Origin of the sequence: Nonomuraea fastidiosa, from assembly GCF_042751225.1 — a bacterium.
GTDB lineage: Bacteria > Actinomycetota > Actinomycetes > Streptosporangiales > Streptosporangiaceae > Nonomuraea > Nonomuraea fastidiosa.
In genome coordinates this window covers 5,513,188-5,742,631 of sequence record NZ_CP170570.1, presented here as the reverse complement: position 1 = coordinate 5,742,631, position 229,444 = coordinate 5,513,188, and the positions used below count along the sequence as shown (strand labels likewise).

The following is a 229,444-nucleotide window of genomic DNA, read 5'->3' as shown; positions in this document are numbered from 1 at the left end:
CGCCGTAGACGTACGGGCCGTGCCGGTCGTAGGCGTCGGCCAGCGCGTCGAGGTCGCCGGCGGCCAATCGTGCACGCACATCCATGTCGCTCATCAGTCGCACCCCAGCGTCGCGGCGGCGGCGATCAGGTCACGGGCGAGCACGGGGTCGCCCTCGGCGGCGTACGGGAAGGCGCCGGGTGGCCACCGGTTGCCCAGCAGGCGGCAGAAGTCGGCGGCGTCCGCCGAGATGAGCACGGCCACGTGGTCGGAGGCGGGCGAGAGCGGGATGGTCCAGGTGCCGCCGCCGGGGCCGGTGAGCACGATGGTGGCCGAGACGTCGCGGCGCGGCCCGCGCAGCGCGCGCGGCAGCAGCGCCAGGCCGAACTCGGCGATCATGTGCACGTGCTCGGGTCTCGGCTCGGCCTTGGCGCGGCCGGTGGCCGCCCTGATGTCGTCGGTGTGCGTCCAGGTCTCGAACGTGCGCTGGATCATGGCCTGGCGCAGCGGCGCGCGGGCCGGTCGCGCTCCGGCGAGCGCCACCTCCACGCCGAGCAGCACCTCGCTGCCCGCCGCCACCCGCGACAGCAGCAGGCCCGCCTGCTCCCGCCAGCGCCGGTGCTCGGGCACGGCGACGCCTTGCCCGGCGCCGGTCCCGGCGGAAAGGTCCGGACCGGTGCCGGTACCGGCCCGAGCGCCGGAAACGGTGCCGTTCCCAGCGCGAGCATCCGGACCGGTGCGAGTACCGGCCGGAGCGCCTGGAGCGGTGCCGTTGCCGCCGGAAACACCGGCCGAAACGCGGGTCACCGTGGCCGGGACGCCCATGAAGCGGGCCACGGTCGCGTCGTTGGCCGTCAGGTGCTCGACCAAGCTCCTGACGGTGCCGTGCTTGGGCACCGGCGCCGCCCACTGGACGGGGCTCAGCTCGGCGAGCACGTCGTCCATGCCCGCGACCAGTTCGGCGTACGGGACGGCGACGGTGGCCACGCCCACGGCGGCCGGGTTGCGGCGGCGGCGCGCCGCGGACAGCACGGCCTCGCGCAGCCTGGGCGGCGGCTCGGCGAGCGGCTCGAGTGGCGCTCCGCCAGGCGGCTCGGCGACGGTCTCCGGATGATCGAGCAGCGCGATCGCCGCGCCGCAGTCGATGCACGAGGCGACGTGCTCGTTCGGGCTCTGCCCGTCGAAGAGGTAGGAGTCCGCCATTGGCCACCTCCGCAGCCGACGCTGTCCCGGCCCGTTTCCGGGCGCGCCGGACGGCGGCCGGAGAACGGTGCCAGCAGCGTCTCACGCCAGGGGCTTTCCAGATAGACGCGAACGCGTTTTATCCGCAGTTGTCCCTGGCGTGACGACTCCCGCCCCCGCGGCCATCGGGGACACGGCAGGTTCCCGTGCTCGCGGGCCGTCTCGGACGCGGCGTGCTCCCGTCGCCGCGGCCGTCATGAAGACGGCGGCTCGCGTAAGAGGCCGTCCCGGGCACGGCGGGCCCTGCGGCCGGACACGCGCCCGGCCTCGGTCAGGCCAGCGCCTGGGCGGGCTGCGGCCCGCGTCCGGTCAGCCATTCGAGCACCTTGCGGTGGCCGGTGGCGGCGTCCTCGAAGTGGCCCCAGTGCCAGTAGCGGGGCTGGTCCCGGATGCCCGTCACCCAGGTGCGGTAGGAGACGGTGACCGGTTCCTTCCCGCTGGCCCCGCCGGTCGCGGGCGCGACACCGTATGTGCGGATCACGACCTTGCCGCCCGGCGCGAACAGCACGTCGTCGGCGATCGGATACAGGGTCATCTGGTCGAGCATGACCCTGATACTCGCCGCACGACGAGGCCGGGCGGTTACACCTCCGGCGCGCCGCCGTTAAGCAGGCGCGCCGGAGGTTAACACGTTGTTACACGAGCAGGCCGTCGAACTCTCCGTCCTTCACACCGAGCACCAGGGCCCGGATCTCGTCACGGGTATAGATGAGGGCAGGCCCGTCGGGGAAGCGCGAGTTGCGCACCGCGATGCCCCCGTCGGGGAGCTCCGCAAGTTCGACGCAGTTGCCCTGGGAGTTGCTGTAGCGGCTCTTGCGCCAGGCGACCTCCGTCAGGTCCGCCGCCGGCATGCCGTTGTAGGTCTGGTTCATCTACATCTTTCTGAGAAGACCGCCGATGAGCTCGACGGTGCCTCCTGGCGTGGTGCTCTCCACGCACAACTGCTCCATGGCCGTGAGGTACGGATCGATGTCCTCACGTTTGTCCAGGTACAGGGCACCCCAGAGCTGCTCGACGTAGACCACGTCCGACAAATCGGACTCGGGAAACCGCAAGATGCTGAACGCGCCTCCCTCAGCGGCGTGCTTGCCGAACTTGAAAGGCATCACCTGGATGGTGATGTTGGGAAGGGCGGCGACCTCCAGCAAATGCTCGAGCTGCTCGATCATGACCTCCCGCCCGCCGATGGTCCGCTTGAGCGCCGCCTCGTCGATGACGGCCCACAGCTTGGGCCCGTCCTTCCGGGTGAAGCGCTCCTGGCGCTGCATGCGCAGGTGCACGCGCCGTTCGATGTCCTCGGGAGTCGCATCGGGGTTGCCGAGCTGGTAGACCGAGCGCGCATATGCGGCCGTCTGCAGCAGGCCGGGCACGAACTGCACCTCGTAGGTCCTGATCACGCTCGCGGCCTCTTCCAGGCCGATGTACGTGGTGAACCAGTGCGGCAGCACGGCCGAGTACTTGTGCCACCACCCGGGGGTGTTGGCCTCGCGCACCATCTCCAGCAGGGCACGGCGTTCGGCATCGTCGACGACGCCGTACAGGGTGAGGAGGTCTTCCACGTCACGTGTCTTGAAACCCACGCGCCCGAGCTCCATGCGGCTGATCTTGGACTCGGATGCCCGGATGTGAAATCCGGCCTGTGCCCGGTCGAGCCCGCAGCGCTCGCGGAGACGCCTGAGGCTCGCCCCCAGCATGATGCGCCGAACGGTCGAACCGGTCCCTGGCGGATCAATGGACACGTGCTTGCTCCTTGGTCGTTTCCTTGCCACCAAGTGTGTCACTTCACGGCCGAAAGATCATGGCCGCGGACAAGATCCCCTTTCCCGCAAATTGACCTTTTGAAGAGAACCGTAGCGTGTGCACGCTCACTCTGCACGTGCATTCGCTCTTGCACCTGCACGAGAGTTTGACGCAGAATGATCACGTGCAATCCACCCCGGCGCACGGCCAGTGGACCACGTTCGATTGGTGGCCCCCGATCGGCTGGTGGCCCGAGGCGGCTCGCGACCTTCTGGTCCCGGGCCCGTCGGCCAGCGCCACGTTCGTCCTTCCGCCCACGGCGTCCTCCGTACACTCCGCTCGCAGCTTCAGCTCCGGCACGCTGGCCGGCTGGGGTCTCGATGACATGGCCGAGAACATGGAGCTGGTGGTCTCCGAGCTCGCCACCAACGCGCTGCGCCACGGCCTGTGCCTCGACGACCCCGACAGCGCGCGGCGCTCGGTGCAGTTCTCCCTGGTACGCCGCGGTCATCTCGTGACCAGCGCCTTCACCGATCCAGGCTCATCGGTGCCGGTGCTGCGATACCCTGGCCCCCTTGACACCGGCGGCCTCGGACTCCACATCGTCGAATCGCTCAGCCTCCGCTGGGGCTGGTCCGCACTCGCGCCCCGCGGAAAGATCGTCTGGGCAGTCCTCTCCTGACCGGGGGTGATCTGCATTACCGTGGATGGTCATGGCTCACGGTGAGTCCCGCGCGCGACCCCATGAGAGTGCTGACAGATGGAAGATCACCTGCTCGGCTGGCTACGAACACTAGACGAGGACAGGCTTGGGCGCATCCTGGCCAACAGGCCCGACGCCATCGCCGCGCCCTGGCCCCGCCGTCTCGACACACTCGCCCAGCGGCTCGGCAACGGTTTCGCCGTGATGGAGACCCTGCGCCGGCTGCCACTCCCCTGCCTGCAGCTCGCCGAGGCCGCACTGGCCATGAGCCGCCCCACCGCCGACTCCCTCGCCCGCTTCCTCGACAGCGGCCTCGACCACGTCACCTCCTGGCTCGACCACCTCTACGACCACGCCCTCGCCTGGCCCGGCGACGACGGCGTCATCCACTTCGCCGAAGGCGTCGCCCGCCACTGGTCGGCCCCGCTCAGCCTGGGCGAGCCGCTTGAGCACTACCTCAACTCCTGGTCCATCAGCAACGACGCGCTGCACGCGCTCGCCCGCTCGCTCGGCCTGCCCGTCCAGGGCAACAAGCGCCGTACGATCACCCGCGTCATCGAGGCGCTGAGCGACGCCGGCCGCCTGCGCGCGCTCCTCGGCTCCGCCCCCCAGGGCACCGCCGAGCTGCTCGAACGCTTCGCCTGGAAAGGCCCCTCGCTCGACGTCGACGGCGGCAGGTTCGTCACCCCCGGCACGCCGGAGAAGTGGTGCGCCGACCACGGCCTGCTCTTCCGCCCGAGCTGGCACGTCGCCGAGATCCCCCGCGAGGTGGCGATCAGGCTGCGCGGCCCCGGCTACCACCCGCCCTTCCAGCCCGTGGCCCCCGAGATCGCCACGATCCCGATCGACCCGGAAGAGGTCGATCACCTCATGACGCTGGCCGCGCCGCACGTCGTCGAACGCTGCGCGGCGCTGCTCGACAACACCTCCAAGACCCCGCTGCCGCTGCTCAAGACCGGCGGCGTCGGCGTGCGCGAGGTGCGCAGGGTGGCCAAGGAGACCGGCTGCGACGAGGACGAGACCCGCCTGCTGCTGGAGATCTGCGCGGTGGCCAGGCTGCTGGCCTGGGACGAGCCGTCCGGCGGCATGATCCCCACCGAGCGGTTCGACCGGTGGCGGCTGGACGAGGGCTCGGCGCGGCTGCGGGTGCTGCTGGCCGCCTGGTGGCGCATGGAGCGCTCGTCCCTGCGCAAGGTCGACGGCAAGTACGGCACCGTGCTCGGCGACGACCCCGCGGGCGGCACGCTGGCCGAGATCCGCAGAGCCGTGCTGTCGGTGCTGGCCCACCTGCCCGCGGGCACCGCGTTCGCCGATCGCGACAGCCTCATCACCGCAGTCCACTGGCACGCGCCGCTGCTCGACGTGGCGCTGCTGCGCTCGTCGGCGCCGGCCGTGCTCGACGAGGCCAGGCTGCTCGGGCTGCTGGCCAACAACGCGCTGACCGATCTCGGCCGGGCGCTGGCCGGGCTCACCGCGAAGCCGGGCGGCGAGAACGACGACGCCGTCCCCATGGTGGAGCACGACCCGGTGCTGGCGGAGGCGGCCACCCGGGCGCTGGCCAGCGTCCGCAGGAGCGCGCTGTTCGGCCCCGACCTGACCGCCGTCGTCACCGGCCCGCCGTCGGCCGAGCTGGCGGCGCTGCTCGACCGCACCGCCGAGCGCGAGTCGCGCGGCGCGGCCTCGGTGTGGCGTTTCACCACCGAGAGCGTGCGCCGGGCGCTCGACCAGGGTTACGACGCCGACGAGCTGCTCGACGAGCTGGCGGCCGTGGGCACGATTCCGCAGCCGCTCGAATACCTGATCCGCGACACCGCCCGCCGCCACGGCGAGGTGACGGTGACCACGGTCGGCTGCGTCGTGCAGGCCGCCGACCCGGCGCTGCTCGCCGAGATCGCCGCGCACCGGCGGCTCGGCCGGCTCGGGCTGCGGCTGCTCGCGCCCACGGTGCTGGTGAGCAAGGCGCCCGCCGACCGCACGCTGGCCGCGCTGCGCGAGGTCGGCTACTCCCCCGTGCCGGTCTCCGACACCGGGGAGATCACCGTCCACCGGGCCAAGCCGGAGGAGCCCGCGGGCGGCAAGCTCATCCTGCTGCCCGGCGGCCAGGTGGCCGAGCTGTCCGACTTTCCCGGCATCACCGAGACGCCGCCGTACATGCTGGCCGAGCCCGCGCCCGACCCGTACGAGCACGCCCGCAGGCTGCTCGCCGCCGACCGCCCCGAGGACGACAAGAACGGCCGCACCTGGGCCATCATCGGCCGCATGGCCACCCGGCTGCCGACCGCGCAGCAGTCGCTGCTCGGGTTCGTGGTCGATCGCGGCGTGCGGGCCGGTATCACGCTGGCCGACGGGCTGACCGCGACGATCAGCCACGGGGAGCTGAAGGGCGCCGCGCTCGACGCCTGGTGCGAGGAGGCGGGCGACTACCTGGAGTTCCCGCTCGCCGAGATCGTCGAGGTGCGCGGCGCCTACTGACGCGGCGCGCGCTACTTCAGCGGCTTGGCCTTCGCCAGGTTCTCCACCAGGTCCTCGAGGAAGTCGGCGTACCCGTGGTAGCTGAAGGGCGCCTCGGCCGCCCACGGGTAGAGCTGGCCGGCCTTGACCGCGGGGAGCTTGGCGAAGGTGGGCTTCTTCATCATCTCCTCGGGCTTGAGCGCCTGCGTGCGGGTGTCGTAGAGGATCACGTCGGCGTCGTAGGTGTCGGCGTTCTCCCAGCTCAGCGTCTGGAAGAAGCCGCCCTCGTCGACCTTGTCAGGCTTGACGACGTTCAGGCCGGCGTTGGTCAGGTGCACGATGTCGGGGTACTCGGGCGGGTTGACCACCCAGAACGCGTCGGCACCGCCCGACACCATGAGCACCCTGAGGTCCTTGAAGTCGGCCAGCTTCTTGGTGGCCGCCTCCATGCGGGCCTTGGCCTCCGGCACGCCCGCCATGTCGGCGCCGAGCGACTGGGCGAGCCTCTCGTAGGTGCCGATGACCTCGGTGGCGCTCCTGCCGGTGAGCATGACGCCGACCGTGGGTGCGACCTGCTCGATGGTGTCCTTCGACTTCTCGGGCACGTACCACAGGGTGCCCTTGACGTACATGCTGCTGACGAGCAGGTCGGGCTGCAGGGCGATGTACTGCTCGACGTTGAACTCGTCCCAGACGTTGCCAAGGCCGGTGACCTTGGTGATGTCGACGTTGCCGACCTGCGGGTCCTTGCCGCCGTCGGCGAGCTTGTGCGGGCCGAACACGCCGACCGGGCGGACGCCGAAGTCCCACAGCGCGGCGGCGGCGCCGACCTGAGCGACGATCCTGGTGGGGACCTTCGGCAGGTCGATCTTCTTGCCGCGGTCGTCGGTGAACGTCCACCCCTGCGCGGACGGCGCGCCGGACGCGCCCGTGGACGAGGCGGGCGCCGCCTCCGTGCCGCCGCCCTCACCGCACGCCGCGAGTGTCAGGGCCGCGGCGATCCCCGCCGCGCCCGCGAGGAAACCCCTGCGCGGCAGTACCGGTCCCGACATGTGCATCTCCTCAGTTGCCTGGCCTTGTCTGCTTGCTGGACCATTAGATTAGCCTTGCCTAAGTTTGACTTACGACGAGAGGGGGTCGGGTGCGCCCGGCTGAGGAAACGGCCGACGCCGCAGAGGCGGCGGGCCTGGCCGTGAGCGAACCCGTCGCAGGCACCGGCGGCGTCCCCGACGCTAAAGCCGGGCGGCGGCCTCCGGTGCTGGTCGCGGGACTGGTGGTCACGTTCGGGGTGCTGGTGCTGGTCGCGCTGGCCAGCGTGGCGCTGGGCGCGCGGTCGGTGCCGTTCGGCACGGTGATCGACGCCTTCATCGCCCCGAACGGCTCAAGCGACCACACGGTCATCCGGGAACTGCGCGTCCCCCGCACGCTGCTCGGCCTCGGTGTCGGCGCGACGCTCGGGCTGGCCGGGGCGCTCATGCAGAGCCTGACCCGCAACCCGCTCGCCGACCCCGGCCTGCTGGGCATCAACCAGGGCGCGGCGCTCGGCGTCACGCTGGCGCTCGGCCTGTTCGGGCTCGGCGACCCCACCGTCTACTTCTGGTTCGCCTTCGGCGGCGCGGCGCTGGCCTCGTTCATCGTGTACACGCTGGCCTCGTCGGGCCGCTCGGGGTCGAGCCCGGTACGCCTGGCCCTGGCCGGCGTCGCCTTCGGCATGGTGTGCACCGCGATCTCGTCGGCGATCCTGCGCATGGACTCGGAGACGTTCGACCGCATGCGGTTCTGGCTGACCGGCTCGCTGGCCGGGCAGACGGCCGACACGCTGGTGCGGCTCGCGCCGTTCATGGCCGCCGGGCTGGTGCTGGGCCTGCTGCTGGCCAGGCCGCTCAACATGCTCGCGCTCGGCGACGACGCGGGCAAGGCGCTCGGCGTGGCGGTCAACCGCACGCGGATTCTCACCGGCGTGGCGGTCACGCTGCTGTGCGGGGCGGCCACCGCCGCCGCGGGGCCGCTGTGGTTCGTCGGGCTGATCGTGCCGCACGCGGTGCGCGCCGCCGTGGGGCCCGACCAGCGGTGGGTGCTGCCGTACTCGGCGCTGGCCGCGCCCGTGCTGCTGCTCGGCGCCGACGTGATCGGGCGGCTCATCGCCCGGCCGGGTGAGGTGCAGGTGGGCATCGTGTGGGCGGTGATCGGCGCGCCGATCTTCATCCTCATGGCCAGGAGGAAGCGGGTGGCGGCGCTGTGAACGTCCGCGTCGGATCCTGGTCCGTACGGCTCGCGCCCCGCGCGCTGCTCGTCACCGTCCTGCTCATCCTGATCGGCTGCGCGGTGAGCGTGGCCGCGCTGGCGACGGGCGAGTTCACCGTGCCGGTGCCCGACATCATCGACGCCCTGTTCGGCCAGGGCACGCCGGTCGCCGAGCTGATCGTCAGCAAGCTGCGCGCCCCGCGCGTGGTGACCGGGCTGCTGGTCGGGGCCGCGTTCGGGCTGAGCGGCGCGATCTTTCAGAGCCTGACCCGCAACCCGCTCGGCAGCCCCGACTTCATCGGCTTCACCGCGGGCGCCTCGACCGGCGGCATCCTCGCCGTGGTCGCGGGCGGCTCCGCCCTGGTGATCGCGGGCGGCGCGCTGCTCGGCTGCGTGGCGACGGCCGCGCTGGTGTACCTGCTCGCCTACCGCGGCGGCGTGGCGGGCTACCGGCTCGTCCTGGTCGGCATCGGGGCCAACGCGCTGCTGCTGGCCGTCAACTCGTACCTGCTGACCAGGGCGAACATCAACGACGCGGCCACCGCGGGCGCCTGGCTGACCGGCAGCCTCAGCGGGCGCGGCTGGGACCACGCGGTGCCCGTCGCGCTGGCGCTGGCCGTGCTGCTGCCGCTGTGCGCGGCGATCTCGCGGCCGATGCGCATGATCGAGATGGGCGACGACGCGGCCAGGGCCATGGGCATCAGGGTCGAGGTGGTCCGCGCGGCGGCCATCGCGGCCGGGGTGCTGCTGTCCGGCGTGGCCACGGCCGCGGCCGGCCCTGTCGCCTTCGTCGCGCTGGCCTCGCCCCAGCTCGCCCGGCGGCTCACCCGCTCGCCCGGCGTCACCATGGCGTCATCCGCGCTGATGGGCGCCGTGCTGCTGACCGCCGCCGACCTGGCCGCGCAGCGACTGCTCGCCCCCACCCAGCTTCCCGTCGGCGTGCTGACCGCCGCGATCGGCGGCACGTACCTCGTCCTGCTTCTGCGAAAGGACCGCCACTGATGGTCTCCTCCCGCCTGTCCGGCACCGGCCTCACCCTCGCCTACGACCAGCGCGTCGTGGCCACCGACCTGAGCGTGACCATTCCCGACGCGTCCTTCACCGTGATCATCGGCCCCAACGCGTGCGGCAAGTCGACGCTGCTGCGCGCGCTGGCGCGGATGCTCAAGCCGAAGGCCGGGGCGGTGCACCTGGACGGCAGCGTGATCACCTCGCTGCCGTCGAAGGAGGTGGCGCGGCGGCTCGGCCTGCTGCCGCAGAGCTCGATCGTGCCGGACGGCATCACCGTGGCCGACCTGGTGGCGCGCGGCCGCTACCCGCACCAGAAGCTCATGCGGCAGTGGTCGAAGGCCGACGAGGCGGCGGTGGCCGAGGCCATGCGCGCCACCGACGTGGCGGGGCTGGCCGACCGGATCGTGGACGAGCTGTCGGGCGGGCAGCGGCAGCGGGTGTGGCTGGCCATGGCGCTGGCGCAGGAGACGCCGATCCTGCTACTGGACGAGCCGACCACGTACCTGGACATCTCCCACCAGATCGAGGTGCTCGACCTGTGCGCCGACCTGCACGAGGCGGGCCGGACCATGGTGGCGGTGCTGCACGACCTCAACCAGGCGTGCCGGTACGCCACCCACCTCATCGTGATGCGCGCAGGCGAGATCGTCGCGGCGGGCGACCCGACGGAGATCGTCACCCCGGAGCTGGTGGAGCAGGTGTTCGACCTGCGGTGCGAGATCATCCAGGATCCGCAGACCGGCACCCCGCTCATCGTCCCCGAGGCGCGCCGCCGGGTCGCCGCCGCCACCGCCTGACCGGTCGCGTCTACAGTGCCGTTCCTCAGGGCCGTCCCTCGGGGCCGTCCCTCAGGGCCGTCCCTCGGGGCCGCTCCTCAGCGGGCTGCGCAGCGGCGGACCGCGAGCAGCGCCATCGCGCGGGTCACCTCCAGCATCTCGCTCAGCCGCACCTGCTCCCTGGGGGCGTGCGCGAAGCGGACGTCGCCGGGGCCGTAGTGCAGGGTCGGGATGCCGCCCGCCGCGTACAGGCGCAGGTCGCTCCCGTACGGTGCGGCGGTCTCGGCCGGGGTCGTGCCCGTGACGGCGGCCACCGCGTCGCGCACCTGCCCGAGCAGCTCGTGCCCGGCAGGCAGCCGGCCGCTGGCGAACTGCCCGCCAGGCCAGGTGACCACCGGCGGGTTGGCCCGCAGCCAGGGGTCGGACACGTCGGCGATCGCCGACTCGAACGCCGCCCGCGCCTGCGCGGGGTCCTCGTCCAGCCGCACCCCGAGCCGCCCCTCGGCGACCAGCAGGTCGGGCACGGTGCTCGCCCAGTCGCCCGCGCGTACCGTGCCCACCTCGATCGGGTACGGCAGCCTGTTGTCGCCGAACAGCTCGGGCACGTCGCGGTTGCGCTCGGCCTCCAGCCGCCTGATCGCCGCGAACACCGGCCAGAACGCCTCGATCGCGTTGACGCCCTCGTTCCTGGTGGCGCCGTGCGCGGCCCTTCCCGCGATCTCGATGCGGAACGTCAGCGCGCCCGCGTTCGCGGTGATCACCGCGCCCGAGGTGGGCTCGGTGATGACCGCGGCGTCGGCGGTGTGCCCCCTGGCCAGGGTGGCGAACGCGCCGAGCCCGCCGTCCTCCTCACTGATGACGCAGTGCACGGCCAGCGGCCTGGCCAGCTTGACGCCGGCGCGGTGGATCGCGCGGGCCACCGCCAGGTTGGCCACCAGGCCGGCCTTCATGTCGCAGGCGCCCCTGCCGTGCAGTACGTCGCCGGTGATACGGGCGGCGAACGGGTCGCTGCCCGCCCACTTGGCGAGGTCGCCGGTCGGCACCACGTCCACATGACCTTGGAGTGCCAGGGCGGGCGGTCCCTCGCCTCCGGGGGTGACGGCGACGACGCCGTACCCCTCGCTCCTCGGCGCCTCGGTGCCGGGGAAGCCGGGGCGGGCGGTCAGGTCGGGCAGATCGAGCTTCCAGACGTCCACGTCCATGCCCGCCTCGGTGAGCAGGCGGGCGACGCGGTGCTGCAGCTCGGACTCGGCGTCGGTGCCGGTCACGCTGGGGACCTTGACGGTCTCGGCCAGCAGGTTCACGGTCTCGGGCTCGTCGATGGCATCGAGGACCCGGGCTTCCACGTCGTGCATGGAGCACACCTTCTCACGGGTGCGCGGGCCACCGTCCTGGAGCCCGGTGCGTCCGCCTGCTCGTAAACTTGAGCCGTGGAAGAGCCCAAGTTCGAGATTCAGATGCTGCACGACCGCGTGATGATCAAGATGGAGCCGGAGGCCGAAGAGCGGCGCAGCGGCTCCGGGATCGTCATCCCCGCGACGGTCAAGATGGCCAACCGCCTGGCCTGGGGCGAGGTCTGCGGCGTCGGCACGAACGTGCGCTCGGTCAAGGTCGGCGACAAGGTGCTGTTCAACCCCGAAGACCAGTTCGAGGTGGAGATCCACGCGCAGGTCTACCTTGTGATGCGCGAGCGCGACCTGCACGCGGTGGCCACCCAGGAGACCGACCACGGCACCGGCCTCTACCTCTGATCAGCGCCCGTCCGACCCCTCACTCCCCCGTGACTCGCGGGCTCCCTATGATCCCTGCGGCTTCGTCCGCGTGAAGGAGAGCCACAGGTCCGAGTCCCACGTCTCGGCCGGCACTCCGGCCAGCACCCGCGTCACCTTCCCGCTGAAGTCGATCACCGCCAGCCGGTGGGCGTTCCCCTGCGCCATGACGGCGATGAGATGGCTCTCGTCCCACCAGCCGAACACCGCCTCCGGCCGTGCCGCCACCCTGCGCGCGATCGTGCCGGTGGCCGCGTCGACCAGGCAGATCGGCTCCTTGAAGCGGGCCGGGCACCAGGTGGCGAGCCGCCGGCCCGACGGCGAGTAGGCGTCCTCGGGGCCGGTGGGCAGGCCGGCGCTGGCGTACGTGCGCAGCACCGCCCCGTCCGACGGCCGGTGGACGCGCAGGCCGGTGCCGTGGCGCGCGACCAGGTTCCCGTCGGGGCTCCACCAGAAGCCCGCCTTGGGGCTGAGCCCGGAGATCCGCACGGTGCGCGCCTGCTTGGCGGCGACGTCCACCACCGTGAAGCCGAGCACCTGCCAGGCGCCGCGCACCTTCTGCTCGACGGTCAGCGCGACCCGCCTGCCGTCGCGTGACCAGGAGGCGTAAGAGGCGGTCAGCGGCTTCTTCACGGTGCGGATGGTGGTGCTGCGGCCGGTGGCGCGGTCGGTGACGACCAGCGAGTCGTAGCCGGACCGGTACGCGGCCGGCACTCCCGCCGTCAGCGTGCCGCCCGGCGCGACCGACACCTCCGACAGGTTCTTCTCCCAGGTGAAGGCGTTGCCCGCGGGCGTGCGCAGGTAGGTGCGCTTGGTGCCGAGACCGTAGGCCGACAGGCGGACGGGATCGCCCTGCTGCTCGCGGTAGGTCATGCCGTTCGTGCCCGGCAACCGCAGGTCGGCGGCGCTTTGGGCGGCGGCGGGCACGGCGGAGACGCTTGCAGAGACGGATGCAGAAACAGATAAGGTCAGTGCGGCGGCAAGGTGAGCGATCACGTCCCGCAGACTAGACAGGCCGATCGCCGGATTTCCGCAGCGATGCCTATCAGGTCTGGGCCTATCGGGTCTGGACGAAGCCGAGACCGAGCTTGATGATGTCGATGCCGAGCGTGCGCAGCCCGGCGTAGACGATGACCGCGGCGCAGGCCGCGGTGACGATCAGCACCAGGATGCGGACGATCCAGCCCTGCCGCTTGTACCACTCCGTCCAGGCGTGCAGCGTGCGCTTGCCGAACTCCAGCAGCTTGCGCGCCCAGTGGAACTCCGTGGACAGCACCGCGAGCCCCGCGAACACGACCAGCCAGCCGGGCCCGGGGAACGGCACCATGATCAGCCCGCCGACCACCATGACGGTCCCGACCAGGCCGACCACGATCTTCAGCGTGAGAGCGCCCGTGCGCGTGGCCCTGATGCCGTCCAGCCAGCCGTGCAGGCCCCTGCGGCGTGCGGGCATGCTGGAGCGGGCGGCCGCCTCGTCCTTCACCACGTCGGCGTCGCCGGTGTCGGAGTTCTGTACCTGCACACGTCCCCCTGCAGTCGGTGTGCACCCCAGGATACGGCCCGTCCTTCGCCGCCACTTGCAGATGACTAGCAAGGCATTGAAACGCCGTTTTCCGTAAAATTTCCTGCTCAAGCAGGCCATGCCAGGCAAACATCGGTTAATGTCTGCTATGCCCGATGTTCTGCTCCGTACCGTCACCGGCCCTGTACGCCTGGACGCCATCGACGGCGCCGTACTCCCCCACGAGCACCTGCGTAACGACATGCGCTGGGCGGTCGGCATCGACTCCGACCCGCACCGGTGGCTCGACGAGGAGCAGACCGTCGCCGCCGAGCTGCGCGAGCTCCGCCTGTCCGGACGGCTCGGCCTCGTCGTGGACCTCACCTGCATCGGCATGGGCCGCGACGCCGCCGCGCTCGCCCGCATCGCCGCGGCCAGCCGCGTCCCGGTCATCGCCTCCACCGGCCTGTACGCTCAGCCGTTCAGCGACACCCGCGACGCCGACGTGGACAAGCTCACCGCCCGCCTCATGGAGGAGATCCTCAGCGGCCTGGACGGCACCGGCGTCTTCCCCGGCGTGATCGGTGAGGTCGGCTGCTGGGGCGCCGAGCCCACCGCGTTCGAGGAGCGCGCCCTGATCGCCGCCGCCCGCGCGTCCCTGCGCACCCGGCTGCCGGTCGCCACGCACGGCAGGAACGCGTTCGCGCTGCTGGAGATCCTGCTCGGCCAGAACCTGCCCGCCTCCCGCGTCGCCGTCGGCTACACGGGCGGCGACCTCGGCACGGCCAGGAAGATCGCCGAGGCGGGGGCGTACGTCTCCCTCGGCTCGCTCGCCCGCGGCGCCGACGAGACGGCCAGGATCGCGCTCGGCCTCATCGAGGACGGCCACGCCGGCCGCCTGCTGCTCAGCACCGGTCTCAGCCGGGTCGCCCAGGTGCGCCGCTACGACGGCCCCGGCTACGCCGACCTGTTCGACGCGCTGCTGCCGCGCCTGCGCGAGGCGGGTGCCGGCGACGAGGTGATCCGCTCGATCACCCACGACAACCCGCTGCGCTGGCTCACCGAGGGCCTCGCCTCCTGACCCGTCGTCCCTCGCCCTTGACCTCAACCGAAGTCAAGGTTGCAGACTGAGCCGCATGATCTTCACAGCAGCGGAACTGGACTATCTCGCAGGTCAGCGGCTCGGCCGCCTGGCCACGGTCGCCCCCGACGGGCAGGTGCAGAACAACCCGGTCGGCTTCTTCGTCGACGCCGGGACCGGCACGATCACCATCGGCGGGCACGCGATGGGCAGGTCGAAGAAGTTCGCCAACGTGCGGCAGGGCAGCACGGTGGCGCTCGTGGTGGACGACCTGGCCTCGGTGGACCCGTGGGTGGTGCGCGGGATCGAGATCAGGGGCACCGCCCAGGCGCTGGCGGACGTGGACCCGCCGCTACCGCACTTCTCCCGCGAGGTCATCAGGATCACCCCGTCCAAGGTCATCTCCTGGGGCCTGGACGGCGACCGGCGGAGCCGCACCGTTTGACCGGACCCGCGTACGGTGATCGCATGACGACCGTATGGGTGATCAGCGGGCCGCCGGGCGCGGGCAAGTCGACGGTCGCGGCGGAACTGCTCGCCCGGCTCGACCCGGTGCCCGCGCTGCTCGACAAGGACACCGTGTACGGCGACTTCGCCGCCGCGGTGCTGCGCGCCCACGGCCGCCCCGACGGCGAGCGCGAGGGCCCCTGGTACGACGAGCACATCAAGCGGTACGAGTACGCGGGCCTGACCAGGATCGCCCGGCAGATCCGCGGCCACGGCTGCCCGGTCGCGCTGGACGGCCCGTTCACCGCGCAGGTGCACGACGCGGCCCGCTGGGAGCGGTGGGTGGCGGAGCTGGGCGGGCCGCCGGTGCGGCTGCTGTGGGTGCGCTCCGACGGGCCGACGCTGCGCGAGCGGCTGGTGGCCAGGGGGCTCTCGCGCGACGCGGGCAAGCTCGCCGCCTTCGACGACTACCTGCGCAACATCCGGGTGGACGAGCCGCCCGCCGTACCGCATCTGGAGATCGACAACCGGCCGGGCGCGCCGGCGATCGGCGAGCAGCTCACGGCGGCGGGTATACCGCCGCGAGCACGTCCGGCAGCCGGCTGACGAGCCGCGTGAAGCGGCCCTGCTCGTAGGTGACGCCGGGCTGGTTGGCGAGCTGCTGCGAGACGACCCCGGCGATGAGGGAGGAGGCGAGGTCGAGCCCTTCGGGCCCGGCGGCGTCGGGGTGCAGCTCGCCGCGCTCGACGGCCTGCTCGATCAGCGTGCGGAAGTGCTCGTGTACGGCCTGCGCGGGCGCGTACGCCTCGGGCGAGGGCGTGAAGCCGGGCACCGGCCGCCAGAACAGCAGCTGCGCCAGCACCTGGTTGTCCATGATCCACCGGGCGCCGGCCTCCAGCGCCGCGCCCACCCCCGCCAGCCCCTGCCCGCCCGGCCCGCGCACGGCGGCGAGATATCCCTCCTGACCCTGGCGGAACAGCGCGTCGTAGACCGCGTGCCGCGACGGGAAGTACTTGTACAGCGAGGGCGGCCGGACCCCGAGCCGCCTGGCGACGGTGGCCAGGCTCAGCCCCGCCACGCCTTCCTCGGCCATGACGTCGAGCGCGATGCCGAGGATCTCCGCCTGCGTCTCGGCCCTGCGGCGGGCCCGCCGATCCGGAATGTCGGTCATACCCGTTAGCTTAGGCTAATACTGTTAGCCAAAGCTATGGGGGTGTGCCACCGTGTCGCGTGACATCGAGCTGATCGGCCTGCGGCAGAACAACCTGAAGGACGTCTCACTGCGGCTGCCGAAGGAGCGGCTGACGGTGTTCACCGGCGTGTCCGGCTCGGGCAAGTCGTCCATCGCGTTCGGGACGATCGCCGTGGAGTCGCAGCGGCAGCTCGGCGAGACGTTCAGCGCGTTCGTCCGCCACCGGCTGCCCAAGCACGAGCGGCCCAAGGCCGAGCGCATGGCCAATCTGACGGCCGCCGTCGTCGTGGACCAGAAGCCGGTGGGCGGCGGCGCGCGCTCGACGGTGGGCACGATGACCGAGGTCCACGCGCTGCTGCGGGTGCTGTTCTCGCGGCGCGGCGAGCCGTCGGCCGGCCCGGCGACGGCGTACTCGTTCAACGACCCGCAGGGCATGTGCCCCGAGTGCGACGGCCTGGGGCGCAAGGTGGAGCTCGACCTCGGCAAGCTCATCGACGAGGACCGCTCGCTCGACGAGGGCGCGCTCGCGCTGCTCCCGATCGGCTCGGCGGCCTGGCAGATCTACGCGCGGTCGGGGCTGTTCGACCCGGCCAAGCCGCTGCGCGAGTTCACGCCGCGCGAGCGCGAGCTGCTGCTGTACGGCAGCGGTTTCAAGGTCAAGCGCGGCAAGTACGACAACACGTACGAGGGCGTCGCGCTCCGCTTCCAGCGCCTCTACCTCAAGCGGGCCCGCGAGCAGGTGGACGAGGAGGCCCGCCCCTACGTGACCGAGCGCACCTGCCCCGCCTGCGGCGGCGCCCGGCTCAACGCCGCCGCGCTGGCCTCCACGATCGGCGGGCGCAACCTGGCCGACTACTGCGCGATGGAGGTCACCTCCCTGATCGAGGTGCTCGAAGGGCTCGACGACCCGGTGGCGGAGGCGGCCGTGGAGACGCTGCGCCGCATCGACGCCGTCGGGCTCGGCTACCTCAGCCTCGACAGGGAGACGCCCACGCTGTCGGGCGGCGAGGCGCAGCGCCTGAAGACCGTGCGCAACCTGGGCAGCAGCCTGACCGGCATGACGTACATCTTCGACGAGCCCAGCACCGGCCTGCACCCGCGCGACGTGCACCGGCTCGGTGATCTGCTGCTCGAGCTGCGCGACAAGGGCAACACGGTGCTGGTGGTCGAGCACGACCGCGACCTGATCGCGCTCGCCGACCACGTGGTGGACATGGGGCCCGGCGCGGGTACGGCGGGCGGCCGCGTGGTCTACGAGGGCCCGGTGTCCGGCCTCGCCGCGGGCGACACGCTGACCGGGCGCATGCTGCGGCGCGCACGCGGGCTCAAGGAGCGCGTCCGCCGGCCGTCCGGCAGGCTGACCGTCGCGGACGCAAGCGCCCACAACCTCAAGAACGTCACCGTGCGCCTGCCGCTCGGCGTGCTGACCGCCGTGACGGGGGTGGCCGGCTCGGGCAAGAGCACGCTCGTCCGCAAGGAGCTGGTCGAGCAGCACCCTGAGACGATCCTCATCGACCAGTCGCCCATCGCCGCCTCGTCCCGCTCCACGCCCGCCACCTACCTCGACGCCATGGACCCGCTGCGCCGGATGTTCGCCGAGGCCCACGGGGTGCCGGCCGGGCTGTTCAGCTTCAACTCGGCGGGCGCCTGCCCGGCGTGCAAGGGGCGCGGTGAGATCACCACGGACCTGGCGTTCATGGATCCGGTGACCCGGGTCTGCGACGCGTGCGGGGGCAGCCGTTACAACGCCGAGGCGCTGTCGTACCGGCTGGCCGGGCGGACGATCGCGGACGTGCTGGCGATGACGGCCGAGGAGGCGGCGGAGCTGTTCGGCCTGCCGGGCGTGGCCCGGCTGGTGGAGCTGGGGCTCGGCTATCTGACGCTGGGGCAGCCGCTCAGCACGCTGTCGGGCGGCGAGCGGCAGCGGCTCAAGCTGGCGCACCGGCTGCGGGAGCGGGGCCGGGTCTACGTGTTCGACGAGCCGACCACCGGGCTGCACCCGGCCGACGTGGACACGCTGCTGGCGCTGCTCGACCGGCTGGTGGACGCGGGCAACACGGTGATCGTGGTCGAGCACGACCTCGACGTGGTCAAGCACGCGGACTGGGTGATCGACATGGGGCCGGAGGCGGGGCGGCTCGGTGGCGAGGTGATGTTCGAGGGCACGCCGGCCGAGCTGCGCTCCGCCTCCACCTACACGGCGAAATATCTCGTCAGGTCACTCGATAGCGGTCGTCTCGGACGTCCATGATCGCCATGTGGCCGGGCAGGTGGCCGATCGCGTACTCGACGCCGCCGGCCAGCACCGCCTGCTGCGGCGTCACCCCGCACGCCCAGAACAGCGGCACCTCGCCGTCCCGCACCTCGACCGGCTCGCCGTAGTCGGGCGCGCCCAGGTCGCGGATGCCGATGGCGGCCGGGTCGCCGATGTGCACGGGCGCGCCGTGCACCCTCGGGTAGCGGCCGCTCACCTCGACGGCGGTCGCCACCAGCTTCTCGGGCACCGGCCGCATCGACACCACCAGCGGCCCCGACAGCCTGCCGGTCGGCTCGCAGGGGATGGACGTGACGTACATGGGCACGTTCGTCCCCGCCTCCAGGTGCCGCACCGGCACCCCGGCGGCCAGCAGCGCCCGCTCGAACGTGAAGCTGCACCCGATGAGGAACGGCACCAGATCCGCCCGCCACTCCTCCACCACCTCGTCCAGGTCGGCCACCGCCCTGCCGTCGCGGTAGAGACGGTAGCCGGGCAGGTCCGTGCGCAGGTCACCGGAGAACAGCTCGGTCGAGTACGCCCCCGGCTCGCCCACGTCGAGCACCGGGCACGCCTGCGGGTTGCGGTGGGCGAACAGCAGCAGGTCGTAGCGCAGCTCGCTGGGCACGGCGATGAGGTTGGCCTGCGTCCAGCCCCGGCACCAGCCGGCGGTCGGCCCCCGCTCGCCGGAACGGAACCGCTCCCGCGCCTGCGCGGGGCTCAGGTCGGCGACGTTCACCTCTCGACAGTAAGAGCGCGGGGTGCGCCGGTCCACCATCGCGGGCTTGACATCTTCGTGTCCGTCAACCTAAGTCGACGATGATATCTGCGTCAACTTCGGTGGCCCGCTTCAGGGGGTTGTGCACCCTGGACGCGTTGTCCGTCGCCGTCACGGCGAGCCTGCCCCGCCCGCCGTGCAGGCCGCGATGCTGCGGGTCGTGCTCGAACGGGCCGTCGGCGACCTGACGCTGCCCGCCTCCGTACGCATCGTCGCCGCCGCCAACCCGCCCGAGCAGGCCGCCGACGGGTGGGACCTGCCGGCGCCGCTGGCCAACCGGCTGATCCACCTCGACTGGACGGTCAGCTCCGCCTCGGTCGCCGACGGGTTCACCGGCGGCTTCTCCACTCCGTCCCTTGAGGGCTACGGCGTCTGCGCTGATGTGGACCGGACGCGGGCGCTGGTGGGCGCCTTCCTGCGGGTACGGCCCGAGCCGGTGCTCAACGTCCCCGACGGGCCCGCCCGCGCCTGGCCCAGCCCCCGCACCTGGGAGCCGGCCGCCATCGCACTCGCGCACACGATCAAGGCCCCCGACGAGGTACGGGCCGAGCTGGTCACCGGCGCGGTCGGCGAGGCGGCCGGGTACGAGCTGCTCTCCTGGCTGCGCGACCTCAATTTGCCCGACCCGGAGACCCTGCTCGCCGGCCCGGGACGCCCCGCTGCCCTCCCGCGTGGACCGAGTGCACGCCGTGCTCGGCTCGGTCGTCGCACACGTCGCCGCCCGCAGGCACCTCGCCGGCGAGCGCCCGCACCGCGTCCCATGGCCGGTCCCGCCTGGCCACGCGGCTGACGGCGGAGCGCGCAGGCGTGCTCAGAGCACTGTCATCGTTCACCACCGACCCGCTCTGAAAGGGCGGCGAGGCCGGCAGGGGACCCGCGCATAGGCAGGCGGCATGACACCATCGCCGGCAGCGACCACAAGGTGAGCTGACGGCGGCGCCGGGACTGGTGGAGTTCAGTACTCGACTTCGAACGTGTGCGGTTCAGTACTCGACTTCGAAGGTGTGCGGCCCGAGCCCGTAGCCGTCGCCCTGCGGCACCACGTACCCGTGCCCGATCAACGTCGCGAGGCTCTCCCGCACCTCCTCCTCGCTCAGCCCTGACGCGTGCGTCAACCCGTCGAGCCACGCGCCGCCGGACTCGACGGTCTGGGCGGCGACGGCCTCGTAGACGTAGATGTCGACGTCCGACAGGGCCTGCACATCGTGCCTGTCAGTCATGATCGTTGTCTCGCTCCCTCTCTCAGCCTGGCCGGGTCGACCTCCCTGTCGGGGAAACGGCGCAGGTACTCGGCCTCGAGCTCGTTGGTCCGCGAGGTGTGGTGGACGAGGGCGTCGTCCGATCCGTGGAAGAAGGTGTCGCTCCTGGTGGCGTGCAGCTGGCGCAGCTCGCGCACGACGTCCTCGTCGCTGAGCTGAGCCGGATCAATTCCCATCGTCGTCATGCGAACCCCCTACCCAGGAACGTTCGGACAACATCTGTCACATTTCCTGACAATTAGGCATTGTCTGTAAGATGTCGTCGCTTTACCTTCCCGTTATGGACCTCGAGCTAAGGCACCTCAGGATCGTCCGCGCGGTCGCGGACGCGGGAAGTGTGAGTAAGGCCGCCTCCCTGCTCGGGCTGGCACAACCGGCCCTGACCGCGCAGCTCAAGCGCATCGAGAGGGCGCTCGGCGGCGCCCTCTTCGAGCGTGATCGCCACGGCGCCAGGCCCACCCGCCTCGGCGAACTCGTGCTCGCCCGCGCGCGCGTGCTTCTCCCCGCAGCCAAGGAACTGCAGGACGAAGCCGTACGTTTCGCTCAGGCCCCCTCCCCCAGCTTCCGCATAGGCGCCACCAACGGGCCGATCCTGGGCGGCTTGGTCGACCGCCTCGCCGCCGAGCGGAAGGTCAGCACGTACACGTCGTGGTCGACGTACGAGCTGAACAGCATGGTCGAGCTCGGCCGCCTCGACTACGTGCTCACGGGTGCCTGCGGCGACTCCGGCACCCCCACCGGAACGCTCCTCTGGGAGACCATCAGCATCGACCCGGTGTTCCTGCTGGTCTCCGAGGATCATCCGGCCGCGCGGGAGAAAGAGGTGTCGCTGGCCGACCTCGCCGACGAACAGTGGGCGGTGACGCCGGGCGACGGCTGCTTCGCCGACTGCTTCGCGATGGCGTGCGCGCGGGCGGGGTTCACGCCGGGGACGATCTACGAGACCGACGTGCCCACCTGCACCCACCTCGCCCAGGTCGGCCGGGCCGTCGTCCTGTGCCAGGCCACCCACCAGGCCGCCCCGGGCCTGGTCATGGTGCCGCTGGAGGGAGTGCCGCTGCGCTGGCGGCAACTGCTCGGCCGCCACCCCACCGCCCCCGAGGCCGAGTGGGTCATCTCGCAGGCCAAGCAGGCGCATCGGGACGCCGTACGCCGCAGCCCCGTGTACTCCGACTGGCTCGTACGCAACCCCGGCTACGGCACCACCCCCTAGCACCGCATCCGCGTCAGAGAGCCACGCCGCCTGACCGCACCGCCGACCCGCCGGCTCATAAGGCCGGACAGGCCCGCCGCGGTCTCACGAGGCCGCAGGCCGACCCCCGCTCCCATAAGGCCGGAGGCCGGCACCGACGAGAGGCCACGGCGACCGCCGTACCCGGCCTCGGTCCCGCTCTGACCGGCTCCTACCGCCCCCGTCCCCGCTCACCCCACCCCGACCAGCCACGCATGGCGCTACGCCGACGGAGAATATGATCGTCTGGCACTCCACCAAGCCCGGAAGACGTGGAATGATGTCGGCGGAGCCCGTTTCTCCCGCCCGGCCCGGCACCACGACCGGATCCGATGCTCTAGCCTTGGTTAGCGCCAGGCCACGGCAAGATCCTTCTCGCCGCGCCGCACGCGACACAACTTCATCCAGGGGCGGTAGCTCAGCCGGTCAGAGCATCGGACTCATAATCCGTGGGTCGTGGGTTCAAGTCCCACCCGCCCTACCACGCTGACCAGCGGATTCCTTGATCACGGATCGGGGGAGCCCCCGATCCGGGCGCAGGGAGACCGAGGGGATCAGTTCAGGACGGTCACCCTTCACGGACCGCCCGCGGCACCATCGCGCCGCTCGCCTCCGCAGGCTCTCGCGCCAACTCCGGCACGCACGGTCGTGTACAAGTCCGCCGTGATCGACGACGACGAATGCCGCGGCGTCTGGATGCGAGCCTTGGTGGTGGTGCGCGGAGAGCCGCCGCCGCAGAATCGGTCGGCACCGGCGCCTTCAGCGGCTAGGCCCTGAGCAGCAGATCCCTTCAGCGACACCGTCCTGAGCAGCAGAGGTGCCTTCGGCGGCGAGGTCTTGAGCGGCACAGGTCGTGTCGATCAGGCGGCCGGGCGTCGGAGAGGTCGCGTGCCGTCGGCCTCGTCAGGTCCGCCGCCGAGTTCCAGCCACAGCGAGCGCAGATGGTCCATGCGCATGAGGTCAACGCATATCTGGAACGCCTGGACGTCGCGTTCTGCCGGGCCCAGGCGCGTACGGCCGTCTCCAGGTTCCGGCTGCCCGCGTGGGCTTCCAAGCACCAGGTCGGGAAGGGTGTGCATCTTGTCGCCGCTCGCGCCGGTGGCTTGTCCGCACCGGCGATGAGGCGGCCGGTATGCTCGGCCCCGATGTGGGCGAGCGAGTCGGACTTATCGCCGCGGATGCCTTTGAAGTGCTGGTAGAAGGAGCCCTTCGTGAGTCCCCTGGCTGATCATCGCCCCCTGATGCACTTCGTGTGGGCGTTCGTCCAGCCGCACGCCTGGGCCGGCGTCGCGGGCGACGGCTTCGTCCGCGCCCTCGTCGGCATCGGGCTTGCGGACTGCTTCGCCCGCGCGGCGAGCGTCTGGGTCGCCGCCCCGCGTCTGTCTCCTTGCTTCGGGCACGCTGTCCCGGCGCATCATCCGTACGACGGGCCGGCCGCGCGCGGGCACGTCGAGGCCGGCGAGAGTGTGGAGGTCTGACATGAACGTCCTCATCAGGATCGTCCTTTTGCTGGTCGCGGGTGTGTCGGCGTGGCTGGATCCGGCCGGGTTCGCCGCCTGGGCCGGCCGGCCGAACCGCGTGCGCTTCCGGCGCGACGCCGGGGTGTTCCAAATCGGCATCGGGCTGGTGGCCGGGCTGTGCGTGCCGTCCGCCCGCCGGGCGGGTCAGGGGGCGGGCGCGTGAACGTGCTGATCGCCGGCGCGACCGGCACGCTCGGCTCGGTCCTGGTACGTCAGCTGCTCGCCGCCGGTCACCAGGTGTGCGGCATCACGAGATCCGCCGCGGGCGCCCGGAGGCTCGCCGATGCGGGTGCCACCGCCGTCGTCGCGGACGTGATGGACCGTGACGCGCTCCTGACCGCGCTCGACGGCCTGCGGGCGGACGCGGTCATCCATCAGGCCACCGCGATCACGGGGCTCCCGCTCTTCCACCGCGCCCTGTACGCCACCGACGCCCTGCGCGAGCGCGGCACCGCGCACCTCGTGGAGGCCGCCGGGCTCGTCGGCGCCCGCAGGTTCCTCACGCAGTCGTTCTTCCTCGGGTACGGCTACCGCGACCACGGCGACGAGCCGGTGACCGAGGATCGCCCCTTCGCCGAACCCGGCCAGGGAGCCTTCGACCCGCACATGCGCTCGATGCGCGCCAACGAGGAGCAGGTGTTCGCGATCGGCGGCATCTCCCTGCGCTACGGCATGTTCTACGGCCCGGAACCGACCACCTGGCGCCTGGTGAGGATGGCCAGGAGGCGGCTGCTTCCCGTCCCCCGCCCCGCGAGCACCGTCTCGCTCGTCCACATCGAGGACGCGGCCGCCGCCACGGTGGCGGCCCTGGAGCGCGGCAGGCCGTGCCGGGCCTACAACATCGCCGACGACCATCCGGTCCGGTTCGACGAGTACGTCAGGGAGCTGGCGAGGGCGGCCGGCGGTCCCGTCCCGCTGACGGTGCCAGGATGGCTGCTGCGCGCCACGCCGTACATGTACGCCCTCATGGTGGGCACGCGGTTGCGGCTGAGCACCGGCCTGGCCAAGGACGAGCTGGGGTGGACGCCCGCCTACCCGTCCTACCGGGAAGGGCTGGCCGGCCTGGCCTAGACGCCGTCCCGGATCACCGTGCCGGATCACCGTGCCGGCGGGCGATGCGCCCCCGCAAGGCCGGTTCCGCGCCTTCCCCCAGATGGGGGAGGTGACGACGGCCGCGAGTTCCTAGCGTGACCAGCATGACCAGAAGCATCCGGATCTTGGGCGCACTCCTGTCGATCGCCGTGATCGCGGTGGGGATCATGTGGTGGACGACCCCCGCGAGTTACCCGTTCGGCGCGGCCGACCGGGTCACGGTGTCGCTCACGCACTTGCTCGAGCACGACGTGACCGGCCCGATGACCGTGGCCGCCGGGCTCGTGGGCCTGGCGGTGATCGTCGGGCCGGGGCCGCTGGTGCGCGCCGGAGCGGTCGCCGAGCTGCTGTTCTTCGGTGTGGTGCTCTCCGACGCCGGCATCATGTCGGTCGCGGCCTATGGTGTGGCGATCCTGGGGCCCGTGGCGCTGCTCGGTGTCGTGGTCGTGGCGGCCGTGCGCGGGAAGTGGTCCGGACTGGTGGACGTCGCCACGCTGGCCGTCCTGGCGGTGGCGGACACGGTCACCGGGTTCGGTGCGCTGAGCCTGGTGGGACGCTATATGGGCAACATCACGAGGGACTTCGCCTCGTACGGCGGGCGGCTCGGCTGGACGCTGGCCAATGCCGTGGCCTGCGCGGTGTGGACGGTGATCGCGGCGAAGGCGTTCAGGACGGGCGAGCCGTCGCGCTGGATCAGGCCCGAGTCCGCCGTCAGGTGGGGACGCGTCGCCACGATCGGGGCGGCGATGTGCCCGCTTCCGTACGCGCTGTACCGGCTGACCTGGCTGACCCCGTGGCCCACCGATTCCGGCGTCACCGGGCCGCTCGCGGCCGACACCCGGCTCCAGGGGCTGCTTCTCGCCTTCGCCGCGCTGGGGGGCGCCGTGCTGACCCTCGGGCTGATCAGCAGGTGGGGCGAGGTGTTCCCGCGCTGGGTGCCGATCGTCCACGGCCGTACCGTCCCGGTGCGGCTGCCGGTCATCGCCGGAGGGACGGTCGCGGGCATCTGCTGCCTGGCCTCGCCGGGGCTCGTCATCGACTCCGTCGTGCGCGGTCAGCCTGTGGCGCTGCTGCTCTGGCCGTACCCGCTGTGGGGTGTGCTGCTCGCCGGAGCCGTCCTGGCCTACTGGCTGCGTCGCCGGGCGGACCATGTCCGGCCCTGATCGGGGTGGCCCGGGTCATTCTCGATGCCAGAGGCTCTCCGCCGTCTCCGCGACGCCGGTGCCGACGAGACCGAGCTCGTAGGCGAGCACGGCGGCCTGGGTGCGGTCGCGGGCGCCCAGCTTGTCCAGGAGGTTGCCGACGTGCGTCTTGACCGTCTCCCTGGTGACGTGCAGCGCCGAGGCGATCTCGGCGTTGTTCTGTCCGAGCGCGATGTGCCGCAGGACGTCCAGCTCGCGCGGCGTCAGCTCGACCGGTACGCGCTGCCGGGCCGAGCCGACGTGCGGCGAGGCGATGCGGCGCAGCGCGTCGGGGAAGAGCACCGCGTCGCGGCGGTGCACCAGGCGGATCGCCTCCACCAGGTCGCCGGCGGGCGAGCGTTTGAGCACGTACCCGGCGGCGCCCGCGCGCAGCGCGCCCCAGACGAGCTGGTCGCTCTCGAACGTGGTGACCACGATGACGCGCGTCCTCGGGGAGCGGCGGGCCAGCTCCCGCGTCGCGGTCAGGCCGTCCATCCCGGGCATGCGGATGTCCATCAGCACGACGTCCGCGCCGGCGCCGGCCGTGACCGCCGCGCGGCCGTCGGCGGCCTCGGCGGTCACCTCGATGTCGTCGTGGAGGGAGAGCATGGTGGCCCAGCCCGAGCGGATGAGCCGCGACAGGCACCCTGTCCAAGGGGTCGGCGCTGACCCTGACGTCGAGGCCGCGGGTGAGCGTGCCGAGCGCCTCCAGGGTGGGCGTCTTGCCCGTCGTGCCGTCGTCGAGCACGCTGAGCAGCACGTCGAGCTGCTGCTGGGCATCGCGGGCGGTGGCCGTCAGGTGTCCGAGCGACTGCGCGGCGAGCGCGGGGGCGGCTCGCTGCAGGGCCGCCTCGGCCGCCATGGCCTGCACGAGGACGACGCTGAGGGCGTGGCCGACGGAGTCGTGCAGTTCCAGAGCGAGCGACTGGCGGCGGCCGAGCTCGTCGATCAGCTGGGACGGCTCTGAGCGCAGCAGCCGGCGCGCGGCCCAGCGCTGGCCGAGACCCGCGGCGACCATCGCGGCCAGCACGACGGCGGCGAGCAGCAGCACCTCGGCCACCTCACCGGAGGCGTCCGCCACGCCCGCGGGAGCAGCCCGGGAGACAGGGCCAGCACGGCCGCGCTCAGCGTCGCGCCGACGTACAGGTGCAGGCTGGTCAGGGCCACCAGGTAGAGGCGGTCACCGCGCTCGGGCACGACGACGTCGAGCAGATCCGACAGCGCGGCCACCTCCAGACGGCGCGTCAGCGGCAGCATCGCGAGCAGCACCGAGGCGGGCAGACATGCCGCCCACAGCACCAGTACGCGTCCCGGCGTCAGCGCGGTCAGGATCAGCAAGCCGAGCGCCGCGGCGACCGGGGACAACAGCGCAGCGCCCAGCAGCTGGTAGACCCCGGCCCGCACGGCCTGGGTGAGGTGGCGCTTCACGTGGCCCGACCCTAGCCGACGCCCCCGGAAGTGCCCTCCCCCGGCAGGGGGAGATGGCAGCGGAGCGGTCGCCGGGTCATCGTGTTCCCGGGCGCGCGGCCGGGAGCCTGCCGCCGTCCCGTGCCGGTAAGCCAGGCGGTCTCGGCCTGGTGGAACGCGTCGAGCCCGGCGGGCTCGACGCCTGGTCGGTCTCCGGTCAGGCTCAGGTCAGGGTCGCGGCGCGGGCGGCGAGGATGCCGGCGCGGGCGAGCTGGACCTGGCGGGCCTTGCGGGCGGCGTACCAGAGCACCGGGGCCAGCGTGGCGTGCACCGTCAGCACGTCCTCCACCTCGGTGCCCGCGCCGTCGGGGGTCAGCCGGAACCGGTAGACGAGCCGCACGCCGCCGGGGCTGTCCACCTCGCCTTCGACGCTGTCCTCGGTGGTGCGCAGCGTCACCTCGATCAGGTTGTCGTACGTGATGAAGCCGAGGAAGCGGAAGCGCTCCACCGACACGTACCGGGTCACGCCGGGCTCCTTGCGCACGTCGCGGACCGCCACCACGAGCGGTGACAGGCCGATGTAGCTCGACGGCTCGCTGAGATGCGCGAGCACCGCGGGCGGCGGGGCAGGGACGTGGAAGACGTTGCTGAACGTCGTACTGGGCATGGTTCTCCTCTGCTTGCAAGTATTCCGTACGCGCTGGCCCCGCCCGGCCGCCACTGGTTCGCCGCCGCTAGCTCGCCGCCGTGGCGGAGGCGACGTTGCCGCCGGAGAGGATCGCGACGACCGGTCCCGGCGGCAGGGAAGCCCGGTGGGCCAGGTAGGCGGCCGTGGCGACCGCGCCGCTGGGCTCGGCACGCTCCCCCAGCTCGCGCAGGAGCAGGGCGGCGGCGGTGTCGATGGCGTCCTCGGTCACGGTCACCATGTCGTCCACGTACCGGTGGATGTGCTCCCAGGCCAGGGCGCCGAGGACGGGGGCGCGCAGCCCGTCGGCGCGGGTGCGGTAGGTGAGCTCCACCGGCCAGGCCGTACGCGTGCCGGAGCGGAAGCTGGCCGCCCCGTCGGCGGCCAGCTCGGGTTCGACGCCGATCACCCGGATCGCCGGGCAGGTGGCCTTGACCGCCACCGCGATCCCGGCGAGCAGGCCGCCGTTGCAGACGGGCACCAGGACCGAGCCCGCGTCCGGCAGGTCCTGGACGATCTCGGCTCCGGCGCTGCCGTGCCCGGCGATGACGTCGAACGCGTCGGAGCGGATGATCGCCGCGCCGAACCGGTCGGACAGCGCCAGGCAGGCGTCCTCCCGCAGGGCGGGCGGCACGATCACCACCTCGGCGCCGAGCCGGCGCGCGGCGCTCACCTTCAGCTCGGGTGCGGTGTCCGGCAGGACGACGGTGGCCCGCACCCCCTGCTCGGCGGCGGCGTAGGCGATGGCCTGGGCGTGGTTGCCCGACGACTGCGCGATCACGTGCCGTACGCCGTGCCGGGCGAGCCGGACCACGGCGTTGACCGCGCCGCGGACCTTGAACGAGCGGGTCGGCTGCCGGTTCTCCGGCTTGACCCAGAGCCGCTCGCCGGGCAGCCGCAGCAGCGGGGTGCGCCGCACGTACGGCTCGATGCGGGCGCTCGCCGCCTGGACGTCGCCTGCGGTGACGAGCCCCGTGCGCACCGCGCTTTCCACGTTCACGCGCTCAGCACCCTCTCCTGGATGGCGTCCAGGTCGGCCGCGGCCTCCGCGGGCGGCGCGGCGTCGGGAACGCGGTCTTCCAGGTGGTGCAGCGGCCGGTACCACAGCCCCAGCAGTCCCCAGATCACCAGGAAGACGCCGCTGGCCAGCAGCACCGCCGCCGCGCCGCCGCCGGGCCCGCCGGCGAACCGCCCGGCCCACTCGGCCAGCGGGTCGGCGGCGAGGAAGCCGATCGGCTGCATCGCGGTGGCGATCATGATGTTCACCGCGAGCACCCGGCCCTGCAGCTCCTGGCCCACCTTGACCTGGATGATCGACAGCCAGTGGGCGTTGCCGATGCTCATGCACGCCAGCCGGATGAACAGCCCGGCCGCGACCAGCCACACGACCGGCCACGCGCCCATGAGGATGACGCCGACGCCGGACCCGGCGACGAAGCCGATCATGCCGGTGGCCCGCCGCCGGGTGCCGCCCCACACCATCACCACGCCGGTGCCGATGGCCGCGCCGACACCGCCCACGGCGGTCACCACGCCCAGGTCGGCCGAGGTGCCGATGGCCAGCACGATCGGGGTGACGAGCACCCACATGAGGGCGGTGCAGAAGTTGACCACCGCGAAGTAGAGCGCCATCACCAGCAGCGGCCGCCGCCTGCGCAGGAACCGCCAGCCACCGGTGAGCGCCGCCGTGAACGTCTCCTCGCGCCGGTGGAAGAGCCGGTCGGGGAAGCGCACCAGCAGCAGCGTGATCACGCCGACCGCGAACGTGGCCACGTCCACCGCGACCACCGCCGACAGCCCGAACAGGCCGATCAGCGCGCCGCCGGCGAGCGGCGCGACCACGTTGCCGATGCCGAAGCCCACGTTCGCGAGGGCGTTGGCCTGTGGCAGGTACGGTTTCGGCACGAGCTGCGCGACCGCCGCCATCCACGCGGGCTGCTGGAACGCCGACACGATCGAGGTGACGCCGACGATGAGGCAGACGTTCCAGAACTCCAGCCGCCCGGTGACGAGCAGCAGCACCAGCGCCACCATGGTGAGCCCGGACAGCGCGTCGCAGGCCAGCATGATCGTGCGCCGGTCGATCCGGTCGGCGAGCGCGCCGCCGAGCGGGGTGAGCAGCACGGCCGGGATCTGCGCCAGCATCGTGACCAGCGCCAGGTCCAGGATCTCGCCGCTGAGCTGGTACGCCCACACGCCGAGCGCGAACGAGCTGAGCGCCGTGCCCAGCGCCGAGACGATCTGCCCGGCGGCGACCGTGTAGAAGGGCCGCAGGTTGGTGCGCTCGGGCGGGCGCACCGGGTCGGGCAGGTCGCCGGCCGTCCAGCGGGTCAGGTGGCCGAGCACCAGGGCGGCCAGGGGTGCCGCCTGGTGGCGCAGGAAGTAGTGTCCGGCCCTGGGCAGCACGGCCCGCTCCACGCGGGGCGAGAACGCCGCCCACTCGGCGTGGCGCTCCTCGTGGAGCTGGGTGGCGCGGTCACGCTCCCCGACGAGGCTGAGTATCGGGGCGCGCAGCGGCGCCGCCTCGCCGGTCAGCTCGCGGGTGAACCACTCCTGCGCCTGGTCGGCGTCGTGCCGCATGGCGCGTACGGCGGTGCGCTTGGCGGCCTCGTCCATGTCGTCGAGCAGCCCGCCGGAGGCGCGCAGCGCGTCGCGGAACATCCGGTCCGACACCCAGCGGTCGCCGCCGAACAGCCGCCTGATCGGTCCGGGCAGCCGTGCGGCGGGGAAGCTCGCGGCGGCGATCACGCCCAGCACGTGCACGCCGTCCGCCTCCAGGCGGCGGGCGAGTGCGACGGCGAGCGCGGAGCCCACGCAGTGGCCGTAGATCGCGACCGGTCCTGACGCACTCCGCGCCACCTCGGCGGCCAGCCTGTCCGCGAGCTCTTCCAGCGGCAGCGGCCGTTCGTCGGGGCGGGCGGGGTCGTGGCCGGGCAGCTCGGCGGAGAGCACCTCCACCCGGTCGCCCAGCTCCTTGGCCAGCGGCTGGTAGACCGCCGCCGAGCCGCCGCCGTACGGCACGCACACCAGCGTGAACTCGCTGGCCCGCCCGCCGCCCAGGCGATGCAGCAGCCCGCCGCCGGTCTCGCCGCCGTCCTCGCGGCCGAGGAACGCGGCCAGCTCGGCGACGGACGGCCGGGTGAACAGGTCGATCACCCGCAGCCCGCGGCCGATCTCCTTGACCGCGCGGACCGCGGCGAACGAGTCACCGCCGAGGGCGAAGAAGTCGTCGTCGGTCCCCACCCGCTCCACGTCGAGCACGCGGGCGAAGACCCCGGCGACCAGCTCCTCCTCGGGGGTCGCGGGCGCGGCGTACGCGGCCCGCTCGGCCACCGGCTCGGGCAGCGCGGCCCTGTCGATCTTCCCGTTCGGGTTGAGCGGGAGCCGGTCGAGCGCCACGACGTGCGCGGGCACCATGTAGTCGGGCAGCCGCTCGCGCAGCGCCGAGCGCACGGCCGCGGCCTCCACGGTCGCGGGCGTGACCCACGCGGCGAGCTGCCTGGCCTTGCCCTCGCCGACGGGCAGCACCACGGCCTCGGCGACCTGGGGCAGCGCCCGCAGCGCGGTGGTGACCTCGCCCAGCTCCACGCGGTAGCCGCGCACCTTGACCTGGTCGTCCACCCGGCCGCGGAACTCGATCCGCCCGTCGGAGGTGAGGCGCAGCAGGTCGCCGCTGCGGTAGCAGCGTCCGTCCCCGGTCAGCGGGTCGGGGACGAACCGTTCGGCGGTCAGCTCGGGCCGGCCGATGTAGCCGCGGGTGACGCCGGGACCGCCGACCACCAGCTCGCCGGGCACGCCGGGCGGCACGGGGCGCATCGCCGCGTCCACGAGGTGGCCGTGCACGCCGGGCAGCGGGCGGCCGAGCGGCACGATGCCGGTCCGCCGGTCGGCGGGGATCTCCTCGGTGTCGCACACCAGGCAGATCATCGTGGACTCGGTGTGGCCGTAGTGGCTCTGGATGCGCAGCCCGGGCCGGGCGGTCCTGGCCCGCTCGACCAGGTCCCACGGGCACGCCTCACCCGCCAGGATCAGCAGCTCGCGCGGCAGCACGGCGGCCAGGTCGCCGCCCGACGCCAGCAGCTCCAGGTGGCTCGGCACGCATTTGACGACGTCCACCCGGTGCCCGGCGAGGTAGCCGGCGAACGCGGCCGGGTCCATCGCGGTCTCGCGCGGCACCAGGTGCACCGTGCCGCCCGTGGTCAGCGCGCCGAACACGCAGGTCAGGCCGAAGTCGGCGGCGGGCGTGGAGACCACGGCGAACGACCCGCCGGGCACGCCGATGCGCGGCAGCATGCCGCCCAGGTAGTTGAGCACGCCGCGGTGCTCGGCGGCCACCGCCTTGGGCGTGCCGGTGGAGCCCGACGTGAAGATCACGTGGTGCAGGTGCCCGGGCCGTACGTCCACGTCGGGCCGGGTGTCCGGCAGGGACGGCGGCCGGTCGAGCGTCAGCACCCGCCTGCCGTCCCCGATGAGGGGCGCGAACTCGCTCACCGTCACCACGGCCCGCACTCCGGCGGCCTCCAGCATCGCGGCGATCCGCGCCGCCGGGTAGGCCGGGTCCATCGGCAGGTAGCCGCCGCCCGACTTCTGGATGCCGAACAGCGCGCACGCCAGGTCCGCCCCGGGTTCGAGCAGCACGCCGACCGGTTCGTCCGCTTGCACGCCGGCGTCCAGGAGCCAGTGCGCGATCCGGTTCGCGGCCGACTCCAGCTCCGCGTACGTCAGGGCACGATCGGCGCCCACCACCGCGAGGGCGCCGGGGGTCTCGTCCACCCAGCGCTCGATCAGGTGGTGCACCGCCCCGGCGGGCGGCTCGGGCGGCGGCCCGCCGTCGATGACGGGCCCTGTCACCGGCTCAAGCGGCACCGCGCCCACGGGCGCGTCCAGGTCGGCGAGCAGCCCGTCGAGCAGGGCCGTGTACCAGCGGGCCAGCTTTTCCGCGGTCCCCGGCTCGAACAGGTCGGTGCGGTACGCGAGCCCGCCGCGCAGCGGCGCGCCGGGACCCTCGTCGATGACGTGCCAGCTCAGGTCGAACTTGGTGGTCTGCTCCGGCAGCTGGATCTCGGACGACTCCAGGCCGGGCAGCTCCGGCCGCGCCACGCCGGAGATGTAGTTGAGCATCACCTGGAACAGCGGCGTGGCCGCCAGGTTCCGCTCCGGCCGCAGCCGGTCCACCACCCGGTCGAACGGCGTGCCCGCGTGCGCGAGCGCGCCAAGCGCGGACTCTCGGGCGCGGGCCAGCAGGTCGCGCCCGGTCGGGTCGCCGCCCACGTCGGTCCGTACGACGACGGTGTTGAGGAAGCAGCCCACCACGCCTTCGGTGTCCGGGTGGTCGCGGCCGGAGACCGGCACGCCGACCGCGATGTCCGCGCTCGCCGACAGCCTGGCCAGCAGCGCCTGCAGCCCGGCCAGCAGCACGATGAACGGCGTGGAGCGGTAGGCGGCGGCCACCGCCCTGATCCGCTCGCTCAGCCCGGCCGGCAGTTCCAGGTCGAGCGCGGCGCCGCCGGGGCCGGGCACGGCGGGGCGCGGCCGGTCGGCGGGCAGGTCGAGCACCGGCGGCAGGCCGTCCAGCCGCTCGGCCCACCAGTCCAGGTCGGCCGGGTCGGGGACCGGCGAGACCTCGGCGTACTGCGCGGGCGGCGGGCCGAGCGGCGGGCGCAGGCCGAGGCGGGCGGCGTACAGGCCGGACAGCTCGTCGAGCAGCAGGCCGCGCGTCCACGCGTCGGTGGCGATGTGGTGGAAGGTGAGCGAGAGCACGTGCTCTTCGTGATCGACGGTCAGCAACGTCGCGCGCATGGGCGGCTCGCGGTCCAGAGCGAACGGGGTCGCGAGGTGCGCGGCCAGCACGTCCTCGACCTCGGACCGGTGCACGCGCTCGGTGGAGACGGGCACCTCGGCGGCGTCCCGCACCACCATCACGGGCTCGGGTCCCGAGTCGTCGACGACGCTGCGCAGGACGTGGTGCCGCTCGGCCAGGTCGCGTACCGCGCCCAGCAGCGCCTCCTCCCGCAGCGGGCCGCGCAGCCGCAGCGCGATCGGGACGTTGTAGGCGCTGCTGTCCGGTTCGAGCTGCGCCAGGAACCACAGCCTGGCCTGCACCCCGGACAGCGGCACCGGCCCGTCCACCGGCGCGCGCCGCGCCCGCGCCGCGGCGGCGGGCTGCGGGAGCGCGGCGGCCAGGTCGGCCAGCACCGGGTGCTCGAACAGCAGCCGCACCTGCACCGCCGCGCCCAGCCGCTCGCGCAGCCGCCCGGCCACCCGGGTCGCGGCGAACGAGTGCCCGCCGAGCGCGAAGAAGTCGTCGTCCGCCCACACCTCGGTGAGGCCGAGCACCTCGGTCCAGATCTCGCCCACCAGGCGCTCGGCCGGGGTGCCGAGCGGCACCCGCACGGCGGGCGCGGCCTCGGGCTCGGGCAGCGCGGCCCGGTCCACCTTGCCGTTCGGGGTGAGCGGCAGGGCCTCGAGCACGCCGATCGCGGCCGGCACCATGTAGTCGGGCAGCCGCTCGCGCAGCGCCGCCCGTACCTCGGCCGCGTCCACCGTGGCCGGGGTCACCCAGGCGGCCAGGCGCCGCTCCAGGCCGGCGCCGACCGGCTGCACGTACGCCTCGGCGACCTGCGGCAGGGCTCGTAACGCCGCGGCGACCTCGCCCAGCTCGACGCGGAAGCCGCGCACCTTCACCTGGTCGTCGACGCGTCCCAGGAACTCGATCAGCCCGTCCTGGGTGACCCTGACGCGGTCGCCGGTGCGGTACCAGCCGCCGGTGAAACGTTCGGCGGTGAGGTCGGGGCGGCCCAGGTAGCCGCGCGCCACGCTGGGCCCGCCGATCCACAGCTCCCCCGGCACGCCGGGCGGCAGCGCCCGTCCTGACGGGTCGGCCACCCGGCACACCACGTCGGCCAGCGGCCGCCCGAGCGGCGCCCGTCCGGGGGCGCTCTCGTCCGCGTCGCAGGCCAGCACGGACACCGTGGTCTCGGTGGGTCCGTAGTGGATCTGCACCTCCAGGTCCGGCCGCGCCTGCCGGACGCGCGCCACCAGGTCGGCGGGCACCGCCTCGCCGGCCAGGATCAGCAGCTTCTCCGGGAGCGCGGCCGTGCCGAGGAGTTCGAGCTGGCTGGGCACCATCTTGATCGCGTCCACCGGCTGCTCTGCCAGGCGGGCGGCGAACGCGGCCGGGTCGGTGGCCGTCTCGTGGTCGATCAGGTGGAGGGTGGCGCCCGTGGTCAGCGCGCACCACACGTTCGTCATGCCCAGGTCGGCGGCGGCGGTGGAGACCAGCGCGAACGAGGCCAGCCCCGCGGGGAGGACCCCGGCCACCGCGCCGAGGTAGTGGGTGATGTGCCGGTGCTCGACCGCGACCCCCTTCGGCCGCCCGGTCGAGCCCGAGGTGTAGATCACGTACGCCAGGTGCTCCGGCCGCACGTCCACGCCAGGACGTTCGGCGGAGGCGTCCGCGGCGGCGGCGAGCTCGGCCTCGGTGAGCACGATCCGCGCCCCGGCGTCGGCCACCACCGCCTGGTTGCGCCGCTCCGGATAGACCGGGTCGAGCGGCAGGTAGGCCGCGCCCGCCTTGAGCACGCCGAGCATGGCGACCACCAGCTCGGGCCGCCGCTCCAGCAGCACGCCGACCGGCTCGTCAGGGCGCACCCCGCGCTCCAGCAGCCAGTGGGCCACCTGGTTGGCGCGGCGGTCCAGCTCCGCGTAGCCGAGCGTGCCGACCGCGACTGCGTCGGGGCTCGCGTCGGCCACCCGCTCGACCAGCGCGTGCAGCGGCACGTCCACGGGCAGGTCCGCGGCCGGGCCGCGCAGGTCGTCGCCGGCCGGCATCCGCACGGGCGCGTCCGGGTCGGTGAGCATGCCGTCGAGCAGCTCCAGGTACCAGCCGGCGAGGCGGCGCGCGGTCGTCTCGTCGTACAGGTCGCTGCGGTAGCGCAGCTCGCCGGTGAAGCGGGTGCCGTCGTCGCCGAGCTCGATGTTCAGGTCGAACTTCGCGGTCGGCGCCTCCAGCGGCACCTCCTCGACCCGCAGTCCGGGCAGCGTGATCGGCGCGCCGGTGTCGTAGACGTTGAGCATCACCTGGAACAGCGGCGTGACCGCGAGGTTCCGCTCCGGCCGCAGCCGCTCCACGACCCGCTCGAACGGCGTGCCGGCGTGCGCGTACGCGTCCAGCGCCGCCGTACGGGCCCGCTCCAGCAGCTCGGCGCCGGTCGGGTCACCCGAGGTGTCGCCGCGCACCACCAGCGTGTTGACGAAGCAGCCGACGACCCGCTCGGCGTCGGGGTGGTGACGGCCCGCGTGCGGCACGCCCACGGCGATGTCGTCCATGCCGGACAGGCGGCTCAGCAGCGCCTGCAGCCCGGCGAGGAACACCATGAAGGGCGACGTCCCCGGCACCGCGCGGACCTTCGCCGCCAGCGGCTCGGGCACCTCCAGCGGCACCGCCGCGCCCTTCCATCCGGGCACGGGCGGGCGGGGGCGGGCGAGCGGCAGGTCGAGCACCGGCGGCAGGCCCGCCAGGTACCCGGCCCACCAGTCGAGGTCGGTGTCCTGCCGTCCGGCCTCCCACGCCGCGACGTCCGCGTACTGCAGGGCGGGGGCGTCGGGGGCCGGTTCCAGGCCGAGGCGGGCGGCGTACAGGCGGGCGAGGTCGTCCAGCAGCACGCGCTCCGACCAGGCGTCGGTGGCGATGTGGTGCAGGGTGAGCGCGAGCACGCACTCGTCGTCGGCGAGCCGGAACACCGTGGCCCGCATGGGCGGCTCGGCGTTCAGCCGGAACGGCCGCCAGGCGTGCCCGGTCAGCTCCCGCTCCAGGTCGGCCGGGTCCACGTCCACCACGGGCACCGGCACGGCGGGGACGGGGCGTACCCGGCCGTCTTCGATGACGCCGCGCAGGATCCAGTGCCGCTCGGCGAGGTCGGCCACCGCGCCGGTGAGCGCGGCGAGGTCCACCGGGCCGCGCAGCCGCAGCGCCAGCGGCACGTTGTAGGCGGGCGTGTCCGGCTCGAGCTGGGCCAGGAACCACAGCCGCTCCTGGGTCGGCGACAGCGGCATGTCCGTGGCCCGCGTCACGGGGATGCCGGGGGCCGCCTTCTCGGCCTGCTTGAGCGCGGCGGCGAGCCTGGAGCGGACGAGCCCGGCGATCCGGTCCTCATGTACCTCGGTCATCCCTCGTTCCCCTCCATCAGCTCGGCGGCCAGCAGCTCCTCCAGCGCGGCGGCGAAGTCGGCGAGCACCGGGCGGTCGAACAGCAGCCGCACCGGCACCGCGACCTGCAACATCTCGCGCAGGCGCGCGGCCACCCTGGTCGCGGCGAACGAGGCGCCGCCGAGGGCGAAGAAGTCGTCGCCGGCCCAGACCTCGGGCCGTTCGAGCACCTCGGCCCAGACGGCGGCCACCAGGCGCTCGGCGTCGGTGGCGGGTGCGACCCGCTCCTGCCCGGGTCCGGTGTCCGGCTCGGGCAGCGCGGCGCGGTCCACCTTGCCGTTGGGCAGCGTGGGCAGGGCCGGCAGCGTGACCCAGCGGCGCGGCACCATGTGGGCGGGCAGCTTGGACGTGGCGTGCCGCTGGATCGCGGCCAGGTCCGCCGTCTCCGGCGCGACGTAGCCGACCAGGTGGGCGTCCGCGCCCGTGCCCGCCACGGCTACCGCGACCTCGGCGAGCTCGCGCAGCACGGCCTCGATCTCGCTCGGCTCGATCCGGTACCCGCGCACCTTCACCTGGTGGTCGCGGCGGCCGTGGAACTCCAGCGTCCCGTCAGGCCGCCACCGCGCCAGGTCGCCCGTCCGGTACGCGCGGCCGCCCGGCGTGAAGGGGTCGGCCACGAACGCGGAGTCGGTCAGGTCGGGCCGTCCCCGGTAGCCTCGGGCCACGCCGGCGCCGCCCAGCAGCAGCTCGCCGACCTCGCCCGGCGGCACCAGCCGCAGCCGCGCGTCCACCACGTACGCCCGCTCGCCCGGCATCGGCGACCCGATCGGCACCCGGTCGCCCTCATGCGTGCGCACCCGGTGCAGCGTGGAGGTGACGGTGGTCTCGGTGGGGCCGTAGGCGTTCCACAGCTCACCGGCGCGGAGCAGGATCTGCTCGGCCAGCGCCGGGTCCAGGGCCTCGCCGCCGACCACGGCGCGCAGCGCCGGGCCGCCGGTCCAGCCGGCCGCGAGCAGCATCCGGTACGAGGTCGGCACCAGGTCGATCACCGTGGCGCCGCTCGCGGTGATCAGCTCGGCCAACGCGTGCCCGTCGGTGGCCGTGGTCCTGTCCACCACCACCGACGTGCCGCCGGCGGTCAGGACGCACCACAGCTCGGAGGCCGAGGCGTCGAAGCTCAGCGGCGCGACCGCGGGCTGCACGTCATCCGGGCCGAGGCGGAGCGCGGTGATCATGCCGTGCACGAGGGCGGACAGGCCGCCGTGGGTGACCTCGACGCCCTTGGGGGCGCCGGTGGAGCCGGAGGTGTAGATGACGTACGCCAGGTCGCCGGAGCGCACCTCCGGCAGGTCGGCGCGCGGTCCCTCGGCGAGCAGGTCCGCGTCGAGCGTCGCCGCCGCGGAGGGCGGTTCGCCGCGGGTGAGCACCACGCGGGCGCCCGCGTCCTCGGCCAGCAGCCGCAGCCGCTCCTCCGGCAGGTCCGGGTCGAGCGGCAGATACGCCGCCCCGGCCCGCCACACCCCCAGCAGCACCGCGGGCAGCATCCGGTCCCTCGGCACGCGGACGCCGACCACGTCGCCCCGCGACACCCCGTGCGCCAGCAGCCCGGCCGCGATCCGGTCGGCGCGGTCGTTCAGCTCGGCGTGGCTCAGCGTCGCGCCGTCCGGGCCGATCACCGCCGTGCCCGTCGCGTGCGAGGCGAGCGCCACCGGCACCGGCGGCAGGTCGCCGGGCAGCTCGGGCCCGGCGGCGCGGGCGAGCAGCGCGGCGCGTTCGTCCGGGGTGACCCGCTCGAACGCGGAGATCGCCAGGTCCGGCTCGGCCACCGCGCCGCGCAGCAGCCACAGCAGCCGGTCGAGGTACGCCTCGGCCTGCCGCCTGCCGAGCAGCGCGAGCGCGTACTCCAGGTGCAGCTCGGAGCCCTCGACCGTGCGGTTGACCAGGACGCTGAACTCGTGCACCGCCGCGCCCGAGCCCACCTCGGTCAGCAGGTCCAGGCGTCCGGCACGGACCGGCACCTCGCCGTGCTGCATGGCCAGCAGCACCGGTGCGCGGGGCAGGTCGGCGGGCGGGACCTCCTGGTGCACCAGCGCCCGTGTCGCGGCCTCACCGGCCTGCCTGACCAGATCGCGGAAGGTCGGCGCGGCGTCCGGGCGCAGCCGGACCGGCACCGTGTCGATGAGCGGTCCGACGACCCTGGCCAGCTCCGGTGCGGCACGGCGCGCGGCGACCATGCCGATCAGCGTGTCCGGCTCCCCGGAGGCCAGGGCGAGCGCGGCCAGGTACACCGCGTACGGGGTCGTGCCGCACGCGCGGGCCAGCGCCGCCACGCCATCGGTGAACTCCTCGGGCAGCGGCCTGACCACCCGGTCCGTCGTCAGGTCGGCGGGCGGCGGGCCCGCCACCGGCGCCCCCTCCAGTTCGGCGCGCCAGAACTCCCGCAGCCCGTCGAGGCCGGGCCGGTCCTCCTGCTCGCGTACCGCCACGTCGCCGAGCTGCACCGCGGGCTCGGGTACGGGCTCGCCCGCCAGCTCGGCGGCCAGCTCCTCCATCAGCACGCCGACGGAACCGCCGTCGAAGGCGAGGTGGTCCGTCACCAGCACCAGCTCGGCCGTGTGGTCCCCCGCAGGGCAGAGGCTCGCGCGCAGCAGCGGCACCTCGGTCGTCACGTCGAACACGTGCTCCGCCGCGGCCCGCGCCGCCTTCACCGGGTCCGTGCCCGCCGGGTGCTCGGTCAGCGGGACGGCGGCGGGCGGGTGCACGATCGCGTACGGGACGCCGTCATCGCCGACGGCGACCGTGCTGCGCAGGGACTCGTGCCTGCGGACGACCGCGTCCAGCGCCGCGCGCAGCGGCCCGCTCCCGTCGAGGTCGCGCACGCGCAGCCGGACCGACACCGTGGTGACCGGGCTGCCCGGGTGCAGCTCGCGCAGCGTCCAGAACTCGCGCTGGGTGGCGGTGAGCGGGTGGCGGGTCGCGCCGGTCCGCCGCACCGGGGCCGAGCCCGGCTCGCGCAGGCGCGCCGCCAGCCCGGCCGCGGTCGGCTCGGTCAGGAACGCCGCAAGCGGCACGGTGTGCCCGAGCCGCCGCGACAGCTCGGTCACCACCCGGGCGGCGGCCAGCGAGTGCCCGCCCAGGTCGGGGAACCGGTCGTACACCCCCACTTCGGGCAGGCCGAGGACGTCCGCGATCACCTCGGCCACCTGGCGCTCGTCGTCCGTGCGCGGCGCGACCGGCGCCTCGCCTCCCGTACGCGCGGGGCGCAGCTTGGGCAGGGCCGCGCGGTCCACCTTGCCCATGGGGGCGATCGGCAGCTCGTCGGTCACGCCGATCCTGGCCGGGACCAGGTAGTCGGGCAGCCGCTCGCGCAACCAGTCGCGCAGCTCGGGCTCCGTCGCACCGGGGGCCTCCACGTGCCCGACGAGGTAGGCGATGCCGTCGTCGTCGGTGTGCGCGAGCACGACCGCGCGGCGCACGGCGGGGTGACGTTCCAGCGCCGACTCGACCTCGCCCAGCTCCACCCGGTAGCCGCGGATCTTGACCTGGTCGTCGGCGCGGCCCACGTAATGCAGCTCGCCGTCCACCCAGCGGACCAGGTCGCCGCTGCGGTAGACGCGGGAGCCGTCCGGCTCGGTGCGGAACGCGTCCGACTCCTGGCCCAGGTATCCGCGGGTCACGCCGGGACCGCCGATCCACAGCTCGCCCACGTCGCCGTCCTTGACCGGCCGGCCGTCGGCGTCGCGCACGCTGAGCACCGCGTTCGCCATGGGCCCGCCCAGCGGCGGTTCGCCCTGGTGGCCGCGGGTCACCTCGTACAGGGTGCTGCCGGTCGTGCACTCGGTGGGGCCGTACATGTTGAGCACGCGGCGCACGCCGGGGTTCTCGAAGATGCGCGCCACCAGGGCGGCGGTCAGCCGCTCGCCGCCGGACAGCACCATGCGCACGCCCTCGGGCAGCGGCTCGCGCAGCAGCACTGACAGCGCTGACGGGACGCCGAAGACCGTGCGCACCTCGTCGCGGGCCGGCAGCGTCGGCAGCGACAGCACGTTATCCGCCATGATCACGGTGCCGCCGGCGGACAGCGGCGTGAAGATCTGGGTGATCGAGGCGTCGAAGCAGATGGAGGAGCCGGCCAGCATGCCGCTCAGCTCCTCGGCCGTGTAGGCGGACGCCTCCCAGCGCACCAGGTTCAGCGTGTTGCGGTGCTCCACGACCACGCCCTTGGGGCGGCCGGTGGAGCCGGAGGTGTAGATGACGTACGCGGCGTCGGACGGCTCGCCGGGGACCTCGGGCCCGCGCTCGGCGGGTGTCGTGTCGTCGACGAGCACGGTGTCGGCGCCGGTCAGCGACGCGGTGCCGCGCCGGGCCGCCGAGGTGACCACCACGCCCGCGCCGGAGTCCTCGGCCATGAAACGTAACCGCTCCGCCGGGTAGGCCGGGTCCAGCGGCACGTACGCGGCCCCCGCCTTCAGCACCCCGATCAGCGCCGGCACCAGCCACTCGTCACGGTCCAGGCAGATCCCCGCGAGGTCGCCGCGCCCGACGCCTCGCGCGGCGAGTGCGTTGGCGATCCCGTTGGCCATGCGGTGGACCTCGGCGTAGGTCAGCCGGGTCGTGCCCGCGACGACGGCGACGCGATCGGGCGTGCGCCGGCACTGCGCCTCCAGAGCCTCGTGGAGGCGGCCGGGCATGTCTGTGGGAGGGCGGTTCGCGCCCGTCACAGGGGGGTTCATGTGTCCTCTTTCCAGCAGGGGTCAAACGCAGGCCCGGGTGGGCGGTCGCGAACGGGTCCGCTCCTTTGGGGATGGCGCACGGGTCCAAGGCGAGGTCGTCGCCGGCCGCACGAGGTCGCGCGGGCGGTCCAGCGTCGCGTAATCGGCGCGACCGATCGCCGCGCGGGTTGTCCTCCTCGGGGTCATCTGCTCTCCGCAGACGATCATTATGCTCCGGGATGGGGGCATGTGATCAGGTCTGTCTCCTACGTGTGACCTGCGAAAATCCTTGCTGAGACGTCAACTTGGAGTCAGGACAGATCGGACAGAGGTCAACGAGCCGGGTAGCGCCAGGAGCACGATCTCGGCACCCCGACGCAGTGCCGTTCTCATCGGAGCCGCGGCGCACCCGACGAACGGCCGGAGGCGGTGGTGCACAATCTCACGATCACGCTTGAAAAGCGGAAGGACTACATACTCACCGGAATCGTTCAGGAATGGGGAGAGCAGGCCCACCGAACCCGGGCGCCGTTTCGTACGGATGGGTCGCGTAGCCCATTCGACGGCCGGACCACACGGGCTGAGACCCGATCTGCCTGGGGCTTCACGCCTGGCTTGACCGCTGTCCACGCCGGCCATCAAAACAATGAAAATGATGACATCGGGCATTATCAGAGCATTTTATTGATGCGTGTGAAAACTTGATGGCCGACGCGCCGCAACGCTATACAGTTGTCAAACCAAGCGGTGCCCCGCCATTCCCAGGGAGAACTCCATGGCCAGAGCACGTCAGAAAAGGCGTGCCGCGCCCACCCGCGCGAAGGAGGCCGAGGAGGGACGCTGGACGGCCGTGGGGAGGTGGTCGGCGGGGATACTCAGTGCCGTGATCATCGCGGCGATCGGCGCCGTCATCACCGCGTGGGTCAACGCGCGCGGTCCCGCCGCGGTCGATCGGCTCAGCGGCGGGCCGCCCATCAAGGTCGGCTACGTGGCCGTCGACCGCTCCCAGCACGAGATCGCCCTGGGCAGGCCGGTGACCGATCCCGGAGAACGGGCGGTCCTGCGGGCCAACGCGTCCGGCGCGCGGCACGACGCGGTCATGGCCCGGCACCAGGCGGCCCCCATCGAAGAGGCGGCGGTGACGGTCGTCCTCACCGGGAACCGCAGCAGCCTGCGCATCGTCGACATCGAGCCGCGCATCCTCGATCGCGGGCCCGTCGCGGACGGCGCGCTGCTGATCTACAGCTCCGCCGGCACGACCGACACCATCGAACTGTCCGCGGATCTCGACACGCCGGTTCCCCGCTTCGTGACCGCGGCGGACCGGAAGACCCCCTACTTCAGGAAGAAGCAGATCGACCTGAAACGGGACGAGCGGGTCACGCTCTCCCTGTCGGTCAAGGGCAAGGCGGCGTCCTACGCCTTCGATCTCCTGGTCACCGTGCTCGCCGAGGACCGGACCGAGCAGGTGAGCGTCGAAGGGCCGGACGGGGGCCCGTTCCGGGTGACCGGCCTCGCCGGCACGTACCGCTCCTACTACGCCGTCTCCCCGCTCGGCGGCTGGCGGCCCATCTCCAACGCGGAAGCATGTGCGATGGGCAGGCAGAGCCACAAGAGGGCGGCATGCTGAGCGGGCGTCGCGTGGCCGGAGTGCTGCTCGCGGTGGCGGTGCTGGCGTGCGCGGCGGCGGACGCGCCGTGGCGGCGGCTCGTCCCGATCGAGTGGCGTGCGGTGTGGTCGGTGTCCGCGAACGCCGACATCGACAAGACGTACGACACCCCGCGTTTCGCCGCGTCCGGCCGTGCCGTCGCAATGGCCGCGCACGAGAACACCGTCCAGATCCGCGATCCCCGCACCGGTGAGCTCCGGCGCACCATCCCCGCCGACCCGTCCCCGTCCACGATCGTCACCGGCGTGTGGATCGCCGCGGGCACGCTGGTCGTGGCACGCCAGCGGCCGGATGCCACCGGACATGCCCTCACCGGTCATGACCTGGCCACGGGCCGGGTGCTGTGGCGGCGCGCGATCACTGTCTCCACCGAGCCGGCCGTGTGGGACGACGTCGGTGCGTACGACGGCCCGCGGATCCTGGTGACCGAGCGCGGCGTCGTGGTGTTCGAACGCTCGGCCGACCCGCTCGACATCCGGGCCCTCGACCTCAGCACCGGGGCGGACACGGCGCGGGCGACGTACGGGCAGGGCTGCCACCTGACGAGTGCCGGGACCGCCCGGTCGGTGACGCTGCTCAGCGGCTGCAAGGAGAACGGGCTCCGGCTCGCCTCGATCGATCCGCGCACGCTGCGTCATCGGTGGAGCCGGACGCTGTCGAAGCCGTCCGATAAGTCGTACGCCGGCCTCGCGATCGGCCTGACGACCGACGCCGAAGGTCACACACATGTCCTGACCGGCTCCAGCGGCTCCTTCCACGGACCTGACGGCCGCCCGCTGCCGCGTGCGCGGGAGGCCGGATTCATCACGAGCCCGGAGCGCTGGTCTCCACCGATCTACGCCGGAACTCTCTCGGCCGCGGCCGACCCCGGGGGAGCCCGACGGCAGGAGGGCTGGCCATTGCCCGCCTACTTGATCTCCGTCGACCCCGGGACGGGACGGCTCGGCGGGCTGCCGATCGATCAGCCCTTCACCCAGGCGTCCCTCGCCGGGGTGATCACGAACATGGCCTTCGTGCACGGCAAGTGGCCAGGTGGCAGCCGGATCACCGCGTACAGGCTGACCTACGGCCCGCCTCGCGAACGCTCCTGGTTCGGCGGAGTCCCGGCGAGCGCCTGGCCGGATGCCTGCGGCCTGCTGACCGAGCGCGATCTGTCCCTGGTCGCGGACGGCTACCGCGCGGTCCCCTGGCCGGTCGGCCCACCGGGCAAAGCCGGGAAATGCGACTGGGTGCCGCCCGGGGACGGCGACCCCGTCGTCTCGCTCTCGGTGGAATGGGTGTCGCCGTCGGACGCCGGCGCGCGCCGGCTGTTCGCTCGCGACGAGCAAGCCATCGAAGCGACCGACCACGTCGATCCCACCACCGAGAGCCCGGGATTTCTCACCTACACCGTGGATGAGACGAACGGGTACTACGGCGGGACGCTCATGAACGTGGGCCCCGTCATCGTCCGGTTGACCTCTCCGTCACGGCAGGCGGTACGGCTCCTCTCCCCGTTGCTGCGGAACAAGCTGTTCGCCCGTTACCGCCCAGGCGCCGCCGTCCCCGTTCCCGCGCACGCGGACGGCTGGAGCCACCCGACGGACGCGATCGTCCACGCCGGGCCGGTGGTGACCGGCGGCGTGGCATACGCCACCAGCGGCGACGGCACGGTGACCGCGCTGGACGCCGCCTCGGGCGCGCGGCGGTGGCGTTTCCCGACGGGCGGCGTCATCCATAACGGCCATGTGGTCGTGGACGGCACCGTGTACGCCGCGAACGAGTCCGGCCGCCTGGTCGCGCTGGACACCGCCACCGGCCGCCCGAGGTGGAGCCGCGAGCTGCTCGTCGTCAGCGACCTCGCCAGTGCGGGAGGCCGCCTGTACGCCTGGACGAGGCGCTCCCACCTGGAGACGACGCCCGAGCTCGTGGCGCTGAGCCAGGCCACGGGCGAGAGGTTGTGGACGTTCCGGCCGAAGGGTCTCTTCCCTGTCAAGTCCTATCTCGTTCTCATGGGCGATGCCGTCCACGTCGGCGGCGGGAACGGCATGGTGGACACGCTGGAGGCCGCCTCGGGAGCCCGGAAGTGGCGCGCTCGAGCCGGCGGCGCCACGGACTTCATCCACCTGACGCGGAGCGGCGCGGTGCTCTATGCCGCGAGCGCCAGGGGCGAGGTGCGCGCTCTGGACGCCGCCACCGGAGAAGTCCTCTGGCGCGCCGCCATCGGCGCCGCCATCGGCTTCCGGCCCGTGGTGACCGGCGGGCGGCTGTACCTCGGCGACAAGGAGGGCACGACGTACGTGCTGGACGCCGCCACCGGCAAGCCGCTGTGGAACCACCACACGACCGGCGGCGCATTCCAGTACAACTGGGCCATCGCAGTGGCCCGGGGGCGCGCGTACATCAGCGGACTGGACGGCAGGCTGCACGCGCTCGACGCCGCCACCGGCACATCGCGCTGGACCTTCCCCTGGGCCGGGACCGGGGAACCGGCCCGGTGGTGGCGGACGGGACCGTGTACATCGGGGACGACGAGGGCACGCTGCACGCGCTCGACGCCGGTACCGGCGTCGAGCGGCGGAGCTTCCGCGCCGGTGGCCGCATCACCACCGAACCCGTCGTGACCGGCGGTTTCGTCTTCGTCGGCAGCTCGAACGGCAACGTGTACGGGTTTCCCGTCCCGACCCCCTGAGCGGGTGGCTTCACCCCCTCCGGCCCCGTGCGCGACGCGCTGCGGCTGCGCGCCGCCATCGAGGTGGTGGCGGTGACCGGCACCGGTGCCTGCCGGATCAGGACCGGAGGAAGGCGGTGAGGAGCGGGTTGACCTGGTCGGGAGCGTCTTCGTGGACGTTGTGGCCGGCGTCCGGGACGATCTTCACCGTGGCGCCGGGGATGCGCCTGCCGTACTCCTGGGCGTACGCGGCCGGGAGCCACTGGTCGTCCTCGCCCCAGATGACCATGGTCTTGGCGCGCAGGCCGGCGAGGCCGGCGTCCGTCGGCTGGTAGTCCTGGGTACGGACGAGGCGGACGAAAGCCTCCCGCCTGTCGGGGCGTGACATCCAGTGCCAGGTCTCGTCCACGACCTCGGCGGTGACGCGGTCCTGGCGGGCGAAAGCGGTGCGCAGGCTCTTCTCGAAGTCGGAGCGGCCCATGAGCTTGACCGCCAGCTCCCCCACGACCGGTACGGAGAACAGCGCCGTCTGCGAGGCGAGCGGCTTGTCCAGGCCCGGGGAGTCGAGCAGGACGAGCCGGTCGACGCGGGACGGGTTGCGCTCGGCGTAGTACAGCGACCAGGCGCCGCCCCAGGAGTGGCCGACCAGGGAGACCGTGGTCAGCCCCGCCGCGTCGAGGAACGCGCCGAGCGCCGCCGCCATGGCCGGGATGTCGTAGGCGAACTCGCCCTTCACCGTGGTGTAGCCCTGTCCCGGCAGATCGACGGCGTACACGGTGTGCTCGCGCGCGAGCGCCGGGATCGTGTCCCGGTACGAGTACAGCCACTGCGCGCCGCCCGCCACCAGCACCACCGGCGATCCGCTGCCCGTCTTGCTGTAGTGGAACCGCGCCCGCCGCGTGTCGAGGTAGCCGCCCTCGTACGCCGAGCGGTAGCCGTCCACGGACGACGGCTGCCAGACGTACGCGATGAACAGCGTCACGGCCACCAGCAGCGCGAGCGCGCCCGCCACCCGACGCGGCCAACGACGCCCGCGCCGCCTGCCGGGGCGCCCCGCCCGTGCCTGCTCAACGTTGATCATGATCCCCCCTCAGTGGTTCGTCGCAGCAAGGACGGGCGAAGGCACGCCCGCGTGACATGGGCGGAGGTGATCTCGATCACACGTCGTGGGATCCGGTCACGATGCTTAAGCGGCCTCGCCGGACTTCAGTCCTCTTACTGATGCGGTGCGCCTCGGCCGGGCCGTACGTTCGTGGCCCGCTCAACGTACGAGGACACCCTGGGAGGAACGCCGTGCAGGCCATCACCTTGGAACCCGTGGGCAGCGTCGTCGGCGGCCGTGCCGAACCCTTCGACGACGGCTGGGACGCCGAAGTCGCGGTGATCCGCATCGACGGGACGCGTTTCGAGCCGGAGGCGCTCGCCGGTCTTGAGGACTTCTCGCATCTGGAGGTGGTGTACCGGTTCCACCTCGTGGACCCGGGCTCCATCACCACGTCGGCGCGCCACCCGCGCGGCAACACCGACTGGCCCAAGGTCGGCATCTTCGCCCAGCGGGGCAAGAACCGCCCGAACCTTCTGGGCGTCTCCCGCTGCCGCCTGCTCGCCGTGGATGGGCTCGACATCCACGTACGCGGTCTCGACGCCGTGGACGGCAGCCCGGTGCTGGACGTCAAGCCTTACATGGCCGAGTTCGGCCCGCAGGGCGAGACGGTGCAGCCGGAGTGGGCGACGGAGCTGATGCGCGCCTACTACTGAGCGGCTACTGAGATCCCGGCCCCGTCTCAGTATCGAAATCAAGTCGTCTTGATTCGAGGTTTTGAGTTTTCGAGACAGCGGTAGACCGTCGCCCTGGAGACGCCGAACCTCGTGGCGATCTCCTCGGCGGCGACGCCTTCGGCGTGCAGGGCGCGTACCTGGGCGATCTGCTCGTCGCCCAGGATGGCGGGGCGTCCGCCGCCTCGCCCCCGCGCCTCCAGCAGTGCCCGAGCGCCGTCCAGAATCATCCGCCGCGCGATGGCGGTGCGGCAGCGGTCCGCGATCGGCGCCTGCACGAGCAGCCTCATGTCCCTGACCAGCATGGTCAGCGTGTCGCGGTGGCGCAGGTGCACATCGACGTAGCCCTCGATGGCCCGCCACCGCACCTCCTCGGGGGTCCCGCACGACTCCGCCGTGGGGAGATCCCGCATGCGTTCATCGCCTGGCCTGCGCGATGGTGTGACGGGAACATGAACGTTACGGTGACGCCAGGGACAAAAGGTGCGAGGAGTGGCATGTTGTACGGCCGGGCGGCGGAGCAGGCCGCCATCGACGAGTTGCTGCTCGGCACCCTTGAGAACCGTCCCGGCGTGCTGGTCGTGCGCGGCGAGGCGGGCATCGGCAAGTCCGCCCTGCTCGGCTACGCCGCGGAGAACTTCACCGGGCAGGTGCTGCGGGTGACCGGCGTCGAGTCGGAGGCCGAGCTTCCGTTCGCCGCGCTGCACCTGCTGCTCCGCCCGGCGCTCGATCGGGTGAGCGGGCTGCCGCAGCAGCAGGCCGAGGCGCTGCTGGGCGCGTTCAACCTGGGCGGCACCACCAGGGGCGACCGCTTCCTCGTCGGCCTGGCCACGCTCAGCCTGCTCGTGGAGCTGTCGGCGCAGGGGCCGCTGCTCTGCCTGATCGACGACGCTCAATGGCTGGACGGCGAGTCGGCCGACGCGCTGCTGTTCGCCGCGCGCCGCCTGCACGTTGAGCCGGTCGCCGTGCTCTTCGCCGCGAGGACCGGCGCCCGGCTCTCCTCCGGGGAGCTGCCCGAGCTTCACCTGGGGAGCCTGGACGCCGAGGCGTCCCGCCGGCTTCTCTCCGAGCACTCGGAGGCGCTCCCGCCGGCGTTACGCGACCAGGTGGTGGCCGAGGCGCAGGGCAACCCGCTCGCCCTCCTGGAGCTGCCGCGCATGCTGAGCCCGGAGGCGACGGGCCCGCTGCCGTTCTGCCTGGGCGGCGCGGCGCCGGTGACCGGCCGGGTGCTCGCCGGTTTCCGCGACCGCGTCGCCGCGCTGCCCGCGGGCACCCGTACGTTCCTGCTGGTCGCCGCGCTCGACGACCGGGGCGAGCTGGGCGTGCTCGCCCACGCGCTGAGCAAGCTCGGGGCCTCGCTCGCCGACGCCGCCCCGGCCGAGCGTGCGGGCCTGATCCGGGTCTCCCCCGACGGCGTCGCCTTCCACCATCCGCTGGTACGGGCCGCGGTGCTGATGGCCACCGACATCGCCGCCCGGATGGCGGCGCACCGGGCGCTGGCCGAGTCGGTCGACGACGACCGGCGGGCCTGGCATCTGGCCGCGGTCACGCTGCGCCCTGACGAGCAGGTGGCCATGGAGATGGAGCGGCTGGCGCTGCGCGCGCAGCGGCGCGGCGGGCAGGCCGCGGTGTCGGCGGCCTACGCGCGTGCCGCCGAGCTGTCGGCCGGCGCCGCCGAGGCGGCACGCCGCTACACGCTGGCGGCGTCGGCGGCGGTCGAGGCGGGGCTCGGGCAGCGCGCCGCCGAGCTGGTCGCGCGGGCGCTGCGGCGGACCGGACCCGGGATGCCGGAGGGTTCCGTCAGAGCCGAGCTGGACGTCGTACGCGCGCGGCTGGCGGTCGAGTCGGGCCGCCCGCTGGAGGCCGCGCGGCTGCTGGTGGAGGGCGCCCAGGCGGGCGTGGACCACCTCACCCGGCTGTCGCTGCTCGGCACGGCCAGCTACTACACCTGGACGAGCACCGCGCATGCGGACCAGCTCCACCTGGTGCGCCGCATCGAGGAGCTGACCCCGGACGGCGATGGGGTGACCGCGGTGGTGAAGGCGATGAACGCGAACTTCCGCACGGTCATAGAAGGCGGCTCCAAGGTGACCATCACGCGCGCGGCCAGGCTGGACGAGGTGCCGTTCGACCTGCGGCTGATCGTCTCCTTGCAGGCCGTGATGCCCGCCGACCGCGCGGGGATGCTCGACGCCGCGGTGGAGATGGTCAGGGAGTGCCGGGCGGAGGGGCGTCTCGGACGCATGCCGCAGGCGATGACCATACTGGCCATCGCCCAGTTGATGGACGGCGGGCACCCGGGCGCGCGGGACACGGCGGCGGAGGGGATGACGCTCGCCGCGGACGTGGGCCAGCCGGTGTGGCGCGGCTACCTGGCGGGTTTGCGCGCCTGGCTGGCCGCGGTCGCCGGAGCGGAGGAGGAGTACGCCGCGCTGGCCGCCGAGGCGATCCGGCTCTCCGAGGCCCGGCGGTGGTTTCCGAGCCGGTGCTGGGCCGAGTTCGCCGGAGTGCTGCTCGACCTGGGCAGGGGCCGCTACGAGGCGGCGCTGGAGGCGATGGACCGGGCGATGGCGGGCCCGTCGCGGCACGCATTCATCTGGCGGTACGCCTGGCCCGACTACGTCGAGGCGGCCGTCAGGGCGGGCACGCCCGAGCGGGGACGTACGGCGCTGCGCAGGCACGCGGAGTGGGCGCGGGCGACCGAGGAGCCGGGCCCCCTGGCCGTCCAGCACCGGGCCAGGGCGCTGATGGCCGATGAGCACCGCGCAGAGCAGGAGTATCAGCGCGCCCTTGAGCTGCACCTGCAGCACGAGCAGCCCTTCGACCAGGCGCGCACCCGGCTGGTGTACGGGGAGTGGCTGCGGCGGCACCAGCGGCGCGGCGAGGCCCGCACCCACCTGGAGGCGGCCATGCAGGCGTTCGACCGGCTGGGCGCCGCGCCGTGGTCCGCCCGCGCGGCCGGCGAGCTGCGCGCGGCCGGCGTGTCCATCGCCGGCGGTGGCGGCGACGACCTCATGTCCAGGCTCACCCCGCAGGAGCTGCAGGTGGTGCGGCTGGCGGTCACGGGGGCGTCCAACCGGGAGATCGCCGCCCAGCTCTTCCTGAGCCCGCGCACGGTGGCATCGCACCTGTACAAGGCGTTCCCGAAGCTGGGCGTGGCCTCGCGTGCCGAGCTGGCCAGGCTGGATCAGACCCGGCGGTAGATGATCGGTTGCGCGGCGATGCCGTTCGCTTTGAAGGTGGCGAGCACGAAGCTGCGGAACGACGGCCGGAAGATCAGGCCGGGCAGGAAGGTGCCGAGCGTCGGCCAGCTCGCGTGGTTGATGAGCCCGTAGCCGCCGGCTTCGCCCTCGACCGGCCGCATGAGCGCGGAGTCGGGCAGCGCGGTCTTGGCCTGGAACCAGCCCGCGGTGTACTCCCAGACCTTCAGCAGGATGTCGCGGTCGTCGGCGTAGAAGTAGTTGAACAGGAAGTAGTGGTCCTGGCCGTGGTCCACGTCGCCGAGCCGGGCCGCGTTCTCCGCGACGGTCTCGTACGTGCGGCGGGCCCTCGCGCGCAGCGTCCTGGCGAGCTCGCGGTACGCTGCGCTCTCGCGTGCGGCGTGGGCGGCCTCCACGGACGCGGTGCGGATCAGCACGACGATGTCGTAGCGCGCGGGCGGCACGCCCCTGGCGGCGAGCAGTTCGTCGCCTTCGCCCGGCGGGCGAAGCACGGCGCGGAACACGTTGGCCTCGCGGGCCTCGACGTCCGCGGCGAGCGCCTTGAGCCGCGCGGCGAGCCGGGTGGGAGCGGACGCGAAAGGGCCGCGCCAGGAGCCGGCCTTGCCGGCGAGCACGACGAAACCATCGCCGGTCGCGGGCAGAAGGCGGGCCTTGACGGCCAGATGGTCGTTGATCAGCTTCACGCCGCCGACGCTAGACCGCACGCGTGACCGGCCGCTTCCGTCATCGCGCTGAACCCGCCTCTATGGCCTGTCACCAGCGGGAACGCGGCTCCGATGGCCCTGAGCGCGGCGCCGTCCCCGGGCCTGTGCGGAGCGCGCCCGCCGCATGACCGGGTGACCTCCGTACGAACATCAGTCACGTGACGGAGGCGGACTCCGGGGCGTTCCTCCTAGTGTCCGGATCATGTCCACGAGAACCGAGTCCAAGAACGTGCTGGTCACCGGAGCCTCCACCGGCATCGGCCGGGCCACCGCCCTGCTGCTGGCCCGCGAGGGCTTCACGGTGTACGCGGGCGTGCGCAAGGAGGCCGACGGCCAGGCGCTCGGCCCTGCCGTCACCCCGATACCGCTCGACATCACCGACGCCGGGCAGATCGCCGGCGCCGCCCGGCGGCTCGGCCGCCTCGACGCGCTGGTCAACAACGCCGGCATCGGCGTCACCGGGCCTTTGGAGTTCGTCCCCCTGGACGCGCTGCGGTGGCAGTACGAGGTCAACGTCTTCGGCCAGATCGCCGTCACCCAGGCGATGCTGCCGATGCTGCGCGCCTCGCGCGGCCGGGTGGTCACGGTCGGCTCGGTCGGGAGCTGGATCACGCTGCCGTTCGGCGGGCCGCTCTGCTCGTCCAAGCACGCCGTCCGCTCGCTCAACGACGCGCTGCGCATGGAGCTCAAGCCGTACGGGGTGGCGGCCGTGCTCATCGAGCCCGGCTCCATTCACACTGACGCGGTGGACAAGCTCGAAGACGAGGTCGAGCCCCGCCTGGCCTCGCTCGGCGAGGAGGGGCGGCGGCTGTACGGCCGGGCGTACCGGACCATGACCGCCGCCGGGCTCAAGGAGGAGCGCAGCGGATCGAGCCCGGACGTGGTGGCGCGCGCCATCCTGCACGCGCTCACCGCGCGCAAGCCGCGCGCCCGCTACCCGGTCGGCAAGAAGTCCCGGCTGATGAGCACGATGGGCCGCATCCTCCCCCAGTACACCCTCGACGCCGTCCGCATGCGCGCGCTCGGCCTGTCCTGAACCCTCCTGCTGAACGGAGTCCCATGATCCGCCTTTCCGGCGCGGAAGCCCTGACCGCGCTCGACCCCGTCTTCGCCCAGTACGCCGTGGGCGCCGGGCACAACCTGTGGGGCCTGCGCCACCTGACCATGCGGGAGAAGGCGTTCGTCTGCCTGACCGCCGACCTGTGCCACCCGCACCTCGGGCAGCCCCTGGCCATGCACCTGCGGATGGCGCTGGACAACGGCACCGACCCGGAGGCGATCCGCGAGCTCTACCGGCATCTCGCGCCCTATACCGGCTATCCGATCGTGGTCACCGCGCTGCAGCGCCTGACCGAGCTCGGCCTGCCGGAGGCGAAGGATGACAAGCCGGTCGAGCCGACGCCGCTGTCCGGGCCGCTCGCCCGTGCCGTGCACGCCCTGGAGGACGTGGACCCCGGCCTCGCCGCCTTCACCGAGGACCAGCTGGCCCAGCGCTGGGCGCGCCCGCACCTCAGCGTGCGGGAGCGTGCCCTCGCCTGCCTGGTGGTGGACGTGTTCCACCAGACGCTCGGCGAGTCGCTGCGGCTGCACGCCGAGCTGGCCAGGACGGCCGGCGCGACCGACGACACGCTGCGCGACCTGCTGCGCGGCGTGGCCGAGTTCGGCCTTCCGAGGGCCTGGGCGGCCGCCCGCGCGCTGCGCCTGGAGCCGCCTCAGCCGTCGTCGAGCGCGGTGTAGTCGATCTTGCCGTTGGGCAGGCGCGGCAGCGCGTCCAGCCGCTGGAACGTCGCCGGGACGGCCACGATCGGCAGCCGGTCGAGCAGGTGGGCGCGCAGGGCCCGGCGGTCGATGCGGTCCTGCTCGGTGACCAGGTAGCCCTTGAGCCGGGGCGCGCCCGCCGCGGCCCGCGTCACCCCGACGGCGGCGTCCAGCACGCCGGGGAACGTCGCCATCGCGTGCTCGATCTCCGCGCGCTCCACCCGCGCGCCGCTCAGCTTGAGCTGGTGGTCGGCGCGGCCGTGGAACAGCAGCTCGCCGTCGGAGCGCAGCGAGACCAGGTCTCCGGTGCGGTAGGCGTCGCCGATCCCCTCGGCCAGGCCGGGGCCGGAGATCACCAGCTCGCCGACGCCGTCCTCGCCCGGCTCTGCGACCTCCACCCGCGCTCCGGGGATCGGGCGGCCGATCGGCACCCGGGCCGCCCGCGCGTCCTGCGGGACGCAGCGGTGCACGGTGCTCCAGACGGTGCACTCGGTGGGGCCGTACTCGTTGTAGAGAAGCGCGTCGGGCAGCATCGCGTAGTGCGCGCCGACCAGCGCGGGCGGGCAGGTCTCGCCCGCGACGATCACCGTCGTCGCCCGCGACGACCGCCCGGCCGCCGCTGCGGCGCAGGGCGTCCAGTCCCTGGTACGTCCCGACCGGGCTGGCGATCGAGAAGGCCCTGGTGTCCCGGGCGGGCACGGGACCCGCGACCTCATCGCCCGCCGCGAGCGCCCGAGTGTAGGGGCCGAACACCTCGCCTGCAATGAGCCTGGGCACGCGTTCGGCCAGGCCGAGGGCCACGAGGTCGGCGAATCCCCGGTAGATGCCGGCCAGCCCGTCCGCGTACGAGGCGGGGACGACGACGTCGTCGGGCACCCGGCCGAGATCGCGCACGATCTCGAACGCGATCGTCTTGTAGCCGTCCACGCCGAAGGGGTTCGAGCCCAGCGGCGGATCGGCGAAGTTGGACATCGGCGCCCAGCCGTGCGCCCGGACCGCCTCCCTCATCACCGCCCAGCGGCTCGGGCCGTCCTCGTAGGCGAAGACGGCCGCGCCGTAGACCTGCATGAGCGTGCGCATCGCCACGGGGGCCGACCGCATCGTGAGCACCACGCAGCGCAGCCCCGCGGCGGCGGCGTACGCGGCAACGGCGGCCCCGTGGTTGCCGGAGGTGGAGACGATCACGGTGTCCGCCCCATCGGCCGCCGCCTTGCTGACCGTGACGGAGGCCAGCCGGTCCTTCCACGACCACGTCGGATTGCGGGACTCGTCCTTGAGATACAGCTCGCCGATGCCCAGCTCACTGCCCAGTCTGCGCAGCGGCAGCAGGGGCGTGCCGCCCTCGCCGAGCGACACCAGCGGCCGCTCCGGCGCCAGCGGCAGCGCGTCCCGCCACCGCCAGGAGGCGCCGTCCCGGGTGATCGCGTAGTCGGGGCGCAGCGCGACCGGCACGCCTTGCTCGGCGCAGGCCGGGCAGCCGCCGAAGGCCGCGGCCTCGCCATAGCGGGCCGCGCAGCGCAGGCACACCAGCTCGCCGAGGTAGGTGATGCTCACGGGATCACCCGCAGCCCGCGATCGGTCCGGGTGAACAGCTCGAACCCGTGCTCGGTGACCACGCCGGCGTCCTCGGCCATCATCCCGCCCCAGCCGAGCTCGTAGTACGGCGTCTCCAGGCTGAACACCATGCCGGGCCGCAGCACGGTCTCGTCCGCCGGCTCGATCACCGGGGTCTCGTAGACCGACAGCCCGATCGCGTGGCCGACGTGGCGGCGCCGGTACGGGCGCGGGCCGCCGTGCGCCTCGACCGCGCGTACGGCGGCGGCGAAGACGTCGCAGGCGCGCACCCCCGGCTTGGCCATGACGAACTCGGCCTCCTGGCCCGCCGCCAGCGCCTCGTAGAAGCGGCGCCGCCGCTCGTCCGGCGGGCCCACGACGGCGGTGCGGGCCACGTCCGACCAGTAGCCCTGGTACCTGCAGCCCACGTCGAAGCGCACCAGATCGCCCGGCCGGCACGCGCGATCGGCCGGATAGGCGTCGGACAGCGCCGACCGCTCCCCCGACGTCACCACCACGAACCCCGGCTCGCCGCCTCCGGCCGCCATCGCCCCCGCGATCACAGCGGCCAGCTCGCGCTCGGTCACGCCCGCCGCCGCCTGGTCCAGCGCGGCCGCGATCGCGTCCTCGGCCAGTCGCGCGGCCTTGCGCAGCAGCTCCTGCTCGCCGGGGAGCTTGACGGCGCGTACCGTCCTAATCCACTCGTCGGCGGCCGGCGCCCCGTCGAGCGCGGCGGGCGGCCGGGTGAGGCCGCCCCATTCCACGGCCGGTTTCCGCACCGGCTTCAGAGCCGACTTCTGCGCCGGCTTCTCGGCCGGCTTCTGGGCCGGCGTCTTCGGCAGCACCGCGCCGAGGGCGGACGGCAGATCGGGATAGTCGCCGCTCGTCACCGACCCGTCGGCGTGCGCGAAGTAGAACTCCCCGTACGTCACCAGGTCGCCGGTCCCGCCCAGCGCCTCCTCCGCCGCCGCGGCCTCGCCGGCCGGGACGACCAGCACCGTACGCGCGGCCGTCACGACCGCGGCGACCGCGGGGCCTCGGTGCAGCGTCGCGGTGAGACTGCGGTGGCCGGTGGCGTAGTGCACCGATTCCGGCGTGCTCAGCACCACGGTCTCCAGCCCGGAGGCGGCCATCTCGGCCAGCACCCGCTCCCTGCGCAGGGCGGGCAGCCCGGGCGATCGGCTGGTCTCCATCGGCACCGTACGGCTCCTTCCGGGCGCGATTCAGCGGTTCACACAGGATGCTCCAGAGCCAGGCCAGGTCATATGGGCAAAGAACCAGGCGCGGTTATGCTGCGTTTGTGTCAATCACACAAATCAAGCGCCTGCTTGCCGAGTCCGCCGAGGAGATCAACAAGGAGACGTTCGAGAGCGTCTGGGGCATCCCCGGCTACGACACCGCCCACATGCCCAAGGAGGACCTCGCCGCCCGCATCCCCATCTCCATCCAGGCACTGCTCGCCTCCCTGGAGAACGGCGCCCGGCTGACCGGCGCGGCGCGGCAGGCGGCCAAGGAGATCGGCACCAGCCGGGCGCTGTCGGGCGTGCCGCTGGAGGCGATGCTGCAGTCCTGGAACACCTCGGAGCGGATCTGCGTCCAGCACGTGCTCCGGCACGCCGGCGCGTTCCCCGTCGCCGACATCCGGCAGGTCATCACCGAGCTGAACGTCGTCTTCAGCGAGGTGGCGCGCCTGTCGGCCACCGAGTACCGGCGCACCCAGAACGAGGTCACCGCCTACTACGACCGGCTGAGCACCGACCTCGTCGCCCGGCTGGTGGGCGAGCAGCAGGCGACCCCCGACGAGATCCGGCAGCAGGCCCAGGCCATCGGCAGCGACCCCGCACAGCCGCACGCCGCGATCGTGGTCGTGGTCGCCGCCTGCGACGCCGGGCTCAGCCTGCGCATCGAACGGCACCTGCTCGCCCTCCTGGCCGGCCACACCACGGGACGCATCCTCCTCGGCCGTATCGACCAGCACCTCGTCCTGCTCTGCCCCATGCCCGGCGACGGGCCGGGCGACCGCCCGGACGACGGCCACGAGATCCTGCACCGGCTGCTGCGGCGCAGCGTCACCGACCCGCACAGGCCCGGCTCGTTCCTGCTGGCCACCAGCCGCGACAGCGCCCCGCTCGACGACATCACAGACGTCTGCGGCAAGGCCAGGGAGGCGGCGCAGATCGCCGCCCGCCGCGGCTGGACCGACCGCGTCGTCACGTTCGAGGACGTCTGCCTCGACGTCATGCTGGCCCGCAACCCCGACGCGACCGCCGTGCTCTCGGCGCGGCTCGCACCCCTGCTCGACCGCCCCGAACTCCTCGCCACCCTGCGCGAATACCTCCGCCACGGCATGTCCGCCCGCGCCACCGCCCGGGCGCTCTACGTGCACCCGAACACGGTCCCCTACCGGCTGCGCACCATCGAGCACCTGCTCGGCCGCGACCTCACCGACGTCACCTCACTCACCGACCTCCTCCTCGCACTCCACCACCTCGACTCGACCCCACCGAGACAGTGACGCCGCGCGCGACGGGGTCGCGCCGGCTCACACCTGTGCCTCCTGCGCGGTCATCACGGATGCGAACCAGTCGAGGACGGCGACGATCACGTCGAACACCGCGACGCTCGCCAGGACGACCCGCTGCCCGAGTGCCTGGCCCAGCTCGACCGCTACCTCGACCGGCTCACCCTCCCCACCGGCAAACTCGTCATCTTCGACCGCCGCCCCGAGGCACCGCCGTGGCCGGAGCTAGGCGCGTTCGAAGAGGCGGTCACGCCGTCCGGCCGACCGGTCACCGTGCTGCGCGTGTGACCTCGTGGGGCGGGTTACGAGGCTGCCGGGGCGGGGGTGCGGGTGAAGGTGATGCGGCCCATGTCCATCGCCTCGTTCTCCGCGGACGCCGTCACCAGGTGGCGGACCGCCTGATAAACGCAGAGCAGCGCGTACACCTCCTGCCGCACCATGTCAGGAGACTTCGAGCGCAGCAGCACGCCAGGCCCGTCGTGCAGCCGGGCCTCCAGCTCGCCAATGGCGCTCGCCAGCTCGCAGCGTTCAGCGAGACGTGCGGGGAATTCCTCCAGCGGATAGGCCTCGCGATCGAGAAGTGTTGTGACCAGGCGGACATGCTCGTCGGCCGGCGTGTCCTTCCGGGTGACGTGGTAGTCGATGACCCGGACCGGGATGCCCTGGCCGGTCGTCGGCGCCGCTCCCTCGCCGCGCGCGGCCGCCCGCGCCGCTTCCCCGCCGTACACGGTCGTCGGCGCCGCTTCCCCGTCGTGCGAGGTGTCGGTGATCCGCGACAGATGGCTGCCGTCGGGCAGCGGCTCCAGGACCGGCAGGTCCTCGTCGTCGTCCGCGCGGAAGATCGCATGCGCCCCGGCGCGGACCACCGCGTCGAGGTTGGCGTACGACAGGAAGCCCCGATCGGCCACCACCACGTCGCCGGGACGCAGCAGCGGCCACAGCCGCCGGGCCATGGCCTGTTCGCCCTCGCCGGCCGGCCCGACGTGTACGCCCGCCAGCGCCCGGCTGCCGGTCTCGGTCAAGGCCACCATCCCGACCTGGGGCAGCCCGCCCTCCCGTTCGCTGCCGAACGCCGCGCCGTTCGCCCGGCTGGCCGGAACCTTCATGGCGAGGCCGGAGATCGTGAGCTTGCGCAGATTCCGCCAGTACGCCCGCGGCGCGGGCTCCCGGCCGTTCTGGGCCATGGCCATGCTCAGCAGCTCAGCCAGTGGCCGCCACCCCAACCGCGCCCGCGCCTTGCTGATCGCCGCGGCCGAGGGCCGCATGCGGGCGTCCTGCCGCGGCTGGGAGGCGGGCGACAAGGACAAGCCGGCGAGCAGCGTGTTCCAGACCTCGCCGTAGCCCAGGTCGAAGCAGAGCGTCATGGCCATCGTGTAGTACGCCACCAGCTGCGCGGGCAGGGCCCGCCGCCGTAACTCGCGGGCCTCGCAGGCGTCGATCGCGGCGTCCACCAGGTCCGGCGGGTACGCCGCCACGAGCACGCCGATCGCCACCCGATCCGGCAGCCCCGGCTCCTTACCCGTCCTGACCCGCCGTCTGACTCTACGCACTAGTTGATCTTAACAACGTCGTGATCATGAAGTGCGGCGCACGCGGAAGGCTTCCGTGACACCTGGCTCAGCCGCGCGGCGGGCGTACCCGAGCGTCGCGAGAACGCGTCGTCAGGACGGCACGTCGAGGGTGGCGACCCACCCGATGCAGCTGAAGTCGCGGCCGAGGTCGGACGGCCGGTCCACGCCGTGCGTGGAGTGCACCGGTACGAGCACTCCTCCGGCCGGGTGGGGATCTCTCTCGTTCAGCGCGTACTCGTAGCGGACGTATATCTGGGAGATGCCGGTGACCTGGCCTTCGACGGTGATGTAGTCGGGTGTGGGCTCGTCGTGATGCTCCTCGACCCATTCGATCGTGGCGGCGGTCTCCTCTCCGAGAGCTTGCGTCAGCCACTTACGGTCGGCCGGGGCGAGGGTCCAGGAGACCTCAGACCCCACGCTGAAGGGGTCGCCGCAGCACGCCATCTGCCACTCGACCACCCACACGTTCACCTTCACACCGGCAATGTAGGCAGATCGTCCGCCCCGCAACAACGGGATTTAAGCCGCACTACCCCGCAAAACCGCAGATCAGGGACGTGGGACAACGGCAAAACGGCTCCGCATGAGCGGCGAATCCAGCATCCTGGGCATGGCCGAATTCGGCCCGAGCATGGCCCTCACCTACTCCGGTCCCCCTTCTCCGCATAAAGAGGTCTTCGTGACTCGGTACGCCATCGATCGTGCCCACACCACGCTGCTCGCCCAGTGGAGCACCGGCATCGGCGACACCGCCACCGTCGTGGCCCCGCTCACCCGCGACCAGCCGCGTGAGGACACGTGCCGGCTCGCCGCCGCGCTGACCCGCCTGTCCGGCCTCTGCTGGCGCGCGTACACGCACCCCGCCGGCTGCGGCGATCTCCACGACGCGAACCGGCGGCGGGAGCGCGAGGCGTTCGCCAAGGTGCTGCCCGCCCTCATCGCCACCAGGCGGCCGCCCGACCTGCCGGACGGCACCGAGGTCGAGCGGGCCGCGCACGACGTCGCCAGGGTGCTGCAGACGATCGGCGCGTCCCAGCTCACCACGCTCGTCACCACCGACGTCGCGGCCGAGCTGGCCGCGGTCGAGCAGGCGGAGCGCGGTGACCTGTCCGAACGTGCCAGGCAGGCGGTCGAGCTGAGCCGCGAGGACGCCTCGCCCCTGCAGATCTCCCGGGCCGACCGGCTGCTGCGCGACGATCCGTGCGGCGGCGAGACCCTTCTGACCGAGGTGGACCCCACGGCCGCCGCCATCGCCGCCGCCCACTGGTTCCACGCCGCGCTCGCCGTCACCGCCCGGCACACCGGTCTGCCGCCCGAGCGCATCGTGGCCGCGGCCGGGCGGCCAGGACGGCCGCTCGCCGTCGAGAGCCTCACCGGCGTCACCGCCGCCCTCGACTCCGGCGTCCGGGCCCGGCAGGCGGTCATCCCGCTCATCCGCACCGCCCTGCACGTCGCCGAGGGCCACCTGTGCGGCCTGCGCGAGGTACGGCGCCGGCTCGCCGCCGCACGAGACCTCGTCCACGCGGCCGGGTACGGAGGCTGCGAGCCCGCGTCCGAGGCCGTCCATCTGCCGCTCACCGCGCTCGACCCGGTGCGGCCCGCCCCCGACCTGCTACGCAACCTGCTGCACGGCATCAGGACCTGCCTGCTGCACTACGAGCGGCACGATCGGCCCGCCGCACCGGATCCGCGGGTGCAGCCCGCCGCACCGGATCCGCGGGCGGCGTTCGTCGCCGCCACCCGGGAGGAGGCCGCCGCGCGTACGGATCGCCTGCTGTGATCGCCGCCGCCCGGCCTGGACGTAGGCTGGTGGCCATGGCACAGGAGCGTGCGAAGGGCGTAGGCCGTCCCCCGCGTCTCACCCTTGAGGCGATCCTGGAGGCGGCCGATCGCATCCTGCGCTCGGAGGGCCCGGAGAAGCTGTCGATGCGCCGCCTCGCCCAGGAGCTGGGCAGCGCGCCGATGACGCTCTACTACCACGTACGCGACAAGGACGAGCTGCTGCTGCGCGTGATGGAGGAGCAGGCGAGGAGCATCCCCCGCCCCGAGCTCCCCGAGGACCCGCGCGAGCGGCTGATCGCGGTGGCGACCATGCTGCACGAGCAGCTCTCCGAACGCCTGTGGATCGTCGAGGTGCTGGCGGGCGGCGACCTCATCGCCCCCTCGGCGCTGTGGTTCGTCGAAGAGATGATCGACGCCGCCGTCCAGTGCGGCCACCCGCCGGAGCGCGCCCTGTTCATCTACCGCTCGATCTGGTTCTACATCGTCGGCGACCTCATGATCCGGGCGAAGGGCGCCCGGCGGCGTTCCAGCGTCCCCTCGTACGAGGAGTCGGTCGTCGCCGGGCTGCGCGCGGGCACCCATCCGAGGCTGTCGTCGCTGGCCGACCGCTGGACCGAGCTGAACGCCCGCGACACCCACCGCGAAGGGCTGACCGCGATCATCGACGGGCTGCTGCGGACCACCGCGCCCTGAGGTCACGGCGTCACCGACAACTCCCAGAACCCCGCGTACCTGCCGCCGCTGCGCACCAGCTCCTCGTGCGTGCCCTCCTCCACGACGCGGCCGCCGTCGAGGAAGATCACCCGGTCGGCGCGGCGCACGGTGCGCATGCGGTGCGCGACCATCACCACGGTACGGCCCGCCATCAGCCGCTCGACGCCCTCGTGCACGGCGGCCTCGTTGACCGGGTCGAGCGCGGAGGTCACCTCGTCGAGCAGCACGATGGGGGCGTCCTTGAGCAGCGCCCGCGCGATCGAGACGCGCTGGCGCTCGCCTCCGGACAGCCGCGCCCCGCCCTCGCCGACCTTCGCCGCCCAGCCGCCCGGCAGGCGTTCGACGACCTCGTCCAGCCGGGCCGCGTGGGCCGCCGCCCGCACCTCGGCGTCGGTGGCGCCGGGGCGGCCGAGCCTGACGTTCTCCTCGATGGTGCCGTCGAAGAGGTAGACGTCCTGGAAGACGATGGCGATGCGCGACATCAGGTCTTCCGCGGCGACGTCGCGTACGTCCGCACCGCCGATGCGCACGGCGCCCGCGTCCACGTCGTAGAAGCGGGCCAGCAGGTGCAGCAGCGTGCTCTTGCCCGCGCCCGACGGCCCCACCACGGCCAGCCGTTCGCCCTCCGCCACGGACAGCGACACCCCGTCGAGGACGGTGCGGTCGCCGTGCCGGAAGGTGACGGCGTCGAGCCGCAGGTCGTGGCGGTCGGGCAGGACGGGCTTCGCCGGCTCGGGCAGCGGCTCGGTGTGCAGCACGGTGTCGAGCCGGTCCAGCTCGGCGCGGGCACCGCGCAGCTTGCCGCCGATCTCCGCCAGCGACAGCAGCGGGTCGGCGCAGCGGGCCGCGAGCACCAGGATCGCCAGCACCTCCGCGGCGCCGATGCCGCCGCCGAGCGCGAGGTACGCGCCCAGGGCCAGCAGCGCCGTGAACACCACCTGGACGGTGAGCGTCAGGCCCACGGCGGCGGGCAGCGTGGCGAGCAGGGTGGCGCGCGCGGCCCGCCGTACGTGCCGCAGCGCGTCGTCGAGCAGCGCGAACCGCTCCCCGCTCCGGCCGCCGGCCCGCAGCACCGGCTGGGCCTGAAGATACTCGATGACCCGGTCGGTGGACTCCTTGTCGCGTTCGTGCCGGTCAGCGTCGGCGGCGGCCGTCGCGCGGGCGGCGTACGCCTGGACCCCCGCGACGGCGGGCGCGGCGACCAGCGCGGCCAGGCCCATCCGCCAGTCGAAGACGGACATCACGGCCACGATCGTCAGCGGCGTCACGACCGCCGAGACGAACGGCGCCAGCAGGTGCGCGGCCACGCCCATCGCCTGGAGCAGGCCGCGTCCCGCCATGACGGACACCTCGCCGACCCGGCCGGTGTCGTACCAGCCGATGGGCAGCCTGGCCAGGTGGCCGCCGAGCCGGTAGTACATGCCGCGCAGCATCGTGGTGCCGACCCTCATGCCGGACAGGTCGGCGGCGTAGCGCAGCACGGCGTAACCGGCGACCGCCGCCCCGAACCCCGCCAGCCACGGCACGGCACTCTCCGGCGCGCCGCCGAGCAGCTCGCGCAGGACCGGGACGAGCAGCGCGTACGACAGGCCCTCGGCGACGGCGGCCACCGCCATCAGGGCCAGGGTGCGGCGCATCGGGCGGGCGTACTGGTCGCCGAGCACCCGCAGCAGCGTTTTGATCATCGTGCCTCCTCTCCTTGCCGCTCCCCGGCCTGCGCCGCGTCGTACGCGCCTGCCTGTGCCGGGTCGTGCGCGGGCCGGCGCTCCCCGGCCTGTCGCGGGTCGTGGGCGCGCCAGAACGCGGCGAACCTGCCGCCCCGCCGCAGCAGCTCGGCCGGGGCTCCCTGTTCGGTGATCACGCCGTCCTCCAGTAGGACGACGGTGTCGGCCCCGGCGATGGTCTCCTGACGGTGGGCGATGACGAGGATCGTCCGGTCGCCGCCGAGGCCGGCGAGGGCGCGGCGTACGGCCTGCTCGGTCTGCGGGTCGGCGAAGGAGGTGGCCTCGTCGAGCACCAGGACGGGCGTGTCGGCCAGCAGGGCGCGGGCGAGCGCGACGCGCTGGGCCTCGCCGCCCGACAGCCTGGCCTCCTCGCCGATGACCGTGTCGTAGCCGCGCGGCAGCTCCATGACGCGGTCGTGGATGCCGGCCAGCCGGGCGGCCCGCACGATGGCGTCGCGATCGGCGTGCGGCACCGCGAGCGCGATGTTGTCGGCGACGGACGCGCGCAGCAGGCGTACGTCCTGGAAGACGAACGAGACCCGCCGGTAGAGCTCGTCGGCGGCGATGTCGCGCAGGTCGGCGCCGCCGAGCAGCACCGCGCCCTCCGCCGGATCGAAGAACCTCGGCAGCAGCCGGACCAGGGTGGACTTCCCGCTGCCCGACGGTCCGACCACGGCGGTCGTGGTGCCGGGCTCCAGCACCAGGTCCACGCCGCGCAGCACCTCGCGGTCCTCCTCGTAGCCGAAGCGCACGCCGCGCAGCTCCACCCGGTGGCCGCTCGGTGTCACCGGACGTTCCGGCTCCGGCAGCGGCCGTACGGACAGCACCTCCTTGACGCGGCCGAGCGCGCGGCCCGCGGCGGTCACGTCGTCGAACCCGTGGCCGAGCGCCGCCACCGGAGCGGTCAGCCCGAGCCCGAGCAGCAGGAACGGCAGCAGGTCCGCCGGCGCCAGACCGCCCGACGCGATGCGCACCGCACCGCCGATCAGCACGACCAGCAGCACGAACGGCGGCGCCAGCACCAGCCGCATCGCCGCCGCGATCGGCGACATGCCGCGCACCCAGCGCAGGAAGGTGCCGACGAAGTCGTCCACGGCGGTGATGAACGCCCGGTGCGCCCGCTGCGACCCGCCGAACGCCTTCACCACCGCGATCCCCTGCACGAACTCGACCACCGAGTCCGCGATGCGCCCCATGGCGGCCTCGAACTCGCGCTGCTCGCGGGCCCTGGCCGGCAGCATCAGCAGCGGCACCAGCATGAGGGCGAGCGCGACGGGGATCAGCGTGATGAGCGTGAGCCGCCAGTCGACGGTGAGCAGGTAGATCAGCGATGCCGCGGGCACCACGAACGCGGCGGTCAGCTCGCCGGGCGTGTGTGCGATCAGCGGGTGCATGGCGCTGACGTCGTCCCCGACCACCTTGGCCAGCTCGCCGGTGCGGCGTCGCGACAGCCAGCCCATCGGCGCCCGCCCGAGCCGCTCGGCGAGCCGCCTGCGCAGCGCGAGCTGCACGTCGGTGTCGACCAGGTGGCCGATGCCGGACGACGTCGCGGTGCACACCAGCCGGACGAGCAGCCCGGCCGCGCCCGCGATCACCACCGTACGGACGTGTCCGGCGTCGATCGGTCCCGGCGCGAGCAGCGTGCGGCCCAGCTCGACGACGGCCAGCAGCGGGGCGAGGCCGGCGAGGGCCCCGGCGATCTGGAGGATCACCACGGCGGCGAAGCCCGGGATGTGCGGGCGCAGGAGTCCGGCCGTGCCCGGGTCGGGCGCGGGGTCGCGGACGCGTTCGCGCCGCGCCGCCGCCGGTGCGGATTCGATGGCGGTCATCGCGCTCCCTTCATTTTTCGTACGCGTACGAATAAGGGTATGCGAGAAGGAGGTGGGGTGCGCGAGCCGATGTCCGGAATGGGGCTCGGGCGCAGGGAGGGCGCGATGGAAGGGCGCGGTGGAAGGGCGCGGTGGAAGGGCGCGATGGAAGGGCGCGGTGGAAGAGCTTGAGACGTGCCGCCCACCGGTGGGAACTCAGGACAGGGGCGGAAAGCGCATAAAAAGGCGCGGATCACAGGCGGCGGAAGGCGCGGCGGTAGGCCGCGGGCGCGATGCCGCGCCGGGCGGCGAAGTGGTGTCGCAGGGTGTCCGCGCCGCCGAACCCGGCCCGCGCCGCCACGGCGTCCACGCTCAGCTCGGTGGTCTCCAGCAGCTCTTCGGCGAGGCGCAGCCGCTGTTCGAGCAGCCAGCGGTGCGGCGTGGTGCCGGTCAGCGCCTTGAACCGGCGGGCGAACGTACGCGGCGACATGGCGGCGCGCGCGGCGAGCGCCTCCACGGTGAGCGGCCGGTCGAGGTGCCGGGTGATCCAGTCGAGCAGCTCCGACAGCTCGTACGGGGTGCGCGGCGGCGGCATGGGCGCCTCGACGTACTGGGCCTGCCCGCCGGCCCGATGTGCGGGCACCACGAGGCGTCTGGCCAGGGCGTTGGCCGTGGCGGCACCGTACTCCAGCCGGATGAGGTGCAGGCAGGCGTCGATCCCGGCGGCCGCTCCGGCGCTGCTGAGGACGGGGCCGTCGGAGACGTACAGGATGTCCGGCTCGACCCTGACACGGGGGTGGGCGCGCGCGAGCAGGCCGGCGAACTGCCAGTGGGTGGTGGCCCTGCGGCCGTCGAGCAGCCCGGCGGCGGCCGCGAGGAAGGCTCCTGTGCAGATGGTGAGCACGCGCGCGCCCCGTTCGGCCGCCGCGCGCAGGGCGGCGAGCAGCGGCTCGGGCACGGGCGCGTCGAGCGCGGGCCAGGCGGGCACGGTCACCAGGTCGGCGCGGGCGATGCGGTCGAGCCCGTGTTCGACCTGGACGGAGAAGCCGGAGGTGGTCGGCACGAGGCCGGGCGTGGGCGCGCAGACCGCGAAGTCGTACCCGGGCAGGTCGTCGTCGGAACGGTCGAGGCCGAACACCTGGCAGACGATCCCCAGCTCGAACGTGGCGGCCACGTCCCCGACGACGGCGACGACATCGCGGATCACGTCTGCGATTCTGGCAGGAAATTCCCGCATCTGGTCATTCCTGCCACTCCCCCGCCTCCGGTGCCGCCCGCGACGCTGGGGGCATGACCATCACCACGCACCCGCGCTTCCCGCTGCCCGGACAGGGCCGCCCGGCGGTCGCCGTGCCCGCTCCGGGCCCCGGGCCGCAGCGCTGGGCCGGCGCGCCGAGCGCCGCGCTCGACGACGACGGCACGTACGTACTCGCCTACCGGGTACGCGACGGCGAGGACCGCAACGTCGTGGCCCGCTCGGTGGACGGCGGGCGCTTCACCACGGTCGCGCTGCTGCCGCGCGACCGCTTCCGCGCGGCCATGGTGGAGCGTCCCGCCCTGGTCCGCACGCCGTCCGGGCGCTGGCGGCTGTACGTCAGCTGCGCCACGCCGGGGACCAAGCACTGGTGGATCGGCGTGCTCGAAGCCGCATCGCCGGAGGGCCTGGCGACGGCCCGGGTGCGTACGGTCTTCGCGGGCGATTCTCGTACCGGGGTCAAGGACCCGGTGATCCGTCACGACGGCCGCACCTGGCGGGCGTGGCTGTGCTGCCACCCGCTGGACGTGCCGGGGGCCGAGGACCGCATGAGCACCGCGTACGCGACCAGCGATGACGGGCTGACCTGGCGGTGGCACGGCACGGTCCTGACCGGCCGCCCCGGCGCCTGGGACGCCCGCGGAGCCGGGCTGACCGCCGTGCTGCCGGACGGCCGCGCGTCCTACGACGGCCGCGCCTCGGCCGCGGAGAACTGGCGGGAACGCACGGGCATCGCCGTACCTGCTGGCGGCCCGCTGCCGGCTTCGATGGGCACAGAGCCCGTCAACGCCCCGGTGGGCGCGGACCCGGTCGCCTGCCCACTACCCACCCCGGAAGGCACGGATCGGGTCGCCGGCCCACTACCCACCCCGATAGGCGCGGATCCGGTCAGCGGCCCGCTACTCATCCCAGTGGGCGCGGAGCCCGTGGCGGACGTGCGCTACCTGGAGGTGCTGCCCCTGCCCGGAGGCGGCCACCGCCTGTTCTACGAGGCCCGCCGCCCGGACGGCTCCCACGAGCTGCGCACGGAACTAGTGCCGGGCTGACGCGCACGCCACACGGGCCTGAACACACCCGCCATCCCAGCCGACGCGACGGCCGCCCGGTCAGACGCGACGGGGTGGCTCCGGCGCCGAGGCGCACACCGCCCCGGCCGCCACGCGACGGCCGAGGCGCACGCCGCCCCGGCCGCCATACGACGGCCGGGGCGTTCACGCGGTGAGGAGCAGGCCGGACTATGGTGTCGTCTTGCAGTCCCGCGACACCACCGTGCCGTCCTCCTTACATATCGTGCAGACCTTCTTCGGATTGGTCGTGTCGGGCGCCGTATCGCATTCCCTGAGCTTCGGCTTGGTCTGTTTCTGCTCGCAGTACTGGCGTTTCCAGCCGCCGCGCTTCCCCTTGCAGTAGAAGCATCTGCGACCGGACTCGCCGGTCATCCACTTACACGGCGCCGCGCGCGACTCCGAGACACCGGTGGCGGTACGGAAGCAATCCGCCGTATCGGCGTTGACCTGGGATGACGCTGACGGGACGAGGGCGGCGGCCACCATGGCAGCGGTGGCGCATGCTGTTTTGAGCATGTGTCCCTCCCTTCCTCTCCGCCCATGGTGACGAACGCCGACGGGAAGCCGTCAAGTGGCCACCGGAAAATCTTTCTCGCCGCCACATCGGCCGCCCGGGATTGAAACATCCGGCGGCCTTGAAATTGCACAATCATGGCGTACGGACGCGCGTTTCTCCGCTAATTCATGAATGAAGTGGGTGTGACGGCGGCCAGGTGCTCGCGAATCAGCGGATGCACGAAATGGTAGATCCCGTCGCCTGCCGGGCAGAGAAGGCCCGCGTCGACGGCGGCGTCCAGGAAGGCCTGGCACGTCGTACACGCCCGCGTCCCGCGGCTTGGTCCGGACGTCGGTGCTCTCGCCCGACACCACGTGACCACTCGCCGTACCAAATGCACGGGCGACTCGCCGCAGAGTCAGGCCGAGCAGCCGGTCGGGGTCGGCCTCGCGGGCGGTCAGCAGGCCCTCCAGCCGTCGCCGGGCCTCGGAGGGCGCGGTCCCGAGCACGCGTACCGTCTCGAATCCATCCGGCTCCGCGTCCCGTCCGGTGAGCACGACGCCGCAAGGAGTGTTCCGCGCCCATGCCAGGAACTCGGAAGGTCGGGTGGATTCGAGTTCCTCGATGCCGTCCACGATGAGCACGAGCGCGCCCGCATGACCGCGGCGTGCGCGTTAGTGGCGGACAGCCCGTACTCGGCGCCCAGGGCGCGCGTGACCCACCGTTCGGACTGCGGCAGCCCGCTGACGAGGACTTTGCCTTCTGCTTGCCGCCGCCACCCGGCGTCAGGCCGGTCGCGGCGGCGCCGTGGCCGGCGGCTTCGAGTGAGTCGGTCTGCTCGATCGTGCCGGCGGTCTCCACGACCAGATGAGCCCGATGGCCTCGACTACCTTGCGTAAGTAGGTGCGCCCGTGAGCAGGGGTTCGCCGCCGTGCCGGATCAGGCGTACGGAGGTGAGCCCGTGTGCGGTGGCGTGTTCGGCGATGCGTTCCGCGGCGGCGGTGACGAGTTCCGGGGCCATGACTTTGGGCTGCGACCGCCAGCTTTGGTCCGCGAGAGTGGAGACGTAGCAGTAGTCACAGGCCAGATTGCAGCGGCTGTGCACTTTCAGGAGGAGTTGCCGGAAGGGGCGGGGGCGCCATCCGTTGTCCAGCAGTTTGGTCACGTCGAGAGTGTCGGGCCACTCTCGCGGCGGATCCTCCCCCAGGTAGGTCAACGTGGAAACTCCCCGCGCCGCCGGAAATATCCGAGTGAATCACGATGCTAGCCGAGTCATGCCCAATTGTGGAGAACCACGAAGGTGCCAGGCATGATCGGCCGTCGCTTTTCGGTCGGTCATTCGTTGAGCGGCGACCGGCCTTTTCACTGGAGGCGGCTTTCGCCGAGCGGGATGATACGGGGCCCGGTGGTCCTTTCTCCGGTGCCGCGACAGGGCCGCGGTGCGGGCGGCTGGTGCGGGGTCCGTGCGGGCCGTCCCGTCCGGAGGCCCGCAGACCCCACCACTCACACCGCGACCCTGTCGCTTCCGTACGAGGACCGATCGCGCATTAGCGCAGCTCGCTCGGCCACCACCAGCGGCCGTCGTTCCTCTCCGGCTCGTTCTCGACCTCTTCCTCTGGCGCTTCGACTTCCTCGCGCTCGACCTGCAGCGGCTGCACCCGCTCGTGGCGGTGGTGGCGCAGCTCGTGGCGGCGGTTCTTGTTGTGGTTGCGGTTGTGGATGATCACCCGGATCCGCGGCATGTGGAACCGCGGGTTGTGGAGAATGGGCTTCTCCTTGGGCACGTGGCGGACCTTGGTGACGTGGCGCACCGGCGCCGCCGGAGCGGGCGGGCCGCCGGCCTGAACGGTGTGGAAGCCCGCGCTGGCGGAGGCCACACCCTGGGCCAGCGGAAGGAAGATGACGCTGGAAGCGGCGGCGGCCACGGCCAGCATCGCGTACCGTCCGCGGCGGGACATGTTGGTATTCACTGCACTCGTTTCCTTGCCTGGATAAATTGGCCAGAATCCGGCACCCGCACTTTTGTCGGGACACCTAGACGCAAGCAGACGTACCCATGCAGATGTTCTCAGTTACCTCCTTAAACCCAAACAACCCGTCAAAACCCACAGATTGCATTCAATAACACGACGCCCACCGGCCCCCAGACGAGGTTTCTGGGGGCGAGGGCTACGAGCTTTCGGGTGGCGGCAGGGGCGGGGGTACGGGGAGCTGCGGGCTGCAGGACTGCGGGGCCACGACGAGGAGGCGGTGCCCGTAGGGGCGGCGTTCGCGCCAGTGGGCCGGCAGCGCGGGCACGCCGGGGTCCGAGTCATGGTGCGAGCCGGGCTCTGATGGCTTGTCGAGGTCTCGAGGCAGGTCGAAGTCGCGAGATAGGTCGAGGTCTCGGAGTGACCGGGATCGCGGGGTGGGCCGCAGTTGGGCCGACGGTGGCTTGAGGCCGCGCCCAAGGAGCAGGCCGGCCGTGGGCTGGGGTCCCGCTCAGGGAGCAGGCCGGCCGTGGGAGGTCCGGCCGACCGTGAGCAGCCGTGGAAGGTAGGCCCAGCCGTGGGAGATCCGGCCGACCGTGAGCAGCCGTGGAAGGTAGGGCCGGCCGTGGGTAGTAGGGCGGGCCGTGGCTGTGAGGCGGGCTCAAGGGCGTGGCGCGGGCTGCGGTCCGAGGGCAAGCGCAGATTGTGGCGCGGGCTGTGGTCCGAGGGCAGGCGCAGGCGCAGGGTTGTGGCGCGGGCGGGGTCGAAAGCGGGCCCGGCTGCGGCACGAGACGCGCTCAGGGGGCGGGCCCAGGTAGCAGCGCGGGACGCGATCGGAAGTGGGCCCGGGGGTTACGGTGCGCGACGCGGTCGAAAGCGGGCCCAGGTTGCTGGGGCAGGCAAGCCCGGGCAGTAGGACCGCGCAGGCAGGGAGAAGCGGTGGTCCACCCCCAGGTGGAAGCGGTCAGGTGGCGTCGTGGTGGTGGCGGACGGGGCCGGGCTCCTCTCGGCGCTGGTGCGGTACGGCGATGTCCGCACCCCGCGGCCCCAGGTAGGGGTCTGTGGCGCGCAGGCCGGCCGTGGCGACGACGCGGCTGACGTCGCTGGGTGTGATGAGGCCGAGGAGGCGGCCGGTGGGGTCGAGGACGACGGCGCGCCCGTCCGTGCTGCGGCCCATGCGCTGGAGCAGGTCGGTGAGCTGCTCGTCGGGGCGTGCCTTGGGCACCTCGTGGGCCGGGCAGGCGATGTCGCTCAGCCGCGTGACGGCGCGGTCCTGGGGAAGGACCTGGCGGATGCGGTTGAGCGTGACGAGTCCGGTGAAGGTGCCGTGCCCGTCGACCAGCGGGTACGTGGACAGCCGGTGCCGCAGCACGACCCGGTCGATGAGGCCGGCCACGGTTTCGTCGGGGTGGGCGGTGATGGGGTTGCCGGACATCACGTCGGCCACGCGCAGCCCGTAGAGGGCGTGGCCGAGCTGGGTCTGCTGCTCCTCGGCGGTGGCGGCGTTCACCAGGAACAGGCCGATGAGGGCCAGCCAGAACCCCTGGAACCCGAGCCCGGCGAGCACCTGGATGAAGCCGAGGGCGATGAGCACGTACCCGAAGACCCGGCCGGCACGGGCGGCGGCGACGGCCGCCCGCGTACGGTCGCCCCAGCGCGCCCACAGCGCGGCCCGCAGCACGCGTCCGCCGTCGAGCGGCGCGGCGGGGATGAGGTTGAAGATGGCGAGCAGGACGTTGACGGCGGCGAGGTACCAGAAGACGCCGGCCAGCAGCGGCGTCCCCAGAGCGGCGTCGGCGAGCAGCGCGATGGCCCCGGAGACCACGCCGACCAGCAGGCTCGTGAGCGGCCCGACGACCGCGATCTTCAGGTCGGCGCCCGGCGTGCGCGGCTCGCCGCGCAGTTCGGCGACGCCGCCGAGCAGCCACAGGGTGATCTGCGCGACGTCGATGCCGTGGCGGCGCGCGGTGACCGCGTGCGCCAGTTCGTGGGCGAGCAGCGAGGCGAGGAACAGCACGGCCGCGACCAGCCCGGCCAGCAGGTAGACCGCCGGGGATCGCCCGGGGAAGACGGCCGGGAACCGCCCGAAGGCCAGCCCCACGACCAGGATGACGACGATGACCAGCACGCTGATGTTGAGCCCGACCCGGACCCCGGCGATGCGGCCAAGAGGAATCGAGGAGCGCATCTTTCCTCCCGCGGAATGGCTGTCGCCGTCCCTTACCCTCAGGGCAGGAAAGGTCACCTGCGCTCCGCGGGGGTGCGGCTACTGCTCGGGCGGGCCGGTCCTGGCCGTTGGCGGGGTGTCGCGGCCCTCGACGTCGGTGCCGGGCCCGTGACCGTCTCCGTGGCCGTCGCCGCTGGAGAGGCGGATCCTCTCGCCTCCGTACGCGCGGCTCATCTTGATCCTGAGCTTGCCGAGCGGCCCGCGCGCGACCTTGGGCGGCACGCCGTCGCCGTCCGGCCCCGACGGCAGCATCGGGACGGGCTTCTTGCCGAGGACGTGCGCCTCGATGTCCTCGGACGGCGGCGCGTGGACCTCGATGAACTCACCGTGCGGCAGCCGCTGGATGACCCCCGACTCGACGCCGTGCGAGACGACATTGGCGTCGGAGCGCTGCAGGCCGAGGCAGATCCGGTACGTGATCCAGTAGGCCAGCGCGGGCCCGATGAAGATGAGCGCGCGGCCGGCGTACGTCGTCCAGTTGAGGCTGACGTGGAAGTGGGTGGCGAACAGGTCGTTCGCGCCGAGCAGCCACAGGACCCCGTAGAACGTGATGGCGGAGATGCCGATCGCGGTGCGGTGCGGGTTGTTGCGGGGCCGGTCGGCGATGTGGTGCTCGCGCTTGTCGCCGGTGACCCACTGTTCCAGGAACGGGAAGAGCACGAGCCCCGTGATGATCAACCCGAGCGGCACGAGGGCCGGGATGAGCACGCTCAGCGGCAGTGTCCCTCCGGCGGTGCCGAAGAGGTTGATCTCCCACGGTGGCATGAGCCGCAGCGAGCCTTCCAGGAAGCCCATGTACCAGTCGGGCTGGGAACCGGCGGAGATGTCGGCCGGTGAGTACGGGCCGAAGAGCCAGATGGGGTTGATCTGTGCGAACGTCGCGAGCCCGCACAGCACCGCGAGCGTGAACAGCAGGAACGCGCCCGACTTGCCCATGAAGGCGGGGTACAGCGGCGAGCCGACCACGTTGCGCTCGGTACGTCCCTTGCCCGGCATCTGGGTGTGCTTCTGCACCCACATCAGTACGAGGTGAGCGGTGATGAGCGCGAGCAGGATGCCCGGGATGAGCAGGATGTGCAGGGCGTAGAAGCGCTCGATCACGGTCTCGCCGGGATACTCGCCGTCGAAGAGGAAGAACGACAGGTACGTACCGATCAGCGGAATCGACTGCAGCACGCCCTGCGTGATGCGCAGACCGGCGCCGGACAGCAGGTCGTCGGGCAGCGAGTAGCCGGTCAGGCCCTCGAACAGCGACAGCGTGAACAGGCCGATGCCGATGAGCCAGTTCAGCTCGCGCGGCTTGCGGTAGGCGCCGGTGAAGAACACCCGCAGCATGTGCACGACCAGGCTCGCCACGAACAGCAGGGCCGCCCAGTGGTGGATCTGCCGCACCAGCAGGCCGCCGCGCACCTCGAAGCTGATCTCCAGCGTGGACGCGTACGCCTCGGACATCTGCACGCCGAGCAGCGGCGCGTACGGGCCGTCGTAGATGACGTGACCCATGCTGGGACGGAACCAGAAGGTGAGGAACGTGCCGGTCAGCAGCAGGATGATGAACGTGTAGAGCGCGATCTCGCCCAGCAGGAACGACCAGTGGTCCGGGAAGATCTTGCGCATGTTGCGCTTGAGGAAGGCGGCACCGCCGAGACGGTCGTCCAGGAACGTGCTCGGCCCGCTGATGAACTTCGGCGGTGTCTCCATCGATGGCCTCCCCCATAGCCGCGGCCCCGGCACCGGCGGGACGATCTCCGCCCCCGCGATCGCCTGCCCCACGCTGGAACTCCGGGGCGACTGGTTAGGCGGCTGCCCCCGATCGGCCCCGGGAAAACACAAGCACCAGCAAGGACTTCTCCGAACGGGCATCGGCAGGGCTCCCGCAGGCGCCCTCGGGAGTGGGGGTGGAAGGCCGGCGTCGCGGGCGGTCCGCGAGTGGGCACGGACGGAAGGCGGGGCGGTTCGCGGACGAGCGCGCGGCGCTGGGCCGGACGGTTCGCGGACGAGCGCGCGGCGCTGGCCGGGGCGGTTCGCGGCGGGCGCTGCGGCCGGTTTGCGGGTACGTGTGACGGGCAGCCGCGCACTCATGAAACGCACACGCACGTTCACCAGGCGCACGCGACACCACCGCGCCCGCGCCCCGAGACGGCGGGGGCTGCTACTGGCGGGCGCCGCCGCGGCGGGAGCGACGGCGGCGATGGCGGCACGCGCGCTGCGGTCCCGACGCCCCGAGACCGTCCCCTGGTACGCGGTCACGGTCGAGGCCGACCCCGCCGCGCTGACCGGCAGGGACCGGCCGGACCTGCTCGCGAGGCTGGCCGAGCGGCACGAGATCCGTATCAGCCGCGCGCCGGGCGGGCGGGGCACGGAGATCGCGGTCCGCACCGCCGACGGCGCGACCAGGGAGCAGGTACGCGCGCTCAAGCAGCTCCTGGAGACCGGCGAGGTGCTGCGGGTCGAGGGCCAGCCGGAGGGCCGGCGCACGGCGTTCGGCCGCACCGCCGCTCCCGTCATCCGCCACCTGACGCGAAGGGGACCCCGATGAACGGCGCGCTGCGCGGAGGGAGGGCGAGGCGATGAAGGCGCTGTGCTGGACGGGCGTGAACGAGCTGACGGTCGAGGACGTCCCCGAGCCGCACCTGCTCAACCGCCAGGACGCCCTGGTCAAGGTGACCGCCAGCTCGGTGTGCGGCTCCGACCTGCACCTGCTGGACGGCTACGTCCCGGCGATGCTGGCCGGCGACGTGCTGGGGCACGAGTTCGTCGGCGAGGTGGTCGAGGTCGGCCCGGACGTGAAGGAGCGGCGGGTGGGCGAGCGCGTCGCGGTGTGCTCGATCCTGGGCTGCGGCCGCTGCCGCTACTGCCGCGAGGGCCTGTGGTCGCTGTGCGACAACACCAACCCGAACCCGGGCGTTCAGGAGAAGCTGAACGGCCACTCCAGCGCCGGGATCTTCGGCTACTCCCACGCCATGGGCGGCTTCGCGGGCAGCCACGCCGAGTACGTGCGCGTCCCGTACGCCGACGTCAACGCCTTCCCGGTGCCGGAGAACGTGCCGGACTCGAACGCGGTCTTCGCCTCCGACGCGGTGCCGACCGGGTGGATGGGCGCGGATCTCGGCCAGGTGGGGCCGGGCGACGTGGTGGCGGTGTGGGGGTGCGGCGGCGTCGGGCAGATGGCGGCGCTGGCGTCCCTGCGGATGGGCGCCGAGCGGGTGATCGCGATCGACCGGTTCCCCGAACGGCTCGGCATGGCCGCCGCGATCGGCGCGGAGCCGCTGGACTACGAACGGGCCGACGTGCTGGACGCGCTCAAGGAGATGACCGGCGGGCGCGGCCCCGACGTCTGCATCGAGGCGGTCGGCATGGAGAGCCACGGCACCGGCCCGCAGTACGTCTACGACCGCGCCAAGCAGGCGGTGCGCCTGCAGAGCGACCGCGGCCTCGCGCTGCGGCAGGCCGTGCAGGCGTGCAGGAAGGGCGGCACGGTGTCGGTGCTCGGCGTGTACGTCGGGATGGTCGACAAGTTCCCGATGGGCGCGCTGATGAACAAGGGCCTGACGATGCGCGGCGCCCAGCAGCACGGCCACCGCTACATCCCGATGATCCTGGACCGGATGAGCCGGGGCGAGATCGACGCCTCCCACCTGCTCACGCATCCGATGCGCCTGGACGACGGACCGGAGGGCTACGAGCTGTTCAAGCGGAAGCTGGACGGCTGCGTCCGCGCGGTCTTCCGTCCGTGACCTGCACCGATATTTCACACAATCTCATGAACTCGGGCGCGGTGGCGGCCATCGGATACAGGCGTGAGATTCTTCGTCACCCAGCTGTTCCGTTTCGCCTGGGCGGAGGCGCGGGCGTGCACGTTCGCGGTCGCCATGTTCGCGGGCCTCGCCGTCTCGTCGGTCGTGCCGCTGCCGATCCCGCGCTACGACGCGCTGCTGCTGTACGCGGTCGCGGTGACCGTCCTGCTGCGCCTGACCCGCTGGGAGACCGGCGCGGAGACCGCCGTCATCGCCGCTTTCCACCTGGTGGGGCTGGCGTTCGAGCTGTTCAAGGTACGGATCGGCTCGTGGAGCTACCCCGAGGACGCCCACACCAAGATCGGTGGGGTGCCACTGTACAGCGGCTTCCTGTACGCGGCCGTGGGCAGCTACGTCTGCTCCGCCTGGCGGATCTTCGAGCTGCGGCTGGTCGGCTACCGCACGGTGCCGACGACCCTGGTGGCTTCGGCCATCTACGTGAACTTCGTCAGCCAGCACTTCTCGATCGACCTGCGCATCCCGCTGGCCGCCGCACTGCTGCTCGTCACCTGGGGCACGGTCGTGCACTTCACCGTGGGCGGCCACCGCTACCAGATGCCGCTGGCGCTGTCGCTCGCGCTCATCGGGTTCTTCCTGTGGGTGGCGGAGAACATCGCGACCTTCCTGGGCGCCTGGCAGTACCCGCATCAGCAGGACGCCTGGCACCTGGTGCACCCGGCGAAGTTCGGGGCGTGGGCGCTGCTGGTCAGCGTCACGTTCGTGATGGTCGCCTCGTGGCAGGCGACCCGGGGGCGGCTGCACCTGCCCGCCGCGGCACGCGTGCGCGGATGGGCGACGCCGGTGCGCCGGGTACCCTCGTAAAGCGCGAGCCGTTTCGTCATCCCGTACGCGCAGCCGTCCCGTCCGCAGGCCCAACCGTCCGTACGCGAAACAGACCGACCGCGAAACCCTCCCCGTCATGAAGATCACTGCTTGCTCCATGACGCGAACCGTTCCGCGAACCCGCCGGCGGCCGCACACCCGCCGGCCCCGCGCCGTCCATCCGCGCGTCATATGCGTGCGGTATGTTGGGCGGGTTCTTCCGGATGCCACCGTCCGCGTGGCCCCAGGGCGAGGAGGTGAGGCTGCATGAGCAGTCAACCTCCTAGTCGCACTCACTGAGCAGCCGACATCCCCTTCTCCACCCGGCGCTGCCGCGTGCCCTCATGCCGTCGCGCGCGCCGGGTCGTCGCCCTTTGAGTACGTTCCGGAGGTCCACCGATGATGTCCGACTGGCGTTCACGCGTTCTGCGTCCCGTACGGCGTATCGCGGCTCCGGCCGTCAAGGCAGAGCCCGAGCGCAAGCCCGCGCCCGAGGAGTCGATGGATCCGCACGGCCGCCGCCCTGCCCGGCGCGACGGCGTGCGGGTGCTCGACGGCCAGGTGCTCGACGCCGCCCTCTACCGCGACGGCCGGCGTCTCGACAGCCCGTCGTCCCCCGCCGACGTGCGCGCCCGGCTGCGCGACGAGCCGGGCACGATGGCCTGGATCGGCCTCTACCAGCCCGACGAGGAGCATCTGGAGGTGCTCGGCAAGGAGTTCGGGCTGCACGAGCTGGCCATCGAGGACGCCGTCGTCGCCCATCAGCGCCCCAAGCTGGAGCGCTACGGCGACACCCTGTTCGTGGTGCTGCGCGCCGCCCGCTACGACGACGCCGCCGAGCAGGTGGAGTTCGGCGAGATCCACCTGTTCTGCGGCCCCGATTTCGTGCTGACCGTCCGCCACGGCAACGCGCCCCCGCTGCACGCGGTGCGCGAGCGCATGGAGGCCGACCCCGCGCTGCTGGCACGCGGCTCCGAGGCCGTCCTGTACGCCGTGCTCGACCACGTCGTGGACGGCTACGCCCCCGTCGTCGCCGGTCTGCAGAACGACATCGACGAGATCGAGACGCAGGTGTTCGGCGGCGACCCCGGCGTCTCGCGGCGCATCTACGAGCTGTCGCGCGAGGTGATCGAGTTCCAGCGGGCGACCAGGCCGCTGCTCGCCATCCTCGACGGCCTGACGGCGGGCTTCGACAAGTACGGCACCGAGGAGGAGCTGCAGCGCTACCTGCGCGACGTCGCCGACCACGCCACCACCGTGGCCGAGCGGGTGGACGGCTTCCGCCAGATGCTGGCCGACATCCTCACCGTCAACGCCACCCTCGTCACGCAGGCGCAGAACGAGGAGATCAAGCACATGACGGAGGCCAGCCTGGCACAGAACGAGGAGATCAAGAAGATCTCCTCGTGGGCCGCCATCCTCTTCGCGCCCACCCTCATCGGCACGGTCTACGGCATGAACTTCGAGCCGCCGAACATGCCCGAGCTGCGCTGGACCTACGGCTATCCGTTCGCGCTCGGGCTGATGGCGCTGACGTGCCTCAGCCTGTACGTGATCTTCAAGCGGCGCGGCTGGCTCTGACCCCGGCCGGACCCGCTCACACGCCCTGGCTCAGGGCGGCGATCACCGTGATGAGCGCGATCGGCCCCAGGATCGCGGTGTTCACGATGACCGCGCTCTGGCCGGGCAGCACGCGGGCGAGCGCGGTGGAGGCGACCTGCCGCACCTTGCCCGCGCCGGGCAGCGCGAACAGGCCGATCGTGAACGCCCCCGCCGCCAGCGACTCGGCGTGGCTCGCGTTCAGCCAGCCGGTCATGTGGAGGAGCGTGCCGGCGACGATGCCGAACGCCAGCGACAGCAGCAGGTGGCCGACCGTCACGAGCGCGGCCCTGGTGAGGTCTTCGCGCTCGTCGTCGAGGTAGTGGCCGGCGATCCGCAGCGCCACCGAGAGCCCTGCCGCGATCAGGCCGATGGTGACCGGCCTGAGCACGGTGATCGAGGCCAGCATGATGAGCACGAGCACGCCGGAGAAGTCGCTGCTCTTCAGGAATCTGCGCAGCTCGAACGGCTCGCGGGGCGGCGCGGGGCGCGGCGGCTCTGGCTTGTCCTCGTGAACGGTGGGGGCCGCGGTGGTCGCGGGGTGCGCCTGCTCGTGGACGCTCGTGGCGTAGGTGACGGGCGGCAGCAGGTCGGAGACGGCGTCCTGGCCGGCGGGCATGGTGAGCGTGCGGTCGTACGCCGGGGTGGCGGTGGGACGGCGGCCGTCGGGGTCGAGCGCGGCGGCCATGCGCGCGAGCTCCCGCGCGGTGGGCCTGGCGGCGGGGTCGACGTCGAGCGCGCGGGTGAGCCAGCCGCGCAGCCAGCCGGGCGCGTGCTCGGACTGCCAGCGGCCCTCCATGGTGTTGAAGCAGACCGACTCGAACGTGCCCGTGCCGAACGGCGGCAGCCCCGTGGCGGCGAAGAACACCGTCGAGGCGAGCGCGTGCACGTCGGCCGCCTGGGTGATCAGCGACTCGCGGATGATCTCGGGCGCGAGGTAGCCCGGCGTGCCGACGAACATCCCGGTCTGCGTCAGCCGGGCCGAGTCGACGAGCTGCGCGATGCCGAAGTCGATGACCAGCGGCTCGCCGTCGACCAGCATGACGTTGGACGGCTTGAGGTCACGGTGGATCACCCCGGCCGCGTGGATGTCCACCAGCGCCTGGCACAGGCCCTGGGCGAGCCTGACGACCTCATGGGGCTTCAGCGGACCGTCGCTCAGCACGGTGTCCTCGAGCGTGCGGCCGTCGGCGAAGCGCGTCACCACGTACGGGCGGCCGCCCGCGATCTGGGCGTCGATCACCTCGGCGACGTAGCGGCTGCGCACCCGGCGCATGGTCTCGACCTCGCGGATGAGCCGGTCGCGCGCCTTGAGGTCGGCGGCCACGTGGGGGTGCAGCACCTTGATCGCGACATGCAGGCCGGCGGGGTCGAGCCCGAGGTGGGCGACGCCCATGCCGCCCTCGCCGATCTTCCTGAGCACCCGGTAGGGGCCCAGCATGTCCTGCGCCTGCGTGCTGCTCGTTCCCGAGGTCATCCTCCGCCTTTCCCCGTCTGGGCGCGCCTGCTTTCTCACCCGCTCCAACGCTCCGGCGGGTGCTTGAGGTTTCCGCCATCGCTCCGGCGTCGCCGCGATGCCCATACCGTACGGGCTTTCCGGCGGCCGGGAGCCCGCGTACGTATTTCTTCCGGGTTATTGACGAAATTCCAGGGATATCGGCAGACTCTCCGGCATGTCGCGCGGCGGCCGCCCCCGCCCCCGCGACCGGGAGCTGGGCCGGGTCTGGATGCGGGACACGTACGTGAACTGCTTCATCGTGCGCGGCCGCCCGCTCTATGTCGCCACCGGCACCACGCGGGTGCCCGGCCTGCAGGCGGCCGCGCCCTGGAACGACGGCATCTTCGTGTGGACCGCGCCGTCCCTGCGCGGCCCGTGGCGGCTGGTGGACACCACCCGCATCAGGCCCGGCGCGGAGAAGGGCAAGGTGTGGTCGCCCGAGTTCGTGAACGAGAACCGCGAAGGGCGCACGGTGGTCGCGCCCTGGCAGGAGTACTGGAGCGACGAGCGGTTCGGCAAGCGGGGTCAGGTGTGGGCGCCCGAGGTGCACTGCTTCCGCGGTAAGTGGTACATCGTGGCGTGCATGGGCGACCACTCCCGCAAGGTCGGCTCGTTCCTGCTGGTCAGCGAGGGCGGGATCGAGGGGCCGTACCGGCTCGCGGAGGGCAACCTGGACAAGCCGTTCGGCGAGTCCTTCATCGGCGGGCCCGACTTCATCGAGCCGGGCGCGTACCACCACATCGACGGCAGCACCCGCCACGCCTACGACCCACCGGGCCCGGGCCGGACGCAGTACCAGTACGACGCGGTGGTGGCGGTCGCCGACCGGTTCGAAGGGCCCTACTCCAAGCGGTGGACGCTGGGCGTCGGCGCGGGGCACAACAACCTCTTCCGCGACCACGCCGGGCGGTTGTGGGCGACGTTCTTCCGCAACCCGAACGCCGGCTACTGGGCCGACCCCTCCCGCACCGGCGACGCGGCCGTGCCCGGGGTGGTGCGGCTGGAGTGGACGGGGCCGCGCGGCGACCGGCTCTACGTCCAGCGCCGCCGCGGCCACTGAGACCGCCGTCCAGCCTCTGCTCTACAGCCTGTAGAGTACGTGGAGATCTTCCAAGGAAAGGGGCGAAAGGTGCTGCGCTGGTTCCGTGTCGCGGCGGTGGCCGAGGCGTGCTCGTGGGCCGGGCTGCTGGTCGGGATGTTCTTCAAGCACGTGACCGAGACCAGCGAGCTCGGCGTCAAGATCTTCGGGCCGATCCACGGCGCGCTGTTCGTGCTCTACGGCCTCGGCGTGCTGCTCTCGGCGCGGGAGGCGGGCTGGGGCCGGGGCACGGTGGTGCTCGGGCTGGCGTGCGCGGTGCCGCCGTTCACCTCGATCTGGTTCGAACGCCGCATGGCCGCCCGCACCCCGCAGCCGGCCTGACGCCACCTCTGGGGTGTACCGCGCCCCGGCATGACCGCTGAGGCGCAGAACACCGACTCAGCCGCCGACCGCGACCTCAGCCACCGACCGCTACCTCAGCTGCCGACCGCGACCGGGTGCCCCCTGCGGCCGGTCTCCCGCCGTTGCTGCGCGCGTTCGACGTGCCGCTTCAGCCGCGCCAGGTCCTGCCGCAGCTTGTGGCCGGGGTCCGCGCCGAGGAGCTTGGCGATGGCGTGCCCGGCGGCGCCCACCACCGGGTTGTACGTGAACCGCACCTGCACGCGGGTCCTGCCCCGCCCCCTGTCCACCAGCCGCAGCGACCCGGTGTGCGCGATGAGCTGGCCTTCGGTGGACTTCCAGGCGATCTCCTTGCCTTCGTCGCGCTTGGTCTCAGTGGCGTCGAAGCGGATCGGCACACCGGCCGGGCCCTTGATCATCCAGTGCGAGAGCCCGCCGTCGGGCGAGCGGCGCACCTCGTACACGTCGGGCATGACCTCGGCGAACACCGAGTAGTCGCTCACCAGCTTCCAGATGGCCTCGGGCGGCGCGGTGATCTCGACCGCCTCCGCCACGTCCACCGCGCGCCTGCCGGCGTTGATGCCGGTGAGGCGGCGCAGCGGCAGGTTCGTCAGCGCGCGTGCGGCCACGGCGGCGCCGGCCGCGCGCACGATCCAGGCCAGCGGGCCGGGCAGGCGGCGGGAGGCGGTCAGCGCGTACGCGGCGGCCAGCCCGGCGCCGAACCTGGCGGTCGGGGACCAGCGCTGCTGCCGCAGTTCGGGAACGGGTTCGCGGGGCCGGCCCCGGCCCTGCAACGTCGGCACGCCGGACGGGTCGATGTGCGGGATCCAGCGGGCGTCGACCGCCTTCACACCCGGAATGCGCCGCACCGCCTTCCTGGCGTGCTCCTCCTCTTCGGCGAGCAGGTCGCCTTCCAGCGTCACCACGTGATCGTGCACGGAGACGCGCACGGCGTGCGGGTGGCTGACATGACGGCCCAGCTCGGCGCGTACCCGCTCCGACAGCACCCGGTCGTCGGCCGAGCGGCCCGCGATCCGGTAGCGCAGCTCGGCGCCCGCTCCCCGTCCGCGGTTGCCCAGGTCGCGGCTGAGCACGGCCGCGCCGTCGCGCATCTCGTGCGTGGCGTGCGCCGCCTTGTCCCGTACGCGCGCCCTGCGGGCCCGTCCCCTCGCGGGGTCCAGCAGGTACGCGGCCGCGGCCCCCGCGCAGGCTCCCACCCCGGCCGCCTTGAGCAGGCTGGGCAGGCGTGACGGCCCCGCGGTCTCGTCCCGAAAGGTGCTCATGACTCCCCCAGTTCGCACCGGCTTGATGCTGCTGAGGGCCGCTACCCGCCGACGACCTGGGCTAACGGACGGTAGCCGCAACACCGGTCATGGCGGCCGGGAATCGGCTCCGACGTGCGAACGTCGCAGCGCGGGGACACGCGCCGACACAGCGTGACGACGTATTCACGGATGTCTGTACGCGCCGTAAAGTGACAGGATGACTGTCGTGATCAGGCGGCCGGTCCGGCCCACGACGCCCGCCGGCGCCGTGATCGCTCAACCCACGAGGTTCCCGCGCGCGGGACGCGTTCCCATGCCCATGCAGCCGCACGGCTGACGCACGACAAGGACCCCTATGTCACAGATCAGTCCCCCCGGCCCCGCGGAAACGGGGAGTGACGGCCAGCCCACCCTTAAGCGGGTGATGGGCCCCGGCCTGCTGCTGCTGTTCATCGTCGGCGACATCCTCGGCACCGGCATCTACGCCCTGACCGGCCAGGTGGCCGGGGAGGTGGGCGGCGCCGCGTGGCTGCCGTTCGCCGTCGCGTTCGTCGTCGCGCTGATCACGGCGTGCTCCTATCTGGAGCTGGTCACGAAATACCCGGAAGCGGCGGGCGCGGCGCTGTACGTCCATAAGGCGTTCGGCAAGCACCTGCTGACCTTCCTGGTGTGCTTCGCGGTGATGTGCTCCGGCATCACCTCGGCCTCGGCGGCGTCGCGGGCCTTCGCCGCCAACCTCGCCACCGGGTTCGGCCTGGAGGTCGGCAACACCGTCATCCTGCTGATCGCGATGGCGTTCATGCTGCTCGTCCTGGCCGTCAACCTGCGCGGCGTGGGCGAGAGCGTCAAGCTCAACGTGGTGCTCACCGCGATCGAGCTGTCCGGCCTGCTGCTCGTGATCGTGCTCAGCCTGTACTTCATCACCGGCGGCGAGGCCGACTTCTCCCGGGTCGTGGCGTTCGAGACGCCCGAGGACAAGAGCGTGTTCCTCGCGGTCAGCGCGGCCACGTCGCTGGCCTTCTTCGCCATGGTCGGCTTCGAGGACTCCGTCAACATGGCGGAGGAGACCAAGGACCCGGTCAAGATCTTCCCGCGGATGATGTTCACCGGCATCGGCATCACCGGGCTCATCTACGTGCTGGTGTCCATCTGCGCGGTCGCCGTGGTGCCGGTCGGCGAGCTGGAGGCGAGTGAGACGCCGCTGGTGACAGTGGTGGAGACGGCGGCGCCCGGGGTGCCGATCGGCGAGCTGCTGCCGTTCATCTCGATGTTCGCCGTCGCCAACTCGGCGCTGATCAACATGCTGATGGCCAGCCGCCTGCTGTACGGCATGAGCAAGCAGGGCGTGCTGCCGCCGTTCCTGTCCAAGGTGCACCCGACACGGCGCACCCCGCACGTGTCGATCGTGTTCACCACCGTGATCGCGCTGCTGCTCATCGCCTACGTCTCGCTGGTGCCCGACAGCCCGGTCGTGGCGCTGCTCGGCGGCACCACCTCGCTGCTGCTGCTCGCGGTCTTCGCGCTGGTCAACGTCTCCGTCCTGGTGCTGCGCAGGGAGGACACGGGGGTCGAGCACTTCAGAGCGGGCAGCGTGCTGCCCGTCATCGGCACGATCACCTGCCTCTACCTCGTCCTGCCGTGGTCGTCCGGCCGTCCGGCGGGGCAGTACGAGATCGCGGGCGTGCTGCTGGCGATCGGCCTGATCCTCTGGGCGATCACCTGGTGGTCGCATAAGAGAGCCTCAGAACGGACATGAGTGGGCCGCCTTCGGAGCGGCCCGTTCCCACCCGGGGCCGCGCCGTTGGAGGCGGCCCCGTTTTCCGTCCGGGGCCGCGCTGTTGAAGGCGGCCCCGTTTCCGTCCGGGGCCGAAGTCTCCCGCCGATTCCCCCGGGACCCCACCGGGTCCACCCGAGCTGCGGACATCGGCGGGCGACCCCGGTGCGCTTACCGGGCCGGTGGGACGGCGGCCAGGTTCACCACCCGTAGTCCGTCGCCCTGCTCCCAGAAGATCACCCCGTCCCCTCCCGACCACTCGCTGAGCGGCTCGAAGGAGACGAGCCGGCCGGCGTCGGCGTCGTACACGCCGGCGTACCCGGGGAAGAACCGGTCGCGGTAGGACTCCCCGTGCAAGCCCTTGACCACCCGCGCGTCACGGCCGTCCGTCCGCTGCACCACAGTGTCCTGCCCGCGCTGCCCCGCGCACCAGGTGGCCCGGCAGCGCAGCCCTTCGACCCCGCGCGCCGCCCGGATCGTCACCTTCTTGCCCGTCTCAAGGTTCACCAGGCGGGTGGCGCTGTGCTTGAGGGCGAGCGGCTCGTCGGTGGCCCACGGCCAGCCGGCGAGCTGTAGCCCCGCCGACCTGGGCACCTTCTTCGCCGCTCCCCCGCCGATGGGCATCCGCCACACCCCGTCGAGCGGGCTCGACCAGATCACCTGATCGCCCGCCAGCTCCAGCCGATCGACGGAACGGCCCTCGGCGCGGCCCACCCGCCGCGCCTGGCCGGTGCCGCGCAGCGGCGCGACCCACACCCAGCCATCGGTCAGCCAGGCGGCGTGCTCGTCATCGACGGTCAGCGCCGTGATCTCGCCGGACGGTGTGGCCACCGTCGTGAACCGCCCGGTGGTGACGTCGTAAACGCCGATCGTGCCGCGGTTTTCCCTGGCCAGCAGCCGTGTGGCGTCGATGGCGGCCAGCGGCCGGTAGGCCGCCGGGACGGTGACCATGGCGCCCGGCCACACCCGCTCGATCTCCCTGCCCGGCCTTACCGCGTCCGGCCCCTGCGTGAGGCTTCCGTCCGGCCATGACGCGCCGTCCCTGCCCGGACCCGGCGTAGCGTCTCCCTCCGGCCCAGACGCCGTGTCCCTGTCGGGCCGCGGCGTGCGGCCGAGGTTCGCCTTGTCCCCGTCCGGCCCTGGCGCGGACTCCCTGCCCGATCCCGGCGTCTCCAGCCCTGATGCAGGGACCGCCGTGCTCGGGGTTTCCGTGCTCGGGGCTGCCGCGCTCGAAGGTGCCGCGCTCGGGGCCGCCGCGCTGGGGGCCGCCGCGCTGGGGGCGGCGGTGCCGCCCGCGCCGGGTCCGGGGATCGGCTGGGGCGGGGACGGCCACGCGGTCACCACCGCCCACCCGAGCGCGAGCGCGCACGCCGACGCCAGCACGGCCCCCGTCCGGCGGCGCCGCCGGTCCCGCCGTCGCGCCGCCAGGGCGGCGAGCAGGTCGTGCTGCGGAGCCCGTTCCGCGATCGTCCGCAACGCCTCGGCCAGCCGCTCCTCAGCCAGCCGATCATCGACCGCCTGATCATCGGCCGCCTCGTCATCAACCAGCCCGGCTTCGATCAGCGGCCCTTCGACCAGCGACCCCTCGACCAGCGGACCACCGAACAGCGGGCCCTTGGCCAGCTCGGCCCTATCCAGCTCGGGCTCGGCCAGCCCAAGTTTGGTCAGCCCGGCCTCGGTCCGCTCGACCCTGGTCAGCCCGGCCCCGCTCGCCTCAACCTCGGCCGACTCGGCCCCGCTCAGCCCGGCCCCACTCACCCCAGCCCCGGTCGTCTCGGCCCCACTCACCCCAGCCTTGATCGACTCGACCTCGGTCAGCCCGGCCCCACTCACCTCAACCTCGGCCGACTCGGCCTTGGTCGACTGCTTGGCCGGGCGCTCATCGTCGGTTCTCATGCCTGCCTCCCCGACAGTGCCCGTGCGCGGGCGCGGAGTGTGGCGAGCGCGCGGGACGCCTGGCTGCGTACGGTCGCCTGGGAGATCCCAAGGATCGCGGCGATCTCACCGTCGCCGAGCCCCTCGTGGTAGCGCAGCACCAGCACCGCCCGTTGCTTCGGCGGCAGAGCGCGCAGCCGCTCCCAGACCTCCCGCAGGTCCTCCTCGTCCTCCCGGACCGGCGACGGCACCTCGTCCGTGAGCTGCTCCCGCCGGCGGCGCCGCCACCACGTCACGTGCTGCCTGGCCATGATCGTGCGGACGTAGCCCTCCGGGTCGTCCTTCCTTCTGACCCGGCGCCAGGTGGAGTTCAGCTTGAGCAGCGCCTCCTGCACCAGGTCCGCGGCGTCGTCGGCGTTCCCCGTCAGCACGAGCCCGTACCGCAGCAGCGCCGGCCCCTGGCCCGGACGAAATCCTCGAACTCCACCTCCCAGGGACGCCCGGGCCGCGGCTTTCGTTGCAAGAATCTTCGCGGGCGTCAGGCGACCCTGGTGTAGACGAGGGTGAAGTCGTGCCGCCACGGGCCGCCGTTCTCCGACGCCTCCCATGCGCCCTCGATCGTCTTGCCGTCCGCCGAGATCGTGCCGCGGTAGCGCTGCGCGAAAGCCGGGTCGTCGCGCCAGATGCGCAGCTCGCCGTCCTCCAGGGTCAAGAGGTAGTCGCGGGTGACGCCGCGCGAGTCGTACAGGTGCTGCACGAACACCTCCGGCCGGTCGCTCAGGCCGATGACGCACATGCCGTCGGGGGCGTCGGGGTGCTCGTTGGTGTAGGTCTGAATGAGGAAGTGCCGCCGCTCCATCCAGGTGAACATGGTGCGCCCGCGTCCGACGATCTCGGGGCTGCCGGGGCCGAAGAAGCCCGGCTCGAAAATGGAGGCCGTCTCCCACTCCCCCACCAGCACGTCCAGCCGGTCGAGTGCGGGCGATCGGTCGGACGGCACGTCGGCGGGGGCTGCCTTCTGCTCACTCATGGCGATGATTCCTCTCGTCATGCCGGATACGTCCTTGCCACCGTGTTGACTCCCACCGAGCACGAAACTCATCGCCGGCGTGTCGCACCACCGCACCCCCTCGCCGCCCCAGAAGCACGACCGCGTACCCGCAGGAAACCGTGGGGCGCGCGTGCGTGTCCGTCGGTGCATACGCGAGCCCGGGCGCCGCGTTACGCGGGGCCCGGGCTCGGGAGCCGTGAGGCTCAGGGGTTTCGGCGGTTTATGGTCAGGCGGGGATGATGTTCTCCGCCTGCGGGCCCTTCTGGCCCTGTACGACGTCGAAGGACACCTTCTGTCCCTCAGTGAGCTCGCGGTAGCCGCTGCCGTTGCTGACGATGTTGGAGTAGTGGGCGAAGACGTCGGCGCCGCCGCCGTCCTGGGCGATGAAGCCGAAGCCCTTTTCCGAGTTGAACCACTTCACGGTGCCTGTCGCCATGTCGATCTCCTTAGAAATGCGCAGACCAGACGGAATCCGCACTTTGCGGAATCCGTGTCGCCACGATGTGCCCATCCGGAAATGACCGGCGAACAAAAAATGCGCCTGATAGCAATCTGTCAGGCGCACACAAAGTCTTTTATGGGAACCACAACTGCAACGCCGCCAGGCTAGCACAGCAATCCGGGATTGACGCTTGAGCGCGCCGTCTCTTTTTCTCGGATCTGACGGTGAAATTACCTGGTTTGCGGTGCTTTTCTGAGGGGTACAGGGCCGCCCGTCCGTGCGTCCGTGCGTCCGTGCGTCCGTGCGTCCGTGCGTCCGTGCGTCCGTGCGTCCGTGCGTCCGTGCGTCCGTGCGTCTGCGCCCCCTGCGCCCCCTGCGCTTCCACGCCCTCACCCTCGCCCCTCGCGCCCCTGCACGCGGCGTTCTTTGCGCCCTGCGCCTTGTGCCCCCACGCCTCGCAGTCCGACGCCCTTGCGCGCTTGCGCCTCGCGTCCCTACGCCTCGTGTCCGAGCGCCTCGCACCCCAACGCCCCACAGGGCCAGGCGGTCGCTGCCAGCAAGGCGTGAGCGCGGACCGCTTCGGCGAACGGGGAATACGGGTTGATCTCCAGGGCCCGGGTGAGGTGCGTACGGGCCCAGGCAAGGTGCCCACGGGCGTACTCGATCTCACCCCGGTGATAGGAGAACAACGCGTTGCGGCCACCGAGCGCGGCAGCGCGAGCAGCGTAGCGCGCTGCCTCAGCGTGACGGCCGGCTCGTGTGAAGTACCCAGGCGAGGGCGTCGGCCGGCTCGCTCTCGGCCGAGCCGGCCTGCTGCCGGAGTCGTTCACCCACCCGTCCCGCCCCGAAGGACAAGTCCTCCCCGCGCCGTCACGCGGTCTCCGCCAGCAGGGCGCGGGCGCGGACCGCCCCTCCGGGTGAGAAGTACGGGTTGATCTCCAGGGCCCGGGTGAGGTGCGTACGGGCCCAGGCAAGGTGCCCACGGGCGTACTCGATCTCACCCCGGTGATAGGAGAACAACGCGTTGCGGCCACCGAGCGCGGCGGCGCGAGCAGCGTAGCGGGCGGCCTCAGCGTGACGGCCGGCCCGGTGGAGGGCCCAGGCGAGGGCGTCGGCGACCTCGACGGCCTGGCGTCGCGCCCATTCGAGCCGCAGGTGGCGTACGGCGGTGCGCGGGTCGCCGTGGTCGGCTTGGAACACCCCGATGGCGTAGTGGTCGGTGGCGCCGTTGGCGGCCAGCACCTTGTGGTGGGCCACGAACGCGGCGTACTGCTGCCGGGCGCCCGCATGATCGCCGAGGTGGTCGAGCAGCTCGCCGTACTCGACGGCGTAGGCGGGCGAGCGGGCGACGGCCGCGGCGTAGTCGCGGCGGGCCTGGTCGTGGTCGCCGAGCGCGGCTTCGGTGCGCGCCTTGCCGGCCCGCGCGGGCACGTGGCCGGGGTCGGCCGCCAGAGCCAGCGTGTACGCGGCCCGCGCCGCCGACGGGTCGCCCTCGTCCCAGGAGAGGTCTGCGAGCTGGCATTGGCAGGAGGCGTATTCGGCGGGGTCGGCGGCGAGGCGGCAGGCGCGGCGCAGCAGCTCGCGCGCCGGGCCGACGCGGCCGCGGAGGTGTTCGATGCGGGCGGCCCTGCTGTAGGAGGCCAGGTCGGGGCGGCCGTCGAGCATGCGGCGCAGGGCGCGTTCCGCCCGGTCGTACTGGCCGAGCTGGAGGTAGGCGTCGGTGAGCACGCCGTAGAGGGCCCAGCGGTGCGGGGCGGCGGCGCGGGCGCGTACGGCCCAGCGGACCGCGCCGGTGTGGTCGTGGCGGGCGTTGGCCAGCTCGCCCATGCCGATGACGGCATCGACGGGCGGCCGGCCGCCGGCTCCGAGCCGCAGGGAGCGTTCGAGAGCGGCCTCGGCCTTGGCGTGGTAGCCGGTCTCGGTGGTGCGGCGGGCCTGCTGGAGGTACATGTGGCCGAGGTTCGCCCAGACCGCCGCGTCGCGGGGGTCGCGGCTCAGCCGGCGCCGGGCGGCCTCGATGGTGACCGCCGGGTCGTACGACGCACCTGCCGAGGGCCCGGGCTGCGGCGGCTCCTCATCGCGTATGACGCCCGTGGGGGTGTGCGGGGCGAGCAGGAGGCCGCCCAGCAGCACGCATCCCAGCAGGGGCAGCACAAGCCGTACGCGTTTCATCTGTTCGAGGTGTCCTCGTGAGGGGGATGGCGGAGGGGGGACTGCCGGTCAGAACGGCAGTATCGGGGCGGGCCGCGCCGAGGTGCGCCGGATGGCGTCGTTCACGAGCTTGATGCCGCGCAGGCCGGGCGAGGTGCCGGAAGGGACGGGCCGGCTGGGCGCGCCCTGCCAGGCGATGGCGATGTCGGCCCAGTGGGCGCCGCCGCGCAGGCGGGTGCCGAGCTCTCTGTTGAGGTCGTCGGCCCAGCTCTGGTGGAGGGTCAGGGCGACCTTGCGCGGCCCGACGCCGCCGCCGTGCCGGACGAACGTGCCGGGGTCGAGCGCCTGCCGGAGGCTGAAGGTGGCGAGGGTCAGCTCGCCGCGCGGCCTCGACTCGCCGTTGACGGTGGGGGTGGCGAGGATCGCGCTGCCGCCGCCGGTGGCGAAGAGCATGCGGAAGGTGTCGATCTCGTACGTGACGCCGACCTCGTCCTCGGTGAAACGGAAGCCGCCGGGGTGGCAGATCCGCCCGCTGGGCGTCTCGATGGTGTCGTAGCGCTCACCGACGGGCATCCACAGCGCCCTGCCGCCGTCGACCGGCTCGACCGGGCCGAGCGCCGAGAACCCGATGCCGGCCCTCTTCAGCTCGTCGACGAACGCGGCCGAGAGCGTCACCTTCGCGCCGCCGTCCCTGGACAGGTAGCTGCCGACCTGCCCGTACGCGAGACAGCCCGTGTCGGGGCGGACGGCGGCGGCGGGCTGGACGGCGAGCAGGACTGCGGCCAGCGCGGTGCCGCCGGCGACAAGGGACGCACGGGTCAGGCGCATGCGTGGTGCTCCTTCGGGGGAAGCGGGGGGACGGCGCCGGGAGTGTCCGCACCGGCGCACGCTCTTGATTACGGTGAGTAGTTATACCACCGCGTTACGGAATCGCGGGCCGGGTTTTCCCAGCTCCCCGCGCCTTCCGCGCACGGCGAAACCCTCCCGGATCGATACGGCCACACCATCCGCCTTAGTGTTGATGAAAATCAATATGCTGCGAGCCACCAACGACTGCTGACCGGCCAGTGGTCTAGATCACGTGGATGAAAATCAATGTTGACACCCCTCTGCCGGAGGCCGGAGAGTGCCGGTATCAGAGGAGGTTTCACGTCATGAACAGCACCACCGCGCCGGCGGGCAACGGGCAGGGCATCGACGTGCCCAGAGGACTCAGCGGCGTCGTCGTCACCGAGACGCACCTGAGCGACGTCCGCGGCCGTGAGGGCTTCTACCACTATCGCCAGTACTCCGCGATCGAGCTCGCGGAGAAGCGGACGTTCGAGGACGTCTGGCATCTGATGCTGCTCGGCACGCTGCCGTCCGGCGAGGAGCGGCGCCGCTTCCTGGAGCGCACGCTTGCGCTGCGCCGCGTCCCCGACGCGCTGCGACCCGTGCTGCCCGCCCTGGCCGCGCCGGACGGCGGGCCGCTGGACGCCGCGCGCAGCGCCGTGTCGGCGGCGGGCGCCATGCTCGGGATGAAGCCGCTGTACGACCTCTCCCCCGAGCGCCGCCTTGACGACGCGCTGCGGGTGAGCGCGCTGATGCCGACGCTGCTGACCGCGCTGCACCGGCTCTCGCTCGGCCTGGAGCCGGTCGAGCCGCGCGACGACCTCGCCTACGCCGCCAACTACCTCTACATGCTCACCGGCGAGGAGCCGGACCCCGCGCACGCCAGGGCGATCGAGCAGTACCTGATCTCCACCGTCGACCACGGTTTCAACGCCTCCACGTTCACGGCGCGGGTGATCGCCTCGACGGGCGCCGACCTGGCCTCCTGCGTGGTGGGGGCGCTCGGCGCGCTGTCGGGGCCGCTGCACGGCGGCGCTCCCAGCCGCGCCCTGGAGACGCTCGACGAGATCGGCACGCCCGACCGCATCGACTCCTGGGTCCGCGAACGCGTGCTGGCCGGCGATCGCATCATGGGCTTCGGCCACGCCGTCTACCGCACCGAGGACCCGCGCTCGCGCCTGCTGTCGGGCATCGCGCGGAGCTTCGGCGGCGAGCTGGTGGACTTCGCGCACGAGGTCGAGCGGCGGGTCGTCGAGATCCTGGCCGAGCTCAAGCCGGGCCGCGAGCTGCACACCAACGTCGAGTTCTACGCGGGCGTGGTGATGGAGCTGTGCGGGGTGCCGCGCTCGATGTTCACGCCGACGTTCGCCGCGGCGCGTACGGTCGGGTGGTGCGCCAACATCCTCGAGCAGGCCGCCGACCGCAAGATCATCAGACCGGCGGCGCGGTACGTGGGCGCCACCCCGCCCCAGCCCGTGCCCGCCTGAGCAGCCGCAGGACGCTCATCGCGCGCCGCCGGAGCGTGCCGTTGTGCCCCCGCAGCGGCGCGCGGTAGCCTGCGCTCGGGTGTCCAACTGCTGGTACACCCGTGGTTTGGTCGAGTGAGGTGCTGGTGGTCACGGGTAGGGTACTGCGGTTCGATCAGGTTCGGGGTTACGGGTTCATCGCGCCGGATACCGGCGGCGCCGACGTCTTCCTGCACGCGAACGACCTGCTGGACGACAAGCACGCGCTCAGGCCCGGGACCATCGTGGAGTTCCGCCTTGAGGGCGGCGACCGGGGGCTGAAGGCGTCCGACGTACGCATCGTCGGTCAGCGGGGCACGACCGCCCACACGCAGGGCTCCTACGCCGGCTCCCACGAGAGCGGCGGCGACGACCTGTGCGAGGTGCTGTCGGAGTCGGAGTTCAAGCGAGAGATCACCGAGCTGCTCATCACGACGGTCCCGACGCTGACGGGCACGCAGATCGCGGCCATCCGGCAAGAGCTGTCGTCGCTCGCCAAGAGCTACAAGTGGGTCGAGAGCTGAGCCCAGGCCGCCTCACGTGCCGCTGAGCGCCCTGAACCGTTCGTGTGCGGCCTGCTTGCTGATGCCCATCGCCTCACCGACCTCCGCCCACGACGCGCCACCCGCCCTGGCCGCGGTGACGGCCTGATCGAGGAGCGTGCGCTGCCAGCTCTCGACCTGCGACAGCAGGGTGAGCGCGGCGAGCGGCCGCTCCCCCGCCAGCCGTACGATCTCCTGGCACAGCAGATCCGACTTGACCACCAGCCAGTTCGGCGGCGCGGCGGCGATGAGGGCGGCCGCGTGCTTGCTCCACCACCGGTACTCGGCGTCCTTGAGCCCCTCCTCCGTGGGCGGGAGCCGGCGGCGGTCGGTCCATCCGCACGAGCACGAGGCCCGGTATCCGACGAAGGTCTTGGTGAAGACGGGTGAGGTCGGGGCGGCCTGGCCGTCGGGGAGCACCGGGGCGGCGAAGCCCTCGTGGCCGGGGATGTCAGGGGAGCGGAAACTCATAGTCGTCAAGAATCCCTGACGATTTCTCTCCGCGCAACTCGATCTTGTACGTGCTCAGCGGCCGGGCAGGCGGCGGGCCAGCTCGGCGTACACGCGTTCCCACTGGTCCTCGAGGTAGAAGTGGCCACCGGGGAAGAGCTCCATGTCGAAACCGGCGGTGGTGTGCCCGGCCCACGCGCTCGTGTCGTCCCGCGTCACCTTCGGGTCCTCCGTGCCGAGGAACGCGGTGATCGGGCAGCTCACCGTCGCCTCCTCCGCGCACCGGTAGCGCTCGACGGCGCGGTAGTCGTTGCGCAGCGTGGGCAGCACGATCGAGACGAACTCGGCGTTGTCGAAGGCGGGCGCGACGGCCGGGTTCAGCGCGCGCACCTCGGCCACCAGGCCCGCGTCGTCCAGGCGGTGCACGCCCTCGTCACGCGAGCGGGACGGCGCGCGCCGGCCCGAGGCGAACAGCCGTACGGGCGGGGCCTGGCCCTCCCGTTCCATGATCCTGGCAACCTCGAACGCGACCGTCGCCCCCATGCTGTGCCCCAGAAAGGCGATCGGCCCTTCCACCGGCGCGGACGTCAGCGCCTCATGGATGCGCTCGGCCAGCACGAAGATGTCGTCGATCATGGGTTCGCCGAAGCGGTCCTGCCGCCCCGGATACTGCACGCCCAGCACCTCGACGGACTCGTGCGCACACCGGGCCAGCGGGGTGAAATAGCCGGCGGCACCACCGGCGTGCGGGAAGCACAGCAGCGTGACCGCGCGCCCGGGAGCCGGGCGCAAGGAGCGGATCCACAGCTCACGGTCGGCGGCGGCGCGGGCGGGCATGTCGTCCTCCAGGCAATGGGGTTGAATCTCAGCGACCACCCAATCATTAGACGATCTACCTAAACAGTGCTCGCCTAGAATGAAGCCATGATCGGCCCGGCCCCGGTGTCCACGTGATCGAATCCATCCTCCCCCCGCAGGTCGTCGCGGTCGAGTCGCGCGACGACGACGATCTCGACGGCGTGCTGTTCCCCGAGGAAGAGGCCCTGGTGGCCCGCGCCGTCGACAAGCGCCGCAAGGAGTTCGCCGCGGCCCGCATCTGCGCCCGCAGGGCGCTCGCGCTGCTCGGCCGTCCGCCTGCGCCCATCCTGTCCGGATCCCGCGGAGAGCCGCTGTGGCCCGACGGCATCGTGGGCAGCATCACCCACTGCGCCGGCTATCGCGGGGCGGTGGCGGCCGTACGGTCCGAGGTGGCGTCCATCGGGATCGACGCCGAGCCCGACGGTCCTCTGCCCGACGGGGTGCTCGACGCGGTCGCGCTGCCCGAGGAGTCGGTGCTCGTACGGGAGCGGGCCGGGCAGGACGGCGTGCACTGGGACCGGCTGCTGTTCTGTGCCAAGGAGGCCGTCTACAAGACGTGGTATCCGCTGACCGGGCGGTGGCTCGGCTTCGAGGAGGCTCGGATCGACCTCGTCGCCGACCCGGCCCCGGCGGTGGTGTCCGGCACAGAGTCCACCCCTGGGTCCGCCCCTGGGTCCGCCCCTGGGTCCGCCCCTGGGTCCGCCCCTGCGCCCGCCGCTCAGCCCGGCGGCGTGCGCGGCAGCTTCAGCGCGCGATTACTCGTCCCGGGGCCGCAGCTCGGCGGGCGTACGCTCCAGGACTTCTCCGGACGCTGGCTGGCGGCCGACGGGCTGATCCTCACCGCCATCGTCCTGCCCTGGGACGACGAGAAGACCGGCGGCTGAGCGGCCAGGACACGCGGCGGACCCGGATGCCGTGCGCGTCACGGTCCGGCGAGTCGTCGTAGAGGCGCTCAACGGGCGGCGTGTCCGGCGGGCCGGCGGCCGACGGGACAGGAGCTCGGGCCGCCGGCGGCCCGGGTCAGGTGAAGGGGGCTGCCAGCTGGTCGAGGGACTGGGCGATCACGTCCTGGAGCGGGCGGGTCTCGTCCTCCGAGCACCACTGCTGGGTGGCCACCCGCAGCGCCGCCAGGAACGTGGCCGCGACGAGCCGGGGGTCGGCGGCCCCGTCGCGTCCGGCCACCGCCTCGCTCAGATCGTTCTCCAGCTGGATCCGGTTGGCGAGCTGGCGGGCGAGCAGGGACGGGTGGCGCATGGCGAGGCGGGCGCGGACGTGCCATTCGCGGTCGGGCCCGTCGTGCTCGTCGAAGAGGCTGTCCAGCGCCCCGCGCAGCGCGAGCCAGGCGGAGCGGTCGGGCGGCTGCTCGCGTACGCGGCGCACGAGGGTGTCGTGCATGTGCTCGTCGCCGTACAGCAGCGCGTCCTCCTTGCCGGCGAAGTAGTTGGAGAACGTCCGGCGCGAGATGTTGGCGGCGTCGGCGATGGCCTCGACGGTGACGTTGTCGAGGCCGTGTTCGACGGTGAGCCGCAGCGCGGCCTCGTGCACGGCCTGCCGCGTCTCTGCCTTCTTGCGCTCACGCAACCCTGCTGTACTGCCCATGGTGCGACATAGTTTACCCATTGGGAATAAATGCTCAATGAGCAAAGTTGCCGCTTGAGCATGTAAAGTGTCCCAGTTGCTTCCCTTACACACCCTGAACGGAGGTTGCGTGTGAGTGCCCAGCCGGCAGCGCCGTCCGCGGCGGAGCCGATGACCCACCGCCAAATCCTCAACGCCCTCAGCGGCCTCCTGCTCGTCCTGTTCGTCGCCATGATCAGCGCCACCATCGTCTCGGTGGCGCTGCCGCAGATCATCGGCGCGCTGAACGGCAGCCAGTCGCAGTACACGTGGGTCGTCACCGCATCCCTGCTGGCCTCGACCGCCTCGACGCCCATCTGGGGCAAGCTCGCCGACCTGTTCAACAAGAAGCTGCTGCTCCAGATCTCCATTGTTATCTTCATGGTCAGCTCGCTGGCCTGCGGGTTCGCACAGAACACCGGCCAGCTCATCGCCTTCCGCGCCCTGCAGGGCCTGGGCATGGGCGCGCTGCAGATCCTCACCCAGGTCGTGATCGCCGCCATGATCCCGCCGAAGGAGCGCGGCCGGTACAACGGCTACCTCGGCGCCGTCATGGCCGTCGCCACCGTCGGGGGCCCGCTGCTCGGCGGCCTCATCGCCGACACCTCCTGGCTCGGCTGGCGCTGGTGCTTCTTCATCGCCGTGCCGTTCACCATCGCCGCGTTCGCGCTGCTCGCCAAGACCCTCCACATGCCCACCGTGCGCCGCGCCGACGTCAGCATCGACTACTGGGGCGCCGCGCTCATCGCCGCCGGCGTCAGCGTCCTGCTCATCTGGGTGACCTTCGTCGGCAACTCCTTCGACTGGCTGTCCTGGCAGACCGCCGCCATGGTCGGCGGTGGCGTGGCGCTGCTCGCGCTGGCCACGTACGTGGAGTCGAAGGTGCGCGAGCCGGTCGTGCCGCTGCACGTCATCAAGCGCCGCGACCCCGCGCTCGCCATCCTGGCCAGCCTCTCGGTCGGCATGGCCATGTTCGGCGGCGCGGTCTTCCTCGGCCAGTACTTCCAGATCGGCCGCGGCTACGGCCCGACGGCCGCCGGTCTGCTGACCATCCCGATGATGGTGGGCGTGCTGTTCTCCTCGACGATCAGCGGCCGGATGGTCTCCAAGAGCGGCCAGACGAAGCCGTACATCCTGGTCGGCCTGGTCGTGCTGCTCGCCGGGTTCGGCGGGCTGTCCACCATCGACCACGAGACGTCGCTGGTGCTGGTCTCGCTCTTCATGCTCGCCGTCGGCATCGGCGTCGGCATGTCGATGCAGAACCTCGTCCTGGTCATCCAGAACACCGTCCCGCTGCGCGAGGTCGGCGCGGCGAGCGGCGCCATCACGTTCTTCCGCTCGCTCGGCGGCACCGTCGGCGTGTCCGTGCTCGGCGCGGTGCTGGCCAACCGGGTGGCGACGAGCATCACGGAAGGGCTGGCCAAGGCCGGCATCCCGGTGACCGGCGACGGCGCCGCGGCGAGCGGCAGCCTCAACATCGCCGCGCTGCCCGAGCCGATCAAGCAGATCGTGCGCGCCGCGTACGGTGACGCGACCGGCCACATCTTCCTCGTCTCGGCCGGCATCGCGGTGGTCGGGCTCATCGCGGCGTTCTTCCTCAAGCCGGCGAAGCTGCGCGACAGCCTCGACCTGCCGGCTCAGCCGATGAAGGAGGACGCTCCCACCCCGGCCAGTCCCGCGTAAGGCGTCAACAAACCCGGAAGGCCGTAAGAGCCCGGTGGCCGCGTGAGCCTTCGGGAGAGCCGGAAGACCCGAAGGACCCGGAAGGCCGCGTTCCCGTCTCGCCCGCGGGGACGCGGCCTTCCGTCACTTTCCCGCCGCGGGCAGGACGGAGCGGACGGCCTCCTCCGTACGGGCGACCACCGCCGACCCGTCGTCGGCCGTGATGATCGGCCGCTGGATGAGCACGGGATGGGCCGCGAGCGCCTCGATCCACCGCTCGCGGGCGGCGGCGTCGCGCGGCCAGGAGGCCAGGCCCAGCTCCTTGGCGACCGTCTCGCCGGTCCTCGTGATGTCCCAGGGTTCGAGTCCGAGCCTGGCCAGCAGGTCGCGCAGCTCGTCGGCGCTCGGCGGGTCGTCGAGGTAGCGGCGTACGGTGTAGCCGGCGCCCTCGGCGTCGAGCACGGACAGCGCGGCGCGGCATTTGGAGCAGGCCGGGTTGATCCAGATCTCCATGGCCACCGACAGTACCGGGGCCCTCATCACTTGTCCCGGATCAGGTCAGCACCCGCCTGCCGTCGCCCATCCTGACCTCTCCCCTGCCTATAACGGAGCGATCCGAAGGGGGAGGCGTTTCATGAGGATCGCACGCATCGCCACAGGGCTGGGACTGCTGGCAGCCCTGCTCGTACCGGGGCAGGCCACGGCGGAACCGGCCGCGCCCGCGCCGCGCCCGCTGAATTTGGTGCTCGACGGCCGCTCGTTCACGCTCAAGAACGCCTTCGCGATCCTGGAGGGCCGCCCGGTCTCGGCCAGAATCGCGCCGAACGCGCAGGCGACGATGGCGCGGACGCGGGCGGGCGCGCTCGAAGCGCTGGAGAGCGGGCAGCGGGTGTACGGCTGGAACCAGGCGCTCGGGCCGCTGAAGGACCGGCCACTCTCGCCGGAACAGGCCGAGCAGTTCCAGCGCAACGTGCTCCGCTCGCACGCCGCCGGGGTCGGCGAGCCCGTGCCCGATCACGTGGCCAGGCTGGCGCTGGTCATCAAGGCCAACCAGATGGCACGCGGCACGTACGGCGTGCGCCCCGAGCTGCCGCAACGGCTCCTCGCCCTGGTCAACGCCGGGGTCGTGCCCAGGATGCCGCAGATCGGCTCGCTCGGCACCGGCGACCTGCAGCCGCAGGCCGCGGCCGGGCTGGCGGCGATCGGCGAGGATGCGCCGGTGCGGTACGCGGGTGAGGAGGGGCCCGCGTCCGCCCTGCTGCCCAAGGCCGGGCTGCCGGCCTCGTTCACGCTCAAGGCCGGGGAGGCGCTGCCGATCGTCAGCGGCAGCACGGTCGTGGCGGCCCTGCTCATGGACGCCGTACGCCGGGCCACGGTACTCGCCGACCAGGCGGAGGGCGCCTTCGCGCTGTTCATGGAGGCGACCAGGGCCGAGCAGGGATCCTTGGACGCGCGTACGCACAAAGAACGGCACATCCCCGAGGAGAACGCGGTCGCTGCGCGGCTGCGGGCGATGGTGGCGGGCTCGGGCTGGATGACCGAGGAGGGCCGCAAGCGGCTCGACCCCGAGAACTACGAGCCCCGGGTGCAGGACGCGGTGTCCGTACGGGCCGCGCCGCACATCCTCGCCGGGCTGCGGCACGTGCTCGCCGACGCCCGCCGCACCCTCGTACGCGAGGCGAACTCCTCCACCTCCAACCCGCTCGTCTTCCGGCGCAAGCAGGGCACCGGCTACGAGTTCGTCATGGGCGGCAACTGGGACGCCTCGATCATGGGGCACCTCGCCGACAGCCTCAACGCGGAGATCGCCGACGTCGCCGTCCTGTCGCAGGAGCTGTCCGGGCGGCTGCTGTCGCCCCGCTGGAGCTACGGCCTGCCCGCGAACCTCGCGGGCGGCACGCCGGGGCTGAACTCCGGCATGGTGCAGGTGCAGTCCGTCGCCGCGGCGCTGATCCCGGAGCTGCAGGTCAGGGCCACCCCGGCCGGTACGCTGTCCCGCCCGGTCAAGGACGGCCAGGAGGACCACAACACGATGGCCATGGCCTCGGCCCGGCACCTGCACGAGAACCTCGACCGGCTGGAGATCGTGCTGGCGGTGCAGTACCTGATGGCCGCCCAGGGCATCGATCTGATCGCGGACAAGATGACCGGCCTGCCGCTCGGCCCCGGCACCCGCGCCCTGCACGCGGAGCTGCGCCAGTACGTCGCACCACTCGGTGACGACCGCTACATGACGCCTGATCTGGAGCGGGTCGTCGCGCTGATCAGGAACGGCCGCCTCGTGCCGCCGCCGACGACCACCCGCCCCTGACCCCACCCGCACCCGCCGCCGTCGCCGGCACCGGCACCGGCACCGGCGTCAGTGCGCCCCTGAGCACGACCGCTCCCGCCGCCGTCGCCGGCGTCAGTGCACCTCTGAGCACGGAGGGGCGCCGGAGCGGAGGGGTGTTCGACGGCGGGCGAGGACGGCGGCGCGGTTTTCCTGCTTCCTTGACAAATCCTGACAAGCCTGACCTGCGGGAACACAAGTTCCTGAATGCCGGTTTCGTTGCGTTCTCAGGTAAGGGCTCTACAGTGGGCACGCGATCGCCCCGACCGACGACGCAATGAGGGAGTAGCAACGCGCATGTCCGTGACCCCTCGGGACCCTGCAGACAGCCAGGTGCCGCGCGTCCGCGGCAACGACTACCGCGTCCTGCGGCCGCCGGAGCGGTTCACGCCCCGGTTGCGGGTCAGCGTGGTCATCCCCGCCTACGGCGCCCAGGACAAGCTCGACCTGGTGCTCGCGGGGCTGGCGCGGCAGACGTATCCGGCGGAGCTGACCGAGATCATCGTGGTGGACAACGGCAGCGATCCGCCGCTGCGGCTGCCCGAGGGCAGCGCCGCCCGTCTGGTGGTGTGCGAGCGGCCGGGCCGGGCCGCCGCCCGTAACGCCGGGCTCGCGGAGGCGACCGGCGACGTCATCCATTGGCTCGACTCCGACGTGGTGCTCACGCCGGGCGCCCTCGAGGCGCACATGCGCTGGCACCACACGGCCCCCTATCTCTCGGTGACCGGCTACATCCGCTTCACCAGCGCCCCGCTGCCCGACGAGCTGCCCGATGACCTGGAGGCGGCGTTCGAGCCGGCCGAGCCGCACGCCTGGCTGGTGGGCCTGGTGGAGCGGACCGACGGGCTCACCGCCAACCCGATACGCCCGTTCAGCCTGCACGTCGGCGGCGCCACCTCGGTCAGCAGGCGGCTCATCGAGGCCGCAGGGCCGATGGACGAGGAGCTGATCCTCGGCCAGGACACCGAGATGGGCTACCGGCTCGCGCAGGCGGGCGCGGTGTTCGTACCGGAGCCCAAGGCTCGCGCCTATCACCTCGGGCCGACCATGCGGATGCGGGAGCAGAAGCGCATCGACCGCGTCAGCCACGCTTTCGTCGCCGACCGCATCCCCACCTACCAGTGGCTGCGCACCCACCCCGCGCGGCAGTGGAAGATCCCGCACGTCACCGCCGTCGTCTCCGGCACCGCCGGGTACGAGGCCGTGCGCTCCAGCGTGGACGCCCTGCTCGCCTCGACGGTGCCGGACCTGTCCGTCGTCGTGACCGGCCCCTGGGACACCCTCGACCGCGACCGCCGCGCCCCGCTCAAGGACCCGAACCTCGATCTGGTGCTGGTCCACGGCCACTACGAGCACGAAGGCCGGGTACGCCTGGCGACCACCGAGGAGATCCACCCGTCGGTGCCGTTCGTGCTGCGGCTGCCCGCCGGGTGGATGCCGGGCGAGGACAGCGTGGCGCGGCTGCTGCGGCTGGCCCGCAACGAAGCGCTCGGGCTGATCAGGGTGCTGCTGGACGAGACGCCTGACGGGGTGGTCGAGGCCCGGCTCGAACGCGTGGCGTCCTTCTCGCGCGCCCGGCTGGTCGCCCGTCCAGGCGAGCCGCTGGAGGACGCGGTGGACGACGTGTCCGGGGTGCGGTGGGTGACCGGCGAGGAGTACGACTTCTCCCCCTCCGGTGACGAGCTGCCCGAGCTGGTGGGGCGGCGGGCCGCGTACAAGGCCAGGGTGCAGGCGCAGGCCGAGGTGGAGCGGCTGACCGAGGAGAACGAGCGGCTGCGCGGCCAGGTCGCCAAGTGGCGCGACGAGGCGGGGCGCTGGCGCAAGAGCACGGTCGAGCTGCGGCGCGAGGTGGGTACGCTGCGGCGCGAGCTGCACGCGGCGCAGCGGCAGGCGCGGCAGCCCGCACCGCCGGTGACCCTGACCGGGCGGGTGAAGCGGGTCATCCGCCGCCGCGTCCTCGACCGCCTGCCCGCCTCCACGCAGAAACCCGCCCAGAAGCCCGTCTCGGACGCCTCCAAACAGGCGACCCAGCAGGCCCAGGCCGCACCGGGGAACGGCACGCACCCGGGCTCGAACGGGCACCAGGGCGGCGCGTAGCCGCCCGACTTCCCGGCATGCGAAGCGGGCGGGGCCGGCGGGGGCGATCCTCGCTGCCGGTCGACCAGCGCTTCGGCCGACACGGCCGTGCTGCCTGCGTGCCTTCCCCGTCCCCGCGGCCTGTACGGCGGACGATGGACAGATGCGATCAGTCCCACGCCTGCCGGTGCTGAGCCTGGCGCTGGCCTCGGGAGCCGTCGACGCCTTCACCTTCCTCTCGCTGGGCCACGTCTTCACCTCGAACATGACCGGCAACCTGGTACTGCTCGGCATCTCGGCGGCCTGGAGCCAGTTCGCCGACGCGGTGGGCTCGCTGGTGGCGCTGGCCGCGTTCACCTGCGGGCTCGCGGCGGCGTTCCGGTTCACGCGCGGGGTGACGGGGTGGGCGCCGCGGACGAGGCTGGCGGTGGCGGCGGAGGCCGGGCTGCTGGTGGTGCTGCTGACCGGCTGGGCGCTGTCGGCGCCGCGGCTCGGGCTGATCGCGACGGCCGCGTTCGCCATGGGGGTGCAGAGCGCGGTGACGCACCGGCTGCACACGTTCATCGGCTCGACCACGTTCATCACGGGGGCGCTGACCACCACGCTGGCCCGCCACCTGACCTCCGGCACCGGGCAGCCGTACGGGGCCGAGCTGGTGGCGGTGCTGTTCGCGCTGGCGCTCGGCGCGACGGGCGGCACGCTGCTGGTCCGCCTGCTCCCCCTGGCCGCGCCCGCGCTGGCGCTGTTCGCGGTGACCGTGGCACTCGCCGCCAGCGCGTACGCATGACGCCCCGAGAAAGGCCCGGCAGTGTCGGGACGCGGGTGCTGGGTAGGAGGAGCGGCCACGAGCGGAGGAAGCGGGGGCCATGTCGGAGCTGCTGACCGGGGACTTCTACCAGTTCGAGGACATGCTCGCCGAGGACGAGCGGCGGACGCTGCATCGCGTGCGGGAGTTCCTGCACGACAAGGTGGTGCCCATCGCCAACGACTGCTGGCTGCGCGGCGAGTTCCCGATCGACCTGGTCAAGGAGTACGCCGAGCTGGGCATCGCGGCCCTCGCCCACCCCGAGTGCCCGGGCTCGAAGCCGAGCGGCCTGCTCAGCGGCTTCCTCGCGCTGGAGATGGCGCACGCGGACCCGTCGATGGCGACGTTCTTCGGCGTGCACACGGGCCTGGCGATGGGCAGCATCGCCGCGTGCGGCTCGCAGGAGCAGCGCGAGCGCTGGCTGCCGGCGATGAGCAGGATGGACGAGATCGGCGCGTTCGCGCTCACCGAGCCGCTGGGCGGCTCCGACGTGGCGGGCGGCATGCGGACCACGGCCAGGCGCGAGGGCGGCACGTGGGTGCTGGACGGGGCCAAGCGCTGGATCGGCAACGGCACGTTCGCCGACCTGATCGTGGTGTGGGCGAGGGACGTCGAGGACGGGCAGGTCAAGGGGTTCGTGGTGGAGAAGGGCACGCCCGGGTTCACCGCCACGAAGATCGAGAACAAGATGGCGCTGCGCACGGTGCAGAACGCCGACATCACGCTGTCGGGCTGCCGGGTGCCGGAGTCGAACCGGCTGGCGAACGCCCGGTCCTTCCGCGACACGGCGCAGATCCTGCGCAGGACCCGCAGCGGCGTCGCGTGGCAGGCGGTCGGCATCATGATCGCCGCGTACGAGATCGCGCTGCGCTACGCCGGGGAGCGCGAGCAGTTCGGCCGGCCCATCGCGTCCTTCCAGCTCGTGCAGGACCTGCTGGTCAAGATGCTGGGCAACGCCACCGCCTGCCTGGGCATGGTGGTGCGCCTGGCGAAGCTGCAGGACGAGGGCGTGTTCAAGGACGAGCATTCGGCGCTGGCCAAGGCGTACTGCACGTCGCGGATGCGGGAGGCGGTCGGCTGGGCGCGCGAGCTGCTCGCGGGCAACGGCATCATCCTCGACTACGACATCGCGAGGTTCGTGGCGGACGCGGAGGCGATCTACTCCTACGAGGGCACCCGGGAGATCAACACGCTCATCGTCGGGCGGGCGGTGACGGGGCACAGCGCGTTCGTCTGATCGTGGCCGCTCATTTGACCGGTCCCACGCTCGTCCCCCTGATCGATTCCCTGGTCGTTCGCGCGGAATTGGTCACTGTGCGTGGCATGACGGCCGTCACGATTCACGAATCGTAGGTTGACAAAGAGTCAACCCACCATTCGCGATGTTTCTTCGCATCCGTACCTTGAAGTACATCTGCCCCATCGGCATAGTGGACGGACCACAGGCGCAATCAGGTCGTGGCGGGCAACCTCGGGGGGCGGTAGCGAGTCCACGGCCACCCGGCAGCGCACAGGCACGCGCGGAATGGATGAAGGATGAGTTCGCCCCCGCCGATCCGTACCAAGCTGCTCAGGATTCTTTTACTCCCGCTGGTCTCGATGGTCGCGTTATGGGGGTTCATCGCCTACTCGAGCGTGGACGAGATCGTCGAGGTCTCGCAGACGCAGGACCGGTGGGAGGCCATCGGCTCCCCGCTGCTCCAGCTGATCGTCGAGCTGCAGCGCGAGCGCAAGCTCTCCGCCGAGGCGCCCGGCAGCACGGCGGCGTACAGGCCGCTCACCGACCAGCGGCACAAGACCGACGCCCAGGTCGCCAGGATCCGCGAGATCATCGACGACATCCTCGAAGGCGAGACCGATGAGGCGCCGGCTCAGGTCGAGGCGATGGTGCAGGCCCTCGACGGGCTCCAGTCGCTGCGGGCCTCCGCCGACGGCGGCGTACTGGCCCCGCCGCTGACCATCATCGAGGCGTACAACAACCTGATCGCGGTGGTGAACCGGCAGTTCACCGACCGGGACGCGCTGAGCGACGTCTCCTCCTACCGCGCCGTGCGCGGCATGGCCGCCTACAGCGCCACCGCCGAATACCTGTGGCGCGAGCACGCGGTGCTGACCAGCACGATCGTGCACCGCAGGATGACCCCCACCGACCGCGCCGCGTTCGTGGCCGCCATGACCAGCCGCCGGCTCGTCTTCGCCAACGCCGAGCGCGACGCCGGGCCCGAGCTGCGGGCCGCCTACGACAAGCTGGTGGCGAGCGAGGCCTACCAGCGCGTGGTCGCGGTCGAGGACGAGCTGTTCACCTTCGACACGGGCGGCGCGCCGCCGGTGAACGGCAACGAGTGGCGCGCGGACGCCGAGGCCGTGCTGGCCCAGATCAACCAGGCCACGCAGGCCGAGCTGGCCAGGGCCGCCGCCGAGGCCGAGAGCCAGAAGGTCGGCGCGTACTGGCGGATCGGGCTGGTCCTGCTGATCGGCCTGGCGGCGGTGCTGGTGTCGCTGGCGCTGTCGTACCGGTTCAGCCGCTCGCTGGTCGGCGAGCTGCACCGGCTGCAGGGCTCGGCGGTCGAGCTGGCCGAGCAGCGGCTGCCCCGCCTCGTCGAACGGCTGCGCCGCGGCGAGGACGTGGACCCGGCCACCGAGGCGCCCCCGCTCGAACCGGCCGAGACCGCCGAGGTGGACCGCGTGGTCGACGCCTTCGCCGCGGTGCGCCGCACCGCCGTCGAGGCCGCCGTCGGCCAGGCCGCGCTGCGCAAGGGCGTCAGCCAGGTCTTCCTCAACCTGGCCCGGCGCAACCAGGCGCTGCTGCACCGCCAGCTCTCGCTGCTCGACACGATGGAGCGCAGGGTGGAGGAGCCGGACGTCCTTGAGGACCTGTTCAAGCTCGACCACCTGACCACCCGCATGCGGCGGCACGCCGAGAACCTCATCATCCTGTCCGACTCCGCGCCCGCGCGCCGCTGGCGCGACCCGGTGCCGCTGTTCGACGTCGTACGCGCCGCCGTGCTGGAGGTCGAGGACTACACGCGGGTCACCGTCGCGCCCATGCAGGACGCGCCGCTGCTCGTCGGCCCGGCCGTCACCGACGTCATCCACCTGGTCGCCGAGCTGGTCGAGAACGCCACCGTCTACTCGCCGCCCAACACCACCGTGAGCGTGCGCGGCCTCACCGCGGCCAACGGGCTGGCGCTGGAGATCGAGGACCGCGGGCTGGGCCTGAACGACGCCACGCTCGCCGAGCTGAACGCCCGCCTGTCGGACGTGCCGGAGTTCGACCTGGACGACACCGACCGGCTCGGCCTGTTCGTGGTCGCCAGGCTCGCCGCCCGGCACGGCATCAAGGTCATGCTGCGGCGCTCGCCGTACGACGGGACCACCGCCATCGTGCTGCTGCCCGCTTCGCTGCTCGCCGAAGCCCAGCGCCCGGCGCTCACCGCCGGCTCGTCCACCGCGCCGAGCTCATCCTGGGGGCAGGACACGAGCACCGCCCCCGAGCGCGGCACCTGGTTCGACGCCCCGCACCGGGACAGCGCGCCGGAACCCGGCACGACCTGGACGCCCGAGCCCGCCTGGCTGTCCGGCACCGTCCCGGCCGCCAGGCCGGCCCCGAACCGGAGCCGGCACCCGGCTCCCCCACGACGAGACCCGCGACGGCACCCGCCACGGGACACACCATGGGAGACAACACAGGAAACGCCAACGGACGCTCGGGGCCCCCGCTCACGGGGCCCGACACCGGTGACGTGGAGCTGCCGATGCGGCGACCGGCCGGCGGCGGCCCCAAGCCCACGCCCGTACCCGGATCACCGGGGAACGGCGGGGCGAAGGAGGCGTGGAGCGTCACGGTGCCGCCTCAGGACGCCGACGACGATCTCGACGGGCTGCCCATGCGGATCCCGCAGGCCAGCCTCGCTCCCCAGCTACGTGACTCCGGACGCGTGCACCGGCGCGTCGTCGCGGAGCGCAGCCCTGAGGAGCTCGCACAGCTCATGTCGTCCATGCAACGCGGCTGGCAGCAAGGCCGCCGCCAGACGGGGCACGAGCACGACATGTGGAACCGAAAGGACGACCAATCCGATGCCTGACTCCAGAAGCGAACTGAGCTGGCTGCTCGACGACCTCATCCAGCGCGTGCCCGGCATCCGGCACGCCATCGTGCTGTCCGCCGACGGGCTGAACATGGGCAGCTCCCAGGGCTTGACCAGGGAGGACGCCGAGCACCTCTCCGCCATCTCGGCCGGCAGCCACAGCCTCGCCACCGGAGCGGGACGGCACTTCGGGCTGGGCGGCGTCCGGCAGACCATCATCGAGCTGGAGGAGGGCTTCCTGTTCGTCACCGCCGCCGGCCAGGGCGCCAGGCTCGCCGTGCTCGCCTCGGCGGACGCCGAGCTGGGCATGGTCACGTACGAGATGGCGCTGATGGTCAAGAGGGTCGGCGAGCACCTCTCCGCGCAACCGAGAGGAGCGGCACCGGCTCCGGCCTGGAACGGTTCGAGGCAGTGAGCGGGGACGATCCGGGGCCGCTGATCCGGCTGTTCGGGCTGACCGGGGGCCGGGCGCGGCCTCAGGGCGAGGCGTTCGACCTCATGGCCATCGTCACGACGGCCGGCGACGCCCCCGGGCCTCCGGACCTGATGCCGGAGCATCGCTCCGTGCTGGCGCTGTGCCGCAGGCCCACACCCGTGGCCGACGTCGCGGCGCACCTCCGGCTGCCCATCAACATCACCAGGGTCATCCTGGACGATCTGCGCCGCGACGGCCTCGTCACCATCGACCGCCCGCGCCCCGTCGCGCAGACGATCGACGAACGCATCTACAGGGAAGTGCTCCATGGGCTACGCAGTCTCTGAGCCGGGGACGGCGCCGGCCGTCCCTGCCTTGGCCATCAAGATCCTCATCGCGGGCGGCTTCGGCGTCGGCAAGACGACCATGGTGGGCACGATCAGCGAGATCCGGCCGCTGCACACCGAGGAGCTGCTGAGCGACCGCGGCATCGGCGTGGACGACACCTCGGGCGTGGAGTCCAAGGTCACGACCACGGTGGCGCTGGACTTCGGCCGGATCACGATCAGGGACGGGCTGTGGCTGTACCTGTTCGGCACGCCGGGTCAGGACCGGTTCTGGTTCATGTGGGACGAGCTGGCGCTCGGCGCGCTGGGCGCGGTGGTGCTCGCCGACACGCGCAGGCTGCAGGACTGCTTCCCCGCCGTCGACTACTTCGAGCAGCGGCAGATCCCGTTCGTGGTGGGGGTCAACTGCTTCGACGGCGCCCGCCGGTACGAGCCGTCCAAGGTGCGGCGGGCGCTCGGGCTTGCCGAGCACATCCCGATCGTGATGTGCGACGTGCGGCAGCGCGAGTCGGTCAAGGAGGTGCTGACGACGCTCGTCACGTACGCGGTGAAAGGCCGATGAAGGTCTGATCACAGGTACGGGCCCGCGCCCGGGCCGCCCGGCGGGCGAGGCGGTCCCGGACGTCCCGGCAGCTCGGGATGGGCCGCCTGGTGGAGCGACAGCCCCACCTTGATGCCCTGGAACACCCCTTCGAGCCAGCCCACGAGCTGGCTCTGCGCGATGCGGATCTCCCCCTGGGTGAGGGTGCCGGACGTGGCGGGCAGCAGCCGTTCCAGCTCTTCGCGCAGCTCGGGCGCCACCGACTCGCCGATCTCCGCGACGACGCGCGCGTGGATGTGCCCGAGCTGCTCGCGTGCGTGCTCGTCGAGCGGCAGCCCGCGCGCCTCGTCGAGCATCGATCGGGCCATCGTGCTGACGCGCAGCAGCCGCGCCGGCTCCTTGACGCGCCCGATCTCGGCCTCTATCGCGGCCTCGGCCGCGTCCTCCGGTTCCGCCGCGCCGGGCGGGATGGGAGGGGCGACCGGCCGGTGGGGATCGGGTGCAGAGGTCATGTCGCCGTCCTGTCGTCGCAGCTCGCCCCACGTGGGGGCGCGGTCCTCAGCTGACCCCTGCCCAGGCACGCGCCCCTCACGCCGGCGACGACCCGGCCGCTAGGCCAGGGTGACGAGCTCGGCGTACTCCTCGTTCCACATGTCCTCGACGCCGTCGGGCAGCAGCAGCACCCGGTCAGGGGCGAGCGCCTCGACGGCCTCCTCGTCGTGGGTGACCATCACGACGGCCCCCTCGTACGCCGCCACCGCGCCCAGCACCTCGGCCTTGGACGCCGGGTCGAGGTTGTTGGTGGGCTCGTCGAGCAGCAGCACGTTCGCCTGCGAGCTGACCAGACCGGCCAGCGCGAGCCTGGTCTTCTCGCCGCCCGACAGCACCCCCACCGGCTTGTCCACGTCGTCCCCGCCGAACAGGAACGACCCGAGGACCGTCCGCGCCTCGCCGTCGCTGAGGTGCGGCGCGGCTTCGGCGAGGTGGCGGCCGACGGTGTGCGCGGGGTCGAGGGTGTCGTGCTCCTGGGCGAAGTAGCCGAGGCGCAGCCCGTGGCCGTGCACCACCCGCCCGGAGTCGGGCCGCTCATGCCCGGCGAGGATCTTGAGCAGGGTGGTCTTGCCCGCGCCGTTCAGCCCGAGCACGACGAGCCTGCTGCCGCGGTCGATGGCCAAGTCGATGCCGGTCAGCACGGGCAGGCCGCCGTACGACTTGGTCAGGCTGATCGCGCCGAGCGGCGTGCGGCCGCAGGGCGCGGGCTCGGGCAGCCGGAACCGCGCGACCTTGGCGGCGCGCCGCACCGGGCGGGTCTCGGCGAGCATGCGCTCGGCGCGGCGGGCCATGTCGCGGGCGCGCACGGCGGTGGACGAGCGGGACCGCATGCGGTCGGCCTGGGCGCGCAGCGCGGCGGCCTTGCGCTCGGCGGCGGCGCGCAGCCTGGCCCTGCGCCGGTCGTCGGCCTCCCGCTCGGCCAGGTACGCCTCCCAGCCCATGTTGCGGATCTCCAGCGTGCCGTCCTCCAGGTGCCAGACCCGGTTGACCACGTCGGCGAGCAGGTCCGTGTCGTGGCTGATGACGACGAGCCCGCCCGGGTAGCCGAGCAGGAACGTGCGCAGCCAGGCGATGGAGTCGCGGTCGAGGTGGTTCGTCGGCTCGTCGAGCAGCAGCACGCCCGGCTCGGCGAACAGGACCCTGGCCAGCTCGACGCGGCGGCGCTGACCGCCGGAGAGCGTGCCGAGCGGCTGGTCGAGCACCCGGTCGGGCAGCCCGAGCCCGGCGGCGACGCGGGCGGCCTCCGCCTCCGCCGGGTAGCCGCCGCGCGCCTGGAACTCGGCCTCGGCCCTGGCATAGCGGGCCATGGCCTTCTCTGCGGCCTGTGGGGAGGCCGAGGCGGTCTCGGCGAGCGCCGTCTCGGCGGCGCGCAGCTCGCGTACGGCCTCATCGAGGCCGCGAGCCGACAGAATGCGGCCGATGACCGTGCTCGCGGGGTCGGCCGCGGCCGGGTCCTGCGGCAGGTACCCGACCGGGCCGGTACGGACGATCTCGCCGGAGGCGGGCTGGAGCCGCCCGGCGAGGGTCTTCATGAGGGTGGTCTTGCCCGCGCCGTTGCGGCCGACCAGGCCGACGCGGTCGCCGGGGGCGACGTGACCGGTGACACCGGACATGAGCAGAGAGGCGCCGGCGCGCACGGCGACGCCACGGAAGGTAAGCATGGGATGACGCTCCGGAAAAGCTCAAGGACACAAGGGTGACGTGAAGCCGGTGTCCTGGGCTAAGAAGTCCGGGGCGTAGACATGCGGATCAGTGTACGGGCGGGCCGCGCGGGCCCGCCACGGATTTTCCTGCGGGTCAGTTCCAGATGCCCGGCACCTGGTCGGGCGTGTCGTCCTTGACCTCGCTGCGGTCGATCACGTCGCCCTCGAGCGGGAGCAGCACGGTCGCCTCGCGGCCCCAGTCACGGTAACGGGTGTCGGACTCGACCTGGACGGTGCTCTTGCCGATCGGCAGCGTCGCCTTGGCGACGACCCGCCGCACCAGGCCCTTGTCACCGAAGTAGATCGTGTAGGCGATCTTCCCGTCGCGCTTGGCGGTGAAGCCCGTGCCGTAGAAGGCGGCGAACGGCTTCGAGGACTTGACGAGCTTGCTGGCCTTCACGCTGCCCTTGAGGATGCCGTTCTTCCACGAGGTGCGGCCTGCGACCAGGGTCTTGAGCGTGGCCGGGTCGAGCGGCTCGACGACGAGGTTGCTCGGCGGCTGGACGACCTTGCGGTAGCGCACCCAGCTCGTGCCCGGCGGCAGCGCCTGCTCGACCACGGGGCCGGAGACGTAGCTCACGCCACCGGAGGAGAGCATGCGGATCGGCCCCGCCTGAAGGGCCTCGGTCTCGGCCGGGCTGGTCTTCTTCATGGTGCGCAGCAGGGCCGGGCTGTACTGCAGGGTGTGGGCCACGTCGGAGGCGACGGGCCCGCGCGGGCCGAAGCCGATGGTGCCGTCGAGGGCGGAGGTGGCCACCTGTCCGGCCTTGTAGGTCACCTTGGCGGTGGCCTGCAGGTTGACCGCCTTGCCCTGCCCTAACTGGGACTGCAGCGCCTTGACCGGATCCGTGGTGGGGGCGGCGTGCGCGGGAGCGGCGAAGAACTGCGCCAGGCCCGCGACGGCGACCGCACCGATAAGGGTTCGCTTCATTCGCTTTCCTTGTTGAGGGTGCTGAAAGACGCGAACAATCTGGTGCATCTAAGATCGCTCGTCAAGCCGAATCCGCAGATGAGGCATCCTTTGCCCGGCGATCCCCCGCCGTCGTCACGGCCGGGGATCGCCGGGCTCCGCTGCGTGGCGGTCACGGGAGTGACGCGCCGCTCAGAAGAGGCGCGTGCGCTCGGAAGAGGCTCGGCACTCGAAGCGGCGGAGCGCTCAGAAGTAGCGCGAGGTGAGGTCCGTCGTGGGCCACGTCTTCACGGCCCCGGTCGCCTTGCCGAGGATCGGGTCGATGGAGTCGAAGTCGGGCGTGCCCTCTTCCTCGCGCCGGTTGAAGATCGCGCAGTAGCTGACGCCGTGCTGGATCCTGGCCAGGAAGCTGTACGTGCCCGGCATGGACCCGGTGTGCCAGGTGTTCAGCGTGCCGAGATTGTTCGTACGGACGTGCCAGCCGAGGCCGTACCAGGAGCCGTTCGAGTTGACGCCCGTCTCCGGCTTGGCGAACACGCGGCCGATCGACGTCTTGTTGAGCACCGGGCCGGAGGCGTCGAAGACGAAGCCCCACTTGACCATGTCGACCGCCGAGGCGAGCCAGCCGCCGTTGGCGTCCTGGTTCGGCATGCTGAAGCCGCCGTACGGGTAGGGCACCACCTCGCCCGAGTCGTCCACGACGCTCTTCCTGGTGTACTGCGACTCGTACGTCACCTCGGTGGGGAACGCCTGCGAGCGCAGGCTCCTGCCCAGCCGCATCCGGGTGATCCCGACCGGGGTGAGCAGCGTGTTGCGGACGTACGTCTCGTAGCTCATGCCCGACAGCTTCTCGATCACCCGGCCGGCCAGCATGTAGCCGTAGTTGCTGTAGGCGTACTTGCTGCCCGGGGTGAAGTCGAGCTTCCTCGCCGTGACGTACTTGATGATGTCGTCGTGGTCGATCGGCAGCGACACGCCCAGCGCGGAGGCGATGCCCTGGTCGTACCAGAGCGGGTCCGGGGACACGCTGCGGTCCCAGCCGCCGGTGTGCTGCAGCAGCCGCCACAGCGTGACGTCCTTCAGCCGCGGATCCGCCGAGGTGGACAGCCCGAGCAGGTCCGCCACCTTCGCGCCGAGCGCGACCTTGCCGTCCTGGGCCAGGCGGGCCAGCGCGGCCCCGGTCAGGCTCTTGCTCAGGCTGGCGATGCGGAAGAGCGAGGTCGGCTGCACCGCCACGGTCTTGCCGTTCGCGACGTACGAGCCGTAGCCGCGGGCCAGCAGGATCTTGCCGTTCTTCGCCACCGCGAGCTGGGCGCAGGAGATGTTCCGCTCGGCGATGTACGTCTTCATGGCGTTGTCGAAGCCCGCGAGCGCGCTGGGGACGACCCCCGTCGTCGGGATCGCACTGGCGTGGGCGGCCTCGGAGCCGAGCACGACGGCGGGCACCATTCCGGCACCGACCTGGAGCAGTCGGCGTCTAGTGAGCATAACGATATTGAGGCAACAAGGGGATCTTTCCTACCACAATGATCTCCGCCCGGGGTCCTGATCGCCCAGAGCGAAGAAACCACCCCCGCACCGACGACCGGCCAACGGCGGGGTAGCAACGCAGCTTGGGCGGGACGGCCGCACGACGGCGCCGCACGCAACGGCGACCGGACGCGACGGCGCCCGGACGCGACGGACGGGCCGCGGGCCAGTGGCGGGGCGACGACCGAGCGCGGCAGGCTGTCAGCAAGCCGGACGCACGACGACGGGACGGACGCGAGGTGCCTGCGGGCGCAAGCGGGCTGGAGGCGGGACGGCCGTGCGCCGGAGGTGGGGCGGTGACGTGCCGACAGCGGAGCGGCGGGCGAGCCAAAACGAGGCGGCCGCAAGGCGGTAGCGGACCTGAGGCGCCCCGGCGGGAGAGCGCCGGCAGGCCAGATGCGCCTCACGGCGGAGCGGCGGCAGGTCACAAGCGGGCCGATGCGGGGTGGCGGCTGCGGAAAGGGGCGCGCAGCCGCCGGCCCGAGCGCGGGACGGCTTGGCGGGGAATCCCCTGACCAGCGGGCCTGTAACACCCGAGCGGGGCACGACCCGGCACAGAAACCGGTGATCAGCGGGCCTACTACCCCCGACGGCAACCCGACCCGGCAAGGAAACCCGCGACCAGCGGGCCTATGACCCCCGGGGGCGGCCCGACCCGACACGGAAACCCGTGACCAGCGGGCCCCATGACCCCCGTGTGGCGGGCCGGTGTCCGGGCTTGCACGGCTGCTGGTCAGCCGAGCCGGGACGGGTCGCGGTCAGCGATCGGACGGCTCGGCCGGCGCCTCGATCACGGCCGTTCCACGCAAGCGACCCGGCTAGGCCGGGAAGTCCTTCGGGTTGACGTGGCTCGTCCGCGCGGTGCCGCCCTTGACCGGGTTGAGGGTGATCGTCCAGATGGTCCGCGTCCGGGAGGTCGTGGTGAAGCGCAGGCGGTTGTTGAAGCGCTGGTAGCTGGCCCCGCGGGTGAAGCGGCCCTTGGAGACGCTGTAGCGGGTGCCGGTGGTGAAGTAGATGGTGTACGTGCCGTCCCTGACGTCCCGGATCGTCGCGCTGGACTTCGCGCGCACGTAGATGCTGATCGCCTTCTTCCTGCCCTTGACCAGAGCGACGACGCCGTCACGCGACGTGCCGTTCTTGATCTTGAGCTGGCCCAGCCCGCCGCTGATGCGGTCGTAGAGGATGCGGCCGTTGCGCGGGCGCGCGGCGGCGGCCTGCTGGGCGGTCAGCGTCACCGTCGTGACGGCGGGTGCGCTCGTGACGGGCGCGGCGGCGTTCGCGGGAGGAGCGACGAGCAGGCCACCGGCCAGGGCGACGGCGGCGACGGCGCTGGTACGGAGAACGGCTCGGCCAGATAGGCTTTTCACGATCGACATCTCCTTCGTGACGCAATGTCACGGTAAAGATAGAAGATCGCACGCCATACCGGTACCTGGTATCCGACAGGGCTTCATTCCGGATTCGCCCGCCCTGGGAAACGGCCCGGCGCGGCACATGGCCTAGACTGCGGCAGATGTTCCTGGCCCCCGCCCGGTTGGCCTGGCTGGATGCCCTGCGAGGGCCGGCAGCGCTGGCCGTCACCCTGCATCACGCCGGTGGACGTTCATCCCCCGCATCTGGGCGGAGGTGGACCGGCGCGTCGACGTGGGCACCTGGGGCGTGTTCGTCTTCTTCCTGGTCAGCGGCTATATCATCCCAGCCTCGCTGGAGCGTAAGGGCGATCTGCGCGCGTTCTGGACCGGCCGGGCGTTCCGGCTGCTGCCGCTGCTGCTGGTCGCCTGCGCGCTGCTGCTCGGGTTAGCGCTGGCCGGGGCGCTGCCGGTGCCGGACGGGCTGGGCGACCGGCCGGCGGCGCTGGTCGTGCTCGGCAACGTGACCATGCTCCAGGAGCTGCTGAACCTGCCCGCCGTCATCAACGTCACCTGGACGCTGTCGTACGAGATGGCCTTCTACCTGATGTGCGCGGCGCTGTTCGCGGCCGGCCAGTCGCACCGGTCGGCGGGGATCGCGGTGGCGCTGGCGGTGCCCGCCGTGCCGCTCGGGCTGCTGCTGCCCAAGGCGGTCATCGGCGGGCGGGCGGACCTGCTCGCCGCGTCGCTCGGCCTCGCGGTGGTCGCGGCCGTCGCGGTGACCGTGCTGGGCAGGGGCGCGCTCAGGACGGCGGGCGCGGTCGCGGGCGGGCTGCTGGGCCTCGCGCTGGTGGTGCTGGGCAGCAGGGGCGGCACCTGGCAAGGCGTGATCATCCTGGCCACGATGTTCGCCGGCACGGCGATGTACCGGGCCGAGCAGGGCACGATCTCCTGGCGGGCCGCGATCGCGGCGGTGCTGGTGGTGCTGGGCTGCGGCCTGCCGGCCAAGGACGACCCGGCCTGGGCGCCGGCGATCGTGCTGGCGTTCTGCGCGTTCTGGCTGGCGTACCGGCTGCGCGAGCGCACCTTCCCCGCCTGGCTGCCGCGGCTCGGCGTGATCAGCTTCTCCGTCTACCTGCTGCACCCGATCCTGCTGCACGTGCTGCCGAACCTGCCGCTCTACCTCCTGGTCCTGATTCCGCTCAGCATCCTCACGTACCACGTCGTCGAGGCGCCGGCCCAGCGACTCGGCAAGCGCCTGGCGGCGCGCGGGCCCGGCTGAGCGCGCCGGGCCCGCGCCCGGCTCACTCCTGCGGCTCGCCGGTGAAGGTGTGGGTGCCCGCGCCCACCTCGGCGGGCGCGCCCTTGAACGGCAGGTCCAGCTCGGCGGTCACGCCGGGCGGCACGGTGACGGTGACGGTCAGCTCGCCGCCCGCCCTGGTCCAGGCGACGCGGGCAGGCCCGTACGGGGTGTCGAGCGCCGCCTCCGCCTCGGTCAGCCCGCCTCCGGGACGCGGCGCGACCCGCAGCCGCCGGTAGCCGGGGGCGGCGGGGGCGAGCCCGGCGACCGTACGGTGCAGGAAGTCGGCGACCGCGCCCAGCGCGTAGTGGTTGAACGAGGTCATCTCGCCCGGGTTGACGCTGCCGTCGGGCAGCATGCTGTCCCAGCGCTCCCAGATCGTGGTGGCGCCCATCGTGACGGGGTACAGCCACGACGGGCACTCGCGCTGGGTCAGCAGCTCGTAGGCGGTGCCGTACTCGCCGACCGCCGCCAGCGCGTCGCAGATCAGCGGCGTGCCCACGAACCCCGTGCCGATGCGGTGACCGTCGGCCGCGACCAGCTCGGCCAGCCGCCGTCCCGCCCGCTTCCGCTGCCGCGGCGTCTCCAGCAGGTCGAAGCAGATCGCCAGCGCGTACGCGGTCTGCGTGTCGCAGGCCAGCCGCCCCGACGGGGTGACGAATTCGCGCGCGAACGCCGCCCGCACCTCGCCGGCCAGCGCCGCGTAGCGCGCCGCGTCATCGTCGTGGCCGAGCAGCGCGGCGGTCTCGGCGACGATCCGCGCCGTTCTGGCGTGGTAGGCGGTGGCGACCAGGGCGGGGTCCGTACGTGCCTTGCCCGGCTTGTCGGGCGGCGCGGCCGGGTCGAGCCAGTCGCCCCACTGGAAGCCGGTGTCCCACAGGTGGCTCTCGCCCGCCCGTTCTGCGATGTGGTCCACCCACGCCTTCATGCCGGCGTACTGGGTGCGCAGCAGCCCGACGTCGCCGTAGCGCTGGTACAGCACCCAGGGCACGATGACGGCCGCGTCGCCCCACGCGGCGGCGGGCTCGGCGGGCATCAGCGGCACCCACGGCACGTAGTGCGGCACGGTGCCGAGCTTGGCCTGCTCGGCGGCGAGGTCGGCGAGCCAGGAGGACAGCAGGCCCGCGCAGTCGTAGAGGAAGGACGCGGTGGGCGCGAAGACCTGGAGGTCGCCCGTCCAGCCGAGGCGTTCGTCGCGCTGGGGGCAGTCGGTGGGCACGTCCACGAAGTTGCCGCGCAGGCTCCAGACGGCGTTGTCGTGGAAGCGGTTGAGGTCGGGGTCGGAGCAGCGGAACGAGCCGGTGGGGCGCAGGTCGGTGTGGCACACGACCGCTTCGATCCCCGTCTTCGCGCCGTCCCCGTCACCGAACCCGTCTTCGGCCACCTGCGCATCGCCGCCTGCGGCCGCCGCCTCGAGGCCGTCGGGTAGCGGGCCCGGCCAGCCGTCGATCTGGGCGTAGCGGAAGCCGTGCACGGTGAAGCGGGGCTCCCACTGCTCCGGGGCGTCGTCGCCGCGCAGCGTGTAGGTGTCGGTGGCGGCGGCGTGCCGCAGCGGGCGCAGGCTGAGCGCGCCGTTCTCCAGGACCTCGGCGTGGCGCAGGGTGATCGTGTGCCCGGCCGGGCCCTGGACGCGGATGCGCAACCGCCCGGAGATGTTCTGCCCGAAGTCGAGTATGGTCTCCCCCGACGGCCCGGTGAGCACCTGCCGCGGGCGCAGCGTCTCGACCCTGCGCACCGGCGGGCCGGTGGGTGCGACGAGCCTGGCGGGGTCGTGGTCGAGCACCTCGGCGGGCGTCCATGCGGAGGCGTCGAAGCCGGGCTCCGACCAGCCCTGGGGCAGCAGGCGGGCGTCGTAGCGCTCGCCGTCGTACAGGCCGGTGGCGGTGATCGGGCCGGTGGCGCAGCGCCAGTGCTCGTCGGTGACGACCAGGTCGGTGCCGCCGTCGGCGTAGGTGATCTCCAGCTGGGCGATGAGCGCCGTACGGTCGCCCCAGACCTCGGTCTTGCCGCCGCCGAAGCCGATCCTGCCGCGGTACCAGCCGTCGGCCAGGGTCGCGCCGATCGTGTTGGGGCCCTCGCGCAGCAGTCCGGTGACGTCGTGGGTGCGGTAGCGCAGCCGCCGGTCGTAGCTGCTCCAGCCGGGGGCGAGCACGTCGTCGCCGACGACCCGGCCGTTCAGCTCGGCCTCGTACAGGCCGTGTGCGGTGACGTACAGGCGGGCGCTCGCGACGGGGCCGCGCAGGGTGAAGTCGCGGCGCAGCAGCAGGGCGGGGCCGTCGGGCGGGCCGAGCAGGTCACGGGGCGGCGCGGCGGCCCCCGCACGCCAGTCGGCGGGCTCCAGCAGGCCGGTCTCGACCGCCGCCCAGGGGCTCCAGTCGCTCGCGGAGCCGTCGCCGCCGTGGACGCGGACGCGGACCTCGCGCCGCTCGCGCGACCGCAGCGGCTCGGCGGGCCAGGGCACGAGCACCGACTCCGCCGACTCGACGCGCCATGTCTCGCTCGCGTCGCTCGCGGTGCGGGTTTCGATCTCGTACGCCGCCTGCGTCCAGCCGGGCAGGTCGGTGGCGACGGTCCAGGACAGGCGGGGGCGGCTCTCGCCGATGCCGAGGGGGTCGCGGTGGTGCTCGAAGGTGGGTGGTGTGACGTGTAGCAAGGCGCTCCTTCAGGTCGGCCCTTGATGGCCCCGGCGGTCGATGCCGGCCACGGTCGTGCGGACGAGGCGGATGAGGAGTACGGAGATCAGCGGGAATGCTTGAAACGTTTTAACAGCGTCGCCGCGAGCTAACGTAAAACGCCGCTTGAGGGTGCGTCAAGACGCTGTTGTGGAAAACGATGTCCACTCCTCACCCCAGCTCCTGCGCCGGATGGCGACTTTGGACGTCGCTTTCAGGGCATCGTTGCTCACCAGGCTGCCGGGTGGCAGCGCGGGCTCCTACACTCGTCACCGACGAACGGAAGGCGGGACTCATGGCGGAGCGCGGGCCCAGGCGGCGGGTGACGATCGCGGACGTGGCCCGCCACGCCCAGGTGTCCACCACCGCCGTCTCCAAGGTGCTGCGCAACGCCTACGGCGCCAGCCCCGCCATGCGCGACCGGGTCAAGGCGGCCATCGAGGAGCTGGGCTACCGTCCCCACGCGGCGGCCAGGGCCATGCGCGGGCGCACGTTCACCATCGGGGTGCTGCTCCCCCACATCCGCAACCCGTTCTTCGCCGACGTGCTGGACGGCGTGAACGAGCAGCTCGCGGGCACCAGCTACCAGGCCATCCTCGTCCAGGGCGGCGGCACGGACCTGGCCGCCGAGAGCCGGGCGATCGAGGCGCTGATCGACCGGCAGGTGGACGGCATCCTGATGATCGCGCCCCTCACCGCGAAGTCCCGGCTGGAGGAGGTGGCCGCCGAGATGCCGCTCATCGTGCTCGGCCGCCACGAGCGCTCATCGGCGTACGACGCGGTCTTCGACGACGATGACGCCGGCACCGAGCTGGTCGTGCGCCACCTCATCGAGCTGGGCCACCGCCGCATCGGCCACATCTCGCAGCGCTGCCCCGGACGCGGCCGGCCGCTCGCACTGCCCCACCTGACCAGGGCGGAGACCTACCGCAGGGTGATGGACGAGCACGGCCTGGCCGCCGAGATCGCGATCGCCGTCACGAGCTGGACCGAGGAGGGCGGCTACGACGGCACGCGCGAGCTGCTGGCCCGTTCGCCCCGGCCGACCGCCATCTTCGCGGGCGACGACCAGGCGGCGTTCGGCGCGCTCGCGGCCCTGCACGAGGCGGGGCTGTCGGTGCCCGGCGACATGTCGGTGGCCGGCGACGACAACACCAAGCTGGCGGCGATGGCCAACATCTCGCTCACCAGCGTCGATCAGGACGGCGTGCTCATGGGCAGGACGGCGGCACGGCTGCTGCTCGAACGCGTCGAAGGGCGTGCGGCCGCCATGCGCTTCTCCGTCACCCCGACCCTGGTGCCACGCCGCTCCACCGGCCCTGCCCCCGCCGACCAGGGGTAGGGCCGAGCGGGACAGGCCGCCGCCTAGGAGGGTCGGGGGCCGGACCGGGTCGGCGAGCCGGGCGGGCCAGGGCGAGACCGCGGCGGGCCAGGCCGGTGAGCCGGGGCGCGGCCGGGCCGGTGAGCCGGGGCGCGGCCGGGCCGGTGAGCCGGGGCGCGGCCGGGCCGTCAGCCGCGTTCGCCGGCGCCGCAGAGGTAGCCGACCACCATCTCGCCGACCATGCGGCGCAGCCGGTCGCGGTGTTCGGGCGCGGTCATGTCGCGTCCGAACAGCGCGCCGAAGGTGTGCTGGTTGGCCACGCGGAAGAAGCAGAACGCGCTGATCATCATGTGGACGTCGATGGCGTCGGCCTCGGTGACGAAGTCGCCGCTGGCCCGCCCGGCCTCCAGGATGCGGGTGATGAGGTCGAGCACCGGCGCGCCCAGGTTGGCCAGCACCTCCGACTTGCGGATGTGCTCGGCCTGGTGGATGTTCTCGATCGCGACCAGCTTGATGAAGTCGCGGTGGGCGTCGTGGTGGTCGAACGTCAGCTCGGCGAGCGTGCGGATGGCCTCGACCGGCTCCAGGTGCTCGACGTCGACCGTGCGCTCGACCGCACGCACCTCGGAGTACGCCTTCTCCAGGACGGCGATGTACAGCCGCTCCTTGCTGCCGAAGTAGTAGTAGATCATGCGCTTGGTGGTGCGCATGCGGGCCGCGATCTCATCGACCCTGGCCCCGGCGTAGCCGTAACGGGCGAACTCGCGCTGAGCGACGTCGAGGATCTCCGCCCGCGTGCGGTCGGCGTCCCGCCGGCGCTCGGCGGTGGCGGGAGACGAGGTCATTCGCTCATCATAGGCGGCCCCGCGGGGCTGCTCGCGTACCGGCCGCCGGCCATACCGTCATGGGGGCCGTCATGGGGCCGCGTGCTGGGCGGCGAGGCGGATGGGGGCGTTGACCGCGCCGTAGCCGTCGTATCCGTCCACCCGCTGAACGAGCTCGAAGAACACCCGGCCCACGGTGACCGTGTAGAGGTGCAGGAACGCGCCGCCGCGCTCGTCGCGGTCGTACAACACGCCCAGCTCCCGCAGCTCGGGCGGCACGTCGTGGCGGGCCTCCAGGTCGTCGTAGTAGTTGGCGGGGATCGGCAGCAGCAGCTCCGGATGCTCGGCGCGCAGCCTGCGGGCGACGGCGAGCACATCCGTACAGGCGAGCGCCACGTGCTGGGGCGGCGGCTGGCCGGCGCCGACCTGGGCCAGGTTGAGCACCATGCGCACGCCAGGCCCCTCCCCCGTGCCCTGCGGGGTGGACGGGGTGGACGGGGTGGACATCGCCCGGCTGCGCACCAGCCCGTACGGGTCGGGCACCTCCAGGCTCTCCTGCGGCTGCAGGCCGAGCACGCCCCGGTAGAACAGCATGGCCTCGTCGAAGTAGTGCGGCGGCTGGGCGAGCGCCACGTGGTCGATGTGGGTGATCCCGCCGCCTCCGTGCCCCGGGGAGCCGCCTGCCGAGGGGGAACCGCCGCCTCGGGGCGAGCCGTCGTCCGAGGAGGAGCCGTCCTCCGGCGGGAAGTCGGCGAGCCAGCCGTCGTCGCAGAAGAAGATCTCCGTGCCGTCGGGCGCGGCGACCGCGTGCAGCATCGCGTCCTGCGGCGCACGTTCGCGCGGCAGGACGGGCGACAGCAGCGACTCTGCGTGCTCGACGGCACGGCCGGGGTCCGGGCTGTCCAGGCCGATCGCGAGCAGCCCCGGCCCCTGACCCGCACCGGCCTCGTTGACCAGGAGGCGGGCCGCGCCCTGCGACCACAGCTCGACCGGCTTGCCGCGGTGCCGCCCCGTACGGGTGAAGCCGAGCGCGGGCAGCACCCCGCCCAGCGAGCCGGTGCCGGACAGCTCGGCGAAGGCGAACCCCGCCGGCACCGACGGGTGCACCGCCCCTTGGAGCTGCCTTTCGAGCGCGATGAGCGAGCGCATGCCGTCGCGGGCGGTCCGCGCGGTGCCGGCCTGGCGGAAGTGGTCGTTGAACACCTCAAGGGACAGCGGGCCCGCGTACCCGGCGTTGAGCGCGTGCCTGACCACCCGGGCCACGTCGAAGCCGCCCTGGCCGGGGAAGCAGCGGTGGTGGCGGCTCCACTGGAGCACGTCCATGGCGAGCAGCGGCGCGTCGGCGAGCTGGAGGAAGAAGATCTTCTCGCCGGGGATGGCCTCGATGCCGAGCGGGTCGGAGCCGCGCGAGAGGATGTGGAAGCTGTCCAGGCAGGTGCCGAGGTTGGGGTGGTCGGCCTGGCGCACGATGTGCCAGGCGTGCAGGTACTCGTTGACGTGCCTGCCCCAGGCCAGCGCCTCGTACGCGATGCGGATGCCGTGCTCGGCGGCCCGCTCGGCGAGCAGCCGCAGGTGCTCGGCGGCCAGCCCGTCGTCGGCGATGGTCTCCGGCGAGACGTTCGAGCAGACCAGCAGCAGATCCGCGCCGAGCCGCTCCATCAGGCGGAACTTGTGCTCGGCCCGCTCCAGGTTGGCGCGCAGCCGGGCTCTCGGCACGCACTCGAAGTCGCGGAACGGCTGGTAGAGGTCGATGGTGAGCCCGAGGTCGGCGGCCCTGGCCCGGATCTCCTCGGGCGGGAGCGGGCAGGCGAGCAGGTCGTTTTCGAAGATCTCCACACCGTCGAAGCCCGCGGCGGCCACGGCCGCCAGCTTCTCCGTCAGCGTGCCGCTCACCGACACGGTGGCGATCGACTTGCGCATGGCTCCTCCTCGGCCGCGACCGGCCGATCGGGTCGGTCCAACAAGGTCGGCCCAGTAAGGTCGGCCCAGTCAGAATCAGCCCGGTCAGGGTCGGCTCGGTCAGGGTCGGCTCAGTCAGTCAGGTCGGTCAGGTGGGCGAGCATCCGCTCGGCGTCGGGCGTACGGCCGGTGAACAGGCGGAACGCGTGCGCGGCCTGGAAGACGACCATGCCGCCGCCGTCGAGTGTCCGGCAGCCGAGCGCCCTCGCCTGCTTGAGCAGCTCGGTCTCGAGCGGCCGGTAGACGATGTCGGCCACCCACAGCTCGGGGCGCAGCAGCCCGGCGGGCAGCGGCATCCCGGGGTGGTGCGCCATGCCGGTGGGCGTGGCGTGGAGCAGGCCGTCGGCGCCCTCCAGCAGCGCGGGCAGGTCTGCGGTACGGCCCTGCCGCACGCGGCCCGCGCCGTGCCGCTCGGCGAGCCGGTCGGCGAGCGCCGCCGCCCTGCCGGGGTCGGCGTCCACCACGGTCAGCACGTCCGCGCCGAGCGTGAGCAGCGCGTGCCCGACGGCGGCGCCCGCGCCGCCCGCCCCGAGCTGGACGACGTGGCGGGTGGGCGCGCCGGGCAGGCCGCGGGTGAACGACTCGGCGAAGCCCGTCCAGTCGGTGTTGTGGCCGACGGCGCGTTCGCCGTCGAAGACGACCGTGTTGACCGCGCCCAGCATGGCGGCGTCGGGCGACAGCTCGTCCAGGTGCGGGATGACGGCCTGCTTGCAGGGGTGGGTGATGTTGAGCCCGTCGTAGCCGAAGCGGCGGGCCGTGCGCAGCAGCTCACCGGCGTCGTCGCCGAGCCGGTCGGTGTCGAGCAGCCGGTAGACGTAGCGCAGGCCGTGGTGTGCGGCTTCGCGCTCGTGCAGCGGAGGGCTCAGCGAGGGACCGATGCCCGAGCCGATCAGCCCGATCAGGTACGAGGTCATGCGGTTCTCCTCGGCCGGCCAATAACGTACGGACTAGTGAGTTCGTTATAACGCACGAGCCGCTCCCCGGGAAGACGTCCTTGACATGTGACCCGCGCCACGTCAGCATTGCTCCCACGTTAATTAACTATCTAGTTCGTAAAACACGGGTAACCGGCGCCGGGGGCCGCCGCCACCACGCTCACCAGAAGCCCGAGGAGCCCACGTGACCGACAACTCGCCAGGCAACTCCCCAGGCAGCCCCCTGAGCAGGGGAACGCCGCGCAAGGCCGCCTTCGCCGCCTGGATCGGCAGCGCGCTGGAGTACTACGACTTCTTCATCTACGGCAGCGCCGCCGCGCTGATCTTCGGCAAGGTGTTCTTCGACGACTCCGACCCGGCGACCGCCACGCTCCAGTCGCTGGCCAGCTTCGGCGTCGCCTACGCGGCCCGGCCGGTGGGCGCGTTCTTCCTCGGCCACATCGGCGACAGGTTCGGCCGCAAGAAGATCATGGTGTTCACGCTCGTCCTGATGGGGCTGTCGACGTTCCTCATCGGCTGCCTGCCCACGCGCGAGCAGATCGGCGGGGCCGCGCCCGTGCTGCTGGTGCTGCTGCGCATCATGCAGGGGCTGTCGGCGGCGGGCGAGCAGGCCAGCGCCAACTCCATGACGCTCGAGCACTCCCCCACCGACCGGCGCGGCTACTTCACCAGCTTCACCCTGAACGGCACCCAGTTCGGGCAGATCCTGGCCACGTTCGTCTTCATCCCGGTGGCCGCACTGCCCGATGAGCAGCTGCTGAGCTGGGGCTGGCGGGTGCCGTTCTGGCTGAGCGTGGCCGTGGCGGTGGCCGGTTACATGATCAGGCGGCGGCTTGAGGAGACCCCGGCCTTCGAAGAGGAGGTCGCCGCCGGCACCGTGCCGCGCCTGCCGCTCGCCGAGCTCTTCCGCGAGCACTGGGCGAGCGTGCTGCGCGTGGTGTGCGCGGCGCTCATCGCCACCGTCAGCACGATCTTCACGGTCTGGGCGCTCAACTACGCCACCAGCGACGAGATCGGCCTCGACAACGCGACCATGCTCTGGGTCGGCGTGGCCGCCAACGCCGTCGCGCTCGTCGCGATCCCGCTGTGGGCGCGGCTGTCGGACCGGATCGGGCGCAAGCCGGTGTTCCTCATCGGCGCGATCGGCAGCCCGATCATGATCTTCGCGTACCTGGCGGCCATCAACGCGGGCAGCTATCCGCTGGTGTTCGCCGTCGGCATCCTCACGCTCGGCGTGGTCTACAGCGCGTCCAACGGCATCTGGCCCGCCCTGTACGGGGAGATGTTCAGCACCCGCGTACGGCTGTCCGGCATGGCGATCGGCACGCAGATCGGGTTCGCCATCGCCGGGTTCGCCGTGGCGTCCGCGGCCGGGATCGTCTCCCCCGACGGCTGGCTCGGGCTGCAGGGGTGGACCGGCGTCGGGGTGTTCACCGCGATCCTGTGCGCGATCAGCGCCATCGCGGTGGCCACGGCGCGGGAGACGTACCGGGTGCCGACGAAAGAGCTCGGCACCTCCCCCGCGCCGGCTTCGGCCCGCTGACCCGGCCTGCCATCGGCTCCGGGCCGCCCCGGTTCGGAGCCCCGCGGCTCAGCCTGCGGCGGTCTCAGCGCCCCGTGGCTCGACCCGCCGCGGCCCGGACCGGCGGGTCAGGCCGTCTCCTCGTTCAGGACGCGCTGGGCCACCGCGAAGGCGGCGTTGGCGGCCGGGACGCCGCAGTAGACGGCGCTCTGCAGCAGCACCTCGCCGATCTCGTCGGGGGTGAGGCCGTTGCGCAGCGCGGCGCGTACGTGCATGGCCAGCTCGTTCAGGTGGCCGCGCGCGACGAGCGCGGTGAGCGTGATGCAGCTGCGCGTCCGCCGGTCGAGGCCGGGGCGGGTCCAGATCTCGCCCCACGCGTAGCGGGTGATGAAGTCCTGGAAGTCCCTGGTGAAGTCCGTGGTACGGGCGATCGCGCGGTCCACGTGGGCGTCGCCCAGCACCTCGCGGCGCACCTGCATGCCGGGGGCCGCGGGAAGGTGGCCGAGCAGGGCCCGGGTGACGCGGTCCGGCTGGTCGATCGTGGCCAGGTGGGCGGCGCCCGGCAGCTCGACGAGCGTGGCGCCGGGGATGCCGTCGGCCAGCTCCCTGGCGTGCGCGGACGGCGTCGCCGGGTCCTCGCGTCCGGCCACCACCAGGGTCGGGACGCTGATCGCGGCCAGCTCGGCGCGCAGGTCGTAGGCGGCCAGGGCGTCGCAGCAGGCGGCATACGCGGCGGGGTCGGCGGCGGCGAGGTCGTCCAGCAGCGCCTGTTCCGGCGGGCCCGCGAACCAGCGGCCCACCGCGCCCTCCACCAGCGGCGCGGTGCCCTCGGCCCGCACCAGCGCGGCACGCTCGTGCCAGCCCGCCGGGTCGCCGAAATGCGCGCTGGAGCACACCAGCGCCAGCGACTTGAGCCTGGCGGGGTGGCGGACGGCCAGCGTGGCGCCGATCGCGCCGCCGATCGAGACGCCCGCGTAGTGGAAGCTCTCCATCCCTGCCGCTTCGGCCACCCGCAGCACCAGCCCGGCGAGGTCCTCGATGGTGCTCGCGGGGATCGGCTTGGAGCCGCCGTGGCCCGGCAGGTCGAACCTGAGCACCCGGTATCTGCGGGCCAGCGTCCGCACCTGCGGCTCCCACAGGCGGGTGGTGGTGCCGAGCGAGGGGGCGAGAACGAGCGGCTCTCCCCGCTCGGGGCCGTCCAGACGGTAGTGCAACATCAATGGCGTGCCTTGTCTCGGTGTTTCGCTTCCGTGGTGACGTACGGAGACCGCGCCTGTTCGCGCCTTGGGTGATCGGCGCGGCGGCTCCGTGGATGGGCTCAGGCCGCTTTCACGGGCTGGGTGACGGCTCTGCCGGCCTCCTCAGGTTTCTCGCCGGTTCTCGTGGTGGCGGGCCAGCGCTCGGTCCACCAGGGCCGAGGCCGGGCCCGGGTCGCCTTCGACGGCCAGGTTCCCCGCCATGCGGTCCGGGTGCACGCGCAGGTCGGCGACCAGTTCCACGGCGTCCCTCGTGGCGCCCGCGACCAGGCGCAGGGCCTCGCGCAGCGGCTGCCACTCGGCGTGCCAGGCGCCGGAGGGGCGTTCGTCCTCGGCGGCGAGCGAGGCGTACAGGGTGGCGGTGAGCGGCGGCACCTGGCGGGCGGCGGCGGCGATCATCGTGGCCCGCACCGGGTTGTGCTTGTGCGGCATGGACGACGACCCGCCGCCCACGCCCTCGATCACTTCGCCGATCTCGGTGCGGGACAGCACCAGGACGTCGGCCGCCAGCTTGCCCAGCGCCCCGGCCGCGAACGCCAGCGCGTGCGCCAGGTCGGCCACCGGTGTGCGCAGCACGTGCCACGGCAGCGCCGGCGCGGCCAGCCCCAGCTCGGCGGCGAACCGCGCGGGCAGCTCCAGCGCGAGCACCCGCCCGTCCGGCCCTTGCCGCCCGTCCGGCTCGGAGTGCCCGTTCGGCGCTTGCCGCCTGTCCGGCTCCCGCGAGCCGGACAGGCGCGCCCGCGCGTCGGACTCGAAGGCGGCGAGGGTGCCGGCGGCGCCGCCCAGCTGGGCGGGGAGCGCGCGGCGGGCGGCTTCGAGGCGTTCCGCGGCGTCGGCGCAGAGCGTCAGCCAGCCCGCCGCCTTGAGCCCGAACGTCGTGGGCACCGCCTGCTGGGTGAGCGTACGGGCGGCCATCGGCGTGTCGCGGTGCTCGGCGGCCAGCGCGGCCAGCCGCTCGATCACCCCGTCCAGCTCGGCGAGCACGGGCCCGAGCGCCCGGTGGGCGACCAGCATCAGGGCGGTGTCGAGGATGTCCTGGCTGGTGGCGCCCCGATGCACGTACGCGCCGTAGGGGCCGGCCGCCCGGCGCAGGTCGGCCACGAGCGGGATCACCGGGTTGCCGCCCGAGCGAGCCCGCACGACGAGCCCCGGCAGGTCGAACGCCTCGGCGCGGGCGGCGGCGGTGACCGCCGGCGCGGCCTCGGCGGGCGCCAGGCCGAGCGCCGCCTGGGCGCGGGTCAGCGCGGCCTCGGCGTCCAGCATGGCCTGGAGCACGGCGGCGTCCCCGGTGGCCCCGGCCGCGCCCCGCATCGGGGACAGCAGGCCGAGGTCCGCGGGATCAGCCGAAGTCAAGGAAGACCGTCTCCTTCTCGCCCTGCAGGTGGATGTCGAAGCGGTAGACCCCGTCGCGCTCCTGCTCGGCCAGCAGCGTGTGCCGCCGCTCCGCGGGCACGGAGTCGAGGAAGGGGTCCTGCCCGAAGTAGATGCGGGTGTAGAGGTGGTGCAGCAGACCTCGGGCGAACACGCACACGCTGATGTACCCGTTTCCCGGCCGTACCGTGCGCAGCGCCCAGTGCCCGTCCTGGTCGGTGCCGACACGGCCGAAGCCGGTGAAGACGACGCCGTTCCTGCCGAGCACGGCCCCGTTGGTGGGGTCGCGGCGCAGCGAGCCAGGCGCGCCGCGCAGCTCGCCGTTCTCGTCGGCCTGCCAGAACTCCAGCAGCGCGTCCGGCACCGGGTCGCCCGCGCCGTCGTAGACGTAGCCGTGGACGGCGATGCCGCCGAGCGCGATGTCGCCGCCGCCGGGGAAGGGCAGCGCGTACCCGTAGAACGGGCCGACGGTCTGCGAGGGGGTGGGGTTCACCGGCCTTCCTCCATCCAGGTCGCGGCGGGGCCGTCGAGCACGATGTCCCACTGGTAGCCGAGCGAGACCTCCGGCTCGGACAGGTCGTGCACGTACTCGGCGACCAGCCGCTGCCGCGCCCGCTCGTCGGTGACGGACTGCAGGATCGGGTCGTACGGGAAGAGCGGGTCGCCCGGGAAGTACATCTGGGTGACCAGCCGCTGCGTGAACGCGGTGCCGAACAGCGAGAAGTGGATGTGCGCCGGCCGCCAGGCGTTGCGGTGGTTGCGCCACGGATAGGGGCCAGGCTTGATCGTGGTGAACATGTAGCGGCCCTCGTCGTCGGTCAGGCAGCGGCCCACGCCGGTGAAGTTGGGGTCGAGCGGCGCCGGGTGGTCGTCGCGCTGGTGCAGGTAGCGTCCTGCCGCGTTGGCCTGCCAGATCTCGACGAGCTGGCCGCGTACGGGACGTCCCGACCGGTCGAGCACCCGGCCCCGCACGGTGATGCGCTCGCCGATCGGCTCGCCGAGGTGCTGCTTGGTGAGGTCGTTGTCGAGCGGCGTCACGTCGGTCGCCCCGAACACCGGCCCGGTCAGCTCGGCCGCCTCCGGGTCCTTGACGGGGATGAGCGGCTGCTTGGGGTGGCGCAGCAGGGTGCTGCGGTAGGGGGCGTAGTCGCGCGCGGGATGGCCGGACGGCGTGGGGGGACGACCGGCGTACTCGGCGATCTCGCGGTCGATGTCGGCTTGCTGGAGGGGTTCGGACATACAGCTGCCTTTCGCGCTATCTGTCGAGGACGACGGCCAGGCCCTGGCCGACGCCGATGCAGAGGGTGGCCAGCCCGGTGCCGGAGCCCGCGGCGGCCAGCCGGTGCGCCACCGCGCCGGTCACGCGGGCGCCCGAGGCGCCGAGCGGGTGGCCGATCGCGATGGCGCCGCCGTCGGGGTTGACGATGGCGGGGTCGAGGTCGGGCAGCTCGGCCAGGCAGCCGAGCACCTGCGCGGCGAACGCCTCGTTCAGCTCGGCGGTGGCGAGGTCGCCGAAGCTCTTGCCCGCCTTGGCGAGCGCCTTGGTGGACGCCTCGACGGGGCCGAGCCCGTAGTAGCGCGGCTCCAGCGCGCTGACGCCGGTGGCGGCGATCCTGGCGAGGGGCTCGCGGCCGCGCAGCCCGGCCTCGTCGGTCAGCAGCAGCGCGGCGGCGCCGTCGTTGAGCGGGGAGGAGTTGCCGGCGGTGACGGTGCCGCCGTCCCGGCGGAAGACGGGCTTGAGCTTGGCCAGCTTCTCCATGGAGGTGTCGTGGCGGATGCCCTCGTCGCGGGTCAGGCCGGCGATGGGCACGATCTCCCGTTCGAACGACGCCTTGGCCGCCTTCTGGTGGCTGGCCAGCGCGAACGCGTCCTGCTCCGCCCGGCTGATGCGGTGCTTGTCGGCGATCAGCTCGGCGCCCTCACCGAGCGGGATCGTGTGCTCGGCGGGCATGGCCGGGTTGACCAGCCGCCAGCCGAGCGTGGTGGAGACCAGCTCCTGCCCGCCCGCGGGGAACGCCTTGTCCGGCTTGGGCAGCACCCAGGGCGCGCGGGTCATCGACTCGACGCCGCCCGCGATCACGGTGCTCGCGTCGCCCAGCGCGATCGCCCGGTACGCCTGGATGACGGCCTCCATGCCGGACCCGCACAGCCGGTTCACGGTCGCGCCCGGCGTGGTGATCGGCAGGCCCGCCAGGATGGCGGCCATCCTGGCGACGTTGCGGTTCTCCTCGCCGGCGCCGTTGGCGTTGCCCAGGATCACCTCGTCGGGCGCGTCGAGGTCGTTGCGCTCGGCGAGGGCCTTGATGACGTGCGCGGCCAGGTCGTCGGGGCGCACGCCGGACAGGGCGCCGCCGTACCGGCCGAACGGCGTGCGTACGGCGTCGAGGATGTAGACGTCTTTCATGCCAGTACCTCCGCGTCGGTGCGCTCGCGCACGTCCTCCACGCTCACTCCCGGCGCGCGTTCGACCAGCGCGAGCCCCTGCTCGGTGACGTCGAGGACGCCGAGGTCGGTGACGATCCGGTGGACGCACTCCTTCCCCGTGAGCGGAAGCGAGCACTCTTCAACGATCTTGGGTGAGCCGTCCTTGGCGGTGTGCTCCATGATCACGATGACCTTGCGCGCGCCGTGCACGAGGTCCATGGCGCCGCCCATGCCCTTGACGAGCTTGCCCGGCACCATCCAGTTGGCCAGGTCGCCGCGGGCGGAGACCTGCATCGCGCCCAGCACCGCCACGTCGATGTGCCCGCCGCGGATCATGCCGAACGACAGCGCAGAGTCGAAGAACGCGGCCCCCTCGCGCACGGTCACGGTCTCCTTGCCGGCGTTGATCAGGTCGGGGTCGATCTCGTCCTCGGCCGGGTACGGGCCGACGCCGAGTATGCCGTTCTCCGAGTGCAGCACCACGTCCACGCCGGGCGGCAGGAACGACGGGATGCGGGTGGGCAGGCCGATGCCCAGATTGACGTAGTCGCCGTCGCGCAGCTCGGCGGCCGCCCGCGCGACCATCTCGTCCCTGGTCCAGCTCATCCGCTCACGCTCCCCTGGTCGTCCGCTTCTCGATGCCCTTGTCAGCGGCCTGCTCGGGGGTGAGCACCAGCACCCGCTGCACGAACACGCCCGGCAGGTGCACCTCGTCCGGGTCCAGCTCGGTCAGCTCCTCGACCTCGGCGATGGTGACGCGGCCCGCCATGGCGGCGAGGGGGTTGAAGTTCCTGGCGGCCTTGCGGAAGACGAGGTTGCCGTGGCGGTCGCCCTTGGCGGCGCGGACGAGGGCGAAGTCGGTGCGGATGCCGCGTTCGAGTACGTACTCGCGGCCGTCGAACTCGCGCACCTCCTTCGGCGGCGAGGACACCGCGACCGAGCCGTCCGGGTTGTGGCGCAGCGGCAGGCCGCCGTCGGCGATCGGCGTGCCCACGCCGGCCGGGGTGTAGAAGGCGGGGATGCCGCTGCCGCCCGCGCGCAGCCGCTCGGCCAGCGTGCCCTGCGGGGTCAGCTCGACCGTCAGCTCGCCGGACAGGTACTGCCGGGCGAACTCCTTGTTGTCGCCGATGTAGGAGGCGGTCACGTGGGCGATGCGGCCGGCGGCCAGCAGCAGGCCGAGGCCGCCGCCGTCCACGCCGCAGTTGTTGCTGACCACCGACAGGCGGGTGACACCGGTGTCGAAGAGGGCTTTGATCAGGACGTTCGGGATGCCGCTGAGGCCGAAGCCGCCGACGGCGAACGACGCGCCGTCGCGCACGCCTGCCAGCGCCTCCGCGGCCGTGGCGACCACCTTGTCTCTCGGCACGACGCTCCGATCAGGACGTGTTCGCTCTGCGAACTTTTGTTCACTATTATGGGGTTTTCAGTATGTGTGTGGAGTGGCTGGCCTGTCAAAGGTCCCCTACGAGCGCCGCAGGAGGAGCCGATGGAACCGGCCGGAACCCTCGAACGCGGGCTGAGCGTGCTGCGCGCGATCGCCGCCGACCCGCGGCGGCCCGCCCGCGCCACGGACCTCGTCCGGGCGACCGGGCTGGCCAGGTCCACCGTCGACCGGGTGCTCGGCACCCTCGTGCACCTCGGCTACCTGCGCGCCGAAGGGCGGGACGTGGTGCTCGCGCCGCGCCTGATGGAGCTGGGCGAGGCGTACCTGTCCGGCTCGGGGCTGCGCGACGCCGTCGCGGGGCCGGCCGCGCGGCTCGCCGACGAGCTGGACGAGTCGGTGTCGGTGGCCGTGCGCGACGGTGACGGAGTGCGGTTCATCGCGCAGTTCACCCGGCGGCGGCGCATGTCGGTGACCTTCCGGGTGGGTGACGTGCTGCCCGCCTCCCGATGCGCGGCCGGGCTCGCCCTGCTCGACCCCTCCAAGGGGTGGGCCGAGGACGACCAGCTCATCGAGCCCGGGTTGATCGCGATCGCGGTGCCCGTACGGACTGCTCCCGGACCCGATGGTCCTGGGGAGGCGGTGTGCGCGGTCAGCGTGGTCAGCCACACGAGCCGGCACACCGTCGCCGAGCTAGGCGAACACTGCCTGCCCGCACTGCGCGAAACGGTCGCCGAGATGGAGGCCGCGCTCGCCGCCGGCCGTACTGATCACACGCCGCCGGTCCCCCGTCCCGGGGTGGATCCGGCGAAGGAGGCGAAGCGGGAGCTGGGCATGGGGTTCCTGCAGTCGCTCGCGCGCGGGCTCGCCGTCATGGTCGCGCTCGGGTCGGCGCGCGGCGGGCTGACGCTCGCCGACGCCGCCAAGGTGACCGGCCTGCCCAGGGCGACCGTGCGGCGCGCGGTGCAGGCGCTGGAGCGGCTCGGGTACGCCGCCGCCCGCGGGTCCCGCTTCACGCTGCTGCCCAGGGTGCTGGAGCTGGGGTATGCGCACCTGTCGGGGCTGACGTTCAGGGAGATCGTCCAGCCGCACCTGGCGGACCTGGCCGCCCGCGTCAACGAGTCGGCCTCCGTCGCCGTGCTGGACGGCGACGACGTCGTGTACGTGGCCAGGGTCCAGACCGTGAGCCTGATGAGCGTGAACATCACCGTCGGGACCCGCTTCCCCGCGTACGCGACCTCCATGGGCCGGGTGCTGCTGGCCGAGCAGCCGGACGAGCGGCTGGCCGCCATCGAGCCGCGCCGCCTGGCCGCGCGGACCGTCACCTCCAAGGACGAGCTGCGCGCCCTCATCCGGCGGGCCGGGGCCGACGGTTACGCGCTGGTGGACCAGGAGCTGGAGGAGGGCGTACGGTCGATCGCCGTGCCCATCAGGGACCGCACCGGGCGCACCGTGGCCGCCGTGAACGTCGCCACCCACGCCGGACGGTTCGGGAACGACGCTCTGATCCGCGATGTCCTCCCCGAGCTGCGGGAGGCGGCGGCGCGCATGGAGGCGGATCTCGCGTACGCGGGCGCGGTCGCGGCCGAATGACCGCATCCCCGGCGAAACGCGCGAAGGCTCATGAGGAAAGGGCGGTCACGGCGGTGGCCAGGTAGAGGCAGCCGCCGATCGCCACGGCCACGCCCGCCAGCGCCGGCGCCCACGCCGCCGCCGTACGCAACGCCCGCAGCCGTGGCGTACGTCCGCGCACCATCGTCGCACCGCGCACGGTCACCACGCCGACGCCGGTCAGCGTGACGGCCATCCCCGCACCGAACGCCAGCACCAGCACCACCGCGCCGAACGACCGCCCGGTGAGCAGACCGCTGACGAGCACGATGAACGCCGACGGCGACGGCACCAGACCCCCTGACAGGGCCAGCGCGGTGAGCCCGCGAGCCGACCACGGATCGTGCACCTCCGCATGCCCGTGCCCGTGTCCATGCCCGTGCCCATGCCCGTGCCCATGCCCGTGGCCGTGGCCGTGGGCATGCGTCGTACGTCCGCGCAGGTGACGGTACGTGAGGTGCGCCCCCACGCCGATCACGACGACACCGGCGACCACCTGCAGCCACGCGGTGACGGCCTCGGTGCCCACGGCGGCGGCGCCGCTGCTCAACCCCACCCAGGCCAGCGCCAGGGCGAGCACCGACACCGTGTGCATCAACGCCACGACCACGCCGAGACGCAGGGCGTCGCGGTAGCGTCCGTGCGTTCCGATCAGGTACGCCGCCGTCACGCTCTTGCCGTGCCCCGGCGCGACGGCGTGCAGCGCACCGGCCCCCAGCGCCACGATCAACGCCGGCCAGAACGCGCCCGCCCCGTCGAACAAGGTGATGAGGACGTTCTCGGGCCCGGTGAGATCGTTCATTCGCCCGTCCCCGGTGTCGCGGCCGGCTCAGCAGGCTTGTCCGAGGCGGCGGGCGGGGCGGGGGCGCGGCGCCGTACCAGGAGAAGAACCAGCACGCCGAGGACGGCCACCAGCGCGACGGCGGGCACCGCGAGCGGCACCCCACCGCCCTCCGGCGCGTCGAACCGCACGCTTCGGGTGTCCTCCGCCTTCGTGAACAGCACCTTCGCGGGCTCGGCCGGGGTGTCGGAGGTGAGCACGGTGCGGTACGCCTGGTGCAGGTCGGTGAGCGCCGCGATGCGCACGTCCACCGTCACCACCGGCTCCGGGCACTCGAAGCCGAACCGCGCGCCCTCGGCGAGCAGCCGCTCCAGCGGTTCCAGCTCGGCGGCGCACGGCCGGCCGCCCTGGGTGACGCCGACGTGGGCGAGGAGGTAGTCGCGTACGGCGGCGGATCTGGCCAGCTTCTGCTCGCCGGTCAGCGTGGTGTCGGCGCCGGTCGCCGGGTCCTCGAACGCGCCGAGCGACTGGCCGAGCGCCACCCAGTCGTCCTCGGCGGGCAGCCAGGCGAGCGTCACGCGGTCACCGTCCACGGCGATCCTGGCCGTGGACGGCGGCCCGAAGGGGTGCGCGGCCGCCGTCTGAGCGGGCACGAGCACCGCGACGACGGCGACGATGAAGGGCACGCATAGGCGTGCCGGAAGGCCAGACCTCAAGGGAACTCCTAGCAAGAAAACCAACGAAACCACCCCGTGACGCCCGGCCACGCGACGAACGCGCCGCCACCCGTACCCACGGCCCAGACCGGCTCGTGATGACGCGGCCGCCCGAAACAGGCCGACCGGCGTTCGGCGGGCGGACCGGCCGGTGCCCAAGGCCGGCCCGCCCGCGTTCAAAGCGAGCCGGCCCGTGCTCGGGATCGGCCGGCTCGCACGCCCTCACACCGTCGGCACGCCGGCGCACGGGGCCTGACGCGCGAAGGCGCGGCAGCGCTACGGCTCCGAACCGATGGGGAGCGGAGGCGCCGGGGTGCCGGCGTGCTGAGGGGTTGGGACGCGGCGCTGAAAGCTCCGGGCGCGCTGATGAGTCGCGGCGTCAGCGCGCCCGAAGCCGCACGGGCGCTGGGGGGCGAGCCCGCGCCGAGGGTGTTACCTGGTGACGGTGATGGGCGGGCTGGTGATCTTCTGGTGGTCGCTGTCCAGGTGCACCACGTACGTGCCGCCCCGCTTCACCGGCGCGGGGACGCGGACGGTCTGCGACAGGCGGCCCAGCTCGTCGGCCTTGGCGTGGCCGAGGAGCGTGCCGTCCTTGCCGTGGCCGCCGCCGCGGCGGGAATCAGCCTCGCGCCACCAGATGGCGACCCGCTCGCCCGGGTCGTACCCGTACGCCGACACCTTGACCGGCTCCAGCCGGCGCACCGACGTCTTGTCGACGGTGACCTGCTCGCCCACGGTGTTCTCGGGGGTGCGCAGGTCGTTGACGGTGCGTTCGCCCTTGCGGTTCTTGCGGATGACGAAGCCGTCGTGGTGGGTGCCGTCGGCGTAGCGGGCCTCGAACGTGATGGTGTCCTCGGCGACGTCGATGAGCTGGTAGAGCTGGGTGTTCTCGCTGGTGCTGCGGACTTCGGCGCCGTTGCCGGTCCAGTTCTCGCCGCCGTTGAGCGCGTACATCTTGCCGCCGGAGACCGACACGACGTACGCGACGCCGTTGTGCACGGTGGCGGACTTGCGTGCGGCCACCTGGTTACCGCGCCCGTACGAGTGGTCGTGCCCCTGGAGCACGAGGTCCACGCCGTACTTCTCGAACAGCGGCGCCCACTGCTCGCGGACGTTCGGGTTGTTGCGGGTGCCGGTGGTGGAGTAGACGGGGTGGTGGAAGGTCACCACGGTCCACTTGTTCGGGTTGTCCTTGAGCAGGCCCTCGAGCCAGGCGGTCTGGGCGGCCATGAGCGTGGCGTTGCTCTGGTGGTTGGTGTCCAGGCCGATGAAGCGCACGCCCTGGTAGTCCACGCTGTAGACGGTCTGCTTCAGCTCGGGGTCGCCGGGCCCGTTGTCCGGATACGGGAACTGCGGCCGCCAGAACGCGGACAGCCCGCCGCTGTACTCGTGGTTGCCGGGGATGGAGATGTTGTTGATCTGGCTGTCGATGAAGCCGCCGGCCTGGAACCACTGACCCCACTGCTCTTCGCTGTTGGCGGAGTCGATGAGGTCGCCGGCGTTGACGATGACCTTGGCCTGGGGCCGGTCGGCGAACGCCTGGCGGAAGACGCGCGGCACGGCGGAGTCGAGGTAGTTCTGGGCGTCGCCGTAGTAGATGAACGAGAACGGCTCGAAGCCCTCGGCGGCGGTGGTGAAGTCGGTCCAGGGGCTCCAGTTGGTGCCGTCGCCGACGCGGTAGGTGTAGCGGGTGCCGGGCTTGAGGCCGGTGAACTCCACCGTGTGGTACGTCGATGCGTACCCGAGCGTGGTGTTGACCGGCGTGCTCGCGATGGCCTTGACCGTGGTGACGGCCCCGGGCGGCGGCTGCACCTGGCCGAGGGCGCGCGGCGCCTCCAGGATCTCGGCCTGTGCGGTGTCGGCGTCGGCCTCGGCCCGCCACGAGACGCGCTGGCTGGTGGCGGGCGTGGTGGTCGGGATGAGGATGATGCGGTCGGGGATGGGGCTGGGCTTGTGCGCCTCGGCGGCCGGGTAGGCGGGCGGTGCCGCCGCGCCGATGGCGGCGGGGCCGAACGCTAACCCGGCGGCGAGCAGCGCGGCGGTGCCTGCCGCCGCCAGCTTCGCCTGGCGCGGCCAGGACCTGCGCGGCTTGATGGGGTCGTTCACTTCTCGTTTCGCTCTCTGAGAGGGGCTGTACGGGCCCGCCCGCGCGAAGGCGGACGGGTGCGAGCGCATTCATCCAGACCGCGCTGACGATCTCCTGTCGCGCAGTGGTCCGCCAGGTGAATTCGCGATCGGTAAGCCGCCGGTCATCGGCCGTTCGCCCGGCGTTCCCCGGCCGCCTCCTACGATCGGGCCGGTGGAGGGACGGGTGGAGGGACGGATGGTGCGCCGCTGGAGCCTGCTGCCCGCCGTGCTGGCGCTGGCGACGTTGTTCGTGCCGCCGCCGGCGCAGGCGACGGTCAAGACGGAGACGTTCATCACGGCGGAGACGACGGGCATCCTGCTGATCGAGGCGGGCGAGTGCTTCAGCGATCCGGAGTACTCGGTGCGCGCCGGCGAGCCGATTGTGGTCTACACGCCGTGCGCGCAGGGCGCGGACAACCAGTCGTACGGGTTCGCGCACGTCCCCGACGGCCCGTACGACCGGGAGAGGCTGGCGGCGTTCGCGTGGCGGAGCTGCGGCGAGCGGTTCGACCGCTTCTGGGGCGGCGAACGCGAAGACCTGGCGTACTACCCGATCATGCCGACGGCGGAGACGTGGGCGGATGGCGATCGTGACGTCATGTGCGCGGTCTACCGGCCCGAGGGCCGCCTGGCGGGTTCCGTGCTGCCGAAATGACCTCGCGGGGCTCCCGGGCTGATCGCCCCACCCGGCGCACCAGCCGATCGCGCTGGTCGTGGCCGACACGCCGGTCGCCGCCGCGCACGCGGCATCGCTCGTACGGGCCGAGCACGACGAGATTCCGTTCGCCGTGGAGCCTGGCGCGGACGGCGCGGAGCCTGTCTCCCAGGAGGAGGCGCCGCCGCGGCCGCTCCTCACCGGCAACCTTCCACGCGGCGAGCTTCCACCCGAAGACCCGGCACCGCGTCCGGCTGGGCGCCGACCGCTCGGGCCGCCCGGCCACATGCGGGAGCATCCGGCCGCGTTCGCGCTGGAGTCGGCCATCGACGAGCTGGCCGTCGCCGCCGGGCGCGACCCGGTCGAGCTGCGCCTGGCCAACGGCGCGCGCACGGACCCGGTGACGGGCAAGCCGTTCTCGTCCCGGCACCTGGCGGCGTGCCGCACCACCTGACGGCGGGCGCGCGGGGCACCGACAGCGCGCTGCTCGCGGTGCACGCGGCGCTGCGCGAGCTGCGGGCACGGCTCGGCGCCGACCCCGAGGGCCCGGTGGACGTGGCGGCGGCGGTCAAGCGGACCGGCGGCGACGAGGTGGTGGCCGAGGCCGTCACCCGGGCGCCCGGGCAGCCGCCCGAGGCGTCCGACCGGATGCGCAGGGGCCTGGTCGCGCCGGTCGGACCCGAGTATCCCGGCTTCGTCTCCTTCAGCTTCATCGCCCACTTCACCGAGGTCAGGGTGGAGCCGGTGACGCGGCGCATCCGGGTCTCGCGGATGGTCAGCGTGGCCGACGGCGGCCGGGTGGCCGGCCCGGTCGCCGCCGAGTCCCAGGTGCGCGGCGGCGTGGTGTGGGGCATCGGCGCGGCGCTGCGCGAGCACAGCGAGGCCGATCCCCGCTACGGCGGCCTCGTCGACGACGACCTCGCCGACTCCGTGATCCCGGTCGACGCCGACGTCGGCACGATCGACGTGGACTTCATCGACGAGCCCGGCCACCCGCTCGACCCGATGGGCGTGACGAACCTCGGCGAGGTGGCGCTGGTCGGCGTCGCCCCCGCCATCGCGAACGCCGTCTTCCACGCCACCGGCCGCCGCGTGCGCCGCCTGCCCATCCGCATCGAGGACGTGCTCTGAGCGCGCTGCGGAGGGCCCCGAGCGCGTCCAGGACGAGGACGCCGAGCACATTCCCGGCGGGCGGCGGCGCAAGGTGGTGGCCGGGGTCGCGGCCGGTGCCGTGGTGGCGACGGCGGCGATCGTCACGCTGGCCGTCGCGCTCCCGGACACGCCGCAGCGCACGCCGGCCACGCCGGCCCCGCAGAGCTCGGCGGCCGGCACGCCCGAGGGGCGGCAGGACGAGTACGACAGCACCGCCGCCTGGCTGCGTACCGACTCCGACATCCCCCGCGAATACCGCAAGATGATCGTGGCGGCGGGACGCCATTGCGAGCTGCCCGGCCTGAGCCCCGCCCTGATCGCCGCCATGCTGAAGGCCGAGTCCGGCTTCGACCCCAACCTCGACGACCCGCGCAACAACGAGTACGGCATCGCCCGCTGGACCCCCGAGGTGCTGTGGCACTGGCAGCCCGGCGGCCTGCAGAGCCCCAAGCCCAGCCCGCCGCTCAGCCCCGAGCTGTCGATCTCGTCGATGGGCCGCTTCCTGTGCACGCTCGGCCCCCGGGTGTCGGACCTGCCCGGCGATCCGGCGCTCAAGCTGGCCGCGCTCTATCGCAGCGGCGTCCAGGTGCTCAAACGCGCGAACGGCATCCCGGACAAGTGGCGCCCCTACACCACCAAGGTCGCCCGCTACATGCGCGACTACCAGCCGGAGCCGGACTGACCGGCGCTCAGCGCGGGAAGTCCTCCAGCTCGCGTACGGCCTGGTCGAGGTCGTCGGCGACGCCGCTGCGCAGCAGCCGCCCGTACAGGCCCTCGCCGCCGGCGCCGTAGCGGCGGATGCGGGCCGCGCGGGCGCTCATGCGCGCCTGGAGCTCCCTGATGACGGTGTCGGTGCTGCCGGTCCAGCCGTAGGTGTCGAGGAACAGCCGCAGCCGGCGGGGCCGCTCCTCGAAGTTCGTGAAGCCCTCCAGCTCGGCGGTGCGGCGCGCGTGCAGGGGCACCCAGCCGTGCGCCATCCAGGCGACGTCGGAGCCGGGGGTGACGGGGCCGGCGAAGTCCCAGTCGAAGAAGCCGGTGATGCGGCCGTCGTGCCAGGCGGCGTTGAAGGGGCTGGCGTCGTTGTGGGCGATGATCAGGCCGGGCGCCCATCGGCCGCCCATCCGCCAGCGCGCGCCGGGCGACGGCACGAAGTCGGCGACCGCCTCGTGGTAGGCGCGCGTCCACTCGGCGACCTGGACGAGCGACTCGTCCGTACGGGTCCACCAGGGCCACACGACCTCGGAGCCCATGGTCTCGCCCTCGATGTAGGTGAGGATCTCGCGGCCCTCGTCGTCGATGCCGAGCACGCGGGGCGCGCCCTCGAAGCCCTTGCGCTCGAGGTGGCGCAGCAGCTCGTGGACGTACGGGGTCCAGGGACGCACCTGGCGGCGTACGGTGTGGCCGATCCGCACGGCGCCGCCGTCGTTGCCGCCGTCGAGCCGCTGTCGTACCACGTCGAGGACATTGCCAGCCCGCGCGGGCCACGTCAACAAGCGGCCTCGGCCCGGCCAGTTCGGCGGCGACCACCACGGCGGGATCGTCCTCGGCGTGCGGGCTCGTCGTCCGCACCCATGGCCACTGCTGTACATGTTCGTGTCGCGTTCGCCGCGAAACCGGTAGCGGGCGATTGCACCATGCAAAGATAAGAGGGGCGAACCGTAGGGATGCGGAGGGCGTGGAATGGGCAGCATCGGCCGTACCGGCTTCTCCTGGGTGGTCACGCAACGTGACGACGCCGCCGTCCTGTGTCCCTGCGGGGACCTGGACCTGTCCTCGATGGAGGAGTTCCGCAGCGGGCTGTCGGAGGCGATGTCGTGCCTGTGCCCGCCGCTCGTCGTCGTCGACCTGCACGAGGTGGACTTCTGCGATTCCTCCGGGCTCAACGCGCTGATCTGGGCCGCGAACACGGTGGAGGCCGCCGGCGGGCGGCTGCGGCTGAGCGGGCTCCAGCCGCGGGTGAGCAAGCTGATGCGGATGACCGGCCTCGACCGCCGCTTCGCCTTTCAGGACGCCGCCGCCGGGCGCTGAAGGCAGGTCAGCCGCCCATGCGGCCGTTCTGGCCGTGGCGGTTCTCCAGGCCGGCCATCGAGGCCCCGTTGTCCTGCACGCCGCGCCCGTCCTCGATGGAGCCGGGCGAGTAGTAGCGCCGCAGCCAGTCGGCCAGCCCGTCGAGACCGGGCAGCAGCACGCGTTCTGTGATGTTCGCCTGGTCGAGCCGCTGCCGGATCTCGGCCTTGACCGGGGCCGGGATCACCCACTGCCATCCCATGTCGGGATGGTCGGCCAGCCAGTCCTCAAGCTGGTACGTCACGTCCGACAGCGCGGACAGCACCGACGATTGGTTGACGACCCGTTCGTCCAGCGACGGCGGCTCGAAGAAGGCGAGGAACGGCCGGTCGTCCTCGGTGAGCCGGTCGAAGCGGTCGAGCGCGGGGGCGACCCTGGCGAGCAGTTCGGTGGTGAACACGAGCGCGCCCTCGGCGGCGAGCGGGGCGCGCAGCGGCTCGGGCAGCAGCCGGTGCGCGGCTGCGCAGTCCACCGACAGCAGCACGCCGTCGTCCTCCGGCCAGGTGGCGGTGGCGAAGTGCAGGGCGACGAGCGGGGAGAACGTCCAGTCGAGCAGGCGGGTGGGCAGTCCGTGGTGCTGGCCGAGCGCGAGCCAGTCCCAGACGGTCGGACCCGGCGCCTGCCGATGCGCATATTTACGGAAATTTCGTACGAGGTGGGATTCGACCGCCGCGTACTTGCCGCGCAGCCGCGCGAGCCCCGACATGTGCGAGTACGTGCTGCGCGCCAGCCCTCTGAAGACCAGCGACGAGTGCGAAGGCCCGCACCCCTCGCTCCGGCCGGCCTCCCCGACCGCGTCGTCCAGCTCCCGCCACGACGACACCGTGACGACTTTCACCACAATCGCGTTGCCCCAGCTCAGGCCCTCCACACCTGCCCTGCGCCCAGACGATCCTTCTGGACAGCGGGGCGCGCTCCCGAGCACCGCCATCCGGTGGCGGCGCGCGACGCGTACGCCGCGCTGCTGTGCACCGCCGGCCGGATGCCCGGCCTGCCGATCGTGGTGGCGGGCGACAGCGCGGGCGCGCGCCGCCGACCTGTCGGGTCTGCCGCCCGCCGTGGTGCTGCCCGCCGGCGACGCCGGGCTGACCATGGTGGCCTCGGCGGTGCGCCGCGCCCTGTGAGCATGGACGCGGCGCACGCGCGGGGTCAGCCGGAGAAGAGCTGGGTGAGCTTGAGGAACAGCTCATACACCCCGTAGGCGAAGGGGACCCCGACCCACACCCAGGCCAGGATCATCAGCCAGGTCCGCCGCTCGGCGGCAGGCTCGGCGGCGGGCCCATCAGCGGACTCGGCGGTGGATTCGGTGGTCATACGGCCTGTCCTTTCTCCGCGGGCTCCTGCCGCTGCGCGGGCCGTTCGTGGAATCTCTCGTGGACCGGCCTGATCAGCTCGTTGGCGATGAAGCCGATCGCGAGCAGGCCGATCATGATGAACAGGGACGTGGTGTAGAGGGCGGGGCCGGAGCGCCCGGCGTTCTCCTGGGCGTCGGCGATGGCGTTGACGATGAGCGGGCCGAGCACGCCCGCGGTGGACCAGGCGGTGAGCAGGCGGCCGTGGATGGCGCCCACCTCCAACGTGCCGAACAGGTCCTTCAGATAGGCGGGCACGGTGGAGAAACCGCCGCCGTAGAAGGACAGGACGCCGAGCGCGCAGACGATGAACAGCGGCTTGGAGACGTCGCCCGCCAGCGCGATGACGAGGTAGAGCAGCGCGCCGACGCCCAGGTAGACCCGGTACATGTTCTTGCGCCCGATCAGGTCGGAGGTGGACGACCAGACGAACCGGCCGGCCATGTTGGCCAGCGACAGCAGCGCGACGAACCCGGCCGCCGCGCCCGCCGCGACGGCCGCCATGGTGCCGGCGAAGAAGTCCGTGATCATGGGGGCGGCCTTCTCCAGGATGCCGATGCCGGCGGTGACGTTGCAGCACAGCACGATCCACAGCAGGTAGAACTGCGGGGTGCGGATGGCGTTGCGCGCGGAGACGTCGGCGGTGGTGATGAGCGGGCTCGCTTTCGCGGTGGACGGCTGCCGGTTGCTGGGCTTCCAGCCCTCCGGCGGGACGCGGACGAGCAGCACGCCCATCGACATGAAGACCGCGTACACGATGCCGTGGATCAGGAACGTCGTGGCGATGCCGGTCGTCTCGGTGCCGAAGGCGGAGAGCATCTGCGCCGACCATGGGGAGGCGATGAGCGCGCCGCCGCCGAATCCCATGATCGCGATGCCGGTGGCCATGCCGGGCCGGTCGGGGAACCATTTGATGAGCGTGGAGACCGGGGAGATGTAGCCGATGCCGAGCCCGATGCCGCCGACGAAGCCGTAGCCGAGCACGACCAGCCAGTACTGCCGGGTGATCACGCCCAGCGCCGACAGCAGGAACCCGGAGGAGAAGCAGGTCATCGAGACGAACATGGCCCAGCGGGGGCCGTTGCGCTCGACGAGCGTGCCGCCGAACGCGGCCGACAGGCCGAGCATGACGATGCCGAGCTGGAAGGGCAGCGCGCTCTGGGTGCCGGTGAGGCCGAGCGCCGACTCCAGTGGGGGTTTGAAGACGCTCCACGCGTACGCCTGCCCGATGGCGAGGTGGACGGAGAGCGCCGCGGGCGGCACGAGCCACCGGCTCCAGGCGGGGGCCGCCACAATACGGGAACGACTGAGGAAAGCTTGCGGACTCGCGGACCTCGTACTGTCTGCCACCCACCTGGGTTACCACATACGGTATGCAGTATTTAAAAGTTGTACGACCTTTACGATGAACGGTCAGATCCTGTCGGCGAACGGCCGATGGGCACGGGCACAGGGACGGATGGCGGATGGCGGAAACGGGCGAGCCTCAGGTCACGATCACGAGCGGACGGGTGCGGGGCCGCTTCGAGGGCGGTGCGGCCGTCTTTCGCGGCATCCCGTACGCACGGGCGCCGCTCGGCGGCCTGCGCTTCGCCGCTCCCGTGCCGGTGGAGCCATGGGACGGCGTGCGCGACTGCGCGGAGTTCGGGCCGCACCCGTCACAGCAGGGCGCCACCGCGCCCCTCACCGAGAGCTGCCTGACGGTGAACGTGTGGTCGCCCGCACCGGCGGCCCGGCTGCCGGTGATGGTCTACGTCTACGGCGGCGCGTACCGGGGCGGGAGCTCGGCCGAGTCGCACCACGACGGGGCGGTGCTGGCCGCCGAAGGCGTCGTGGTGGTCACGTTCAACTACCGGGTGGGGATCGAGGGGTTCGCTCACCTTGAGGGCGCGCCGGCCAACCGGGGACTGCTCGACCAGGTGGCCGCCCTGGAGTGGGTGCGGGACAACGTGGCCGCGTTCGGCGGCGATCCCGACCGGGTGACGGTGTTCGGCGAGTCGGCGGGCGCCGGGTCGATCGCCGCGCTCATGGCGATGCCGCGCGCGGCCGGGCTGTTCAGGCGGGCGATCGCGCAGAGCGTGCCCGGCACGTACTTCTCGGTGCCGCTCGCCACCGACATCGCCGCCGCGCTCTCCGGCGAGCTCGGCCTGCCGCCCGCCGCCGAGGCGCTCGCGCCCGTCGGCCCCGAGCGCCTGGTGGGCGCGGCGGACGCGCTGGCGGCCGGGATGACCGCGTACGAGGCCCGCTGGGGGCCCGTCGCGCACCTTCCCACCCCGTTCGCTCCCGTCGTGGACGGCGAGGTGCTGCCCGGCGACCCCTGGTCCGCGCTGTCCGCCGGGGCCGCCCGCGACGTCGAGCTGATCGCCGGCCACAACCGCGACGAGTACCGCCTCTACACCCACGACGCGCCGGGCGAGCCGGCCGATGCGCTGCTGGAGGCGTTCGCGCCGGGAGTGCCGTACCGCGCCGCCTTCCCCGGGGCGTCCGCGGCGGAGCTGGCCGAGCTGGTGCGCTCCGACTGGCTGTTCCGCATGCCGAGCCTGCGCCTGGCCGAGGCGCACGCCGCGGGGGGCGGCAGGACGTACGCGTACGAGCTGACCTGGGCGGCCCCCGCGCACGGCGGCGCGCTCGGCGCCTGCCACGCGCTGGACGTGCCGCTGGTGCTCGGAACCCTGGACAGCGGGGTGGGCCGGTTCTTCCTCGGCGATCCCGCCCCTGAGGAGGCTGAGGCCGTCTCACGGGACTTCCGGCGGGCGTGGACGGCGTTCGCGCGCGGCGAGGGGCCCGGGTGGGCCCCCTACGACCCCGAGCGCCGTCTGACGCGGCTCTTCGACGTCGAGCCCGCGGTCGTGCCTTACCCGGAGGAGACCTCGCGCCGCCTGTGGTCCGGCCACGTCTTCGGAACGCTGCCCCTGCTCACCGCCTGAGGGCCTTCGCGCGCGTCCTCAGGGCCGGTGGCTCCCTTGCGCCGTCCGCGCGCGTCCTCAGGGGGGCGATGGCTCCCCTTGCGCCGTCCGCGCGCGTCCTCAACGGCGGGAGCTTCGCCTGCGGCGCGCCGGCGGCGTCCCGTACAAGCCAGGAAGGCGAGGAGGCGCGGGTCAGGAGGGGGTGGAGAGGAGCTTGGCGAGGGTTTCCAGGGTCTCCGGAGGGGTGCCAGGGGCCGGGGAGATGCGCAGGACCGGCTCACGCAGGTCGAGCGGGGCGCGGGCGGTGGGCACGACGCCCACCAGCAGGTTCGCCGCGTGAGCGCGGGCGGCGGCGCGTTCCACGGTGTCGTGCGGCGGCGGCAGAAGCGTCACCAGGGCGGACGGCTCGTCCAGAGGTTCGCACACCCGCCAGCCGCCGGCCCCGTCGAGCAGCTCGCGGGCCAGCCGCCCCAGCCCGGCCAGGTGCGCGTGGACGGCGGCGGGGCCGAGCGCGTGGTGTTCGAGCACGGCGACGCCGAGCCCGGCGCGGGCCGCGATGACGCCCTCCGAGCTCTCGTAGCGGGCGGCCCCCGGCACGGGCCGCGGATCCTGTGCCGGGTCCTCCCAGGTGTGGCCGCTGAGCGTGGGCGCGGGGGCGTCCATGGCGGCGTTCACAGCGGGGGTCAGGCCGGGGACGATGAGGACGCCGACGCCGCGCGGGCCCGCGAGCCACTTCCTGGACGTCCCCACGTACGCGGTGGCCCCGGCCCCGCGCACGTCCACGTGCCCGAGCGACTGGCAGACGTCCAGCACCAGCGGCACCCCGAAGTCCCGGCAGAGCGCGCCCAGCTCGGCCACCGGCTGCACGACGCCCCGGTGCGAGGCGATGTGGGAGAGCACCACCAGGTCCAGCCCGGCCTCCAGCGCCCGGCGCAGGCCGTCGGGGTCGATCCTGGTGTCACCGCCGACCGGCAGGTCCACGAGCCGCCAGCCGTTCCGCTCGGCCAGGCGGTGCAGCAGCATGACCGTGCTGCCGTACTCGGTGCGGGCCCGCCCCACCCGCGTGCCGGGGCCGAGCCGCCAGCCGCCCAGCAGGGCCGCCATCGCCGCCGTTCCGCTCTCCAGGAACGCCACGTCCTGCGGTTCCGCCCCGGCCAGCGCGGCCAGGGCCCGCCGGGCCTCGGTGAGGTCGGGTACGGCGCCGTAGGCGCCGCGCTCGCGCTCCAGCGCCAGGTGGGCGGCCATCGCGTCGAGCACCCGGTCGCTGGGCACGTTGCAGCCGGCCGCGTCCAGGTGCCCGGCGGGCAGCACGCTCCGCGCCGCCCGCCAAGCCTCCCCGACCGCCCCGACGGGCTCGGGGCGCGTCTCCCCCACGGGCCGTGCCGTCACCATCCCCGCGCCTTCCTGACAGGGGCAGGACGCGACTTCACGACCGGCCCGGCCGTCATACCCCGGCCAGCAGCAGGGCGAAGTCGCCGGACGGGTCGGTGTGGACGCGCAGCGGGGTGAACCCGGCCGACTCCAGCTCCCCCCGCAGCCCGTCCAGCCGGAACTTGGCGCTGATCTCCGTACGCATCTCCTCCCCTTCTGCGAAATCCACGGCCAGGCCGAGCCCGCCGACCCGCACCCGCATCGGGCGCGAGGCGCGCAGCCGCATCTCGATCCAGTCCCGCTCCTCGTCGTACCGGGCGACGTGCGCGAACGCCTCGGGCTCGAAGTCGGCGTCCAGCTCCCGGTTGATGACGTGCAGCACGTTCCTGTTGAACTCGGCCGTCACCCCGGCCGCGTCGTCGTACGCCGCCACCAGCCGCGCGGTGTCCTTCACCAGGTCGGCGCCCAGCAGAAACGTCTCCCCCGGCCGCAGCGTCTCGCGCAGCCCGGCGAGGAACGCGGCCCGCGCCGCCGGTTCGAGATTGCCGATCGTGCCGCCGAGGAAGGCGACCATGCGCCGCCCGTCGCGGGGCAGCAGCGCAAGATGCCGCTCGAAGTCGGCGCACACCGCCTGGACGGCCAGCCCCGGATAGCGGGCGGCCAGCCGGTGCGCGGCGCTCTCCAGCGTCACCGCGTCCACGTCCACCGGCGTGTAGCCGTGCAGCGTGCCGGCGGCGGCCAGCGCGTCGAGCAGCAGCACGGTCTTCTCGCTGGTGCCCGAGCCCAGCTCGACCAGCGTGTCGGCGCGGCCGGCGGCGGCGAGGTCCTTGGCCCGCGCCCGCAGGATCGAAAGCTCGCGCCGGGTCGGGTAGTACTCGGGCAGCCGGGTGATCTGCGAGAACAGCTCGCTGCCCGCGGCGTCGTAGAACCACTTGGGCGGCAACCACTTGGGCGTGGCCGTCAGCCCGGTCCTGACGTCGGTTTCCAGCGCCTGGCGCAGGTAGTCGCGGTCGAGATGGTTGATCAGGCGGACGGTTGACTGGATGGCGGGCACGAGGCCTCCTGAAGTGGGATCACAACGGCTGGATCGTGACGTCCTCGCCGGAGACGGTCAGCAGAGCGCGGTCGGGCACGGCCCGCCAGCCGGGCGAGTCGTCGAGCGGCTCGCTGGCCACCAGCACGCCGTCGTGGTGTCGGTGATGGAACAGGGTGTCGCCCCAGACGGTCGCGGCGATCGACGCGCCGTCGCAGGCGAGCAGGTTGAGCCGGGCGGCGGGGTCCTTCTCCCCGGCCCGTACGACGACGTCGGCCAATGCCTCGCCGAGCTCCGCACCGGCCCGGCCGCGCTGGAACACGGCGGCGGCGAGCCAGGCGGAGTCGCAGGTGCTCTCGGCACCGTCGGCGAGGTCCTTGACCGCGTCGCGGTCGACCCTGCCGTTGTGGCTGAGCAGCCAGGCGCCGTCGGCGAACGGCGCGGTGGCGCTCTCCTCGACCGGCATGCCCACGGTGGCCGAGCGGACGGCCGCGAGCAGGCAGGTCGAGCGGGCGATCTCGGCGAGCGCCGGCAGGTTGGCGTCGGTCCACATGGGCACGGACCGCCGGTAGCGGACGGGCTCGGGACGGGCCGGGTCGTACCAGCCCATCCCGTAGCCGTCGGCGTTGATCAGGCCGTGCCGCTGGCGGCGCGGCGCGTACGACTGGACGAGCAGCCCGTACGGCGGCTCGTGGATGAGCGAGGCGAGCGTCCGTGCGGCGCCCAGCCAGGCGGCGTGGCGGCACACCTCAGCTCTCCGACCTGGCGCAGCGGAAGCCGGTGAAGATCTGCCGCCTGATCGGGTAGTCCCAGTTCCTGAACGTGGTCCGCACCGCAGCCGGGTCGGCCGCCCACGAGCCGCCGCGCAGCACGCGGTACTTCTCGCCGAAGAACACCTCGCTGTACTCCCTGTACGGGAAGCTGCGGAACCCCGGGTAGCCGTTGAACCACGTGTCGGTCCACTCCCACACGTCGCCCACCATCTGCTCCGCCCCGTACGGCGACGCCCCCGCCGGGTACGCGCCGAGCGGCGCGGGGTGCGAGGCGCGGTGCCCGAGGTTCGCCAGGGCGGGCGTGGGGTCGCCGTCGCCCCAGGGGTAGCGCCGGGAGCGCCGCTGCTCGGCGTCCCAGCCGCAGGCCTTCTCCCACTCGGCCTCGGTGGGCAGCCGCTTGCCCGCCCAGCGGGCGTAGGCGTCGGCCTCGTACCAGCAGACGTGCTGGACCGGCTCGTCCATGGGGACGGGCTCGACACGGCCGAAGCGGTTGCGGTACCAGGTGCCGCCGTCCCTGGTCCAGAAGAGCGGGGCGGTGGCGCCGCTGGTCTGCCGCCAGTGCCAGCCCTCGGGGGTCCACCAGCGCGGGTCGTCGTAGCCGCCGTCCTCGACGAAGTCGGCGTACGCGCGGTTGCCGACGGGCAGCCGGTCGATCCAGTAACCGGGCAGGTCCACCCAGGTGGCGGGGCGCTCGTTGTCGTAGGCCCAGGGCAGCGTGTCGGTGCCCATGAGGAACGGCCCCGCCGGGACGTGCACCTCCTCAGGCCCGCCCGAGCGGCCGCGCGGCAGCTCGCCGTCGCGGACCAGGCCCGGTTGCCCGGACAGTTGCAGGGTGGCGAGCATGGTCTCGTCGTGCTGGTGCTCGTGCTGGATGACCAGGCCGAACACGAAGCCGTCGCGGTTGAGCGGCCGCGGGTCGTCCAGGTCGATCGCGTCAAGCACATCGAGCACGCGCCCGCGCACGCCCTCGATGTAGCGGCGGGCCTCGGCGGGCCGCAGGAAGGGCAGGCTGGGGCGGTCCTTGCGCGGGGTCTTGAACGCGTCGTAGATGTCGTCGATCTCGGGGCGCAGCGGGGTGATGCCGGCGGCGGCCCGCAGCACCCACAGCTCCTCGTAGTTGCCGACGTGGGCGAGGTCCCACACCAGCGGCGACATCAGCGGGGAGTGCTGGCGGACCAGCAGGTCGTCGTCGGCCTCGGTGTAGGTGAGCGAGCGGTCGCGCACCGCGATGAGCTGGGCGGCGATGCGTTCCTTGACGTCGGTCATAGCAGTCCTTCGAGGGTCAGGTCGGCCGCCGGCGAGCGGCCGGGCGTCACGTGCCGGTCGGCGAACGCGGCCACCGCGCCGACCAGAGCGGCGTCCGCACCGAGCCGGGGCAGGGCGTCGAGCGCGGCGCGGAAACAGGTCTCTGCGGCCCGGCCGAGCCGCGGGTCGGCCAGCCCGCAGCGCGCCGCCGCCGCCCACGCGTGCCGGTGGGGCTCCACGGCGGCCATCGCCGTGTCGGCGGCCCGGTCGTCGGTGATGAGCGCGTACGTCACCGCCACGCAGACCGGCCAGGCCGACGGGTGCTGGGCGTCGAGGTAGCGGATCTCCAGCCAGCCTCGGGGGCGGACCGGAGGGAAGACGGTGGTGGCGTGGTAGGCGAGGTCCTCGGCCGTGGGCCGGCGCGGGCCGCCGCTTTCCAGCCAGTCGCGGAACGTCGAGCCGTCGCGGATCGTGCGGTAGTGGTCGTCGGCCTCGCGTACGAGCATGAGGCGGGCGTTCAGCAGGTACTCCGCCCAGTCGGCGGCGGGGTCGCCGCTGCGGGGGACGGGGGACGTCCTGGTGGGGTCGAGGTTGTCCCAGACCGCCTGGCGGCCCGACATCCAGCCGCAGGGGCGGCCGTCGCTGAGCGGCGAGTTGGCGAACGCGGCCAGCAGCATCGGGCCGAGCGCGTGGGCGCGCTCCCAGCGGGCGGCGGGGCGGTCTCCCAGGTCGAGGTTGACCTGGATGGAGGCGGTCGAGCACATCATCAGCGCCCCGTACGGGCGGCCCAGGAACTCCGCCATGGCGTCGTATCTGGGGAGCGTGAGCTGGCGGCGGGCCGGGCGTACCGGGTCGAGCCCCACCCCGGCGAGCGCGAGCCCTTCGGCGTGCAGGGCGTCGCGGGCCGCCGCCACGTCGGCCTCCAGCGCGGTCAGCATGAGCGGGAGCGACCCCGCGGGCCCGGACAGCTCCAGCTGGCCGCCGGGTTCGAACGTCACCTTGCTTCCGCCCGGCAGCAGGGGCGGCAGGGCCTGCTCGACCCTGGCCACCGGCACCTGCCCCGTGACGTCCGTACGGTCGAAGACCAGGAACTCCAGCTCCACGCCCACCCGGTCGCCGCCGGCCGGACGGAAGCTGTTGCGCGCGAAGTCGGCCACCTCAGAGGCGTCCCGCAACGGTGCGCTCTCGGCCGTGACACCGATCATCGTCCTCCCCTCGCCGGTCAGTACGGAGCTACAGACCCGCGAGGCGCCCGAACGTTACACCGCAAATGTGGGCGTAACGGATAAAGCAGAACGAGAACTAGATCCCATGGACGACGGCACCGGCTCGGACGGGGACAAGAACGCATGAAGCGCCGGCTCGCACGAGGGGACGAGCGGATCCCGCGGGACTGCGCGGCCATACTCGCCCTGCTGACCGACTACCTGGACGGGGCGCTCGCACCGGCCCGGCGCAGGGCCGTGACGCGGCACCTGCGCGCCTGCCCCGGCTGCGCGCGCCGGCTGGCGCAGCTCCGCGCCACGATCGCCGCTCTCGGCTGCCTACGCTCCGGCTCCCTCACCCCCGCCACGCTGGCCGCCCTGCGCGCCTGCTTCGCCCACGCCTCCCACCGCGCAGACCCCGCCCGCGGCGAGCGCCCCCGCGACTTCCGCAGAACACGACGACCAGCGACAAGAAACGGCCCCGGAAACGGCCCGAGACGGCGACGCTAGACACGACCCGCCCACCCGGCCACCCCTGCGCACCTGCCTCCCCACCACCCCCACCACACGAACACAGACACGGCGAGCGACCTCGCAGCGCACGAGGACCAGCCACGCGAAACGGCCCGAGGCGGCGGCGCTAGGCGCGGCGGCGTTCGCGGAAGGCGGTCATGAGACGGTCGCGCACACCGGCTGACAGCTTCTCCGGCGGCTGGTCGCCGAGCGCCCTGATGGTGGCGCGGAACTGCTCGAAGTAGCGCTCGCACCACTCGCACCCGGCCAGATGGGCCCTGATGCCGTCGCGGGCGAGCCGATCGAGGGCGCCGTCAAGGTAGGCGGTGAGGAGTTCCGCCAGCTCGTCGCAGGTGAACCGCTTCACGACGTGGACCGCCCTTGCCGTTGGAGATGAACCGCTTCACTTCATTGTCGCCGCTTTACGACCGTGATGGGACCGTCGAAATCATTCGGGTTGCTTGACGGACTCGTAGTAGTCGGCTAGCCAGCCGCGCACTGCGGTGCGGGCGCGATGGAGCAGCACCCGCTGGTTGGCCGCGGAGATCTCCAGGATCTCGCAGACCTCGTCGGATGTGCATCCTTCGACGTCGCGGAGCGTGATCACGACCCGCTGCCGTGCCGGCAGCCGCGCCAGGGCCTCCGCGATCAGCGCGCGGACCTCGGCCGCCAGCGCCTCGCCCTCGGGCGTCGGCCACACCCCGCCGGGGTCGCTCCAGCCGCGGGACAGCGGCCCCAGCTCGCGCGGCCCCGGCTCGTACGGCTCCCCGTCCGCTCCGAACGTGCTCCACGGCAGCGTACGGCTCTCGCGCATCCCGCGCTTCTTCGCGGTGTTGACCAGGATGCGGTAGACCCACGTCTTGATCGAGGACCGCTGCTCGAAGCCGTCGATGCCGTCGATGACGGCGAGCCAGGTGTCCTGGACGACCTCCTCCGCCGACTGGTCGGTGGACACGTAAGACCTGGCGACCCGCAGCATGCCCCGTGACCAGGTGTCGAGCAGCGCCGCGAACATCTCCTCGTCGCCCGCGCGCAGGGCCGTGACGACGACCTCGTCAGGTGGCAGCCCTCCGCCTGCGCATGACCCCACGATCGCTTCCCCTCCGGTCGAACGCCGGGACACCCCTAGGCCCCCGCTCCGACCGCGGCGGGCCGGCGCTGCCCCAGGGTAGCCTTCCCCACTGACGTTTCCCCCGGGTCCGCGTTCCTAGCCCTACCGGTGCGTATCGTCGGTAAGACTGGGGGTAAGGGAGCGGGTGGAGCGGTGAGGAGCGTGTCATGCGACGGCGGTCGGAGAGGCTGCTCTATGCGGCCAACGGAGTCGATCTGGGGGTCGCCGACGTCGAGCTGACCGGTGGCGAGCGCGTCGAGCGGCCGTTCATCCGTACGCCGCTCGCGGCCGGGGCGGTCGTCTTCCACGACGGCCGGGTTCTGCTGCTGTGGCGGCGCAGCCCCATCACCGACACGCCCGGCTGGGAGATCCCGCTCGGCGACGTCGGGCCCGGCGAGGAGCCGCAGGAGGCGGCGGCCCGCCACGTCGAGGAGCTGACGGGCTGGCGGCCCGGCCCGATGCTGCCGCTGATCCGCACCAGGCCGGCCGGTGACGTCGCCGACTGCGAGCACGTCGTGTTCGCCGCCCATCAGGCCACCGAGCTGCCGGGCCGTGCCGACGGCGGCGACGGCGACGGTGGCGACGAGGTGCGCGGGCGGGCCGAGTGGGTGCCGATGCTGCGCGTCCAGGGACTCATCGAGGAGCAGGCCATCACCTCCGCCACCACGTCGGCGGCCCTGCTGCACTTCCTCGCCGACCTCCTGCAGGCTCGCACCGCCCACTGACCGCTCTACCTCTCGCAGGGCCGCACCGCCCACCGACCGCGCCGGCTCCTTCAGGCCCACCGCCCACTGACCACTCGACCGCCTCCAGACCGGCACCTGCGACCGGCCGCTCAGCGACGCTCGGTCTCTTCTAGCGGGTCGGGCCGCTGAGCCGGTGGTCGTTCCCTGAGCCGCGCTCGCCGGCCGGCGAGCAGGCTGGTGCCGGTGACGGCGGCCAGCACGACGACGATGACGCCGAGCGAGAGCGGGGTCGGGATCTCCGGTACGGCGGGCCAGACGCCGTGCGCCCAGTGCAGGATCAGCTTGGCCCCGATGAAGGCCAGGATGACGGCGAGGCCGTGGTTGAGGTGCCGCAGCCTGGCCAGCACGCCCTGCAGCACGAAGTACAGCGCGCGCAGGCCGAGCAGCGCGAACGCGTTGGTGGCGAACACCAGGTACGGGTCCTCGGTGACGCCGTACACGGCGGGCACGGAGTCCACGGCGAAGACGATGTCGGTGGCCAGGATGGCGACCGCGGCGAGCGCCAGCGGGGTGAGCGCCCTGCGTCCGTTCTCGCGGACGACCAGGCGCGAGCCACGGTAGTCCTCGGTGACGGGCACGAACCTGCGCACGAGCCGCACGGTGCGCATGGAGGAGACGTCCACCTCCTGCCGCTCCCCCGCCACCACGTCCTTGACGATCTTGCCGGCGGTCAGGATGAGGATGCCGCCGAAGAGCAGGAACGCCCACGTGCCGCTCTGCAGCACGGCCGCGCCCAGCGCGATGAACACCGCGCGCAGGACCAGGGCGCCGACGATGCCGTACAGCAGCACCTGCCTGGCCAGCGCGTGCGGCACCGCGAACGCCGACAGCAGCAGCATGAACACGAACAGGTTGTCCACCGACAGCGACTTCTCCACCACGAACCCGGTGAAGAACTCGACCGCCACGCCGCCCCCGTGGCCGGCCCACAGGTAGCAGCAGAAGAGCACGGGCAGCAGCAGGTAGAACACCGACCAGCCGGCCGCCGCGCGCACGCTCTCCGCCTCCCGGCGGCGGGTCAGCAGCAGGTCGAGCGCGAGCAGCAGCATCAGGGCCGCCAAGGTGACCGACCACAGGGCCGGTGTAGCGATGGTGCGCAGCTCGACGGCATGCGCGAACATCTCCGCGGACAATGGGGGAACCTCCCTCGAACGTCAGTGATCCGTTCGAGGTCTCCTTCACCCTGCGGGTGGCCGTCCGGGGACGCTCAGGGGCGTCCGTACTGACCGGGCCGGCTCTTGCGAAGTACTCCCCTCGCCGCCCTCAGCGTAGATGAACTCCCGGCCCCCGGCCACCCGGCTCCGAGGCGGCGGTCTTGACGAGACAAATGAACGACTTTTTAAATTCGTCCATGGGACGCATCCCCGGAGTGACCGCGGCCGAGACCCGCGAGCGCCTGCTGCGCGCCGCCGCCGACGCCTTCGCAGAGCGCGGCTACGACGGCACCCGTGTGGCCGACATCTCAGCGGCGGCCGGCGTGAGCAACGGCGCCCTGTACGCCCACTTCGGCTCGAAGGCCGACCTGATGGTGGCCGCGCTGCGCGCCCATGGGCGGCGCATGCTGGCCGACCTGTTCGCCGCCGACCCCGACAGGTCGGCGACCGACCTGCTGCTCACCCTGGGCCGCAACCTGCCGCGCCCTCGCGACGCGCAGGGCAACCTCGTCGTCGAGGCGCTGGTCGCCGCACGCAGGGACGGCGAGGTGGCCGGCTCGATGCGCGACTACCTGGGCGAGCGGGCGGATTGGATCGCCGGCCTGGTACGCGTGGCGCAGGCCGACGGTGAGATCGACCCCGGCGTGTCCGCGGACGCGCTGGCCCACTTCTGTCTCCTGCTCGCGATGGGCAGCGCCCTCGTCACATCCGACCTGCATCCCGTGGACGACGAGGAGTGGACGGCGCTGCTCGTCCGCATCATCGCCGCCCTTGCTCCAGCCGGCGGGGACGAAGCCCCCGCCGATCCGACCGCACAGACGGAGGCGACGCCGTGAAACTGCATATCGACCCCACGCGCTGCCAAGGCCACGGCCGCTGCTACACGCTGGCTCCCGAGCTGTTCGGCGAGGACGACGAGGGCTACGGCACGGTGCTGGGCGACGGCCTGGTGCCGGCCGGGCAGGAGAAGGCGGCCCGCCTGGCGGTCGCCAACTGTCCTGAGCATGCCATCGACCTCAGCGAAGGGTCCTGACATGAGCGTGGATGAGCGGTTCACCACGGGTTTCCAGGAGGCGCCAGACGCGCCGCCCGGCACGCGCAGCGAGATCGTCACCGGGCCCGTCACGGACTGGGCGACCGATTTCTCCCACTTAGAGCCGGAGTGGGCCGCCGACCCGTATCCGATCCTGGACGACCTGCGCGAGCGCTGCCCGATCGCGCACACCGAGCGGTTCGGCGGCGGCTGGCTGCCGACCCGCTACGAGGACGTGGCCGCCGTCGCCTACGACACCGAGCGGTTCTCCTCGCGCTCGATCATCATGGGCAACTTCCGCCCGCCGCGCGAGACCGCGCCGGTGGGCAGCTCGCCGCCGATCTCCTCCGACCCGCCGTTCCACCACCACGCGCGCAAGCTGCTGCTGCCCGCGTTCACCAGGTCGGCGGTGGCCAAGCGGGAAGCGGCGACCAGGGCGTACTGTCACACGCTGGTGGACGCCCTGGAGGGCAGGACGGTCGTGGACGCCGCCCGCGACTACGCCCAGCACATCCCGGTCCGGGTGATCGCCGACATGCTGGGCTTCCCGCCCGAGGACGGCCCCCGGTTCCGGGAGTTCATCGAGAACGTGCTGGAAGGCGTCAACAAGCCGCCGGAGGAGCGTACGGCGGCGATGGACGAGCTGTTCGACTACCTGCTCGACCAGATCCGCGACCACGTCGACCACCCGCGCGACGACCTGACCAGCTATCTCATCGACGCCGAGCTCTTCGGGCAGAAGCTGGAGGCGTTGCACGTCGCGGGCACGATGGCGCTGCTGCTCATCGCCGGGATCGACACGACGTGGAGCGCGATCGGGGCCTCGCTGTGGCATCTGGCCAAGACGCCGGCCGACCGGGAGCGGCTGGTGGCCGAGCCGGAGCTGCTGCCGACGGCGATGGAGGAGTTCCTGCGAGCGTACGCGCCGGTCACCATGGCCCGCCTGGTCAAGGAGGACATGACCTGGCGCGGCGTGGAGATGAAGGCCGACGACTGGGTGCTGCTGTCGTTCCCCTCCGCCAACCGGGATCCGCGGCAGTTCGAGCGGGCCGGTGAGGTGGTGATCGACCGCGAGGTGAACCGGCACGTCGCGTTCGGGCTGGGCATCCACCGGTGCGTCGGCTCGCATCTCGCGCGCATGGAGCTGCGGGTCGCGCTGGAGGTCTGGCTGGAGCGGATCCCCGTGTTCGAGCTGGCCGACCCGGCGGCGGTGACGTGGGCGACCGGTCAGGTACGCGGCCCGCGCACGCTCCCGGTCCGCCTGCCCGCCGCGACCTGACCGGCCCGACCGCCGCAACCTGACCGGCCCGACCGCCGCAGTCTGACCGGCCCGACCGGCCTGACCGCCGCGGCCTGAGCTAGGGCGCCCGCCGGGCCGCGGTGGTCGAGGTGCGGGCCATCAGGTCGGGCTGGAAGATGACCTGACGGTGCTCGTGCTCGCCCGGCCGGTTGGCCTCCTCCAGCAGCAGCATGGCGGCGGTGCGGCCGATCTGCTCGCGCGGCTGGCGTACGGACGACAGCGGCACGGCCGCCGCCGCGGCGAAGTCGATGTCGTCGTAGCCGATGATCGCCAGGTCGTCGGGGACCTTCAGCCCGCGCAGCGTCATCTCCTGCAGCACGCCGATCGCGACCAGGTCGTTGGCGCAGAACACCGCGGTGGGCCGGTCGGCGGGCGGCAGCGCGGCGATCTCCTCGCCGACCATGCGCCCGGTGGCCACCGTGAGGTCGGGCAGCGCGATCTCGGTGAGCGTGTCGCCGGGGCCGAGCGCGGCGGCCAGCCCGTCGCGCCGCTCACGCACCTGCCGCACGGTGGAGGGGCCGCCGGCGAAGGCGATGTGGCGGTGGCCGGCCTCGCGTAAGTGCATGCCGGCCAGCCGCCCGCCGAGCACGTCGTCAACGGCGACGGAGCAGCCGTTGCTGTGCCGGGCCGAGCTGTCGAAGCGGACCACGGGGATGCCGCGCGCGACGAGCCGGCTCAACCGCTCCTCCTCGCCGCTGTCGTTGACCGGCGTGATCAGTACGCCCAGGGGCCGCTGCTCCTCGAACGTGTCGAGCAGGCTCGCCTCGCGGTCGGCGTCCTTGTTGCTGTTGAACACCATGACCGTGAGGTCGGCCTGCTGGGCGGCGCTCTCGACGCCGCGCAGCACGTCGATGAAGAACGGGTTGCCCAGGTCGAGCGCCACCACGCCGATGGTGCGGCTGCGGCCGGCGCGGAGCTGGCGGGCCGAGCCGTTGCGGACGTAGCCGAGCCGCTCGATGGCGTCCTGCACCCGCCGCCGGGTGTCGGGCGCGACCAGCTCGGGGCGGTTGAGCACGTTGCTCACGGTGCCTACGGAGACCCCGGCGAGCCGGGCGACCTCTTTGATGCTCGACATCGTCCCTCGTGTCCCGTGAGCGGCGCGACCTGAACGGCATGTCTCGGGCCGGTGCGGATCGTTCCAGGTCGCGAGGCCCGTTGTCGGTGCGATCATAGCGCAGCGCTCCCAAGCGGCCCCTGGACGGCCGTCCGCGCTTGACCACGATCCACATCCGTGTCTAGATCGGAAAACCCGTCCGTCCCGCACCCCCGGAGGACACCTCCATGGCACGAAGGCGTGAGCCGTGCTGAGCGAGCGGCCCGGTCCTGCCGGTGAGCGGCGGCGCCGGGTGCTGGGAGTCTCGACGGTGCTGCTGGGCGTGGTCCATCTGGCGGTGGCCGGCTTCCTGATCACGCTCCCCGGCAGCTCGCCGACGCTCGACCCGCTGACGTTCCCGCAGGAGAAGGACGGGCGCACGCGCGGTCCCGTGGCCGCGCTCAGCCCGCGCCCGAACGCCACCCCGTACACCGCCGCCACCCGCAGCCCGGCGAGCGAGCCCACCGGCGGACCGGCCAGTGGCCCGGCCACGCCGGCTCCCACCCCGCCGGAAGCGACCGCCTCCCGGGAACGGACCACTGCCCCAGCGAACCCGGAAGCGGCCGTCTCCCCCACACCCGGCGGCTCCGGACGGCCCGAGCCGGAGGCCACGCGCGACGGCGAGTCCGTGCCGCCGCGCGCGGCCCGCCGTTCGCCGCGCGAGGTGTCGGTGCACGACCCCGGCACGCCGCCGCTGGTCGCCGGCCGCCACGCGACGCGGACGCCGGCACCGTGGCGGACGCGCAAGCCGTCGGGGCTGGTCGAGGGGCGTCCAGCGGAGATCGGGTACGGGTTCGGCCCGCGGTCTTGACAGTGCGTCCTAACAAAAAAGAAACTTAACCGAAATCGCGAGAGAGCGCTCTCTCGACTGTCGCTCTCTCCAGGCGCACCCCCGAGGAGTCGAACGATGATCACCAGAAGGGCGCTGCTGGCCGGCATGGCGGCCGCCCCCGTCCTCACGCTCGCCAAGCCCGCCGCACCCGTCCTCGCGCTCGCCAAGCCCGCCGCACCCGTTCAGGCGGCCACGGCGCTGCCCATGACCGTCGTCAACCACACCAACCGCTACGCCAACAACCAGATCTGGCTGTACGTCGTCGGCACCGACCAGCAGACCGGCCAGCAGGTCTTCGCCCGCGCCGACGGCACCAAGGTGCCGGTGTCGCTCTCGCACAACGGCCCCGACGGCTTCGCCGACCTGTCGATCCCGCTGGCCGCCGACGGCGACACCCGCATCACGCTGCCATGGATGTCCGGCCGGGTGTACGTCTCCATCGGCCAGAAGATCAGGTTCAGGGTCGTGATCGACGGCAACGGCCGCCCCGCGCTGCAGCACCCGGCGGGCTGGGTCAGCTCGGACCCCAGCTACAACGTGCTGCACGACTTCATGGAGTTCACCTTCAACGAAGGTGGCATGTTCTGCAACACGACCATGGTCGACATGTTCTCCATCCCGATGGAGCTCAAGCTCGACGGCAGCCGCAGCCAGATCTCCGGCACGCTGGTGCCGAACGGCCGCGACCAGATCTTCGCGGGCGTCAGGGCGGAGCCGGCGTTCCGCGACCTCGTCATCGGCGACCTGCGCGTCATCGCGCCGGGCCACGGCATCGACGCCGGGCTGTTCTCACCCACGTACCTCGACCCGTACATCAACGACGTGTGGAACTCCTACACCGGCCGCGACCTGCGGGTGACCGCCAACGGCGTCACCTACACCGGGCGGGTGTCGGGCGGTCAGCTCGTCTTCGACAAGGGCATCCGCGCGTTCGCCAGGCCGAGCACCCGCGACGTGTTCTACTGCAACGGCGCGCTGCACTCCGACGGCGTCTCGGGACCGGTCGCGGCGATTCTCGGGGCCGCGTTCAACCGCACGACGCTGCTCAGTCACCCCGACCAGCCGGTCACCGACCACTCGCTGAACTACCGGACCTCGCTGACCAACCACTACGCCCGCGTGCTGCACGCCAACACCCGCGACGGCAAGGCGTACGGCTACCCCTACGACGACGTGGCCGACGGCTCCACCTACATCGAGGACCACGCGCCCACCGCGATCAGGTTGCGGCTGACGCCGTTCGACGCCGCCCCCTGGCAGGCCGGCGGGGCGACGATAGATTCGCTCCTTGGAGTCCGAGCTAAGGAGCCCCCCGTGACCGTTCCCCATGTCGATGACGTCCATCCGGCCTGGCTGCCACCCGAGGCGTTCCGCGCGATCGGCGCGCGCCGCGTGCTCGTGCTCGCCGACGGTTCGCCGCTGTCCGGCACCGTGCGGGCCGAGGTGGCGGACGCCTGCGCGCGCCACGGCGGTGCCGTGGCCGCGCCCGGCGAGCCGTACGACCTCGTGCTCGCGCTGGCCTCCGGCGGCTCGCTGCCGCCGGAGGCCGCCGCGCTGAAGGGGCCTGAGCTCGGTCCTGAGGGCTTCCTGCTGGCCCGCACCGGCGGGGTGAGCGCGGTGCTCGCGGACGCGCCGGCCGGTCTGCTGTACGGGTTCTTCGCGGTGGTCAGGCTCGGCGAGGCCGCGTTCGAGGGCGAGCGGCCCGCCGAGACGCACCGGCCCGCGCTGGAGCGGCGCATGCTCGATCATTGGGACAACATCGACGTGCATCCCGTGATGGGCCAGGTGGAGCGCGGCTACTCGGGCGGGTCGATCTTCTGGCGGGACGGCGTCCTGCACGAGGACCTGACCAGGGTGCGCGCCTACGCGCGGCTGCTCGCGGCCACCGGCGTCAACGCGGTCGCGGTGAACAACGTCAACGTGCACGCCACCGAGGCCCGCCTGCTGACCGACCGGCTGGACGAGGTGGCGGCGCTGGCCGCCGAGTTCCGCCCGTACGGCATCCGCGTGCACCTGTCGGTGAACTTCGCCTCCCCCATCGCGCTCGGCGGCCTGGAGACGGCCGACCCAGCGGACGAACGGGTGCGCGCGTGGTGGGCGCGCACGACCGAGCGGGTGTACGCGGCGATCCCCGACTTCGGCGGCTACGTGGTCAAGGCCGACTCCGAGGGCCAGCCGGGGCCGTTCGCGTACGGGCGCGACCACGCCGACGGCGCGAACATGCTGGCCGACGCCCTGGCCCCGCACGGCGGGGTGGTGCACTGGCGGGCGTTCGTCTACAACCACCGCCAGGACTGGCGCGACCGCTCGACCGACCGGGCGCGGGCCGCCTACGACCACTTCGCCCCGCTCGACGGCCGGTTCAGGGACAACGCGATCGTCCAGGTCAAGTACGGCCCGATCGACTTCCAGACGCGCGAGCCGGTCTCACCGGTGATCGCCGCCATGCCGGATACGCGGCTCGCGGTCGAGCTGCAGGTGACGCAGGAGTACACCGGCCAGCAGCGGCACGTGTGCTACCTGGCGCCGATGTGGAGCGAGGTGCTCGGGTTCCGCTTCTGGGGCGAGGGCGAGCCGGCGGTGGCCGAGGTGATCAAGAGCGGCGGCCTCGTCGCGGTGTCGAACGTCGGCGACGACCGCTACTGGACGGGCCACCCGCTGGCCCAGGCCAACCTGTACGCCTTCGGCCGCCTGGCCTGGGACCCCGGGCTCGATCCGGTCGCGATCCTCGACGAGTGGATCGGCCTGACCTTCGTCCCCGGCGACGACGAGGGCGGCGAGCGGCTGCGGGCCACGCTGCACGGCATGATGGACGGCTCGTGGCGCACCTACGAGCGCTACACCGCGCCGCTCGGCGTCGGCTTCATGGTCAGGCCGGGCCACCACTACGGCCCCGACGTGGACGGCTACGAGTACACGCCGTGGGGCACCTACCACTTCGCCGACCGCGACGGCGTCGGCGTCGACCGCACCAGGGCCACCGGCACCGGCTACACCGGCCAGTACCCGAAGCCGTGGTCGGAGGTGTACGAGTCGCTCGCCGAGTGCCCTGACGAGCTGCTGCTGTTCTTCCACCACGTGCCGTACGGCCACGTGCTGCACAGCGGCGTCACGGTCATCCAGCACATCTACGACACCCACTTCGCCGGTGCGGAGGAGGCCGCCGAGATCAGGGCGCTGTGGGCGAAGCTGGAGGGCGACGGCCTGGTGGACCCGGCGCTGCATGCCCGCGTACGCGAGCTGCTGGACGAGCAGGTGCGCTCGGCGGAGGAGTGGCGCGACCAGATCAACAGCTACTTTTACCGCAAGTCGGGCGTGCCCGACGCGCGGGGCAGAACGATCTACTGAGCGTCAGGGCGGGTGAAGCGCTGCCGGACCTCGGTGATCATGGCGCGGCTGTTCCACAGCAGCGTCCCGGCGAACACCGAGGCCAGCAGCGCAAGCGCCGCCTCGGTCGCCACGAACACGACGCCGCCGGACACGATCAGCAGGCACGCGTTGGCCAGGGTGGCGGCGGGGAAGCGGCCGAGCCCGTACGCCGCGAGCTTGGCGACGTCGGCCGCCCTGAACGCGAACAACGAGGCGATGACGAGCGCGTTGAGCACCCACAGCGTGCCGCCCGCGGCGAGCACGATCAGCAAAGCGCCCCACCAGCCGGGCACGCCCGCGGCGGCGAAGTTGGTCAGATTGATGCCGACCAGGGCCAGCATCAGCAGGTAGGGCGCCCAGACCTTCAGCGCGGCGCCGAAGTTGAGCTTGTAGCCACGCCAGAACGCGGCGGCCGGGCTGAGCTCGGCCAGGTCGCGGCTGCGGTGGCGCAGGGCGTAGAGCGCGGCCGACAGCGCGGGGCCGGCCGGCAGCAGGCAGGCGGCCATCAGCGGCAGGTTGGTGGCGTCGCGGTCGAGCAGCACCATCGCCACCAGTCCGGGGATCGCGGTGAGCAGGACGAGCAGCTCGACGATCAGCAGCGTGTAGATCAGCGCCGAGCCGCGCGACAGCGGGCCGGAGCCGAACTTCTGCGAGGTCGTCAGGTCGCTCATCGCGTGTGCTCCTCCAGGATGGGCGGGTCCGCCGCCGTCCCGGAGGATACCGGGCCGTCCGGGGACATAAGCCGGCGGGCGGTCGTGCGGTGTGGACAGGCAGGAGGCCGGGCCGTCCCGGTGGAGAGAGGACGGCCCGGCCGGGAGAAGGTCAGCTGCCGTGCTCCTTCTTGAAACGCTCGTAGGCGCCGTTGACCACATTGATGTACTGCGTGGCGCCCTTGCCCTCGACCTCCTTGACGTAGGCGTCCCACTCGGACAGGTCGCGCTGGCCGAGGATGAACTTGAGGGTGTTCTGGGTGACGTGGTCCTTCAGCGGCGTCTCCCACAGGGCGACCTGCTCGCGCTCCTCCTCGGTGAGCGGCGCGGGCGGCTCGACCGGCCAGGACTTCCTGGCGTTCATCACGTTCTGGAACTCGATCTCCTCATCCGAGAACGTGGACTGCAGCAGCGAGGTGGGGCCGCCGTAGGCGAACACGCCGTTGCCGAAGCCGAAGTCCTTCTGCAGGTGCTTGGAGCCCTTGGGGTTGAGACCGACGTAGTCGACGTCCTTGGCGAGCTTGATCTTGCCGTCGGAGTCCTTGGTGTAGGTGGTGCCCTCGACGCCCCACTTGGCGAAGAGCTGGCCCTCGTCGGAGTACCAGAGCCAGTCGATGAACTGCATCATCGCGACGAAGTTCTTGTGCTCCAGGGCCTTCTTGGAGATCATGATGCCGTTCTCCAGCCGGCTGGCGAACTTGTACTCGCCGATCGGGCCGATGGGCACCGGGATCTTGACGATCTTCGCGTCGGGGATGTTCTCGGTCAGCGGGCCGCGGTAGTCGTTGATCAGCGTCTGCGCGTTGGTGCTGATGACGAACGACTTGCCCGAGACGAACTTCTCCTTGGCGGCGTCGTCCTGCTGGGTGAAGCCCTCGGGGTCGAGCAGCTTCTCCTTGACCAGCTTGTTCAGGTACTCGATCGTCTGCTTGTAGCCCGGCATGGTGCCGGTGTAGACGAACTTGCCCTGCGCGGAGTCGAACGTCGCGTGCTGGTACTCCCAGCCGCCCTTGCTGCCGTGCGCCTGCGCGATCAGCTTGATGATGTTGCCGCCCGGCGTCGGAACACCCCAGCGGTCCGTCATCGGGTACTTGTCGGGGTACTCCTCCTTCATCTTCTTGAGCATGTTGTAGAAGTCGTCGAGCGTCTTCGGCACCTCGAGACCGAGCTTGTCGAGGATGTCGGTGCGCACCGCGAAGGAGTAGTCGGCCCAGGCCGCCTCGTGCAGGCCGGGCAGCAGGTAGATGCGGCCGTCGGACTGCATGATCGAGTTCAGCTCGGGCTGGAGCTGCCACTTGGCGACCTTGTCCTTGAAGTTCGGCATCAGGTCGAAGTAGTCGCTGACCGGCAGGATGGCACCGGAGGCGACGAACGGCTCCTCCTGCGGGTGGTACGTCTTCGGGATGATCAGCGGGGCGTCACCCGCGCCGATGATCAGGCTGCGCTTCTTCTCGTAGTCGCTGAGCGGCACCGTCACCGGCTTGATGGTGACGTTCGTGCGCTTCGTCAGCTCGTCCCAGAACAACCAGTCGGCCTTGTACGGGTAGAACGGGTGGTTGTTGTAGAGCATGTCGAACGTCAGCGGCTCGGTGGCCTTGAACTGCTGGCCGACGGCGAAGTTCGCCATCGAGCCCGCCTTGTTGGCCGACGACGTCGCCGCGCCCTTCGCCGGGGTCTCGCTGTCACTGCCGCAGGCCGTCAGGGCGAGGGAGGCGAAGGCACCGAGACCGATGATCGCCTGACGTCGCGAGATGTCGCGCATGGGGGGAATCCTTTCCCGTGATTCTGCTGGGTTGAAAGGCGTGGACGTCAGCCCTTGACCGCGCCGAGCATGACGCCGGAGACGAAGTAGCGCTGGACGAACGGGTACACCAGGAGGATGGGCAGGACGGTGAGCACGATCGTCACCGCCTGGATGTTGGCCGCCGCCTGGGTCACCTCGGCCGCCGCGGCCCCGAAGGAGTCCGCTCCGGTCGCGCCGGCGATGAGGTTGCGCAGGTAGACGGTCACCGGGAACAGGTCGGCCTCGTTCATGTAGAGGAACGCGGGGAACCAGGAGTTCCAGAACGAGACCGCGTAGAACAGGATCATCGTGGCGAGCACCGCCTTCGACAGCGGCAGCACGATCTTCCACAGGATGCCGTACGTGTTCAGGCCGTCGATGGCGGCGGCCTCCTCCAGGTCACGCGGCAGGTTCTCGAAGAACGCCTTCATGACGAGGAGGTTGAACACGCTGATCGCGTTCGGCAGTACGATGGCCCAGATCGTGTTCTTCATGCCGAGGCTGCTGATCAGCACGTAGTTGGGGATCAGGCCGCCGGAGAAGAACATCGTGAAGACCGCGATGCCGATGAGGAACGTACGGCCCTTGAGGTGTTTCTTGGACAGCACGTACGCGTAGCTCGTGGTCAGCACGATCGCGATGAACGTCGCGACGACCGTGTAGACCACCGTGTTGCGGTAGTTCGTCCAGAACATCGGGTCCGCTGCCACGATCTTGTACGTGGTCAGGTTGAACCCCTTCGGCAGGAGGTTCACCTCGCCCGCGCTGATCGCGCTCTGGCTGCTGAACGAGCGCGCCAGGATGTTGACGAACGGATAGAGCGTCACGATCACGACGACGGTGAGGATCAGCGCGTTGAACCACTGGAAGACGCGGTAGCCCCGGGTCATGTCGTGCGTATTCACCACAGGCTCGTCCCAACTGTGCGGCGGGAGATCAGGTTGGCCGAGAGGATCAGCACCAGGCCGATGATCGCCTCGAACAGGCCGATCGCCGCCGCGTAGCTGAAGTTGCTGGCCTCAAGGCCCATCCGGTACAGGTACGTCGAGATGACGTCGGCCGTCGGATAGGTCAGCGGGTTGTAGAGCAGGAAGACCTTCTCGAAGCCCACTGCCATGAACGTGCCGGTGTTGAGGATCAGCAGCGTGACCGCCGTCGGCCGGATGCCGGGCAGCGTCACGTGCCAGATCTGCCGCCACCGGCCCGCGCCGTCGATCCTCGCGGCCTCGTAGAGCTGGTCGTCGATGGTGGTCAGCGCGGCGAGGTAGAGGATCGTGCCCCAGCCGACCGTCTGCCAGACCTCGGAGCTGACGTAGATCGTCCGGAACCAGTCCGGGTCCTGCATGAACGAGATCTTCTGGCTGCCGATGAAGTCGAGGAACGAGTTGATCGGCCCGTCCAGCGAGGTGATCTGCATGACCATGCCGGCCACGATCACCATCGACAGGAAGTGCGGCAGGTACGTCACCGACTGCAGGAACCGCTTCAGGGTGCGCCGCCTGACCTCGTTGAGCAGCAGCGCCAGCACGATCGGCAGCGGGAAGCAGAAGATCAGCGTCAGCGCGCCCAGGACGAGGGTGTTGGTGAAGACGTTCCAGAACGTGGGGTCGTTCAGGAACAGCTTCACGTAGCGCAGGCCCACCCACTCTTCGCCGAAGATGCTGCCGCCCGGCTCGAACTTGCGGAACGCGATGACGTTGCCGATCATCGGCGCGTACCGGAAGATCAGGAAGAACAGCAGCGGCAGGATCGCCAGCGTGTAGAGCTGCCAGTCGCGGCGGAACGCCCGCCGCCACGAGCCGCTCTTCTCCCGCCGCCGGCGTCCAGGTGCCGGCTTCGCGGGGGGACGCTGAGTCTTCGCCGGGCTCAGCGTGTCAGATGTGCTCATGCTCGGCCCTCCGGGGGGTTGCGATCGATCTGCGCCGGCGCCTGGAGCCGGCGGCGGTGGCCGACTTCACGTACGTCGCCGGTCAGCCGCAGCGGCAGGGTCGCCACGGCCTCGGCGCACGAGCGGCCGAGCCGCAGCTCGACCTCGCCCGGCTCGACGATGCGGCGGCCGTCGGTCCCGGTGAAGGACGTGAGGTCGGCCGGCACGGTGAAGGTGACCCGCGCGCTCTCCCCCGCCTCCAGCGGGACGCGGGCGAATCCGATGAGGCGGACGACGGGCCTGGTCGTCTGCGCCACCGGGTCGTGCAGGTAGAGCTGCACCACCTCGGCGCCGGCCCGCTCGCCGGTGTTGCGCACGGTGACCTCGACCTCGACCTCGCCGTCCACCGGCCAGCCGGTGACGTCGCCGCGCACCCGCGCGCCGCTCCACTCGTAGGCGGTGTAGCCCAGGCCGTGGCCGAACGGGTAGGCGGGCGTCGGGTCCACCGACGACACCTGGGAGCGGCGGCCGAGCGGCGGCGAGAGGTAGGTGGAGGGCAGCCCGCCCGCGTCGCGCGGCACGCTCACCGGCAGGCGGCCGGTCGGATTCACCGCGCCGGTCAGCACCTCGGCGAGCGCCTGGCCGCCACGCTGGCCCGGGAAGAAGCCGAACAGCACGGCCTTGGCGGCGTCGGTCTCGGGGCCCAGCGCGTACGGGCGGCCGGCGAGCAGCACCAGCACCACCGGCGTGCCGGTCGCCAGGACCGCCTCGACCAGTTCCGCCTGCACGCCGGGCAGCCGCAGGTCGGTGGCGTCGCAGCCCTCGCCGGACGTGCCGCGCCCGAACAGCCCGGCCCGGTCGCCGACCGCGAGCACGCACACGTCGCTGCTCTTCGCCAGCTCCACCGCCTCGGCGATGCCGGAGGTGTCGGTGCCGCTGATGTCGCAGCCCTGGACGTACTCCAGGCCGGGCACCCGCTCGGCGAGCGCCTCGCGCAGCGACGGGATCTCCACGCCGAGCCCGTGCTCGGGGTGCGGGCCGACGTGGGCGGGGAAGGCGTAGCAGCCGAGCATCGCCATCGGGTCGTCGGCCACCGGGCCGACCAGCGCCACCCGGCCGCCCGCCGCGAGCGGCAGCACGCCGTCGTCGTTGCGCAGCAGCACGATCGCCTCGCGCGCCAGCCGCAGCGCCAGCTCCTGGCTCTCCTCGTCGTCCAGCCGCACCTCTTCTGCGGGGCCGGGCAGCGGCCGCCAGCCGGCATCCAGCAGGCCGAGCTCCGCCTTCTGGATCAGCACGCGGCGCAGCGCCCTGTCGATCAGCGCCTCGTCCACCGCGCCCGCCTTGACCGCCTCGACCAGCGGGGCGCCGTACGCGTCCACGGTCGGCAGCTCCACGTCGATGCCGGCGCGCAGCGCGAGGCCCGCCGCCTGCCCGCCGTCGGCGGCCACGCCGTGCAGCCGCTCGAGGAACCGTACGGAGAAGTAGTCGGCGACGACCGTGCCCTCGAATCCCCACTCGTCGCGCAGCAGGCCGGTGAGCAGGCTCTCGTCGGCGGCCACCGGGACGCCGTCGATCTCGGCGTAGGAGTTCATCACCGAGCGGGCCCCGCCGAGCCGCAGCGCCATCTCGAACGGCGGCAGGATCACGTCCGCCAGCTCCCTGCGGCCCATGTGCACCGGCGCGAGGTTCCTGCCGCCGCGCGAGGCGGAGTAGCCGGCGAAGTGCTTGAGCGTGGCCACCAGACCGGAGCTTTCGAGGCCGCGCACGTACGCGGCGCCGACCGTGCCCACCAGGTACGGGTCCTCGCCGATGGTCTCCTCGGTGCGGCCCCAGCGGTAGTCCCTGGTCACGTCGAGCACCGGGGCGAGGCCCTGGTGGACGCCCGCCGCGCGCATCGAACGGCCGATCCGTCCCGCCATCTCCTCGACCAGCTCGGGGTCGAACGAAGCGCCCCAGCTCAGCGGTGCCGGGTAGACGGTCGCCTTCCAGGCCGCGAACCCCGTCAGGCACTCCTCGTGCACCTGCGCGGGGATGCCGAACCTGCTGGCACGCACGATCTCCTCCTGCGAGGCCGCCAGCGAGCGCGCGCCCGCCACCGGGTCCACGGGAGCCGTGCCGAACGGCCGCGTGAGCTGCCCGAGGCCCTGCCGGATCGCGTCCTGCCAGTCGGGCCCTTCGCCCATGTCGGTCTGGTGCGGGGCGACGCCGCCACCCGACGCGTCGGCGCCGACCCAGACCCCGACGAGCTGGGCGACCTTCTCCTCCAGCGTCATCAGGGGGATGAGGGCCTCCGCCCGCTGGGCGGGGGTCGATCCCGCGTCCCGCCACTGCTCGCCCTCGCCGGACGCCGCCGAGCGCGTGTCATTTGGTTCGTGGCCCCTCATGCCATCCCTTCGCCCTTATGCCGGCGCCGGCCCGCGGCGAGAGCGGGGGGTGTAACGCGGGGATGACGCCGAAAGTTTCAAGCAGTTCCGTTTAATATTGCGGCAACATAAGGGGCTCATTGAATCGTGTCAAGACCGCCGCCAACCTGCTGTGTTGCAGGTCCTGCCGGTTGTGGCCTCCTGCGTGCTCTGGGGCCCATGACGGGTTCCGCCGATGTTAAGTTGCCCGAAACTTTCGGAAATACGGAGTGGATTGGAAGGCTGCCTGACACCGTTGGGAGGCGGCGGTGCGGCCGTCGTTCTGACAGTCCGTTTTGACATGAAGGTTACAGCTATGCCCTCCTCTCGTCAGCGCCCCGTTGCTTTCCTGTCACCGCCCGTTTCCATTCACGGGCTCGCGGCCGTCAACGCCCGATTCGCTGTTCGGCGCTGGTCGCTGCGGTGGCCCAGTGCGGGGCGCCGGCGCGGCCGGCGACGGCCGCCGCCTGGCGGAAGTGCTCGCGGGCGCGCTCCGGCATGCCCAGGGCGGAGGCCAGGTGGCCGAGGTGAAAAGCCACCGGGCCCAGGGTGACCAGGCCGCTTCCCGCTCCGGCCAGCTCGTCGTGGGCGGGCAGCAGGCGGTCGTACAGGCCGGGCAGGTGGTCGTGCACGCCGGTCGCGAGCGCGGCCGTGGCGTGGAGGCAGGTCCGCAGCTCGTACAGCAGGTCGCGCGGCGACTCGGGGACGGCCCGCACGGCCTCCCGCGCCTCGTCGAAGCGGCCTGCGGCGAGCAGGGTGAACGGCCGCACCCACGCCTCGTACGGACCTGGCTCCGCGTGCACGGCGCCCCCTGGCGCGGCTTCCCCGGCGGGGGTGGCCGGGACTTGACTGGCCTTTACAGGCCGGGCGGCGAGGGGCCGGCATCGGCGATGTCCAGACAGAGCAGAGCCAGGGGCAGCAGGCCCTGCTCGACGCCGGGCATGCTCGAACCGTCGAGCCGGGCGGCCGCCGCGCGGTAGGCGGCACGGACCTCGTCGGAGTCGCCGGACGTGATGGCCAGGCGGAGCGCTGCGTACCAGCCGGTGAAGACGCCGACGAGCGGCAGGTCGTGCTGCTCGGCCAGCCGGTCTGCGGCGGCGGCGTGCCGGTCTGCGGCGGCGAGGTCACCGAGCCCCGCCCTGGCCTGGAGCAGGATGAGGTGCGCCAGCACCGTTAACGTCACCATCCCCTCGCCCGCGCCCGCTGGCTCTGGCGTCCCGCTTCGCTCCCTGGCCGCCGCTGCGGTCGGGGCGCGTTCGGCCAGCCTCAGCAGTTCCTCGCCGATGGCGGCGCGTTCGCCGGCCAGGCCGGCGCGGTGGAAGGTCTGGAGGGCGCGGCCGTTGAGCGCGTACGCCAGCAGCGTGCGGTCCCCCAGCCGCCTGGCGATGCGCTCCGCCTCCCGTGCCGCCTGGTCGCCGCGCCGCCCGGGGTCGGCGCGGCGTTCCATGGCGATGGTGATGAGCAGCCGGGCCCGCTCCTCCGCGTACGTCTCGTCGCCGGGGAGGGCGGCGAGCGTGCGTTCCGCGGCGGCGACGAGGCGGGCCGACAGGGCGGGGTCGTCGTTGGCCGTCCAGTTGGCGGGCACGTCGAAGGAGCCGATGACGGCGGCGGTCAGCAGCGGGTCGCCGAGCGCTTCTGCCGCGTCCACCGCCTCGGCCCGCAGGCGGCGCGACTCCCCCAGCCGCCCGATCACCGCCAGCGCCCGCCCCAGCCCCATGACCGCCGCCAGCCGCTCCTCCTGCGACGGGCCCTGCTCACCGCGCTCGGCGGCGCGGCCGAAGGCTTCCAGGGCGGCGCGCCAGAGGCGGGCGGCCTCGTGCGGGGCGAAGCGCCGCTCGGCACGTTCGGCCGCCGCACGGGCGTAGCGGGCGGTACGGAGGTCGTCGGCCCGCCCCTCGGATCGCAGGCAGTGGTGGGCGATCGCCTCCACGTCGCCGGGACGCAGGCGTTCGACGATGTCGGCGACGGCGGCGTGCCGGCGGGCGCGGCGGGCACGGGCCACGTCGGCGTACAGGGTCTCGTGGACCAGCGCGTGCGCGAAGCCCAGCCGGTGGGCGTCCCGCTCGACGAGGAACCCCGCGAGCAGGGCGGACTCGACCGAGTCCAGGACGGCCTCCTCGTCGCCGGCCAGTGCGATGAGCACGTCGAGATCGATCTCCTGGCCGATGACGGCGGCCTGGCGCAGGTGGGTGCGCGCCGCTTCGGGCAGCCCGGCCAGCCGCTGCCTGATCACGTCGCGCACCCCGGCGGGGACGGTGTGCAGGGCGGCGTCCCCGCAGCTCTCCCACAGGCGGGTCAGCTCGCGTACGAAGAACGGGTTGCCGCCGCTGCGCGCGTGGATCGTACGGACGTGGGCGCCGGGTGGCTCGCGGGTGGCGAGGGCGCGGACCAGCGCTCCGGTCTCCGGTTCGGACAGCCCGCCCAAGTAGACGCGCACCGGTTCCGCCCGCGCCGCCCGGCCCAGGGCCTCGGTGAGGGGGACGGTGAGGTCGGTGGAGCGGTACGTGCCGACGACCAGCACCGGCGCGCGCCCGAGCCCGGTGGCGAGCGTGGTGAGCAGGGCGAGCGTCTCCTCGTCGGCTTCGTGCAGGTCGTCGAAGGCCAGCAGCAGCGGTGCCCTGCGGGCGGCGGCCGCCACCTCGGCGCTCGCCTCCCGGACCCTCGGGGTGTGACGCCTTGTGCTCTCTTGTGCCTCGGCGTCGGCGGGACGCCAGGGCCAGGGCCAGGTGGTGGCGTGCGCTTCCTGACCGGCCGCCCACGCCGTGTGCCAGCCTGTGGCTTCGAGCCGGCGGGCCAGCGTACGTACGAGAGCGGTCTTGCCCGCACCTGCCGCGCCCGACACGAGCGCGAGCCGTGCCCGGCCGGACGCCACGACATCCGCCGCCGCGCGCTCCAGCTCGCCCAGCTCCGCCTCCCGCCCCACGAACGGGTGCTCCCCCACCGCCGCCCCTGCCTGCAGCCGATCGGGCCCGCTGAGCTCGACCGGTGAGGCCGGGTGCCGGGGGACGGTCAGGTGGGGGGCTTGGGAGAGGATGTCCGCTTCGAGCGTGCGGAGGGCCGCGCCCGGGTCCACGCCCAGCTCGGCCAGCAGCGTTTCCCTGGCACGGCGCAGGGTCGCGAGCGCGTCGCCCTGGCGTCCCGTCGCGTACAGGGCGTGCGCCAGGAGCCGCCAGCCGTCCTCGCGCAGCGGATGGGCGGCGACGTGCGCCTCCAGGTCGGCGACGCACTCGGCGGCCGGCCCCGCGATCAGACCGGCTTCGGCCCGGCGTTCCACGGCGAGCAGGCGGAGCTCGTCCAGGCGGGCGGCCTCGCCACGTGCCCAGTCCTGGTCGGCGAACTCCGCGTACGCGGGCCCGCGCCACAGCCCCAAAGCCGCTCCGAGCAGCGCGTACGCCTCGGCGGCCGGGACACGGGCGGCCTCGGCCAGCGCGGACTCGAAGCGCCAGGCGTCCACCGCGTCCGGCTCGGCGCGCAGCGCGTAGCCCGGCGGCGAGGTGACGAGGAGGCGGGAAGGGGTACGCGGCGGGCGGTCGGGTTCGAGCGCCTTCCTGAGCGCCCCGACGAACGTCTGCACGGCCCCGACCGCGCCCTCCCCCGGCTCCTCCCACAGGTCGTTCACCAGCCACGACACCGGCACGACCCGCCCTCTGGCGACCAGCAGCCTGGCCAGGACGGCCCGGTGGCGCGGCCCCTTGAGCGGGATCGGGCCGCGCTCGCAGGTGGCCGTCAACGGGCCGAGCACACCGAAAGTCACCATGGCGCCACCCAACCTACGCGCCACCGCCACCTGCCCCCGCCCGTCCTCCCGGCGAGCACCCCCGGCAGACCGGTTCTCGTGCCGCCCGCCTTCGGCGAGTCCCGGTCGGCGCCAGCCGGGTGCGTCCTGCCGCAGGGCGGTGTGGACGGAGCCGAGCAGACGGGGGGCTTCGGCGCGGACGCTGCCCGGTTCGTCCTGGTGGCCCGGTTCGTCCTTGTAGATCGCGAGCCGCTGCCCAGGAGCACTGATCGGCTGCTGATCGGGCGCTGATCGAGGGGCGGCAGGGTGCGGACGTTCCGATACATCGTTTCAGAAGGAGGCGATTCCGCATGACGCCCCAGATTCCCGGGTTCGACACGCGCCGCGTCGCCGTGGCCGAGCGCGTGAGCCTGAACGTGGCCGTGGGCGGCGACGGCAGTCCGGTCGTGCTGCTGCACGGCTTCCCGCAGACGCACCTGATGTGGCGGCACGTGGCCGCAGATCTCGCCGCCGACCACACCGTCATCTGCCCCGACCTGCGCGGCTACGGCGGCAGCGACAAGCCGGGCGACGTGGACGGCCGCACCTACGCCAAGCGCACGATGGCCGCCGACATCGTCGCGCTGGCCGGGGCGCTCGGCTTCGAGCGGTTCGCGCTCGCAGGTCACGACCGGGGCGCGCTGGTCGCGTTCAGGGCGGGCCTCGACCACCCGGACCGCGTCACTCACCTGGCGGCGCTCGACGTGCTGCCGACGCTGGACTCCTGGGAGGTGATGCGGGGCCGCGCGGCCGCCGTCGGCTTCCACCTGTTCCTGATGGCCCAGCCGGAGGGCCTGCCCGAGACGATGATCGGGGCGGCTGCGGACGCGTTCTTCGGCCACTTCCTCGACCTGTGGGCGTCCGATGCCGAGGCGATCCCGCAGGACGTGCGCGCCGCCTATCTGAAGGCGTCGCGTGAGGCGGTGCCGTCGATCGTGGCCGACTACCGCGCCACCGCCACGGTGGACGTCGAGGACGACGAGGCCGACCTGCGGGCGGGCCGCCGGCTGCGGATGCCGGTCACGGTGCTGCAGCAGGACTGGGGCGCGGCGCTGGGGTTCGACGCGGCGGCGCGGTGGCGGGCGTGGGCGGACGACCTGGATCACCGTACGGTCTCCTGCGGCCACTTCATGGCCGAGGAGGCGCCGGAGGAGGTGGTCAAGGCGATCCGTGACCTGCTCGCCCGGCGCCCCGCGGCCTGACCGGGGCTAGGCCGTGGCCTGCTGCTCGTCGTACTCGATCGCGTAGTCGTGCTGCGAGCGGTCCTTGAGCAGCCACGCCGCCACCACGCTGATCGCGGCGCAGATCGCCATGTAGACGGCGATCGCGAAGGAGCTCTCGTACGTCGCGTACAACCAGACCGCGATCAGCGGCGCGGGCCCGCCCGCGGTCACCGAGGCGAGCTGGTAGCCGAGCGACGCGCCGCTGTAGCGCAGCCGCCCGGTGAAGCTCTCCGCGATGAACGTGGCCTGCGGGCCGTACTGGATGTCGTGGATGGGCGCGGCCAGCACGATGGCGAGGAAGACCAGCGCGGGCACCCGGGTGTCGAGCAGCGGCCAGTAGATGAACGACCACACGACCATGAGCGCGGCGCCGACGATGTAGAGGCGGCGGCGTCCGACCAGGTCGGAGATGTAGCCCCAGAACGGCACCGTGACCAGGGAGACGAGGCCGGCGACGATCACGTACGTGTAGACGTCGTTCGCCGCGAAGCCCAGCGTCTTGGTGGCGTAGGTGAGGATGAAGACGGTGAAGATGTAGAACGGCGCCTGCTGGCCGGTGCGCAGCAGCGCGCTGAGCACGATCTCCCGCCAGTTCTTGACCAGCGCCTCCTTGACGGGCACCCGCTCGACCCGGTTCTCCTTGACGACCTTGGCGAAGACGGGCGTCTCCAGGATGCCGAGCCTGATGTACAGGCCGACGCCGGCCAGCACGAGGCTGAGCAGGAACGGGATGCGCCACCCCCAGTACGGGTGCAGCGGCTGGAAGATCTGCAGCGCCACGTAGCCGAGCACGAGCCCGACCGGCACGCCGAACTGCGGCCAGCTGCCGAGGAAGCCGCGCTTGCCGCCGCGCGTCTTGCCCCACTCGGTGGCCAGCAGGACAGAGCCGCCCCACTCGCCGCCGACGCTGATGCCCTGGAGCAGGCGCAGCGCGGTGAGCAGGACGCCGCCCCAGATGCCGATCTGCTGGTAGGTGGGCACCAGGCCGACGAGCGCGGTGGCCAGGCCCATGGTGACGAGGGTGGTGATGAGGGCGGCCTTGCGGCCGATGCGGTCGCCGTAATGGCCGAAGATGGCGGCGCCGATCGGCCGTGCGGCGAACCCGCCGAAGTAGGTGCCGAGTGCGAGGAGAAGCCCTGTGGTGGGGTCGCTGGTGGGGAAGAACAGCTCCGCGAACAGGGTGCTGGCGGCGAAGCCGTAGAGGAAGAAGTCGTACCACTCGATCGAGGTCCCGACGGCTGAGGCGATCACCGCCCGGACCAGTTGCCGTCTTCTCTGCTGCCCTGATGCGTCGAGTTCTTGCTGCTCAACCATCTTGCCGCTCCTGGGGGGAGGTCTCGCGATACCCGCGACGGTACATGAACGTTGATCTGCGGTCACGAGCCGAAATCGGCGGGGGTTCCGGGTTTCGCCGTACGGGCCGGGGTTCGCGTACGGGCGAGGTGAGTGCGGGTTCGCGGCGGGTAGCGGGAGGGCCACGCCGGAAGGAGGGCAGCGCAGATGCGTCGTTTGGTCATCGCCGCCGTGGCCGTGGGCCTGGCGGTCACGGGCTGCGCGAAGGTGGAGAAGGACTGGGCGAACCAGGCTCCGCAGAACGACGGTGCCAACGCCAACATCGGGCAGGACCTTAAGCTGCGCAACGCCTTCCTGCTGGGCAGCGCCGACCCGGCCTCGCCGGCGCCCGAGCAGGCACTGTACGTGGTGCTGGTCAACAGCTCCGACCGGCCTGCCACGCTGGAGAACGTCACGGTCGAAGGCGGCGGCACGGTGCGGCTCGCCGGGCCCGTCGCGATCCCGCCCGACTATGCGATCGGCACCGGCAACCAGCCGATCGGGATGGTGTCGGGCGCGCGCGGCACCTCGGTGCCGATGACGTTCACGTTCCAGGACCGCACGTCCGTACGCGTGATAGTGCCGGTCATGGCGCGGACCGGCCAGTACGCGAACCTGCCGCCCTCCCCCAACGCGCCGCCGACGGCATCGCCGCCCGCCACCGCGCCGCCGACGGCTCCGACGACGGACGACTCGATCTCCGGCAGCCCGTCACCGACGGGGTGACGCACCAGCGCCGGTGAAGCGGCGGTTCAGCGCCTCTCCGTCCCGCCCGTGCCGAGTGACGGCTCAGCGCCTGGACAGCGCGGCGGCCGCTTCCGTGACGAGTGCGCCGTACTCGGCGCGCAGCGTCTCCGTCATGCGGCCGGCCGGGGTGGAGACGCTGAGGCTGGCGACGGGCCCGGAGGGGCCGAGCACGGCGGCGGCGACGGCCGCGATGTCAGAGCGCCACTCGCCCCGGTTGTCGGCGTAGCCGCGGGCGCGCACCCGATCCAGCTCGGCCCGCAGCGCGGCTGGGTCGGTGATGGTGTTCTCGGTGTACGCGGGCAGCTCGCCGAGCGGGCGGTCGAGGTGGGCGAGCACGGCCTTGCCGTTGGCGGAGGCGTGCAGCGGCAGCCTGATGCCGAGCGGCAGCACGATGCGCACCGGCTTGTCGGTCTCCAGGCGTTCGATGAGCACGACCGCGTCGCCCTCGGGCACCATCAGGTGGATCGTCTCACCGGTGCGCTGGCGCAGCTCCTCCATGACGGGCATGGCCGCATCGCGCAGGCTCAGCTCGGTGGTGCGGGCGAGGCGTAAGACCTTGCTCGTCACCTGCCAGCGCGTGACCTCGCCCCCGGCGGGCCTGATCCACCCGGCCTCGTGCAGCGTCTTCAGCGACCGCTGCACGGTGCTCTTGGGCAGCCCCAGCTCGCGGGCCAGCTCGCCCACGCCGATCGGCTGGCGGGCGGCGACCGCTTCGAGCGCTCGGAGGGCGTTCACCACGCTTCTCATCATTGACTCCTCTGCGGTGTGATTTTACGGTGAATGAGCCGTCATGCGGCACGCCGTGCCGCCATACGGCACGGAGGTGATCCATCAGTGGGCCGGCACTTCCTGCAGATCCCAGGGCCGACCAACGTTCCCGACCGGGTGCTGCGCGCGATCGCGCAGCCGACCATCGACCATCGCGGACCCGAGTTCGCCCGGCTCACGGGCGAGGTGCTGGAACGGCTGAAGGGCGTGTTCATGACCTCGGGGCCGGTCGTCTGCTACCCCTCGTCGGGCACCGGCGCGTGGGAGGCGGCGCTGGTCAACACGCTGTCGCCGGGTGACAAGGTGGTGGCGTTCGAGACCGGGCACTTCTCCACGCTGTGGTGCGAGCTGGCCGCCAGGCTCGGCCTCGTGGTGGACGTCGTGCCCGGCGACTGGCGGCACGCCGCCGACCCGGCCGCGCTCGCCGATCGGCTCAGCCCCGACGTGGCCGCCGTGATGGTGGTGCACAACGAGACCTCGACCGGCGTGCGCAGTCCCGTACCCGACATCCGCGAGGCCCTCGACCGGGCCGGGCATCCGGCGCTGCTGCTGGTGGACACGATCTCGTCACTCGGCTCGATGGAGTACCGCCACGACGACTGGGGCGTGGACGTCACCGTCGGCTGCTCCCAGAAGGGGCTGATGCTGCCGCCCGGCATGGGGTTCAACGCCGTCAGCGAGAAGGCGCTGGCCCACCGGGGGCGGCTGCCGCGCTCGTACTGGGACTGGGATCCGATCATCGAGGCCAACCGGCGCGGCTTCTTCCCGTACACGCCGCCCACCAACCTCATGTACGGCCTGCGCGAGGCGCTGATCATGCTGGAGGAGGAGGGCCTGGAGGCGGTCTTCGCCCGGCACGACCGGCACGCGGAGGCGACCAGGCGGGCCGTGCGCGGGTGGGGACTTGAGGTGCTGTGCGCCGACGAGCGCGCGTACTCCAGCTCGCTCACCGCCGTGGTGCTGCCGGACGGCCACGACGCCGACGCGGTCAGACGCCTGATCCTTGAGCGGTACGACATGTCGCTCGGCACCGGGCTCGGCCGGCTGGCGGGCCGCGTGTTCCGGATCGGGCATCTCGGCCATTTCAACGACCTGATGCTCGCGGGCACGCTGAGCGGGGTCGAGATGGGGCTGGCGGCGGCCGGGGTGCCGATCAAGGAGGGCGGGGCGCGGGCGGCGCTCGCCTACCTGGAGGGCTCGGAGGGCTCAGCGGGCTTGGAGGTCGCCGAGTGAGCCTGGCACGGACGATTCCGGGGGGCGCCGCATGAGCCTGGCACGGACGATTCGGGGAGGCGCCGCATGAGCCTGGCACGGACGATTCCGGGAGGCGCCGCGTGAGCCTGGCACGCACGCTGGCCCCGCTGCTGGCCGGCGACGTCAGGGACGACCCGTACACCAGGCACCTCTACTCCTCCGACGCCAGCATGTACGCCATCGAGCCGCTGGCCGTCGCCTTCCCCAGGCACGCCGACGACGTGCAGGCGCTGGTGGCGGCCTGCGGCGAGCTGGGCGTGCCGGTGCTGCCGCGCGGCGCGGGCACCAGCCTGGCCGGGCAGACGGTGGGCGCCGCCGTGATCGTCGACTTCTCCCGGCACATGAACCGCATCCTGGAGATCGACGGCGACACCGCGCGGGTGCAGCCCGGCGTCGTACAGGACCAGCTCAACCGGGCCGCGCGCAAGCACGGCCTGATGTTCGGCCCCGACACCTCCACCAGCAACAGGGCCACGATCGGCGGCATGATCGGCAACAACTCGGCCGGCAGCCACTCCGTCCTGTACGGCTCCACCATCGACCACGTCCAGGCGCTGAAGGTGGTGCTGGCCGACGCGAGCACGCCCGACCTCGCCACCGACGCCCGGCTCAAGGCCGCGGTCGGCGAGGTGCTCGATGGGCTCGATCTGTCAGGCTTCCCGCGTTTCTGGCGGCACTCCGGCGGCTACCGGCTGGACGCGGCCGCGGCGGGCGGCGACGTGGACCTGACCAAGCTGATCGTCGGCTCGGAGGGCACGCTGGCCGTGGTCACCGAGGCCACGGTCGGTCTGGTGCCGCTGCCGCGCGCCAAGGCCATCGCGGTGGGCCACTTCACCTCGACCCCGGCGGCCGTCGCGGCCACCGCCGACGCGCTGTCGCTCGGCGCGGCCTCGGTGGAGCTGCTGGACAAGGCCATACTCGACCTGTCCAGGCGGCGGGTCGACTACGCGGCGCTCGCCTCCATCGTGGAGGGCGATCCCGAGGCGCTGCTGTTCGTGGAGTTCTTCGGCGACAGCCCCGCCGAGGTGGCCGAACGCGTGGACGAGCTGGCCGCCGCGTGGCGGGCGGGCGGGCACGGCTACCACACGCTCAAGGCGTACACGAAGGGCGAGCAGGAGGCCGTGCTGAAGGTCCGCAAAGCCGGGCTCGGCCTGCTCATGGCCTCTAGCGTCGGCAGCCGCAGGCCGCTCGCGTTCGTCGAGGACACCGCGGTGCCGCCGGAGCGGCTGCTGCCGTACGTGGAGGAGTTCGCCCGCGTGCTCGACCGGCACGGCCTGCGCGCCGGCTTCTACGGCCACTGCTCGGTCGGCTGCCTGCACATCCGGCCGTTCGTCGACCTGCGAGAGCCCGGCGAGATCGCCACGATGCGGGCGGTCGCCGAGGAGGTCGCCGACCTGGCCGCCCGCTACGGCGGCGTCAACTCCAGCGAGCACGGCGACGGGCTGGCCCGCTCGGAGTTCAACCGGCGGCTGTTCGGCGAGCGCATCTACGAGGCGATGCGGCAGGTCAAGCGGATCTTCGACCCCGACGGGCGGCTCAACCCCGGCAAGATCGTGGACGCGCCGCCGATGACCGAGCATCTGCGCGATCCGGCCATGCCCGAGCCGCGCCCGCTGGCCACCACGCTGGCCTTCGGCGGCGGCATGCACGCAGCCGCCGACCGGTGCATGAACGTCGGCGTGTGCCGCAAGGACGACACCGGCGTCATGTGCCCGTCGTACATGGCGACCCGCGAGGAGGAGCACTCCACCAGGGGACGGGCCAACGCGCTGGTCAAGGCGCTGTCGTCGCCCGACCCGCGGCGGGCGCTGGGCGATGAGCGGCTGCACGGCATCCTCGACCTGTGCCTGGAGTGCAAGGCGTGCCAGTCGGAGTGCCCGCTCGGCGTGGACATGGCGGCCTTGAAGAGCGAGTTCCTGCACCAGTACCAGAGTCAGCACGGCGTGCCGCTGCGCTCCCGCGCGTTCGGTGCGATCAGGACGCTCAACCGGCTCGGCTCGGCCACGGCGCCGGTGTCCAATTGGCTGGCCGGCGCCGTACGCGGCCCGCTCGGGCTGGCCAGGCGCCGCCCGCTGCCCCGCTTCCACCGCGACAACCTGCTGCGCTGGTTCGCCCGCCGCCCCGCGCCACCGGACGGCGGCGAGGAGGTGATCCTGCTCGCCGACTCCTTCACCACCTTCAGCGAGCCCTCCGCCGGCCGCGCCGCCGTGGAGCTGCTCGAACGGGCCGGCTACCGGGTGCGGCTGGAGTCCGAGGGCTGCTGCGGCCGTTCCAGCATCTCCAAGGGGCTGCTCGATCAGGCACGTTCGATGGCCTCCGACATGGTCGGCCGCCTCTCCGGCTCCGACGCGCCGATCGTCGGCCTGGAGCCGTCGTGCCTGCTGACGCTCAAGGACGAGTACGCCGCTCTGCTGCCAGGAGACCCCCGGGTGGCGCAGGTCGCGGCGCGGGCCAGGCTCGTACCCGACCTGCTGACGCAAGCCATCGACGACGGCCGGCTGGTGCTCGGCGACGCGCTGCGCGGGCGCGAGATCCTCCTGCACGGCCACTGCCACGAGAAGGCCGTCACCGGCACGGCGGCCACCCGCGCGCTGCTGTCCAGGATCCCAGGAGCGGAGGTGACCGAGATCGACGCCGGCTGCTGCGGCATGGCCGGATCGTTCGGCTTCGAGGCCGAACACTATGACCTGTCCATGAAGATCGGCGGTCTCCGGCTCTTCCCGGCGATCGCCGCATCCCCACCTGACACCCTGCTCGCGGCCACGGGGGTCTCGTGCCGCCAGCAGATCGCACACGGCGCGGGACGCATGGCGCGCCACCCGGTCGAGCTCGTCCACCAGGCGGCCGGCCTGACCTGACTCTCGGGGGAGATCGGAGTTAGCAGTGTCCGCAGAGCTCCTGTCCATCCTCGCCCTCATCCTCATGTTCGTCGTGGCCACGATCTTTCCCGTGAACCTCGGCGCGCTGGCCCTCGTCGGCGCCTTCCTGGTCGGGACGCTGGCCGCGGGCATGAGCACCGACGACATCCTCGGCGCGTTCCCCGGCAGCCTGTTCGTGATCCTCGTCGGGGTGACGCTGCTGTTCGCCATCGCCACCAACAACGGGACCGTGGACTGGCTGGTCCGGGCGGCCGTGCACCTCGTACGCGGGCGGCTCGCCGCCATCCCGCCGGTCGTCTTCGTCATCTCCGCGCTGCTGACGGCGGTCGGCGCGCCCGCCCCCGCGGTGGCGGCCATCCTGGCGCCGATCGCGTTCGGCTTCGCCGCCGAATACCGCATCCACGCCCTGCTCATCGGGCTGATGGTGGCCCACGGCACGCAGGCCGGCGCGTTCTCCCCCATCAGCGTGCTCGGCGGCATCGTGAACGGCGTCGCAAGCGAGGCCGGCCTGCCCATGGACTACCTGGTGCTGTTCCTGTCCAGCTTCGCGTACAACACCGCCGCCGCTGTGATCGTGTTCTTCGTGTTCGGCGGGCGTGATCTGATCCGCCGCGGCACCCACGTACCCGCGACAGAACAACCCGCGACGGCGACCGCTCAGGCGACGGAACACTCGACGACCACCACCACATCCGCAGCAGAACGACCCGCGACAACCGCCACACCCACAGCGGAACGACCCCAGACCACCGCCACACCCACGACGGAACGACCCCAGACCACCGCCACACCCACAGCGGAACGACCCCAGACCACCGCCACACCCACGACGGAACGACCCGCGACAACCGCCGCACCCGCTACCGGACAGCCCTCGACCGCCGACGATGGTGGGCTGCGGCTGACCGCGCACCAGGCGCTCACACTCACCGGCATCGTCGCGCTGTGCGTGGCCGTACTGGCGTTCAAGCTGGACGTCGGGCTGACCGCCATCACCGTGGCCGTCGTGCTCTCCCTCACCTCGCCGAAGTCGAACAAGGGCGCGGTGGAGCGGGTGGCCTGGCCGACCGTGCTGCTGATCTGCGGTGTCGTCACGTACGTCGGCGTGCTGCAGGAGATCGGCACCGTCGACTACGTCGGCTCGGCGGTGGCCGCGATCGGCGTCCCGCTGCTGGTGGCATTGCTCATCTGCTACGTCGGCGGCGTGGTGTCGGCGTTCGCCTCGACGGTCGGCATCCTCGGCGCGCTGGTGCCGCTGGCCGTACCGCTGCTGTCGCAGGGCACGCTCGGCCCGATCGCGATGATCGCCGCCCTGTCGGTATCGTCGGCGATCGTGGACGTGAGCCCGTTCTCGACCACGGGCGCGCTGCTGGTCGCCAACGTACGCGGCATGCCGAGGGACGATTTCTACCGCAAGCTGCTGGCGTACGGGGCCGCGATCGTCCTGGCCGGCCCTCTCGCGGCATGGGCAGTCCTGGTCGCGCCCGGCTGGCTCGGCTGACCGGCACCGGCCGCACCACCGCCCCCACGCCAGCCGCTGACCGGGCAACCGTCACCGCCCCCGCCCCACCCGTCCCGACCACACGACCATCACCGCCCCCGCCCCGGGCAGGCACGACCGTGCGGCCGACCGGTCGCGGGCCGACCGTACCGACCACACGACCGACCGATCGCACACCGACCGTACCGACCACACGACCGACCGGTACGGCTACCCCACACTGGCCACCGACCATGCGGCCGATCCAGCGCCGGCCATGTCGGCTGTGCGGCTGATAGCGCGAGCCTCCGGGCGGCTGCTCAGGTCCTCCGGGCGGCTGCTCAGGTGGGGCCTGCCAGTCGTGCCAGGCCCAGTCCGCTGACCTGCACTTTCCTGCACCCGCTGCGCTACTGGAAATGCCCGCACATTTGCAGGACCGCCGACTCGCGCCGTTTACCGGAAGGCCGCTTTTCGACCAGCCGATTCGCAATCCGGAAGGTTTTACGGTCTGGCCATGGATGGAACGGTCCGAGCCGAAAATGTTCCGGAGCCGCCCTCAGAGGCGACACCGCATGCCCCAGTTCATCACTATAAGAGCAATTCATCCCTTTCTGCCGTTCCCCAATTGGGGCATTTCGTCCGCCGAAGGGCCTTTTGGTAACCTCCCTTGGTCTTGGTGTGATGCGGCGATCGCCGTACATGCGACTGACCGAAATAGGGGTGGGATGGCGCAGTCACCTGGACATCAAGGCGAAGGCACGGCCAGCACGCGACGGGGGCGCAGGCCGATCCGTCCGGATCCGGCATCGGGGCCCGTCGCGCTCTTCGCACACCTTCTCTGGGAGCTCAAGAAGGAGGCGGGCGACCCGTCCTTCGCGGACATGGCCTCCAAGCTCGGCGCGGCGGCCTCCAAGTCGTCCCTGGCAGCGGCCGCCCGAGGGAAAGCGCTGCCAAGCTGGGAGACGACGTGGGAGTTCGTCCGCGTACTCGCCGTCGATCGCCTCGGCCGCGACCCCGACGAGGTACGCCGCGAGTGGCGCGCCCGCTGGGAAGAGGCCGGCCTTCGAGCCCTCAGAAACCGTCGGCCTCCGACGCCACGGCCGCGGACAACGCCGCCGCTCTCCCTGCACCGGCTCCTGACAAGAACGCTCCCGACGAGAACGCGTTCGCCGAGCGTCCGGACGACAGCAGGAGCACGCCCACCGTGCGCCCCGACAACGCAGGCAACCCGGTGCCCGCGACCACTCCGTCCGGGGACGCACCCACCGGAACTGCTGCTCCCGGAGACCACGCCGCTCCGTCTGAGAACGCTGCGGAAGCAGCCGCCTCCCCCGTCGAGGTGGCCACCCAGGCAGACGACAGGCCCGCGTCCTCGAGCGGCACGCCCGCGCCCACCGCGCCGTCCGCGCACCCAACCCCTGCCCCCAACAACCCAGCCACCGCCCCAGACGCCACAACCACGCCTGCGGGCGGCACGACTGCGCCAACCACACCCTCCGCGCACCCAACCCCTGCCCCCAACAACCCAGCCACCGCCCCAGACGCCACAACCACGCCTGCGGGCGGCACGACTGCGCCAACCACACCCTCCGCGCACGCAGTCGGCGCATGCGGAGAGGCGACCACTGCACCAGGCAACACGGCCGCACCCTCGGGCGACGCCACCACCGCCCAAGGGAAAACGACCGCCCCCTCCGGCGACACCACCACCGCCCAAGAGAAAACGACCGCCCCCTCCGGCGACACCACCACCGCCCAAGAGAAAACGACCGCCCCTTCCGACGACACGACCGCCGGCCCAGGCACCGCGACCACACCCTCCGGCGACACCACCACCGCCCCAGGAAACGCGACCGCACCTCCCGGACACACGACCACGCCCTCCGGACACGCGTCCGCGTCCACCGCGGACACGACTGCGGCGACCGCATCCTCGGCGGCCCCGGTCACCGCGCCCGAGGCCGCGACCGCGGAGGCCGCTTCGCCAGCCGACCCCCATCCGCAGCCCGACCCCCACCCGCAGCCGGTGCCGCGCCGCAGGACGGCGCTGGTGACCGCCGTCGTTGCGGTGGCAGGGGTGGCGGCCGTCGTCCTGGGGTGGCTGGTGCCGACGGTGGCCGGCGACCGGCAGGAGCACGCGGCCCCGACCAGCACCACGCCGGACACCCCGATCCCGCCGACCGCGCCCGCCTCGCCACACCCGGCCACGCCCACCGCGCTCACCTCGCCGCACCCGGCCACACCGACCGAGACCGCTTCGCCACACGCGAGCACACCGACCGAGCCCACCTCACCACACACGAGCACACCCACCGAGCCCACCTCGCCGCACCCGGCCACACCGACCGTGCCCGCCTCCCCGCACGACGACTCCGTGTTCGAGCGGGACGTCACCTACCCCGACGGCAGCGTCGTACGGGCGGGCGAGCGGTTCGACAAGACCTGGCGCATCCGGAACGCGGGCAACGTGCACTGGCACGACCGCTACCTCACCCGCATGAACGACACCCCCTGCAAGGCCCCCAAGCGGGTGGCGATCGGCCCGGTACGTGCGGGCGAATCGGTGGACATCACCGTACGGGTGCGCGCCCCCGACTCGCCCGGCCGCTGCAAGATCTATTGGAAGATGACCGACGAGGACGGCGCGCCGCTGCTGGCCGACAAGCGGCCCATCTTCCTCGACGTCACCGTCGCCTGAACGCGGCGGTCATCGATAGGCGGCCGCCTGGAGGGTGTAGAGGTCGGCGTAGAGGCCGTTCAGCGCCATGAGCGTGTCGTGGTCGCCTTGCTCGGTGACCTCGCCGTGGTCGAGCACGTAGATGCGGTCGGCGTAGCGCACGCTGGCCAGCCGGTGGGTGATGAGCAGCACCGTACGGCCGTCGGAGTGAGCGCGTACCCGCTCGAAGAGGGCGTGTTCGGCGCGGGCGTCGAGGGCGGCGGTGGGCTCGTCGCAGATGAGCAGGAGAGCGTCGCGATGGAACCCCCGGGCCACGGCGATGCGCTGCCACTGGCCGCCGGACAGCTCGTGACCGTCCTTGAATCGGCGGTCGAGCAGGGTGCGGTAGCCGTGGGGCAGCTCGGCGATGACCTCGTCGGCCCCGGCGACCGAGGCGGCGGCGTGGAGGGCGGGCTCGCCCTTGTCGGTGCCCATCGTGATGTTGTAGCGGGCGGCGAGCGGCCAGCGGGTGTGGTCCTGCGCGATGACGGCGGTGCGCAGGCGCAGCTCGTCGGGGCCCACCTCGCGCAGGTCGGTGTCGTCCCACCGCACGGTGCCGCTGTCGGGCTCGTAGAGCCCGGCGAGGATCTTGGCCAGGGTGGTCTTGCCGGAGCCGTTCTCGCCGACGAACGCGATCACCTCCCCCTGCTTGATCTCGACCGACACCCCGCGCAGGGCCGGGCCGTCGGCGCCGGGGTAGGTGAAGGTGACGTTGTCGGCCGTGATGGCCGAGAAGCGGTCGGGGGCGGGCCGGGAGCGGGGGCGGGTGACCCGGCGTTCGGCCTCGGCGCAGAAGTCGAGGAAGTCGGTGAAGTAGAGGCCCTGCTCGTAGAGGTGGTTGGTGGCGTACATGAGGTTGGCCAGCGAGGTCTGGCCGGAACGGATGGCGAGGACGGCGGTGCCGGCGACGGCGAGCGGGATGGCGCCGATCGCCAGCAGGACGCCCAGCGCGACGTAGACGAGCGCGGTGCCGATGCCGCCGAGCGCGTCGCCGACCAGCCTGGCCACCGTCTGGCGGCGGGCCAGGCGCAGCAGGACGTCCTGCTGGGCGCGGGCCACGACGTCGTACATGCGCAGCAGGAAGCCGCGCATGGAGAACGAGCGCACCTCGGCGGCGCAGGACCGGCTGGCCATGAGATCGCCGATGATCCACTTGCGGCGGGCCACCGGGATCAGGGAGTACATGGCGGTGTAACGCATGCGGGCGCTGCGCACCGCCGCCCAGGCGTCGGGCAGGACGGCGAGCAGCAGCAGCGGGAGCAGAACGGGGTGGAGCACGCCGAGCACACCGGCGGCGGCGCCGATGCCGATGACGGCGGTCACGACGTCGATGGCCGAGCTGACCACGGAGCCGGGCACGGCCACGCCGCGCGATGTGGCGCGTTCCAAAGAGTCGTGGAAGTCGGGGTCGTCGTAGGAGACGAGCTCCACCCGGCTGGTCAGCCCGTAGAGGCGCTCCTCGGTGTGGCGGGCGATCTGGGGGGTGAGCCGGGACTGCGCCCAGCCCGCCCCCGCCTGGACGGAGCTGCGCAGCACCGCGGCGGCGCCGACGAGGGCGAGGCTGGGCAGCGCCGCCATGACGCGGTCGGGGGTGGGGCCCTCGCTGAACAGCGCGGTCAGCACGCCGGTGGTGGCCAGCAGGCCGAACGCGGTGAACAGGCCGCCGAGCAGGTTGAGCACGACGGTGGCCAGGGTGTCGCGGGGGCTCGCCTGCCAGGCCATGCGCAGGGCCTGACCGACGAGCGACGGCAGCCGTCTGGCGATGGTCAGGAAACCGACCTCCGCCATCTTGTCGGTGTGGACGCTCCAACTGGGGAGGGCTAGTTCGCCGATGTCGAGCGACTCGTTCTGCATGCTCCGAGTGTGCACGCGGCCACTGACAGTTTTCGATGACCGCAGAGCGCGGCTTTTGTGAGGAGATCGCCAGGAGTCAGAGGGCTTGTCATGTAAGTTTCACGCTCGGTTGACGGCCGATTTGAACGTTGTGATACTCCGTGCGATTCAACCCCCGTTCCACCCGCTTGCTGCCGAGCAAATGTGCAGGTCAGGAGCTTTGTCGCGAATGAATCGATTCATGGGAGCGGAGCATGTTACGCAGCAGCACGAGGAAACTCATCACGGGCCTCGCCGCACTCGCGCTCGCGGCGACCGCGCTGTCCGGCCCCGCCGCCGCGCAAACGCCCCCCAGTAAGGCGCTGGCCTGCGGCGACGGCTCGTACAACGCCGAGGCCGTGCTGAGCGGCGGCACCTGGACCGCGCGCAACGGCAGCAGGACCGTCTACACGGGAAGCAGCATGCTGTCGGCCATGCAGGCCGCCGTGAACAGCCTCACCGCCGGCCGCACCTCCAAGCAGCGCGTCGTCGTACGCGGCTCCGGCTCGATCAGCGCCGGCTCGCGGCTGTCGCTGCCGAGCTACACGGTGCTGGACGTCTGCGGCACCGTGAACGTGACCGGCTCCGGCTCCGGCGACCAGGCCGTCGTGTACGCACGAGGCGTCACCGACGTCGAGGTCCAGCACCTGAACGTCACCGGCACCCCGCTGTACGGCATCTTCGTCCGCAACGGCACCGACATCACCCTCGGCCAGATCGATCTGCGCCTGTCCAGCGGGCTCGGCATCCGCATCGACAACCACGGCGACCGCAGCGTACGGACCAGGAACGTACGCATCGACAACGTCTACGTCTCGGGCACCAGCACGCACGGCGTGGAGACGTACGGCGTGGACGGCCTCACCGTCGGCACCGTCGTCGCCCGCGACACCGGCCACTCCGGCCTGCTGCTGAACGACACCATCAACGCCACGGTCGACACGGTGGACGCGCAGAACGCCGGCACCGGCACCGGGTACGCCGCCTTCCGCATGGCCAACAGGAACGGCAGGATCGGCTCCGGCTATCCCACCAACATCCGCGTCAACCAGGTCATCGCGCGGGGCGGCGGCAGGGGCGTGTTCTGCGTCTCGGAGAGCGGCGGCGCCGTCATCAACCGGGTCGACATCGCCCAGACCGGCAACAACGCGATCCTCATCGAGAACTGCTACAACGTGAACATCGCCGCCCAGGGCGGCAGCGTCCAGGGCCCGGGCGACATCCGGATCGCCGCCCGCTCGGAGTTCCCCAACACCGCCGACATCACCATCCAGAACCTGACCGTCACGAACTCCGCCCTCGTGGAGAACCCGTGCGGCGTCAACATCACGTTCAGGAACAACACGCTGGTCAACAGCCGCCAGTCGATCTGCTGAGCGGGGCCATATCACGGTGATAGGAGCAACTTGGTACCTCTTCCGGGGGTTGGTGGTGCGCATACCGTCACAACACCCCCAACTTTCCGGAGGAGGCTCCGTGACCAAACGCCTTCGCATCGTCCTGTCCGCCGTACTCAGCCTGGCGTTCCTGCTCATCACCGCCCCCGCGCAGGCCGCCGCCCTCGTCACGGTCATCCGGTACGACGCGAGCCGCGCCGCCGAGTTCAGCGCCACCATCGATCAGGCGGCGCAGGTCTGGAACGCCAACGTGTCGAACGTACGGCTGGTGCGCGGCACGCCCGCCCACTTCGTGGTGATCGCCGACAACGGCTGGCCCCGCGCCCTGCCCACCAGCCTGGGGCGCGGCACCGTGTGGATGGGCCGGCAGGCCGTGGACCAGGGCTACTACCCCCTGCGCATCGCCACCCACGAGATCGGGCACATCCTCGGCCTGCCCGACCGGCGTACGGGCCTGTGCAGCGACCTGATGTCGGGCTCGAGCGCGCCGGTGAGCTGCCAGAACGCCGCCCCGAGCGCGGCCGAACGCGCCGAGGTCGACCGTAACTTCGCGGGTGCGACACCCCAGGTGACGTTCGGCACCCTCCACGTGGACCGCTGACCTTGCGGGTGGCGCGCCGCCCTCGGCGAACCGCTCCGCCGGTGGTGGCGCGCCGCCCGTAGCGGCGAGCGGACCGCTCCGCCGGGAGGGCGCGTCGCCCGGGGCGACGAGCGAACCGCTCCGCCGGAGGCGGCGCGCCGCCGGCGGCCCTCTGGGTTCGGCAACGCCAGCGCGCCCGGTTTCGGGCCCAGCGGCACAGCACCGGCTCCGCGGGCGGGACCCGGGCCCGGGGCGGCCCGGGTCAGCTGCAGGTGTACGACGTGGGCAGGGAGGTGTCGCCGTCGGGGCGGGTGGCCTGGAAGCCGAACGACGTGCTCTCCCCGCCCCCAGCGTGCCGTTGTGCGGGGCGTTGCGGGCGGTGACGGTACGGCCGCTGACGCTCACCTCGGCGTTCCACGAACCGGTGATGGTGTGCCCGGCGGGAAGGGTGAAGGTGACCGTCCAGGACGTTCTGGAAGATGTGCCGGTGTTGGCGACCGTGGCCTGGATGACGTACCCGGTGCCCCACTGGCTCTGCGTGGACGGTGTGACCGTGCAGCCGGATCCGGTGCCGTCGCCGGACGTGGTGACCGTCACGGTGCCGGAGCGGGGTGAGCGGTTGCCGGCGGCGTCCCTGGCGTAGACGGCGAAGGTGTAGGAGGTGTCCGGCGACAGGCCGGTGATGGTGACGGAGGTGGAGGTGACGGAGGCCGCCGGTGTCTCGGCGGAGCCCTGTAAGCGGACCACGTCGTACCCGGTCACGCCGACGTCGTCGGTGGCGGCGGACCAGGTGAGGGTGGCCGAGGTGGAGGTGACGCCGGAGGCGGTGGGGGTGCCGGGCGCGGTGGGCGGGGTGGTGTCGTCCTCTCCGCCCGGCTCGTACGTCAGCCCGAACCCCTGCGGGAACAGCGGCGTCTTGCCGTCACCCGCGTTGATGGGCTGCTGGGAGGCGCTGTTCATCCAGGTCATGGGCAGCTTCCCGGTCGGCTGGACGACGCCGAACAGCACGTCGGCCACGCCCTGCCCCTCGGTGCCCGGCAGCCAGGCGGCGACCAGGGCGTCCCAGCCGGGGAGTTGCGCGGCGATGTCGAGGGGCCGTCCCGAGACGAGGACCACGACGACGGGGACGCCGGAGGCCCGCAGGTTGGCCAGGGTGTTCAGGTCGGTGCTGTCGAGGCCGAGGTCGCCCGGCCGGTCGCCCTGCGTCTCGGCGTACGGGGTCTCGCCGACGACCGCGATGGCGACCCGGTACGAGCCGTCGATGCCGCTGCCGTCGCGGCTGTAGGTGACGGTGGCGCCGGAGCCGACGGTGTTCCTGATGCCCTCCAGGATGGTGGTGCCGGGCGTGATGTCGCCGGAGGAGCCCTGCCAGGAGATCGTCCAGCCGCCGCTCTGGTTGCCGATGTCGTCGGCGCTCTTACCGGCCACGAAGATCTTCCCGCCGGTCCTGGCGAGCGGCAGCAGCCCGCCTTCGTTCTTCAGCACGACCTGCGACTTGGCGACGGCCTCGCGGGCCAGTGCCCGGTGCTCGGCGCTGCCCACGGTGGAGGTGTACGACCGGTCGGTCAGCGGCTTCTCGAACAGCCCGAGCTCGAACTTCTTGGTCAGGATGCGGCGTACCGCGTCGTCGATCCGTTCCATGCTGATGCGCCCTGCCTGCACCTCGGCGCGCAGCAGCTCGATGAAGCTCCGCCACTCGGTGGGCACCATCGCCATGTCGATGCCGGCGTTGATGGCGGTGCGCACGTCGAGCGCGGAGGTGCCGGGCGCGCCGTCGATCTGGTCGATGCCGTTCCAGTCGGAGACCACGAACCCGTCGAAGCCCAGCTCGCCCTTGAGCACGTCGGTGATGAGGTAGCGGTGGCCGTGCACCTTGGTGCCGTTCCAGCTGCTGAACGAGATCATCACCGAGCCGACGCCGCGCTCCACGGCCTCCTCGAACGGCGGCAGGTGGATCGCCCGCAGCTCGGCCTCCGACAGCCGGGTGTCGCCCTGGTCGACGCCGCCCTCGGTGCCGCCGTCGCCGACGTAGTGCTTGGCGGTGGCGAGCACGGAGGCGGGGCCGTTCAGCGCGTCGCCCTGCAACCCGGTGATGATGGAGGTCATCGACGAGGGCAGGTCGGGGGTCTCGCCGAAGGACTCGTACGTGCGGCCCCACCGGTCGTTGCGGGCCACGCACAGGCAGGGGGCGAAGTTCCAGTCGATGCCGGTGCCCGACACCTCCTCGGCGACGGCGCGGCCGATGCGCTGGACAAGGTCGGGGTCGCGGGTGGCGCCGAGGCCGATGTTGTGCGGGAAGATCGTGGCGCCGACGACGTTGTTGTGGCCGTGTACGGCGTCCACGCCGTAGATGAGCGGGATGCCGAGCGGGGTGGCCAGGGCGGCGTTCTGGAAGCCGTCGTACATGTCGGCCCAGGAGGCGGGCGTGTTCGGTGTGGGGGCCGAGCCGCCGCCCGACAGCACCGAGCCCAGCCGGTACGTGGTGATGTCGGACGCGCTGACCGAGCCGCGCTCGGCCTGGGTCATCTGGCCCAGCTTCTCCTCCAGCGACATCCTGGACATGAGGTCGTCGACCCGGGCGCCGACAGGGAGGCTCGGGTCCTGGTACGGCAGGGCCGCCGCCCCGGTCGCGGGGACCGTAGCCGCGATCGCCGTGGCGGGCACGGTCAGGGTCGCGGCGACCAGGGCGAGAACGGCGGCGAATCCCGTCCGTCTGCGGCTCGCCCGCCATCCGCCCGGCGGCGCGTCGCCCGGTGGCGGGTCGCCCGGTGGCGGGTCCGTCCGCATGAGGGCCCGCCGCAGACCGGTCCGCCATCGGCCGGCCCACGTCGGAACCGTCCGCTTCCTGCTCGGGTTGCTGCTCATCGCACGCTGCTCCGGCTGGCTCGAAGGGATGTGGGAGCGCTCCCAGAGGCACTGTAGGTCACGATCCCCGAGTTTCGCCGCCGCGTGCGAGGCGCCGCCCCGGCGAGGGCAGGCACCAGCGGAAACGGGCCGTACTCCGGTGAAACTTTCAGCTCCTCTTGACCGGCGGGGAGGTTGCCGCGCCCCGGATCCGGCGACATTCCCGCCGTCACCCCTCGCCTTCGTCACCCCTCGCCTTCAGGAGGCCCTTCATGGCGTACGGATCCCTCGCCGGCTACGGCGGCGGCGTGGCGGTGGCCGCGCTGGCCGGCGGGCACCCGTGGCTGGTCGTGCTCTGCGCGTCGATCGCGCTCGGCACGGCCTTCCTGGTACGCGCCCGCTTCCGCCCCGGCCGCGACCCCCTCTGCCCATGACGCGAGACGGGCGCCCCCGGCGGCTCCCATCCGCCGACTACGCCGCCGGTCCCAAGCTCCAAGCATGCGCCGCACTCCTCACCACCGCCGTCGCCGCCTGGGGCGTGACCCATGTGATGGCCGCCCTGCCGAACGGCGGCGGCGAGGCGGCCTGGCCGCTCGCCGCGATCCTGCTGTGGTGGCTGCCGCTGTCGTGGTGCGAGCGCCCGATCAGAGCACGGCGCGACGACCAGGCGAGGCTGGACGCGTTGCGGGTGACCGTACAGATCCCGGTCTACAACGAGGATCCGGAGGCGTTGCGCGCCTGCCTGCGCTCGGTGCTGGCGCAGAGCCGCCCGGTCACGCGGGTGCGGGTGGTGGACGACGGCTCGGACCTGCCGTACGACGACGTACGCACGGAATTCGAGCAGGAGGCGGCGGCGCGCGGCATCGAGACGACCTGGGACCGCACCCCGAACCGGGGCAAGCGCCACGCCCAGATGCACGCACTCGCCGGCGACGACGGGGACGTCTTCGTCACCCTCGACAGCGACTCGGTGCTCGACCGGCACGCCGTCAGGGAGGGGCTGGCCCCGTTCGCGGACCTGCGCGTGCAGTCGGTGGCCGGTCAGGTGCTGGTGCTGAACCGGGCCGATGGCGTGCTCGCCCGCCTGAGCCCCCTGCTGTACCTGCCGTTCACGCTCGGCCTGCGCAGCGCCACCTCGGCATTGAGGCAGGTGCGGCTGAACTCGGGCGCGCTGGCGTTCTACCGGGCGGGCGTGGTGCGAAGGTGCGCGGGCGCGTACGGAAGCGAGCGCTTCCGCGGCCGTCCGATGCAGATGAACGACGACTCGCTGCTCACCTTGCACGCCCTGCTGGCGGGGCGGACCGTGCACCAGCCGTCGGCGATGGTGTTCACGCTCGCCCCGGCCCGGCTCAGCCATCACGTGCGGCAGCAGGTGCGGTGGATGCGCGGCACGGCCGTACGTCATCTGTGGTGGCTGCGCTACCTGCCCCTGACCGGCGCCGCCTTCTGGACCGCGGTGGCCGAGCTCCTGCACCTGCTGCTGGTCGTGGCCGTCCCGGTGGCGCTGGTGGCCGGCCCGGACCACCGGGCTCACCTGGGCGCGGCGGCGGTCGCGACGGGGCAGGCCGCGCTGGCCATGAACTACGCGATGGCGCTGCGGCTGTTCACGGTGCGGCGCAGCGACGAGAGCACACGGGCGCGGCTGGTGCTGTTCGCGCTCGCCCCGCTGGCCGCGCTCTGGCGGCTGCTGGTGCTGCGCCCGCTCCTGGCGTACGCGGTGCTGACGTGCCACCGGGTGGGCCGCTGGGGCACCAGGGCGGGCGTGGAGGTCGGTCTGGCGGCGCGAAATTGATCCCTTTCCCTACAAGATCGCGCCGTGTATGTTCGGGGTGAAAGAAAGTTTCACCCTTGGAGGAAGTGTGGGCAAGAAGCTTCAGATGCTGGCGTTACCGCTCGCCGCCGCCGTCGTGGCCGCGCTCGGAACGCCGGCTCAGGCCGCCGAGGGCTACGACCGGTGCCAGGAGGGCTACTACTGCATGTTCTCCGGCCTCGACGGCACCGGGGACATCATCCAGATCAACGCCGACACCCCCGACCTGGCCGCGCTGGGCATGGCCGACCGCGCCAAGTCCGACTGGAACCGTACCGACTCGTTCATCTACCTCTTCTCCGAGGCGGACTACGACGGCTGCACCGCCGTCACCCAGCCCAGGGACAAGGGCAACTTCTTCCCCACCTTCCGCGACTTCTTCGACTCCGTACGCTTCGACGGCCCCGGCGGCCCGTCCTGCGGCATCACGCTCAAGGGCGGCGCGGCCGACTCGCACGGCGGCTGAAGACCTCCAGAAACGGGGCGACCCCCGGCCTGAGGAGTTCCGGCCGGGGGTCGCCCGTTCACGTGAGAGGGGCTCACTCGGTGAAGCCGACCTCGGTCCAGTCGTAGGTCTTGTAACCCTCAGCGCCCAGGTTGGCCAGCGTCTTCTTGGCCGCCTGGATGTCGGGACGCTGGTACAGCGGGATCGTGTGCACCATGTCCCAGATCATCTTGTCGGCGATGTTCGCCTTCTCGATGGCCTTCTGCGGGTCCATCTCGCCGACGGCATCGTCGATCGCGGCGTCGAGCTCAGGGTTCTCCGACTTCGGGAAGTTGCTCTCGGAGCCGGTCTTGTAGATCTGCGGCAGCGCGCCGAGCGGCAGCGGCGTGCCGATCCACGAGAACGGCACCAGGTCGAAGTCGCCCTTGATGATGTAGTCGGTGAAGAACTTGTCGTCCGGCACCGCGCGGATGTTGAGCTTGATGCCGACCTCCTGGAGCATCGCCTGGGTCAGCTCGCCCTCGGTCTTGGCGTACGGCACGCCGGCGGGCACCACGAAGGTCAGCTCGAACTCCTTGCCGTCCTTCTTGCGGGTCGCGCCCTCGCTCTCCTGCTTCCAGCCGGCCGCGTCGAGCAGCTGCTTGGCCTTCTCAGGGTTGTACTTGCCGAGGTCGCCGGAGTTGTCGACGTACCCCTTGTGGTTGTTCATGAAGACGTGGTTGCCGAGCGTCTGCAGCGGCCAGTCCATGTCCTTCAGGTCGGACTGCGTGATCACGTCACGGTTGATGGCGTACTGCACGGCCTGGCGGACCGACTTGTCCTTCAGGAACTCGCTCTGGTTGTTGACGGTGATGTGCCGCCAGTTGGGGCTGAGCGCCTTGCGGATGTCCGCGTTCGGGACCTCCTTGGCGCGCTTGAGGTCGGCGGGGCTGCCCGGCGGGATCTCCACCATGTCGAGCTCGCCGTTGGCGAAGGCGTTGACCTGCGCGGCGGGCGTCTCGATGGTACGGAAGATGACCTTGTCGAGCTTGGCCTTCCTTCCCCACCACTTGTCGTCGCGCACGACGGTCAGCGTCTTGGTGCCCTCGTCGATCTTCTCGATCTTGAAGGGACCCGCGGTGACCGGGACCTTCTGCAGGTAGTCCTTCTCGAACGCCTCGGGCGAGTCCATGTGCTTGGCCGGCATGAGCGGCGTGAACAGGCCCTGCCACTCCGGGTACGTCTTGGCGAAGGTGACGACGACGACCTTGTCGGAGTCGCCCTTCTCGACCGACTCGATGCGGTCGTAGCCGTCGGTGGAGGTCGGCTTGTACTTCTTGTTCTCGCCGTTGCTGGACTTCCAGATCGCCTCGAAGTCCTTCCACGTGATCGGCGTGCCGTCCGACCACTGGGCCTTGTCGTTGATCGTGTAGGTGATGACCTGCTTGCCCGACGACTGGTCGAGCTTGACGTCGGTCACGTAGTCCTTGTTCGGCGTGAAGTTGGCCTCCGCGTCCGACACCATCACCGACGGCAGGAAGGTGTCACGCATCTCCGAGGTGTCGGCCTGGTTGCCGTCGACGTGGTAGGGGTTCCACTGGCTCGGCCACTGACCAATCGGCAGGGTGAGCGTGCCGCCGTCCTTCACCTGCTCGTACGGGACGGGGTTGATGCTGATGGACGGGGTCTCCGCCATCTGCTGCTGGGCCTGCTGCGACTGCTCGGCGCTCGGCTGCTTGCTCTCCGAGCCGCCGCCGCCGCAGGCCGCCACTGCCATGGCCAGGACCGCGAGCCCAGCGGCCGCACGGTGATGAACCTTCACTCTTCCTCCTGATTGTCCGAGGCCGTGATGACCTCGACTTCCTCCGCGTAGTGGCAGGCGGCACCGTGGTCGACGGCGCTCGTCAGCCGGGCGACCGAAGGCTCCTCCTCCACACACCGCCGTCGCTCGGCCTCGCTGAGCCGGGCGAACTTGGGGCAGCGGGTGCGGAACCTGCAGCCAGACGGCGGGTCGGCCGGACTGGGCAGGTCGCCTTCGAGCAGGATCCGCTTGCGGGTGCGTTCCTTCTCGGGGTCGGGGAGCGGGATCGCCGACAGCAGTGCCTGCGTGTACGGATGCGCGGGCCGGTCGTAGACGTTCTCGACCGCGCCGATCTCGGCGATCCTTCCGAGGTACATGACGGCCACCCGGTCGGCCAGGTGCCGTACCACCGCCAAGTCGTGTGCCACGAACAGGTAGGACAGGCCCAACCTGTTCTTCAGCTCCTCCAGCAGGTTGATCACACCTGCCTGGATGGAGACGTCGAGTGCCGAGACGGGCTCGTCGAGGACGAGCAGCTTCGGCTCCAGGGCCAGTGCGCGGGCGATGCCGATGCGCTGGCGCTGACCGCCGGAGAACTGCTGCGGGTAGCGCTCGGCGTGCTCCGGTGCGAGGCCGACGAGCTGCAGCAGCTCGGCGACCTTGGCGGAGACGTCCTTCTTGCCGTGCGCGCGCAGCGGCTCGGCGATGATGTCACCGATCGGCATGCGCGGGTCGAGCGCCGCCATCGGGTCCTGGAAGACGATCTGCAGGTCGCGGCGGAGCGCCTGGCGCGCGGCCTTGTCCAGCTTGGCGCTGTCCTTGCCGAGCACCACGATGCGGCCGTCCTGCGGCGGCGCGAGCTGCATGATCTGCTGCAGCGTGGTGGTCTTGCCGCAGCCGGACTCGCCGACCAGGGCCAGCGTCTCGCCTTCGGCGATGTCGAAGCTGATGCCGTCCACGGCGTAGACCGTGCCGACGCGGCGCTTGAAGATGGCGCCCTTCATCAGCGGGTAGTGCCGCTTGAGCCCGTCCAGCTCCAGCACCGTGGGGCGCTGCTCGCGCGGCACGCGGACGACGTCGCTCGGCGGGATGACCGGGACCGGGAACACGTCCGCGCCGGTCAGGCCCTTGTGCTCGATCTCGTGCGCGCGGATGCAGGCCACGTGGCGTCCCCCGTCGATCGGGGTCAGCGGCGGCTCCTCCTCCTCGCACATGTCCACCTTCATCGGGCAGCGCGGTGCGAACGGGCAGCCCGGCGGCAGCGAGGCGGGCGAGGGCGGGTTGCCCTCGATGGGCACCAGCGGCCCCTCCTCGCCGTCCACCCTGGGGATCGAGGCGAGCAGGCCCATCGTGTACGGCATGCGCGGCCGGTAGTAGATGTCGTCCACCGAGCCCTGCTCGACCGGGCGGCCCGCGTACATGACGAGCACCCGGTCGGCCATGCCGGCGACGACGCCGAGGTCGTGGGTGATCATCACGATGCCGGCGCCGGTCTCCTGCTGCGCGGTCTTGAGCACCTCCAGGACCTGCGCCTGGATGGTGACGTCGAGCGCGGTGGTCGGCTCGTCGCAGATCAGCAGGTCGGGGTCGTTGGCGATGGCCATGGCGATCATCGCGCGCTGGCGCATGCCGCCGGAGAACTCGTGCGGGAACGCCTTGGCCCGCAGCTGCGGGTTGGGGATGCCGACCAGGTCGAGCAGGTCCACCGCGCGCTTGGCCGCCTTGTCCTTGGGCATCTTCTGGTGGATGCGGACGGCCTCGGCGATCTGGTCGCCGATCGTGTAGACGGGGGTGAAGGCGGACAGCGGATCCTGGAAGATCATGCTGATCGCCTTGCCGCGTACCTTGACCAGCTCGTCTTCCGGCATGCCGAGCAGCTCTTGGCCGTGCAGCTTGACCGAGCCGTCCACCACCGCGTCGCGCGGCAGCAGGCCCATCACGGCCAGCGACGTCACGGACTTGCCCGAGCCGGACTCGCCCACGATGCCGAGCACCTCGCCGCGCTCGACCTCGTAGCTGACGCCGCGCACGGCCTCGATGCCGCCGGGGAAGGTGACGGTGAGGTCCTTGACCTCCAAGATGCTCACGAGTTGCTCCCCGGGTCGAGTGCGTCACGCAGCCCGTCGCCGATCAGGTTCACGCTGAGCACCAACGCGACCAGCAGGCCGGCGGGAAGGCGAACAGCCACGGGTAGCCGGTGGCGTTGCCGGAGCCGAGCGCGATCAGCGTGCCGAGCGAGACGTCGGGCGGCTGGATGCCGAAGCCGAAGAAGGACAGCGCCGCCTCACCGATGATCGCGCCACTGACGTTCAGCGTGGCGTCGATGATCAGCAGGGACGACAGGTTGGGGACGATGTGCCGGAAGATGATCTTCCAGCGCGGGATGCCCATGTAGACGGCGGCCAGGACGTACTCGCGCTCGCGCAGCGAGAGCGTCATGCTCCGCACCACCCGCGAGGTGATCATCCAGGAGAACGCGGCCAGCAGCACCACGAACCACAGCCAGGAGGCGCCCTCCTTGAGCCGGGGCGAGACGATCGCGATGATCAGGAAGCTGGGCAGGACGAGGAGCAGGTCCACGCCCCACATGAGCACCTTGTCCACCCAGCCGCCGAAGTAGCCGGCGAACGCGCCGACCAGGGCGGCCAGGGCCGTGGAGATCAGCGCCACCAGCAGGCCGATGACGATCGACTTCTGCATGCCGCGCAGCGTGACGGCGTACACGTCCTGGCCGATCGAGGTGGTGCCCCACCAGTGGTCGGCGCTCGGCGGCTGCAGGAAGGCGAGGAAGTCCTTCTCGGTCCAGTCGTACGGGCCGAAGTACGGCCCGATGTAGGCCAGCGCCACCAGCAGGATCAGCGCGATGATCCCGTAGCGGGCCTGCTTGTTGCGGTAGAGGCGCCGCAGGACGACTTTCGATCGCATCTCAGCTCACCCGCACCCGTGGATCGAGGGCCGCCACCAGCACGTCCGACAGGAACGACGCGACGAGGACGCACACCGCGGCGAAGAAGGTCACCGCGGCCACGGAGTTGACGTCGTTCTGGTTGATCGAGTCGACCAGCCACGCGCCCATGCCGTGCCAGGCGAAGATCTTCTCGGTGAACGTGGCTCCGGTGAACATGGTCCCGAACGCGAACGCGAAGTACGTCGCCGACGGGATCAGCGCGGTGCGCAGCGCGTGCTTGATGAGCGCCGTCCTGCGCCGCAGGCCCTTGGCCATCGCGGTGCGGACGAAGTCCTGGTTCAGCACGTCGAGCATCATGTTGCGCTGGATCCGGCTGTAGAAGGCGATCGAGCCGAGGCTCAGCGAGATCGTCGGCAGGATGAGATGGTTCAGCCGGTTGAGGAACTGGTCCCAGCCCGACAGGCGCGGGTTGTACTCGCCGGTGTACTCGATCAGCGTGAACCCGAGCCCTCTGTTGAGGTTGTAGGTCGCGATCGCCAGCAGCGTGGCCAGCACGAACACCGGGATGGCCATGATCACGAAGGAGCTGACACCTATTAACCGGTCAGTGATCTTGTACTGCTTCACCGCGGATATCGCGCCAAGTGCCACGCCCACCGCGAACCCCAGCAGGGTGCCGATGAACAGGAGCCGGAGACTGACCATGATGCGGCGGCCCATCTCGTCGTTGACCGAACCGCCGTTCCAGGTCTTGCCGAAGTCTCCGGTGATGACCCCGGAAGCCCAGGTCACGTAGCGCTGCAGCACGGGAGTCTTGTCGTTCAGGTTGTAGGCGTCCAATGTGGCGTCGATGGTCGCCTCGGGGACCGGGGGCTGCCGCCCCTGGTACGACGCCCGCGGGTTCAGCGTGGTCGCCGCGAGCATGTACGCCAGGCTAGCCGCGATAGCGACCAAGATCACATTTATCGCCAACCTGCGGAGCAGGTACTTGCCCATCACTCTCCGTTCGCGCTGACCGAGGGCGCGAACTCCACGCGGAGCGGCGCCCCCTCAACGGAAAACCCATCTCACATCGCGAAATTCACGTGACGTCAAGATGACTGATCAACGCGCAATATATAAGGAAAGGGATAACAGTCAGAATCGCGGCATATAACGTTAAGGTCACTCGCAATAGATCGCCGGACGCGGCGCCCGGTCGCGGATTTCCCGGGCCCACCTGCGGAAACGCGGATGATCAGATGGCCGTCGCGGCGCCCGCGGGATGCGCTTGTGTCACAGAATCCGGACATTAATTGACGGCTCAGGCCGGTGATCCACATCATATTCGGTGACGCCTCTGTGTGAGCGTCAATCGATCTCCGCGAGCGCGGCCGCCACGTCGTCATAGGAGCGGCTCACGCCGTCGGTCTGCCCGTGCCGGTGCCGCTCCAGCCGGATGGCGCCAAGATGGCGGATCTCGTAGATCACGGAGCGCCAGACCGCCGCGGGGGTGCGGTCCGGCTCTCCATACGCCTCCCAGAACGCCAGCCGCTCGTCCTTTTTGGCGTTCGCCATCCTGATCGTCCAGTCGGCGGCCGGGTCGCCCCACCACGTACGGTCCAGGTCGAGCACCCCCGTGAGCGTCGGCTCCGGCGCGTCCGCCGCGACCATCGTGTTCACCGTCCACAGGTCGCCGGTGAGCAGGCGCGGCTCGGTGATCTCGTCGAGTACGTCACTGCGGCTCTCCGCCAGCGCGGCGGCCTTGCGCAGGTCTGCGCCGTGCAGGCCGGCGTCCTCGGCGTCGGCGGCAAGCTCGTGCAGCGCGCCCGCCACGGCCTCGCTCCACGTGCGGTACGTGGGCGCCGCCACCGGGCCGAACCCCGGGCCGCGGATGTCGTGGACCGTCCTGGTGATCTCGCCGAGCCTGCGGAAGAAGCCTGTCCAGGTGGGGCGCGGGTAGCTCGGCAGGCGGTCGGGCGCGGGCACGCCGTCCAGGAACGTCTGCACCATGTAGTCGCGGCCGATCAGCTCGTGCGACCAGTCGGCGGCGATGATGCGCGGCATCAGCGGGGCGATCGGCGCGAGGTAGGGGGCGGTGGCGTACTCGTTGCGCATCAGCTCACGCTCCGAGCGGGCCTGACGGGCGGGGTCCGGCGCGAACCGCATCACCACCGGCCGGTCCCGCCCCTCGATCGTCACCTTGTACGTGGTGTTGTACATGCCGAGCCCCAGCTCGGCCGCCGAGACGGCGTCACGGCCGAAGACCCGGCGCGCGATCCGCTGGATGTGGTCGGGGGTCACGGACTGCTGGAATGCCTGGGCTGGACGGTCGATCGGCTCGAAGCGCATGCCGACCATCATCCCGCTTCCCCACGATCCCCCCATCCACGACCTTCCTCCCCGCCCCTTCCCGCCACCGGCGCTTCGGCCGGGCCGACGCCTCGGAGCAGCCCGATGCCGCAGAGCGGGCCGGCGCAGCAGAGCGGGCCGGCGCCGCAGGGCAGGCCGATGCCTCGGGGCGGGCTAGTGCAGGCGGCGCGCGGAGCCGGCGGCGGCGCGGAGGAAGAAGTCGTCGCCGCCCACCTGACCGCCCTTGAGCGCCACCTCCAGTCCGTCGAACGCGGGATCGTCGGCGGCGAGCACGCACACAGGCCCGCCCACCGCCAGGGAGGCGACCACGTCCAGCGCGTGCGCCCCGAGCGCGGTCACCACCTGCCCTGAGGTGTCGCCGCCCGCCACCACCAGCCGCCGTGTCAGCCCGGCAGCCACCGACGCGGCGGCCACCCGGCCGAGCAGGTCGCCGATGCCGTCCGGGTCGCGCTCCGGGCCCAGCGTGGTCTGCACGATGGTGTGGCGACCGGCGCGCAGGCTCACCTCGGCCGCCGCGATCGCCGCCATCCCCTCGGACGCGTCCACGACCGCCCAACCCGCCTCCGCCGCCGTGGCGATCTGCCGCGCGGTCACCGGAGACCGGCTCCCCGACACCACCAGTACGGGTCCCGCGGGCCCGAGTTCCGGTCCCGCTGGCACGAGCCCCGCATCGGCGGGCGCGAGTCCCGGCCCGGTGGGCGCAAGCCCCGGCCCGGTGGGCGCAAGCCCCGGACCGGTGAGCGCTGGTCCCGGCCCGGCGGGTCCGCGTTCCGGACCGGCGGGCTGGGGTTCCGGATCGGCGGGTCCGCGTTCCGGACCGGGTTCCGACCAGGCAGGCTCAGCCGGCGCTGCCGTACCCGACCGCCACCACGCCGCTGCCGAGGCCAGCGCCTGGCTCATCCCGCCGGACCCCACGCACCAGAGCACGCGTCGGCCGGCCCCGGAGGGTGCCCCGCCCGAAAGCGCCTCGGAGCCGGTGGAGGCCCCGGCCGGGTGAGCGCTCGCGGCGAAGGCAGAGCCGCCGGGAGCAGAGCCGCCGGGAAGCGCCTCCGACAGCGTGGAGGACCCAGCGCTCGCGACCGGAGACGAGCCCGCGGAAGACGCCGCGAAGGCCGAACGACCGGTGCCTCTAGCCCCTGACGCGGAAGGAGCACCCTCGGGCAACGTCGTCAGGGCATCGGCGAGGAGGAGGCGGCCGAGGGCGTGCACGTGGTCGTCCGTGGTGGCGTCGGCGACGAAGGCGGCGTGGCCGCGCAGCGCGAGGTAGCGGTCGCGGGTCGCCCCCGCGGGGAGCCGGCCGACCGGGCCCGCGCCCTGTTCGGCGAGCCGGATTCGCAGGTCGGCCTCCCTGGCGGGCGTGACGGGGTGGTCGCGGGCGGGCGGGTAGCGGTCGAGGCGGAGCACGTCGTCGCCGGAGCGGACGAAGTGGTTGGCGTACCAGGTGTAGCGGCCGAACTCGGGCTGGGCGGCCAGCACCGGCACCGGCCCGTCGGCGAGACCGGCGCGGTGCAGGGCGGCGATGACCGCGCCGATGCTGCCCCGCTCGGGTGCGGAGTCGAAGGTCGAGCAGATCTTGTACTGGACGGCGAGGGGGCACAGCGCCGCCACGGCCCGGAGCGCGGGGAGCGCGATCGGCACCGGGTCGTCCGCGGCCCTGGCGGTGGTGGCCAGGCCGATGACGTCGGCGCGATCGTGCAGGCGGCGCGCGTCGGTGACCAGCGACCCGGTCAGCCCGTAACGCCGGAACTGCCACAGCGCGTCCGTCGCCCCGGTGAAGTCGTCGGCCACGAAGGCGAAGAGCGTCACCGCCCGGCCTCGCAATCGCTCATCGGGTCATCACCGAACCGCAGCGCTCCCGGGCCGAGCCGGCTGGCGTCAAGGGTCATCGGGCCACCGCCCAACCGGGAGCACTCCAGGGCGCCTCCACCTCCGTCAAGGGTCATCGGGCCACCGCCGTACCGAAGTGCTCCAAGGCGCGGGCCAGCTCGGGCGCGTCCACCTCGGAAAGCGGCACGCCCGCAGCCGCGGCCTGCCACGCCTGCCGGATGCTGGTGATGCCGGCGGCGGGCCCGTCGGGGTGGCCGAGCACGCCGCCGCCGGCCAGGACGAGCAGGTCGTCGGTCCCCGTACGGTCGAGGGTGACGGGCGCGGTCCCCGCCCACTGCGCCGACGACAGCACGGGCAGGCAGGCGAAACCGCCCAGCAGGGGCGCGCGGACGGCCGCGACCGTGTCGGCCACCTCGTCGTCGGTGACGTAGAACTTGCTGTGGAAGCCGCCGCAGTGCAGGTGGTCGGCCCCGGCGAGGCGGGCCAGCTTCTGGTACGCCACCAGCCCGATGCCGATCCCGGGATGCCGGGCGAGCGCGCCGACCCCGGCGAGGTGGCCGTGGATGGGCACCTCGGCGTGCCGCCGCAGCATGGCGACGGCGGGCAGGCCGACGGCGTTGAGGTTGACCATCACGCAGGTCCCGCCCGCCGCCACCACCAGGTCGTGGTTGCGCAGCATGCGGTCGGGCTCGTCGCTGATGTTGAAGGCGTACATGGGCCGCCGCCCGGTGCGGCGTTCGACCTCGTCGAGCGCGGCGGTGACGGCTTCGACGCGCTGGGCGAGCGGCGCGGGCGGGCAGTCGGCGTTGACCTCGTCGTCCTTGATGAAGTCGGCCCCGGCAAGCCCCAGCTCCCGCACGAGCGGGACGTAGTCGGCGGGGCGCAGCCCGACGTTGGGCTTGACGATGGTGCCGATCAGCACGCCTTCCGGCCGGCCGACGAGCCGCCTGGTGCCTTCGACGGCGTACGCGGGCGGCAGGTACGCCTCACCGAACGCGGCGGCCGGCTCCAGGTCGACGAGCTTGAGCCCGGCCGCCTCGCGCAGCTCGTAGAGGTTGCCCGCGACGACGGGCAGCAGGTTCGTCAGCGACGGCCCGGTGTTGTCCAGCGGGAACCCGATGCGGACGAGCGCGGCGCGCAGCGGCCCGTCGCCGCGCGCGCCGGGCAGCGGCTCGGTGATCGGCGGCGGGATCTCGGTGATGCCGAGCACGACGGCGGCGTGGCGGGCGCGTAGCTCGTCGGTCTCGCCGGCGACGCTGACGAACGTCCCGGTGCTCTGCTCGCCGGCGATCGCGCTGACGGCCCGCTCAAGCGGCAGCCGGGTGACGACCCGGTACGTGGCGACGGTCAGCTCAGCCATGCAGCTCCTTCGCCAGGTACTCCATGGCCAGCGGCGGGCTGGCGAGGATGGGGACGGGCGAGGGGACGGCGCCGGCGACCCTGGCCATGGACGCCTGGGCGAGCACGATGACGTCCACCTCCCCGGCCAGCTCGGTGAGCGCGGCGGAGACGCGGGCGTCGTGGGTGGCGGCGTCGCCGCTCATCAGCGCCTCGAACGCGCCCTCGCACAGCCGGGCGGTCAGCGCGATCTCGGCGCCCGCCGCTTCTGCGCGGCGGCGTACGAGGTCGGCGGTGGGTTCGAGGGTGGTGGCGAGGGTGGCGATGACGCCGATCCTGGCTCCGATGGCGACGGCGCGGTCGGCCATGGGCCGGTCGACGCGGGTGACGGGCACGCCGGTCAGCGGCTCGGCGGCCTCGACGGCGGCGCCGATCGACGAGCAGGTGACGAGGATGCGGTCGGCCCCTGCGGCCTCCGCGCTGGCGATGTGCCCGGCGACGCGGCGGGCGGTATCGGGGGTGAGCCGCCCGGCGGCGACGGTGTTCTTGATCAGGCTGTCGTCGACGATGTTGAACGTCTCGACGCCCGGCAGGTGCCGCGTGCACAGGTCGGCGAAAACCGGCACGAGCGTCGCCGAGGTGTGGATGAGTCCCAGGGTCGTCATGGCCGCTCCCTCGCGGGCGAGCAGGGGGTGGACGTGGGTCGAGGTCGGCAGGAGGTGGGCGGGTCTCTCGGTGATCGTCGCCGGCGGCGTCCCTGGGAAAGCTACTACCGTGCCGCCGCCCTGTGAAGACTTCATCTGATGAAATCCGAACTTCATCCGATGAAGGGTCTAGGATTTCCGGCGCGCTCGGGATACCGTGCGGAGCCGTGGCTACAGATCCCCGCAGTGACGCGGCCCGTCACGTCCAGGTCGTACGCGCACTCGGCGCCCGCATCGTCAACGGCGAGCTCGCCCCCGGCACGTCCATCCCCATCGAGGAGGAGTTGGTCGGCGAGCTGGGCGTGGGCCGCTCGGCGGTCCGCGAGGGCGTGAAGGTGCTGGCCGGCAAGGGCCTGCTGGAGACCAGGAGGAGTGCGGGCACCATCGTGCGCCCGCGCGAGTCGTGGAGCCTGCTCGACGCCGACGTGCTGAGCTGGCGCTTCGAGCCCGAGCCGCGTCCCGAGGACATCAGGGTGCTGGCCGACCTGCGGGTCGCGCTTGAGCCCGGCGCCGCGAGGGTGGCGGCAGAGCGGGCCGACGCGGCGGCCGTGCGCCGCATCGACGAGGCCCTGGCCGCGCTGTACGCCACGGCCGACGACCCCGAGCCGTTCATCGAGGCCGACCTGGCCTTCCATCAGGCGGTCTTCGCCGCCGCCGACAACGACCTGCTGCTCTACCTCTACGACATGATCAGCATCGCCCTGCGGTCGGTGCGCCAGGTGCACACCCGCTCGGTGGCGCACAACAAGGAAACGCTGCCCAACCACGAGCGCGTGGCCCAGGCGATCAGACGCCGCCACCACCGCAAGGCCGAGGAGGCCATGCGCACGGTGGTCGAGGTGGCCCGCGCCGACGCCGAACAGCACATACGTCTCTGCTGCTAGAAATGAGCCTCCCTTGGACGTCCTCCTCGACGTCGACGGCCCGGTCGCCGTCGTCACACTCAACAGACCCGCCAAGCTCAACGCCGTCACCCCCGACATGGCCGCCGCGCTGCGCGCCTGCCTGGCCCGGGTGGACGCCGACCCGGAGATCAGGGCGGCCGTCCTGACCGGCGCGGGCGAGCGCGCGTTCTGCGTCGGCAGCGACATCCGCGAGCTGGACGCGTACGACACGCCGTGGGAGTTCCGCAACCGCGACGACTACGGCGACGCGGTCCGCGCGCTGCGCAAGCCGATCATCGCGGCGGTCAACGGCTACGCCTACGGCGGCGGCCTGGAGCTGGCGCTGGCCTGCGACATCCGGCTCGCGGCCGAGACCGCCACGTTCGCCGCGCCGGAGATCAAGCTGGGCTGGATCGGCGGCAGCGGCCAGTCGGCGCTGCTCGCGCACGCGGTCGGCCCGAGCAACGCGGCCACGATGCTGCTGACCGGCGACCCGATCGACGCGGTCCGCGCCCTGCAGTGGGGCCTGGTCACCGCGGTCCACCCGCCCGGGGAGCTGGCGGCGGCGGCCAAGGAGCTGGCCGCGACCATCGCCAAGCGGGCGCCGATCGCCGCGCAGACCGCCAAGTCGAACCTCAGGGCGGCCTACTCGATGCCGCTCGATCAGGCCATCAGGTACGAGCGCGACCTGCAGACCGTCTGCTTCGCCACGGCCGACGCCGCCGAGGGCAGGGCCGCGTTCGCCGCCCGCCGCGAGCCGGTCTTCGAGGGGCGCTGACATGGGCGTGCTCGACGGCTACCGGGTGGTGGACCTGTCCATCGCGATGGCGGGCCCGCTGGCCGCGATGCGCCTCGGCGACCTGGGCGCGGACGTCGTCAAGGTGGAGCCGGTGACCGGCGAGTGGCAGCGGCACGCACCCGCGGGCGGCGCCACCGGCAACCGGATCAACGCCTCGTTCCTGTCGCTCAACCGCAACAAGCGCAGCCTCGCGGTGAACCTGAAGTCGGACGCGGGCCGGGAGATCGTGCACCGGCTGGCCGCGACGGCGGATGTGTTCCTGCAGAACTACCGGCCGGGCGTGGCCGAGCGGCTGGGCATGGACTACGAGACGATCCGCGGGCTCAACCCGTCCATCGTGTACGTCTCCATGTCCGGCTACGGCGAGACCGGCCCCTACGCCTCGCGCCCCGGCCAGGACCTGCTGCTGCAGGCGATGAGCGGGGCCATGCTGAGCACGGGCAGGGAGGGCGACCCGCCGGTGCCCGCCGGCTCGTACGCGATCGACGCCATCACCGCCTACAGCGCCTTCGAAGGCGCGCTCGCCGCGCTGCTGCACCGTGAGCGGACCGGTGAGGGCCAGCGGGTGAGCGTGAACATGCTCGATGCGGCGGTCGCCGTGCAGATGCAGGAGCTGTCGATCTTCACGGTCGGCGGGGTGCCGCAGCGGCGCGGCCGCGAGCCGCACGGCCACACCTATATCAGGGCCCCGTACGGCGTCTTCACCACCAAGGACGGCTACATCGCGCTCGGCATGCCCCGGCTGGACGGCCTGGCGGCGGCGATGGACCTGCCCGCCCTGGCCGAGATGGACGGCGACGCCGACGGCCACACCAGGCGCGACGAGATCACCGCGATGGTGGCGGCCAGGCTGCCCGAGCGCACGACGGCCGAGTGGCTGGAGATCTTCGCCCGTCACGACCTGTGGGCGGGCCCGGTGTACGGCTACGCCGACCTGGTGGCCGATCCGCAGGTGCGGCACAACGGCTCGTTCGTCACCTACGAGCACCGCACGGAGGGCACGGTGACCACGCCCGGCTTCCCGTACGGGCTGAGCGCCTCGCCGCCGCGGGTGCGCAGGGGCGCGCCGCTGGTGGGCGAGCACACCAGGGAGCTGCTGGCGGAGCTGGGCTATCCGGAGGAGCGCACCGCCGAGCTGCTGGCGGAGGGCGTGCTGGCATGCGAGGACTGACCTGGGACCACCCCCGCGGGTACGCGCCGCTGGACGAGCTGACCCGGCTCGACAAGGCGGGCGAGCATCCGTACGGGCCGGTGCCCGAGCCGATCGAGTGGGACCGGCAGCCCCTGGAGGGGTTCGAGTCTGAGCCGATCGCGAAGCTGGCCGAGACCTACGACGTGCTGGTGATCGACCATCCGGGGCTGGGCGCGGCGGTGGACGCGCTGGTGCCGATGGAGGAGCTGTTCGCGCCGGACGAGCCGGCCGGGCTGCGGTTCGCGGGCCGCTCCTGGGAGAGCTACCGGCTGGACGGCCGCCAGTGGGCGCTGCCGCTCGACGCCGCCACGCAGGTCGCCGCCGCCCGCCCCGGCCTGCGGGCACCGGGAACCTGGCCGGAGGTCGCCGAGCGGGCGCGGGACTCGCGGATGGCGCTGTGCCTGGGCGGGCCGCACGCGTTCCTCATGTTCTGCGCGCTGACCTGCGGCGACTTCCTCGACGAGACGGCCGGTGAGCGGGCGCTCGAGCTGATGGCCGAGCTGCTCGCGCACGCCGATCGCGAAGTGTCGCTGCTCAACCCCATCGGCGTGCTGGACGCCATCGCGGCGGGCCGGGTGGACTGGTGCCCCCTGCTGTACGGCTACGTCACCTACCCGCTGGCCTTCTCCGACGCGCCCGCATGGCCGGGCCGCCCGCCGGGCAGCGTGCTCGGCGGGACCGGGCTCGCGGTGTCCAGACGCGCCATGGACAAGCGCGAAGCGGTGCGCGCCCACCTGCTGCGGCTGACGTCCGAGCCGGTGCAGACCCGGCTGTTCCCGGCCACCGGCGGTCAGCCCGCCGCCCGCTCGGTCTGGGAGGCCGGCGACGGCTTCTACCGCGACACCCGCACCACTCTGGAGGCCGCCTGGATCAGGCCGCGCTTCCCCGGCTACATCGCGCTGCAGCGGCGCTCGTCCGCGCTCGTCCGCGACGGGCTGCTGGCCGGCACGCCGCCCCGGCGCCTGCTGAACGACCTGCACGAGGAATGGAGGACGACATGACCACGGCGCTCGTCACGGGAGCCGCCGGGGCGCTCGGCCGCGCGATCGTCGGCCGGCTGACCGCCGACGGCCACCAGGTCGCCGCGCTCGACGTCGCGACCGACGGCCTGGAAGGCGCGCTCAACCTGAAGACCGACCTGCGCGACCCGGCCGCGATCGAGGCCGCGTTCGCCGAGACGGCCGAGCGGCTCGGCCCGGTCGGCATCCTCGTCAACAACGCCGCCGTCTACCCGGCACGGCCGTTCCTCGAGGTGCCGCAGGCCGAGTACGACGAGGTGGTGGCGGTCAACCAGCGCGGCTACTGGCTGTGCGCGCAGCACGCGGCCAGGCAGATGCTCGGGCTCGGCGGCGGCGCGATCGTCAACATCGCCTCGATCACCATGCACGGCGGCTGGTCCGACCTGGCCGCGTACGTCTCCACCAAGGGTGCCGCGGCGGCGCTCACCCGGGCGCTGGCCCGCGAGCTGGGCCCGCACGAGATCAGGGTCAACTGCGTCTCGCCGGGCGCGTTCGCCACGAAGGCCGAGGAGATCCACGAGGACCTGGAGTCCTACAACCGCATGGTGCTGGAGCGGCAGGCGCTGAAGAGGCGCGGCACGCCGGACGAGCTGGCCGCCGTGGTGTCGTTCCTGACCGGCCCCGACGCCTCCTTCGTCACGGGCCAGACCATCGAAGTCAACGGAGGGTGGGTGATGGCATGATGCCGAACCGCGGCCGGCTGGCCGAGCTGACGGGCGATCTGAGCGCGGCCGGCGGGGTCCGGCTGGTGACCCTGGGCGACGGCGTCGAGCGCGGCATCAGGACGCTGGAGTTCCGCACCGGCTCGGGGCTCGCGTTCGACGTGCTGGTCGACCGGTGCATGGACATCGGACACGCCGAGCACGCGGGGCGCGCGTTCGGCTGGCGCTCCCCCACCGGCTTTCGCCACCCGGGCCTGCACGAGAACAACGACGAGGACGGGCTGTCGTGGCTGCGCTCGTTCTCCGGGCTGATCGTGACGGCCGGGCTGGACCACACGCTGTTCGGCGGCGACGTGCCGGCCGGCACCTACCGGTATCCGCCGCGCACGTCCGTACGGCACGGGCTGCACGGCAGGGCGGGCAACCTGCCCGCCCGGCTGACCGGCTACGGCGAGCGGTGGGACGGCGAGCGCTGCGTGCTGTGGGCGGAGGGCGAGATGCGGCAGGCGGCGGTCTTCGCCGAGAACCTGCGCCTGGTCCGCCGTATCGAGGCCGACCTGGGCGGCGACGAGATCCGGCTCGTCGACACGGTGACGAACGCCGGGTTCGAGCCGACGCCGCACATGTACCTGTACCACATCAACCTGGGCTGGCCGCTGCTCGACGAGGGCGCGCGGCTGGAGGCCGACATCCGCGAGACGGTGTGGCAGAGCGACAGCGTCGCCGAGCAGAAGGCCGATCACCTCGTGTTCCCCGGCCCGGCGCCGGGGTTCGTGGAGCAGGTGTACGAGCACGTGCTGGCCCCGGTGTCCGACGGGCTGCATCGGGTGGCCGTGGTCAACGACCGGCTCGGCATGCGGGTGACCGTCGAGTGGCGGGCGGCGGAGTTCCCGTACTTCTTCGAGTGGCTGAACCTGCGCTCGGGCAACTACGCGGTCGGGCTGGAGCCGTCCACCCACCACGTGTCGGGCGACGCGGCGGCCAGGGCGGACGGCAGCATGATCTGGCTGGGCCCGCAGGAGTCGCGCAGCTACCACACGACGTTCCGGGTGGAGGCCGTGCCCCAGAGTCCCTAGAGCTCCCCGAGCTTGTAGGCGCGGCGGGCGGTGCCGCCGAAGACGGCGGCGCGCTCGCTCTCCGACAGGCCGGCGCACAGCTCGTCGGCCGCCGCCACGACCTGGTCATAGCGGGCGGCGAGCAGGCAGACCGGCCAGTCGGAGCCGAACATCACCCGCTCGGGCCCGAACTCCTCCAGCACGACCTCGGCGTACGGCCGCAGGTCGGCGACCTGCCAGGCCGCCCAGTCGGCCTCGGTGACCATGCCGGACAGCTTGCAGAAGACGTTCGGGTGCGCGGCCAGCTCCTTGATCCGGCCGCGCCACGGCTCCAGCTCGCCGCTCGCGATCGGCGGCTTGGACAGGTGGTCGAGCACGAACGTCAGCTCGGGCAGCGCGGCCACCGTCCTGATCGCGGACGGAAGCTGGTGCGGCAGCGTGAGCAGGTCGTAGGCGAGCCCGGCCGCGGCCACGTCGGCCAGGCCGCGCCGCACGTCGGGGCGGTCGAGCCAGTCGGGGTCGGGCTCCGACTGCACGCCGTGGCGCACGCCCACGAGCCCGGGCGGCAGCTCGGCCAGCGTGTCCGCGACGCCGGGCGCGGTGAGGTCCACCCACCCGACCACGCCCGCGACCAGCTCGGACGCGGCGGCGATGGCGAGGAACTCGCGCGTCTCGTCCAGGTCGGCGAGTACCTGCACGAGCACCGTGCGCTCGACGCCGGCCGCCGCGGCCTCGCCCGCGAGGTCGTCCAGCGTGTACGTGCGCCGCACCGGCGCCATCGGCTCGGGGTCGAGCCAGGCGTGCGGGCGGGCCGCCAGATCCCAGACGTGATGGTGAGCATCGATACGACGCACGACTTACCTCCGATGTTTCAGCGAAATTACGTGAGGTCTGGACAGATATCGGCAGTGTGACGTAAAGATACATCCCATGTATAGGGCGTTTCGGCCCTTGGTTCGTGCTCACGGCAGTGCGCACCCGGCATCGGCCCGGGGCAGCCCGCTCGTCGCCCCCGGGCGAGCGCCATCCCCCACCCCCCTTCGAACAGGAGCAACCGTGACCAACGACGGCTACACGCGCCGAGGCGTGCTCGCGACCGGTCTGACCGCCGCGGCCGGAACCCTGCTCGTGAACGGCGTCTCGGCCGGCCCCGCGCGGGCCGAGGCCCGCGACGACGCCCTGACCCTCTGGTACACCCGCCCGGCCGCCGAGTGGCTGGAGGCGCTGCCCGTCGGCTGCGGCCGGCTGGGCGCGATGGTCTTCGGCGGCGTGACCTCCGAACGCCTCCAGCTCAACGAGGACAGCATCTGGGCCGGCGGCCCGCACACCTACGACAGCCCCGAGGCGCTGGAGGCGCTCCCCCAGATCCGGCAGTGGGTGTGGGAGGACAAGTGGAAGCTCGCCCAGAACCTCGCCGACGAGAAGTTCCTCGGCCGGCCCAGCGAGCAGGCGCCGTACCAGGTGCTCGGCGACCTGACGCTGACCTTCCCCGGCTCGGATGAGTTCACCGGCTACCGCCGCGAGCTGGACCTGAACACGGCCGTCACCTCGGTGAGCTTCGTCCGCGACGGCGTGCGGCACACCCGCGAGGTCTTCGCCAGCAACCCCGACCAGGTCATCGTGGTCCGGCTCACCGCCGACAAGCCGGGCTCGGTGACGTTCCAGGCCGCCTTCTCCAGCCCGCAGCAGACCACCGCGTCGGCGGCCGGGCGCGACACGATCGCGCTCGACGGCGTCAGCGGCGAGACCCAGGGCATGCCGGGCGAGGTGCGCTTCCGCGCCCTGGTCAAGGCGCAGGCCAAGGGCGGCGCCGTGCGCACCGACGGCGGCACGCTGTCGGTCGAGGCCGCCGACGAGGTCACGCTGCTCATCTCCATGGGCTCCAGCTACCGCAACTATCGCGACGTCAGCGGCGACCCCGATGAGGTGGCGGGGAAGTACCTGAAGCGGGCGAGCGGGCAGCCGTACGAGGTGCTGCGCCGCAAGCACGTCACCGACTACCGCAAGCTGTTCGGCCGGGTGGAGATCGACCTCGGCACCTCCGAGGCGGCCGCGCTGCCCACCGACGAGCGCATCGCCCGCCAGCAGCTCGACACCGACCCGGCGCTCGCCGCGCTCTACTTCCAGTACGGCCGCTACCTGCTCATCTCCTGCTCCCGCGCACCCGGCCACGCGGCGAACCTCCAGGGCATCTGGAACGACTCGATGACCCCCGCGTGGGAGTCGAAGTACACGATCAACATCAACCTGGAGATGAACTACTGGCCGGCCGCGCCAGGCAACCTCATCGAGTGCATGGACCCGCTCTTCGACCTCATCAAGGACCTGTCGGAGACCGGTGCGAAGACCGCGAAGACCCAGTACGGCGCGAAGGGCTGGGTGGCGCACCACAACACCGACGGCTGGCGCGGCACCGCGCCGGTGGACTTCGCCTTCTACGGCGTCTGGCCGACCGGCGGCGCCTGGCTCTGCCTCATCCTGTGGGAGCACTACCTCTACACCGGCGACGAACGGCGGCTGCGCGAGCACTTCCCGCTGATCAAGGGCTCGGTGGAGTTCTTCCTCGACACGCTGCAGACCGACCCCAGGACCGGCTACCTGGTGACGAACCCGTCGCACTCGCCCGAGGTCGGCCACCACGAGGACGACGACGAGAACGTCAGCATCTGCGCCGGCCCGACCATGGACATGCAGATCCTGCGCGACCTGTTCGGCGCGTTCGCCGAGGCGTCGAAGGTGCTGGGGCAGGACGAGGAGCTGGCGGCCAAGGCCACCGAGGCGCGCGGGCGGCTGGTGCCCAACCAGATCGGGCACCTCGGGCAGATCCAGGAGTGGCAGGAGGACTACCGGGGCGACGCGGCGCTGTCGCGCAGCCGGCACACCTCCCACCTGTGGGGGCTGTTCCCCGGGCACCAGATCGACCCGCGGCTCTCGCCCGAGCTGGCCGCCGCCGCGCGCCGCTCGCTGGAGCTGCGCGGCGAGGCCGGTGCCGGGTGGTCGCTGGCCTGGAAGATCAACTTCTGGGCGCGGCTGCTCGACGCCGCCGAGGCGTACAAGCGGCTGTCGAACCTGCTGGTCCCGGCGCGCACCGCGCCCAACATGTTCGACCTGCACCCGCCGTTCCAAATCGACGGCAACTTCGGCGGCACCTCGGGCATCGTCGAGATGCTGCTGCAGAGCCACGCCGATCAGGTGCACCTGCTGCCCGCCCTGCCCGCGGCCTGGCCCGCCGGGTCGGTCCGCGGGCTGCGGGCCAGGGGCGGGTTCGAGGTGGACGTGGAGTGGGCGGGCGGCGCGCTGCGGCGCGGCCGGATCCGCTCCGACCTCGGACGCCCGCTGACGCTGCGGACGGCGGGCCCGGTGACGGTCACCGAGCGCGGCCGTCCCGTCGAGGTCGAACGGCCGGAGGCCGGCGTGGTGGTGCTGGAGACCCGGCGCGGCGCCACCTACGAGATCGCGCCGTCGGCCTGAGCCGTCACACCGTCCGCCGCCCGGACCGTCACGCCGTCCGGATGAACCGGCACGGCGTCTCCGGCGTCCGTCAGGGCGCCTCCGGCGTCCGTCAGGGCGTCTCCGGCGTCCGTCAGGGCGCCTTCGGTGTCCGTCAGGGCGCCTTCGGTGTCCGTCAGGGCGCCTCTGGCGTCCGCCGTGGCGCATTCCGCGCCCTCCGGGGCTCCGGCCGCCGCCGCGCCTCCCGTGCTCGCCGCGTTCTTCGGGCGGGTACGGGAGGCCTCGCCGCGGGCGTGCGCGGCGAAGAGCCGGGCCGCCTCGTCGGGGTCGCCCGCGGCCAGCGCCGCCACCAGGTCGTCGTGGTGGCCGGCCATCGCGCTCCAGTCGCCGTCGTAGAGGGGGTTGCCCACGACGTGCAGGCTCCACAGGTTCGACTCGATCGTCCGCCACAACCGCAGCAGGAAGGAGTTTCCGCAGGCCGCGCAGACCCGGCGGTGGAAGGCGAGGTCGGCGTCGCGGAAGGCGCCGATGTCGCCGTCCTTCGCCGCCTTGCGCATGGCCAGGACATCGGCCGAGAGCTGGCGCAACGTCTCAGGCTGGATGCGGACGGCCGCCCGGCGTGCGGCATACTCCTCCAGCAATACCCTGATGTCGCGAACCTCCCGGGCCTGCTCGTCCGAGATCTCGGCGACATAGCTGCCCCGGTTCGGATAGGAGATGACCAGGCCCTCGTGCGCCAATCGTTTGATCGCCTCGCGTGCCGGCGCCTGACTGGTGCCGACCCGGCGGGCGATCTCGGCCTCCACCAGGCGCTGCCCGGCCTTCAGCTCGCCGGAGACGATCCAGCCGCGCAGCAGCGCGTAGACGCGGTCGGAGAGCAGCTCCCTGGGCAGCACGCGGGCGGCGGGCGGCGCGATCTGGTGCTCCTGCCAGATGCGCGCGACCGTGGACTGCGACAGCCCGAGCTGGGCGGCCATCGTCCTGGTGGACGGCACGGCGGCGCCGCCGGCCGCGGCGGCGATCACCCGCTCGGCCTCGATGCGCTCGGGACTGCGGGGGCGGCCCGGCCTGGGCGCGTCGGCGAGCCCGTCGAGCCCGCGCTCGACGAAGCGGGCCCGCCACTTGGCCACCGTGGCGGGGCTGACGCCGAGCCGGGCCGCGACCTCCTTGCGCGGCAGCCCCTCGGCACAGGCCAGGATGATGCGGCTGCGCAGCGCCATACCTCTGCCCGGCCCCTTCGCCGGCTCGCGCGCGGCCCACTCGCGCAGCGTGGCGAGCTCCTCGTCGCCCACGACCAGCCGCTTGTCGTCATCGGGTGCGTTCACGGGCTTACTTTAACGTACTTATGACTCAGTAAGCCGCTGGAAACGTATTTGTAGCACCACATATCCCCTTGACGACCCCATGTGACCAACGTATTAAATAATCGCTAATCGAGTACCGACCCATTAAAAGGCGTCGCAAATCTCGCCCCCTTGGAGGTGCGATGCGTTCCCCCCGACCGTCCCTCGCCCTATCGGCCCTCGGCTGCCTGCTCGTCCTGACCGGCTGCGGCGGGGGCGGCTTCGCCGGCGACTCCCAGGCACGCCAATCCGAGGGCGGCAAGGTCACCGTCCGCATGCTGGTCAACATCAGCCCGAACCTCACCCAGACGTACTGGGAGGGCCTGGTCAAGCCGTTCGAGCAGGCCAACCCCGGCATCGACGTCAAGATCGAGGCGCCCACCGGCAAGGGCGTGGCCGACACGCTCCCGCAGCAGCTCGCCGCCGGCAACGCGCCCGACGTGGTCGAGACGCTGATGGCCGACGAGACACTGGCCGAGCAGCTGCTCGACCTGACCGACCAGCCGTGGGCGAAGGACACGCCGCTGGCCGAGCAGGCGAAGCTGGGCGGGAAGATCTACACGGTCGGCGTGGGGGTGCAGGCCCAGTCGCTGGTCTTCTACAACAAGACCGCCTTCGACAAGGCCGGGATCAAGGAGCCGCCGAAGACGTTCGACGACTTCGACGCCGCCATGGCCAGGCTCAAGGACGCGGGCTACCTGCCGCTGCAGACCGGCGGCGACTTCCTCACCGGGCTGCAGGTGCTCCAGCTGTCCAATCCGAGCAGGGCGCAGCTCTACCCGAACTGGCAGCAGGACGTGAAGGCGGGCAAGCTCAAGGCGGGCGAGTCGCTGCTGCCCTACCTGGAGCGCTACCGCACCTGGATCGACAAGGGCTACGTCGACAAGAACGCGCTCGGCATGAAGTACGCCGACGCCGAGACCGCCTTCCTGTCCGGCAAGTCCGGCATGTACATCACGGGAAGCTGGTTCACCGCCTCCGAGGCCAAGGCGAAGAAGGACTTCGAGGTCGGCGTCTTCCCCGCCCCCGTCAACAAGGGCCAGACCTACCCCGGGCCGCAGGGCGAGACGCTGGCGGCCCCGTACATGATCCTCAAGTCCACCCCCCACAAGGACGCGGCGCTCAAGCTCGTCCAGTGGCTGGTCACCGACCCCGAGGCGGTCAAGAGCCAGCTCGCCCAGGACGGCAACTTCCGCTCCGGCGTCGAGCGCGACTTCACCCCGCTGGAGAAGGAGGTGCAGAAGATCCTCGACGAGGCGCCGCAGGGCGTCCCGCAGGGTGAGGGCTACGGCGACGCCACCCTGCCCAAGGGCTTCAACGCCGCGTGGAACACCGAGGTCCAGGGCCTGTACGTGGGCAAGTCGCCCAAGGAGGTCGCCGAGGGCGTCGACCGCTGGCTGGCCGGCAAATCATGACGCTCACCCGGGAGGCACCCCCCGCGGTGCGACGCCCCCTCGTACGCGAGCGCGTGAGGCGCCGCCACGAGGGCCTGGCCACCACGCTGATGGTGGCCCCGGCCACCGTCCTGTACGTCGTGATGCTGATCGTCCCGGTCTGCCTGGCCTTCTGGCTGAGCCTGACCGACTGGGACGGCTTCAGCGCCGACCCCGCCTTCGTCGGCGCCGCCAACTACCTCGACCTGCTCGACGATCCCGAGCTGCGCCGCGCCGCGCTGGTGACCCTGCTCATCGCCGCGGCCGGCACCGCCGGGCTCAACCTCTGCGGGCTCGGCTTCGCCCTCCTGGTGAACGGCTCCTCCCGGCTCAACACGTTCTTTCGGATCGTGCTGTTCTACCCGCACGTGCTGAGCGCCCTCGTGGTCGGCTTCCTCTGGTCGGCCATCCTGGGCACCACCGGCGCGGTCAACAACCTCGTCACCACGTGGGGCGGTGAGGTGCTGCCGTTCCTGTCCGACCCGGCCTGGGCCACCGTCACCATGATCGCGGTGCTGGTGTGGGCGGGCTTCGGCGTCAACGTCGTGCTCTACCTGGCCGGGCTGCAGGCGGTGCCGCACTCGCTGATCGAGGCGGCCCGCATCGACGGGGCCACCCGGTGGCAGGTGTTCAGGAACGTCACGCTGCCCGCGCTCGGGCCGTCGGTGACGGTGAACATCGTGCTGTCGCTGGTGACGCTGCTGAAGACGTACGACCTGGTCGTCTCGCTGACGGCGGGCGGCCCGGCCGGTCAGACGCAGACCGTCGCCTACCTCATCCTCTGGAACTCCTTCCACGACGCCAGGCTCGGCTTCGGCTCGGCGCAGTCGGTGATCCTCATGCTGGTCACAGGCGCGCTGGCGTTCGTGGTGACGAAGCTGCGCAGGCGCGGAGAGCTGGCGGTGCACCAGTGAGAAAGACGTTCCTGTGGGCGGCCACCGCCTTCATGCTCATCCCCCTGTACGTGCTGACCGTCAACGCGTTCAAGGGCCAGCAGGACATCCTGTCCAGCCCGTTCGGCCTGAGCGGGCTGACCCTCGAACCGCTCGGCAGGGCGCTCACCAACCCGAACTTCAACGTGGCCAAGGGCTATGCGATCACGCTGCTGTTCGTGGTGGCGGTCAACGTGCTGTCGGTGGGGCTGGCCGCGCCCGCCGCGTACGTGATCGCGCGCAGCCCCAAGCGCCGCTTCCGCGTCCTCATGCTGTTCTTCCTCGCCGGCACCTTCATCCCCGGCCAGGTGCTGGTCATCCCCGTCGTGTACGTGCTCAAGACCCTCGGCCTGATGGGCACCATCCGCGGGTTCGTGCTGTTCGAGACCACGCTCACGCTGCCGTTCTCGATCTTCCTGTACGCCGGCTACATCGCCACCATCCCCGCCGTGCTCGACCAGGCGGCGGCGGTGGACGGAGCCTGGCCTGCGGACGTTCTGGCGCATCGTCTTCCCGCTCATGCGGCCGGCGGTCGCCACGATGGTCATTCTCAACACCTTCTCGGTGTGGAACGACTTCGTGAACCCGCAGATCATCCTCGGCCCGGGCAGCGGCCTCTACACCGTCACCACCGGCGTCTACGCGGCGGTCAGCCAGTACTCCACCGACTACTCCGTGGTCTTCCCGACGCTGCTGCTGGCCATCGCTCCCCTGCTCGTCTTCTTCGTCTTCATGCAACGGCACATCATCAGCGGCCTCACGGCAGGAGCTACGAAAGGGTGACCATGCGCGAGATCAGAGCGACCGTACCGCTCGGCGCGCCCCCGGCCTGGGCGGTGCTGGAACGCCGGCTGTTCGACGCCCTCGACGAGGCCTGGCGGGCCTTCGCCGCCCGCTACTGCGCCCCGGACGGGCGGCTGATCTACCACGGCCCGGCCGCGGACCGCGACGGAGCCGACGACTTCTACGAGGCGTTCTTCAACTGGCCGACCCTCTACCAGCTCGGCGGCGCCGACGACCTGCTGGAGGCCGCCAAGCACCACTGGGAGGGCGTCACCGCCCAGCTCACCGAGCTGGGCTACCTGGTGGACGAGTACGAGCGCGGCTACGACTGGTTCCACCAGGGCGAGTCGATGCTGCTGTTCTACGGCATCTGCGCCGCCGACCCGCGCGACGAGCGGTTCGCCGCGCGCGCCCGCCGCTTCGCCGAGCTGTACCTGCCGGGCTCGGCCAACTACGACTCCGAGCACGACATCATCCGCGCCCCGCACAACGGCGCCGTCGGCCCCCGCTACGGCCTGCAGTGGGAGTGGGCGTCGTACCACACCGACCTGGTCAGCATGCGGCCGTTCGGCCTGCCGCTGCGCGACCTGCCCGGCATCACCCGCTGGGAGGACCTCGCCGACCCGTGCAACGCCGCCCGCATGGGCGCCGCCATGCGCGAGCGCATCGGACGGGGCGACGTGGCCGTCAACCTGGCCGCGACCAGCCTCGCGGTCAACGCCTGGCTGTACGACGGCGAGGACCGCTACCGCGACTGGGCGCTGCGCTACATCGGCGCCTGGCAGCGCAGGGCCGAGGCCAACAACGGCGTCATCCCCGACAACGTCGGCCCGTCCGGCATCGTCGGCGAGCTGCACGGCGGCCGCTGGTACGGCGGCAACTACGGCTGGCAGTGGCCGCACGGCCTCTACAGCGTGGGCGCCGCCGCCGCGATCGCCGCCGTCAACGCCCACCTGCTGACCGGCGACGACGCCGCGCTCGCCATCGGCCGCGACCCGCTCGAGGCCGTGTACGAGCACGCCAGGCAGGCCGCCGTCACCGAGACGGAGATGAGCATCAGCGACCGCTGGCTCGCCGAGCTGGGCGACGAGGCGGGCAAGCCCACCATGCTGGTGCCCAACCGGCACGACGACTCCGGCTGGTTCGACTTCCAGCCGCCGCAGCTCGGCTTCCCCGTCTGGCTCTGGCACCGGTCGCTCGGCCGGCCCGACGCCGACCGGCTGGAGCGGCTGCGCCGCGCGTCCGGCTACGACTGGACGGTCGTGCGGCCGTTCCGCAACAAGGAGGAGGCCGGGCACGAGGCGCCCTGGCTCGAGTACCTGCGCGGCGCCAACCCCGCCTACCCCGAGCGGATGCTCACCACCGCGCTCGGGCAGGTGCAGCGGCGCATGGCGCTGATCGAGGCCGACGACGCCGACCTCGCCACCATCCACGTGCACCACTGGCAGCGGCTCAACCCGGTGCTCACCGAGGCGCTGCTGCAGCTCGTCACCGGCACCCCGCAGGTGCTCTACAACGGCGGCCTGCTGCCCACCCGCCTGGCCTACTTCGACGCCGACAAGCACCGCCCCGGCCTGCCGCCCGACGTGGCCGCCCTGGTCGGCGCGGTCCGCGCCGACGGCACCGAGCTCGAGCTGGTCAACCTCAGCCTGAGCAGGACCAGGCGGGTCGTGGTGCAGGCGGGCCAGTTCGCCGAGCACGACTTCGACCACGCCACCGTCACCGCCGCCCCGGCATCCGGCGACGGATACCCGGGCGATCCCCGCGACTACACCGCACCTCCCATCCACGAAAGCGAGCAGGAGGTGGCTGTGCACGGCCCGCGGCTGCTCGTGGAGCTGCCGCCCGGCCGCCGCATCCGGCTCGACCTGCACACGACCGCGCGCGTTCGCACGCCGTCCCACCAGCACTACTGAGGAGTCACATGGACGAGGCCATCTGGGATCTCCCCGTTCGCGGGTCGCTGCCCGCCGACCCCGATCCCGCGCTCGTGGCGGGGCTGTCCCGGATCAGCTCGGCCACCGCCTGCGCCAAGCTGCACGCCCAGGGAATCCGGCGGACCTTCATCGAGGGGCCGCGCCCCATCGCCGCCGGGCAGAAGATCGCCGGACGGGTCCGCACGCTGCAGTTCATGCCGCAGCGCGAGGACATCGCCTCCGGACTCGGGCAGGAGTACGTCGAGCGGCACACGGCCCTGTGGCACGTGCTCGAGGACATCCGGCCCGGCGACGTGCTCGTGGTGCAGGCGTACGGCAGCGCCTACACCGGCTGCTTCGGCGACATGCTGGTCCGCTACTTCAAGCGCAGGGGCGGCGCGGGCATCGTCGTGGACGGCCGGATCAGGGACCTGCCGCGCGTGAGCGGCATCGGCCTGCCGATCTGGTGCACCGGCGCCACCCCGCACTACGCCTCGCAGGCCGAGCTGTTCCCCTGGGCGTACGACGTGCCGGTGGCCGTGGGCGGAGCGCTCGCGCTGCCCGGCGACCTGTGCGTGGCCGACGACGACGGCGCGGTCATCGTGCCGCTGCGCCGGGCCGCGAAGGTGCTGGAGGCGGCGGCCGACCACGAGCAGTGGGAGCGCTACAGCAGGGCCCGCATCGAGGAGGGCGGCGCGCTGTCCGACTACTACCCCCTCACCCCCGAGACCCGCGCCGAGTACGAACGGTGGCGGGAGGTTAAGGAGAGCCAGTGATCCTCAGGTCCATCGGCGCCGTCGCGTTACTCCTGGGCGGCCTGACCGCCCCCGCGACCACGTCCGCCACCGCCGGCGCCAAGACGTGCGACTACTACGTGGCCACCGACGGCAGCGACCGCGGCGACGGCAGCGCCAGGAACCCGTGGAAGTCCATCGAGCAGGCCCGCGACCAGCTCAGGAAGCCGAACTACCGCAAGAACTGCGACATCGTGGTCAACATCAAGGCCGGCGACTACGTGGTGGACAAGACGATCGAGTTCACCGACGCCGACTCCGGCCCGGACGGCCACACCATCACCTATCGCAGCGCCGACGGCCCAGGCAAGGCCCGCCTGGTCGGCGCCCGGCCGCTCACCGGCTGGGAGAAGTACAAGGACGACATCTACAAGACAAAGGTCGACCGCACCTTCTACACGCTCTTCGAGGACGGCGTACGCGCCACCACCGCCCGCTACCCCAACAGGACCGCCGACGACCTGTGGTCGCCGTACCTGTTCTCGGTGACCCCAGAGGCCGAATACCAGGCCGTGCACAACTGGCTGTTCTTCGACCCCGAGGACATCCCGCAGAAGTGGGACCCCGACTTCGACAAGAACGCCCAGATGGTCGTCTGGTCGGGCGGGTCGTGGAGCTGGTTCACCGACCACGTGCCGCTCGGCGGCGCCGACTTCCGCAAGCACTTCTTCACGCTCAACCACGACGCCCGCTTCGCCCTGGTGAACAGCCGCAGCGGCTCGCGCTACTTCCTGCAGAACACGCTGCGCTTCCTCGACCAGCCCGGTGAGTACTACTTCGACTTCGAAAACAGCGAGGTCTACTACTGGCCGAAGACCTCCATCGACAAGGTCATGGCCCCCACGGTCAAGACGATCATCTCGCTGCACGGGTCGTCGCCTGACAAGCGGGTCGAGCGCCTCGCCTTCGACGGGCTCGCGCTGCAGTACTCCGATTTCGTCGAGTGGTACCGCTACGGCTGGAACTCCTCCGGCGACTCCGGGTACGAGCACAAGTACCCCATCTACGACCGGCAGATCGAGATGCCGCGCAACCGGTTCGGCATGATCACCCTGGAGAACACCCGCGACATCGACCTGACCAGGCTGCACATCTCCGACACCGGCTTCACCGGCATCTTCATGCTGTTCGCCAACGAGCGCGTCAAGGTGGCCGACAGCCTGCTCGCCAACCTCGGCGGCGACGGCATCAAGGTCGAGGGCGGCTACCCCGGCGAGGGCGACATCTCCGGCCACCACACGATCTCCAACGTCTACATCGACCACGTCGGCGAGATCGTGCCCGGCGACGCCTCCGGCATCGAGCTGATGAGCACCGGCAACAACCAGGTCAGCAACGTCGTGGTCAAGCACAGCGCCCGCTACGGCATCAGCCTGGAGGTCCGCCCCGAGATCGCCAACGCCGACAACTACGCGAGGAACAACCGCTTCTCCTACATCCGCCTGGAGGAGACCGGCCTCGACAGCGGCGACATGGGCGCGTTCTACACCTACGGCGTGCACAACACCGAGCCCCACGCCATCGACAACTACGTGGACCAGATGGTCATCGGCGACGTGCTCAACGACCCCGCGGGCCAGATGCCCGACTCGGGGACGCGCGGCGTGCACATGGACGCCGGCGGCTGCGGGTTCGCCATCTCCAATGTGGAGGTGGGCGAGGTCAGCGACGACAAGTACCAGGCGTACCAGTGCAACGAGGTGACCAACGCCAACTGGCAGGACGGGTTCGACCGCTCGAAGATGGAGTACGACAAGATCGGCGTGACCAGCGCGTTCCCGTACCCCGTCCCCGCCTGACCGATCAGGGATCCCGGCCGGTCCCCGCGTGGGGCCGGCCCCGCAGACCGGGGCGCCGGTCCCGCCGGCCCGGCGCCCCTTCCAGTCCCGCGCCTGTCCGCAGGACCCGCCCTGGACGGGCGGCTCGCCGTCCCCCTCCGCACCACCCCCGCAGGACCTCGTCTCCTGGAGCGCCCGTGCCCGCATCCACCCCCCACGGCAACCCTCCTCTCCCCCGCTCCCGCCCGGCCGCCTCCGTGACGCGGCGCGGGTTTCTCGTGCTCTCCGGGGCCGCCACCGCCTCGGCCGCGCTCGCCGGACGCCCGCTCATCTCCCCCGCCGTCGCCGCCCCCGTACCGTCGGCCGGCTGGTTCGCCGAGCCCGGCGCGGCCGCGCGGCCGATGGTGCGCTGGTGGTGGCCGGACGCGCTGGTGGACCCGGCCGAGATCCGGCGCGAGGTGGACCAGCTCGCCGACGCCGGGTTCGGCGGCGCGGAGATCGCGGCCGTGCACCACAGCATCGCCGACAAGTCCGTGCTCGACCCCGAAGGGCACGGCTGGGGCACGCCCGCATGGAACGCGGCCGTCGCAGCGGCGCTCGACCAGGCGGCGAGGCGCGGCCTCACCATCGACCTGACCATCGGCCCCGCCTGGCCGGCCGCCGTACCGACGATCACGCCCGAGAGCGAGGCCGCCTGCAAGGAGCTGGCCTACGGCTCGGTGGCGGTGGCGGGCGGCACGACGTACCGGGGGCCTGTGCCGCCGCCCGCCGTGCCCGGACGTGCGGCGCGCACGCTGCTGCTCGTCCAGGCGGCCAGGGTCGAGCCCGCGCACTCGACCCGCGACGAGACCGGCCTCGACCCCGCCTCCCTGCGGACCGTCCCCGTGGACGGCGAGACCGTCACCTGGACGGCGCCCGGCGACGGCGAATGGCTGCTGATCTCCTACTGGCAGCGCGGCTCCGGCCAGCGGCCCGAGTCCGGCCCGCACACCGCTCCCGAGTCGTACGTCGTTGACCACTTCAGCCGCGCCGGCACCCAGGCGGTCATCGGCTTCTGGGAGTCACGGCTGCTCACCCCCGCCATCCGCGGACTGCTCAAGCGGGCGGGCGGCGCGCTGTTCGAGGACTCGATCGAGATCGAGAGCGACGCGCTGCCGTGGACGCCCGAGCTGCCCGCCGAGTTCGAGCGACGGCGCGGATATCCCCTCACCGACGTGCTGCCGGTGGTCGTGCTGGCCGACGAGGACCCGGTGTTCGCCTTCGACCCCGTGCTGACCAGGCACGCCCGCAAGGACTACTGGGACACGGTGTCCGAGCTGTTCAACGAGCACCACTTCACGGCGCTGCGCGACTGGGCCCACTCGCTGGGACTGCGGCTGCGGGCGCAGCCGTACGGGCTGCAGACCGACGCCATCGAGGCGGCGGCCATCCTCGACGTACCGGAAGGCGAGTCGCTCGGCTTCAAGAACCTCGACGACTACCGCTGCCTGGCCGGGGGGCGGGACATGGCGGGGCGCGAGGTGCTGTCCTGCGAGGCGGGCGCGTACGCGGGCGGCGCCTACACGACCACGTGGCGCAGGCTGCTGCTGACGATGGGCGGCGCGTACGCGGCGGGGCTCAACCAGACGGTGCTGCACGGCTTCTCGTACGCGAGCGCGCCGGGCGCGGCGTGGCCGGGGTTCGCGGCGTTCACGCCGTACGGCGGGTCGGTGGGGTACTCGGAGTCGTGGGGGCCGCGCCAGCCCACCTGGGAGCATGTCACCGACATCTCCCGATATTTCGCGCGAATTCATCTGATCATGCGGCAAGGGGTGCCGCGGGTGGACGTGGCGGTGTTCCGGCAGACCGGCTACACCAAGACCGGCATCGGCGCCACGTGGTTCACCGGGACCGGCGTGCCCTCCGGCTGGTCCCACCAGTTCGTCAGCGGGCCGCTGCTCGGCCTGCCCGGCGCCCGGGTCACGGACGGGCGGCTGGGGCGGCCGGCGTACAAGGCGCTGTTCGTCGAAGGCGACCGCTTCGGCGGCAACGAGTGCACGATGACGCTCCACGTCGCCGAACGGCTGCTCGGGTTCGCCCGCGCGGGGCTGCCGATCGTGCTGCTCGGCGCCTGGGAGTCGGCCTCGGTGCCGGGCGTGCCGCGCGACGGCGAGAACGACCGCCTGCGCGCGCTCGTCGCCGACCTGCTGGCCGAGCCCACCGTACGCAGGATCGACAGCGCCGACGAGGTGCCCGGCGCGCTCGAAGCGCTCGGCGTCCGCCCCGACGTCCGGTACGCGGCCCCGTCCACCCTGCTCACCATGCGCCGCGTGGCCGGCCGGGTGGACTACTACTACCTGTGCAACGGCAAGCACCAGGAGAACGTCAAGCCGCCGGTCACCGCCATCGACCACGAGGTGACGCTGGCGCGCACCGACCGGGGCGGAGTGCCGTACCTGCTCGACCCGTGGACCGGGCGGGCCGAGCGCATCGCCCGCTACATCGAGGACGGCGACGCCATCCGGCTGCGCGTCACGCTGCGGCCCGGGCAGGCCCGCATCGTCGCCGTCGGGCGTCCCGGGCTGTTCGGCGACCGTACGGGAAAGCGCCCGCACGCCACCGCCACCACCGCCGACCTGGTGCGCTACGAGGACGGCCGGCTCGTCGTCCGCGCCACCGCGCCCGGCACGTACACCACCACCCTGTCCACCGGCCGCACCGTCACCAGCCGCATCGGCCCGCTCCCCGAGCCCGCCGAGCTGCGGGCCTGGCGGCTCACCGTGCGCGACCGCCGCCCGGACGGCGAGCGGACTCACACGCTCGACCTCGACGGGCTCGCGCCGTGGCACGACCTTCCCGGGCTTGAGGACGTCTCCGGTGTGGGGACGTACGCGGCCACGGTGGAGCTGGACGGGCCCGCGTACCTGGAGCTCGGCGAGGTCACCGACACCTGCAGGGTCCGCGTCAACGGCCGCGCGCTCGACCCCGTCGACCTGCTGCATCCCGTCGTGGACCTCGGCCCGCACGTCAAGCGCGGCAGGAACACCATCGAGGTGGAGGTCGCCACCCCGCTCGGCAACCGCCTCCGCCAGTCCGACCCGTCCGTCTACGGCTCGCTCCCCCGCCAGCCGTACGGCCTCCTGGGCCCGGTCCGCCTGGTCCCGTACGGCGAGGCGCGGATCTAGCACATCGCCATCGAAGCCTTGTATAGGGCGCCCTTCCAGCCGAGAACGTCGGTCGATCGAGGTAATCTGCCTGTCGTAGTCATGCGGCCCGACGGGCTTCCGCAGATCATCTGAGCTCCGGACACGCCCCCACACCGCACGAGTCCTTCGTGCTGCCTGGGGGTAGGTCTGTGACGGCATTTCGGTGCCCCGCCGAAGAACTGGCCAAGCTCGCGAGCTGCGGTTTGCTTCCGGAGCAGCGACTCAGCCAAGCCATCGCCGAGCATCTCGGGAGGACCGCGCGCATCAGTCCCTCCGCAGCGGAGCGGCGATCGTGGGATCGCAGCCTTCCGATGCTCGCCCGCGACCTGGTCGACGCCGGGTTGGGTGACGTCGAGATGCTGGTCGAGTTCCAGCTTCCGCTGACCAGCAAGCGCGCCGACGCCGTACTCGCGGGAGTGGACCGGCTCACCGGGCACGACGCGTACGTGGTCGTGGAGCTGAAGCAGTGGAGCCGGGCGGAGCTCTATGAGCACGACCCCGATCTCGTGCTCGTTGAAGGCGTCCCGCATGCGCCGCGGCTGCACCCGGCGGTGCAGGTGCGCACGTACCGCGACTACCTCGCCGACTTCATCGAGGTGCTGGACGACCGGAGCGACGTCGTGGACGGCGTGGCGTACCTGCATAATGCAGCAGATCCCGACATCCGCGACCTCTACTCCACAGCGCGCGGCAAGCATGTTCACCTGTTCGGCAGGACCCGGCGTGCCGCCTTCCTCGACTACCTCCGGAATCGTTTCGCACCCAGGCCGGGTTTCGACGCCGCCGAGCGCTTACTCGCCAGCGCGATCCGCCCGTCCAAGCAGCTTCTCGCGCTCGCAGCACGGGAGATCAAAGAGCGCGAGCAGTTCGTGCTGCTCGATGAGCAGCGCCTGGCGTACGAGATCGTCCTGCACAGTGTCGACCGTGCCCGGAAGGACGGCACCAAGGAGGTCGTCATCGTCACCGGCGGGCCCGGCAGCGGCAAGAGCGTCATCGCGCTTTCGCTGCTGGGAGAGCTGTCGAGGCGAGGCCGCGCGGTCCTGCACGCCACCGGCTCCCGCTCGTTCACCGAGACGCTGCGCCGGGTGCCCGGGAAGGGCTCGTCGAAGGTGAAGAGCCTGTTCAAGTACTTCAACAGCTTCACACAGGCCCAGCCCGACGGCCTCGACGTCCTCATCTGTGACGAAGCGCATCGGCTGCGGGAGACCTCCCAATACCGCTTCACCCCGGCTCATCTGCGCAGCGACCGTCGCCAGGTCGACGAGTTGATCGACGCCGCGCGCGTCCCCGTCTTCCTCCTCGACGAGCATCAGGTCGTACGGCCGGGAGAGATGGGTACGGTCACCGCCATCAGGGCCCACGCCCAGGCCCGGGGCATCCGCGTGCGGGAGATCTCCCTCAACGAGCAATTCCGCTGTGGCGGCAGCCGCGCTTACGAGTCCTGGGTGCTGCGCCTCCTCGGCCTGGGAGGAGGCGCACCCGAACCGTGGGAGGGCGACGATCACTTCTCGGTCGCCCTGGCCGGATCTCCGGAGGAGCTCGAAGCCGTGCTCCGCTCGCAGCTGGGCCTGGGGTATTCCGCCCGGATCACGGCCGGGTTCTGCTGGCCATGGAGCGAGCCCAGGAAGGACGACACGCTCGTCCATGATGTCCGGATCGGTGACTGGAGCCGACCCTGGAATGTCAAAGGCGAACGGGCCGTCGGGCAAGCCCCCGCGAGTGCCTTGTGGGCGACCGCTGACGGCGGTTTCGAACAGGTCGGCTGTGTCTACACCGCCCAGGGTTTCGAGTACGACTGGAACGGCGTGATCATCGGCCCCGACCTGGTCGCCCGTGACGGCCGGCTGGTCACTGTCCGGGCGGCGAACAGGGATCCTGCGCTCACCCGCGGTGCCGACGACGAGGAAGCGGACAGGTTGATCCGCAATACGTACAAGGTCCTTCTGACTCGCGGCATGGCCGGCACCGTCATCTACGCGGTGGACGCCGAAACCCGGCAGTTCCTGAGCCGGCTGCTTCCACCTCTTTAGTTCCGCACCACCTGTCAGATCGCGGTCCGACGGGCTTCCGGGTCACCGGACACGCCCCCACACCGCACGAGTTCTTCGTGCCCTGGGGGTATGCATGGCCAAGCAGCACGGCCCCGCGTTCGTCGGGTCTGTGGAGACGCTCTTCGCGACGCTGTCCGCGCCCGCATCGGAGATGGAGAAGGCGTTCACCGCGGCGCTCGCAGAATCGACCAAGAGGGCGACGGGACGGCCGGTCGGCAAGAGCCAGATGCGGGCGTGGACCAACAGCCTGTCCGCGCTGGCGCGTGACCTGCGCGAGGCCGGCCTGGACCACATCGCGGTGCTGGTGGAGTACCCGATGCCGCACAACAAGGCGAGTTCGGCCGATGCCGTGCTCGCCGGTCAGCACCGCCGCACGGGCAGGGACCTGTTCGTGGTGGTCGAGCTGAAGCAGTGGAGTGAGGCGGAGCTCTACGAGGACGACGAGAAGCTGGTGACCGTACCGGGCAGCAGGAAGGAGTACGAGACCCATCCCGCCATCCAGGTGTCCAACTACTGTCAGAAGATCATCGAGAATTGCAGCGCCGTCGACGGGCACCCCGAATCCGTCGAAGGGATCGTCTACCTCCACAACGCCACGCGGCAGAGCGTGGCAGGACTGTTCGAGCTGGCCCTCGACCACAACGTCAAGCTGTTCACCAAGACCGAGCGCAGCGCGTTTATCGACCATCTCCGCGGCCGCTTCGGAGACGAGGAAGGACGGCACGCGGCGGAACGACTGCTCAACGGACGTATCCAGCCCAATGAGCCGCTGCTCAGGAAGGCGGCGAATGTGCTCAAGGGCCGGGACACGTTCATCCTCCTCGATCAGCAGCAAGAAGCGTTCGAGACCGTCCGCCACGCCGTCGAGAGCGCCTTCGCCGCGAATACCAAGCGTGTGGTCACCATCACCGGCGGCCCCGGCAGCGGCAAGACCGCCGTCGCCATGGAGCTGCTGCGCTACATGACTCAGGCTCGGCGCCGCACCTGGTACGCCACCGGCTCCAGGGCTTTCACCGAGACGATGCGGCGTTTCGTCACCGGCAGCGACAAGGAGTTGAAGAACCTGTTCAAGTACTTCAACGACTTCGCCAACGCCGCGCCCAACGAGGCGGACATCCTGATCGCTGACGAAGCCCATCGTGCCCGGCTGAAGTCCTTCGACCGCTTTCGCCCGCACAAGTCCAGCGACCGGCCGCAGATCCAAGACCTCATCAACGCGGCCCGGGTCCCTATCTTCTTTCTCGACGAGCACCAGGTGGTCAAGCCCGGTGAGGTCGGCACCCTTGCCGCGATCAAGTCGTACGCGCAGCAACTGAACGTACGTCACCATCACGTGCCGCTCGACGGCCAGTGGCGGTGCGGCGGCAGCATCGCCTATGACCTCTGGGTCAAGCGGCTTCTCGGCTTGGGCAGCGAGGATGCCGAATGGGACGGGGACGCACCGCCGGTGCCGTGGGAAGGCGACGAGACCTTCGAGGTGATCGTCGCGGAATCGCCCGCGGCCATGGAAGCCATCCTCAGCGACAAGCTGGCCGAGGGCTGGAGCGCCCGGATGACCGCAGGCTACTGCTGGCCGTGGAACAGCCCCGGTGCCGACAAAAGCCTCCCGCTCGACGTGGAGATCGGCGATTGGCGACGCCCGTGGAACGCCAAGAGCACCGCCAGGGTCGGTGACGCGCCTCCCAGCCACATCTGGGCTATATCACCCGGCGGCTTCGGTCAGATCGGGTGTGTGTACACCGCGCAGGGCCTGGAGTTCGGCTGGGCCGGGGTGATCATCGGCCCTGATCTGCTCGCTCGCGGCGGCCGGATGGTCACCAATCGCGAAGGCAGCAAGGACAGAGACCTGACGAAGTCCACCGTCACCGACGAGCAGTTCGACCGCCTGGTACGCAACACGTACAAGGTCCGGCTGACGCGAGGGCTGGCCGGCGTGGTGCTGTACGCGGTGGACGCGGAAACGCAGGAGTTCCTGGCGGAACTGGTCAGCCCGCGAGCCTGACTCCCCTGCTGCTCTCAGCCGCGGTGCTGAGACGGGATAGCCGGGGCTCCGCTCCTGACCCTCAGCGGAGCCTTCTCCATCCGCCTGGTGACCCCTGCCTCTGCCACGGACGCCTTGTCGATCCGGCGACAAGCCGTCCAGGAGGCTCCGTCGCCGGAGTCACGCGGCGACGGCCGTGCTGCGGCGGACAGAAAACACTGCTCGACCTCCCCCTTGAACGCCTGCCCCAGCGGCCCGGCCGCAGCGATGGCGGCCACGTCCGAGGCGTCCATGCGGACCGTCGTGGTGATCTCCAAGCCGGTGACGGTGATCGGCGCGCCGGAGCCGAGGACGAGCGCGGCGGCCTCGGGGTCGCTTGTGAACTCGTGCTCGGGCGGGCGTGTCAGCCCGCCCTGCCCGACGGCGACCACCGCCGCCGCTGCCGACCGGGCGCGCCTGCCCGCCCCCTACGCCCTTGCCCTGGGCGTCACCCGCCGCGGACGGAGCGGTGGGGGGACGACGGTCATCACACTTGACCGAGGGTTACCCGAGGTCTACATATATATTCACAGCCAACTATCCATTCGCGCAGA

186 protein-coding genes, 1 tRNA gene and 5 pseudogenes (1 of these 192 cut by a window edge) are annotated in these 229,444 nt (G+C 72.2%); 90 read left to right on the top strand and 102 right to left on the bottom strand.

Annotated elements, in window-relative coordinates; translation table 11 throughout:
* The 5 genes from ACFMQL_RS26485 to ACFMQL_RS26465 form a co-directional block, all read right to left on the bottom strand.
* A protein-coding gene (locus ACFMQL_RS26485; protein WP_364055616.1) for a sigma factor crosses the window boundary here: on the bottom strand, positions 1-94 show its 5' end (the start). 170 nt of this gene lie to the left of the window's left edge; 94 of the gene's 264 nt are visible here — the first part of the coding sequence; the start codon lies at positions 92-94; its stop codon lies beyond the left edge, outside the window.
* Positions 94-1,182 (bottom strand): hypothetical protein, encoded by a 1,089-nt coding sequence (locus ACFMQL_RS26480; RefSeq protein ID WP_378787540.1) that lies wholly within the window; start codon positions 1,180-1,182, stop codon positions 94-96. The genes ACFMQL_RS26485 and ACFMQL_RS26480 overlap by 1 nt, the downstream gene beginning before the upstream one ends.
* 310 nt (positions 1,183-1,492) lie before the next feature.
* Positions 1,493-1,768, bottom strand: a complete 276-nt coding sequence (locus tag ACFMQL_RS26475) for a hypothetical protein (protein ID WP_364055622.1) — start codon at positions 1,766-1,768, stop codon at positions 1,493-1,495.
* An 88-nt stretch (positions 1,769-1,856) separates the two neighbouring features.
* On the bottom strand, positions 1,857-2,093 hold the full coding sequence (locus ACFMQL_RS26470) for a DUF397 domain-containing protein (protein WP_345400620.1): 237 nt from the start codon (positions 2,091-2,093) through the stop codon (positions 1,857-1,859).
* Complete coding sequence (locus ACFMQL_RS26465; RefSeq protein WP_364057530.1) at positions 2,094-2,915, bottom strand: helix-turn-helix transcriptional regulator; 822 nt, start codon at positions 2,913-2,915, stop codon at positions 2,094-2,096. It abuts the gene before it with no gap.
* A gap of 230 nt (positions 2,916-3,145) precedes the next feature.
* Here ACFMQL_RS26465 and ACFMQL_RS26460 point away from each other — a divergent pair, with 230 nt between their 5' ends.
* Complete coding sequence (locus ACFMQL_RS26460; RefSeq protein WP_364055625.1) at positions 3,146-3,643, top strand: ATP-binding protein; 498 nt, start codon at positions 3,146-3,148, stop codon at positions 3,641-3,643.
* Between the two features lie 78 nt (positions 3,644-3,721).
* A complete protein-coding gene (locus ACFMQL_RS26455) occupies positions 3,722-6,136 on the top strand; it encodes a helicase-associated domain-containing protein (protein ID WP_378787536.1) in 2,415 nt (804 codons plus the stop codon).
* 11 nt (positions 6,137-6,147) lie between these two features.
* On the opposite strand, the gene ACFMQL_RS26450 is transcribed toward ACFMQL_RS26455, so the two are convergent.
* Positions 6,148-7,167: an ABC transporter substrate-binding protein gene (locus ACFMQL_RS26450; RefSeq protein WP_378787534.1), complete on the bottom strand. Its 1,020-nt coding sequence runs from the start codon at positions 7,165-7,167 to the stop codon at positions 6,148-6,150.
* 89 nt (positions 7,168-7,256) lie between these two features.
* On the opposite strand from ACFMQL_RS26450, the gene ACFMQL_RS26445 reads away from it, so the two are divergent.
* From ACFMQL_RS26445 to ACFMQL_RS26435, 3 genes are read left to right on the top strand one after another with little or no spacing between them, the layout of a single operon-like run.
* On the top strand, positions 7,257-8,357 hold the full coding sequence (locus ACFMQL_RS26445; RefSeq protein ID WP_364055634.1) for an iron chelate uptake ABC transporter family permease subunit: 1,101 nt from the start codon (positions 7,257-7,259) through the stop codon (positions 8,355-8,357).
* Positions 8,354-9,361, top strand: a complete 1,008-nt coding sequence (locus ACFMQL_RS26440; protein ID WP_364055637.1) for an iron chelate uptake ABC transporter family permease subunit — start codon at positions 8,354-8,356, stop codon at positions 9,359-9,361. The genes ACFMQL_RS26445 and ACFMQL_RS26440 overlap by 4 nt, the downstream gene beginning before the upstream one ends.
* Positions 9,361-10,167: an ABC transporter ATP-binding protein gene (locus ACFMQL_RS26435; protein ID WP_364055640.1), complete on the top strand. Its 807-nt coding sequence runs from the start codon at positions 9,361-9,363 to the stop codon at positions 10,165-10,167. Before ACFMQL_RS26440 ends, ACFMQL_RS26435 begins: the two co-directional genes overlap by 1 nt.
* A gap of 77 nt (positions 10,168-10,244) precedes the next feature.
* Here ACFMQL_RS26435 and ACFMQL_RS26430 read toward each other — a convergent pair whose 3' ends face one another.
* Positions 10,245-11,501, bottom strand: a complete 1,257-nt coding sequence (locus tag ACFMQL_RS26430) for an ArgE/DapE family deacylase (RefSeq protein WP_364055643.1) — start codon at positions 11,499-11,501, stop codon at positions 10,245-10,247.
* Between the two features lie 75 nt (positions 11,502-11,576).
* On the opposite strand from ACFMQL_RS26430, the gene ACFMQL_RS26425 reads away from it, so the two are divergent.
* Positions 11,577-11,897: a co-chaperone GroES gene (locus ACFMQL_RS26425; protein WP_364055646.1), complete on the top strand. Its 321-nt coding sequence runs from the start codon at positions 11,577-11,579 to the stop codon at positions 11,895-11,897.
* A gap of 45 nt (positions 11,898-11,942) precedes the next feature.
* Here the strand turns inward: ACFMQL_RS26425 and ACFMQL_RS26420 are convergent, their stop codons facing one another.
* Positions 11,943-12,911 carry a TolB family protein gene (locus tag ACFMQL_RS26420; protein WP_378787528.1) on the bottom strand — a complete coding sequence of 323 codons (969 nt, stop codon included), beginning with the start codon at positions 12,909-12,911 and terminating at the stop codon, positions 11,943-11,945.
* A 61-nt stretch (positions 12,912-12,972) separates the two neighbouring features.
* Positions 12,973-13,437 (bottom strand): TIGR02611 family protein, encoded by a 465-nt coding sequence (locus ACFMQL_RS26415; protein WP_364055652.1) that lies wholly within the window; start codon positions 13,435-13,437, stop codon positions 12,973-12,975.
* A gap of 148 nt (positions 13,438-13,585) precedes the next feature.
* Between ACFMQL_RS26415 and ACFMQL_RS26410 the strand changes: the two genes are divergently transcribed.
* The 3 genes from ACFMQL_RS26410 to ACFMQL_RS26400 are packed head-to-tail and all read left to right on the top strand — an operon-like array spanning position 13,586 to position 15,550.
* Complete coding sequence (locus ACFMQL_RS26410; RefSeq protein WP_364055655.1) at positions 13,586-14,497, top strand: aryldialkylphosphatase; 912 nt, start codon at positions 13,586-13,588, stop codon at positions 14,495-14,497.
* A gap of 55 nt (positions 14,498-14,552) precedes the next feature.
* A complete protein-coding gene (locus ACFMQL_RS26405) occupies positions 14,553-14,942 on the top strand; it encodes a PPOX class F420-dependent oxidoreductase (protein WP_378787525.1) in 390 nt (129 codons plus the stop codon).
* A 23-nt stretch (positions 14,943-14,965) separates the two neighbouring features.
* A complete protein-coding gene (locus ACFMQL_RS26400; RefSeq protein ID WP_364055661.1) occupies positions 14,966-15,550 on the top strand; it encodes an ATP-binding protein in 585 nt (194 codons plus the stop codon).
* Here the strand turns inward: ACFMQL_RS26400 and ACFMQL_RS26395 are convergent.
* Positions 15,504-16,115, bottom strand: a complete 612-nt coding sequence (locus ACFMQL_RS26395; protein WP_364055664.1) for a TetR/AcrR family transcriptional regulator — start codon at positions 16,113-16,115, stop codon at positions 15,504-15,506. The two genes, ACFMQL_RS26400 and ACFMQL_RS26395, sit on opposite strands and share 47 nt — an antisense overlap.
* Positions 16,116-16,167: 52 nt before the next feature.
* On the opposite strand from ACFMQL_RS26395, the gene ACFMQL_RS26390 reads away from it, so the two are divergent.
* Positions 16,168-18,387: an ATP-binding cassette domain-containing protein gene (locus ACFMQL_RS26390; protein WP_378787522.1), complete on the top strand. Its 2,220-nt coding sequence runs from the start codon at positions 16,168-16,170 to the stop codon at positions 18,385-18,387.
* On the opposite strand, the gene ACFMQL_RS26385 is transcribed toward ACFMQL_RS26390, so the two are convergent.
* Positions 18,350-19,168, bottom strand: a complete 819-nt coding sequence (locus ACFMQL_RS26385) for a putative hydro-lyase (RefSeq protein ID WP_364055670.1) — start codon at positions 19,166-19,168, stop codon at positions 18,350-18,352. The genes ACFMQL_RS26390 and ACFMQL_RS26385 overlap by 38 nt on opposite strands.
* 136 nt (positions 19,169-19,304) lie before the next feature.
* Here ACFMQL_RS26385 and ACFMQL_RS26380 point away from each other — a divergent pair, with 136 nt between their 5' ends.
* Entirely contained in the window at positions 19,305-19,958 is a 654-nt protein-coding gene (locus ACFMQL_RS26380; protein WP_378787519.1) for a hypothetical protein, read from the top strand.
* A 193-nt stretch (positions 19,959-20,151) separates the two neighbouring features.
* Here ACFMQL_RS26380 and ACFMQL_RS26375 read toward each other — a convergent pair whose 3' ends face one another.
* Together ACFMQL_RS26375 and ACFMQL_RS26370 are read right to left on the bottom strand one after the other, a co-directional pair.
* Entirely contained in the window at positions 20,152-20,388 is a 237-nt protein-coding gene (locus ACFMQL_RS26375; RefSeq protein WP_364055676.1) for a hypothetical protein, read from the bottom strand.
* Positions 20,385-20,603 carry a DUF6158 family protein gene (locus ACFMQL_RS26370; RefSeq protein WP_364055679.1) on the bottom strand — a complete coding sequence of 73 codons (219 nt, stop codon included), beginning with the start codon at positions 20,601-20,603 and terminating at the stop codon, positions 20,385-20,387. Before ACFMQL_RS26370 ends, ACFMQL_RS26375 begins: the two co-directional genes overlap by 4 nt.
* Before the next feature lie 104 nt (positions 20,604-20,707).
* On the opposite strand from ACFMQL_RS26370, the gene ACFMQL_RS26365 reads away from it, so the two are divergent.
* The 6 genes from ACFMQL_RS26365 (at position 20,708) to ACFMQL_RS26340 (ending at position 25,433) form a co-directional block, all read left to right on the top strand.
* Positions 20,708-21,640 (top strand): LysR family transcriptional regulator, encoded by a 933-nt coding sequence (locus ACFMQL_RS26365; RefSeq protein WP_364055682.1) that lies wholly within the window; start codon positions 20,708-20,710, stop codon positions 21,638-21,640.
* 425 nt (positions 21,641-22,065) lie between these two features.
* Positions 22,066-22,142 (top strand) — tRNA-Ile (locus ACFMQL_RS26360).
* Between the two features lie 727 nt (positions 22,143-22,869).
* Positions 22,870-23,136, top strand: coding sequence for a hypothetical protein (locus ACFMQL_RS26355; RefSeq protein ID WP_364055685.1), 267 nt, complete (start codon positions 22,870-22,872; stop codon positions 23,134-23,136).
* A 1-nt stretch (position 23,137) separates the two neighbouring features.
* Positions 23,138-23,341, top strand: coding sequence for a hypothetical protein (locus ACFMQL_RS26350; RefSeq protein WP_364055688.1), 204 nt, complete (start codon positions 23,138-23,140; stop codon positions 23,339-23,341).
* The gene (locus tag ACFMQL_RS26345; protein ID WP_364055691.1) at positions 23,338-24,249 is read left to right on the top strand and encodes an NAD(P)-dependent oxidoreductase; all 912 of its coding nucleotides are present in this window, start codon (positions 23,338-23,340) and stop codon (positions 24,247-24,249) included. Before ACFMQL_RS26350 ends, ACFMQL_RS26345 begins: the two co-directional genes overlap by 4 nt.
* Positions 24,250-24,374: 125 nt before the next feature.
* Entirely contained in the window at positions 24,375-25,433 is a 1,059-nt protein-coding gene (locus tag ACFMQL_RS26340) for a hypothetical protein (protein WP_378787514.1), read from the top strand.
* A gap of 15 nt (positions 25,434-25,448) precedes the next feature.
* On the opposite strand, the gene ACFMQL_RS26335 is transcribed toward ACFMQL_RS26340, so the two are convergent.
* The 7 genes and pseudogenes from ACFMQL_RS26335 to ACFMQL_RS26305 form a co-directional block, all read right to left on the bottom strand.
* Positions 25,449-26,060 (bottom strand): response regulator transcription factor, encoded by a 612-nt coding sequence (locus ACFMQL_RS26335; protein WP_364055700.1) that lies wholly within the window; start codon positions 26,058-26,060, stop codon positions 25,449-25,451.
* A gap of 190 nt (positions 26,061-26,250) precedes the next feature.
* Positions 26,251-26,469: pseudogene (locus ACFMQL_RS26330) on the bottom strand (histidine kinase); the annotation flags it as partial.
* A complete protein-coding gene (locus ACFMQL_RS26325) occupies positions 26,400-26,879 on the bottom strand; it encodes a hypothetical protein (RefSeq protein WP_378787512.1) in 480 nt (159 codons plus the stop codon). The gene ACFMQL_RS26325 and the pseudogene ACFMQL_RS26330, both read right to left, overlap by 70 nt.
* A 202-nt stretch (positions 26,880-27,081) precedes the next feature.
* Positions 27,082-27,525 carry an SRPBCC family protein gene (locus ACFMQL_RS26320; protein ID WP_364055706.1) on the bottom strand — a complete coding sequence of 148 codons (444 nt, stop codon included), beginning with the start codon at positions 27,523-27,525 and terminating at the stop codon, positions 27,082-27,084.
* Positions 27,526-27,592: 67 nt separating this feature from the next.
* A complete protein-coding gene (locus tag ACFMQL_RS26315) occupies positions 27,593-28,543 on the bottom strand; it encodes a pyridoxal-phosphate dependent enzyme (protein ID WP_364055709.1) in 951 nt (316 codons plus the stop codon).
* Positions 28,540-36,711 carry an amino acid adenylation domain-containing protein gene (locus tag ACFMQL_RS26310; protein WP_378787509.1) on the bottom strand — a complete coding sequence of 2,724 codons (8,172 nt, stop codon included), beginning with the start codon at positions 36,709-36,711 and terminating at the stop codon, positions 28,540-28,542. Before ACFMQL_RS26310 ends, ACFMQL_RS26315 begins: the two co-directional genes overlap by 4 nt.
* Positions 36,708-41,423, bottom strand: a complete 4,716-nt coding sequence (locus tag ACFMQL_RS26305) for an amino acid adenylation domain-containing protein (protein ID WP_378787507.1) — start codon at positions 41,421-41,423, stop codon at positions 36,708-36,710. Before ACFMQL_RS26305 ends, ACFMQL_RS26310 begins: the two co-directional genes overlap by 4 nt.
* Before the next feature lie 754 nt (positions 41,424-42,177).
* Between ACFMQL_RS26305 and ACFMQL_RS26300 the strand changes: the two genes are divergently transcribed.
* From ACFMQL_RS26300 to ACFMQL_RS26290, 3 genes and pseudogenes are all read left to right on the top strand, one after another.
* Complete coding sequence (locus tag ACFMQL_RS26300; protein WP_364055718.1) at positions 42,178-43,032, top strand: hypothetical protein; 855 nt, start codon at positions 42,178-42,180, stop codon at positions 43,030-43,032.
* A pseudogene (locus tag ACFMQL_RS26295) lies at positions 42,990-45,572 on the top strand (PQQ-binding-like beta-propeller repeat protein); the annotation flags it as partial. The gene ACFMQL_RS26300 and the pseudogene ACFMQL_RS26295, both read left to right, overlap by 43 nt.
* A complete protein-coding gene (locus ACFMQL_RS26290; protein ID WP_378790211.1) occupies positions 45,503-45,742 on the top strand; it encodes a PQQ-binding-like beta-propeller repeat protein in 240 nt (79 codons plus the stop codon). The pseudogene ACFMQL_RS26295 and the gene ACFMQL_RS26290, both read left to right, overlap by 70 nt.
* A gap of 97 nt (positions 45,743-45,839) precedes the next feature.
* Here the strand turns inward: ACFMQL_RS26290 and ACFMQL_RS26285 are convergent, their stop codons facing one another.
* Positions 45,840-46,802, bottom strand: coding sequence for an alpha/beta fold hydrolase (locus tag ACFMQL_RS26285; RefSeq protein ID WP_378787505.1), 963 nt, complete (start codon positions 46,800-46,802; stop codon positions 45,840-45,842).
* Positions 46,803-47,014: 212 nt separating this feature from the next.
* Between ACFMQL_RS26285 and ACFMQL_RS26280 the strand changes: the two genes are divergently transcribed.
* Complete coding sequence (locus ACFMQL_RS26280; RefSeq protein WP_364055727.1) at positions 47,015-47,479, top strand: SAM-dependent methyltransferase; 465 nt, start codon at positions 47,015-47,017, stop codon at positions 47,477-47,479.
* Between the two features lie 38 nt (positions 47,480-47,517).
* Here the strand turns inward: ACFMQL_RS26280 and ACFMQL_RS26275 are convergent, their stop codons facing one another.
* Positions 47,518-47,910, bottom strand: a complete 393-nt coding sequence (locus ACFMQL_RS26275) for a helix-turn-helix domain-containing protein (protein WP_364055730.1) — start codon at positions 47,908-47,910, stop codon at positions 47,518-47,520.
* Between the two features lie 84 nt (positions 47,911-47,994).
* Here ACFMQL_RS26275 and ACFMQL_RS26270 point away from each other — a divergent pair, with 84 nt between their 5' ends.
* Positions 47,995-50,700 carry an ATP-binding protein gene (locus ACFMQL_RS26270; RefSeq protein ID WP_378787503.1) on the top strand — a complete coding sequence of 902 codons (2,706 nt, stop codon included), beginning with the start codon at positions 47,995-47,997 and terminating at the stop codon, positions 50,698-50,700.
* Here the strand turns inward: ACFMQL_RS26270 and ACFMQL_RS26265 are convergent.
* Entirely contained in the window at positions 50,685-51,401 is a 717-nt protein-coding gene (locus ACFMQL_RS26265) for a hypothetical protein (protein WP_378787501.1), read from the bottom strand. The genes ACFMQL_RS26270 and ACFMQL_RS26265 overlap by 16 nt on opposite strands.
* Before the next feature lie 223 nt (positions 51,402-51,624).
* On the opposite strand from ACFMQL_RS26265, the gene ACFMQL_RS26260 reads away from it, so the two are divergent.
* Together ACFMQL_RS26260 and ACFMQL_RS26255 are read left to right on the top strand one after the other, a co-directional pair.
* Positions 51,625-52,458 carry an SDR family oxidoreductase gene (locus tag ACFMQL_RS26260; RefSeq protein ID WP_378787499.1) on the top strand — a complete coding sequence of 278 codons (834 nt, stop codon included), beginning with the start codon at positions 51,625-51,627 and terminating at the stop codon, positions 52,456-52,458.
* A gap of 23 nt (positions 52,459-52,481) precedes the next feature.
* The gene (locus ACFMQL_RS26255) at positions 52,482-53,159 is read left to right on the top strand and encodes a carboxymuconolactone decarboxylase family protein (RefSeq protein WP_364055742.1); all 678 of its coding nucleotides are present in this window, start codon (positions 52,482-52,484) and stop codon (positions 53,157-53,159) included.
* Here ACFMQL_RS26255 and ACFMQL_RS26250 read toward each other — a convergent pair.
* From ACFMQL_RS26250 to ACFMQL_RS26240, 3 genes and pseudogenes are all read right to left on the bottom strand, one after another.
* Positions 53,135-53,896, bottom strand: coding sequence for an AMP-binding protein (locus ACFMQL_RS26250; protein WP_378787497.1), 762 nt, complete (start codon positions 53,894-53,896; stop codon positions 53,135-53,137). The genes ACFMQL_RS26255 and ACFMQL_RS26250 overlap by 25 nt on opposite strands.
* Positions 53,829-54,536: pseudogene (locus ACFMQL_RS26245) on the bottom strand (pyridoxal-phosphate dependent enzyme); the annotation flags it as partial. The gene ACFMQL_RS26250 and the pseudogene ACFMQL_RS26245, both read right to left, overlap by 68 nt.
* Positions 54,537-54,730: 194 nt before the next feature.
* Positions 54,731-55,927: a M24 family metallopeptidase gene (locus ACFMQL_RS26240; RefSeq protein WP_378790210.1), complete on the bottom strand. Its 1,197-nt coding sequence runs from the start codon at positions 55,925-55,927 to the stop codon at positions 54,731-54,733.
* 107 nt (positions 55,928-56,034) lie between these two features.
* Here ACFMQL_RS26240 and ACFMQL_RS26235 point away from each other — a divergent pair, with 107 nt between their 5' ends.
* Positions 56,035-57,249 (top strand): helix-turn-helix domain-containing protein, encoded by a 1,215-nt coding sequence (locus ACFMQL_RS26235; protein ID WP_364055763.1) that lies wholly within the window; start codon positions 56,035-56,037, stop codon positions 57,247-57,249.
* A gap of 308 nt (positions 57,250-57,557) precedes the next feature.
* Here the strand turns inward: ACFMQL_RS26235 and ACFMQL_RS26230 are convergent, their stop codons facing one another.
* Together ACFMQL_RS26230 and ACFMQL_RS26225 are read right to left on the bottom strand one after the other, a co-directional pair.
* On the bottom strand, positions 57,558-58,805 hold the full coding sequence (locus ACFMQL_RS26230; protein ID WP_364055766.1) for an IS4 family transposase: 1,248 nt from the start codon (positions 58,803-58,805) through the stop codon (positions 57,558-57,560).
* A gap of 111 nt (positions 58,806-58,916) precedes the next feature.
* Positions 58,917-59,303, bottom strand: a complete 387-nt coding sequence (locus ACFMQL_RS26225) for a DUF6578 domain-containing protein (RefSeq protein WP_364055769.1) — start codon at positions 59,301-59,303, stop codon at positions 58,917-58,919.
* A 133-nt stretch (positions 59,304-59,436) separates the two neighbouring features.
* Here ACFMQL_RS26225 and ACFMQL_RS26220 point away from each other — a divergent pair, with 133 nt between their 5' ends.
* A complete protein-coding gene (locus tag ACFMQL_RS26220) occupies positions 59,437-60,606 on the top strand; it encodes a hypothetical protein (RefSeq protein ID WP_378787492.1) in 1,170 nt (389 codons plus the stop codon).
* Positions 60,607-60,641: 35 nt separating this feature from the next.
* Positions 60,642-61,301, top strand: coding sequence for a helix-turn-helix domain-containing protein (locus ACFMQL_RS26215; protein ID WP_364055775.1), 660 nt, complete (start codon positions 60,642-60,644; stop codon positions 61,299-61,301).
* Between the two features lie 2 nt (positions 61,302-61,303).
* Here the strand turns inward: ACFMQL_RS26215 and ACFMQL_RS26210 are convergent, their stop codons facing one another.
* The 3 genes from ACFMQL_RS26210 to ACFMQL_RS26200 all read right to left on the bottom strand — a co-directional run bounded on the left by ACFMQL_RS26210 (position 61,304) and on the right by ACFMQL_RS26200 (position 66,061).
* Positions 61,304-63,007: an ABC transporter ATP-binding protein gene (locus ACFMQL_RS26210; protein WP_378787489.1), complete on the bottom strand. Its 1,704-nt coding sequence runs from the start codon at positions 63,005-63,007 to the stop codon at positions 61,304-61,306.
* Positions 63,004-64,875 (bottom strand): ABC transporter ATP-binding protein, encoded by a 1,872-nt coding sequence (locus ACFMQL_RS26205; protein WP_364055781.1) that lies wholly within the window; start codon positions 64,873-64,875, stop codon positions 63,004-63,006. Before ACFMQL_RS26205 ends, ACFMQL_RS26210 begins: the two co-directional genes overlap by 4 nt.
* A 232-nt stretch (positions 64,876-65,107) precedes the next feature.
* Positions 65,108-66,061 (bottom strand): helix-turn-helix domain-containing protein, encoded by a 954-nt coding sequence (locus ACFMQL_RS26200; protein WP_364055784.1) that lies wholly within the window; start codon positions 66,059-66,061, stop codon positions 65,108-65,110.
* 83 nt (positions 66,062-66,144) lie between these two features.
* Between ACFMQL_RS26200 and ACFMQL_RS26195 the strand changes: the two genes are divergently transcribed.
* Positions 66,145-67,155, top strand: a complete 1,011-nt coding sequence (locus tag ACFMQL_RS26195) for a hypothetical protein (RefSeq protein ID WP_378787486.1) — start codon at positions 66,145-66,147, stop codon at positions 67,153-67,155.
* 189 nt (positions 67,156-67,344) lie between these two features.
* Here the strand turns inward: ACFMQL_RS26195 and ACFMQL_RS26190 are convergent, their stop codons facing one another.
* From ACFMQL_RS26190 to ACFMQL_RS26170, 5 genes are all read right to left on the bottom strand, one after another.
* On the bottom strand, positions 67,345-67,692 hold the full coding sequence (locus tag ACFMQL_RS26190; protein WP_364055790.1) for a hypothetical protein: 348 nt from the start codon (positions 67,690-67,692) through the stop codon (positions 67,345-67,347).
* An 866-nt stretch (positions 67,693-68,558) separates the two neighbouring features.
* On the bottom strand, positions 68,559-68,837 hold the full coding sequence (locus tag ACFMQL_RS26185; protein ID WP_364055796.1) for a hypothetical protein: 279 nt from the start codon (positions 68,835-68,837) through the stop codon (positions 68,559-68,561).
* A gap of 382 nt (positions 68,838-69,219) precedes the next feature.
* Positions 69,220-69,642 carry a hypothetical protein gene (locus ACFMQL_RS26180; RefSeq protein WP_378787482.1) on the bottom strand — a complete coding sequence of 141 codons (423 nt, stop codon included), beginning with the start codon at positions 69,640-69,642 and terminating at the stop codon, positions 69,220-69,222.
* 964 nt (positions 69,643-70,606) lie between these two features.
* A complete protein-coding gene (locus ACFMQL_RS26175; RefSeq protein WP_364055802.1) occupies positions 70,607-71,830 on the bottom strand; it encodes a site-2 protease family protein in 1,224 nt (407 codons plus the stop codon).
* A 78-nt stretch (positions 71,831-71,908) separates the two neighbouring features.
* Positions 71,909-73,570 carry a ubiquinol-cytochrome c reductase cytochrome b subunit gene (locus tag ACFMQL_RS26170; protein ID WP_364055805.1) on the bottom strand — a complete coding sequence of 554 codons (1,662 nt, stop codon included), beginning with the start codon at positions 73,568-73,570 and terminating at the stop codon, positions 71,909-71,911.
* Between the two features lie 379 nt (positions 73,571-73,949).
* On the opposite strand from ACFMQL_RS26170, the gene ACFMQL_RS26165 reads away from it, so the two are divergent.
* From ACFMQL_RS26165 to corA, 4 genes are all read left to right on the top strand, one after another.
* Complete coding sequence (locus tag ACFMQL_RS26165; protein WP_378787480.1) at positions 73,950-74,408, top strand: hypothetical protein; 459 nt, start codon at positions 73,950-73,952, stop codon at positions 74,406-74,408.
* A gap of 31 nt (positions 74,409-74,439) precedes the next feature.
* A complete protein-coding gene (locus ACFMQL_RS26160; protein WP_364055811.1) occupies positions 74,440-75,606 on the top strand; it encodes a zinc-dependent alcohol dehydrogenase in 1,167 nt (388 codons plus the stop codon).
* A gap of 63 nt (positions 75,607-75,669) precedes the next feature.
* Positions 75,670-76,488 (top strand): DUF817 domain-containing protein, encoded by an 819-nt coding sequence (locus ACFMQL_RS26155; RefSeq protein ID WP_378787476.1) that lies wholly within the window; start codon positions 75,670-75,672, stop codon positions 76,486-76,488.
* A gap of 402 nt (positions 76,489-76,890) precedes the next feature.
* On the top strand, positions 76,891-78,069 hold the full coding sequence (corA, locus tag ACFMQL_RS26150; RefSeq protein WP_378790209.1) for a magnesium/cobalt transporter CorA: 1,179 nt from the start codon (positions 76,891-76,893) through the stop codon (positions 78,067-78,069).
* A 16-nt stretch (positions 78,070-78,085) separates the two neighbouring features.
* Here the strand turns inward: corA and ACFMQL_RS26145 are convergent, their stop codons facing one another.
* On the bottom strand, positions 78,086-79,564 hold the full coding sequence (locus ACFMQL_RS26145; protein ID WP_378787475.1) for a serine/threonine-protein kinase: 1,479 nt from the start codon (positions 79,562-79,564) through the stop codon (positions 78,086-78,088).
* A 196-nt stretch (positions 79,565-79,760) separates the two neighbouring features.
* Between ACFMQL_RS26145 and ACFMQL_RS26140 the strand changes: the two genes are divergently transcribed.
* Together ACFMQL_RS26140 and ACFMQL_RS26135 are read left to right on the top strand one after the other, a co-directional pair.
* On the top strand, positions 79,761-80,645 hold the full coding sequence (locus ACFMQL_RS26140; protein WP_364055822.1) for a hypothetical protein: 885 nt from the start codon (positions 79,761-79,763) through the stop codon (positions 80,643-80,645).
* 69 nt (positions 80,646-80,714) lie between these two features.
* The gene (locus ACFMQL_RS26135) at positions 80,715-81,005 is read left to right on the top strand and encodes a DUF3817 domain-containing protein (protein WP_364055825.1); all 291 of its coding nucleotides are present in this window, start codon (positions 80,715-80,717) and stop codon (positions 81,003-81,005) included.
* 95 nt (positions 81,006-81,100) lie between these two features.
* Here the strand turns inward: ACFMQL_RS26135 and ACFMQL_RS26130 are convergent, their stop codons facing one another.
* Positions 81,101-82,306 (bottom strand): SRPBCC family protein, encoded by a 1,206-nt coding sequence (locus ACFMQL_RS26130; RefSeq protein ID WP_378787473.1) that lies wholly within the window; start codon positions 82,304-82,306, stop codon positions 81,101-81,103.
* A 406-nt stretch (positions 82,307-82,712) separates the two neighbouring features.
* On the opposite strand from ACFMQL_RS26130, the gene ACFMQL_RS26125 reads away from it, so the two are divergent.
* Positions 82,713-84,044 carry an APC family permease gene (locus ACFMQL_RS26125; RefSeq protein ID WP_364057533.1) on the top strand — a complete coding sequence of 444 codons (1,332 nt, stop codon included), beginning with the start codon at positions 82,713-82,715 and terminating at the stop codon, positions 84,042-84,044.
* 189 nt (positions 84,045-84,233) lie between these two features.
* Here the strand turns inward: ACFMQL_RS26125 and ACFMQL_RS26120 are convergent, their stop codons facing one another.
* The 6 genes from ACFMQL_RS26120 to ACFMQL_RS26095 form a co-directional block, all read right to left on the bottom strand.
* Positions 84,234-85,958 (bottom strand): hypothetical protein, encoded by a 1,725-nt coding sequence (locus ACFMQL_RS26120; RefSeq protein ID WP_378787471.1) that lies wholly within the window; start codon positions 85,956-85,958, stop codon positions 84,234-84,236.
* A complete protein-coding gene (locus ACFMQL_RS26115; protein ID WP_378787469.1) occupies positions 85,955-86,368 on the bottom strand; it encodes a SigE family RNA polymerase sigma factor in 414 nt (137 codons plus the stop codon). The genes ACFMQL_RS26120 and ACFMQL_RS26115 overlap by 4 nt, the downstream gene beginning before the upstream one ends.
* Before the next feature lie 107 nt (positions 86,369-86,475).
* The gene (locus tag ACFMQL_RS26110) at positions 86,476-86,967 is read right to left on the bottom strand and encodes a hypothetical protein (protein WP_378787466.1); all 492 of its coding nucleotides are present in this window, start codon (positions 86,965-86,967) and stop codon (positions 86,476-86,478) included.
* A gap of 247 nt (positions 86,968-87,214) precedes the next feature.
* A complete protein-coding gene (locus ACFMQL_RS26105; protein WP_364055840.1) occupies positions 87,215-87,424 on the bottom strand; it encodes a cold-shock protein in 210 nt (69 codons plus the stop codon).
* A gap of 876 nt (positions 87,425-88,300) precedes the next feature.
* Positions 88,301-89,602, bottom strand: coding sequence for a tetratricopeptide repeat protein (locus ACFMQL_RS26100; protein ID WP_364055843.1), 1,302 nt, complete (start codon positions 89,600-89,602; stop codon positions 88,301-88,303).
* 48 nt (positions 89,603-89,650) lie between these two features.
* Positions 89,651-90,409, bottom strand: coding sequence for a hypothetical protein (locus ACFMQL_RS26095; RefSeq protein WP_378787464.1), 759 nt, complete (start codon positions 90,407-90,409; stop codon positions 89,651-89,653).
* A gap of 326 nt (positions 90,410-90,735) precedes the next feature.
* On the opposite strand from ACFMQL_RS26095, the gene ACFMQL_RS26090 reads away from it, so the two are divergent.
* Both ACFMQL_RS26090 and ACFMQL_RS26085 read left to right on the top strand, forming a co-directional pair.
* Positions 90,736-91,899: a citrate synthase/methylcitrate synthase gene (locus tag ACFMQL_RS26090; RefSeq protein ID WP_364055849.1), complete on the top strand. Its 1,164-nt coding sequence runs from the start codon at positions 90,736-90,738 to the stop codon at positions 91,897-91,899.
* Between the two features lie 125 nt (positions 91,900-92,024).
* On the top strand, positions 92,025-92,441 hold the full coding sequence (locus ACFMQL_RS26085; protein ID WP_364055852.1) for a cold shock domain-containing protein: 417 nt from the start codon (positions 92,025-92,027) through the stop codon (positions 92,439-92,441).
* 12 nt (positions 92,442-92,453) lie between these two features.
* Here the strand turns inward: ACFMQL_RS26085 and ACFMQL_RS26080 are convergent, their stop codons facing one another.
* Complete coding sequence (locus tag ACFMQL_RS26080) at positions 92,454-92,930, bottom strand: hypothetical protein (protein ID WP_364055855.1); 477 nt, start codon at positions 92,928-92,930, stop codon at positions 92,454-92,456.
* Between the two features lie 54 nt (positions 92,931-92,984).
* Positions 92,985-93,785: an alpha/beta fold hydrolase gene (locus tag ACFMQL_RS26075; protein ID WP_364055858.1), complete on the bottom strand. Its 801-nt coding sequence runs from the start codon at positions 93,783-93,785 to the stop codon at positions 92,985-92,987.
* A 74-nt stretch (positions 93,786-93,859) separates the two neighbouring features.
* Here ACFMQL_RS26075 and ACFMQL_RS26070 point away from each other — a divergent pair, with 74 nt between their 5' ends.
* Positions 93,860-94,651 carry a 4'-phosphopantetheinyl transferase gene (locus ACFMQL_RS26070; RefSeq protein WP_378787460.1) on the top strand — a complete coding sequence of 264 codons (792 nt, stop codon included), beginning with the start codon at positions 93,860-93,862 and terminating at the stop codon, positions 94,649-94,651.
* A 136-nt stretch (positions 94,652-94,787) separates the two neighbouring features.
* Here ACFMQL_RS26070 and ACFMQL_RS26065 read toward each other — a convergent pair whose 3' ends face one another.
* On the bottom strand, positions 94,788-95,366 hold the full coding sequence (locus ACFMQL_RS26065) for a TetR family transcriptional regulator (protein WP_364055864.1): 579 nt from the start codon (positions 95,364-95,366) through the stop codon (positions 94,788-94,790).
* Positions 95,367-95,516: 150 nt separating this feature from the next.
* Between ACFMQL_RS26065 and ACFMQL_RS26060 the strand changes: the two genes are divergently transcribed.
* On the top strand, positions 95,517-97,067 hold the full coding sequence (locus ACFMQL_RS26060) for an MDR family MFS transporter (protein ID WP_364055867.1): 1,551 nt from the start codon (positions 95,517-95,519) through the stop codon (positions 97,065-97,067).
* A 123-nt stretch (positions 97,068-97,190) separates the two neighbouring features.
* Here the strand turns inward: ACFMQL_RS26060 and ACFMQL_RS26055 are convergent, their stop codons facing one another.
* Complete coding sequence (locus ACFMQL_RS26055; protein WP_364055870.1) at positions 97,191-97,586, bottom strand: arsenate reductase family protein; 396 nt, start codon at positions 97,584-97,586, stop codon at positions 97,191-97,193.
* 94 nt (positions 97,587-97,680) lie between these two features.
* Between ACFMQL_RS26055 and ACFMQL_RS26050 the strand changes: the two genes are divergently transcribed.
* From ACFMQL_RS26050 to ACFMQL_RS26020, 7 genes are all read left to right on the top strand, one after another.
* Complete coding sequence (locus ACFMQL_RS26050; protein WP_364055873.1) at positions 97,681-99,357, top strand: aromatic amino acid ammonia-lyase; 1,677 nt, start codon at positions 97,681-97,683, stop codon at positions 99,355-99,357.
* Positions 99,358-99,672: 315 nt separating this feature from the next.
* On the top strand, positions 99,673-101,472 hold the full coding sequence (locus ACFMQL_RS26045) for a glycosyltransferase (RefSeq protein WP_378787458.1): 1,800 nt from the start codon (positions 99,673-99,675) through the stop codon (positions 101,470-101,472).
* A 142-nt stretch (positions 101,473-101,614) separates the two neighbouring features.
* Positions 101,615-102,238 carry a YoaK family protein gene (locus ACFMQL_RS26040; RefSeq protein WP_378787456.1) on the top strand — a complete coding sequence of 208 codons (624 nt, stop codon included), beginning with the start codon at positions 101,615-101,617 and terminating at the stop codon, positions 102,236-102,238.
* A gap of 79 nt (positions 102,239-102,317) precedes the next feature.
* Positions 102,318-103,493, top strand: coding sequence for an acyl-CoA dehydrogenase family protein (locus ACFMQL_RS26035; protein WP_364055882.1), 1,176 nt, complete (start codon positions 102,318-102,320; stop codon positions 103,491-103,493).
* A 299-nt stretch (positions 103,494-103,792) separates the two neighbouring features.
* Positions 103,793-106,759 carry a nitrate- and nitrite sensing domain-containing protein gene (locus tag ACFMQL_RS26030; protein ID WP_378787453.1) on the top strand — a complete coding sequence of 989 codons (2,967 nt, stop codon included), beginning with the start codon at positions 103,793-103,795 and terminating at the stop codon, positions 106,757-106,759.
* Positions 106,756-107,106: a DUF742 domain-containing protein gene (locus ACFMQL_RS26025; protein WP_364055891.1), complete on the top strand. Its 351-nt coding sequence runs from the start codon at positions 106,756-106,758 to the stop codon at positions 107,104-107,106. The genes ACFMQL_RS26030 and ACFMQL_RS26025 overlap by 4 nt, the downstream gene beginning before the upstream one ends.
* Positions 107,087-107,668 carry an ATP/GTP-binding protein gene (locus ACFMQL_RS26020; RefSeq protein WP_364055894.1) on the top strand — a complete coding sequence of 194 codons (582 nt, stop codon included), beginning with the start codon at positions 107,087-107,089 and terminating at the stop codon, positions 107,666-107,668. The genes ACFMQL_RS26025 and ACFMQL_RS26020 overlap by 20 nt, the downstream gene beginning before the upstream one ends.
* Before the next feature lie 8 nt (positions 107,669-107,676).
* Here ACFMQL_RS26020 and ACFMQL_RS26015 read toward each other — a convergent pair whose 3' ends face one another.
* From ACFMQL_RS26015 to ACFMQL_RS25995, 5 genes are all read right to left on the bottom strand, one after another.
* Positions 107,677-108,159 carry a proteasome activator gene (locus ACFMQL_RS26015; RefSeq protein ID WP_378787451.1) on the bottom strand — a complete coding sequence of 161 codons (483 nt, stop codon included), beginning with the start codon at positions 108,157-108,159 and terminating at the stop codon, positions 107,677-107,679.
* A 99-nt stretch (positions 108,160-108,258) separates the two neighbouring features.
* Positions 108,259-109,860 (bottom strand): ABC-F family ATP-binding cassette domain-containing protein, encoded by a 1,602-nt coding sequence (locus ACFMQL_RS26010; RefSeq protein ID WP_364055898.1) that lies wholly within the window; start codon positions 109,858-109,860, stop codon positions 108,259-108,261.
* A 136-nt stretch (positions 109,861-109,996) separates the two neighbouring features.
* The gene (locus ACFMQL_RS26005) at positions 109,997-110,833 is read right to left on the bottom strand and encodes a hypothetical protein (protein ID WP_364055900.1); all 837 of its coding nucleotides are present in this window, start codon (positions 110,831-110,833) and stop codon (positions 109,997-109,999) included.
* 225 nt (positions 110,834-111,058) lie between these two features.
* Positions 111,059-112,300, bottom strand: a complete 1,242-nt coding sequence (locus ACFMQL_RS26000) for a serine hydrolase domain-containing protein (RefSeq protein ID WP_378787449.1) — start codon at positions 112,298-112,300, stop codon at positions 111,059-111,061.
* 860 nt (positions 112,301-113,160) lie between these two features.
* Positions 113,161-113,709, bottom strand: coding sequence for a hypothetical protein (locus tag ACFMQL_RS25995; RefSeq protein WP_364055906.1), 549 nt, complete (start codon positions 113,707-113,709; stop codon positions 113,161-113,163).
* Between the two features lie 259 nt (positions 113,710-113,968).
* Between ACFMQL_RS25995 and ACFMQL_RS25990 the strand changes: the two genes are divergently transcribed.
* Complete coding sequence (locus tag ACFMQL_RS25990) at positions 113,969-114,973, top strand: acyltransferase family protein (RefSeq protein ID WP_378787447.1); 1,005 nt, start codon at positions 113,969-113,971, stop codon at positions 114,971-114,973.
* 22 nt (positions 114,974-114,995) lie between these two features.
* Here the strand turns inward: ACFMQL_RS25990 and ACFMQL_RS25985 are convergent, their stop codons facing one another.
* Positions 114,996-117,644, bottom strand: a complete 2,649-nt coding sequence (locus tag ACFMQL_RS25985; protein WP_378787445.1) for a family 78 glycoside hydrolase catalytic domain — start codon at positions 117,642-117,644, stop codon at positions 114,996-114,998.
* 314 nt (positions 117,645-117,958) lie between these two features.
* On the opposite strand from ACFMQL_RS25985, the gene ACFMQL_RS25980 reads away from it, so the two are divergent.
* A complete protein-coding gene (locus tag ACFMQL_RS25980; RefSeq protein WP_378787443.1) occupies positions 117,959-119,005 on the top strand; it encodes a LacI family DNA-binding transcriptional regulator in 1,047 nt (348 codons plus the stop codon).
* A gap of 167 nt (positions 119,006-119,172) precedes the next feature.
* Here ACFMQL_RS25980 and ACFMQL_RS25975 read toward each other — a convergent pair whose 3' ends face one another.
* The 3 genes from ACFMQL_RS25975 to ACFMQL_RS25965 all read right to left on the bottom strand — a co-directional run bounded on the left by ACFMQL_RS25975 (position 119,173) and on the right by ACFMQL_RS25965 (position 122,681).
* Positions 119,173-119,829 (bottom strand): TetR/AcrR family transcriptional regulator, encoded by a 657-nt coding sequence (locus ACFMQL_RS25975; RefSeq protein ID WP_364055918.1) that lies wholly within the window; start codon positions 119,827-119,829, stop codon positions 119,173-119,175.
* A 69-nt stretch (positions 119,830-119,898) separates the two neighbouring features.
* The gene (locus ACFMQL_RS25970; RefSeq protein WP_364055921.1) at positions 119,899-121,728 is read right to left on the bottom strand and encodes a TIM barrel protein; all 1,830 of its coding nucleotides are present in this window, start codon (positions 121,726-121,728) and stop codon (positions 119,899-119,901) included.
* Between the two features lie 110 nt (positions 121,729-121,838).
* Positions 121,839-122,681, bottom strand: a complete 843-nt coding sequence (locus ACFMQL_RS25965; RefSeq protein ID WP_378787441.1) for a shikimate dehydrogenase — start codon at positions 122,679-122,681, stop codon at positions 121,839-121,841.
* A gap of 205 nt (positions 122,682-122,886) precedes the next feature.
* Between ACFMQL_RS25965 and ACFMQL_RS25960 the strand changes: the two genes are divergently transcribed.
* Positions 122,887-124,245 (top strand): MFS transporter, encoded by a 1,359-nt coding sequence (locus tag ACFMQL_RS25960; RefSeq protein WP_364055927.1) that lies wholly within the window; start codon positions 122,887-122,889, stop codon positions 124,243-124,245.
* A 107-nt stretch (positions 124,246-124,352) separates the two neighbouring features.
* Here ACFMQL_RS25960 and pcaC read toward each other — a convergent pair whose 3' ends face one another.
* The 7 genes from pcaC to ACFMQL_RS25925 form a co-directional block, all read right to left on the bottom strand.
* Entirely contained in the window at positions 124,353-125,441 is a 1,089-nt protein-coding gene (gene pcaC / locus ACFMQL_RS25955; protein ID WP_378787439.1) for a 4-carboxymuconolactone decarboxylase, read from the bottom strand.
* Between the two features lie 144 nt (positions 125,442-125,585).
* Positions 125,586-126,833: a 3-carboxy-cis,cis-muconate cycloisomerase gene (gene pcaB, locus ACFMQL_RS25950; RefSeq protein ID WP_364055933.1), complete on the bottom strand. Its 1,248-nt coding sequence runs from the start codon at positions 126,831-126,833 to the stop codon at positions 125,586-125,588.
* Complete coding sequence (gene pcaG, locus ACFMQL_RS25945) at positions 126,820-127,344, bottom strand: protocatechuate 3,4-dioxygenase subunit alpha (RefSeq protein WP_364055935.1); 525 nt, start codon at positions 127,342-127,344, stop codon at positions 126,820-126,822. The genes pcaB and pcaG overlap by 14 nt, the downstream gene beginning before the upstream one ends.
* Positions 127,341-128,090, bottom strand: coding sequence for a protocatechuate 3,4-dioxygenase subunit beta (gene pcaH, locus ACFMQL_RS25940; protein WP_364055938.1), 750 nt, complete (start codon positions 128,088-128,090; stop codon positions 127,341-127,343). The genes pcaG and pcaH overlap by 4 nt, the downstream gene beginning before the upstream one ends.
* A gap of 16 nt (positions 128,091-128,106) precedes the next feature.
* Entirely contained in the window at positions 128,107-129,255 is a 1,149-nt protein-coding gene (locus tag ACFMQL_RS25935; protein WP_364055941.1) for a thiolase family protein, read from the bottom strand.
* Entirely contained in the window at positions 129,252-129,881 is a 630-nt protein-coding gene (locus tag ACFMQL_RS25930; RefSeq protein WP_364055944.1) for a CoA transferase subunit B, read from the bottom strand. The genes ACFMQL_RS25935 and ACFMQL_RS25930 overlap by 4 nt, the downstream gene beginning before the upstream one ends.
* 4 nt (positions 129,882-129,885) lie before the next feature.
* Positions 129,886-130,641 carry a CoA transferase subunit A gene (locus ACFMQL_RS25925; RefSeq protein WP_364055947.1) on the bottom strand — a complete coding sequence of 252 codons (756 nt, stop codon included), beginning with the start codon at positions 130,639-130,641 and terminating at the stop codon, positions 129,886-129,888.
* 120 nt (positions 130,642-130,761) lie between these two features.
* Here ACFMQL_RS25925 and ACFMQL_RS25920 point away from each other — a divergent pair, with 120 nt between their 5' ends.
* Positions 130,762-132,249 carry an IclR family transcriptional regulator C-terminal domain-containing protein gene (locus tag ACFMQL_RS25920; protein ID WP_378787436.1) on the top strand — a complete coding sequence of 496 codons (1,488 nt, stop codon included), beginning with the start codon at positions 130,762-130,764 and terminating at the stop codon, positions 132,247-132,249.
* Between the two features lie 28 nt (positions 132,250-132,277).
* Here ACFMQL_RS25920 and ACFMQL_RS25915 read toward each other — a convergent pair whose 3' ends face one another.
* From ACFMQL_RS25915 to ACFMQL_RS25905, 3 genes are all read right to left on the bottom strand, one after another.
* On the bottom strand, positions 132,278-133,069 hold the full coding sequence (locus ACFMQL_RS25915; protein ID WP_378787434.1) for a hypothetical protein: 792 nt from the start codon (positions 133,067-133,069) through the stop codon (positions 132,278-132,280).
* A complete protein-coding gene (locus tag ACFMQL_RS25910) occupies positions 133,066-133,734 on the bottom strand; it encodes a hypothetical protein (RefSeq protein WP_378787433.1) in 669 nt (222 codons plus the stop codon). The genes ACFMQL_RS25915 and ACFMQL_RS25910 overlap by 4 nt, the downstream gene beginning before the upstream one ends.
* A 462-nt stretch (positions 133,735-134,196) precedes the next feature.
* Entirely contained in the window at positions 134,197-135,870 is a 1,674-nt protein-coding gene (locus ACFMQL_RS25905) for a metallophosphoesterase family protein (RefSeq protein WP_364055959.1), read from the bottom strand.
* 193 nt (positions 135,871-136,063) lie between these two features.
* Here ACFMQL_RS25905 and ACFMQL_RS25900 point away from each other — a divergent pair, with 193 nt between their 5' ends.
* The 4 genes from ACFMQL_RS25900 to ACFMQL_RS25885 all read left to right on the top strand — a co-directional run bounded on the left by ACFMQL_RS25900 (position 136,064) and on the right by ACFMQL_RS25885 (position 138,380).
* Positions 136,064-136,546, top strand: a complete 483-nt coding sequence (locus tag ACFMQL_RS25900) for a hypothetical protein (RefSeq protein ID WP_364055962.1) — start codon at positions 136,064-136,066, stop codon at positions 136,544-136,546.
* A gap of 58 nt (positions 136,547-136,604) precedes the next feature.
* Complete coding sequence (locus ACFMQL_RS25895; RefSeq protein ID WP_364055965.1) at positions 136,605-137,000, top strand: hypothetical protein; 396 nt, start codon at positions 136,605-136,607, stop codon at positions 136,998-137,000.
* On the top strand, positions 136,985-137,677 hold the full coding sequence (locus tag ACFMQL_RS25890; protein ID WP_364055968.1) for a molybdopterin cofactor-binding domain-containing protein: 693 nt from the start codon (positions 136,985-136,987) through the stop codon (positions 137,675-137,677). Before ACFMQL_RS25895 ends, ACFMQL_RS25890 begins: the two co-directional genes overlap by 16 nt.
* A 76-nt stretch (positions 137,678-137,753) precedes the next feature.
* Positions 137,754-138,380 (top strand): hypothetical protein, encoded by a 627-nt coding sequence (locus ACFMQL_RS25885; protein ID WP_364055971.1) that lies wholly within the window; start codon positions 137,754-137,756, stop codon positions 138,378-138,380.
* Positions 138,381-138,387: 7 nt separating this feature from the next.
* On the opposite strand, the gene ACFMQL_RS25880 is transcribed toward ACFMQL_RS25885, so the two are convergent.
* A complete protein-coding gene (locus ACFMQL_RS25880) occupies positions 138,388-139,152 on the bottom strand; it encodes a phosphotransferase (RefSeq protein ID WP_364055974.1) in 765 nt (254 codons plus the stop codon).
* A 226-nt stretch (positions 139,153-139,378) separates the two neighbouring features.
* Here ACFMQL_RS25880 and ACFMQL_RS25875 point away from each other — a divergent pair, with 226 nt between their 5' ends.
* A complete protein-coding gene (locus ACFMQL_RS25875; RefSeq protein WP_364055977.1) occupies positions 139,379-139,726 on the top strand; it encodes an STAS domain-containing protein in 348 nt (115 codons plus the stop codon).
* Between the two features lie 7 nt (positions 139,727-139,733).
* Here the strand turns inward: ACFMQL_RS25875 and ACFMQL_RS25870 are convergent, their stop codons facing one another.
* From ACFMQL_RS25870 to ACFMQL_RS25860, 3 genes are read right to left on the bottom strand one after another with little or no spacing between them, the layout of a single operon-like run.
* The gene (locus ACFMQL_RS25870) at positions 139,734-140,906 is read right to left on the bottom strand and encodes an FRG domain-containing protein (protein WP_378787429.1); all 1,173 of its coding nucleotides are present in this window, start codon (positions 140,904-140,906) and stop codon (positions 139,734-139,736) included.
* Between the two features lie 8 nt (positions 140,907-140,914).
* Complete coding sequence (locus tag ACFMQL_RS25865) at positions 140,915-141,079, bottom strand: hypothetical protein (RefSeq protein ID WP_364055983.1); 165 nt, start codon at positions 141,077-141,079, stop codon at positions 140,915-140,917.
* A complete protein-coding gene (locus ACFMQL_RS25860) occupies positions 141,076-142,380 on the bottom strand; it encodes an OFA family MFS transporter (RefSeq protein WP_378787427.1) in 1,305 nt (434 codons plus the stop codon). The genes ACFMQL_RS25865 and ACFMQL_RS25860 overlap by 4 nt, the downstream gene beginning before the upstream one ends.
* Before the next feature lie 203 nt (positions 142,381-142,583).
* On the opposite strand from ACFMQL_RS25860, the gene ACFMQL_RS25855 reads away from it, so the two are divergent.
* Positions 142,584-144,044 carry a carboxylesterase/lipase family protein gene (locus tag ACFMQL_RS25855; protein WP_378787425.1) on the top strand — a complete coding sequence of 487 codons (1,461 nt, stop codon included), beginning with the start codon at positions 142,584-142,586 and terminating at the stop codon, positions 144,042-144,044.
* Positions 144,045-144,215: 171 nt separating this feature from the next.
* On the opposite strand, the gene egtE is transcribed toward ACFMQL_RS25855, so the two are convergent.
* Genes egtE through egtA form a run of 5 tightly spaced genes read right to left on the bottom strand, consistent with a single transcriptional unit; the run spans position 144,216 to position 149,650 of the window.
* The gene (gene egtE / locus ACFMQL_RS25850) at positions 144,216-145,415 is read right to left on the bottom strand and encodes an ergothioneine biosynthesis PLP-dependent enzyme EgtE (protein WP_378787423.1); all 1,200 of its coding nucleotides are present in this window, start codon (positions 145,413-145,415) and stop codon (positions 144,216-144,218) included.
* Positions 145,416-145,467: 52 nt separating this feature from the next.
* Positions 145,468-146,448 carry an L-histidine N(alpha)-methyltransferase gene (egtD, locus tag ACFMQL_RS25845; protein ID WP_364055993.1) on the bottom strand — a complete coding sequence of 327 codons (981 nt, stop codon included), beginning with the start codon at positions 146,446-146,448 and terminating at the stop codon, positions 145,468-145,470.
* Positions 146,449-146,467: 19 nt separating this feature from the next.
* Complete coding sequence (gene egtC / locus ACFMQL_RS25840; protein ID WP_378787421.1) at positions 146,468-147,175, bottom strand: ergothioneine biosynthesis protein EgtC; 708 nt, start codon at positions 147,173-147,175, stop codon at positions 146,468-146,470.
* 1 nt (position 147,176) lies between these two features.
* Positions 147,177-148,466, bottom strand: coding sequence for an ergothioneine biosynthesis protein EgtB (gene egtB / locus ACFMQL_RS25835; RefSeq protein WP_378787419.1), 1,290 nt, complete (start codon positions 148,464-148,466; stop codon positions 147,177-147,179).
* On the bottom strand, positions 148,463-149,650 hold the full coding sequence (gene egtA / locus ACFMQL_RS25830) for an ergothioneine biosynthesis glutamate--cysteine ligase EgtA (RefSeq protein ID WP_378787417.1): 1,188 nt from the start codon (positions 149,648-149,650) through the stop codon (positions 148,463-148,465). Before egtA ends, egtB begins: the two co-directional genes overlap by 4 nt.
* A gap of 144 nt (positions 149,651-149,794) precedes the next feature.
* Between egtA and ACFMQL_RS25825 the strand changes: the two genes are divergently transcribed.
* Positions 149,795-150,160, top strand: a complete 366-nt coding sequence (locus ACFMQL_RS25825) for an anti-sigma factor family protein (RefSeq protein WP_378787415.1) — start codon at positions 149,795-149,797, stop codon at positions 150,158-150,160.
* Positions 150,161-150,290: 130 nt separating this feature from the next.
* Here the strand turns inward: ACFMQL_RS25825 and ACFMQL_RS25820 are convergent, their stop codons facing one another.
* The gene (locus ACFMQL_RS25820) at positions 150,291-150,530 is read right to left on the bottom strand and encodes a zf-HC2 domain-containing protein (protein WP_364056008.1); all 240 of its coding nucleotides are present in this window, start codon (positions 150,528-150,530) and stop codon (positions 150,291-150,293) included.
* An 81-nt stretch (positions 150,531-150,611) separates the two neighbouring features.
* Positions 150,612-151,253, bottom strand: a complete 642-nt coding sequence (locus ACFMQL_RS25815) for a sigma-70 family RNA polymerase sigma factor (RefSeq protein WP_364056011.1) — start codon at positions 151,251-151,253, stop codon at positions 150,612-150,614.
* A gap of 188 nt (positions 151,254-151,441) precedes the next feature.
* Here ACFMQL_RS25815 and ACFMQL_RS25810 point away from each other — a divergent pair, with 188 nt between their 5' ends.
* A complete protein-coding gene (locus ACFMQL_RS25810; RefSeq protein WP_378787413.1) occupies positions 151,442-151,999 on the top strand; it encodes an NUDIX domain-containing protein in 558 nt (185 codons plus the stop codon).
* A gap of 110 nt (positions 152,000-152,109) precedes the next feature.
* Here the strand turns inward: ACFMQL_RS25810 and ACFMQL_RS25805 are convergent, their stop codons facing one another.
* Positions 152,110-153,153 (bottom strand): TerC/Alx family metal homeostasis membrane protein, encoded by a 1,044-nt coding sequence (locus tag ACFMQL_RS25805; protein WP_364056017.1) that lies wholly within the window; start codon positions 153,151-153,153, stop codon positions 152,110-152,112.
* A gap of 218 nt (positions 153,154-153,371) precedes the next feature.
* On the opposite strand from ACFMQL_RS25805, the gene ACFMQL_RS25800 reads away from it, so the two are divergent.
* From ACFMQL_RS25800 to ACFMQL_RS25790, 3 genes are read left to right on the top strand one after another with little or no spacing between them, the layout of a single operon-like run.
* On the top strand, positions 153,372-154,010 hold the full coding sequence (locus tag ACFMQL_RS25800; RefSeq protein ID WP_364056020.1) for a TetR/AcrR family transcriptional regulator: 639 nt from the start codon (positions 153,372-153,374) through the stop codon (positions 154,008-154,010).
* On the top strand, positions 154,007-154,207 hold the full coding sequence (locus tag ACFMQL_RS25795) for a ferredoxin (protein ID WP_378787411.1): 201 nt from the start codon (positions 154,007-154,009) through the stop codon (positions 154,205-154,207). The genes ACFMQL_RS25800 and ACFMQL_RS25795 overlap by 4 nt, the downstream gene beginning before the upstream one ends.
* Before the next feature lies 1 nt (position 154,208).
* Complete coding sequence (locus ACFMQL_RS25790; protein ID WP_364056026.1) at positions 154,209-155,486, top strand: cytochrome P450; 1,278 nt, start codon at positions 154,209-154,211, stop codon at positions 155,484-155,486.
* A gap of 79 nt (positions 155,487-155,565) precedes the next feature.
* On the opposite strand, the gene ACFMQL_RS25785 is transcribed toward ACFMQL_RS25790, so the two are convergent.
* Complete coding sequence (locus ACFMQL_RS25785; RefSeq protein WP_364056029.1) at positions 155,566-156,582, bottom strand: LacI family DNA-binding transcriptional regulator; 1,017 nt, start codon at positions 156,580-156,582, stop codon at positions 155,566-155,568.
* Between the two features lie 226 nt (positions 156,583-156,808).
* Between ACFMQL_RS25785 and ACFMQL_RS25780 the strand changes: the two genes are divergently transcribed.
* On the top strand, positions 156,809-157,411 hold the full coding sequence (locus ACFMQL_RS25780; RefSeq protein ID WP_364056032.1) for a hypothetical protein: 603 nt from the start codon (positions 156,809-156,811) through the stop codon (positions 157,409-157,411).
* A gap of 96 nt (positions 157,412-157,507) precedes the next feature.
* Positions 157,508-160,780, top strand: coding sequence for a beta-1,3-glucanase family protein (locus ACFMQL_RS25775; RefSeq protein WP_378787408.1), 3,273 nt, complete (start codon positions 157,508-157,510; stop codon positions 160,778-160,780).
* Here ACFMQL_RS25775 and ACFMQL_RS25770 read toward each other — a convergent pair.
* From ACFMQL_RS25770 to ACFMQL_RS25740, 7 genes are all read right to left on the bottom strand, one after another.
* Positions 160,774-161,472, bottom strand: coding sequence for a DUF624 domain-containing protein (locus ACFMQL_RS25770; RefSeq protein WP_378787406.1), 699 nt, complete (start codon positions 161,470-161,472; stop codon positions 160,774-160,776). The genes ACFMQL_RS25775 and ACFMQL_RS25770 overlap by 7 nt on opposite strands.
* Positions 161,473-161,623: 151 nt before the next feature.
* Positions 161,624-163,273 carry an extracellular solute-binding protein gene (locus ACFMQL_RS25765; protein WP_378787404.1) on the bottom strand — a complete coding sequence of 550 codons (1,650 nt, stop codon included), beginning with the start codon at positions 163,271-163,273 and terminating at the stop codon, positions 161,624-161,626.
* 47 nt (positions 163,274-163,320) lie between these two features.
* Positions 163,321-164,199 carry a carbohydrate ABC transporter permease gene (locus ACFMQL_RS25760; protein ID WP_364056047.1) on the bottom strand — a complete coding sequence of 293 codons (879 nt, stop codon included), beginning with the start codon at positions 164,197-164,199 and terminating at the stop codon, positions 163,321-163,323.
* Positions 164,196-165,182 (bottom strand): ABC transporter permease subunit, encoded by a 987-nt coding sequence (locus ACFMQL_RS25755; RefSeq protein WP_364056050.1) that lies wholly within the window; start codon positions 165,180-165,182, stop codon positions 164,196-164,198. Before ACFMQL_RS25755 ends, ACFMQL_RS25760 begins: the two co-directional genes overlap by 4 nt.
* The gene (locus ACFMQL_RS25750) at positions 165,179-167,545 is read right to left on the bottom strand and encodes a glycoside hydrolase family 3 N-terminal domain-containing protein (RefSeq protein ID WP_378787401.1); all 2,367 of its coding nucleotides are present in this window, start codon (positions 167,543-167,545) and stop codon (positions 165,179-165,181) included. Before ACFMQL_RS25750 ends, ACFMQL_RS25755 begins: the two co-directional genes overlap by 4 nt.
* Positions 167,546-167,949: 404 nt before the next feature.
* Positions 167,950-168,366 carry a hypothetical protein gene (locus ACFMQL_RS25745; RefSeq protein WP_378787399.1) on the bottom strand — a complete coding sequence of 139 codons (417 nt, stop codon included), beginning with the start codon at positions 168,364-168,366 and terminating at the stop codon, positions 167,950-167,952.
* Between the two features lie 53 nt (positions 168,367-168,419).
* On the bottom strand, positions 168,420-171,320 hold the full coding sequence (locus tag ACFMQL_RS25740) for a BTAD domain-containing putative transcriptional regulator (protein WP_378787397.1): 2,901 nt from the start codon (positions 171,318-171,320) through the stop codon (positions 168,420-168,422).
* 329 nt (positions 171,321-171,649) lie between these two features.
* On the opposite strand from ACFMQL_RS25740, the gene ACFMQL_RS25735 reads away from it, so the two are divergent.
* Positions 171,650-172,540 (top strand): alpha/beta fold hydrolase, encoded by an 891-nt coding sequence (locus ACFMQL_RS25735; RefSeq protein ID WP_378787396.1) that lies wholly within the window; start codon positions 171,650-171,652, stop codon positions 172,538-172,540.
* Positions 172,541-172,546: 6 nt separating this feature from the next.
* Here the strand turns inward: ACFMQL_RS25735 and ACFMQL_RS25730 are convergent, their stop codons facing one another.
* The gene (locus ACFMQL_RS25730; protein ID WP_364056062.1) at positions 172,547-173,875 is read right to left on the bottom strand and encodes an MFS transporter; all 1,329 of its coding nucleotides are present in this window, start codon (positions 173,873-173,875) and stop codon (positions 172,547-172,549) included.
* A 186-nt stretch (positions 173,876-174,061) separates the two neighbouring features.
* Between ACFMQL_RS25730 and ACFMQL_RS25725 the strand changes: the two genes are divergently transcribed.
* Positions 174,062-174,619, top strand: a complete 558-nt coding sequence (locus ACFMQL_RS25725; RefSeq protein WP_364056065.1) for a hypothetical protein — start codon at positions 174,062-174,064, stop codon at positions 174,617-174,619.
* 63 nt (positions 174,620-174,682) lie between these two features.
* On the opposite strand, the gene ACFMQL_RS25720 is transcribed toward ACFMQL_RS25725, so the two are convergent.
* A complete protein-coding gene (locus ACFMQL_RS25720; protein WP_378787394.1) occupies positions 174,683-175,375 on the bottom strand; it encodes an IclR family transcriptional regulator in 693 nt (230 codons plus the stop codon).
* Between the two features lie 99 nt (positions 175,376-175,474).
* On the opposite strand from ACFMQL_RS25720, the gene ACFMQL_RS25715 reads away from it, so the two are divergent.
* The 4 genes from ACFMQL_RS25715 to ACFMQL_RS25700 all read left to right on the top strand — a co-directional run bounded on the left by ACFMQL_RS25715 (position 175,475) and on the right by ACFMQL_RS25700 (position 183,719).
* A complete protein-coding gene (locus tag ACFMQL_RS25715; RefSeq protein ID WP_378787392.1) occupies positions 175,475-176,641 on the top strand; it encodes a pyridoxal-phosphate-dependent aminotransferase family protein in 1,167 nt (388 codons plus the stop codon).
* A 101-nt stretch (positions 176,642-176,742) separates the two neighbouring features.
* On the top strand, positions 176,743-179,520 hold the full coding sequence (locus ACFMQL_RS25710) for an FAD-linked oxidase C-terminal domain-containing protein (protein ID WP_364056074.1): 2,778 nt from the start codon (positions 176,743-176,745) through the stop codon (positions 179,518-179,520).
* A 25-nt stretch (positions 179,521-179,545) separates the two neighbouring features.
* Positions 179,546-181,042, top strand: coding sequence for an SLC13 family permease (locus ACFMQL_RS25705; protein WP_378787391.1), 1,497 nt, complete (start codon positions 179,546-179,548; stop codon positions 181,040-181,042).
* Between the two features lie 2,029 nt (positions 181,043-183,071).
* Positions 183,072-183,719: an NBR1-Ig-like domain-containing protein gene (locus tag ACFMQL_RS25700; protein ID WP_378787389.1), complete on the top strand. Its 648-nt coding sequence runs from the start codon at positions 183,072-183,074 to the stop codon at positions 183,717-183,719.
* A 9-nt stretch (positions 183,720-183,728) separates the two neighbouring features.
* On the opposite strand, the gene ACFMQL_RS25695 is transcribed toward ACFMQL_RS25700, so the two are convergent.
* On the bottom strand, positions 183,729-185,591 hold the full coding sequence (locus ACFMQL_RS25695; RefSeq protein ID WP_378787388.1) for an ABC transporter ATP-binding protein: 1,863 nt from the start codon (positions 185,589-185,591) through the stop codon (positions 183,729-183,731).
* A 233-nt stretch (positions 185,592-185,824) separates the two neighbouring features.
* On the opposite strand from ACFMQL_RS25695, the gene ACFMQL_RS25690 reads away from it, so the two are divergent.
* Positions 185,825-186,985, top strand: a complete 1,161-nt coding sequence (locus ACFMQL_RS25690) for a hypothetical protein (protein WP_364056089.1) — start codon at positions 185,825-185,827, stop codon at positions 186,983-186,985.
* A gap of 16 nt (positions 186,986-187,001) precedes the next feature.
* Positions 187,002-187,607: a snapalysin family zinc-dependent metalloprotease gene (locus ACFMQL_RS25685; protein WP_378790208.1), complete on the top strand. Its 606-nt coding sequence runs from the start codon at positions 187,002-187,004 to the stop codon at positions 187,605-187,607.
* A 372-nt stretch (positions 187,608-187,979) separates the two neighbouring features.
* On the opposite strand, the pseudogene ACFMQL_RS25680 reads toward ACFMQL_RS25685, so the two are convergent.
* Positions 187,980-190,112, bottom strand: a pseudogene (locus tag ACFMQL_RS25680) (glycoside hydrolase family 3 N-terminal domain-containing protein); the annotation flags it as partial.
* 590 nt (positions 190,113-190,702) lie between these two features.
* Here ACFMQL_RS25680 and ACFMQL_RS25675 point away from each other — a divergent pair.
* The 3 genes from ACFMQL_RS25675 to ACFMQL_RS25665 all read left to right on the top strand — a co-directional run bounded on the left by ACFMQL_RS25675 (position 190,703) and on the right by ACFMQL_RS25665 (position 192,706).
* Complete coding sequence (locus tag ACFMQL_RS25675; protein ID WP_364056098.1) at positions 190,703-190,864, top strand: hypothetical protein; 162 nt, start codon at positions 190,703-190,705, stop codon at positions 190,862-190,864.
* Positions 190,861-192,222 (top strand): glycosyltransferase, encoded by a 1,362-nt coding sequence (locus ACFMQL_RS25670; RefSeq protein WP_378787386.1) that lies wholly within the window; start codon positions 190,861-190,863, stop codon positions 192,220-192,222. The genes ACFMQL_RS25675 and ACFMQL_RS25670 overlap by 4 nt, the downstream gene beginning before the upstream one ends.
* Before the next feature lie 85 nt (positions 192,223-192,307).
* Complete coding sequence (locus ACFMQL_RS25665; RefSeq protein ID WP_364056104.1) at positions 192,308-192,706, top strand: peptidase inhibitor family I36 protein; 399 nt, start codon at positions 192,308-192,310, stop codon at positions 192,704-192,706.
* A gap of 73 nt (positions 192,707-192,779) precedes the next feature.
* Here ACFMQL_RS25665 and ACFMQL_RS25660 read toward each other — a convergent pair whose 3' ends face one another.
* The 8 genes and pseudogenes from ACFMQL_RS25660 to ACFMQL_RS25625 all read right to left on the bottom strand — a co-directional run bounded on the left by ACFMQL_RS25660 (position 192,780) and on the right by ACFMQL_RS25625 (position 203,555).
* The gene (locus ACFMQL_RS25660; protein WP_364056107.1) at positions 192,780-194,486 is read right to left on the bottom strand and encodes an ABC transporter family substrate-binding protein; all 1,707 of its coding nucleotides are present in this window, start codon (positions 194,484-194,486) and stop codon (positions 192,780-192,782) included.
* Complete coding sequence (locus tag ACFMQL_RS25655; protein ID WP_364056110.1) at positions 194,483-196,552, bottom strand: ABC transporter ATP-binding protein; 2,070 nt, start codon at positions 196,550-196,552, stop codon at positions 194,483-194,485. Before ACFMQL_RS25655 ends, ACFMQL_RS25660 begins: the two co-directional genes overlap by 4 nt.
* Positions 196,549-197,390, bottom strand: a pseudogene (locus ACFMQL_RS25650) (ABC transporter permease). Before ACFMQL_RS25650 ends, ACFMQL_RS25655 begins: the two are co-directional and overlap by 4 nt.
* 1 nt (position 197,391) lies before the next feature.
* On the bottom strand, positions 197,392-198,369 hold the full coding sequence (locus ACFMQL_RS25645; protein ID WP_364056116.1) for an ABC transporter permease: 978 nt from the start codon (positions 198,367-198,369) through the stop codon (positions 197,392-197,394).
* 354 nt (positions 198,370-198,723) lie between these two features.
* Complete coding sequence (locus ACFMQL_RS25640; protein ID WP_364056119.1) at positions 198,724-199,704, bottom strand: aminoglycoside phosphotransferase family protein; 981 nt, start codon at positions 199,702-199,704, stop codon at positions 198,724-198,726.
* Between the two features lie 174 nt (positions 199,705-199,878).
* Positions 199,879-201,531, bottom strand: a complete 1,653-nt coding sequence (locus tag ACFMQL_RS25635) for a four-carbon acid sugar kinase family protein (RefSeq protein WP_378787382.1) — start codon at positions 201,529-201,531, stop codon at positions 199,879-199,881.
* Between the two features lie 133 nt (positions 201,532-201,664).
* Positions 201,665-202,912, bottom strand: coding sequence for a RuBisCO large subunit C-terminal-like domain-containing protein (locus ACFMQL_RS25630; protein WP_364056125.1), 1,248 nt, complete (start codon positions 202,910-202,912; stop codon positions 201,665-201,667).
* Complete coding sequence (locus ACFMQL_RS25625) at positions 202,905-203,555, bottom strand: aspartate/glutamate racemase family protein (RefSeq protein WP_364056128.1); 651 nt, start codon at positions 203,553-203,555, stop codon at positions 202,905-202,907. The genes ACFMQL_RS25630 and ACFMQL_RS25625 overlap by 8 nt, the downstream gene beginning before the upstream one ends.
* Before the next feature lie 206 nt (positions 203,556-203,761).
* On the opposite strand from ACFMQL_RS25625, the gene ACFMQL_RS25620 reads away from it, so the two are divergent.
* Genes ACFMQL_RS25620 through ACFMQL_RS25595 form a run of 6 tightly spaced genes read left to right on the top strand, consistent with a single transcriptional unit; the run spans position 203,762 to position 209,226 of the window.
* The gene (locus ACFMQL_RS25620) at positions 203,762-204,478 is read left to right on the top strand and encodes a FadR/GntR family transcriptional regulator (RefSeq protein ID WP_364056131.1); all 717 of its coding nucleotides are present in this window, start codon (positions 203,762-203,764) and stop codon (positions 204,476-204,478) included.
* Between the two features lie 13 nt (positions 204,479-204,491).
* Positions 204,492-205,256: an enoyl-CoA hydratase/isomerase family protein gene (locus ACFMQL_RS25615; protein ID WP_364056134.1), complete on the top strand. Its 765-nt coding sequence runs from the start codon at positions 204,492-204,494 to the stop codon at positions 205,254-205,256.
* A 1-nt stretch (position 205,257) separates the two neighbouring features.
* A complete protein-coding gene (locus tag ACFMQL_RS25610; protein ID WP_364056137.1) occupies positions 205,258-206,448 on the top strand; it encodes a CoA transferase in 1,191 nt (396 codons plus the stop codon).
* A complete protein-coding gene (locus ACFMQL_RS25605; protein WP_378787379.1) occupies positions 206,436-207,470 on the top strand; it encodes a hypothetical protein in 1,035 nt (344 codons plus the stop codon). Before ACFMQL_RS25610 ends, ACFMQL_RS25605 begins: the two co-directional genes overlap by 13 nt.
* The gene (locus ACFMQL_RS25600; protein ID WP_378787378.1) at positions 207,467-208,171 is read left to right on the top strand and encodes an SDR family NAD(P)-dependent oxidoreductase; all 705 of its coding nucleotides are present in this window, start codon (positions 207,467-207,469) and stop codon (positions 208,169-208,171) included. The genes ACFMQL_RS25605 and ACFMQL_RS25600 overlap by 4 nt, the downstream gene beginning before the upstream one ends.
* The gene (locus ACFMQL_RS25595; protein WP_378787377.1) at positions 208,168-209,226 is read left to right on the top strand and encodes an aldose 1-epimerase family protein; all 1,059 of its coding nucleotides are present in this window, start codon (positions 208,168-208,170) and stop codon (positions 209,224-209,226) included. Before ACFMQL_RS25600 ends, ACFMQL_RS25595 begins: the two co-directional genes overlap by 4 nt.
* Here the strand turns inward: ACFMQL_RS25595 and ACFMQL_RS25590 are convergent.
* Complete coding sequence (locus ACFMQL_RS25590; protein ID WP_364056149.1) at positions 209,223-210,059, bottom strand: amidohydrolase family protein; 837 nt, start codon at positions 210,057-210,059, stop codon at positions 209,223-209,225. The genes ACFMQL_RS25595 and ACFMQL_RS25590 overlap by 4 nt on opposite strands.
* Before the next feature lie 202 nt (positions 210,060-210,261).
* On the opposite strand from ACFMQL_RS25590, the gene ACFMQL_RS25585 reads away from it, so the two are divergent.
* Complete coding sequence (locus tag ACFMQL_RS25585; RefSeq protein ID WP_378787375.1) at positions 210,262-212,676, top strand: glycoside hydrolase N-terminal domain-containing protein; 2,415 nt, start codon at positions 210,262-210,264, stop codon at positions 212,674-212,676.
* Here ACFMQL_RS25585 and ACFMQL_RS25580 read toward each other — a convergent pair.
* Positions 212,652-213,980, bottom strand: a complete 1,329-nt coding sequence (locus ACFMQL_RS25580) for an FCD domain-containing protein (RefSeq protein ID WP_378787373.1) — start codon at positions 213,978-213,980, stop codon at positions 212,652-212,654. The genes ACFMQL_RS25585 and ACFMQL_RS25580 overlap by 25 nt on opposite strands.
* A gap of 161 nt (positions 213,981-214,141) precedes the next feature.
* Between ACFMQL_RS25580 and ACFMQL_RS25575 the strand changes: the two genes are divergently transcribed.
* The 9 genes from ACFMQL_RS25575 to ACFMQL_RS25535 all read left to right on the top strand — a co-directional run bounded on the left by ACFMQL_RS25575 (position 214,142) and on the right by ACFMQL_RS25535 (position 228,872).
* A complete protein-coding gene (locus ACFMQL_RS25575; RefSeq protein ID WP_364056158.1) occupies positions 214,142-215,413 on the top strand; it encodes an extracellular solute-binding protein in 1,272 nt (423 codons plus the stop codon).
* Positions 215,414-215,439: 26 nt separating this feature from the next.
* A complete protein-coding gene (locus ACFMQL_RS25570) occupies positions 215,440-216,345 on the top strand; it encodes a carbohydrate ABC transporter permease (protein WP_378787372.1) in 906 nt (301 codons plus the stop codon).
* Between the two features lie 537 nt (positions 216,346-216,882).
* On the top strand, positions 216,883-217,146 hold the full coding sequence (locus ACFMQL_RS25565; protein WP_378787370.1) for a hypothetical protein: 264 nt from the start codon (positions 216,883-216,885) through the stop codon (positions 217,144-217,146).
* Between the two features lie 2 nt (positions 217,147-217,148).
* Positions 217,149-219,062 carry a hypothetical protein gene (locus ACFMQL_RS25560; RefSeq protein ID WP_364056167.1) on the top strand — a complete coding sequence of 638 codons (1,914 nt, stop codon included), beginning with the start codon at positions 217,149-217,151 and terminating at the stop codon, positions 219,060-219,062.
* A gap of 8 nt (positions 219,063-219,070) precedes the next feature.
* On the top strand, positions 219,071-219,838 hold the full coding sequence (locus tag ACFMQL_RS25555; RefSeq protein ID WP_364056170.1) for a hypothetical protein: 768 nt from the start codon (positions 219,071-219,073) through the stop codon (positions 219,836-219,838).
* Positions 219,835-221,655 (top strand): right-handed parallel beta-helix repeat-containing protein, encoded by a 1,821-nt coding sequence (locus ACFMQL_RS25550; protein WP_378787369.1) that lies wholly within the window; start codon positions 219,835-219,837, stop codon positions 221,653-221,655. The genes ACFMQL_RS25555 and ACFMQL_RS25550 overlap by 4 nt, the downstream gene beginning before the upstream one ends.
* A 176-nt stretch (positions 221,656-221,831) precedes the next feature.
* The gene (locus tag ACFMQL_RS25545) at positions 221,832-224,798 is read left to right on the top strand and encodes a glycosyl hydrolase (RefSeq protein ID WP_378787367.1); all 2,967 of its coding nucleotides are present in this window, start codon (positions 221,832-221,834) and stop codon (positions 224,796-224,798) included.
* A 170-nt stretch (positions 224,799-224,968) separates the two neighbouring features.
* Complete coding sequence (locus ACFMQL_RS25540; RefSeq protein WP_378787365.1) at positions 224,969-226,849, top strand: DNA/RNA helicase domain-containing protein; 1,881 nt, start codon at positions 224,969-224,971, stop codon at positions 226,847-226,849.
* A gap of 172 nt (positions 226,850-227,021) precedes the next feature.
* The gene (locus ACFMQL_RS25535; protein ID WP_378787364.1) at positions 227,022-228,872 is read left to right on the top strand and encodes a DNA/RNA helicase domain-containing protein; all 1,851 of its coding nucleotides are present in this window, start codon (positions 227,022-227,024) and stop codon (positions 228,870-228,872) included.
* A 14-nt stretch (positions 228,873-228,886) separates the two neighbouring features.
* Here ACFMQL_RS25535 and ACFMQL_RS25530 read toward each other — a convergent pair whose 3' ends face one another.
* Positions 228,887-229,282, bottom strand: a complete 396-nt coding sequence (locus ACFMQL_RS25530; RefSeq protein ID WP_378787362.1) for a hypothetical protein — start codon at positions 229,280-229,282, stop codon at positions 228,887-228,889.
* Positions 229,283-229,444 lie beyond the last annotated feature (162 nt).

What these genes read in the sequence shown, in the direction of transcription:
- ACFMQL_RS25675 (WP_364056098.1), top strand. Translation starts at nt 190,703, where the DNA reads ATGGCGTACGGATCCCTCGCCGGCTACGGCGGCGGCGTGGCGGTGGCC.
- ACFMQL_RS26045 (WP_378787458.1), top strand. Translation starts at nt 99,673, where the DNA reads ATGTCCGTGACCCCTCGGGACCCTGCAGACAGCCAGGTGCCGCGCGTC.
- ACFMQL_RS25855 (WP_378787425.1), top strand. Translation starts at nt 142,584, where the DNA reads ATGGCGGAAACGGGCGAGCCTCAGGTCACGATCACGAGCGGACGGGTG.
- ACFMQL_RS26195 (WP_378787486.1), top strand. Translation starts at nt 66,145, where the DNA reads ATGACCATCACCACGCACCCGCGCTTCCCGCTGCCCGGACAGGGCCGC.
- ACFMQL_RS25770 (WP_378787406.1), bottom strand. Translation starts at nt 161,472, where the DNA reads ATGAGCGACCTGACGACCTCGCAGAAGTTCGGCTCCGGCCCGCTGTCG.
- ACFMQL_RS26470 (WP_345400620.1), bottom strand. Translation starts at nt 2,093, where the DNA reads ATGAACCAGACCTACAACGGCATGCCGGCGGCGGACCTGACGGAGGTC.
- ACFMQL_RS26220 (WP_378787492.1), top strand. Translation starts at nt 59,437, where the DNA reads ATGGCCGAATTCGGCCCGAGCATGGCCCTCACCTACTCCGGTCCCCCT.
- ACFMQL_RS25825 (WP_378787415.1), top strand. Translation starts at nt 149,795, where the DNA reads ATGAAGCGCCGGCTCGCACGAGGGGACGAGCGGATCCCGCGGGACTGC.
- ACFMQL_RS26215 (WP_364055775.1), top strand. Translation starts at nt 60,642, where the DNA reads ATGGCACAGGAGCGTGCGAAGGGCGTAGGCCGTCCCCCGCGTCTCACC.
- ACFMQL_RS26255 (WP_364055742.1), top strand. Translation starts at nt 52,482, where the DNA reads ATGATCCGCCTTTCCGGCGCGGAAGCCCTGACCGCGCTCGACCCCGTC.
- ACFMQL_RS26275 (WP_364055730.1), bottom strand. Translation starts at nt 47,910, where the DNA reads ATGCGGGATCTCCCCACGGCGGAGTCGTGCGGGACCCCCGAGGAGGTG.
- egtA (WP_378787417.1), bottom strand. Translation starts at nt 149,650, where the DNA reads ATGATCGGTGTCACGGCCGAGAGCGCACCGTTGCGGGACGCCTCTGAG.
- ACFMQL_RS25800 (WP_364056020.1), top strand. Translation starts at nt 153,372, where the DNA reads ATGGGACGCATCCCCGGAGTGACCGCGGCCGAGACCCGCGAGCGCCTG.
- ACFMQL_RS26370 (WP_364055679.1), bottom strand. Translation starts at nt 20,603, where the DNA reads ATGGGAATTGATCCGGCTCAGCTCAGCGACGAGGACGTCGTGCGCGAG.
- ACFMQL_RS25810 (WP_378787413.1), top strand. Translation starts at nt 151,442, where the DNA reads ATGCGACGGCGGTCGGAGAGGCTGCTCTATGCGGCCAACGGAGTCGAT.
- ACFMQL_RS26020 (WP_364055894.1), top strand. Translation starts at nt 107,087, where the DNA reads ATGGGCTACGCAGTCTCTGAGCCGGGGACGGCGCCGGCCGTCCCTGCC.
- ACFMQL_RS25555 (WP_364056170.1), top strand. Translation starts at nt 219,071, where the DNA reads ATGGACGAGGCCATCTGGGATCTCCCCGTTCGCGGGTCGCTGCCCGCC.
- ACFMQL_RS25970 (WP_364055921.1), bottom strand. Translation starts at nt 121,728, where the DNA reads ATGCGCAAGTCGATCGCCACCGTGTCGGTGAGCGGCACGCTGACGGAG.
- ACFMQL_RS26340 (WP_378787514.1), top strand. Translation starts at nt 24,375, where the DNA reads ATGACCAGAAGCATCCGGATCTTGGGCGCACTCCTGTCGATCGCCGTG.
- ACFMQL_RS26435 (WP_364055640.1), top strand. Translation starts at nt 9,361, where the DNA reads ATGGTCTCCTCCCGCCTGTCCGGCACCGGCCTCACCCTCGCCTACGAC.
- ACFMQL_RS25775 (WP_378787408.1), top strand. Translation starts at nt 157,508, where the DNA reads ATGATCACCAGAAGGGCGCTGCTGGCCGGCATGGCGGCCGCCCCCGTC.
- ACFMQL_RS26310 (WP_378787509.1), bottom strand. Translation starts at nt 36,711, where the DNA reads ATGACCGAGGTACATGAGGACCGGATCGCCGGGCTCGTCCGCTCCAGG.
- ACFMQL_RS26475 (WP_364055622.1), bottom strand. Translation starts at nt 1,768, where the DNA reads ATGCTCGACCAGATGACCCTGTATCCGATCGCCGACGACGTGCTGTTC.
- ACFMQL_RS25690 (WP_364056089.1), top strand. Translation starts at nt 185,825, where the DNA reads ATGTTACGCAGCAGCACGAGGAAACTCATCACGGGCCTCGCCGCACTC.
- ACFMQL_RS26005 (WP_364055900.1), bottom strand. Translation starts at nt 110,833, where the DNA reads ATGAAGCGAACCCTTATCGGTGCGGTCGCCGTCGCGGGCCTGGCGCAG.
- ACFMQL_RS26270 (WP_378787503.1), top strand. Translation starts at nt 47,995, where the DNA reads ATGTTGTACGGCCGGGCGGCGGAGCAGGCCGCCATCGACGAGTTGCTG.
- ACFMQL_RS25980 (WP_378787443.1), top strand. Translation starts at nt 117,959, where the DNA reads ATGGCGGAGCGCGGGCCCAGGCGGCGGGTGACGATCGCGGACGTGGCC.
- ACFMQL_RS26205 (WP_364055781.1), bottom strand. Translation starts at nt 64,875, where the DNA reads ATGACCGCCATCGAATCCGCACCGGCGGCGGCGCGGCGCGAACGCGTC.
- ACFMQL_RS26015 (WP_378787451.1), bottom strand. Translation starts at nt 108,159, where the DNA reads ATGACCTCTGCACCCGATCCCCACCGGCCGGTCGCCCCTCCCATCCCG.
- ACFMQL_RS26080 (WP_364055855.1), bottom strand. Translation starts at nt 92,930, where the DNA reads ATGAGTTTCCGCTCCCCTGACATCCCCGGCCACGAGGGCTTCGCCGCC.
- ACFMQL_RS26125 (WP_364057533.1), top strand. Translation starts at nt 82,713, where the DNA reads ATGGGCCCCGGCCTGCTGCTGCTGTTCATCGTCGGCGACATCCTCGGC.
- ACFMQL_RS25535 (WP_378787364.1), top strand. Translation starts at nt 227,022, where the DNA reads ATGGAGAAGGCGTTCACCGCGGCGCTCGCAGAATCGACCAAGAGGGCG.
- ACFMQL_RS25755 (WP_364056050.1), bottom strand. Translation starts at nt 165,182, where the DNA reads ATGAGCACATCTGACACGCTGAGCCCGGCGAAGACTCAGCGTCCCCCC.
- ACFMQL_RS26170 (WP_364055805.1), bottom strand. Translation starts at nt 73,570, where the DNA reads ATGGAGACACCGCCGAAGTTCATCAGCGGGCCGAGCACGTTCCTGGAC.
- ACFMQL_RS26160 (WP_364055811.1), top strand. Translation starts at nt 74,440, where the DNA reads ATGAAGGCGCTGTGCTGGACGGGCGTGAACGAGCTGACGGTCGAGGAC.
- ACFMQL_RS26285 (WP_378787505.1), bottom strand. Translation starts at nt 46,802, where the DNA reads ATGATCAACGTTGAGCAGGCACGGGCGGGGCGCCCCGGCAGGCGGCGC.
- egtB (WP_378787419.1), bottom strand. Translation starts at nt 148,466, where the DNA reads ATGACCGACGTCAAGGAACGCATCGCCGCCCAGCTCATCGCGGTGCGC.
- ACFMQL_RS25725 (WP_364056065.1), top strand. Translation starts at nt 174,062, where the DNA reads ATGCGTCGTTTGGTCATCGCCGCCGTGGCCGTGGGCCTGGCGGTCACG.
- ACFMQL_RS25625 (WP_364056128.1), bottom strand. Translation starts at nt 203,555, where the DNA reads ATGACGACCCTGGGACTCATCCACACCTCGGCGACGCTCGTGCCGGTT.
- ACFMQL_RS25730 (WP_364056062.1), bottom strand. Translation starts at nt 173,875, where the DNA reads ATGGTTGAGCAGCAAGAACTCGACGCATCAGGGCAGCAGAGAAGACGG.
- ACFMQL_RS26100 (WP_364055843.1), bottom strand. Translation starts at nt 89,602, where the DNA reads ATGAAACGCGTACGGCTTGTGCTGCCCCTGCTGGGATGCGTGCTGCTG.
- ACFMQL_RS25645 (WP_364056116.1), bottom strand. Translation starts at nt 198,369, where the DNA reads ATGGGCAAGTACCTGCTCCGCAGGTTGGCGATAAATGTGATCTTGGTC.
- ACFMQL_RS26065 (WP_364055864.1), bottom strand. Translation starts at nt 95,366, where the DNA reads ATGGGCAGTACAGCAGGGTTGCGTGAGCGCAAGAAGGCAGAGACGCGG.
- ACFMQL_RS26095 (WP_378787464.1), bottom strand. Translation starts at nt 90,409, where the DNA reads ATGCGCCTGACCCGTGCGTCCCTTGTCGCCGGCGGCACCGCGCTGGCC.
- ACFMQL_RS25935 (WP_364055941.1), bottom strand. Translation starts at nt 129,255, where the DNA reads ATGAAAGACGTCTACATCCTCGACGCCGTACGCACGCCGTTCGGCCGG.
- ACFMQL_RS26000 (WP_378787449.1), bottom strand. Translation starts at nt 112,300, where the DNA reads ATGCTCACTAGACGCCGACTGCTCCAGGTCGGTGCCGGAATGGTGCCC.
- ACFMQL_RS25600 (WP_378787378.1), top strand. Translation starts at nt 207,467, where the DNA reads ATGACCACGGCGCTCGTCACGGGAGCCGCCGGGGCGCTCGGCCGCGCG.
- ACFMQL_RS26250 (WP_378787497.1), bottom strand. Translation starts at nt 53,896, where the DNA reads ATGAGGTCGCGGGTCCCGTGCCCGCCCGGGACACCAGGGCCTTCTCGA.
- ACFMQL_RS25875 (WP_364055977.1), top strand. Translation starts at nt 139,379, where the DNA reads ATGGGCAGCATCGGCCGTACCGGCTTCTCCTGGGTGGTCACGCAACGT.
- ACFMQL_RS25665 (WP_364056104.1), top strand. Translation starts at nt 192,308, where the DNA reads ATGCTGGCGTTACCGCTCGCCGCCGCCGTCGTGGCCGCGCTCGGAACG.
- pcaC (WP_378787439.1), bottom strand. Translation starts at nt 125,441, where the DNA reads ATGTTGCACTACCGTCTGGACGGCCCCGAGCGGGGAGAGCCGCTCGTT.
- ACFMQL_RS26455 (WP_378787536.1), top strand. Translation starts at nt 3,722, where the DNA reads ATGGAAGATCACCTGCTCGGCTGGCTACGAACACTAGACGAGGACAGG.
- ACFMQL_RS26055 (WP_364055870.1), bottom strand. Translation starts at nt 97,586, where the DNA reads ATGAGGGCCCCGGTACTGTCGGTGGCCATGGAGATCTGGATCAACCCG.
- ACFMQL_RS26260 (WP_378787499.1), top strand. Translation starts at nt 51,625, where the DNA reads ATGTCCACGAGAACCGAGTCCAAGAACGTGCTGGTCACCGGAGCCTCC.
- ACFMQL_RS26320 (WP_364055706.1), bottom strand. Translation starts at nt 27,525, where the DNA reads ATGCCCAGTACGACGTTCAGCAACGTCTTCCACGTCCCTGCCCCGCCG.
- ACFMQL_RS26175 (WP_364055802.1), bottom strand. Translation starts at nt 71,830, where the DNA reads ATGCGCTCCTCGATTCCTCTTGGCCGCATCGCCGGGGTCCGGGTCGGG.
- ACFMQL_RS25915 (WP_378787434.1), bottom strand. Translation starts at nt 133,069, where the DNA reads ATGAACGATCTCACCGGGCCCGAGAACGTCCTCATCACCTTGTTCGAC.
- corA (WP_378790209.1), top strand. Translation starts at nt 76,891, where the DNA reads ATGTCCGACTGGCGTTCACGCGTTCTGCGTCCCGTACGGCGTATCGCG.
- ACFMQL_RS26110 (WP_378787466.1), bottom strand. Translation starts at nt 86,967, where the DNA reads ATGAGTGAGCAGAAGGCAGCCCCCGCCGACGTGCCGTCCGACCGATCG.
- ACFMQL_RS26050 (WP_364055873.1), top strand. Translation starts at nt 97,681, where the DNA reads ATGAGGATCGCACGCATCGCCACAGGGCTGGGACTGCTGGCAGCCCTG.
- ACFMQL_RS26430 (WP_364055643.1), bottom strand. Translation starts at nt 11,501, where the DNA reads ATGCACGACGTGGAAGCCCGGGTCCTCGATGCCATCGACGAGCCCGAG.
- ACFMQL_RS26365 (WP_364055682.1), top strand. Translation starts at nt 20,708, where the DNA reads ATGGACCTCGAGCTAAGGCACCTCAGGATCGTCCGCGCGGTCGCGGAC.
- ACFMQL_RS26060 (WP_364055867.1), top strand. Translation starts at nt 95,517, where the DNA reads ATGACCCACCGCCAAATCCTCAACGCCCTCAGCGGCCTCCTGCTCGTC.
- ACFMQL_RS25735 (WP_378787396.1), top strand. Translation starts at nt 171,650, where the DNA reads ATGACGCCCCAGATTCCCGGGTTCGACACGCGCCGCGTCGCCGTGGCC.
- ACFMQL_RS26145 (WP_378787475.1), bottom strand. Translation starts at nt 79,564, where the DNA reads ATGACCTCGGGAACGAGCAGCACGCAGGCGCAGGACATGCTGGGCCCC.
- ACFMQL_RS26030 (WP_378787453.1), top strand. Translation starts at nt 103,793, where the DNA reads ATGAGTTCGCCCCCGCCGATCCGTACCAAGCTGCTCAGGATTCTTTTA.
- pcaH (WP_364055938.1), bottom strand. Translation starts at nt 128,090, where the DNA reads ATGTCCGAACCCCTCCAGCAAGCCGACATCGACCGCGAGATCGCCGAG.
- ACFMQL_RS25765 (WP_378787404.1), bottom strand. Translation starts at nt 163,273, where the DNA reads ATGCGCGACATCTCGCGACGTCAGGCGATCATCGGTCTCGGTGCCTTC.
- ACFMQL_RS26300 (WP_364055718.1), top strand. Translation starts at nt 42,178, where the DNA reads ATGGCCAGAGCACGTCAGAAAAGGCGTGCCGCGCCCACCCGCGCGAAG.
- ACFMQL_RS25785 (WP_364056029.1), bottom strand. Translation starts at nt 156,582, where the DNA reads ATGTCGAGCATCAAAGAGGTCGCCCGGCTCGCCGGGGTCTCCGTAGGC.
- ACFMQL_RS26130 (WP_378787473.1), bottom strand. Translation starts at nt 82,306, where the DNA reads ATGAGCACCTTTCGGGACGAGACCGCGGGGCCGTCACGCCTGCCCAGC.
- ACFMQL_RS26105 (WP_364055840.1), bottom strand. Translation starts at nt 87,424, where the DNA reads ATGGCGACAGGCACCGTGAAGTGGTTCAACTCGGAAAAGGGCTTCGGC.
- ACFMQL_RS26165 (WP_378787480.1), top strand. Translation starts at nt 73,950, where the DNA reads ATGAAACGCACACGCACGTTCACCAGGCGCACGCGACACCACCGCGCC.
- ACFMQL_RS26375 (WP_364055676.1), bottom strand. Translation starts at nt 20,388, where the DNA reads ATGACTGACAGGCACGATGTGCAGGCCCTGTCGGACGTCGACATCTAC.
- ACFMQL_RS26480 (WP_378787540.1), bottom strand. Translation starts at nt 1,182, where the DNA reads ATGGCGGACTCCTACCTCTTCGACGGGCAGAGCCCGAACGAGCACGTC.
- ACFMQL_RS26035 (WP_364055882.1), top strand. Translation starts at nt 102,318, where the DNA reads ATGTCGGAGCTGCTGACCGGGGACTTCTACCAGTTCGAGGACATGCTC.
- ACFMQL_RS26240 (WP_378790210.1), bottom strand. Translation starts at nt 55,927, where the DNA reads ATGGAGACCAGCCGATCGCCCGGGCTGCCCGCCCTGCGCAGGGAGCGG.
- egtE (WP_378787423.1), bottom strand. Translation starts at nt 145,415, where the DNA reads ATGGTGACGGCACGGCCCGTGGGGGAGACGCGCCCCGAGCCCGTCGGG.
- ACFMQL_RS25975 (WP_364055918.1), bottom strand. Translation starts at nt 119,829, where the DNA reads ATGACCTCGTCTCCCGCCACCGCCGAGCGCCGGCGGGACGCCGACCGC.
- ACFMQL_RS25740 (WP_378787397.1), bottom strand. Translation starts at nt 171,320, where the DNA reads ATGGTGACTTTCGGTGTGCTCGGCCCGTTGACGGCCACCTGCGAGCGC.
- ACFMQL_RS26335 (WP_364055700.1), bottom strand. Translation starts at nt 26,060, where the DNA reads ATGCTCTCCCTCCACGACGACATCGAGGTGACCGCCGAGGCCGCCGAC.
- ACFMQL_RS25640 (WP_364056119.1), bottom strand. Translation starts at nt 199,704, where the DNA reads ATGCGCTTCGAGCCGATCGACCGTCCAGCCCAGGCATTCCAGCAGTCC.
- ACFMQL_RS25750 (WP_378787401.1), bottom strand. Translation starts at nt 167,545, where the DNA reads ATGAGGGGCCACGAACCAAATGACACGCGCTCGGCGGCGTCCGGCGAG.
- ACFMQL_RS25930 (WP_364055944.1), bottom strand. Translation starts at nt 129,881, where the DNA reads ATGAGCTGGACCAGGGACGAGATGGTCGCGCGGGCGGCCGCCGAGCTG.
- ACFMQL_RS25630 (WP_364056125.1), bottom strand. Translation starts at nt 202,912, where the DNA reads ATGGCTGAGCTGACCGTCGCCACGTACCGGGTCGTCACCCGGCTGCCG.
- ACFMQL_RS26090 (WP_364055849.1), top strand. Translation starts at nt 90,736, where the DNA reads ATGAACAGCACCACCGCGCCGGCGGGCAACGGGCAGGGCATCGACGTG.
- ACFMQL_RS25790 (WP_364056026.1), top strand. Translation starts at nt 154,209, where the DNA reads ATGAGCGTGGATGAGCGGTTCACCACGGGTTTCCAGGAGGCGCCAGAC.
- ACFMQL_RS25695 (WP_378787388.1), bottom strand. Translation starts at nt 185,591, where the DNA reads ATGCAGAACGAGTCGCTCGACATCGGCGAACTAGCCCTCCCCAGTTGG.
- ACFMQL_RS25965 (WP_378787441.1), bottom strand. Translation starts at nt 122,681, where the DNA reads ATGACCTCGTACCTGATCGGGCTGATCGGCTCGGGCATCGGTCCCTCG.
- ACFMQL_RS25605 (WP_378787379.1), top strand. Translation starts at nt 206,436, where the DNA reads ATGCGAGGACTGACCTGGGACCACCCCCGCGGGTACGCGCCGCTGGAC.
- ACFMQL_RS25670 (WP_378787386.1), top strand. Translation starts at nt 190,861, where the DNA reads ATGACGCGAGACGGGCGCCCCCGGCGGCTCCCATCCGCCGACTACGCC.
- ACFMQL_RS25560 (WP_364056167.1), top strand. Translation starts at nt 217,149, where the DNA reads ATGCGCGAGATCAGAGCGACCGTACCGCTCGGCGCGCCCCCGGCCTGG.
- ACFMQL_RS26350 (WP_364055688.1), top strand. Translation starts at nt 23,138, where the DNA reads ATGAACGTCCTCATCAGGATCGTCCTTTTGCTGGTCGCGGGTGTGTCG.
- ACFMQL_RS26410 (WP_364055655.1), top strand. Translation starts at nt 13,586, where the DNA reads ATGCCCGATGTTCTGCTCCGTACCGTCACCGGCCCTGTACGCCTGGAC.
- ACFMQL_RS26040 (WP_378787456.1), top strand. Translation starts at nt 101,615, where the DNA reads ATGCGATCAGTCCCACGCCTGCCGGTGCTGAGCCTGGCGCTGGCCTCG.
- ACFMQL_RS25565 (WP_378787370.1), top strand. Translation starts at nt 216,883, where the DNA reads ATGCGGCCGGCGGTCGCCACGATGGTCATTCTCAACACCTTCTCGGTG.
- ACFMQL_RS26010 (WP_364055898.1), bottom strand. Translation starts at nt 109,860, where the DNA reads ATGCTTACCTTCCGTGGCGTCGCCGTGCGCGCCGGCGCCTCTCTGCTC.
- ACFMQL_RS25575 (WP_364056158.1), top strand. Translation starts at nt 214,142, where the DNA reads ATGCGTTCCCCCCGACCGTCCCTCGCCCTATCGGCCCTCGGCTGCCTG.
- ACFMQL_RS25610 (WP_364056137.1), top strand. Translation starts at nt 205,258, where the DNA reads ATGGGCGTGCTCGACGGCTACCGGGTGGTGGACCTGTCCATCGCGATG.
- ACFMQL_RS26120 (WP_378787471.1), bottom strand. Translation starts at nt 85,958, where the DNA reads ATGAGAACCGACGATGAGCGCCCGGCCAAGCAGTCGACCAAGGCCGAG.
- ACFMQL_RS26190 (WP_364055790.1), bottom strand. Translation starts at nt 67,692, where the DNA reads ATGCTCAAAACAGCATGCGCCACCGCTGCCATGGTGGCCGCCGCCCTC.
- ACFMQL_RS26140 (WP_364055822.1), top strand. Translation starts at nt 79,761, where the DNA reads ATGTCGCGCGGCGGCCGCCCCCGCCCCCGCGACCGGGAGCTGGGCCGG.
- ACFMQL_RS26385 (WP_364055670.1), bottom strand. Translation starts at nt 19,168, where the DNA reads ATGGTGGACCGGCGCACCCCGCGCTCTTACTGTCGAGAGGTGAACGTC.
- ACFMQL_RS26450 (WP_378787534.1), bottom strand. Translation starts at nt 7,167, where the DNA reads ATGTCGGGACCGGTACTGCCGCGCAGGGGTTTCCTCGCGGGCGCGGCG.
- ACFMQL_RS26210 (WP_378787489.1), bottom strand. Translation starts at nt 63,007, where the DNA reads ATGATCAAAACGCTGCTGCGGGTGCTCGGCGACCAGTACGCCCGCCCG.
- ACFMQL_RS26305 (WP_378787507.1), bottom strand. Translation starts at nt 41,423, where the DNA reads ATGAACCCCCCTGTGACGGGCGCGAACCGCCCTCCCACAGACATGCCC.
- ACFMQL_RS25865 (WP_364055983.1), bottom strand. Translation starts at nt 141,079, where the DNA reads ATGACCACCGAATCCACCGCCGAGTCCGCTGATGGGCCCGCCGCCGAG.
- ACFMQL_RS25595 (WP_378787377.1), top strand. Translation starts at nt 208,168, where the DNA reads ATGATGCCGAACCGCGGCCGGCTGGCCGAGCTGACGGGCGATCTGAGC.
- ACFMQL_RS26405 (WP_378787525.1), top strand. Translation starts at nt 14,553, where the DNA reads ATGATCTTCACAGCAGCGGAACTGGACTATCTCGCAGGTCAGCGGCTC.
- ACFMQL_RS26395 (WP_364055664.1), bottom strand. Translation starts at nt 16,115, where the DNA reads ATGACCGACATTCCGGATCGGCGGGCCCGCCGCAGGGCCGAGACGCAG.
- ACFMQL_RS26465 (WP_364057530.1), bottom strand. Translation starts at nt 2,915, where the DNA reads ATGCTGGGGGCGAGCCTCAGGCGTCTCCGCGAGCGCTGCGGGCTCGAC.
- ACFMQL_RS25920 (WP_378787436.1), top strand. Translation starts at nt 130,762, where the DNA reads ATGGAACCGGCCGGAACCCTCGAACGCGGGCTGAGCGTGCTGCGCGCG.
- ACFMQL_RS26400 (WP_364055661.1), top strand. Translation starts at nt 14,966, where the DNA reads ATGACGACCGTATGGGTGATCAGCGGGCCGCCGGGCGCGGGCAAGTCG.